Here is a 230,686-nt window from a genome sequence, read left to right as displayed (position 1 = left end):
AGGACGACTTGCAGGGTTTCGCCATTGGTTTGCGGCTTGTCCAGGTTGACCTGGAAGTTGCCGTCGGTACCCACAGTGCCTGTGCCCAGTACGTTACCGGCGGCATCCTTGACGGTGACTGTGGTGCCAGGCTGACCTTTACCGCTGACCACCGTGCCCGCGCTGTTGACCGACAAACCGGTCGCAGCACCGGGTGCAGGAACTGGCGTTTGATGATGGCCACCACCACCGCCACCACCGCTCAATGCCGCGGCGGTACCGCCGACGGCGAGGATGCCCAAGCCCCACAGCACCCAGTCCGGCACCGCACTGTCAGCGGCAATGGCTGCCACACCCAGGTCGTCCAGGGTCGAGATTTCGGTGAAGTTGAAACCCGAATACGGCGTGGAATAGTTGCCGAGCAACAATGTTCCGTCGGCATTTTCCAGTACCAGTTGGTTAGCGGAGCCGTCGGCTCCCACCACAAAAAAGTTCTGAATGGTGATGGTTTCTCCAGACTTCAGAGTGACCACCAGATTTTGGCCGGACTGTTGAAACGATTGAACGCTTTCTTGTCCGAACGGCAGTTTTACAATGCTGGTTCCCTTGAGGCTGGCGTTGCCAAAGGCATGCTCTGTCGCCGTCCCCGTTGCCTTGTCGACAATAGTTATGTTTTTCATCTCTCACCCGTTTTTTATATGGACACACGTATTTCAGCGCGAGCGAATGCCCACGACGGTAGTTACCGCCGAGCACGAAACTCTTTTTGCGTTTATATAGGACTGGTCAGGATTTACAGCGATCAACCGACGCCGGTTTCTTCACGACATTGCAGACCCACACGCGTGCGCTTGCAACACGCTGACACCGAATGAGGTGGCACATCCTTGGCGTCAGAATAAGCCTGCCCGGGCCTTGGGCTGGACTGCATCGCAGCCCAGAGGTCGAGCAACCGGGAGAGGTGGCGGGCCAGGATGCGGGCTTTTTCAAGTTCCAGGGCGGCCTCGTTCGATGAGGCCGATAGCCCTGGGAAACCCGATGTACGCATCCATTCGCTAGCCATCTCTAACACACCTGCACAACTTTGAAAGTACAACGCTTCGGCGGAAGTTATCGAGACGCAGCAACCATGACAACGCTCGCAAAACCGATACTAGCGAGGCAATAGTCAACATCAAAGAGAAATGTAAACACGCAATAAACATGGGTGTTTAATGAGGGAAGCCACGACAAACCGAACACACATAACCGATAAATCAATTATAACGGCATGATAATCGAGCGCCCCATGGACACTCACCGAATGAATAACCCATGATCAAAAACATGATATTTCAGCGTCACACCTGAAACTTGTAAAAGTTTATTTCACAACTATAACAATGCAAAAAAAACCTTATCCCTAGGCATTAGTCGATAAGTAATACCGCCCTCCCACAAACGTCGCGAAGGGGTTTATTCAGGCCAAAAAAAAGCACCAGTAGTGAGCTGGTGCTGGAAGGTCTACGCAGTAAAAATCAGGGGCCCACAGTGAAGAAGGACAATCGCCCTACTTTGGTTTTCGATAGCTGTTGATGATCGCCGAGAAGTCCTTGCCCCCTTCCCCACGTTGGCTCATCGATTGATACAACTGCTGCGCCACTGCGCCGAGGATCACCGGCTGGTGTGCCTGGCGGGCCGCTTCAGTGGCCAGTCCCAGATCCTTGAGCATCAGTTCTGCACCAAACCCACCGGTATAACCCCGGGACGACGGCGCCGTCTCGATAATCCCTGGCCATGGGTTGTAGGTGTCCGAACTCCAGCAGCGCCCGGTGGAGCTGTTGATGATTCCCGCCAACACTTGGGTGTCGATGCCCAGCGCATCGCCCAGGGCCATGGCTTCGCTGACGCCGACCATGGTGATACCCAGCAGCAGGTTGTTGCAGATCTTGGCGATTTGCCCGGTGCCGACTTCGCCGCAATGGACGATGTTGCGGCCCATCTGCGCCAGCACCGGTTGCAGGGTGGCGAACAGTTCCGGGGTGGCGCCGACCATGAAGGTCAACGTCCCGGCCTGGGCACCGCCGGTGCCGCCGGACACTGGAGCATCCGCCATCACCACGCCTTGTTTCGCTGCCGCCGCCGCTACATCGCGGGCGGTCTGCGGGTCGATGGTGCTGCAATCCACCGCCGGCACGCCTTTGCCGATGCCGGCGAGCACGCCGTCTTCACCGAGCCACACACTGCGCACATGGGCCGCAGCCGGGAGCATGGTCACCACCAACTCGGCGCCTTCGGCTGCCGCGCGCGGTGAAGCGCTGATGGTGCCGCCCAGTTCCGCCAGTTCCTTGAGCACGGTCTGGTTCAGGTCGAACAGGTTCAGCGCATGGCCAGCCTTGATCAGGTTGCGCGCCATCGGCGCGCCCATGTTGCCCAGGCCGATAAATGCAATCTTCATGGTCGTCTCCTCGATCAGCGCAGGTTGATGGTGGTGTTGACGCCATCGTTGACGCTGTCGTCGTCGAACCAGCGGCTGGTGACGGTTTTGGTCTGGGTGTAGAACTGCACCACTTGCTTGCCGTACGGGCCCAGGTCGCCGAGTTTCGAACCACGGGAACCGGTGAAGCTGAAGAACGGAACCGGCACGGGGATCGGGATGTTGATGCCGACCTGGCCCACATCGATTTCGCTCTGGAATTTACGCGCTGCCGCGCCGCTCTGGGTGAACAGGCCGGTGCCGTTGCCGAACGGGTTGGCGTTGACCAGGGCGATGGCTTGGTCGAGGGTGTCGACTTCCAGCACCACCAGCACCGGGCCGAAGATTTCCTGGGTGTAGATCTGCATGTCGGTGGTCACGCCGGAGAACAACGTCGGGCCGACGAAATTGCCGTCCTCGAAGCCCGGCACCTTGATGCCGCGGCCATCCAGCTCCAGCTTGGCACCTTCTTTTACGCCGCTTTCGATCAGGTCGAGAATGCGTGCCTTGGCGCGCTTGGAGATTACCGGACCCACATCGGTACCGGCTTCGCTGCCGGCGTTCACCTTGAGCTTTTGCGCCAGGGCCTTGAGGTCCGGCAGCCATTGCTTGGCCGCGCCTACCAGCACCACCACGGAAGTTGCCATGCAACGCTGACCCGCCGCACCGAAACCGGCACCGACCAGGGCGTTCAGGGTTTGTTCGCGATTGGCATCCGGCAGCACCACGGCGTGGTTCTTGGCACCCATCATCGATTGCACGCGCTTGCCATGTTTACCGGCGAGGTCGTAGACGTGAGTCCCCACGGCGGTCGAACCGACGAAGGACACGGCCTTGATATCTTTGTGGGTGCACAGCGCATCCACCACGTCCTTGCCGCCGTGAACCACGTTCAGCACACCGGCTGGCACCCCGGCTTCCAGCGCCAGTTCAACCAGCAGCAGGGTCGACAGCGGGTCCTGTTCCGATGGCTTGAGTACGAACGTGTTGCCGCAGGCAATGGCCATCGGGAACATCCACAGCGGAATCATCGCCGGGAAGTTGAACGGGGTGATGCCGGCGCACACGCCGATCGGCTGGCGCAGGGTGTAGGTATCCACACCGCCGGCGACGTTTTCAGCGAATTCGCCCATCTGCAGGGTGCCGATGGAGCACGCGTGCTCGACCACTTCCAGGCCACGGAAAATGTCGCCTTCAGCGTCGGCAATGGTCTTGCCCTGCTCGGCACTCAGGACCACGGCGATGCGCTTGGAGTGCTCGCGGATCAAGGCTTGCAGCTTGAGCATGATGCGCATGCGCGCACCGATCGGCGTCAGCTTCCAGGTCTGGAAGGCGCGATGGGCGGCGTCGATGGCAGCGTTGACTTCTTCAGGGGTGGAAAACGGTACGCGGGCCAGCACTTGCTGGGTAGCGGGGTTGACGATGTCTTGCCATTCGGTGGTCCTGGATTCGACCCACTCGCCGTTGATCAGCAGCTTGACCTGTTTTACGGAAATATCGGCAGATGCGTTCATGTGGTCTCCAATTCTTGTAGGTATGCAGAGAACCAAGGCGTTGAATCGCCTTGAGGATGAGGCGTTCGGACTGTTTTTGGAGTATAGATGTGCAAACTTCTAATAAGAACGCACATAAAAGCCGGTCCAATATGCAAAAAAACATCACGTCACTGGGCTCCCTGAACTGGGATGACCTGAAGTTTTTCCTCGAAGTCGCGCGTACCCGCAAGGCCAGCGTCGCTGCCAAGCGCCTGGCGGTGGACTACACCACGGTGTCGCGGCGCATCAGTTCCCTTGAAGGATCGTTGGGCACTCTCCTGTTTGAAAAGTCCCGGACCAACGGCTTCGTATTGACCACCGAAGGCCAGCGCCTGCTGGGTTACGCCGAGTCCATCGAAAGCACGTTGCACATGGCCTGCGAACAGGTTTCCGGCTCCGGCGTGGCGCTGTCCGGCCACGTGCGCATGGGCTGCACCGAAGGGTTCGGCAGCTTCTTCGTCACCCCGCAACTGAGCCACTTCGTCGACACCTACCCGGCGATCTCGGTGGACATCCTGCCCCTGCCCCACTTCATCAGCCTGTCCAAGCGCGAGGCGGATATCGTCATCGCCCTGGAGCGACCGGAACACGGGCCGTACGTGTGCTGCAAGCTGTGCGACTACAAGCTGCAGCTGTACGCGACGCAGGAATACCTGGACCAGCACCCGCCCATCCGCCGGGCGGCGGACCTGGCCGAGCATCCGTTTATCAGCTACGTGGATGATTTAGCGTTCAGTTCGGAGCTGCTGTACCTGGCCAATGTGGTGCCCGGCGCCAGCGCCAGTTTGCGCAGCACCAGCGTGATTGCGCAGTACGTGGCGGCGCAGCAAGGGCGCTCGCTGGCGATCCTGCCGTGCTTTTTGGCGGCACAGGACCCGCGGTTGCTGCCGGTGCTTTCGAAGGAGATAAACATTACGCGGCAGTTCTGGATGTACTGCCGCGAGGACTTGAGGAAGTTGAAACGGATCACCCTGCTGTGGGATTACATCCGTGAGGTGACGGAGCAGAATCAGCCGTTGTTGATGGGGGAAACGCGGGAGATGGTGTTTGCCGATTAAATAAAATGTGGGAGCCGGGCTTGCCCGCGATAACAGTGTGTCAGTCACCCAATACATCAACTGATCCACCGCCATCGCGGGCAAACCCGGCTCCCACATTGATTGCATTCCAACTCGAACTGCCCGAAAGCCAGACTAGTCCGCAATCACCACAATCGACACCCGGCGATTCTCGGTGCGCCCCGCCGCTGTCGCGTTGGACGCCACCGGCTCGCTGCTGCCCAGCCCGCGCAGTTGTACGTTTTCTTCTTTCATCCCAACGCCTGCCAACACGTGCGCGACGCTTTTGGCTCGGCGCAGGGACAGTTGCTGGTTGTAGGTTTCCTTGCCCGAGGCGTCGGTGTGGCCGTCGACCCGCACGCGCTCAATGCCCACGCCCAGCAGCGCCTTGCCGATGCGCTGGACGATCTCGGTGCTGGGGGCATTCAGACTTTCGACGTCGCTGCCAAACAGCACCTTGCCCGAGAGGCCGAAGGCCCAGCCTTCGTCAGTCAGTTCAAAACCCTGCTGTTTGAGCACGGCGATTTGCGCCGGTGTCAGGCCTTTGGGCGGCGGGGTCTGGCAGCCGCTCAGGGCGAGCAGAGCCACGAGCAAGGTGATGAATAAAAAGCGTGCGGTCGAGAACAAGGGATCAACTCCTGTGTTGAACGTCGGCGGCGGGGGACTCCGATTCCGCCGTTTGCTGGCCACCCTGGGAAAGCCGTTTGGCCTGGTACATCGCCGCGTCGGCGGCGTTGAGCAGGTTACCGGGGGTGGCGCCATGATCGGGGTAGACGGCGATGCCGATACTGAGTGAGGTCAATACGTGGGCGTCGCCGGGCAGCGCAATGGGCGCGTCCATGCTGGCGATGATTTTTTCGGCAATGCGCTGGGCGTCCTCAAGTCGGTGCAAAGGCGACAGCAAGATGGCGAATTCATCGCCGCCCAGGCGTGCCACCAGGTCGTCTTCACGCAGTTGCGCACGAATGCGCTTAGCCACTGCCACCAATACCGCATCGCCGGCGGCGTGGCCGAAGTTGTCGTTGATGTCTTTAAAGCGGTCGCTGTCGAGGAACAAGACCGCCACTTTCTCGTTGAGCTTGGCGGCGCTGCGCAGGGCGCGGATCAGCCGACCTTCGAAGAACGCACGATTGGGCAGCCCGGTCAGGCTGTCGTGGCTGGCCTGGTGGGCGAGGGTTTCGTTTTCGCTTTGCAGGTGGGTCTGCCAGGCCTCCAGTTCGTCGAGCAGGGCATTGAAGTCATTGCCCAGGCTATCGAGTTCGGCGATTTTCGCCGGCGGTACGCGTCGGTCAAAGGCCCGCTCGCTTCGGGCGGCGTGGGCCACCGAGGCCAGGCTGTGCAACGGCCCGGTGATGCCGCGTAACAAACGCCGCGCCAGGTACAGTGCAACCCAGGCGCTGAGGGCGGTGCACACCAGAATCCCGGCAAGGCCGCTGAGCAGGAAGCGCAACAGGCTGCCGCCGTGGCCGGTCAGGTGCACGCTGCCGATGACCTGGCCCTGGTGCAGGATCGGCTGGGTGATGGGTTGTTCGAGCAGGGCATGCGCCAACTGCAGCTCAATCATCGACAGCATCCCGGTTTCAGGGCGCTCCCAATGGGCCAGTTGCTTGCCGTCGACGTTGAAGACTTCCGCCTCGGCCACTTCTTCCTCCGAGGCGATCACGCCCAACGCCTCGGTGGCCGCCGCGCTGTCGTTGAACACCACGGCCGCTTCCACGGTGTAGTTGATGGAGCGGGCGATCAGGTGCAGATTGTGGTCGGCATACACCCGCAGCGCGAGCACGCCGAGCAGGGTCAGGGAGATACTGGCCATGCTGACCGCCATCAGCGCCAGGCTCAGGTGCCCGCGCCCGATCACTGAACGCAAGGTAGGACGCACTGGCGCCTTATCGACACTCATGACCCCGGCGCTCGACGTCGGGACAGTTGCAGCACACTCGGATGAATGCGCACACCACTACGGGCAACGGAATCCAGGTTGACCTCGAACGACACCTGCTCGTCGGCCACCCGCAGGCAGAACAGGCTGCCCACGGTGCATTGGTCGCCGCCTTCGCTGATGCTGAGCACCGGATGGCCGATCAGTGATGCGAACAGGCGGCTGCGCTCGTCGCTGGTCAATTGGCCGATGTACACGGCATCGCAGGCATTGGCGATGTCTGGATGGTCGGCCAGCAAACGCTGCACCACTACCGGACGGCCGGTAGCCTGGGTGGTGCCTTTGACCAGGTCATCGGTGTATTGGGTTGGCCCGACGATGCACAAACGCAATTGCGCGGGCTCTACCGGCCAGCGGGCGTAACTGAGAATACCCAGGACCACTTGGGTGACGGCCTTGGCCCGCTGATCGGCCATGCCGGCAGGCGGCTGGGCAAAAACGAGGGGCGTGAACACGCACAGAAGCGCCAACAGCAGCATTCGTCTCCAGCTCAAACTTCGCTCTGTGGGCGAGACAGCCACGTTCATGCAGCGATTCTCTTTGATCTTCTCGGGATGATGCCGCAACGATAGCACAACGGCGGAAAACCCCCGAGGCGACACCCAGGAGGATTCCGACATTTTATTAAGAAAAATCACACATTTGGATCAGAAAATTTAGATGACTCATTGGTCAGCTTCTTTGACGATCAAGTGCCCAGTTCCAGCATCAGCCCACTCAAGCGTTTCACCTTGCGGCTCACCGCCTCTTCGAATACGCCACCCCGCGGTTCGATCAGGCTGAACCAGTCCTTGGCGCGGGTGATGCCGGTGTAGATCAGCTCTTTGGTAAGCACCGGGTTCAAGGCGTCCGGCAGAATCAGTGCGGTGTGGGTGAATTCAGAGCCCTGAGATTTGTGCACCGTCATCGCATAGACGGTTTCGACGTCGTTGAGCCGGCTGGGCAACACAAACCGTACGCCGCCCTGGCCATCGTTGCGCGGGAACGCGACGCGCAGAACCTGCGGCCCGCCGTCGCTTTCGGGCAGCTTGAGGGCGATACCGATATCGCCGTTCATCAGGCCCAGGCCGTAATCGTTGCGAGTCATCAACACCGGGCGTCCTTCGTACCATTGCTGGTCGCTGTCGATCAGCCGGGCCTTGAGCAGCGCGGCGGTGATGCGCAGGTTCAGGCCCTCCACGCCCCATGGGCCTTTGCGTACGGCGCAGAGCAGCTGGAAAGCGTCGAAGGCTTTCAGCAGCTTTTGCGCCCAGAGCGTCCAGGCCTCGTCATCCCGTGGCGTCTCCAGGGACGGACGCGCGGTCTGCAGCAGTTTCAGGTAATGGCGATAACCGTGGGCACCGTCGCCATGGCCGTCCAGCACCAGGCGCTCCAGGGCATGGTCGTGCTCGCCCTTGAGGCTGACGCAAAACAGGTCGGCATGGCTGCGGGCAGCCAGCAGTTTGCGGGCCTGCTCAGGGTTTTGCTGGTTGACCCAGCGGGCCAGTTGGCCAATGCCGCTGCCTTCGCCGAAACGCCGCGAGTAACGCAGCATCACCACTTGTTGCGCCAAGGGATGGCTACCGTCGAGGTCTTCCTGCAGGCCGCTGGCGCCGAGGTCTTCGCCGCTGACCTGTTGCAGCCACTGGCGGGTTTGCGGGCTGTAGAAACCGGCTTCGGCGTCGCGGCACAAATCCCCCAGCACCGCCCCGGCTTCAACCGAAGCCAACTGGTCCTTGTCACCCAGCAGTACCAGGCGAGCATGGGGTGGCAAGGCGTCCAGCAGGTTGGCCATCATTTCCAGGTCGATCATCGAGGCTTCGTCCACTACCAGCACATCCAGGGGCAACGGATTGCCGATGTGATGCCGGAAGTGTCGGGTGCCGGGACGGCTGCCGAGCAAACGGTGAACGGTGGTGACCTGGGTCGGGATTTTTTCCTTCACCGCATCAGGCACTTTCAGCGACAGCACTTGCTGGCTGATGGACTCGGTCAAGCGCGCGGCCGCCTTGCCGGTGGGCGCGGCCAGACGGATGCGCAACGCGCTGCCCGCTTCCACGGCGGGGGCCTGCAACAGCGCAAGCAAACGCACCACCGTGGTGGTCTTGCCGGTACCCGGCCCGCCGGTGACGATGCTGAATGCACCGCGGGTGGCCGAGGCGCAGGCGAGCTTTTGCCAGTCGACAACACCGTCTGGCGGGGCCTGGTCGAACAGGCGATTCAGGCGTTCGGGCAGATCGGCGGCAACGCTTTCCCGGGTGGCGAGTCGCAGGCGCAAAGCGCTGTCGATGCGCCGTTCGTAGGTCCAGTAGCGGCGCAAGTACAGGCGTTTGCCCGACAGCACCAGTGGCCGGCTTTGCGCCTCCTCGCTGCCGTCGACGGCCAGTGCCACCAGACGGCTGGCGGCCAGGGCATGGCACCAATGGGCGCCGTCCAGGCCGTCGAGCAACTGTGATGGCAGCAGCATGACGCCGGTTTGCACATCGCCTTCGGGTGGCAGCGACAGAGCGAAATCCGGGGCCTTGAGGGTTTCGAACAGGTCCAGGCACACATGGCCATGGCCCAGTTGGTGGCTGGTCAGGGCCGCGGCCAGCAGGACTAAAGGGTCAGCCTGCGGATCGAGTTCGTGGAGGAAGCCGACAAAGGCCTTGTCCAGCGCGCGCAACCAGCCGCGCTGCACCCAGAGATCGAGCAGTTGCACCAGGTCGGCGGCGCGGCTGAGGGGCGTCAGCTCCTCAAGCGGTAACGGCGACAGGCTCATAGCAGCTCTCCTTGTTCCCAGGCGGGCTCGGCCTTGGGTGGCAGCGGTTTGCCCTGGAACAGCAGGTCCAGGCTTTCGATCAATTCCCGGGGCGGTCGGGTGAAATACGCGCCCTGGCTCGCGGAATGGGTGCCCCGCAGGAACAGGTACAACGCGCCGCCGACGTGACGGTCGTAGTCGTAATCCGGCAGCCGCGCCTTCAGCTGGCGATGCAGGGCCAGCAGGTAAAGTACATATTGCAGGTCGTAACGATGGTCGAGGATCGACAGTTCCATGGCCTGCTGCGTGTAGGCCGAATCATCGGGACCAAGCCAATTGGATTTGTAGTCGGCCACGTAGTAGCGGCCTTCGTGTTCAAAGGTCAGGTCGATAAAACCCTTGAACATGCCATTGAGCAGCACCGGTTCGGCGGCCACGCGGGATACGCCATTGTGAGTGTGCTGGCACACCAGTTTGTCGAGTGCGAGGACGTCGACTTTGTGGCTGGCAAACCAGAACTCCATTTCGATCTGGTACTGCCGCAACTCGCTAAGGGCCACCTGCCCGTTGCCCAGCGGCAACCGGGCTTGCAACAGATGCCCGAGCCAACCGCCGAGTGTGCCGATCCAGCCTTCCCAGCCGCGTCGGTTGCAGCGGCGGGCGACCGCATCTTCGATAGCCTCCGGGGTAACATTGAAGCCTTCGCCGCCCGCCCATTCCAGCAGGCCATGGAGGAAGGTGCCGGGATTCGGCCCGCGTGGGAAACGGTGAATATCGCCACCGGAAGCCGGCACTTCGCGTGGGGCATCCGGGTCGAGGCGTTCGTCATCGAACAGCTTCTGCGCTTGTGGGCTTTCCGGCGCTTCGAGGCTCGCCGCACTCATGCTCTCGCCGATACGCAGCGCACTGTAGGAAGCGATCCACCAGTTTTCTGCCGCCTTGCGCTTGGGCAGCAGCGGCGCGAGCAAGGTGGCTTCGTTACGCGGCGGGTGGAATACGACCGCATCGGCCTCGGGCACTTCTGCGTAATGCAGTGCCGGGCAACCTTCCTGCAGGTCAAGCAACCAGCGGGCCAGGCCGCCGGACTCGCCAAGTGAAGCGCCGCCGCCGAGCAAGTAGCCCAGGGCCGACAGGTGCAGCACCGAGCTGTTGTTATTGCCACGCTTGAGGTCGGCGATGCCCAGCCAGCAGGCGTGTTTGGCGCGGGTCAGCGCCACGTAAAACAGACGCAAGTCTTCGGCCAGCCGTTCATCGTCGGCTTGGGCGATCAACTCGGCGGTGGGCCTGAGGCTGACCTTGGATTTGCCGTTTGCGTCGTGGTAATGCAACGGCAGGCGGCTGCCATCCACCGGTTTTGCCGAGCAAATGAACGGCAGGAAAACCAGGTCGTATTCCAGCCCCTTGGATTTGTGGATCGTTACCACTTTGACCAGCTGTTCATCACTTTCCAGGCGCAGGATCTGCTCTTCACCGGCCTGGCCGGAAAGCGCGAGATGTTCGGCCAGATGGCGAATCAGCGCTTGTTCACCGTCCAGCTCTGCGGCCGCCTGTTGCAGCAATTCCGAGAGGTGCAACAGGTTGGTCAATACCCGCTCGCCATCGCTGCGGGTGATCAGGGTTTGCGGCAATTTGAAGTCGTGCAACAGGCGCCGCAGCATCGGCAGCACGCCTTGGGTGCGCCAGATCGTACGGTAATCGCGGAACTGCATTACGCGTTGTTCCCACGCCAGTTCGTCCTGGTTCAGACGCTCCAGTTCGGGCAGCGACAGGTTCAAGGTGACGCAAGCCAGGGCGGCGCGCAGTGGGCGCTCGACGTCCGGCTCGGCACAGGCCTTGAGCCAGGCCAGCAGGTCGTGGGCTTCCTGGGCGGCGAACACGGAATCCTTATCGGAAAGGTAAACGCTGCGCACGCCACGGGCAGCCAGTTCACCGCGCACGGCCTGGGCTTCCTTGCCGTCGCGCACGAGGATGGCGATGTCTGACGGCAGCACGCCTTTGAAGCTAGCGTCTTTGCCGAGGAATCCGGCAGTTCCCTGCTGGCCGCCATTGAGTAACGCGACGATTTGACTGGCGCAGGACGCGGCCAACTGTTGGCGGTAGAGCACGCCGGAGATCGGCTGGTCGGTGGGTAGATGCCAGAGATTCAGCGCAGGCAACGTCTGACCGTTGACCTGCAGTTGTTCCTTACGGCCTTGGGACAATACCGACTGGAACGGCACCGGATTCGTACCGTCGGGTTCACGGAACAGGAACGCTCCACGGCCTTTTTCTGCGCGCTGGAATACGTGGTTTACCGCCTCGACCATGGCGTGGCTCGAACGGAAGTTGGTGCCCAGGGTGTGATGGCGGCCGGTGGTGGACTGGCGCGCGCGCAGGTAGGTGTAGATGTCGGCGCCACGGAAGGCGTAGATCGCCTGCTTTGGGTCGCCGATCAGGAACAGGCCGCTGTCGAGGTGGTTTTCTTCGATGCGGTAGATACTGTCGAAGATGCTGTATTGCACCGGGTCGGTGTCTTGGAATTCGTCGATCAGGGCGACCGGGAATTGCTCGCGGATCACGCTGGCCAAACGCTCGCCGCCGTCGGCTTGCAGGGCGGCGTTGAGGCGGATCAGCATGTCGTCGAAGCCCATTTCGGCGCGCCGGCGCTTTTCTTCTTCGAAGCGTTTTCCCACCCAGCCGGCGGCGTGTTGCAGTACAGCAGCATCGGGCGTTGGCAGGGCGTCGAGGCTGGCCTTGAGACTGGCCATGGCGTCGATACCCGGATGGCGTGGTGGTTCGCCTTTCCAGGCTTCGGCCATGCCGTCGGGGGTCAGGCGGGTGAAACCGGTGCCGATGTCCAGTTGTTCGAGAGACTCGTCAGCTGCCCAGGCGCTGATTTTTTCGAACCAGGGTTCGAAGTAACGGGCTTGCATCTTGCGACCATCGACGGTTTTGGCGGCGACGGCCTGCAGGCAAATGTTGCGCAATTCTTCTGCCCATTGTTGCCAGGGTGCCTTGAGCGCGACGAGTGCTTGGCGGCGCTCTTGCAGGCATTCGTTGATCAGCTCGGCGGGGTCACGCGTTTCATCCGTGGGCCGCTCGCTGCCGAACAGCGCGCGTACCCGTGGCATCAGGGCCGCCGGGCCGCCCCAATTGTTGCGCACCCAGTTCAGCGCATCGTCGTGCATCGGGTAGCAGAACAGCCGCCAGTAGTCGCGCAGCACTTCGCCGAGCAGGTCGCTGTGGTCAGTTTCCAGGGTCTGGGTGAACAGGCTCCCGCTGTCGAAGGCGTGTTCGCGCAGCATGCGCTGGCACCAGCTGTGAATGGTCGAGACGGCGGCTTCATCCATCCACTGGGCGGCGATGTCCAGGCGATTGGCGCAGCCGGGCCATTGTTCGGGGCTGTATTGGTCGCGCAGTTCGGCGATCAACGCGTCGGGTTCTTCGATTTCTTCGCGGAAAAAACGCGCGGCTTCTGCCAGGCGGATTCGGATGCGTTCACGCAGCTCTTTGGTGGCGGCATCAGTAAAGGTCACGACGAGAATTTGCGGCGGCAGCAACTCGCGGCCGAAGCCCGACTCGTCCCCTCCGTGGCCGAGTACCAGACGCAGGTAGAGCGCTGAGATGGTAAATGTCTTGCCTGTGCCGGCACTGGCTTCGATCAGTTGGCTGCCCTTGAGCGGGAAGGCCAGGGCCAGGGGTTTTGTACCGCTCATGCGCTGGCCTCCGCGCTGGTGAGTGATCGCCAGGGAGCGTTGATCAACGGTCGATAGAGGGTTTCGCACCAGCCTTCGAACTCTTCGCTGGCCATCAAGGCGGCGTAATCGGGGAACTGTCGGATGAGCGCAGGGCTTTCACGGCGCTCGCCGTCGCTGGTTTGGCCGTCGCCTTCGTAGGCTTTGCTGGCGGCGGCTTGCGCTTTGGCCGGGTCGGTTTGACCGAGCCAGGCGAATGCGGTTTTAACGGCGACCGGCAGTGGTTCGCTCATGCCGGTTTTCCAGGCGAGCAGCAGGTTGCCGAGGAGCTCCCGGGCTGTGGCTTGCTCAAGTGGGGCCAATAGCAGTGTGTCGTCGCTGGCGACCAGGCCGGTACTTAACGGAAGACCGCAGGCGCAGGCCACCAGGTGGTTGACCCATGGGCGAATCAGGCGATGCCACTTACGGGTCTTGATCGAGCCGATGCTGTTGGGGATGGCGGTGACGCTTAGAAAGCCGCCATCGCTGCGTTGATGCAGGCCACTGATCCAACCTTCCAGCTGGATGCCTTGATGCTCAAAACTGATCGGTTCGGCGCTGGTGTGCGCAGTGGGCCAGAGTGCCAGGAGTTGCTGGTAACGCTGCAACAGGTCGGGCAGAGGCTCGATCATTTCTTTGCGCAGGCATTCGCCGAAACCAACCATCGGCAACAAGCCACTGCCTTGCAGACGCAGGGCCTGGGCGTTGAGGGCTTCGTCGAGGTTGTCGGGGCGGGTGAGTGCCGCCGTGAGCAAACTGTCGCTCAGGTTATAGCGCTGCAGTGCATCGAGGACGAAGGGTTCTTCATCTTCCAGCGGGACTTCGGCGGCTTCGAAAAACACTTTCAGGCGCTGGCTGAAAAAGTGTTTGACCGGGTTGCGCAGGAAGTCTTGCAGTTGGCCAAGGCTCAACGGTTCTTCCTGGGTGTAGGGTGCGAGGCTGCCGGTATCGGGCACGCTGTCCGGGGTTGCGTGGAGCAACTGCCATTCGCGGGCGTAGCTGAACAGCTTGTCACCTTCATGGAAGTAGCGGGCGCTGAAGGGCTGGAGCGGGTGTTCCTGGGTGGTGGCTTCCAGGAGTGGTTCGCCACTGGTGGTGTGCCAGCCGCTGGCAATGTGGTCGCGCAACTGCCCGATCAGGACCGATGCCGGGCGATCACTGTTGTCGCGGATACTGCGGCCGACCCAACTGATGTAGAGCTGGTCGCGGGCGGAGAGCAGGGCTTCGAGCAACAGGTAGCGGTCGTCTTCGCGGCGTGACCGATCCCCTGGGCGGTAGTCGCTGCCCATCAGGTCGAAGTCCAGCGGCGGTTGCGCGCGTGGGTAGTCGCCATCGTTCATGCCAAGTAGGCAAACCAGCTTGAATGGGATCGCGCGCATGGGCATCAAGGTACAAAAATTGACAGCTCCCGCGAGGAAGCGCTGGGACAGTCGGCCTTGGTCGAGGCCTGCCAGCCAGGCCTCGCGGACTACGGTCAGGGGTAATTCGTCATGCAGGCCGACGGACTCGCAGGTCTCCAGCCAGGTTTCTCTCAGTTGCTCGAGTTGACCCAACAGGTAGTCGTCGTGCTCGTTGCTCGGGAGGAAGAACAACTGCATCAGGTTTTGCAGGCGCTCGCCCCACTCTGTCGGCGCGGCAGGTTGCGAAAGTGCCTGGTGGGCGTCGTGCAGCGCATCGAGCAGTGCGACCAGCGGGCCGATCAAGGCCGCATCGAGTCCGCCGATTTCATCGTACGGCTCGATGCCATCGCAGGCAGAGCCCGTACCGACGGCGTAGCCCAGGAGCATACGACGCAGGCCGAACCGCCAGCTGTTTTGCTCCAGCTCCTGGGGTAAGCCGAGGCCGGCGCGTTGTTCGGCGTTGAGGCCCCAACGGATACCGGCGCCTTCGATCCAGCGGTGCAGGGTCGGCAGGTCGCGTTCCTTGATGGCGAAGCGTTCCCGCAGGGCCGGGACGTCGAGCAGGTCGAGGATTTCGCTGACCGGAAAGCGGCTGTCCGGGAGCTTGAGCAGGTGCTCGACGGCGATCAGTAACGGATCGCGGCCACGCTGGCCCTGGTCCGTAAGCGTGAACGGAATGAAGCGTAGGTCGCTTCTTTCAAGCTGGCCGAATACGGCGCGAATATGCGGCGCGTAGCTGTCGACGTCGGGGACCATGACGATGATGTCCCGTGGGCGCAGCGTGGGGTCGGCGCTGAAGCGCTGCAGTAACTGGTCGTGAAGAACTTCAACTTCGCGTTGGGCACTGTGGGCGATGTGGAAGCGAATGGAAGTGTCGCGCGCCAGGTCGACGCTTGGCCAGAGTTCACGGGTTTCGTTGAGGGGGCGCAGTTCGAGGATGTCGTCCTGGAGTTGGTTGAGCAAGGTGGTGGGCTCGCTCTCGCTGAACAGGTCGATACGACCGTCACGGAATGCCGAGCGGTAACTGTTGGGGTCGTCGTAGCTGTCCAACAGGTTGATGTAGTCGCGACCTTGCTTACCCCAGGCAGCGAGCAGCGGGTGGGCGTGCTGATGCAGGGTTTGCGGGTCGATGGTGACCGGCATTCCGGCCTTGCGTGCCTGGCGCTTGTATTCGTTTCGGAGCAGGTCTTTGTCGGCGACGATGTCGGACCAGTGATGGCGACAAGGGTTGTGCACACACAGCAGCACCTGGCTGAAACGGGCGAGGCCGGCAAGGGCTTCCAGCGCTTGGGCTGGCAAGGAGGAAATGCCGAAGACGATCACGCGGGAGGGCAGGCCTATCGGTGCCTGCTCCAGGCTATTGATGCGCTCGATAAAGCGTTGGTGAACTCCGGCGCGACTTTGAGCCATGCCCTCCTCTCCTACGTCCAACAGCAGGGCGCGCCATAGTTCGGCTTGCCAGCAGTTGGCCGGGCTCAAAGGTTTGGATTCGCCACGGCCATTGCGCAGTTGATGGCGACCGGCAGCCCAATCTTCCAGCCAGTCAGCACGGTAGACCTGGTATTGGTCGAACAGGTCGGCGAGGCGTTCCGCGAGTTGGTAGCGTTTGCGCAGATCCGTATCGTGGGTCAGGAAGCGTTGCAGGGGTTCGAAATGGGGCTGATCGATCAGCTCCGGCAACAGGCGCATGAGACGCCAGGTCAGTGGGGCTTTATCCAGCAGGGATTTGGGTGGGATCTCGTCTTTGCCCAGGACCATGCGATAGAGCTGCCACATGAAGCTGCCGGGAAGCTGCACATCAATAGCGGCAGCGATGCCGCAACCGCCCATGTCGTCGTCTTCAGGGTCTTCAGCCAGCGCCAGTTTCAGCCACTGGGCAATACCGTTGCTTTGTACCAGGGCGATTTCGTTTTCCAGGGGAGCCAGCGGGTAACGGCGCATCCAGCTGACAACCAGGCTGCGCAGTTCATCCAGGCGGTTGCCGTGAACCACCATGAATCCAGCACTGAGGGACGTCGCATCCGGCATAACGGCTTCCTTGGGAAAAGCAAAATCGAGGATGGACTTTAGCATTGAAGACAATCGTAGGCTGCAAGTGAGGAACACTTGGAGACGCTCGCCATACTTTCCGACCGCGCAAAACAAAACCCCTGACTGCATAAGCAATCAGGGGTTCTGGAATTTAATCTTGACGATGACCTACTCTCACATGGGGAAACCCCACACTACCATCGGCGATGCATCGTTTCACTGCTGAGTTCGGGATGGGATCAGGTGGTTCCAATGCTCTATGGTCGTCAAGAAATTCGGGTACTGAGTCGTGGCCAGCTGGCCTCGCTTCAGCAAATTGGGTATGTGATAGCTTTCGGTGTTTTGCAAGATCTCGAACTTTCGGTTCGTTTCGTCTTCACACACCGCAATCTGGTCTCTTCGACGCAAATTGCTTGGGTGTTATATGGTCAAGCCTCACGGGCAATTAGTATTGGTTAGCTCAACGCCTCACAGCGCTTACACACCCAACCTATCAACGTCGTAGTCTTCGACGGCCCTTCAGGGAACTCAAGGTTCCAGTGAGATCTCATCTTGAGGCTAGTTTCCCGCTTAGATGCTTTCAGCGGTTATCTATTCCGAACATAGCTACCCGGCAATGCCACTGGCGTGACAACCGGAACACCAGAGGTTCGTCCACTCCGGTCCTCTCGTACTAGGAGCAGCCCCTCTCAAATCTCAAACGTCCACGGCAGATAGGGACCGAACTGTCTCACGACGTTCTAAACCCAGCTCGCGTACCACTTTAAATGGCGAACAGCCATACCCTTGGGACCGGCTTCAGCCCCAGGATGTGATGAGCCGACATCGAGGTGCCAAACACCGCCGTCGATATGAACTCTTGGGCGGTATCAGCCTGTTATCCCCGGAGTACCTTTTATCCGTTGAGCGATGGCCCTTCCATACAGAACCACCGGATCACTAAGACCTACTTTCGTACCTGCTCGACGTGTCTGTCTCGCAGTCAAGCGCGCTTTTGCCTTTATACTCTACGACCGATTTCCGACCGGTCTGAGCGCACCTTCGTACTCCTCCGTTACTCTTTAGGAGGAGACCGCCCCAGTCAAACTACCCACCATACACTGTCCTCGATCCGGATAACGGACCTGAGTTAGAACCTCAAAGTTGCCAGGGTGGTATTTCAAGGTTGGCTCCACGCGAACTGGCGTCCACGCTTCAAAGCCTCCCACCTATCCTACACAAGCAAATTCAAAGTCCAGTGCAAAGCTATAGTAAAGGTTCACGGGGTCTTTCCGTCTAGCCGCGGATACACTGCATCTTCACAGCGATTTCAATTTCACTGAGTCTCGGGTGGAGACAGCGCCGCCATCGTTACGCCATTCGTGCAGGTCGGAACTTACCCGACAAGGAATTTCGCTACCTTAGGACCGTTATAGTTACGGCCGCCGTTTACCGGGGCTTCGATCAAGAGCTTCGCGTTAGCTAACCCCATCAATTAACCTTCCGGCACCGGGCAGGCGTCACACCCTATACGTCCACTTTCGTGTTTGCAGAGTGCTGTGTTTTTAATAAACAGTCGCAGCGGCCTGGTATCTTCGACCGGCATGAGCTTACGGAGCAAGTCCTTCACCCTCACCGGCGCACCTTCTCCCGAAGTTACGGTGCCATTTTGCCTAGTTCCTTCACCCGAGTTCTCTCAAGCGCCTTGGTATTCTCTACCCAACCACCTGTGTCGGTTTGGGGTACGGTTCCTGGTTACCTGAAGCTTAGAAGCTTTTCTTGGAAGCATGGCATCAACCACTTCGTCATCTAAAAGATAACTCGTCATCAGCTCTCGGCCTTAGAATCCCGGATTTACCTAAGATTCCAGCCTACCACCTTAAACTTGGACAACCAACGCCAAGCTGGCCTAGCCTTCTCCGTCCCTCCATCGCAATAACCAGAAGTACAGGAATATTAACCTGTTTTCCATCGACTACGCTTTTCAGCCTCGCCTTAGGGACCGACTAACCCTGCGTCGATTAACGTTGCGCAGGAAACCTTGGTCTTTCGGCGTGGGTGTTTTTCACACCCATTATCGTTACTCATGTCAGCATTCGCACTTCTGATACCTCCAGCAAGCTTCTCAACTCACCTTCACAGGCTTACAGAACGCTCCTCTACCGCATCATCCGAAGATGATACCCGTAGCTTCGGTGTATGGTTTGAGCCCCGTTACATCTTCCGCGCAGGCCGACTCGACTAGTGAGCTATTACGCTTTCTTTAAAGGGTGGCTGCTTCTAAGCCAACCTCCTAGCTGTCTAAGCCTTCCCACATCGTTTCCCACTTAACCATAACTTTGGGACCTTAGCTGACGGTCTGGGTTGTTTCCCTTTTCACGACGGACGTTAGCACCCGCCGTGTGTCTCCCATGCTCGGCACTTGTAGGTATTCGGAGTTTGCATCGGTTTGGTAAGTCGGGATGACCCCCTAGCCGAAACAGTGCTCTACCCCCTACAGTGATACATGAGGCGCTACCTAAATAGCTTTCGAGGAGAACCAGCTATCTCCGAGCTTGATTAGCCTTTCACTCCGATCCACAGGTCATCCGCTAACTTTTCAACGGTAGTCGGTTCGGTCCTCCAGTTAGTGTTACCCAACCTTCAACCTGCCCATGGATAGATCGCCCGGTTTCGGGTCTATTCCCAGCGACTAGACGCCCTATTAAGACTCGCTTTCGCTACGCCTCCCCTATTCGGTTAAGCTCGCCACTGAAAATAAGTCGCTGACCCATTATACAAAAGGTACGCAGTCACAGAACAAAGTCTGCTCCCACTGCTTGTACGCATACGGTTTCAGGATCTATTTCACTCCCCTCTCCGGGGTTCTTTTCGCCTTTCCCTCACGGTACTAGTTCACTATCGGTCAGTCAGTAGTATTTAGCCTTGGAGGATGGTCCCCCCATATTCAGACAAAGTTTCTCGTGCTCCGTCCTACTCGATTTCATGACTAAGAGATTTTCGCGTACAGGGCTATCACCCACTATGGCCGCACTTTCCAGAGCGTTCCGCTAATCTCAAAGCCACTTAAGGGCTAGTCCCCGTTCGCTCGCCACTACTAAGGGAATCTCGGTTGATTTCTTTTCCTCAGGGTACTTAGATGTTTCAGTTCCCCTGGTTCGCTCCATACACCTATGTATTCAGTGTAAGGTAACCATCTTATGATGGCTGGGTTCCCCCATTCAGACATCTCCGGATCAAAGTCTGTTTGCCGACTCCCCGAAGCTTTTCGCAGGCTACCACGTCTTTCATCGCCTCTGACTGCCAAGGCATCCACCGTATGCGCTTCTTCACTTGACCATATAACCCCAAGCAATCTGGTTATACTGTGAAGACGACATTCGCCGAAAATTCGCAATTACTTACAAATTTTACCTTAGCCTGATCCGTTACCAGTGAAAGTAACGTTCAGTCTATCTTTCTATCACATACCCAAATTTTTAAAGAACGATCTAATCAAAGACTAGAAATCAATATTCATTGGCGAATATTCATTTCTAAACTCTAACAGTAGAAACAGTTAATGGTGGAGCCAAACGGGATCGAACCGTTGACCTCCTGCGTGCAAGGCAGGCGCTCTCCCAGCTGAGCTATGGCCCCATAACAAAATTGGTGGGTCTGGGCAGATTCGAACTGCCGACCTCACCCTTATCAGGGGTGCGCTCTAACCAACTGAGCTACAGACCCAATTTCGAGCGCGTAACTGATTAGCTAAGAGCTATCAGCTTGGAGCTTAAAGCTGCTTCTATCGTCTTCTTCAATGAATCAAGCAATTCGTGTGGGAACTTATGGAGCAGCTGATGTCGTCGATTAAGGAGGTGATCCAGCCGCAGGTTCCCCTACGGCTACCTTGTTACGACTTCACCCCAGTCATGAATCACACCGTGGTAACCGTCCCCCCGAAGGTTAGACTAGCTACTTCTGGTGCAACCCACTCCCATGGTGTGACGGGCGGTGTGTACAAGGCCCGGGAACGTATTCACCGCGACATTCTGATTCGCGATTACTAGCGATTCCGACTTCACGCAGTCGAGTTGCAGACTGCGATCCGGACTACGATCGGTTTTCTGGGATTAGCTCCACCTCGCGGCTTGGCAACCCTCTGTACCGACCATTGTAGCACGTGTGTAGCCCAGGCCGTAAGGGCCATGATGACTTGACGTCATCCCCACCTTCCTCCGGTTTGTCACCGGCAGTCTCCTTAGAGTGCCCACCATTACGTGCTGGTAACTAAGGACAAGGGTTGCGCTCGTTACGGGACTTAACCCAACATCTCACGACACGAGCTGACGACAGCCATGCAGCACCTGTCTCAATGTTCCCGAAGGCACCAATCTATCTCTAGAAAGTTCATTGGATGTCAAGGCCTGGTAAGGTTCTTCGCGTTGCTTCGAATTAAACCACATGCTCCACCGCTTGTGCGGGCCCCCGTCAATTCATTTGAGTTTTAACCTTGCGGCCGTACTCCCCAGGCGGTCAACTTAATGCGTTAGCTGCGCCACTAAGAGCTCAAGGCTCCCAACGGCTAGTTGACATCGTTTACGGCGTGGACTACCAGGGTATCTAATCCTGTTTGCTCCCCACGCTTTCGCACCTCAGTGTCAGTATCAGTCCAGGTGGTCGCCTTCGCCACTGGTGTTCCTTCCTATATCTACGCATTTCACCGCTACACAGGAAATTCCACCACCCTCTACCATACTCTAGCTCGTCAGTTTTGAATGCAGTTCCCAGGTTGAGCCCGGGGATTTCACATCCAACTTAACGAACCACCTACGCGCGCTTTACGCCCAGTAATTCCGATTAACGCTTGCACCCTCTGTATTACCGCGGCTGCTGGCACAGAGTTAGCCGGTGCTTATTCTGTCGGTAACGTCAAAACAGCAAAGTATTAATTTACTGCCCTTCCTCCCAACTTAAAGTGCTTTACAATCCGAAGACCTTCTTCACACACGCGGCATGGCTGGATCAGGCTTTCGCCCATTGTCCAATATTCCCCACTGCTGCCTCCCGTAGGAGTCTGGACCGTGTCTCAGTTCCAGTGTGACTGATCATCCTCTCAGACCAGTTACGGATCGTCGCCTTGGTGAGCCATTACCCCACCAACTAGCTAATCCGACCTAGGCTCATCTGATAGCGCAAGGCCCGAAGGTCCCCTGCTTTCTCCCGTAGGACGTATGCGGTATTAGCGTCCGTTTCCGGACGTTATCCCCCACTACCAGGCAGATTCCTAGGCATTACTCACCCGTCCGCCGCTCTCAAGAGAAGCAAGCTTCTCTCTACCGCTCGACTTGCATGTGTTAGGCCTGCCGCCAGCGTTCAATCTGAGCCATGATCAAACTCTTCAGTTCAAACATCTTTGGGTTTTTAAGAAACCCTAAACTTGGCTCAGCAATCGTTGGTTACATCTTTGATTTCTCGCGGAGTAACTTGTGATGCTGATAATCTTGTTGACTATCAGTCTGACCCCACAAGCACCCACACGAATTGCTTGATTCAGTTGTTAAAGAGCGGTTGGTTAAGATCTTTCGTCTCAACCGAGGCGCGCATTCTACAGCAGCCTCATTTGCTGTCAAGTGATTATTTTCAGAAGTTTTCAAAGTTTCCTTTGTAACTTCAACCACTTGCGCTTCCGATCTCTCGTTAGCGGGAGGCGAATTCTACAGCGTTACACGCTGCTGTCAACACCTCTTTTTCTCCGCTTTCGACCGAGAAGATCGAACCGTTAATAGGGCCAAACAACACTGCCTTACTAACTCCTTCTGGGCTTCGATGATCTGAAGCAGCCCGCTATCGAAACCTACATAACTCTTTGTTTACCAAGGAGTTTTCCGTTTCGACTGCGCCGGAAGTGGGGCGAATTATAGACTTCCAGAATCTGCCGTCAACACCTTTTTTCACAATACTGTCATATCGGTCAAAAAAGCCCTGAAAAGCAAAGGCCGGCCCCAAGGGGCCGGCCTTCTACTTACCGAACCTACAAGCTAGGAAAGGCAAACTGCGACGCCTCATGACTGGCCCGTTGCGGCCAGCGCTGAGTAATCGCCTTGCGACGCGTATAGAACCGCACCCCATCCGGCCCATAGGCATGCAAGTCGCCAAACAGCGAGCGCTTCCAGCCACCAAAGCTGTGATAAGCCACCGGCACCGGCAACGGCACGTTGACGCCAACCATACCCACTTCAATCTCGTCACAGAACAACCGCGCCGCCTCACCGTCACGGGTGAAGATACAGGTGCCGTTGCCGTACTCGTGATCGTTGATCAACTGCATGGCCGCTTCCAGGCTGTTCACCCGAACCACACACAGCACCGGCCCGAAGATCTCTTCTTTATAGATGCGCATCTGCGGGGTCACGCGGTCGAACAAACTGCCCCCCAGGAAGAAGCCATCTTCATTACCGGCAATACTCAGGCCACGACCATCGACGACCAACTCAGCACCCGAAGAAACGCCGTCCTCTATATAGCCACTGACTTTATCGCGCGCCTGGCCAGTGACCAGCGGCCCCATGTCCAATCCACACGTGGTGCCCGCACCAATCTTCAGCGCCTTGATCTGCGGCACCAGCTTGGCGACCAATGCGTCAGCCACCTGGTCGCCGACACACACGGCAACAGAGATCGCCATGCAACGCTCACCGCACGAACCATACGCCGCGCCCATCAAGGCACTGACAGCGTTATCGAGATCCGCATCCGGCATCAGCACCGCATGGTTCTTCGCCCCGCCCAACGCCTGTACACGCTTGCCGCGCTTGGTGGCTTCGGAATAGATGTACTCGGCGATCGGCGTCGAGCCGACAAAGCTCAACGCCTTGACTTCCGGCGCTTCGATCAACGCATCCACCGCGCCTTTATCGCCATGCACCACACTCAGCACGCCTTTAGGCAAGCCAGCTTCCTGCAACAGTTGTGCAATCAGCAGCGTCGAGCTTGGATCACGCTCCGACGGCTTGAGGATGAAGCAGTTACCGCAGACGATCGCCAGCGGATACATCCACAACGGCACCATCGCCGGGAAGTTGAACGGCGTAATACCGGCCACCACACCCAACGGCTGGAAGTCAGACCAGGCATCGATATTCGGGCCAACGTTACGGCTGTACTCGCCCTTGAGGATTTCCGGCGCCGAGCACGCGTACTCCACGTTCTCGATCCCGCGCTTGAGCTCACCGGCCGCATCTTCCAGGGTCTTGCCATGCTCTTCGCTGATCAGCTGGGAGATACGCGCTTCGTTCTGCTCAAGCAATTGCTTGAAACGAAACATCACCTGGGCACGCTTGGCCGGTGGCGTGTTACGCCAGGCCGGGAAAGCCGCCTTGGCCGAATCGATGGCGCTTTGAATGGTTTCACGGCTGGCCAACGGCACCTGGTGAATCACCTGGCCAGTCGACGGGTTGTACACGTCGGCAGTGCGACCGTTTTCGGTGACCAATTGGCCGTTGATCAAATGCTGGATGAGGCTCATGCAGGGCTCCTGAAAAGTTGTTCTATATAGAAGGAGAAATCAGTCGATCTTGTTCAGCACTTCGCCGACCGCATCGAACAAGCGATCAAGGTCCTGCGGCTTGCTGTTGAAGGTTGGGCCGAACTGCAGGGTGTCGCCGCCAAAGCGCACGTAGAAGCCGGCTTTCCACAAGGCCATGCCCGCTTCGAACGGACGCACGATGGCATCACCATCACGCGGGGCAATCTGGATCGCACCGGCCAGGCCATAGTTACGAATGTCGATCACGTTCTTGCTGCCCTTCAGGCCGTGCAGCGCATTCTCGAAATGCGGTGCGACTTCGGCCACGCTCTGCACCAGGTTTTCCTTCTGCAGCAGGTCGAGTGCCGCCAAGCCAGCCGCGCAGGCAACCGGGTGGGCCGAGTAGGTGTAGCCGTGCGGGAATTCCACCGCGTACTCAGGCGTCGCCTGATTCATGAACGTCTGATAAATCTCGGTGCTGGCAATCACCGCGCCCATCGGGATCGCGCCGTTGGTGACTTGCTTGGCAATGCACATCAGGTCCGGGGTCACACCGAAGCTGTCAGCACCAAACATCGAACCGGTACGACCGAAGCCGGTGATCACTTCGTCGAACACCAACAGGATGTTGTGCTGATCGCAGATCTCACGCAGACGCTTCAGGTAACCCTGCGGCGGAACCAGCACGCCGGCAGAGCCCGCCATCGGTTCAACAAACACTGCGGCGATGTTCGACGCATCGTGCAACTCGATCAGCTTGAGCAGCTCGTCCGCCAAGGCAATCCCGCCCAGCTCCGGCATGCCACGGGAGAACGCATTGCTCGCCAGCAGGGTGTGAGGCAGATGGTCAACATCCATCAGCCCCTGACCAAAAATCTTACGGTTACCGTTCACGCCGCCCAGGCTGGTACCGGCGATGTTCACACCGTGATAACCACGGGCACGGCCGATCATCTTGGTCTTGGTCGCCTGGCCTTTCAGGCGCCAGTACGCACGCACCATCTTCACCGCGGTATCGGCGCACTCGGAGCCGGAGTCGGTGAAGAACACATGGTTCAGGTTGCCCGGCGTCAGGTCGGTAATCTTCTCTGCCAGCTGGAACGACAATGGATGACCGTATTGGAAGCCCGGCGAGTAGTCCAACGTACCCAGTTGCTTGGAGACCGCTTCCTGGATTTCCTTGCGAGTGTGCCCGGCGCCGCAGGTCCACAGACCCGACAGCGAGTCATACACCTTGCGCCCCTTGTCATCGGTCAACCAGCTGCCTTCAGCTGCCACGATCAGGCGCGGGTCACGATGAAAGTTGCGGTTGGCGGTGTACGGCATCCAGTGCGCGTCCAGCTTCAATTGGCTGGCCAGGGTGGACGGAGCGTTTTCGGGCATGTTCATGAGCAAAACCTCGCAAGGCAAAAGGCAGCGTCGGGATTGAAAAGCGTTGTTGCAGCTAAATTGCCACGGGGATAAAGTCGGTGAAATCCAACTCTTCTAACCTTCAGTCAGGCCTTCACTAAACTATGAGCAGCCGTCGACCCGATCCTCTGGCCCAAGTCAGCGACTTCGATATCCGACTGTTGCGCATCTTTCGCAGCGTGGTGGAGTGCGGTGGCTTCTCGGCGGCGGAAACCGTACTGGGGATTGGCCGCTCGGCCATCAGCCAGCAAATGAGTGATCTTGAACAGCGCCTTGGCCTGCGCCTGTGCCAACGCGGGCGGGCGGGGTTTTCCCTGACCGAGGAAGGACGCGAGGTTTACCAGTCGGCACTGCAGCTGCTCAGCGCCCTGGAAAGTTTTCGCACCGAGGTCAACGGCCTGCACCAACACTTGCGCGGCGAGCTGATCATCGGCCTGACCGACAACCTGGTCACCCTGCCCCACATGCGTATCACCCACGCGTTGGCACAGTTGAAGGAACGCGGTCCGGATGTACAGATCCAGATCCGCATGATCGCCCCCAATGAAGTCGAACAAGGGGTGCTCGACGGCCGCCTGCATGTCGGCGTAGTCCCCCAGGCCAGCGCCTTGTCGGGACTTGAATACCAGCCGCTGTACAGCGAACGCTCGCTGCTCTATTGCGCAGTGGGCCACCCGCTGTTTTACGCCGACGACAAGCAACTGGACGACGACCGCGTCAATAGCCAGGACGCCATCGCCCCAACCTTCCGCCTGCCCGCGGATATCCAGGCGCACTACCAGGCACTCAATTGCACCGCCAGTGCCTCGGACCGCGAGGGCATGGCCTTCCTGATCCTCACCGGCCGCTACATCGGCTACCTGCCCGACCACTACGCCAGCCTGTGGGTACAACAAGGCCGACTGCGCGCGCTGAAACCGGCTACACGTTTTTACGATTTGAGCCTCGCTTCGGTCACGCGCAAGGGCCGTCGCCCTCATTTGGTGCTGGAAAGCTTCCTCGAAAGTCTGGCCGCAACGCGCTAACACGGGCCTTACATAAAACCTGAGCAACTGGACAGCTTTTTGCAAGACAAGGGGATCTCGAACCGTCAGCCATGAGTTCCCCGCCATGCCGCCAGAATCCAACACCCCCAGCGACCTGATCTACGGCCTCAACGATCGGCCCAAACCTTTGCCTGCATTGCTTGCCGCGTTGCAGCATGTGTTGGCTGCCTTCGTCGGCATCATCACCCCGCCGCTGATCATTGGCTCTACCCTGGGCCTGACCGCCCACCTGCCCTACCTGATCAGCATGGTATTGATGGTTTCCGGTGTGGGCACCTTCATCCAGGCGCGCAGGCCGTTTGGCATTGGCGCCGGGATGATCTGCCTGCAAGGCACCAGCTTCGCGTTTCTCGGCGCCGTATTGTCGGCCGGGTTTCTGGTCAAGCAACGCGGCGGCAGCCCGGAAGACATCCTGGCGATGATTTTCGGTATCTGCTTCTTCGGCGCCGCAGTGCAGGTCGTGTTGAGCCGTTTCATCGGTCAGCTCAAAAGGGTAATCACGCCGCTGGTGACCGGCATCGTCATCACACTGATCGGCATCAGCCTGATCAAGGTCGGCATCACTGACCTTGGAGGCGGCTTCAATGCCCCGGACTTCGGCGCGCCAACCAACCTGGCACTCGGCCTGTTCGTGGTACTGACCATCATCCTGCTCAACCGCTCGAACACGCCATGGGTACGGCTCTCCGCCATCATCATCGGCCTCGCACTGGGCAGCCTCGCCGCCTGGTTCAGCGGCAAGTTGGTGCCCCAAGCCTTGCCTGACTTGCCATTGATCAGCCTGCCTACACCGTTCCACTTCGGTTTCAACTTCGATTGGAGCGCTTTCCTGCCGGTAGCACTGATTTATCTGATCAGCACCATCGAAACCGTCGGTGACCTCACTGCCAATTGCATGATCGCCCGCCAGCCCATCAGCGGCCCTTCCTATATAAGCCGACTCAAGGGTGGCGTACTGGGAGATGGCATCAGTTGCATGATCGCAGCCACCTTCAGTGCCTTTCCCAACACCACATTCGCCCAGAACAACGGCGTGATCCAGCTGACCGGCGTGGCCAGCCGTTACGTCGGCTTGTACATCGGCGCGGTACTGTTTTGCCTCGGGCTGTTTCCGTTGATTGGTGCGGTGCTGCAGCAAATCCCCAAGCCGGTGCTGGGCGGCGCAACCCTGGTGATGTTCGGCAGCGTAGCGGCGGCCGGCGTGCGCATTCTCGCCCAGGCCCCGCTGGATCGGCGCAGCATGCTGATCATCGCCACCTCGTTCGGCGTCGGCCTGGGGATCGCGGCGCAACCGAACCTGCTGCACCTGATGCCAACCCTGGTGCAGAACCTGTTCGACTCGGCCATCACCAGCGGCGGCCTGACCGCCATCGTATTGTGCCTGCTGCTACCTGAAGCCAAGGCTCCCGTGGATGCCGCAAACCGGACCCTGGAAAGCGACACTCTGGAGCCGCTTTAAGGGTTTTATCGTATCGGGACTTGTCTGGGGCTTGAGGGTGGGTTATCTGTGCACACGTCGCCTTCATCGATCTGCACGGAAACCTCCATGAGCCTCGAAGTTCCTGCCCACAGCAACCACGCCGGAAAACCTGCAAGCCGCATTCGCCAAAAGAACGAACAAGCGATTTTGCAGGCCGCCGAAGACGAGTTCGCCCGTCATGGCTACAAAGGCACCAGCATGAACACCATCGCGGCGAGTGCCGGGTTGCCGAAAGCCAACTTGCACTACTACTTCACCAACAAGCTGGGCCTGTACATCGCGGTGCTCAGCAACATCCTCGAATTGTGGGACAGCACCTTCAACACCCTGACCGCCGAGGATGACCCGGCGGCCGCCCTGACCCGCTATATCCGCACCAAGATGGAATTCTCCCGGCGCCAGCCACAAGCCTCGCGGATCTTCGCGATGGAGATCATCAGCGGCGGTGAGTGCCTGACCGAATATTTCAGCCAGGACTACCGCGCCTGGTTCAGCGGCCGTGCGGCGGTATTCCAGGCCTGGATCGACGCCGGCAAGATGGACCCTATCGACCCGGTGCACCTGATCTTCCTGCTGTGGGGCAGCACCCAGCATTACGCCGACTTTGCCACCCAGATCTGCCGCGTGACCGGGCGCACCAAGCTGACCAAGCAGGACATGGAAGACGCCGGCACCAACCTGATCCACATCATTCTCAAAGGCTGTGGCATCAAGCCGGCCCTCTAAACGAAGTTACCCATGCCTTTCACGCTTACCGGCCTTTGCGAGTTTCGCGAAGAAATTCGCAAAAGCCGCTTCATTACCCTCGCCGCCCCGATCAGCAGCCCCCAGGACGCCCAGGCCTTCATCGACCAGCACAGCGACCTGAACGCCACGCACAACTGCTGGGCCTGGAAACTCGGCGATCAATACCGCAGCAACGACGACGGCGAACCCGGCGGGACGGCCGGGCGCCCGATCCTGGCCGCGATCGAAGCGCAGGATTGCGACCAGGTCGTGGTGCTGGTGATCCGCTGGTACGGCGGCATCCAACTGGGCACCGGCGGCCTGGCCCGCGCCTATGGCGGCGGGGCGAACAAATGCCTGCAAGCCGCCGAACGCGTCGAGCTGATCAAACGGGTGCCGCTGAGCTGCTCCTGTGGTTTTGCCGAGCTGCAGTTGGTGAAGCTGCGAGTGGCCGAACTGGGTGGGCTGGTGATGGAAGAAACCTTCACCGCCAATGGCGTCGACCTGCAGCTGGCCCTCGGCGAGGCACATATCGACACCCTGCAAGCGCAGCTCGCCGACCTGAGTCGCGGGCGCATTCTGCTGGAGCGCTGAAACTGCCCACATCTACTGTGCACCTGCCTGTGGATAACCTGAGCACACTCGCCTGTAACCCTTCTGTCACAAGGGTTTCAGACGGTTGTACAGTTTTTGTTCAAGGCACTGCACGAAAGTATTAATCCAGCTCAAAAACAGTCAGTTAGGCGGGTTATGTCCTTTAGAACAAAGGGCCACAGCGCTTATATCCACCGGTCACGCTTGCGCACAATTACTGTGGAGCAACCTGTGGATAACCCGTGCAAGAGTCACCCCGCAGCAGAGCCTGCAACGTTCCGGCACAACTGAGCGTTTTTTGATCAACTTGCTGCTCGGCGCACCGGTATCAACTGAGCCACCGCCCACAGCACTTCAAACACCACGACAATCACCAATACAGTACTGGCACCATGGGCCAGCGCGTAGATCTGCCAGGTGGCAAACAGCACTCGGCCGGCGGCGTCGTAGCGGCCAAAGATCGCTTGTGGGTCGCGGATTCGCAGCACCGACCACACGCAGACAATCGAGCCCATCAGGTTCGCCATCAACATATGCACAGGCGCGAACGGCGGCAGCTCGCCGGGCAGGTTCAACGCCACCAGGGCGTTATGCAGCAGGACAAACGTCCAGGGTGTGACCAGTGCGGCGGTGACGATCAGGTCGTACCAACCGCTGGCCCGAACCAGTCGACGGTATTGGTGTGCGGTCCACATAGCCGTAAGCTCCTTAAATTCAAGAAGCCAGCAGGCTAAAGCCTGGAGTATGCTCCAGGGTCAAGCCCCCTTGAGCCCTCTACATGCGTATCGGCGAATTAGCCCAGGCCAGCCAGGTCAGTCGCGACACCCTGCGTTTCTACGAGCAACGCGGGCTGATTGCCGCGCAACGCAGTGCCAACGGTTACCGTGACTACCCCGCCGACATGGTGCAACTGGTGCTGTACATCAAGACCGCCCAGCGCCTGGGCTTCAGCCTGGGTGAAATCGGCAACAGCGTCGGCGCATTATGGCAAGCTCCAGACCCCGACAGCGCCGTGACCCAGCTCCTGCAAGACAAGCTCCACCTGATCGAAACCCGCATCGCCGAACTCGACCAACTGCGCCAGGAGTTGCAGCAAAGGCTCGGCCAGCGTTGTCCACTGAACCCGTGAACCTCCACCGTCAAAGGAAGCCATTCATGTCCACTTCAAAAACCGCACTGATTATCGGCGCCTCCCGGGGCCTGGGCCTTGGCCTGGCCAAGCAACTGCTGGCGGACGGCTGGGACGTGACCGCCACCGTGCGCGACCCGCAAAAGGCCGATGCCTTGAAAGCATTGGGCGAGGTGCAAATCGAAAAGCTCGACATGGATGACCAGCAGGCGGTAATTGCCCTCAGCCAGCGCCTCAAGGAAAAAACCTTCGACCTGCTGTTCGTCAATGCCGGTGTCAAAGGCCCGGCCAACCAGGAACCGGGCCACGCCACCCTGGCTGAAGTCGGCCAACTGTTTTTCACCAACGCCGTGGCGCCGATCAACCTGGCCCAGCGTTTTGTCGGGCAGATCCGCCCAGGCACCGGCGTGCTGGCCTTCATGAGTTCGATCCTGGGCAGTGTCACCATTCCCGACGGCTCGGACCTGGCGCTGTACAAGGCCAGCAAGGCCGCCCTCAACTCCATGACCAACAGCTTCGTCACCCAATTGGGCGATCAGAAACTGACCGTGCTGTCGTTGCACCCGGGCTGGGTGAAAACCGACATGGGTGGCGAAAACGCCCACATCGACGTGCCCACCAGCGTGCGCGGCCTGGTTGACCAGGTAAATGCCTACACCGGCAAGGGCGGCCATCACTTTGTGGACTACAAGGGCGACACCATCGCCTGGTAAAAAAACCGGGATCGTTATCGGCCGATTGCCGTCGATAACGATCCACACGTAAACTGCGCACCTCGCCCTCCCCGGCGACCCTGGATCAGCAGACAGGGCAACACTGAGCTGGCAAACCTGAACCCATCATTCAGAGGAGCCGGCCAATGCCTGCGACCCGTATCTGGTTAAAAAACCCCCTCGCGATTTTCACTGCCAATGGCCTCGACGCCCGTGGCGGCCTGGTGCTGCAAGACGGTGTGATCACCGAAGTGCTGGGCTGGGGCCAAGAACCCGCCGTGCCCTGTGGACAAGTATTCGATGCCCGCGAGCATGTCGTCCTTCCTGGACTCATCAACACCCACCATCACTTCTATCAAACCCTGACCCGCGCCTGGGCGCCGGTGGTCAACCAGCCGCTGTTTCCCTGGTTGAAAACCCTGTATCCGGTCTGGGCCCGACTCACCCCGGAAAAACTCGCCCTGGCGAGCAAAGTGGCCCTGGCCGAACTGCTGCTCTCGGGCTGCACCACGGCGGCAGACCACCACTACCTGTTCCCGGACGGCCTGGAACAGGCGATCGACGTGCAGGTCGACAGCGTGCGCGATCTGGGCATGCGCGCCATGCTCACGCGCGGCTCCATGAGCCTGGGCGAGGCCGACGGAGGGCTGCCACCGCAACAAACCGTGCAGCAAGGCGAAGTGATTCTGGAAGACAGCCGCCGCCTGATCCGCCAGTACCACGAGCGCGGTGACGGCGCACAAATCCAGATCGCCCTGGCGCCCTGCTCGCCGTTTTCCGTCACCCCGGAAATCATGGAAGCCAGCGCCGAGCTGGCCAACAACCTCGACGTGCGCCTGCATACCCACCTGGCGGAAACCCTCGACGAAGAAGACTTCTGCCTGCAGCGTTTCGGCCTGCGCACCGTGGATTACCTCGACAGCGTCGGCTGGCTAGGCCCGCGCACGTGGCTGGCCCACGGGATTCACTTCAACCCTGAAGAAATCGCACGCCTCGGAGCTGCCGGTACCGGTATCTGCCATTGCCCGAGCTCGAACATGCGCCTGGCTTCCGGGATATGCCCAACGCTGGACCTGCTGGCCGCCGGTGCACCGATTGGCCTGGGGGTGGACGGTTCGGCGTCCAATGATGCGTCGAACATGATCCTCGAAACGCGCCAGGCCCTGTACATCCAGCGCCTGCGTTACGGGGCAGAGAAGATCACCCCGGAACGGGTGTTGGGTTGGGCGACAAAAGGTTCGGCGCAGTTACTCGGTCGCAGCGACATCGGCGAACTGGCCGTAGGCAAACAGGCCGACCTGGCGTTGTTCAAGCTCGATGAACTGCGCTTCTCCGGCAGCCATGACCCGATCTCTGCGCTGCTGCTGTGCGGCGCCGACCGAGCGGACCGGGTGATGGTCGGCGGCAAATGGCGGGTGATCGACGGGCAGGTCGAAGGATTGGACCTGAAAGGCTTGATTGCCGATCACAGCCAGGCGGCGCGGGAACTGATCAACCGGACTTAACTGAAGAAACACTTTTCAAATGTGGGAGCGGGCTTGCTCGCGAATGCGTTGGGTCAGTCAACATATCTGGCGACTGACACTCCGTATTCGCGAGCAAGCCCGCTCCCACACAAGCCCGGTTTCCACAATTATTTCTGCGGTGTTTTCAGGATTGGTTACAGTCCAAGCAGCGACAGCATGATAAACGTCGCAAACAACACAAAATGGGTCATCCCTTCGATGGCGTTGGTTTCGCCATCGTTGAGGTTGATCGCGCTGACAATCAGCGTGATAAACACCATCACGGTCTGCACCGGCGTCATCGCCATCTGAAACGGCTGGCCGGTGTACAAGGCCATGGCTTCCATCACCGGTACGGTCAAAATCACCGTCGACAGAGAAGCCCCCAGCGCGATGTTCACCACAGACTGCATGCGGTTGGCCAGCGCTGCGCGCAACGCGGTCAAAATCTCCGGGGCGGCGGAAATCGCGGCCACGATGATCGCCGTGATTACCGGTGGAGCCCCCGTGCCTTCCAGGCCCAGGTCGAGGGTCTTGGACATCACCTCGGCCAACGCGCCAATTACGATCACGCCAAACACCAACGTCCCGATGGAAAACGCCAGGCTGATCGGCGGCGACGCTTCTTCCGGTTGTTTCTTACGACGTTTTTCCGGGTAGCTGTAGCTGAAGAAATAACTGTGAGGCCCCACCTGCATCCGCAGGAACAACGTGTAGAGCACTACCATCGCGCCGATGGTGAAGGCCGAGTAAATTTTCCAGTCGGCCTCGGGGATAAATTCCGGCACCACCATCGACACACCCATGGCGGTAAGGATCATCACGCTGTAGGTGCGCGCCGAATCGTCGTTGTAGGACTGTTCGCCATGCTTGATGCCGCCCATCAGCGCGGCCAGGCCGAGGATGCCGTTGATGTCGAGCATCACCGCCGAATAAATGGTGTCGCGCACCAGGGTCGGCGAGGGCTCGTTGCTCATCATGATCGCCAGGATCACCACTTCCACCAGCACGGCGGCGAGGGTCAGGATCATGGTGCCGTAGGGGTCGCCGACCTTTTCCGCCAGTTGCTCGGCGTGATGGGCCACGCGCATCGAGGCCACGACGATAAAGCCGATCAGCGCTATGCCAGCCAACAGCGCCACCATCTGCCCGCTGTGCAGCATCCAGTGCTCCAGCGGGTAGGCAGCGATGGCGGCAATCAGCGCCAGCAGCATGAATTTTTCTTGCTTGATAGATGTGAGCATTGCAGGCCTTTTGAACGCGGCGAATCCGTCATTGATGGGGTACAGACTGCACCGCGCCGCTAACGTTTCGTTACACCTTAGTTCATGCACTGCTTGCACGGTGCCTGTGGATGCTCACCGCTTGGTCAGGTTTTGCCGATTATTTCGGCGTGCGCCTGTAGAATGCCGCCATTGCACCTGATGAGAATTTATAAATGTACGATTGGCTCAACGCCCTGCCCAAGGCTGAATTGCACCTGCACCTGGAAGGCTCGCTGGAGCCTGAGCTGCTGTTCGCCCTGGCCGAACGCAACAAGATCGCGCTGCCGTGGAACGACGTCGAAACCCTGCGCAAGGCCTACGCCTTCAACAACCTGCAAGAGTTTCTCGACCTCTACTACAAGGGCGCCGATGTACTGCGCACTTCCCAGGATTTCTACGACCTGACCTGGGCCTACCTGCTGCGCTGCAAGGCGCAGAACGTGATCCACACCGAACCGTTCTTCGACCCACAGACCCACACCGACCGTGGCGTACCGTTCGAAGTGGTGCTCAACGGCATTGCCGCCGCCTTGAAAGACGGCGAGCAACAACTGGGCATCACCAGCGGTTTGATCTTGAGCTTCCTGCGCCACTTGAGCGAAGAAGAGGCCGAAAAAACCCTCGACCAGGCACTGCCATTCCGTGATGCGTTTGTTGCCGTGGGCCTGGACAGCTCGGAAATGGGCCACCCACCGAGCAAGTTCCAGCGCGTGTTTGATCGTGCCCGTCACGAAGGTTTCCTGACCGTCGCCCACGCCGGTGAAGAAGGCCCGCCGGAGTACATCTGGGAAGCCATCGACCTGCTGAAGATCCAGCGTATCGACCATGGCGTACGCGCCATTGAAGACGAGCGCCTGATGCAGCGGATCATCGACGAACAGATCCCGCTGACGGTGTGCCCGTTGTCCAACACCAAGCTCTGCGTGTTCGACGACATGTCCCAGCACAACATCCTCGACATGCTTGAGCGTGGGGTGAAAGTGACGGTGAACTCGGACGATCCGGCGTACTTCGGCGGTTATGTCACCGAGAACTTCCATGCGCTGTACACCTCGCTGGGCATGACCCAGGACCAGGCCAAACGCCTGGCGCAAAACAGCCTGGATGCACGGTTGGTCAAGCCTTAATCACCGACCGGTCTGGCGAGCCGGGCAATTTCCAGTTGCCCGGCTTCACTGACCTGCAACGCCTGGGACTCATTGATCACGCTGACCCAGTTCGACTGCAGGCACAACTGCAACAACGCGGCCCCCAACGCACCGCCCAGGTGTGGCTGCTGTTCGCTCCAATCAAAACAATCGCACACGATCGGCTGAGCCAGTGCCTGGGTAAAAATCCCCAGCGCTGCGAGTTTGCGCGCACCTGACGGCGTCACGTCCGTACGCTGTTCCGCGCGCTCGATCCACCCGGCCGCCATCATCCGTTGATACAAACCCGCTGCCAGCTCGCCCCCCAGGTGACCATGGCACAGCCGCGCTCGCCGTAAAGCCGCAGGCGCAGTCAATGACCGCGAATGAATGGGCGTGCTGCGGGCGACACTGGCCATCGTGGTGCAGGCCAATGCATCCACGGCGGCCCCCACATCGGCGGCGGCCACCCGGAAAAAGCGTTTGCCGCTGCGGGCTTCGACACGCAGCAGGCCACCGGCCGTCAATCGCGTCAGATGCGCATTCGCCGAGGCCGATGACAGCCCGGCAAGTGCCGCCAACTCATCGGAGGGTTTGGCCGAGCCGTCCATCAATGCCCACACCATCGCGGTGCGTTTCGGGTCGGCCAGCAAGGTGGCGATCTGACTGATGCAAGGTGCCTGTTCCATGTGCTCATTCACTCCCTGTTGAATCATTTGTCTGCTGCGTCTGGCGGAAAAGTATAAGCGTGAAAACGCCGGGTTCCGTGCCGTCTTACAGCGCAACCAAGGACAGAAGCTGAAGGAAATTTCCCGATATCCCCGGGGTTATGGTGTAGAGGCTGATCGCTCCGGCAATTGCGCAGTCAATGTCGCACAACGGGCAACGAGCATTTCCCGCAGAAGATTGATCGGCTTGCTCAGTTGCGCGCGATGGGCACACAACAGATTGAGCGGCGTACGTTCGCCCCGCAGCTCCGGCAAGATCAGCCGCAGGCGCCTCGCCAGCACATCGGAGCTGACATCCAGCCAGGACTTGTAGGCGATACCCACCCCCGCCACCGCCCAGCGTCGCACCACATCGGCATCATCACTGAAGCGGTCACCGGTCACCGTCAGGCCGACATCACGCTTGCCATCGTTAAACCCCCAATGGTCATGCACCCGGCTGCCGAGCATGTACAGCAGGCAATTGTGCTGGGTCAGTTGCTCCAGGTGGCGCGGCTCGCCGTGCCGCGCCAGATAGCTGGGAGCAGCGCAGAGCACGCGGCAGTTGTCCGGGGCGATGGGCAACGCGATCAGGCTGGAGTCTTCGGGTTCGCCGTAGCGCAGGGCGATATCCACCGGCTGGCGGAACAGGTCGGCAATCCGGTCGCCCAATAACAGGCGTACGCTCAGGTCGGGGTATTCGCGCTGGAACTCATCGAGCCAGGGCAACAACTGGTTACGGCCAAAGTCCGACGGCGCCGAGAGTTGAAGCACCCCGCTGACCTGATCCTGGCCGCTGGCCAACAACCGCCGGCCTTCATCCAGGCTGCTCAAGGCGGCCCGGGCGTATTCCAGGAAGCCTTCGCCCTCGGCCGTCAGGCGCAGGCTGCGGGTGGAACGCGCCAACAACCGTGCGCCCAACTGCTGCTCGATGCGCTTCAACGCCGCGCTGGCCACCGCCGCCGACATGTCCATCACCCGTGCTGCCGCCGAAAGGCTGCCCAGGTCTGCCGCACGCACAAACAACTGCAAGTCATCAAAACGCAGCACGCCGACCGCCCATTATCAAAAAAGCATTGAAAGAGACTGCTCTTTTAGCGGGTTTTATCTTCCAGAGAAATAGCCAATCATCTGTCCATCCCGTTCATCACGTGTCTGGAGTCGAATATGTCTGCTGCCTTTAACGTCATCGCCACGCTGATCGCCAAACCCGGCCAACAGGCCACCCTGGAAACCCTGCTGCGCGAGCTGCTGGAACCGACCCGCATCGAAGCCGGCTGCCAGCAGTACGACCTGCACCAGGACCTGCAACACCCCGAGACCTTCTACATGCTCGAACGCTGGAGTGACGACGCCGCGCTGGCCGACCACGACCAGAGCGCGCATATCCAGAATTTCCGCACCAAGGCTGCCGACGTGCTTGAGCATTTCGAACTCAAGCGCCTGAAGTTTATTGCCTGATCAACCGCCCCCTTTTTGGAAACCATCATGAAAGCCATCGCCTACTACGCCGCACTGCCGATCAACGATCCAAAATCCCTGCAAGACATCGAACTGCCCGAACCGGTCGCCGGCCCCCGCGACCTGCTGGTGGAAGTCAAAGCCATCTCGGTGAACCCGGTGGACACCAAGGTGCGCCAGAACGTCGCCCCGGAAAACGGCGCGGCCAAAGTGCTGGGCTGGGACGTGGCCGGTGTGGTCAAGGCCGTGGGCAGCGAAGTCAGCCTGTTCAAGGTCGGCGACAAGGTGTTCTACGCCGGCTCCCTGGTACGCCCCGGCGGCAACAGCGAACTGCACACTGTCGATGAGCGCATCGTCGGCCATATGCCGAAAACCCTGGGTTTTGCCGACGCTGCTGCACTGCCGCTGACCGCCATCACCGCCTGGGAATTGCTCTTCGAACGCCTTCAAGTGCGTGAAGGCAAGGCCGATGAAGGCCAGAGCCTGCTGATTGTCGGTGCTTCGGGTGGTGTGGGATCGATCCTGACCCAACTGGCGAAACAGCTTACCGGCCTGAAAGTCATCGGCACCGCCTCCCGTCCTGAAACCCAGGCATGGGCCAAGGACCTGGGCGCCGACCTGGTGATCGACCACAGCAAACCGTTGAGCGAAGAGCTGAAAAACGCCGGCCATCCGCAGGTGAACTACGTCGCCAGCCTGACCCAGACCGACCAGCACCTGGACCAACTGGTGGAAGCGCTGATTCCCCAGGGCAAACTGGCGCTGATCGACGATCCCAAGGCATTGGACGTAAGCAAGCTCAAGCGCAAGAGCCTGTCGCTGCATTGGGAGTTCATGTACACCCGTTCGATGTTCGAGACCAGCGACATGATCGAGCAGCACAACCTGCTCAATCGCGTCGCCGAACTGATCGACGCCGGTACTCTGAAAACCACCGTGGGCGAGCACTTTGGCGTGATCAACGCGGCTAACCTGCGCCGCGCCCACGAACTGCTGGAAAGCGGCAAGGCCAAGGGCAAGATCGTGCTGGAAGGGTTCTAACGAAAGGTTCTGTCAGTGTCGTCTGTTATTCATGTGAGTAATGGACGACACCGCTAGTCAGAGACTTGATCCTTGTCATATTTGTGAGCGTATTCGGGTTTATATTGGCCGCCTTTGCCACGCAATTTACGTGAGGAAGTCAGCAATGAAGATCCTGATAAAAGCGCTAGCAAGATCCGAAGGCAACAAATGGCAGGTCCGTCTCGACCAGAACGCCTTTACCTTCCGCAGTGAGGCCGAGGCCCGCGCGTTTGCCGACACCCTGCAAACCCGTATCCAGGCGCCTCACCGATTCCCCGAAAGCCAGCAGCGTTCTGCTGGCTGATCCTGATCAGTCCGCCGCTTGCAGTGCCCGTTGGCGCTGCAGGCGCCGGGTCAGCATCGCGAACGTTACGGCCAATACGCCACACAAGCTGATGACCATTGCCATCGGCATCGCCGTGCCGTCGTGCAGCACGCCGACCAACGACGCTGCGCCTGCCGCCACACCAAACTGAATGCAACCGAGCAACGCCGACGCGCTGCCCGCCCGAGCGCCCTGCCCGCTCATGGCGCAGGCCGAGGTATTGGGCAAAATGCAGCCCAGGCTGGCGATGCAGATAAACAGCGGTACCAGCAGTGGCCACAAAGCGTCCGTGCGCAGCGCAGTAATTGCCAGCAACGACAGACCCGCCGCCAGGTAAACCCACACCGTGCGCGACAGCAAAAATGCCGGGCCACGCGAAGCGAGCAAACGCGCATTGACCTGTGCCACCAGGATAAAGCCCGCGGCATTCGAGCCGAATACCCAGCCATAGTGTTCGGCGGGCACGCCATAGAGCTTGATAAAGACGAAGGGCGAGCCCGCGATGTAGGCAAACATACCGGCAATCGAGATGCCGCCGGTCAAGGCATAGCCCAGGTACACCCGGTCCGACAGCAACCGGCCGTACTGGCGCAGTGCACCTGACAGCGGCTGGCGCGGTTGATGGGCCGGGAAGCTTTCCGGCAGCCCGACTGCTACCGCAATGGCCGCCATCACACTGAACGCCGTGAGCGCCAGGAAGATCGACTGCCAGCCCCACACCCCAACCATCACCCCGCCCGCCAGCGGCGCGAGGATCGGCGCCAGCCCGGTGACCAGCATCAGTTGGGAAAACACCTTGGCCGAGCCCACCGCGTCGCATTTATCGCTGACCACCGCCCGCGAGATCACCATGCCCGCGCAGCCGCCCAGGGCCTGGACGAAACGCGCGCCGATCAGCCATTCCAGGGACGGCGCGTACGCACAGGCGAAGGACGCCAGGGTAAACAGGGTGACGCCGCTGAGCAGCGGCCCGCGCCGGCCAAAACGGTCTGCCAGCGGTCCATAGATCAACTGGCCGATCGCCAGGCCCGTGAAGTACACGGCCAAGGTCAGCTGAATATGTTTTTCGTCGGTGCCGAATGCCACGGCCATGGCCGGGAAACCCGGCAGGTAGAAGTCGATGGCCAGCGGCGCGAACGCGCTCAAGGCCCCCAGAATCAGGATTATACGAAGGTTCATCAGGCACCCAGGTGAGTCGGCAGCCCGACAGTCTAGCCGGGCGCGGGTGCCTTGAACATTAAGTTAGCTCGCTAACTATCAGAAAATCAGGCGAGCTTGACGCTGTAGCCTTCCTCGCTGATCAGGTTGATCACCTCTGCCGGCGACAGCAGGCTGCCTTCCACCCTGACTTCCTTTGCCGCGAGGTCAACGAGCACGCTGGCCGCCGGGTCCTTATCCTGCACCGCCTGGGTTACCGAGCGGACACAGTGGCCGCAGGTCATTCCTTCAACGCTGAATACTTGCATGACATGACTCCTTTAATGAGGTTGCCCGCAGTGTTGACCTTGCCACGATGGCAAGGTCAAGTTCTGAAAACATCGGCCGGGCTGGCATTCATTCGCGCCCTCGGCCAAGCTGCACTTATCCACGATGTGAACCTCGGAGAATTCGCCATGCGCTGGTCATTTTTTGGCCTTGTCAGCCTGATGGGCTTTTTTGCTGCTGTGCCACCGGCCAGCGCAGATGAAGATTATGCGGTGCTGATCATTTCCCGGGAGCGCCTTGAAGTGCCGACCAACTGCGAGATTGGCTTGTACATCCAGGACCAGTTGGCCGGGCGGCTGTTCCAGGAGCAGGCCACCTCCTTCAACTTGCCGGCCGGGAATGTGTCGTTGCGCCTGAAGTTGTTGCCGGGGCAATCCCAGGGTTGCTTGCCGGGCATGCTCGCACCACCGGCGCAAAACATTACGTTGAAGGCGGGTGACGTGCGCAAGTTGCGTATCGCGCAAGGGCCGGACGGCATGTACCTGAAACCGGCCGCACTGGAATACTGAAACATTGATCTAACGCCTTGACCTTCCCCACAGGTCAAGGTTGATCCTAGGGGCAATCTCTCCTGGAGTACTGCCCATGAACGGATCCACCACCTTCGACCTGCCGATCAGCGGCATGACCTGCGCCAGCTGCGCCGGGCGGGTTGAACGGGCACTGGGCAAAGTGCCCGGGGTGCAAAGTGTCAGCGTCAACCTGGCCAACGAACGCGCCCACATTGAAGTGCTCGGCCAGATGGACCCCGGCGTGCTGATCGCCGCCGTCGACAAGGCCGGCTACACCGCCACCCTGCCCCAAAGCGAAACCGCCACCCAGGCCAGCCAGGAACAACGCCTGAGCCATGAACGCTGGTCGTTGCTGCTGGCAATCCTGCTCGCCGCGCCGTTGGTGCTGCCGATGCTGGTGCAACCGTTCGGGCTGCACTGGATGCTCCCGGCCTGGGTGCAATTTGCCCTGGCCACCCCGGTGCAATTCATCTTCGGTGCGCGCTTCTATATCGCGGCCTGGAAAGCCGTGCGCGCCGGAGCGGGCAATATGGACCTGCTGGTCGCCATCGGCACCAGCGCCGGTTACGGCCTGAGTATCTATGAATGGCTCACGGCGTCCGCCGGCACAATGCCCCACCTGTATTTCGAAGCCTCGGCGGTGGTGATCGCCCTGGTGCTGCTGGGTAAATACCTGGAAAGCCGCGCCAAGCGCCAGACCGCCAGTGCCATCCGTGCCCTGGAAGCCTTGCGCCCCGAGCGGGCGATTCAAGTAATCGACGGCCGCGAGCAGGACGTCGCCATCACCGCCCTCAAGCTGAATGACCTGGTGCTGGTCAAACCCGGCGAACGCTTCCCGGTGGACGGCGAAGTGGTCGAAGGCCAAAGCCACGCCGACGAAGCCTTGATCAGCGGTGAAAGCCTGCCGGTGCCGAAGCAGCCTGGCGACGCAGTCACCGGCGGCGCCATCAATGGCGAAGGCCGGCTGCTGGTGCGTACCCTGGCCCTCGGCGCGGAAAGCGTGCTGGCGCGGATCATCCGCTTGGTGGAGGACGCCCAGGCCGCCAAGGCACCGATCCAGAAACTGGTGGATAAAGTCAGCCAGGTGTTCGTGCCGGTGGTGCTGGTGCTGGCCTTGGCCACGCTGGTCGGCTGGTGGCTGTATGGCGCACCGCTGGAAGTCGCGCTGATCAATGCGGTGACCGTATTGGTGATCGCCTGCCCTTGCGCCCTTGGCCTGGCCACACCTACCGCCATCATGGCCGGTACCGGCGTTGCCGCCCGCCACGGCATCCTGATCAAGGACGCCGAAGCCCTGGAGCGCGCCCATGAAGTCAGCGCCGTGGTGTTCGACAAGACCGGCACCCTGACCTCCGGCGCACCAAAAATTGCGCACCTGGCCGCCATTGACGGCAATCAAGGGGCGCTGCTGCAACAGGCCGGCGCGCTGCAGCGCGGCAGTGAACACCCGTTGGCCAAGGCGGTGCTGGATGCCTGTGCCGAACAAGGTTTGAACGTCGCGGATGTCAGCGCCAGCCAGTCCCTTACCGGGCGTGGCATTGCAGGCACCCTAGATGGCCGGCAACTGGCGCTGGGCAACCGTCGCCTGCTGGAAGAAACCGGCTTGAGCACCGGTGATCTCGCCGACTCGGCCAGTGCGTGGGAGGCCGAAGGCCGCACCTTGTCCTGGCTGATCGAGCAAGGCCCGCAGCCCCGCGTGCTGGGTCTGTTTGCCTTCGGTGACACGCTTAAACCGGGCGCCCTGCAGGCGATACAGGCACTCAAGGCTCGGCATATCAGCAGCCACCTGCTGACCGGCGATAACCGTGGCAGCGCCCGCGTGGTCGCCGAAGCCCTGGGCATCGATGACGTGCACGCCGAGGTGTTGCCTGCGGACAAGGCGGCTACCGTCGCCGAGCTGAAAAAGACCGGCGTGGTGGCAATGGTCGGCGACGGCATCAACGACGCACCGGCCCTGGCCGCGGCCGACATCGGCATCGCCATGGGCGGCGGTACCGACGTGGCGATGCACGCGGCAGGTATTACCCTGATGCGCGGCGATCCACGGCTGGTGCCGGCAGCCCTGGAAATAAGCCGCAAGACCTATGCGAAAATTCGACAGAATCTGTTCTGGGCCTTTGTGTATAACTTGATCGGCATTCCGCTGGCGGCGTTCGGCCTGCTCAACCCGGTGATGGCTGGCGCGGCCATGGCCCTGTCCAGTGTCAGCGTGGTGAGCAACGCACTGCTGTTGAAAACCTGGAAACCCAAGGACCTGGAGGACGAGCGTCCATGAACATCGGCCAAGCAGCACGCCAAAGCGGCCTGAGCGCGAAGATGATTCGTTACTACGAATCCATCGGCTTGTTGAAAGCCGCCCATCGCACCGACAGCGGCTACCGCATTTATGGCGCCGATGACTTGCACACCCTGGCGTTTATCAAGCGCTCGCGGGACCTGGGGTTTTCCCTGGAGGAAGTCGGCAAGTTGCTGACGCTGTGGCAGGACCGGGGACGCGCGAGTGCCGACGTCAAGGCGCTGGCCCGCCAGCATATCGATGAGCTGAACCAGAAGATCCGCGAGTTGGGGCAGTTGCGCGATACGTTGCAGGACCTGGTGGAACACTGCCAGGGTGATCACCGGCCGGATTGCCCGATTCTCAGGGAGTTGGCGTCGGGCAGTTGTTGCACCTGAGCAAGTTTAACCAGGCATGCACGGAACCTAATGTGGGAGCGGGCTTGCTCGCGAATGCGGAGTGTCAGTCAATACATCAGTTGACTGAACCAGCGCTTTCGCGAGCAAGCCCGCTCCCACATTTGGATATCCACTCGCCGTTGGATCACTGCATCCAGGGCGGCGGTGGCGGTTCTTCCGACGCCTTGCTCGGTGGCGCATCGTCTGTCGCACGAGTTGCTGACCCTCTGGCAGGACCGGGGCCGTGCGAGTGCCGACCTGAAGGCGCTGGCCCGCCAGCATATCGATGAGCTGAACCAGAAGATCCGCGAGTTGGGGCAGTTGCGCAATACGTTGCAAGACCTGGTGGAACACTGCCAGGGCGATCATCGGCCGGATTGCCCGATTCTCAAGGAGTTGGCGTCGGGCAGTTGTTGCACCTGAGCAAGTTTAACCAGGCATGCACGGAACCTAATGTGGGAGCGGGCTTGCTCGCGAATGCGGAGTGTCAGTCAATACATCAGTTGACTGAACCAGCGCTTTCGCGAGCAAGCCCGCTCCCACATTTGGATATCCACTCGCCGTTGGATCACTGCATCCAGGGCGGCGGTGGCGGTTCTTCCGACGCCTTGCTCGGTGGCGCATCGTCTGCCGCGCGAATCGCCTGGCGACGCTCTTCATCGAGCCGCGCCGCTTCGATCTCGCGGATAACACCGCCCACGTCAGCCAGCTCTTCCGGTTCGTCGAACTCGCCGGTCAACACACTGGCCGGGTGCAGCGTGCCGGCTTCATACAGCGCCCACATCTCCTTGGCGTACTTGGTCTTCTTCAATTCCGGGGCAAAGCGCCCGAAGTAGGAAGCCATGTTGCCCACATCCCGTTCCAGCATGCTGAACGCGTGGTTGTTGCCCGCTGCATCCACCGCCTGAGGCAGGTCGATGATCACCGGGCCCGTCGGCGTCAGCAGCACGTTGAACTCGGAAAGGTCACCGTGCACCAGGCCGGTACACAACATCAGCACGATCTGGGTAATCAGGAAGGCGTGGTATTCGCGGGCCTGGTCCGGCTCCAGCGTCACGTCGTTCAAACGTGGCGCCGCGTCGCCGTATTCATCGGCCACCAGCTCCATCAGCAGCACGCCTTCGAGGAAGTCGTACGGCTTGGGCACGCGAACACCCGCACCGGCCAGGCGAAACAGCGCCGCTACCTCAGCGTTCTGCCAGGCGTCTTCGGTTTCTTTCTTGCCGAACTTGGAGCCCTTGGCCATGGCCCGGGCCTGCCGGCTGTTGCGGACCTTGCGGCCTTCCTGGTATTCGGACGCCTGACGAAAACTTCGTTTATTCGCCTCCTTGTAGACCTTGGCGCAACGTAACTCGTTGCCGCAGCGCACCACGTAAACAGCTGCTTCTTTACCACTCATGAGTGGGCGCAGCACCTCGTCGACCAGACCGTCCTCGATCAGGGGTTCAATGCGTTTAGGAGTCTTCATCAGCTTTTATTGTGGGTCCTTTATTACCAAACACGCGTATGGCACTCGTTATACGGCAATCCTCTCGCCGCGGGGAGAGGGTACCGACCTTTGACCGCTTAAGAATGCATCCAATATGCCAAATTGACCGGCGGCCCGATCATAGCCGAGATCAGCGCTCAATAATCGCGGTGACGCCCTGGCCCCCGGCGGCGCAGATCGAGATCAGGCCCCGGCCCTTACCGGCTGCGTCCAGCAGCTTGGCCAGGTTGGCGACGATACGCCCGCCCGTGGCAGCAAACGGATGGCCGGCGGCCAATGAGCTGCCCTTGACGTTCAAGCGGCTGCGGTCGATAGAGCCCAGCGGTGCATCCAGCCCCAGGCGGGTCTTGCAGTATTCCGGATCTTCCCAGGCTTTCAGCGTGCACAACACTTGGGCAGCAAAGGCTTCGTGAATCTCGTAGTAATCGAAGTCCTGCAGGGTCAGGCCATTCCTCGCCAGCAGGCGAGGCACGGCGTACACCGGCGCCATCAGCAGGCCTTCGGCGCCGTTGACGAAATCCACCGCCGCCGCTTCGCCATCGCGCAGGTAGGCGAGAATCGGCAAGCCGCGCTCCTTGGCCCAGGCTTCACTGCCCAGCAGCACCAACGAGGCGCCATCGGTCAGCGGCGTCGAGTTACCGGCGGTGAGGGTGCCCTTTTCACTGCGCTCGAAGGCGGGCTTGAGGCTGGCGAGTTTTTCCAGGGTCAGGTCGGGGCGCAGGTTGTTGTCGCGGGTCAGGCCAAGAAAGGGCGTGAGCAAATCGTTTTGCCAGCCTTCGGCGTAGGACGCAGCCATTTTCTGATGGCTTTCCAGCGCCAACTGATCCTGCTCGGCGCGGGGGATCTGCCAGGTCTGCGCCATCAACTCGCAATGCTGGCCCATGGACAATCCGGTGCGCGGCTCGCCGTTGCGCGGCAGCTCCGGCTTGAGGTGATGGGGACGAAGTTGTAACAAGACTTTAAGTTTATCCGCCATGGATTTGCTGCGATTGGCTTGCAGCAGGATTTTGCGCAGGCCCTCATTCACCCCGATAGGCGCGTCGGACGTAGTGTCGACGCCGCCGGCAATCCCGCTTTCGATCTGCCCCAGCGCAATCTTGTTCGCCACCAGCAACGCGGCTTCCAGCCCCGTGCCACAGGCCTGCTGAATATCGTAGGCCGGGGTTTGCGGCGACAGGCGCGAGCCCAGCACGCACTCGCGGGTCAGGTTGAAGTCGCGGGAATGCTTGAGCACCGCCCCGGCGGCCACCTCGCCAATACGCAGGCCGTGCAGGTTGTAGCGTTCGATCAGGCCTTCGAGGGCGGCGGTCAACATCGCCTGGTTGCTCGCCGTGGCGTAAGGGCCGTTGGAGCGGGCGAAGGGGATGCGGTTACCGCCAATGATCGCTACACGGCGCAATTGAGTCATGGAAAGCTCCCTTGAGGTTATGGGGTGAATCTCTGAGCCTAGCCTAGGCTCAATCGAACGACTTTCACCTATTGATGGTCCACCGTTTGAACCCCAGCACTCGGAGAGCGTTCCATGTCTGACCGTTATATCGACTTCGCCAACTCCAGCCTCGGCCATCGCCTGGTCGCCGCCATTGGCCTGCCGTCACCGGTACGCCTGGAACGCTGGCAGGCCGGACGCCTGCGTCCGGTGGAGGGTGCACTGCTGATCGGCGGCGGCCCGCTGGCAACAAAAATCCTGCCATTCGCCAACAAGCTGACCGACGCTATCTATAGCTACGGCACCGAACCGTCGACGGCAACCACCTGGATTCCCGGCCACGGGCCCAAGCTCAAGGCCGTGGTATTTGACGCCAGCGAGTTGCAGCACACCGATCAACTCAAGCAGTTGCGGGAATTCTTTCAGCCGTTGATGAAGAACCTCGATCACAGCGCGCACCTGGTGATCCTTGGCCGTGCCCCGGAAAGCCTCGGCGACCCGTTTGCCGCCAGTGCCCAACGGGCCCTTGAAGGCTTCAGCCGGTCGCTGGCCAAAGAGCTGCGCAGCGGCGGCGTCCTGCAATTGCTGTACGTGGGCGACGGGGCCGAGGATCAATTGGAGGGTGCGTTGCGGTTCTTCCTCTCGCCGAAAAGTGCCTATATCTCCGGCCAGGTCATTCGCCTGAACCCTTGCGCGACTCAGGTCGCGGACTGGACGCGCCCGCTCGCCGGGCACAAGGCCCTGGTGACCGGCGCCGCCCGCGGCATCGGTGCCTCGATTGCCGAAACCCTGGCCCGCGACGGTGCCGAGGTGATCCTGCTGGACGTGCCACAAGCCAAGGCCGACCTCGATGCCCTGGCCGCGCGCCTGGGCGCCCGCAGCATCGCCCTGGATATCTGCGCCGAAGACGCCGCCACCCAACTGATCGAACACCTGCCGGACGGCATCGACATCGTGGTGCACAACGCCGGCATCACCCGCGATAAAACCCTGGCCAACATGACGCCGGAATATTGGGACGCAGTCTTGGCGGTCAATCTCAACGCGCCGCAAGTGCTGACCAAGGCGCTGCTGGACAGCGGCACCCTGCACGACAACGGTCGCGTGGTGCTGCTGGCATCCATCAGCGGCATCGCCGGCAACCGCGGGCAAACCAACTACGCCGCGAGCAAGGCCGGGCTGATTGGCCTGGCCCAGGCCTGGGCGCCGTTGCTCGGTGAGCGCGGGATCAGCATCAATGCCGTGGCCCCCGGTTTTATCGAAACCCAGATGACCGCACACATTCCCTTCGCCCTGCGTGAGGCCGGGCGCCGCATGAGTTCGCTGGGCCAGGGCGGCTTGCCCCAGGACGTCGCCGAGGCGGTGGCCTGGCTCGGCCAGCCGGGCTCGGGCGCGGTCAGCGGGCAGGCACTTCGGGTGTGCGGGCAAAGTCTATTGGGAGCGTAAGCATGGAGTGGCACACATTAGGCAGCACCCCGTTCCTGCCGCCGCTGTATTGGCGCGCGGCACTCAAGCGCAAGATCACCGGCACCACGCTGCCCGAGCAAGGGTTGCGCTGCCGGGTCAGTGTGAACCCCAGGGAAGTCGCGGCCTATCGCAAGGTCTGCGGGTTTGCCGACAGCCCGGTCTTGCCGGCCACCTATCCGCATATCCTGGCATTCGGCCTGCAGATGCAATTGCTCACCGACAAGGCATTTCCTTTCCCGCTGCTGGGATTGATCCACCTGAGCAACCGGATCCGCATCCTGCGCCCATTGGGCGGTGTGAGTGACTTGACGGTCGGCGTTTACGCGCAGAATTTGCAGCCCCATGCCAAGGGAGCGACATTCGATATTGTGACCACGGTCGAAGATTCACTGGGGCTACTGTGGGAAGCGCAAAGCCGGATGCTCTGTCGCGGTGTGAAACTCGATGGCGCAGCAACGGACAACCCGCTGCAACCCCCTGCTGCTGTCGCCGAACTGACCCGCTGGAAAGCCCCCGCCGATGTTGGCCGCCGCTACGCCCGGGTGTCCGGCGACTACAACCCGATTCATTTGAGCGCCCTCACTGCCAGGTTATTCGGCTTTCCCCAGGCCATCGCCCATGGGCTGTGGAACAAGGCCCGCACACTGGCGGCACTGAGTGAGCATTTGCCAGCCGCCAATCTCGAGATAGATGTCGAGTTTAAAAAGCCGGTGCGTTTGCCCAGTGAGGTAACGTTGTTCACGAGCGCCCCCGGCTCCAGCGGTGAGCTGCAACTTAAAGGCGCCGGGGACATTGAACACATGGTCGGCCGCTGGCGGCCCATCGCCTGATAAATTGTATATATACATCCTAAGTTATAGCGAGCTATCGATAGCTCGCTACTCTTATCAACTCATTGATTTTAATAAACCTACAACTTAAACACCGCCGCCTTCTACACCCTTGGTATTAGTCGTTAAGTAAACTAACTCTTCGTGTATATAAATCGTTAATACCAAGTTGAGCGTTGCGAGAGTGCGCACCCGGGACTGTTATAGCCATAACGGACGAATGTATCGCTGCCCCTAGAAACAGCGAACTTCGAAAACAACAAAGGCTGTACCAGGTGCAAGGAACTCAATCATGAAAACTCAAGTCGTGTTGTGGAAAGCAAGTACCGCGCTGGCCCTGATTCTGGCAGTAAGCCTCGGAGGCTGCAGCAGCGGTGGTGGTGGTCATCACAGTAGCGTCGCAGCCTCCTCTCCGGATGCTGGCGGCGGTACTGGCGGTGGAACAGGTGGAGGCACCGGCGGCGGTACCGGTGGTGGCACTGGCGGCGGCACTGATGGAGGTACCGGTGGTGGCACCGGCGGCGGCACTGGTGGAGGTACCGGCGGTGGTACTGGCGGCGGCACCGGTGGTGGCACCGGCGGCGGTACTGGTGGAGGTACCGGTGGTGGCACCGGCGGCGGCACTGGTGGAGGTACCGGCGGTGGTACCGGTGGCGGCACTGGCGGTGGTACTGGCGGCGGCACTGGCTCGACCACTCCCCTGGTCACCGGCCAGGTAGTAGGCGCTGTGGGCGGTGTCGTCGGTAATGTCGGCACCACGGTAGGTAACCTGGGCACGACCCTGACCACTGTTCCCATTGTCGGCACCACTGCCGGCGGGCTGGTCACCGCGACAGGCACCGCCGTCAACAGTATCGGCGGCGGCTTGAGCAACGGCCTGGGCACGCTGGGTACCAATAGCAACTCCGTGGGCACAACCGTTGCCGGTGTGGCCGATGGCGTTGCCGACCTGGGCACCGGCGTTTCCAACACCGGCAAATCCCTGGGCACCACCCTCGGCGGCATTCCCGTCGTCGGCGGCTTGACCGGTGGCGTGGGCGGTGCGGCAGGTGGCGTGGTTGATCAGGTCGGCCAGGCCGTCACCATGCTCGGCGATACCTTGAGCACTGCCAGCACCACCGGGCCATTGGGCAGCGTGACCAATACGGTGGGTAAAAGCGTATTGGTACCGGTGGTCTCCCTGGTGGAAAACACCACCGGCAACCTGGGCAATAAAACAGGCCTGGGCAACCCGGTCGGCGGCGTACTGGACAAAGTCGGCTCCACTGTCACCGGCCTTGGCGGCCAGGTGGCCAGCGCCGGCGGCGCAGGCAACCCTGTCGGGACACTCGTCGGTGGCGTGTTGACTGGCGTTGGCACCACCCTTGATAAGTCGAGCGGTTACGTCAACCCGGCCACCACGACCCCTCAATCGGGCCTGCCTGAACTCGTCGGCGGTCTTGTCGCCAACGTCGGCAACGGCCTGAATGCCGGCAACACCAACGGCACTGTCAGTGCAGCCGGTGTGACCGGCGGCCAAGTGGGTAACACCGTCGCGTCGCTCGGCACCCTGATCGGTGGCAATGGCGTGGCCAACACTGCAGCCACAGCTCCCGTTGCAGGCCTGGCGACCAATGTCGGCACCGCACTCAACCCAGTGACCTCGGGTGTTGCCAACCTGACGCAAAACATCGGCACCAGCACCGGTATCGGCGCACCGGTGAATGGTCTGGTTACCCAGGTCGGCGGCGCAGTCAGCAGCCTGGGCACCAACCTGACGGCGGCGAATGCCAATCCGGTGACTAACGCTGTGGGCGGTACCCTGAATGCCGTCGGCAATACCGTCGGCTCGGTGGGTGGCCTGGTAACCGGCGGCACCAGCAGTAACGGTGGCGGTTTGCTCGGTGGCTTGAACGTGGGTGCCGGTGCCACCGCTACGGGCACTGCCAATGCAAATGCAAACACAGGCGGCGGCCTGGGAGGTCTGCTCGGTGGGCTGACCGGCAAAAAATAGAATTGCACCTGGCCATTAGACGGCCTCCCCTACAGCGCCTACGCTTGGTTGAGACGAGAGATTCCAACGAGTCTCTCGTCTTTTTTATTGGCCAATGAATGGCTTTGCGAACCGTGTCCCAGAACCCGGCGGGCCTAGCGAAAACGCTGCAGCAGTTTTGACCATGGAGTGTCCTATGCGCGCCTTGACGCCTTTGTTTCTGCTCACCCTCATTGCTGCCAGCGTCCATGCCGAGACCCTGCCCAGCTACCTCAACAGCAACGACACCATTCGCAACCTGCCGGTACCCAACCTCCCCGCCGATGCCTATCGCCCGGTCACCCCACAGACCCAACTGCCCGAGCCGGCGGCAACCCAGGGCCAGCCATTGTTGATGGACACCAAAGTGACCATCCGCAAGCTGCAAATCGACGGTGGGACGATCTACCCGCTCCAGGATGTGGCCAAGGTTTTCGAACCGCTGATTGGCCATGAAACCAACCTGGCACAACTGATCGAAGCCACCCGCGGCATCACCCGCCGCTACCAGCAGGACGGCTACCTGTTGTCCTACGCGTACCTGCCCGACCAGCGCTTCGAAAACGGCCTGGTGCGCGTGGTGCTGGTGGAGGGCTACATCAAGGATTACAACGTGCAGGGCGACATTGGCTCGGTCTCGGCCTACGTCGACAAACTGGCGGCCAAGCTGCTGGCCGAGCGCCCGCTGACCCGCAAGACCTTCGAACGCTACACCACCTTGATGGGCCGCATTCCAGGTGTAACGCTGCAGGCGCAAGTACCGCCGCCGGGCACCACCGATGGCGGCACGCGCATGCAGATCCAGGCCTCGCGCAAACCCTTCACCAGCAGCATGAGCATGACGGACGACAGCCGTGGCGGCCTGCAAGCCCTGATCACCGGCACCAGCAATTCCCAGACATCCCTGGGCGAACAACTGAGCGTCAGCGGCCTGTTCCCGCCCGGCGAGGACAAGGAGCACTACTACCGCCTGGGCTACAGCCAGTTCGTGAATGCCGAGGGCACTCAACTGGTGGTCAACGCCGAGCGCTACCGCGCCGACCCGCGCAGCAACGTGCAGCTGGACGGCGGTTTTGAACTCAAGCCACACCAGGAGGTTGACCGCTACTCCGTCGGCCTCAGCCATCCGCTGATTGCCTCCCCTACCGAGTCATTGACCCTGGGCACGCGACTCTATGCCGTGGACCAGACCACCCGCTATCAACTAGTGGGTTTCCCGCAACGTTTCGACCTGGAAACCAACCTGCGCGCCCTGGCGTTCGAAGGTGACTGGCGCAAATCCGACACGCGCCAACTGCGCATTCTCAGCGCCGGCCTGTACCAGGGCATCGACGGCCTGGGCGCCAGCACCCGGAGTGACTTCGAGGGCATAAAACCCGACATCAACTTCTTCCGCCTGCGCGTCTCGGGCGTACAGAGCGACAAGTTCTTCGACAACTGGCAAGGCGTGGCATCGGGTGCCTTCTACTGGAGCAACGACACCCTGCCCGACAGCGAACGCGCGACGTTCGGCGGGCAGAATTTCGGGCGTGGCTACCCGGATGACCAGGGCTCGGGCGACAAGGGCTGGGGCGTGGCGTATGAGGTCAACTACAGCTTCAACCGCAGCGGTGAGTGGGTAAAAATCCTGCAGCCGTACGTGGTGCTCGACAAGGCCAAGACCTGGTTCAACGAACTGCCGGCCAAGGGCAACAACATGTCATCGGCAGCGGTGGGCCTGCGCTTCGGGGATAACAAGTACTACAACATCGCGCTGGAAGCGGCCAAGCCTATGTCGGACATCGCCCTCGACAGCTTCAATCGGCGGCCGCGGTATACCCTGAGTTTCAGCTACCAACTCTGAACCCTGTGGGAGCGAGCTTGCTCGCGAAGAACGTCCAGCCAACGCGGGGAACCAGACTGCCCGCGTTATCGTTGACGTTTTTCGCGAGCAAGCCCGCTCCCACACAAGCTCACTCCTACATCAATCTGATCTTGGGGATGGGGAAGAGGTTGTTGAGGGTATCGATCAAGCGCACCAGGTAGATCGGCTTGCGGAACAGGTCCAGCACCTGCAGGCGCAGCATGTCACTGACATCATCCATCTCGGCGTGGCCGGACATGACGATCACCGGCAAGTGCTGGCGAGCGGTGTGTTCGCGCAGACGCTTGATCAAGGAAATACCACTTTCCTCGGGCATGCGCAGGTCGGTAATCACCAGTGCGATATCGGGGTGCAGGGTCAGCTCCTGCAAGGCAAAGGTGACCGAGGTCGCGGTAAAACAGACAAAGCCTTCATTCTCCAGCGACTCGGCCAGTTCAATAAGGGCGTCCTCTTCGTCATCCACCAAAAGGATTTGTTGCCGGGGAGCCGAAGAGGAGTTCATGTGGAAATGCCTGATACGCAATAGATCATTCAGCGGAACCTGCACGTTTTAGGCGAGTACCGGGGTCAGGTATGAATGCCGGCCTGTATCGAGTTGAAGACGCCGGTTATGGCCGTCCGGATAGGTGTAATAAAAGCAGCCAGCGCCACAGCGACCATCGCCGCAACCAGTGCGTATTCGATACCCGATGCGCCCTCTTTGGAATAGAAAAAAATCTGGACTTTGATGAAACCCATGCGAATAAGATCAAGGAACATAATGACTTCTCCTTTGCGCCCACGGCGCTGGTATCGCGGCATCACAAAAATGATTTCGGTGTGCCACTAGAGCATTGTCAACAAACCCCAGACCAACAACTGTAAGAACTGATTAATCACAAAGTATTAGTCGGCCGGCTGACGCCAAAAATCCCACTTTCGCAGAGGTTTCTGGAGATATTTTTCGCCCGGTAATGGCGTTTTGTCTTAGCTGAACTACCTTCAAATAGCGAAATAGTTAGAAGCTTGAAGCGATCCGGATACGCAAGCATTAGTGGGAACAGCAGTGGATGCAGCAGGAAAGGGAGAGCCTTCATGAACAGTCGGATTAGCTTGATCCTCGCCGGGCTGCTGTTGGTAGGTGCACTGATTGCAGGCTACTGGGGCCTGGTACTCAGCCGCCCTGCCCCTGTCGCACCGCCCGTGCCTCAATCACCTGAAGTCGTGCAACCCGTCGCCGAAGACCAGACCCGCCAACCCGTGGTGGTGCTGGCCCATGACGTTGCACCTTTTGTTGCGCTCACCGCCGCCGACCTGACCCTGGAAAAACTGCGCACGGTTCCCGCCGGCAGCCTCACCAGCCTCGACCAGGCCGTGGGCAAGATCCCGTGGCGGCCGCTGTCGGCCGGGACCTGGCTGACCGAGGAGAGCTTCAACTCCGGCGGCACCGTGGCGCGAATGATCCGCCCTAACGAACGCGCGCTTGCCGTCGCCGTGGATGAAGTGATCGGCGCCAGCGGGCAACTCTCCCCGGGGGACTATGTGGACGTCCTGCTCTTCCTGCGCCAGGAAGCCAGCAACCCGCAGCAGTCCGCACAAATCGTGGTGCCCGCCTTGCGCCTGCTGGGCGTCGGCGATCAACTGGGGCTGACCAACGACGGCACGCCCGGCTCCGTGCCACCGACTACCCCGGACGAAAAACTCAAGGCGCAGCAGAGTCGCGCCAGCGCGCGCACGGTACTCCTCGCCGTACCGGAGGAGCTCCTGAGCCGGCTGATGCTCGCAGCCCAGTCCGGCGTACTGCGCCTGGCTGTACGCAGTGCCGACGAACAACTGCTGAGCCAATACTGGGCCGGTGAAACGGAGTCCGCGACCCACCTGGAAAACACCCGGCGCGAGCTCTACCAGTTCAACCAGCTGGCATTCAGTACAGCGCCCGTCAACGGCCTGAGTCCCGCCGGCAATGGTGCGCCAAGGCGTTCAGGCGTCGAAGTAATACGTGGCAATCAGGTTACCCAACAAACGCCCTGAAAGAGCTAAGGATGCCTTGAATGAGCAGTCGTTTCGTGTGGTCTTTTTCGCGAATTTTCTGGGCACTTCTCACCCTGAGCCTGCCTGTCGGCGTTGCACTGGCAGCACCCGGCAACTGCACGGGCCTGGGCCAGCTGCCGCCGGTGCTGGAGGTGGGTGAAGGCGCTCAACAGGCTATCCAGTCGCCGGTGCCGATTACGCGGCTGGCCATTGGCGATCCGAAAGTGGCCGATGTGCAGGTCAACGGCAACCAGGCGTTCCTGCTCACCGGCATCGCCTCGGGCACCACCAGCCTGATGGTCTGGACGGCCTGCTCCAGCAGCCCGCGCCAAAGCATGGTGTTCGTCAAGGGCAAGGCCACGTCGGCCCTGACCAGCCTGGCCCTGGCGCCGTCCGATGACCCGACCCTGCCCAGCCAGGTGCAAACCGACATCCGCTTTGTGGAAGTGAGCCGCACCAAACTCAAGGAGGCCAGTACCTCGATCTTTGGCCGGGGCGGCAACTTTCTGTTCGGCGCCCCGAACAATGTTGCCAACCCCGCGGCCACAGGATTCCGTGGGCTCCCGGTGAACAACGACACCTTCAACATCGGCTTTGGCGGCGGCCGTGTCTCGGCCATGATCAACGCCCTGGAAAGCAGCGGCTTTGCCTACACCCTGGCCCGGCCGAGCCTGGTGGCGCTCAGTGGCCAAAGTGCGACCTTCCTCGCCGGTGGTGAAGTACCGATCCCGGTGCCCAGCAGCGGCAGCAACACCATCTCCATCGAATACAAAGAGTTCGGTATTCGCCTGACCCTGACCCCGACCGTCATCGACCATGGGCGGATTTCCCTGAAGGTCGCGCCAGAGGTCAGTGAGCTGGACTACACCAACGCGGTCAACATCCAGGGTATCTCCGTGCCGGCGCTGACCATCCGGCGCACCGACACCAGCATCTCCCTGGCCGACGGCGAAAGCTTTGTGATCAGCGGCCTGATCAGCACCAACAACACTTCCAGCGTCAGCAAATTCCCGGGCCTGGGTGACATCCCGATCCTCGGTGCATTCTTTCGCGACTCCAGCATCAATCGCCAGGAAAAAGAGCTGCTGATGATCGTCACCCCGCACCTCGTGCAGCCCTTGGCGGCCAACGCCCAACTGCCTTCGTTGCCAGGGGAAAAGCTGCGCAATTACGACCCTAACTGGTACCGCCTGTATTTCCTCGAAAACGGCAATTTCGACCGCCGCAGTGGACTGTCCGAATGAGTGAGAGCCTGAGCCAGACCTTTTTGGCAATTACCCGCAACACCACGGATCTGGAATGGCTTCAGGGCGCACTCGCGCCCCTGGGGCAAGTGGTCAGCGCCGGTGCCGGCAGCCTCGACGAACTGTTGGCACTGGTAGACGTGACGTTCGCCAACCTGGTGTTCATCGGCCTGGACCGGGAACACGTCACCACCCAGTGCGCCCTGATCGAAGGTGCCCTGGAGGCCAAGCCGATGCTTGCCATCGTGGCCTTGGGCGATGGCATGGACAACCAGCTTGTACTGAACGCGATGCGCGCCGGCGCACGGGATTTCGTGGCCTATGGCTCGCGCTCCAGTGAGGTTGCCGGCCTGGTTCGGCGCCTGAGCAAACGCTTGCCGGCGGTCACCCCGAATACCCATTTGGGCGGACTGACCGTGCTCTACGGCACCCAAGGCAATGCCGACGGCGCGCTGATCGCCAGCCACCTGGCGCTGGTGGTGCAAAAAAGCGGGCAGCAAACGCTGTTGCTCGACCTGGGCCTGCCACTCGCTGACAGCCTCGCACTGCTGGGGCTGGAGAGTTCTTTTCATTTCGGCGACGCCCTGCGTCACTTGCGGCGCCTGGACTCAACCCTGATCAACAGCGCCTTCACCACGGCCGAAGCCGGTCTGCGCATCCTCGCCTACCACAACAACGACGACCCCCTGGAACGGACCAGCGCGGCCGAGCTGTACATGTTGCTCAGCGCCCTGCGCCAGCACTTCCAGCACATCGTGGTGAACCTGACCGGCCAACCCGACAGCGAAGCCTTGCGCACCTTTGTCAGCCATTGCGACAAACTGCTGTGGTGCACCGACCAAAGCGTGCCGGACTGCCGCCGCAACCTGGCCGTACTCAACCTGTGGCGGGAAAAAGGCATGAAACTCGACCATGCCCGCCTGCTGGTGGACCGCTACCTCAAAGGGGCCGCCCCGGACTCGGAGGCATTGGGCAAGAGCTTCGGGCTGGAGGTAATCGCCGTCCTGCCCTGGAGCCCGGAAGTGCGCCTGAGTGCCAAGAACCAGGCCCAGACCCTGTTCGCCCTGGCCCCACGGGAAGCCCTGACACAGACGTTGCGCGGCTTGGGTGAGCGCCTGGCAAAACGCTCCGAGGGCCTGGAAAAACCCTCCACCAATTGGCTCAACCGCCTTCTGAGGACCAAATGAACGGCGAGAAGCTGTTTGGCGTCGCCCCGCGCGGCAATGTCGGCAACACCGATCACGACGGCCTGAAGCTGGTGCTGCATCGCTACATCATCGATGCCATCGAGGATTCGGGAAAAAATCTGCTGGAAGGCACACGCCAGTCCCTGGCGCAGTTTGTGATCGACAAGGTGGCCGAATACATCACACGTATGCACTTGGCGATTTCCCGCTATGAGATGGAGCGCCTGGCCGAAGAGATCGTCGATGAGCTGACCGGTTTCGGCCCGCTGGAAGTGCTGCTGCGCGACCCGACCGTCACCGAGATCCTGGTCAACGGCCCGCATCGGGTATTCGTCGAACGCGATGGCCTGCTGCAACAAAGTGACTTGCGCTTCATTGACGACCACCATGTCGAGCGGGTCATGCAGCGCATCCTCGCACCCCTGGGACGCCGGCTGGATGAGTCGTCGCCGATGGTCGATGCGCGCCTGCCCGATGGCAGCCGGGTCAATGCGATCATTCCGCCGATTGCCCTGGACGGGCCGTGCCTGTCGATTCGAAAGTTTCGCAAGGACATGCTTAAAAGCAGCGACCTGGTGGCCATGCAAACCATCGACCAGGCCATTTTCGATTTTTTCAAGGAAGCCGTCGGCAAGCGCTGCAACATCCTGATCAGCGGCGGTACCGGCACCGGTAAAACCACACTGCTGAACATTCTCAGCCAGTTGATCAACCCCCGCGAGCGCCTGGTCACCATCGAAGACGTGGCCGAGTTGCAACTGGGCCATCCCCACGTTGTGCGCCTGGAAACCCGCCCGCCCAATGCCGAGGGGCATGGGGAAGTGAAGGCCAGTGACTTGATCCGCAACGCCCTGCGGATGCGCCCCGACCGCATCATCCTCGGCGAGATCCGGGGCGTGGAGGTCATCGATGTGTTGACCGCCATGAACACCGGCCACGACGGCTCGATGAGTACCGTGCACGCCAACAACGCCCAGGACGCCTTGCTGCGCCTGGAAACCCTGGTGGGCCTGACCGGCCGGGTCGTCGCGGAAAAAACCCTGCGGCAAATGATCTGCGCGGCGCTGGATGTGGTGATCCAGCTGACGCGCCTGCCCGATGGCCGCCGCTGTGTCAGCGAAGTGGTGGAAGTGGTGGGCATCCGCGAAGACGTGTACGTCACCAACACCCTGTTTCGCCACGACAAGCGCACCGGCTTTGGCTTCCTGCGCGAAGCGGTCAACCCGGCCGGTGACAAGTTGCGTCACGAAGGTCACCTGCCGGTGTAGGAGGCAACCCGATGATCGGTCCGATTCTGCTCGCCCTGCTCGCCGTGGCCCTTCTGGTGCTGGGGATAAGCCTGATGCGCAACGGTTTGCGCAAGGCCCAGACCGACCGGGTATTGGAACGCCTGGCCGAAGGGCAACCCCAGGCCATGAAAGACAACGCGGTGACCACCAGCCTGGAACGCACGTTTATCCGTGCAGGCCTCGGCCGGCCAACCGAGCGCCTCGGCCTGTGGCTGACCCTGTGGGCCTTTGGCGCCCTGCTGGGGGGGCTCGTGGGCCAGTGGATAGGCTTGTTTGTGATGGTGGCGGCACCGCCCTTGGCACTGCGCCTGTACATCGCCGTACGCTACCAGCGGCGGCTGCGCCGGATGATCGAACAACTCCCGCAATTGCTCGATCACGCCGTACGCAGCCTGAAATCCGGACGCACCCTGGCGGACGCCATCCTGAGCGGAATCGATGCCAGTGACGACCCGTTGAAAAAGTCCATGGGTCGTATCAAGCGCAATGTGCAATTGGGTGTCAGCCTGCCGGAGGCCGCTCATGACTATGCCGAGTTTTATGAACAGGATGAATTGCGCCTGTTTGCCCTGGGCCTCAAGGTCAACCACCGCTACGGCGGCAACGCCAGTGAGCTGCTGGAAAACCTGATCAAGATGATCCGCGAGCGCGACCAGGGCGCACGGCAATTACGCGCCATGACCGGTGAAACCCGGGTGACCGCGCTGGTGCTGGCGGTACTGCCGGTGAGTGTCGCGGGCTACTTCCTGCTCGTTAATCCGACGTACCTGATGGCCATGTGGGATGACCACAGCGGCCAACGCCTGATGCTCGGTGCGTTCGCCTTGCAAGTCATCGGATGCGTGGCGCTGTGGCGCATGTTGCGGAGTATCTGAGATGGCGATACTGATCAGTGCCGTATTGTTTCTTGCCGCGTTATCACTGCTGCTGGCGAATATCCTGAGCAGTCGTCGTCAACAACGCGTGGTCGCCCAGCGGCTGCAGGGCGAGCCAAGCCGCAATGACAAAATGAGTGAGTGGTTGCACCAGTTGGGCAGCACCCGGATCGGCCAGCGCACCATCAGCCTCGATAACGAAACCCAAATCCTGCTCAACCGCATGGGCTGGAGAAAAACCAGCCAACGCTCGATGTTCGCCGCTTGCCAGATCGGTTCACCGATAGTTTTGCTGGGGCTGACCGCGATGACACTGGAGCTGTTCTTTCCCGGCACCGAGCATGAGTTTGTGATCTCCCTGCTGGGCCTGATCATCGGCTACCTGCTGCCCAAGCGAATACTGGTGGCACTCGCCAAAAGGCGCCAGGGGAAAATCTCCCGGGAAGTAGCGACCTTCATCCCCCTGGTGCGCATTCTGTTTGAGTCAGGCATGGCCGTGGAGCAGGCGCTGCGGGTCATGGCCTACGACGCGCAAAAGTTGCTGCCGGTACTGACCGCCGAACTGCGCCTGGTGCTGGCACGCGTCGATTCCGGGCTGGAGTTGGGGGAGGAATTGAACAAGGCCAGCCAGATGCTGGACGTCGATGAACTCAGCGACACGTGCCTGATCCTCCAGCAGCTTCTGCATCAGGGCGGCGGGGCGATGAAGTCGCTGCAATCGCTCAAGCAGTTGCTGGATGACCGGCGCCTGACCCGCCTGCAGGAATACATTTCCAAGATGTCCGCCAAAATGTCCGTGGTGATGATGCTGTTCCTGTTTCCCGCATTACTGATCGTATTGGCCGGCCCTGGCTTTATCGCCATCGCCAAAGCCTTCGTGCCTTGAGAGGACATGCAATGAAGACATTGATGGTCGCCTGCAGCCTGTTGTTGTTAAGTGGTTGCGCCAGTAACGGGCAACTGCCGTGGGCGGGTTTCAGCGCGCAGGGCAGTTGTGCCAAGCCCAACTCCAATCAGGAGTTATCGCTGAACCTGGCCGACGACATGGCCAACGAGGGCAAGCTGCACGCCAGCCTGGCCAACCTGCAAAACCTGCCGGACAACCTGCCCCAGGTGCGCCAGCGCCAGGCCAAGGTGTACCGCCTGCTGGGCCGCAGCGAAGCCGAACCGTTGTACCGCAGCCTGCTCGGCACCTGCATGGCTGCCGAAGGCGAGCACGGGCTCGGCCAGCTGGCAGCGGCCAGGGGAGACAACGGCCAGGCCATGGCGCACTTGCAACGCGCGGCCAGGATGTCGCCCACCGACGAGAAAATCCGCAACGACCTGGGCGTGGTGTACCTCAATCAACGGCGCGTGGAAGATGCACGCTTCGAATTCCTGACGGCCATGGAGCTCAAGCAGAGCGATCAACTGGCGGCGATCAATCTGGTGACGCTGATGATCTACCAGGACAACTGGGAACAAGCCGCGCAAGTGGCCAGCCGCATGGGCCTGAGCCCGGAACAAGTGACGCAAGCCCAGGCCCGGGCGCAGCAACTCAAGGCGCCCGTCTCACCGACGACAGCGCCAAAAGATCAGGTCGCAACCGTAGGCGACGTGCTGCAAGCGCCGGTCAAATAGGTCTCTAAAGGGAGTACACACGATGAAATTCACACTGCTCGCCACGCTGCTGTTCGCCAGCCTGCCGCTGACGGTACTGGCTATTGAGCCGGGGCCTTCTTCGCCACAGCAAAAACAGACCGAAGGCTGGCTGCAACTGCAGGTCAGTGGCGAACGCGCATCTCCCATCCGGCAGAAGGCCACGCCCGCTGAACGCGACCAGGCCATGCAACGCCTGCTGGACAGTTACAAATACCCTATTCCTGAGTACTACGACCAGAAACTGGGCGGCAACACCCCAGGCAGCAACAACTAATGCGCAGTGACGCGCTGGCGCGCCGCAGAATTGTTCGGCGATAACGCCAGCGCCAACTGGGTTCGGTTGTGCATATGGGTCAGGCGCAGCACTTGGGACACGTAGAGTTTCACGGTGTTTTCAGTGATGCCCAGTTCACAGGCAATCTGGTAGTTGGTCTGGCCCTTGCCTACCAGCCTTGCGACATCCAGTTGGCGGGGCGACAACTGATTGAAGATCGCCGGTATTTCAACCCGGTCAGTATCGCTGACTTCACCCTCGGCTTCAGTCGACAGGCCGGATTGCGGACTGCTGCGCACCTTGTCGAGGTCATGATAAAGGTCATCGATGGACGCCGAGAGAAACTGCAGCTTCTGGTTCAGGTGCCCCAGGTCGAGATCTTTCTGCCGGTCCTGCAGCGCGACCACCTGGCGTTGCAACCCTTCGAGCAGCTCGCCCAAATTGATCGGCTTCTGGTAGTAATCGGCAATCCCGGCGCGCAAGGCCTTGATCACGTCCTGCTTGTCTGCACGCCCGGTCAGCATGATGGCCTCAAAGACCCGTTGCTTGCCGGCCAGGTGTTGCAGGGCCTGGACCAGTTCGATGCCATCCATCTCGGGCATATGCAGATCGCACAGCACCAGGCCGATCTCGGCATCGTCGCGAAAACGCTCGATGGCTTCCTGGCTGGATGCGCAAGGGACGCAACGGTAACCGTTGCTTTCAAGAAATTCGCAAAGCTCTTCCACGATCAAAGGCTGATCGTCCACCACGAGCACTTTCACTTGAGAGGTAAGCTTGTTCACGCGCTACTCCATGCCTGGCAAGCAAAAGGACCGATGTATCCATTCCGACCATTTTTTCTATACAACTTACCCATAAACGTAGACGTACTTTCCTACTATGTACATAGCAATACCCTACGTGGCGACTAATGGGATCCAAAACCAGGACAGGCAAAAACCGATCAGTAAAAACGGCACGAACGGCTGCCTGGCCGAATGTGCCGGATCAAGGTACTGCAAGGTATTCCTAAGCCCTTGATTCATCAGCGGCCACACCCTTGGCGCCAGCAACAGCCAGGCTGCGCTCGCGAGGCCGGCGCCGATAAAAGTGCCCAGTACGTAGAGGTAGTCGGTTGCCAGCCCCAATGCCGCGATCAGCTTCACGTCACCGGCGCCCAGGCGGCCCAGCGCGTACCCCGGCAGGGTGAACAACAACGCCAGGACAAAGGCCACGCCGCCCTCGACAGCCGGCGCACCGAGCCAGGTCGTACCGCTCCAGAACAGGTAACCCAACGCCAGCAAGGCTGCGCCGAGGGTCAAACGGTTGGAGACCTGACGTAGACGGATATCTTGCACAGCGCACAGCGCGAGCCAAACGACCAGGACGAGGCTTTGAATCACGTAAAAAAAATCCCTTTTTGCTGAATGATTCTATGCTGATATCAGGTAGTAGTAGTCAGGGTAGACGAGTCATGAAAAAAGGCCTCGCTAAAAAGCAAAAAGGTGCCGCCGCGCTGGAGTTCGCGATGGTCTTCATGATTTTTTTTGCCATTTTTTATGGCCTGGTCAGCTACAGCTTGCCGTTATTGCTGATGCAGTCCTTTACCCAGGCCGCCGCCGAAGGCGTAAGACGTAGCGTCGCGCTGGACCCCGCCACGCCTGGCTACGTCACGGCACTGCCGCTGCAGGCCGTCAGTGCGGCGCAGGCACAACTGGCGTGGATCCCCTCCCAGTTCAAATTCCTTCCCGGGTACGTGACGGCCGTCTACAACTCGTCAGGCGTGTTGACGGTGTACATCAACTACCCGACGTCCAGCCTCCAAAGTGTGCTGCCGTTCCTGGTACTGCCAGGCATCGGTACCGTCCCCGCCCTGCCTCCCATGCTGTCCGCCCAGTCGAGCATGCAGTTTTGACCTCAGGCGATAAACTCTTCGGCCGCCTGCTCGGACGCGGCAACCAGCTGCCTGCTGACGCACCGGCAGCGATCCCGGCAACCGCCGCGTTGTTGTTCTACCTGGACGCCCAAGGCCGCGTAATGGATGTCCATGGCCCGCTTCGCCATCGACTCGAACACCCCGCTGCGCAACAGCAACAGGCACCCTCGCTGCTCGACTACCTCACTGCGGCGAGCCGCCTGGTGATCGAGGGCACGCCCAGCGACTGGCAGGGGCAAAGCCTGGACCTGGAGCTCAAGGGGCTCGCCGGGCAAACCCTGCATACCCGTGGCTGGGTTCAACCCGAAGGCAAGGGCTGGCTCCTGCAATTGCTGGACATTGGCGACCTGATTGCCCATCGCCAACTCACCCAGGTGCGCGAACACAATCAACGGGTGAGCGACCAGATCAGCGAGCAACTGCGGGTCTGCAGCCTGGTGCGCCTGCCCGAAGTACTGCAAGACACTCTGCAGGCTATTTCCCAGCACTGGCACATCCCCTGCGTCGCCATCGCCTTGTTGGATGAGCAGGGCCAGGCGTGGTGCATCGAGGGCTGTTACACCGCCCACGATGCGCCGGTACTCTGGAGCAACGGCCAAGCCCTGGGCTCCAGCCTCGACAGCCTGGGCGGCACGGCGCCAGTGAGCCTGGAGGTAAACCGTGGCCACAGCGAACACCCACGCCTGCAAGGCCTGTTTGGCAATACCGATGGTTTTCTGGTGCCCTACCGCGACGGCCTGGGCGTGGGCGCATGGCTGCTGTGCGGGGTGTATCACCGCCAGGAACACACCAGCGACCGTGACTGGTTGCAACTGACCGCCGCCCTCGCGGCACCGCTGCTCGGCCGCCTGCGCGAACTGCGCCATCAACAGCAGCTGGAACGCCTCGACGCGCTGCAAGGATTGCTCGGCACCGGCTGGTGGGAGCTGTCCCCACACACTGAAGACCTCGAACTCGCCCCACCGCTGCTGCACACCCTGAGCCAAGGCGAGGCCATCACACAGCTGTCGCTACCCATGTGGCTCAAGCTGATTCACCCTGCCGACCGGGAAGAACTCGCCAGCCGCCTGCAAGACCTGAAGACCCTGGGCAAACCGCTGTCCACCAGCGTGCGCCTGCAACGTGCCGACGCGGCGCTTAACCCCATCTGGTATCGCGTGCAGGGGCAAGCGTTGGGCTCGGGTGAGCATCGCCGCCTGGTAGGCTTCATGCTCGACATCAGCGACATAAAAAACCAGGAGCAACAGGCCGCCGCCGCCCACGCACGCCTGGATAACCTGATCGCCAGTTCCCCGGCTGTGATCTATGTGCAGCGCTACGTCGAGGGCACGCTGCAACCGGTGTTCTTCAGCGACAGTTTGCTGCCGCTGCTTGGCCGCACCCTGGCCGACTTCACCCCGGCGACGCTGAACCAGTGGATCCACCCCGAAGACCGCGACCTCTACTTCGACCGTACCCGCCAACTGCTGCGCGAAGGCAGCGTGCGCAGTCGCTACCGGGTGCTCGACACACAGGGCAATTACCACTGGCTGCTGGATGAAGCCCGGCTGCTGCGCGACGACCTCGGGTTGCCCGTGGAAGCCGTGGGCCTGTGGCTGGATGTGACCGAGACGACCCTGGCGGCGCAACGGGTCAAGGAAAGCGAGGAGCGCTATCGAATCCTCGTGGAAGACTCCCCGGCCATGATCTGCCGCTACCTTCCGGACCTGACCCTGACCTTCGGCAACACGCCCCTGGCCAACTACATGGAATGCCTGCCTGGACAGCTGCCGGGCATGAACCTCAGCCAATGGTTGTCGGACGAACAACACGAGGCGTTTGTACTGCGCATCCGCCAGCTCACCCCGGAATTCCCGGTGAGCACCGCCGAAATCAGCCTGCAACTGCCGGGGCGCACACATGCCTGGTGGGTGTGGTCGGACCGGGGCGTGTTCGACGAACAGGGCCAATTGCAGGAAGTGCAGGCCGTGGGCCGCGACAACACCGAAGTGCGCCGCTCCCAGCAGCAACTGACCCAAAGCGCCAAAATGGCCACCCTCGGCGAAATGGCCACCGGCCTGGCCCACGAGATCAACCAGCCGTTGAATGTGATGCGCATGGCCATCGTCAACGTGCTCAAGCGCTTGAGCAACGGTGATGCACAAATCGACTACCTGACGGAAAAACTCCAGCGTATCGACTCCCAGGTCCAGCGCGCAGCCCGCGTGGTAGACCACATGCGGGTGTTCGGCCGCCGCTCGGAAGTCGAACAGCAGCCCTTCAACCCGGCGCAGGCGGTGGAAGGCACCCTGTCGCTGCTCAGTGAAGGCATGCGCGGCAAAGGCGTGGACCTGCGCGTGGCACAGCTAGACGTGACGGTGCAGGTCAAAGGCTATGTCGACCAGCTGGAGCAGGTGCTGATCAACCTGATGGTCAACGCCCGCGATGCCCTGCTGAGCAAACGCGAGCACGACCGCGACCTGCAGCCGTGGATCTCGGTGCAGATCGAGCACGACAGCCGCCACGTACGCATCTGGGTCGAGGACAACGGCGGCGGGATTGACCCGCGGCTGCTGGAGCGGATTTTCGAGCCGTTCTTCACCACCAAGCCGATTGGCGTGGGCACCGGCCTCGGGTTGTCGGTGAGCTACGGCATTGTCGAGAACATGGGCGGCCGGTTGAGCGTCGCCAACAGCGAGCATGGGGCGAAGTTCTGTGTGGAGCTGCCGGTGGTTGAAGCCTAATTCACCAGGGCCGCTTGCCCATGCGGCCGGCAACTGAGGTTGGCGCCCACTTCCACCGCGTTCAGGTTAACCCCAAGGTTCGACAACAGGCTGTTCACCACCGGGTCCAGAATAGGGCTGAGCACTCCGCCAATCACGGTGCCCAAGGTGCTGTTGAGCCCGTTTAGCACTGTGCCCGCCGTCGTCAATAACCCTCCCAGCAGATTGAACCCCGTTGGCTTGTAGACCTGGAACTGGATACCGCTCAACGCGTTACTGATCGCGCTGAGAAGGCTGGCTGTCGATGAGGCGTAGTACTGCGGCGGCAGGTTGATTTCCGGCGGCTGAAGGTACGTGTGGGGGGGCAAGGCACTTGTCGCAGCGCCCACCGGACTGTTGACGCTCAAGCCCAGGCCGCCCCCGTAAAACGCTTTACGGGTAGACGGATCACAAGTGGTAGGCCCCAGGCCCAGCAAGGGTTTGAAACAGGTAATGGATCCGATATCCACCACCGGCACTGGAGGAATCGGATTAAGGGTGGTGTTGCTGTTGAACGCGTTGATCAGTTGCGGGCTCTGGCCAATTTGCACGGTAACGATCGAGGCATTGGTCTGGGTGGTCAGGGTCTTGGTAGCGTCGCTGACGCAGGTAAATCCGGTGACATAGCTTTCAGCCGTGCCCAGTTGAAGGACCACATCTATCCTGGCGGCCGGCGGGTTTGAGGATGACGACAGCACCTGCAAATTCGTCATCTGGCAATAACCACCCAGTACACACAGCACCGAACTGATGGTTCCTCCCAGGTTCAAGCTCAACAAGTTGTTCAAAACGTCCGAAAGCGGCCCGACCAAGCCGTTCAGGGCGGCCTGCACCGCGGGAGAGTCCAGCGGTGGCAACCCTAACGTCAGGCCGACACTGATCTGAGCCGTTTTTACGTAAATGCGGGTTGCTGAAGTTTTATCCACGGCAAACCGCGGATCGCCAATAGCGGACAACTGCGGTGGCTGAATCACCTTGACCTGAACACCTGCATTCACCAGGCCCGGAATATTCACCGGGATGGTCGCCACCACCCCGTTCTTGGTATTGGCCAATTGCACAAAGGCTTCGGCCAGCTGGAACACATTCAGGCTGGTGTTCAGCCCCGCCGACACCGCCCCCGTTTGCAGCTGCAGCAGGCTGCCCAGGGTGACATCAAGGTTGCCGATTATCGCGTTGATACTGGTAAGACCGCTGACCGCCACGCTGGCCGTATTGCCTCCGGCACTGAGCACCGTAATGGCTGCGTCGACCAGTTGACTGATCTTGACCGTCTTGGTCAGCAGTTGATCGTAGGCTCCGGCCGTGACGCCCACGTTCAACGCCAACTGGTTGAGGTAGCTGAGCAAGTTGATGTTGGTGTCTACCAGGCCCTGCCAGCCTGCCACGCTCAGGTTCAGTGAGCCGCCCAAGAGTTGGCCGAACAACAGGTTCAGTGCTGCTGATTTGCTCGAGTCCACGGTGACCAGGGTCGATTTGATCGTCAGTTGCGCCTGAGGCGGCAGGATCTTCGGCGCCGCCACCGCGACGGCAGACAACTGGGTGTTGAAGTTGTAGCCGCTACCACTGAACAACGCCCAGACCCCCCCGGCAACGCTGGTCATGATCGGGCGCGAGGCAGTCACCTGGATGGCATCGGTCTTGGTCGCGTCTGCGGAGAACACCCGCTGGTTGGTGGCGCCGGTGGTCAGCACGCCGCATTTCACTATCAGGGCGTTTGCCGGCGGGATGACATAACCGTTGCGCACTGCGCTGGCACGGGCATAGGTGGGCGCGGTATTGGTGGCGGGCAGGCAATCCCCCTTACGCTGCACTGCCTCCAGTGCCGCCATATCGGCAATCCCCTGCAACTGGCGTTTTTCCAGGTACAAACGGCTGCTATCAACCACCAGCAACATGAATACCAGCACCATGCCCAGGGTCAAGACCGCCACCAAGCCAACCGCACCGCGCTGCCTTGCAGGCCCGGCGTGGTGACCGGAACGAAGTCGAAGAGACATCGAGCACTCCTTTGCCGGCACACTGCCGAGCGCTTACTCTCCTGTGTTGCTTGGGAGTGTAGTCAAGAGCGGCGGGGGCTGCAGGCCAGTCGCCATAGATCGACGACTGGCGGAGGGCTGATCAGGCGATCAATGCGGCGGGTAGTTGGAAAGCACCTTGGTCACCGTGGCACGAATAGCGGCACTGCGGTCTTGGGGTTCAGGCGAGCTGGCGAGGATCTGCTCATCGCTGCCACGCCACACCAGCTTGCCATCCTTGCCGTCGAGCAAGTCAATCTGGATGGTCGCAACCTTGTAGGTGATGTTGCGGGTTTCGTTATACATCGGCGCGCCCCAGTAACCATTCCACGGGCCGCCCCAGGCGCCGCCGTAATTGGTGGTGACTTGTTGCTGGCGGTCCTCGACGATCAGGTAGGTCTGCACATTCAGGTCAGCCTTGGTGCCCGGCGCGGCAGGACGCAGGCCACGCTGGTCGAGCTGCTCGCCCACGGCCTGGCGGATGCGCTGTTCGGTGAGGTCACTCTTGATCCGTGGGTCATCCGGGCGGTATTGCAGCGCGGGCTCTTTCCAGCTCCAGCTGCGGTAGGCGCCAAAGTCCCGGCTGGCGTCGAAATCATGGTTGACCTGGCTGGTCTGGCAACCGCCCAGCAACACAACAACAGCAAGTGCAGCAATACGACGAAGCATGGTTTTTCTCCAAAAGACAATCCGGGCCTGAGATGAGAATAGCTGCTAACTGGGCGGGTAGGCAGTCATTGCCTTTTGCATCGCCTCACGCAGCGAGTCGGCGCGCTCGCTGAGGCTGCCCTGGCTCGTGGTTTCGGCGCTGGTGCTCCATACCGGCTGCCGGGTGCGCGCGTCGAACAGGCTGATGCGCGCCACGGCCACCGTCACTTCATAAGTGCGTACCACCGGCACCGTGTTGTACATGCCGTAGCCATTGCCATAGCGGTTATAACCGCCGTAACCATAGCCATAGTCGTCCTGGACCTGGCGCAGGCGTTTTTCCAGGCGCACGTCGGCGCTTACCAGCAGGTCGGGGGCGCGGTTGTCATGCAAGGGGCGCAGGCCGCGCTGGTCGAGGGCGCCGCTGACCGCCTCGGCAATCTGCGCCGAATCGGCCCAGGCCGAGCCCGCCGGCAGCTGGTTGTTGAGCCAGGCCCAACTGCGGTACGCGCCGTAGTCGCGCACCGGCGCCGGGTAGGCGCTGGCATCAAAGGTGTTGGCCGCCTGGGCAGGCGCCGGCGGCATCGGGGCAGACGCCGCCACATACGGGTTGGGGCTTTGGCAACCCGCCAGGCCCAGGCCCAGCAGGATCAGTCCAAGACAGCGCTTCATTTCGACCTCCGCAGACTGGGCCGCTTAAACCGGACGGCAGATCCAGTGCAAATAACGCCCAAGTCCGGCAAAGCTTGGGTGACGACGGTGTGCGAGCTCCATCTCCAACAAATCCTGCAACTCGGCGCGGGCCTGGAATTCCACCGGCATATAGTCGTGGAACACCCGCACGCCACTTTGGGTTTCGACCTGCCACAGGCCCTCTAGTTGCGTCGCCAACTCCCGTGGGTCCAGGGGTTGTTGCGGCGTGAGGCTCTGCTTTTCGCCGGCCATATCGTTCTTGCGCATTTTGCGGAAGTGGCCTTTGAGCAGGTTGCGGTAAATCAAGGCATCGCGGTTATAGAAGGCCAGGGACAGCCAGCCACCGGGCGCGGTCAACTGGTGCAGCACCGGCAGGATCGCATGGGGTTCGGCCAGCCATTCCAGCACGGCGTGGCACAGCACCAGGTCGTAGGGCTCGGTGAGTTGGCCCAGCAGGTCCTGCCAGGGTGCCTGAATGAAGGTGGCGGTCTGCCCGGCTTCGGCGAAACGCTGGCGGGCGCCTTCGAGCATCGGCTCGGCGGGTTCGGCCAGGGTTACATCGTGGCCGCGCTCGGCCAGCCACAGCGACATATGGCCCAGCCCCGCGCCGATATCCAGTACCCGCAACGGGCGGTCCGGCAGCGCTTCAATCAGATCGGCCTGCAGCACCGCCAGGCGAATCGCGCCCTTGGCACCGCCATAGATCTTCTCGGCGAAACGGGTGGCCAACTGGTCGAAATGACGGTCGCTCATTTGGCAAACCGCCGTTCGCTGTCGGCCAGCTTGGCCTGTACCACCTGATCCATGTCCAACCCCAACTCACTGCACAACAGCAGCAGGTACAGCACGATGTCACCGACTTCCTGGCCGGCATGGGCGAGTTTGTCGGCGGGCAACTGGCGCGACTGGTCTTCGCTCAACCACTGGAATATCTCCACCAGCTCGGCCATTTCAACGCTGGCGGCCATGGCCAGGTTCTTGGGGCTGTGGAACTGCTTCCAGTCGTTGGTATCGCGGATGCGGTGCAGGCGTTCGGTGAGGTGATCGAGGTTCATGGGGGGCTCCTGAAGGTGTATAGCTTCGGGCGCAAGCCGCGCGAAGGCAAGTGAATCCCTGCGGCCCGTAAACCTCTATGCTAGAAGGGAACTAGCTTGGGCCAATAACGAACAAAGGCTCAGGTTCGGCAGCTACGCCCACCGTCTTATCAGGACACACACATGCAAACAGACTTTTTCGGATGGCTGGGTCTCAAGATCGGCCAGATCATCCACTTTATCGTCGAGTTGTTCAGCGGGCTGTTCAATACCCTGTCCCACGCGGGCGGCGACTTTGTCGACGGGCTGTCCAGATCCTTGGGGATGGACACCTCGATCATCAGCATCCTCATGCTGATTATCGGCCTGATGCTGTTGTACTCGGCGGTGCGCGCGTTTATGCGGGCTTCGATCATCATGGGGATTATCTGGTTGATGCTCGGGCTCTGGGTGCTCAGTTGGGTGGTGCATTAATAAAGGGCCAGCAGGGTAAATCCCTTTAATTTGAGGGACGTTTCCGAGACAATCTTTCGGCCTTGTGCCTGTTGGGATGGGTGGCTAGTCTTCGGCCCTTCACTGCATATCAGTGATCGGGTTTAGTCGCCCGAGTTCAGACAGGCGCATGTCTCCCATGAGGTTTTATGGTGGCTGTGCGCAGGGCACCTTCGGGTGCGCCGGAGTTTTCCTGTCTGACCGGTCGACTAACCTGCGTATAGCCGCCACCCTTCGTTTAGTCGCGACAGGGCCGGCTCCTTCTGCAGACAGGAGCTACACGATGAATAAGGTTGTCCCCGATCCACCCAGCGACCTCCTCAACGACCGCGCCGCCTTCAATCGCGCGCTCGAACATTACCTGCCATCCCAAGGCTTCCACACCATCAACGAAGACCTGAGCTTCGAAGATTCCCTGCTCTACACCGCCAGCTTGCTGAGCAGCGCCTCGGCGACTGCGCTTGATTGCGGCGAGCTGCTGGAGAGTCCACAGCGGGCGAAGATCCTGGCGGTTTGGCACTTGCTGGAAATTGCCAAGACCACCGTCGACCGCTCCATCGAATGCCTGCACCCGCGCAAAACCTGACACTACGCGGTCAAAAATGTGGGAGCGGGCTTGCTCGCGAAAGCGGTGGATCAGCCAATACATCCGGCGACTGACACACCGCTTTCGCGAGCAAGCCCGCTCCCACATTGGCCCTGCGGCGCAGCTAATGGACAGTTACACTACCGCTCCCCAAAGGAGCCCGCATGACTTCCCTGCTAACCGACTGGCGCGACCGCCCCACCCACCGCCGCGTGTGGGCCCTCGCCGCGCCGATGATTTTGTCGAACATCTCCGTACCACTGGTGGCGCTGGTGGACAGCATGGTCATCGGCCACCTGCCCCACGCCCACCAACTCGGCGCCGTGGCCGTAGGCGCCAGCCTGTACACCTTCCTCGCCTGGGCCATGGGTTTCCTGCGCATGGGCTCCACCGGCTTTGCCGCCCAGGCCGCCGGGCGCGGTGACGGGGCCGCGCTGCGGCAGATTCTGTTGCAGGGGCTGTTGCTGGCGCTGGGCCTGGCCATAGTGCTCGGCAGCATCGGCATTCCGTTAAGCGGCCTGGTGCTGGACTGGATGCAGCCCTCGCCCGAACTTAACCAGCTGACCCGCGAATTCTTCCACACCCGGCTCTTCGGCCTGCCCGCAGCGCTGGCCAGCTATGCGCTGGTGGGCTGGTTCCTTGGCACCCAGAACGCCCGCGCGCCGCTGGCGATTCTGCTGACCACCAACCTCGTGAACATCGCGCTCAACCTGTGGTTCGTGCTGGGCCTGGATTGGGGCGTGGTCGGCTCGGCCCGCGCCTCGGTGATCGCCGAATGGACCGGCGCCCTGCTCGGCCTGGCCCTCACCCAAAAAGCCCTGCGCGCCTACCCCGGCCATATCGCCTGGGCCGCGCTCAAGCTGTGGCAAAGCTGGCGCCCGCTGCTGGCGGTGAACCGCGATATTTTCATCCGCAGCCTGGCCCTGCAATCAGTGTTTTTCATGATCACCGTGCAAGGCGCTCGCTTGGGGGATGCCACGGTGGCGGCGAATGCGCTGCTGCTCAATGGTCTGTTGCTGACGGCCCACGCCTTGGACGGACTGGCCCACGCCGTGGAAGCCTTGTGCGGCCACGCCATCGGCGCCCACGACCGCCAGGCCTTGCGCCGCTCGCTGGTGGTGGCCTGTGGTTGGTCGTTGCTGGCGAGTATCGGCTTCGCGATCCTGTTCGCCGTGTTCGGCCACCTGTTTATCGCCATGCAAACCGATATCCCGAGCGTGCGCGAAACCGCCGACATCTACCTGCCCTACCTCGCCGTACTGCCGTTGATCGCCGTGTGGAGCTACCTGCTGGACGGCCTGTTCATCGGCGCCACCCGCGCCCGGGAAATGCGCAACGGCATGCTGCTGACGGTGGTGATTGTGCTGCCCTTCGCCTGGGCCTTGCAGGGCCTTGGCAACCACGGATTGTGGATAACCTTCCTGCTGTTCATGGCCCTGCGCAGCCTGACGCTGTGGGCAATTGCCTGGCGCCTGAACAAACAGGACCGCTGGCTCACTGGCCCGGCGTGAACGTGATAAACGCCGTGACCCGGTCCAACACGGGCGCCAGCCAGCGCAGCGGCCGGGACATCGACGCCACCAATGTGGCGTGGCTGGTCCTGGTGAAGTAGAACTCCTCCACCGGCACACCCGCCGCTCGCAGCTTTTTCGCCAACCCGCCGGTGTTGCGCTTGGGGTTGACCAGATTGTCGTCCACCGAAGCAATCAACAGGCTGGGGGGTGCGCTTTGGCTCACGTGGTTGATGGGTTGGGAATCGGGCGGCGAGTCCGGGTAGAAGAACACCGGGCGCACATCGCGGTTTTCAATCGGCAGGAAATCATACGGCCCGGCGAGGCCGATCCAGCCCTTGAAGACTGACGGCGACAGGCCGACCCCGGCCAGCCACTGCGGGTCCAGCGCCAGCATTGCGGCGTTGTAGGCACCGGAACTGTGGCCCATCACATACAGCTTGCGGGGATCGCCGCCGTATTCGGCACTGTGCTGATACGCCCACGCGACTGCTTGGGCGCCGTCCTGCAAAAACCGTGGGTAGCGTACTTGCGGGTAAAGCCGGTAGTCGGCGATCACCACCACGATGCCGCGCGAGGCCAGGGCTTCGCCGACGAAACCGTAGTCATCCTTTGAGCCGCTGTTCCAGCTGCCGCCATAGAAAAACACCACGACGGGCGCGTCGGGCAAGGCGGTGACGGGGCGGTAGATATCGAGTTTCTGGCGGAGGTCATCGCCGTAGGCGAGGGAGGAGGTTTTGGTGAAGGTGCTGGTGGGGGTGAGTGCGTTGAGCACTTTGATCGGGGAGCAGGCTGCGAGCAGCGTCGCGATGGCAAGGGTGAACACTTGCAGGAGCTTTTTCGACATTATTCAGGCCCTATAAAAACTGCAGGACTTGCGGCGATCCAAATGTGGGAGCGGGCTTGCTCGCGAAGGCGGTGTATCAGTCTGCACATGTATTGACTGACACACCGCCTTCGCGAGCAAGCCCGCTCCCACACTGGATCTCTGTCACATTGAGATCTTTGTCAGCCTGGAAGCGGTGTCCTTACGAGGACAGGTACGACGAACGCGTCAAACCAAGACGCAACGCATCCAGGAACTGAGTCCGCTCCGCCGCCGTGATCTTCGCGCTGGCGCACTTGTCACGGTAGTGAGTCATCAACTCCTCCGGCGACAAGTGCACGTAGCGCAGCATGTCTTCGATGGTGTCGTGGGTCTCGATCCCGGCGCTGTACACCGAACCGTCGTCACGCTGGTAGATGTTCACCGAGTCGGTGTCACCGAACAGGTTGTGCATGTCGCCGAGAATTTCCTGGTAGGCACCCACCAGGAAGATCCCCAGCAGGTAGTCCTCGCCTTCTTTCACAGCGTGCACCGGCAAGCTGGTCTCGATGCTTTGCTCATCCACGTATTGCTTGATCTTGCCGTCGGAGTCGCAGGTCAAATCCTGCAGCACCGCACGGCGCAGCGGCTCTTCGTCGAGGCGATGCAGCGGCAATATCGGCAGCACCTGGCCGATGGCCCAGGTGTCCGGCAGGCTCTGGAAGACCGAGAAGTTGCAGATGTATTTGTCGGCCAGCTTGTCGTTGAGTTCGTCCAGCACCTGGCGGTGGGAACGCTGGCGGGCTTTCAGCGAGTCGTGCAGGCGGCGGCAGACGGCGAAGTAGCATTGTTCAGCCAAGGCCTTCTCGGCCAGGGTGATCTTGCCGTCGGCGTACTGGGTCGCCACGTCGCTCATGTAGTGAGTGGCGCGCCAGTAGGTTTCGGTGACCATTTCAATGTCGGTCGGGCCCAGCAGGTCCACCAGCCATTGCACGGTTTCCGGCAGGCTTTCCTTGTTCTCGATCAGCGGCACGTCGTCGTTGTGCTTCTCGACGTCGGTAACTTGCACCACCAGCATGGCGTGGTGGGCGGTCAGGGAACGGCCGCTCTCGGAGAAGATGTTCGGGTGCGGCAGGCTCTGCGCGTCGCAGAATTCCTTGAGCATGCCCACGACCACGCCGGCGTAGTCGTCCATGTCGTAGTTGATGGAGCTGGCGTTACGCGAGTGGGTACCGTCGTAGTCCACGCCCAGGCCGCCGCCCACGTCGATGTGGTCTACCGGCAGGCCGAGGTTGCGCAGTTCGCCGTAGTAACGAATGGCTTCCTTGAACCCGTGCTGGTAGTCGGCCAGGTTGGCGATCTGCGAACCCATGTGGAAGTGCAGCAGGCGGATGCCCTGGTCCAGGCCCGCCGCGCGGAAGCGCTCGACCACCGACAACAATTGCGCCGCCGACAGACCGAATTTGGATTTCTCGCCGCCGGTGTCCGCCCACTTGCTCGACGCCAGGGACGACAGGCGCACCCGCAGGCCGACCTGAGGCTTGACCTTGAGGTTGGCGGCTTCTTCGATCACCAGGCCGACTTCGGATTCTTTCTCGATCACGATGAACACGTTGTGGCCCAGCTTCTGGCCCATCAGCGCGAGGCGGATGAACTCACGGTCCTTGTAACCGTTGCAGACGATGGTGCCGCCTTTCGGCGCCAGGGCCAGCACGGCCAGCAGCTCGGGCTTGGAGCCGGCTTCCAGGCCAATGGACACGTCCTGGGTGGCGATGATGTTCTCGATCACCGCTTCCTGCTGGTTCACCTTGATCGGGTACAGCGCGGTGTATTTGCTCTGGTATTCCAGGCGCTCGATATTGGAGTCGAACGCGCCGGTCAGCTGGCGCACGCGGTCTTGCAGGATGTCGGGGAAGCGCACCAGCAACGGCAGGGACAGGCCGCTTTTGCGCAGCTCGTCGACTTGCTCGTACAGGTCCACAGGCGTGCTGTTCGGGCCGTTCGGACGGACTTCAACGCGACCGGCATCATTGATCGCGAAATACCCGGCCCCCCAATGGCGAATCCCGTAAACACTGCGGCTGTCCGCAACTGTCCATTGGCTGCCATCGTCTTTGCGTGTGCGTCGTACGGACATCGAAGTCCCCTATAAATGAAGTCGAAGTGCACCGGCCTGATCAGAGGCTGGCGCAGTCTAAAGAATGAAAATGACGATTTGCCTGTGAGAGGGGTAGACCCCACTTGCAGGACAGAGTTTAGACACCGGTCAGGAACAGGCTCTGTGAAAACCATGGAGACGACAGTTCGCGTTCAGCCAGCGGGCTATCGGGGTGGTTTTCACAGAGGCTGCTAGCCGCCGGATTTCTTCGCCTTGTAACCCAGCTTGATCAGCTCGGCCAACAGCAACTCGACGTGGTCGCCCTGGATCTCGATCACGCCGTCTTTCAGGGCGCCACCGGTGCCACAGCGCTTTTTCAGCGTGGTGGCCAGTTCCTTCAAGGCTTCTTCGGCCAGGGGCACGCCAGTGATGGTGGTCACTGTCTTGCCGCCACGGCCCTTGCTCTCGCGACGAACGCGGGCAATACCATCGCCTTCGGGAATCAGGGTTGTTTTGCAGGTACAAGCGTCCACGGGCTGGCGACAGTCCGGGCAGTGTCGACCTGCGTCGGTGGAAAATACCAGGCCACCAAGGGCGGCGAAGGATGCGGCTTTTTTGGCCACCGGCAATCCTCTTGGGAGGACAAAGACTGATCGATGGGGTCATCGACCGCGAAGCCCCACTCAGGCAGGGGCAGCGCTACTGAACCGCGAGAGCGGTTCAGCCTGAAAAGTCGCGCAGTGTAACGGCAAAAACGCCCCTTGCTAAGAGCCAAATGGCGCCAATTTATGCAACTTTAGCGACGCAGGGCCAAATAACGACGCAACCCTTCCTGGGCATCCGGGCAATAGGGCTTTTGCTCGGCCTCCTGAAGCACCGTCGCCAGGGGCAGAAAGCGCGCTTCCATGACTTCTTCCGGCTGGATTCGCAGCGGCCCGTCCCACACGGCCGAGAACGAGGTGCACCAGAGCCGGCTGTCGCCGTCTTCGAAGTAGAAGTGATCGTGGGCGGTCAGTTCGACGCCGCTGACGCCCAGCTCCTCTTCCAGCTCACGGGCCGCCGATTCGGCATAGGACTCGTGGGCCGCCACCATTCCGCCCGCCGCCGTGTCCCAGAAACCCGGGTACATGGCTTTGCTCAGGGTGCGCCGGTGCACACACAGCTCACCGGCCGAGTTGAACAGGAAAATAAAGGTGCAGCGCCCGATCAGCCCGCGCCGGCGCAGATCGGAACGTACGAGGCTGCCGAGCAGGTTGTCCTGCTCGTCGACCCAGGCAATCAGTTCGGCGTCGGAGGCGGCGCGGTGCGCTGCCTCCCTGGTGGAAGCGTCCATCATCAACCCTGGTTCAGGAGCTGACGCAGGTCGATCACTGCAGCGTTGGCCCGGGAAATATAGTTGGCCATGACCAGCGAATGGTTGGCCAGGATGCCAAAGCCACTGCCGTTGAGAATCATCGGGCTCCATACCGGCTCTTGCGAAGCTTCCAGCTCACGAATGATCTGGCGCACGCTGACGGTGGCGTTTTTCTTGGCCAGCACATCGGCGAAGTCGACTTCAATGGCGCGCAGCAGGTGCGACAGGGCCCAGGCCTGGCCGCGGGCTTCGTAGAACACGTTGTCGATCTGCATCCATGGGGTTTCCACCACTTCTTCGTCGACCTGCGGCACTTCACCCGGCGCCAGCGCTTCGGTTTTCAGCGCGGTGTTGAGCTTGACCCGACCCACACTGGCCGACAGCCGTTGCGACAGCGAACCCAGGCGGGTCGCCACATCACCCAGCCAGTTGTTCAAGTTGTCGGCACGTGCATAGAACAGCGCGCCTTTTTGATTCGGGTCGGACAAGCGCGCTTCGTAGCGGCTCAGGGAATTGATGCCTTCCTGGTATTCCGACTCGCTGGACGGCAGCACCCAGCTCTTGTTGTCGAAGTTGAAGCGCGGCTCGGCCTTGGCCAGGTCTGCGTCTTCCGCCGACTGCGACTGGGAGCGGGCGAAGTCCTTGCGCAGGGCACGGGTCAGGTCACGCACCTGCACCAGTACGCCGTACTCCCAGCTCGGCATGTTGTCCATCCACAGGCCCGGCGGGAAACGGTCGTTGGAAATGTAGCCACCCGGCTTGTTCAGCAGGGTGCCCACCACCGTCTTGAGGGTTTCGACGGTGGTAAAGCCCACCACCATCTGCTTGCCATCCTTCTCGGCGGCAATTTGCGCATTCTGCTGGACCGGGAACAACGCAGGCTCTTCGCTCCAGTACCAACCCAGGGCACCGGTGACCAACAGGTACAACGCAACCAGCGAGAGCAACGCGCGGCTCATCAGCAGGTTACGGAAATAGCTGCGGGGGGCCGACTTGGTTTCAGGGGCCGGGCCCTTTGCACTGCCTGCGCGGTTTTTCCAGTCCAGCATGGCGATATCCTTTCAATCACTTGAGTTCAATAGCTACGACCACAACCCTACCCCATCGTGCCGAGCATTGCGGCGCTTTTAGTCGGGGTGGCGCAAGTGCGCGGCTCGACTATAAAGGATGCACGCTGTTTACGCCCGCGCGACTGCATGGTCGATAAATGAATCTCTGCGACCTTGCAGTTAATTGACGTATGACACTCGTGCAACGGAAAAGAGGTGCTAGCATAGAGCCATCAGTTCGACCTCAGCATGCAGCCTAACTAGTAGTCAGGATATGACCGAGCCAGAAGACCCCAGCCGTGAGCGTCTCAAGCACCATTTTGCCCAGCGGGTAATTCATCAGGCACGTCAAATTCTTGAGATCTGGCAGCGCCTGCAACGCAGCGAATGGTCGACCGCCGACTTGACCGAACTCGGCGAGGCCAACCTGCGCCTGCTGCGCTTTGCCGAACGCTTCGAGCAGCCGGAGCACGGCCAACTGGCGCACCAGATCGGCGCTTCACTCAAGGCGGTGGACGACAACCGCGGCCGCCTGAGCAGCCACCTGATCACCGAACTCAACCGTTTGATGCAGCGCCTGTCGCGCACCGGGCTGCGCCAGGGCGACCAGCTGGAACAAACCCTGCTGCCGCCGATGCGCAAGCCGATCTACGTGATGCTGGCCGATCACGACCGCGCCGACCGCCTGGCCAAGCAGCTGGAATTTTTCGGCTTGAGCGCCCAGTCCCTCGACAGCGTGGCGGCGTTTCGCTCATCCATGGCCGAGCGCTTGCCGGCGGCCATTGTGATGGATGTGGATTTCTGCGGCACCGGCCTGGGCCTGAAGCTCGCCGCCGAAGCCCAGGAAGGCCTGGAGCAAAAGCTGCCGCTGCTGTTTTTCAGCCTGCACGAAACCGACACCCCAACCCGCCTGGCCGCCGTGCGCGCCGGCGGCCAGGAGTTCCTCACCGGCACCCTGGAGGCGTCGAGCCTGCTGGAAAAAATCGAAGTGCTGACCTGCGTCGCCCAGTACGAACCTTATAAAGTGCTGATCATCGACGACTCGCGGGCCCAGGCCATGCACACCGAGCGCCTGCTCAACAGTGCCGGTATCGTTACCCGCACCCTGATCGAACCGATCCAGGCCATGGCCGAGCTGGCGGACTTCCAGCCCGACCTGATCATCCTCGACATGTATATGCCGGCCTGCACCGGTACCGAGCTGGCCAAGGTGATCCGTCACAATGACCGCTACGTCAGCGTGCCGATCATCTACCTCTCGGCCGAAGACGACCTGGACAAGCAACTGGACGCCATGAGCGAAGGCGGCGACGACTTCCTCACCAAACCGATCAAGCCCCGGCACCTGATCACCACCGTACGCAACCGCGCCGCGCGGGCACGCAACCTCAAGGCGCGGATGGTGCGCGACAGCCTCACCGGGCTGTACAACCACACCCACATCCTGCAACTGCTCGAAGACTGCAGCTTCCGCGCGCGACGCGAGAGCAAGCCGCTGAGTTTTGCAATGCTCGACATCGACCACTTCAAGCGGGTGAACGACAGCCACGGCCACCCCATGGGCGACCGGGTGATCAAGAGCCTCGCGCTGTTTCTCAAGCAGCGCCTGCGCAAGACCGACTATATAGGCCGTTACGGCGGCGAAGAATTTGCCATCGTGATGCCCGACACCGACCTCGACAGGGCTTGCCAAGTACTTGACGAGATTCGCGGGCGCTTTGCCGAGATTCACTATCCCGCCCAGCCCCAGGATTTGTGGTGCACGTTCAGTGCCGGCGTGGTGGAGCTGTGTGATGGCTCCGACAGCCTGATGATGGCGGCCCAGGCCGACGAGGCGCTGTACCGCGCCAAGGATGCCGGGCGTAACCGGGTGATGTCGGCGCGTGCATCAAAGCAAAGTGCCACCTTTTCACCGGAATCCACCGAATCCGTCATAACTCTGTAATGGAAACGCAATAACTTCAGGCACTTACTTCTGCTGTCGGTTGAAACCACGCATGCGCCTGAAGCTGCTGACGAATCTGAACACCCTCCTTCTGGTCGCCGTTTGCCTGGCCCTGGGCGCTACGCTCTGGTGGTCGCAACGTGCCCTGGAACGGCCTTACCTGCTGATGGAGCGCTACCTTGGCCTGTCGCAGACGTTCCAGAACCAGGCCGCGCGCAATATCGACGATTACCTCGCCAGCGGCGACGCCCTGCGCCTGAGCGGCGCCAGCCAGAGCCTGGAAAACCTGTTACAGCAGCTGGATGAGTTACCCGCAGAGCTGGCGCAAAACCTGCGTCCCAGCCTTGCCGACCTGGACACCTTCGGCAAGACCGACCTGCTGGCCGCCGGTAAGCTGGCCGGCGACCCGCAAGCCCTGTTGCTGCAAGCCGAACGCGAACTCGGTGCCAACCTGGAGCAACTGAACCAGTACGCCAGCGGCGTCAGTACGCCCGAGGCGGCGCGCTATCTGCCGCCGTTGCTCGCTGCGTCCCAGCACCTGGCGAAACTCTCCCTGGCCCGGGACAAGCTGGTGAGCAGCGGGCGCAGCGAACTGGCCGACGATGTGGAGCGCGAAGTCAGTAATATCCGCAGCCAGGCTGACGTGCTGGGGCAGCTGCCATTACTGGGGGTGACCGCCAGCAGCGAGTCCAGTACCGACGATTTCTCGGCCATGATGGGCCTGGAAAACACTGAAAAAACCGTGGCCCAGGACACCGGCGTCGACCTCAAGCGCGAACTCAACAGCCTGCTGACCCGCTACCCCGCCGAGCTGAAACGCACCCGCGAACAAATCCAGCAACGCACCGAACTGGCCACCGCCACCCACCTGAAAATCAACGCCGTGCAGCAAGCCATCGCCGGGCTGGAGCCTGTGGTGCGCGCCCAGCACGCGCAGATCCAGGGCGAAGTGCGGCTGATGCAAGGCGTGATGATCGGCCTGATTCTGCTGATCGCCCTCTTGATCGACACCTTGCAGCGGCGCCTGGCGCGGGTGCTGACCAACCTGGCGCCCGCTTTGTCCACCTGGGCCGAAGGTGACTTCAGCCAACACATTGCCCTGGGCAAGACCAACCGCGAACTGCACGATATCGAAGAGTCCCTGAACCGCCTGCGCGCCTACCTGGTGGACCTGGTGGGCACCATCAGAGGCAACGCCGAGCAAGTGGCCGGCAGCAGCAGCGCGCTGGCGGAGTTGAGCAGCGGCATGCACGACGGGGCCGAGCGCCAGGCCGGTGATACCGCGCAGATTCGCGATTCCCTGGGCGAACTGGAAGCGACTATCCAGCAGGTCGCCGGCGACGCCAGCCAGGCTGCCGAGGCCAGCCGCAGCGCGGGCCAGGCCGTCGAGCAGGGCCAACGGGTGATCGGCCTGAGCCTGACCGGGTTGCACGCATTGGTCGGCGAAGTGCAGATAAATGCGCAGATGATCGAGAAACTCGCCGAAGAGTCCGCGACCATCGGCGGCGTACTCACGGTGATTCGCTCGATTGCCGACCAGACCAACCTGCTGGCGCTGAACGCCGCGATCGAAGCCGCCCGGGCCGGTGAAGCCGGGCGCGGGTTCGCCGTGGTGGCCGATGAGGTGCGCTCCCTGGCCCAGCGCACCGCCGGCGCCACCGCCGAAATCCAGCACCTGATCGCCGGCCTGCAAACCGCCGCCCGGCAATCGGTGGAAGGCATGCGCGCCCAGGTCGAACACGCCGAAGCCACCGCCGAGCAGGCCCAGGCGGCTGACGGCGCGCTGGATGAAATCGTCGGGGCGATCCAGACCATTTCCGACACCGCCGTGCGGATCGCCGATGTGACGGCCCAGCAAAGTGGCGCCGTGAGTGAAATCCGCGATAACAGCGAGCGGATTCACCAGCTGGGCGAGGACAACTTGCTGCGAATTGGCCAGGGACGCCGCCAGGGCGAGCACTTGCTGGTACTTGGCGGGCAACTCAATACCGCCGTGCAGGCATTCCGCGTCTGACCGGCTCTCCCGTCTTGTGAAGATCAAAATGTGGGAGCGGGCTTGCTCGCGAAGGCGGCGCACCCGTCAACGCATGTGGCGGCTGAACCACCGCCATCGCAGGCAAGCCAGCTCCCACACTGACCGGATTCAGCCTTGCGGTCACATATTTTGCGCAATCCTCGCTAATCGTGCTGCCTACTGCATAGAACTGGACAGTCACAAAGCCTTTGCGGCATAGTCGCCGGGTTCTACCGTGCCCACATCAATAACAAGGAACAGCCGATGGCGACCTTACTGGTTCTTCACGGACCCAACCTGAACCTGCTCGGCACCCGCGAACCGGGCGTCTACGGGGCAGTGACCCTCGAACAGATCAACCTCGATCTGGAACGACGGGCACGTGATGCCGGCCACCATCTGCTCTACCTGCAAAGCAATGCCGAGTACGAACTGATTGATCGCATCCATGCCGCGCGCAGCGAAGGCGTGGACTTTATCCTGATCAATCCCGCCGCTTTTACGCACACAAGCGTTGCATTACGTGACGCGCTGCTGGCGGTGAGCATCCCATTCATCGAAGTGCATTTATCGAACGTGCACAAACGCGAACCTTTCCGCCATCACTCTTACTTCTCCGACGTTGCGGTAGGAGTGATCTGCGGCCTTGGCGCCAGCGGTTACCGACTGGCCCTGGAGGCCGCCCTGGAACAGCTTGAAGACACGGCCAAGCGCCCCTGACCGACCCTTTGGGAGTTGATGATTCATGGATATCCGTAAAGTTAAGAAACTGATCGAACTGCTGGAAGAATCCGGTATCGACGAGCTGGAGATCAAGGAAGGCGAGGAATCCGTACGGATCAGCCGTCACAGCAAGACCCCGGCCCAACAGTTCTACGCACCACAGATGCAAGCGCCGGCTCCGGCCGCTGCACCCGTGGCTGCTGCTCCGGTCGCGGCGGCTGCCGAAGCCCCTGCGGCTCCAAAACTGAACGGTTTCGTGGTCAAGTCGCCAATGGTCGGTACCTTCTACCGCACCCCGGCACCGACCTCGCCAGCCTTCGTTGAAGTCGGCGCAACCGTGAAAGTGGGCGACACCATCTGCATCGTTGAAGCGATGAAGATGATGAACCACATCACGGCGGAAAAAGCCGGCGTCATCGAATCCATCCTGGTAGAAAACGGTCAGCCGGTTGAGTACGACCAGCCGCTGTTCACCATCGTTTGAACCGCGGAGCGCCTTCGATGTTGAAACCTGCGAAGAAACTGCAAAAAGTCCTGATCGCCAACCGCGGCGAGATCGCGCTGCGTATCCTGCGCGCCTGTAAGGAAGAGGGCATCAAGACCGTCGCTGTTTACTCGACGGCCGATACCGAATTGATGCACGTGAAACTGGCGGACGAAAGCATCTGCATCGGCCCGCCACTGGCCACGAACTCGTACCTGAAAGTCTCGAACATCATCGCCGCCGCTGAAGTGACCGGCGCTGATGGCATCCACCCCGGCTACGGCTTCCTCGCGGAAAACGCCGATTTCGCCGAACAGGTGGAGAAATCCGGGTTTGCCTTCATCGGCCCGAAAGCCGAAACCATTCGCCTGATGGGCGACAAGGTATCGGCCAAGGACGCCATGATCGCGGCCGGCGTACCTACCGTTCCAGGTTCCGACGGCCCACTGCCTGAAGACGAGGCAACCGCCCTGCGCATTGGTCGCGAAGTCGGTTACCCGGTGATCATCAAGGCCGCCGGTGGCGGTGGTGGTCGCGGCATGCGCGTGGTGCACAAGGAAGAAGAACTGATCGAAGCCGCCAAGCAGACTCGCTCGGAAGCTGCCGCCTGGTTCGGCAACCCGATGGTCTACCTGGAAAAGTACCTGACCAACCCACGTCACGTGGAAGTGCAGGTACTGTCCGACGGCCAGGGCCACGCCATCCATCTGGGCGACCGCGATTGCTCGCTGCAACGCCGTCACCAGAAGGTACTGGAAGAAGCGCCGGCACCGGGCCTGGACGAAACTGCTCGCCAGGAAGTACTGGCTCGCTGCGTCAAGGCATGCATCGACATCAACTACCGTGGCGCGGGCACTTTCGAGTTCCTGTACGAAAACGGCCGTTTCTACTTCATCGAGATGAACACTCGTGTGCAGGTAGAGCATCCGGTTTCGGAGATGGTCACCGGTATCGACATCGTCAAGGAGATGCTGAGCATCGCCGCTGGCAACAAGCTGTCGTTTACCCAGGATGATGTGAAGATCCACGGCCACTCCCTGGAGTGCCGGATCAACGCCGAAGACCCGAAAACCTTTATCCCAAGCCCTGGCCTGGTCAAGCATTTCCACGCGCCCGGCGGCAACGGCGTACGTGTGGATTCGCACCTGTACAGCGGCTACAAGGTTCCGTCCAACTACGACTCGCTGATCGGCAAGCTGATCACCTGGGGCGCCACCCGCGACGAGGCCATGGCCCGTATGCGCAACGCCCTGGACGAAATCGTGGTAGACGGCATCAAGACCAACATCCCGCTGCATCGGGACCTGGTTCGCGATGAAGGCTTCTGCGAAGGTGGTGTGAACATTCACTACCTGGAACACAAGCTGGCTAATCAGTAAGCGAAGTGCTCCACCCAACAAAACCGCCTTCGGGCGGTTTTGTTGTTTCTGCCCACCCGATTTTTCTGGATGGATACATTCCCCTTGTGGGAGCGGGCTTGCTCGCGAATGCGGTGTGCCAGTCAACACATCCATTACTGACACACCGCATTCGCGAGCAAGCCCGCTCCCACATTTTGTTCTGTGTACACCAGCAGTACAGTCGTCTTCTGCTGTTCGCTCGCGTAAACTTGCGCGTCTTTCGCAGCCCTACCCCGCTGCACACTCATTTTTTCAAAGGTGCCCGCCATGCCTTGGCTGCAAGTCCGTCTCGCCATCAGCCCAGAACAAGCCGAAACCTACGAAGACGCGTTCCTCGAAGTGGGCGCCGTGTCGGTGACCTTCATGGACGCCGAAGACCAGCCGATCTTCGAACCCGAGCTCAACACCACCCCGTTGTGGTCCCACACCCATCTGCTGGCCCTGTTCGAGGACGGCACCGATGCCGCCAGCGTCCTGGCCCATATGGAACTGCTCACCGGCGGCCCGCTGCCGGAACACCACAGCGAAATCATCGAAGACCAGGACTGGGAACGCAGCTGGATGGACAACTTCCAACCAATGCGTTTTGGCCAGCGCCTGTGGATCGTGCCGAGCTGGCATGCCGCCCCCGAGCCAGACGCCGTGAACCTGCTGCTGGACCCGGGCCTGGCGTTCGGCACCGGCACCCACCCCACCACCGCGCTGTGCCTGGAATGGCTCGATGGCCAGGACCTGAAAGACTGCAACGTGCTGGACTTCGGCTGTGGCTCGGGGATCCTGGCGATCGCTGCCCTGCTGCTGGGCGCCAAGGAAGCGGTCGGTACCGATATCGACGTGCAAGCCCTGGAAGCCTCCCGCGATAACGCCGGGCGCAATAACATCGCCGAAGAGAAATTCCCGCTGTACCTGCCGGAGCAATTGCCCCAGGTGCAGGCCGACGTGCTGGTGGCCAATATCCTCGCCGGGCCGCTGGTTTCCCTGGCGCCGCAGCTGTCGAGCCTGGTCAAGCCGGGCGGCCGCCTGGCGCTGTCGGGCATCCTCGCCGAACAGGGCGAAGACGTTGCCGCCGCCTACGCCCAGGATTTTGAGCTGGATCCGATCGCCAACCGCGATGGCTGGGTACGCATCAGTGGTCGTCGGCGCTAGAATGAGCGCCTGCATGAATCGGATGGCCGCATGACCGACAGTTTCGTCACCCAGTGCCCACACTGCCAAGCACGCTTTCGCGTCAACCACGCTCAATTGAGCGTGGCCCGTGGCGTGGTGCGCTGTGGGTCGTGCCTGCAAGTGTTCAATGCCGCTCGCCAACTGCTGGAGCAGCGCGCCAATGCGCCCGCGCCCCAGACACCACCTGCGGCAGAGCCGCCGGCAGCCGTAGAACCGCCACCCCAAGCGCCGCGAGCCATCAGCCAGAAGCAATGGACCGCCGAAGAGCTGGACCTGGATAACCTGGACCTCGACGTAGAACTGGCCAAGCTGGAACGTCGCGAGATCCAGCACACCCAACCCGTGGGTGCCGACCGTCGCCAGCCCGGCGCCGATCGTCGGCAAAAGGAAGATGCCCTCAGCGCCAGCCGTGATACGGCCAAGGCCGAGGAAGAGCAATGGGCCTCCAGCCTGTTCAGCGAACCCCGGGATGAACGGGCCCAAGCCCCGCAAATGGTCGACGACGAACCGCAACCGGCCAAGGCAAGCCCAGGCAAACCCAAGCGCACCGAACCGTCGATGTCGTTTGAAGCGGTCGAGCCGGACGACGAACCACCGCTGCACACAAGCCCCACCGATGACGAACTCGACCCACCGGTAACCGCCGTAGCAGACGAGCCGGAACCCGAACAACCGGAACGCCCGCAGCCCAAACGCAAGCGCCCTCGCCCCGAGGCCGGCGCCCACGACGACCTGCTTTCGGACCTGGAAGACGACCCGCTGCACCTGTATTCCCAGAAGCGTTCCTCCGGCTGGGGCCGCCGTCTGTTCTGGGGCTTGCTGGTGCTGCTGGCCGCCGCCGGCCTGGCGGGACAATACGTCGCCTACCAATTCGACGACCTGGCACGCCAGGACGCCTACCGCCCATGGTTCCAGGAACTGTGCCCGAAACTGGGCTGCACCGTGCCATCCCGGGTCGATATCGCCCACATCAAGAGCAGCAACCTGGTGGTGCGCAGCCACCCGGAGTTTGCCGGTGCCCTGGTGGTGGACGCGATCATCTATAACCGCGCGACATTCTCCCAACCGTTCCCGCTGCTGGAGCTACGCTTTGCCGACATGAACGGGAATATGATCGCCAGTCGTCGCTTCAAACCCGCCGAATACCTCAGCGGCGAGTTGGCAGGCGTGACCGAGATGCCCTCCCAGACGCCGATCCACATTGCCCTGGACATCCTCGACCCGGGCAACAAAGCGGTGAATTACAGCCTGAGCTTCCACTCCCCCGAGTGAAACGGCTGCCTGGCCGGTGCTTGACGGCAGATTATTGACTGCATCGCCTTTGACCAAACCTGCGGCGATAAGAAAATAACTGCTCAGATTTTATCCAATTCAGCCTTTATCCAGTCATCGAGAGCGGGTATCATGCCAACCCTTTTTCGAACTCTAATGATCCGGCCCCACAACAGGGAAGTCCTATGTCGGCGGTACGCATCGGCCCATACACATTGCACAACGGCTTGATCCTCGCCCCGATGGCGGGCGTCACCGACCAGCCCTTTCGTCAGCTTTGCAAGCGATTGGGCGCAGGGCTTGTAGTCTCGGAAATGGTCACCAGCGACATGAGCCTGTGGAACACCCGCAAATCGCGGATGCGCATGATCCACGAAGGTGATCCCGAGCCCCGCTCGGTACAGATCGCCGGCGGTGATGCGCAGATGCTGGCGGATGCGGCCCGGGCCAACGTGGAGTTGGGGGCGCAGATTATTGATATCAACATGGGTTGCCCGGCCAAGAAGGTCTGCAACAAGGCCGCAGGTTCTGCCCTGTTGAAGGATGAGCAGTTGGTGAGCGAGATCCTGCATGCCGTTGTCGCAGCAGTGGATGTGCCGGTCACCCTGAAGATCCGCACCGGTTGGGACCGGGACAACAAGAATGGCCTGACGGTGGCGAAGATCGCCGAGCAGGCGGGCATTACAGCGCTGGCGGTGCATGGCCGCACCCGCGCCGACCTTTACACCGGTGAAGCCGAGTACGACACCATTGCCGCGATCAAGCAGGCGGTGTCGATTCCCGTCTTTGCCAACGGCGACATCGACTCAGCCGAGAAAGCCCGGCGCGTGCTGCACGCGACCGGCGCCGATGGCCTGTTGATTGGCCGGGCTGCCCAGGGGCGGCCGTGGATTTTTCGTGAGATCGAGCATTTTCTGCGTACCGGCGAAACCTTGCCGGCACCGGAGCTGATCGAGGTGGAACGTATTCTGCTAGAGCATCTGGCCGCCCTGCACGCCTTCTACGGAGACGTGATGGGAGTACGCATTGCTCGCAAGCATGTGGGCTGGTATCTCGCAACCTTGCCGGGCGCCAGGGAGTTTCGCGCCCACTTCAATCGTTTGGATGATACGGAAGCACAGTGCGCCAACGTTCGTGAGTTCTTCTCCGAGCGTTACAAGAGCCTGGTGACAGGGGACGGAGAAGGGGTGGCCGCATGACGATGATGACCGAGACTTTAGTGAGTGGAACAACACCCGTGAGCGACAACGTCAATTTGAAACAGCACCTCAACACGCCGAGCGAAGAAGGCCAGACCCTTCGCGGGAGTGTCGAGAAGGCGCTGCACAATTATTTCGCCCACCTTGAGGGCGCTGCCGTCACGGACGTGTACAACCTGGTGCTCTCCGAAGTCGAAGCGCCGTTGCTCGAAAGCGTGATGAACTACGTCAAGGGCAACCAGACCAAGGCCAGTGAGCTGCTCGGTCTGAACCGTGGCACGCTGCGCAAGAAACTCAAGCAGTACGATTTGCTGTAAGCATTCAATCAAACCAGAAAGGCGCCCGCGTAAAAACGGACGCCTTTTTTGCTGACTCCTTTGCTTTTGATGGAAATTGAAATGACCGACCAGACTACCCGCCTGCCGATCCGCCGTGCCTTGATCAGTGTCTCCGACAAGACCGGGATCCTCGAATTTGCCCGGGAGCTGGAAGCCCTGGGCGTGGAGATTCTCTCCACCGGCGGGACCTTCAAACTGCTGCAGGACAACGGCGTGGCCGCAGTGGAAGTGGCGGACTACACCGGTTTCGCAGAAATGATGGACGGTCGGGTCAAGACCCTGCACCCGAAAATCCACGGCGGGATCCTCGGTCGTCGCGGTATCGACGACGCCATCATGAGCGAGCACGGCATCAAGCCGATCGACCTGGTGGCCGTTAACCTGTACCCGTTCGAAGCCACCATCAACAAGCCAGGCTGCGACCTGCCGACCGCCATCGAAAACATCGATATCGGCGGCCCGACCATGGTTCGCTCGGCAGCCAAGAACCACAAAGACGTGGCCATCGTGGTGAACGCCAGCGACTACGCCAACGTACTGGAAAGCCTGAAAGCCGGCGGCCTGACCTACGCCCAGCGCTTCGACCTGATGCTCAAGGCCTTCGAACACACCGCTGCCTACGACGGCATGATCGCCAACTACATGGGCACCGTGAACCAGGCCGCTGAAACCCTCAGCACAGAAGGTCGCAGCCAGTTCCCGCGCACCTTCAACAGCCAGTTCATCAAGGCCCAGGAAATGCGCTACGGCGAGAACCCGCACCAGAGCGCGGCGTTCTACGTTGAGGCCAAGCCTGCTGAAGTCGGCATCGCCACCGCGACCCAACTGCAAGGCAAAGAGCTGTCCTACAACAACGTGGCCGACACCGACGCCGCGCTGGAATGTGTGAAGAGCTTCGTCAAGCCAGCCTGTGTGATCGTCAAGCACGCCAACCCGTGCGGCGTGGCCGTGAGCCCGGACGCTGAAGGCGGTATCCGCCAGGCGTACGAACTGGCCTACGCCACCGACACCGAATCAGCCTTCGGCGGCATCATCGCCTTCAACCGTGAGCTGGACGCCGAGACCGCCAAGGCGATCGTCGAGCGTCAGTTCGTGGAAGTGATCATCGCGCCATCCGTCAGTGAAGAGGCTCGCGCCATCGTTGCTGCCAAGGCCAATGTGCGCCTGCTGGCGTGCGGCGAGTGGTCGGCCGAGCGTGCCGCTGCCTGGGACTACAAGCGCGTCAACGGCGGCTTGCTGGTACAGAGCCGCGACATCGGCATGATCGGCAGCGCCGATCTGAAAGTGGTGACCAAGCGCGCCCCGACCGAACAGGAAATCAACGACCTGATCTTCGCCTGGAAAGTCGCCAAGTACGTTAAATCCAACGCCATCGTCTACGCCAAGAACCGCCAGACCATCGGTGTCGGCGCGGGCCAGATGAGCCGCGTGAATTCGGCACGCATCGCTGCGATCAAGGCAGAACATGCCGGCCTGCAGGTCGCCGGTTCGGTGATGGCGTCCGACGCATTCTTCCCGTTCCGTGATGGCCTGGACAACGCCGCGAAAGCCGGTGTTACCGCCGTGATCCAACCGGGCGGCTCGATGCGTGACGCAGAAGTGATTGCAGCGGCTGATGAAGCCGGCATTGCCATGGTCTTCACCGGCATGCGCCACTTCCGTCACTGATTGCTCGTTCCCACGCTCTGCGTGGGAATGCAGCCCGGGACGCTCCGCGTCCCAAAGCGTGACGCAGAGCGTCACAAGAGGCATTCCCACGCAGAGCCTGGGAACGGTCAGAATTCAGCGTCATCCGAGGTTTTTGAAATGAATGTTTTGATCATTGGCAGCGGTGGCCGTGAACACGCCCTGGCCTGGAAAGTTGCCCAGGACCCACGTGTCCAGAAAGTTTTCGTCGCCCCCGGCAACGCCGGTACCGCCATTGAAGCCAAGTGCGAAAACGTCGCCATCGACGTGTTGGCCCTTGAGCAACTGGCGGACTTTGCCGAGAAAAACGTTTCCCTGACCATCGTCGGCCCGGAAGTGCCCTTGGTAGCTGGCGTTGTGGACCTGTTCCGCAGCCGTGGCCTGGACTGCTTCGGCCCAACCGCCGGCGCTGCCCAGCTGGAAGGCTCGAAAGCCTTCACCAAGGATTTCCTGGCGCGCCACAAGATCCCGACCGCCGACTACCAGAACTTCACCGAGATCGAGCCGGCCCTGGCCTACCTGCGTGAGGTCGGTGCACCGATCGTGATCAAGGCCGACGGCCTGGCCGCCGGTAAAGGCGTGATCGTCGCAATGACCCTGGCTGAAGCCGAAGACGCCGTGCGCGACATGCTCGCCGGCAACGCTTTCGGTGAAGCCGGTTCGCGCGTGGTGATCGAAGAGTTCCTCGACGGCGAAGAAGCCAGCTTCATCGTGATGGTCGACGGCAAGAACGTACTGCCGATGGCCACCAGCCAGGACCACAAACGTGTGGGTGACGGCGACAGCGGCCCGAACACCGGCGGCATGGGCGCTTACTCCCCTGCTCCGGTAGTGACTGCCGAAGTGCACAAGCGCGTGATGGACCTGGTCATCTGGCCAACCGTGCGCGGCATGGCCGACGAAGGCAATGTGTACACCGGTTTCCTGTACGCCGGCTTGATGATCGACAAGGCCGGTAACCCGAAAGTCATCGAGTTCAACTGCCGCTTCGGCGACCCGGAAACCCAACCGGTGATGCTGCGCCTGCAATCGAGCCTGGTGCTGTTGGTTGAAGCTGCGCTGGCCCAGGCCCTGGACAAGGTCGAAGCCCAGTGGGACCCGCGCCCGAGCGTCGGCATCGTGCTGGCCGCCGGCGGCTACCCGGCCGACTACGCCAAGGGCGATGTGATTGAAGGTCTGGACGCGGCTGCTACGCTGGAAGGCAAGGTGTTCCACGCGGGCACCGCGCTCAAGGATGGCAAGGTCGTCACCGCCGGTGGTCGCGTACTGTGCGCAACCGCTATGGGCAGCAGCGTAGATGCCGCCCAGCAACAGGCTTACAAGCTGGCGGCGAAGATCGACTGGAAAGGCTGCTTCTACCGCACCGACATTGGCTACCGCGCCATTGCCCGTGAGCGTGGCGAAAGTCAGTAAACAGCTATCCGTTCGGTTAGGCAGGGGCCTCTGGCCCTTGCCCTACGCTTGTGGCCCCGCGCATAGTTATACCCATGCATCAACCTACGAAGGGATTTCGCCGTGCGCTGGCTCAGGATCGCCATAGGTTTCACTGTCAGTCTGCTGACCTTGCTCTGCTTGCTCCCGGCCCAGGCCGCCGCACAAGGCAGTGGCTGGGCAGTATTGCTTGATGAACAGGCCGATCTGCAACTGAGCGACATCCGCTCGCCCCGCTACATCAATCAATTCAGCCCCATCGAACTGGACCGGATTACCGCCGCGCAACCGGACGGTGCGTTGTGGGTACGCTTCAGGCTGCAACCCGGCAAACACGAGCAAGTGCTGCGGGTATTCGCCCCTGACCTGTCACACCTGAACCTGTATGTACTCGACGGCGACACCCTGGTGGAGCAGGAAGCTACCGGCACCCGCCAGCCCCAGGCCGAGCGCCCGCTGCCCAGCAGCGACTTCATGCTGCCGATGCCGCAAAGCCAGAAGCCGCTGGACGTGTACCTGCGCATGGTCTCGGAACACGAGCTGCGCCCCTACATCACCCTTGAGCCGGCCGTGCTGGCTGCGGCCAACCAGAACCAGACGCTGATCTACGGGCTGCTGTTCGGTTGCCTGGTGATGCTGATCCTGCACAACCTCACCCGCTACGCCTACCATCGCTCCCGCAGCAGCCTGTGGCTCGCCGCCTGCGAATTGCTGTTGCTGCTCAGCCTTGCGCTGCTGCTCAACGTGCTGGGCCCGTGGTTGCCGAACTGGCACGCGGTACAAACCCCCGGTGCCTACCTCGCCCTGCTGCTGACCGCGCCGTGCGGGCTGATGTTTGCCTACCGCTTCTTTGCGCCACTGGGCCCGCATCCGCTGAACAAGCTGTTGATGGCCGATATCCTGCTGATCGTCCTGACCGGCCTGTTGCTGCTGTTCGTCAACACCTTGCCCCTGAACATCATCACCTACGCCCTGGTGGCGCTGGCCGGCCTGAGCATGTTGTTCGTCTCGGCCTATCACTGGCAAAAGGGTTACCGCCCGGCGCGCCTGTTCATGCTGGCGATGGTGATCTTCAACATCGGCACGCTGATTATTCTCCCGGCCTTGCTGGGCCTGACGCTGGTGCCGCCACAAGGCTTGATCATCACCCTGCTCGGCTTTATCTGCCTCAGTGGCCTGTTGATGAGCCTGGCCCTGGGCGAACGCCAGCGCGCCATCACCGAAGACAACTTCAGCCTCAGCCGCGACCTGGCGGCCAGCAACGCCGAAATCGCCGCCAAGGCCGAATTCCTGGCGAAGATCAGCCACGAAATCCGCACGCCCATGAACGGCGTGCTGGGCATGACCGAACTGCTGCTGGGCACCCCGCTTTCAGTCAAGCAACGCGACTACGTGCAAACCATCCACAGCGCCGGCAACGAACTGCTCACCCTGATCAACGAGATTCTCGACATCTCCAAGCTGGAATCCGGGCAGATCGAATTGGACGATGTGCAGTTCGACCTCAACGCGCTGATCGAAGACTGCCTGAGCATTTTCCGCGCCAAGGCCGAGCAGCAGAACGTCGAGCTGATCAGCTTTATCCAGCCCCAGGTACCCCGGGTGATCAGCGGCGACCCGACGCGGCTGCGCCAGGCACTGTTGAGCCTGCTGGAAAATGCCCTGCAAAAAACCGATGAAGGCGAAGTACTGATCGTCGTCGCACTGGACGAGCGCAGCAGCAAACCGCGCCTGCGCATTGCCGTGCAAGACAGCGGCCTGCCGATGGAACCCGCCGAGCGCGACGCCCTGCTGCACAGCGAGTTGCACAGCAAGAACTTCCTCTCTGCCACCCGCCTGAGCGGCCATCTGGGCCTGGTCATTGCCCGCCAGCTGATCCTGTTGATGAACGGCGAATTCGGCATCAAGAGTGGCAGCCAGCAAGGCAGCACCCTGTGGCTGACCTTGCCGCTGGACCCGGAACGCCTGGAGCACCCGACCTCCGACCTCGACGGCCCGCTCAAGGGCGCGCGCGTGCTGGTGGTGGACGACAACGACACCTGCCGCAAAGTGCTGGTGCAGCAATGCACGGCCTGGGGCCTGAACGTGAGCGCCGTGCCTTCGGGCAAGGAAGCCCTGGCGCTGCTGCGCACCAAGGCGCACCTGCGGGACTATTTCGACGTGGTGCTGCTGGACCAGAACATGCCCGGCATGACCGGCATGCAACTGGCGGCGAAGATCAAGGAAGACCCGAGCCTGAACCACGACATCCTGCTGATCATGCTCACCGGCATCAGCAATGCGCCGAGCAAGATCATCGCGCGCAACTGCGGGATCAAGCGCATCCTCGCCAAACCCGTGGCCGGCTATACCCTCAAGACCACCCTTGCCGATGAGTTGACCCAGCGCAGCAAGGGCTCCGTGCAACCACGCCAGCCGGCGATCAGCGCGCCGGCCCCGGTGACCGTGCCGAGTGACTTCCGGATCCTGGTGGCGGAGGACAACAGCATCTCCACCAAGGTGATTCGCGGCATGCTCGGCAAGCTCAACCTGCAGCCGGACACCGCCAGCAACGGCGAAGAAGCCCTGCAGGCAATGAAGGCCCAGCGCTACGACCTGGTGTTGATGGACTGTGAAATGCCGATCCTCGACGGCTTCTCCGCGACCCAGCAACTGCGGGCATGGGAGGTCAGCAACCAGCGGATTCGTACGCCAATCGTGGCACTCACCGCGCACATTCTTTCGGAACATAAAGAGCGTGCACGCCAGGCCGGGATGGACGGGCACATGGCCAAGCCGGTGGAGTTGTCGCAATTGCGCGAGCTGGTGGAGTACTGGGTGGCACAGCGCCAACAGCGGCCAGAGCACGCACCTACCTGACCTGAAATACGCTCTCCCTGTGGGAGCTGGCTTGCCTGCGATAGCGGTGCATCAGACACCTGATTTTTTGGCTGATACACCGTCATCGCAGGCAAGCCAGCTCCCACATTTGTTCCGTGGCGCCTGATAGACTCCCCACACGTCCCCGCCGCGAGCCGCGCCCATGCTCCACGTGCTATTCAGCGTTTACCTGAAGATGCTGGTGCTCTACAGCCCCTTCTTCGTGCTCTCCTGCTTTATCAGCCTGACTCGCGGGTACTCCAGCAAGGAGCGGCGGCGCCTGGCCTGGAAAGTGGCCCTCGCCACCCTGGTATCGAGCGTGTTGCTCTACCTGTTCGGCCGGGTGATTTTCAGTGTGTTCGGCATCACCGTCGACGCCTTCCGCATCGGCGCCGGCAGTGTGCTGTTCATCTCGGCCCTGGGCATGGCCCAGGGCAAGTCGGCGGTGCAGACCGACAACGTGCAGCAGGACGTGACCATCGTGCCGCTGACCATTCCCCTGACCGTCGGCCCCGGCACCATCGGTGCGCTGCTGGTGATGGGCGTCAGCCAGCCGCACTGGGACGACAAGATCACCGCGATCCTCAGTATCGCCCTGGCCAGCCTGACGGTGGGCGTGGTGCTGTACCTGTCCAACCGTATCGAACGCATCCTCGGCGACCAGGGCTTGCAGATTGTCAGCCGGTTGATGGGGCTGTTCGTGTGCGCCCTGGCCGCGCAAATCATCTTCACCGGTGTACGCGGTTACCTGGTGCCGTAGATCAAATCCTGTAGTTGGCGATAGCCAGGCGGACCTTGTCCCCTGCGCTGTCCCGCAGCAGTTGAATCGTGTCTTCGTTGACCACCGAGCTGTTCAGCACCAGGCACGTGCGGCCACTGAAGGCCTCGACGGATGCACTGTCCCACTCCAGAAACGGTATGCCCAGTTGCTTGCTGACGCCGTGGGAGCTGTACGTCACCAGCACCATCGAAACTTCCCCGGCGATTTCCGAGCAGGACGCCAAGCCGAAATCGCCACCGTCACGCGTGGTGGTATTTCGCTTGAATAACTCAAATGAAGCCGGGAGCTGCTTCAAGGCTTCAACCGCCTCCGCCACCCGTTTGGGCAATACACTGATCAGCGGCCCCGACAGAAACGTCGAGGCCACGGTGGCCGCCATCAGGTTCAGCGCCGCCAACTGCACCGACAGCCCCTTGCGAGAGGTGTACACCCGCTCGAAACTGCTCCTGACCGGCATCCACCCGAGGCTGCTCATGACCTTGATGAATTCGTTGTACCAGGCCTCTGTGCCCCGGGCGACCCGCAGCACATCGCTGACGTAGCTGCTCGCCAGCAAATAGCTTTTGCGGGTGTACTCCTTGTTGAGGCTGGTCATGCCTTGCACAAACGACATGACGCTGTTGTTCACCACCGCCGCGTCCAGCTCATCATCCGCCTCGGGCTTCACCGGCGCGCTCAACCCCGACGCCAGGCCGGGCGCGCCCGGAAGCCGGTAAGCGGCAATCAGCTTCCTCCTTTTTGCGCTGTTGATCCGTTTGTTGTTTCGCTCCATAGCCATTTCTCCATAACCCCCAACATGGGGCTCAACGCCAACACTAGTCGACTTGCCGGGGATTTTGAGCTGCTGGAAATTGACCACGGGACGCGCCGCGACCCGCAGGAAAAATCACTGCAGGCGTCGCAGCTGAGTAAACGCTGGGGATGAGGCGGCGGCACACAAAAGCGCCGTGCTTTTCTTCAAGCCGTAGAGAAAGGTATGACTTGAGCCGATGCAAAAAAAACTCGGCAAGCAGACCTTTCCGGCATCAATGACTGACGTTTCAAGGCGGCCCCATGGCGGGGCCGCCGTTGTTTTCAGGAGGCGGGTTTCTCGCCGTACCAACGTGGCGTGTAGACCCACTCGCCACCACCTGCCCGCGCAAAGACGCAGGTGGTGGACGAACCGATCAGCACCATAGTGCGCATGTCCACCTGCTCCGGCGTCAGTTGCCCCAGGGTGGTGACTCGCAGGGTCTGGCCCGGGCGACCGATGTCACGGCCCAAGACCACCGGTGTTTCAGGCGTGCGGTGCTGCGCGACGATTTCCAGGGCGCGTCCCAACTGCCAGGGCCGCGCACGGGAAATCGGGTTATAGAACGCCAGCGCCAGGTCGGCCTGGGACGCCAGGTCCAGGCGCTTCTCGATGATCGACCAGGGTTTGAGGTTGTCCGACAGTGACATCACACAGAAGTCATGCCCCAGCGGTGCACCTGCCTGGGCCGCCGTGGCGAGGGATGCCGACACGCCCGGCAAAATCTCCAGGTCGACCTGATGCCAGGCCGGGTCGCTGGACTCGTGCAAGGCTTCGATCACCGCGGCGGCCATGGCGAATACACCCGGGTCACCCGAAGACACCACCACCACCGAACGCCCCTGCGCCGCCAGCTCAAAGGCATGACGCGCGCGCTGCATCTCTTCGCGATTGTCGGTGCAATGCTGGATCTGGTCCGCGCGGAACGGCCCGGCCATGCGCACATAGGTTTCGTAACCCAGCACGTCAGTGCAGCGGGCCAGCTCGGCTTTTACTGCCGGAACCATCAGTTCGGCAGCGCCGGGGCCCAGACCGATCACCGCGAGGCGGCCACGGGGACGACCGATCAGGGACAGGTCCAGAGGAGCCTCGGCCACCGTGATCGCGATGTCCGCCTGAGGCGCCAGATCGGCGAAGCGCAATGGCACGCCCAGCTCCAACGCCGCTTCGTGCAATGACGAATCGGCCATCTCCGTTTCAGCCGCCAGCAGGCAAGCCAGGGACTGCACGGCGAGCCCGGCATCCTGCAACGCCGCACGAATTCGCCCGGCCAGTTGCGGCCCCGGCTGGCAGGTAACCAACACCGTCTTCGGATAAATCAGCAACTCATTGGCCGCAGGTGTGCGCTCGGCACTGCCGACGTGAATCGCCAGGAGTGCCTGTTGATCCTGGGGCAAGTTGGCCTGATCCAGCCACGGCGCCGCGCCTTCGATGCGTACTGATTCGCCAGCCAGCAAATCCGAGACAAAGCGTTTGCCCAGCTCCAGATCCCCCAGCTGATAACCATGGGGCGGGTTAAGCAGGCAGGTACCAAAACGCAGCTCGCCACTGGTGGTGATCGCGGCGGCAACGTCCAGGGCAGCGGCGATTTCCCGCGCCATCACGTTCACGCCACCCAGGCCACCGAGCAACGGCACCACCGCGCTGCCGTCTTCGGCGACGGCCAGCACAGCAGGCTCGATGCCCTTCTCCAGCAACAGCGGCGCCAGGGTGCGGATCACAATCCCGGCGGCACACAGGGCGATGATCGGCGTGCCCTGTTGATACAACTGGCGCACTGTGGCGCCGAATTCGTTATAGGCCTGATCTGCGCCCTCGACCCGCCCGGCCAGGCCGTGGATCAGTGCGTCGGGATACACCTGCTGGATAGCGCGGGCCGTGGCGAGGCTGCCCTGCCCCAGGATGACAATCGCGGGAGCCGTCATCAGCCTTGCCACCTTTCACCGGGAACGATGATCAGCGAGAAATACGGCGAGGACGTCGGATCGACCTGATCCAGGGCGACGATTTTCTGATTGGCCATGGTCGCGCGCTCGACGTACAACGCCCGGCTCGCCAATCCCAATTCTTCCAGTACCTGACGCACCTTGGTGAAGTTGCGCCCCAGCTTCATGATCACCGCCGCGTCGGCATCCGCCAGGCGACGCTTGAGTTCGTCATGGGGCAGCACGCCGGAAAGCACCGACAGGCTCTGGTTGCGATACACCAACGGTGCGCCCAGTACAGAGGCGCCACCGAGCATCGAGCACACACCCGGGATCACCTGGGCTTCGTAGCGCTCGGCCAGGCGGTCGTGCAAATACATGTAGGAGCCGTAGAAGAACGGGTCGCCTTCACAGATCACCGCCACATCGCGCCCCGCGTCCAGGTGTGCCGCAACGTCGACACTGGCGGCGTCGTAGAAATCGCTGATCACTTGCTCGTAGGACAGCGGCGCCGGCAACACTTCAGTGGTCACCGGGTACACCAGCGGCATCAGGGTTTGCTGGGGCACCAAATGGTCTTCGATGATGCCGAAGGCGTTGCCCTTCTTGCCCTTGGCCACGAAGTACGCCACCACCGGCGATTCGCGCAGCAGGCGCAGGGCCTTGAGGGTAATCAGTTCCGGATCGCCGGGGCCTACGCCCAGGCCGATCAAACGTCCGCGTGCCGGCATTATTCGACCTCCGTGGCCAAGGCGTTGACCGCGGCGGCGGCCATCGCACTGCCGCCCAGGCGGCCCTGCATGATCACAAACGGTACGCCGCGGCTGTCTGCCGCCAGCATCGCCTTGGATTCGGCGGCGCCGACAAAACCCACCGGGAACCCGAGGATCAGTGCAGGTTTTGGCGCGCCGGCGTCGAGCATTTCCAGCAGGTAAAACAGCGCTGTCGGCGCATTGCCGATCACCACCACACTGCCTTCCAGGTGCGGGCGCCACAGCTCCAGGGCGGCGGCGGAACGGGTGTTGCCCAGCTCGCGGGCCAACGCCGGCACGCTGTCGTCGCGCAGGGTGCAGATCACCTGATTGTTGGCCGGCAGGCGCGTACGGGTCACGCCTTCGGAGACCATCCGCGCATCACACAGGATCGGCGCGCCAGCGGCCAGGGCTTCGCGCCCGGCCTTGCCGGCACCTTCGGAAAATTGCAGGCCGTCGATGGCGTCGACCATGCCGCAGGCATGAATCACCCGCACCGCGAGTTTTTCCAGGTCGGCAGGGATGCGATCAAGCCGGGCTTCTGCGCGAATGATCGCGAAGGAGTTGCGATAGATCTCCTGACCGTCGCGGATGTAATCAATCATCGGTGTTGCTCCGTGGGTGAGCGCGCAACAAGGCGCCCGCCGCTTCAATAGAAAGAGTGCGCGCGTGCAGGCGGCCGAAACCGGGCAGGCCTGCGTCGCGAAAATAGAGGTCGTAGTGGCCGGGGCTTACCGCCAGCAGGGTGACCGGCGCGGTGTGTGCGGCCGCGCAGGAACGCGGGCAGCCGGACAGGTGCACGCTGTGGCCGGGCGCTAGCGCGGCCAGTTGCACGGCGTCGGCCTTGGTGTCGGACAGGCCTTTGGCGCAACCGCCGGCGCCGGTGCAGGCGATCATCCGTGCGAGGGGTTGGTCCACCGAACACAAAAAGCCAAGCTGTTCGAGGCGTTCGGTGACAGCCGCCGCATCCTGGATATTGGGCAGCAACAGGCCTTGCCATGGCGTGACACGCAAGGTGGCGTCGCCATGGTCGACGGCCAGTTGCGCAGCGCCCCTGAGCATCGCCGAATCCAGGCGGCCCAAGGGTGCGACGGCGGCGACGTAGACCTGGTTTTTTTGGCGCTGTGGATAACTTCCCAGGTGCAGCGGCGCGGGGTTGGAGTGCCTGGAAAAGCCATCAACCGGCTGCAATGGCATATTCAGCTGCCGCAAAAAGTTATCCACAGCGGTTTCAGCCAGCAGGTGGCGCATGCGGGTTTGATCAGGCCGGGCCAGTTCAAGGAACCGCTCCAGCACCGCCACCACCAGTGCATGCCCTTGCTCCAGAGTCACCGCCGCCAATGGCGCGTCCTGCGCCGGGGACCCTGCCAGGCCGAATGCCAACAGCGTCTGGCCATTGGCGTCGAAGGCCGACAGCCACAGGTCGTGGTGATGTTCGAGCATCGCCAGGGCTTCACCGCCGTCCAGTTGCACGGCGAACTTGGCCGACAGCTCATGGAAACGCGGGTGGGTTTCCAGGGTGGTGAGGATCTGGTCCGCCAACGGTCGGGTATCGAACAACATCTCGCGGTCAATGCCGGCGCTGGGGCTGAGCATCAGGTTGCGCACATCATCACCGGCGGCACGCTTGGGGCCCAGGTCGGCGGCCAGCAAGGCGGCGATCAACGCATCCTGTTCGGCGCCGATCCCGCGAATCTGCAGGTTGGCGCGGTTGGTTGCCTCGATCACTCCGCCGGCATGGGCCTGGGCCGCATCAGCCACGGCAAATGCCTGCTCGGCGCGGATCGAACCGCCCGCCAGTTTGATCCGGCAAATCCCGCCATCCAACGCCTGGACAATACGCAGCAACCCCGGACAGGCCGAGGGGCGCAAGGTATTGGACGGTGGTATTGGTTTCACGGGGCTACCGGTTCACGGGTAAAGGCGCGGTATTATGCCTGCTTTGTCCGGCGGCATGAAAAGCCTGCCCGTCGGATGTCGTTCAAGGAATTCATATGTCGCCCTGGCTGACGGTAGTAGGCATCGGTGAAGACGGCTTCAAGGGCCTGGGCAGAAACGCCCGGCACGCCCTGTTGCGCGCCTCGCGCATTATTGGCGGGCAACGCCAGCTGGACTTGTTGCCGGTGTGCATCCGTGGCGAACGCCAGCTGTGGCCCAGCCCGTTTTCCCTGGAGCCGGTGCTGGCCAGGCGTGGTGAAGCGGTGTGCGTGCTGGCCAGCGGCGACCCGATGTTCTATGGCGTGGGTGCGAGCCTGGCGCGGCAGGTGCCGGCCGATGAGCTGCTGATTCTGCCGGCGCCCTCTTCCGTGTCCCTGGCGGCGGCGCGTCTGGGCTGGCCGTTGCAAGAGGTAGTGACGCTGTCGGTGGTTGCCCGGCCGATGGCGGCGCTGAATGCGCATCTGGCCAGCGGCGTGCGTTTGCTGGTGCTGAGCAATGACGGCCAGAGCCCGGCGGCGATTGCCACACAATTGGCCGAGCGCGGGTTTGGCGCAAGTCGCCTGAGTGTGTTTGAACACCTCGGCGGGCCGGATGAGCGGCGCATCGACGGCATCGCCCGGGATTGGCCTGGCGAACCGATTGCCGCGTTGAACCTGGTGGCCATCGACTGCGTGGCCGACGCCAACACAGCGCGCCTGTCACGCCTGGCAGGGCTGCCGGACTCGGCCTTCAGGCACGACGGCCAACTGACCAAGCGCGACGTGCGCGCCATGACCCTCGCCCGCCTCGCGCCGATGCCCGGCGAACTGCTGTGGGACGTGGGCGCGGGCAGCGGCTCCATCGGGATCGAATGGATGCGCGCCCACCCCAGCTGCCGCGCCCTGGCCATCGAGGCCGATGAAGGCCGGCAACTGTTGATCGAACACAACCGTGACGCCCTTGGCGTACCCGGCCTGCAACTGATTCGCGGCACCGCGCCCCACGCACTCGCTGGCCTGGAAGCGCCCGACGCCATCTTCATCGGCGGCGGCGTCACCCGCGACGGCGTGCTCGACACCTGCTGGCAACACCTGCGCCCCGGCGGGCGGCTGGTGGCCAACGCCGTGACCCTGCAAAGTGAAATGACCCTGATGGCCTGGCGCGAACAACACGGCGGCGAACTGACCCGCATTCATGTGGCCCAGGCCCAACCGCTGGGGGGCTTTGATACCTGGCGCCAGGCGCTGCCGATCACCCTGCTGGAAGTGATCAAGCCGCTATGAAACGCATCCTGCTGTTGGGCGGCGTGACGGAAGCCCTGGCCATCGCCCGCACACTGGGGCCCGAGCATGTCTACAGCCTGGCGGGTGTTGGCCGCGTTCCCACCGACCTTACGTGCCAGGTGCGCGTCGGTGGCTATGGCGGCGCGGAAGGTTTGGCGCAGTTCATTCGCGATGAAGGTATCGAGCTGGTGCTGGACGCGACCCATCCGTATGCCGCACAGATCAGCGCCAACGCCGCCCGTGCCGCAGGTTTATGCGGAATTCCCTGCTGGGCCCTGCGCCGCCCGGCGTGGCAGCCACAGGCGGGTGATGATTGGCGCGAAGTCAGGGACTGGGCTGAGCTGATCGAAGCCCTGAAACCCTTCAAGCGACCACTGTTCACGCTGGGCCGGGAACCGTTGCAACACCTCGACGAAATCCCCGCCGAGCAGTTCTGGACACTGCGCGCACTGGATGTGTACCCCGGCAATGAGCGCTGCGAAGTGATTGGCGCCCGTGGGCCGTTTTTGATCGAGGATGAGCGGGCATTGTTTGAGCGGCGGCAGATTGATGTGCTGATCAGCAAGAACAGCGGCAGCACGGCTACCGAGCCGAAGCTGGAAGTGGCGCGGGAGCGGGGGGTGCCGGTGTTGGTGTTGAGGCGGCCGGTGTTAATGGCGGTGGATCAGGAGCTTTTGTCGCCCGCAGAAACAATCGAGTTATTGGCAGATTTCATTCGATAGATCAGGATCATCGCCCACCTCTATCAACTCTATTTGTGACTAAAGGGACGGCGATGAATCCACAACATGAACTGCTACACTCCAGAAACAGTTCAAGCCAGACTCAATTCTATTCAGGAGCTGACATGATAGACGTCAAAGAAGCCGTGCAAGTTGCCAAGGCAGCAGCCAATGACTTTCTCGGCCAGGAAACAGTACTTCAGGACTTGATGCTTGAGGAAGTCGAGTTAAACCCAGGCGACAAAACGTGGGCAATAACACTTGGCTTCAATGTTCCAGCCCCTGATAAATATCAACGATTAGGCGCATCTTTAGCGGGACAAATGTACGCAAGAAAATATAAAACATTCTTCATTGACTCGGAGACTGGCGAGTTCCGCTCCATGAAGATCCGCGAAGTATGATCGAAACATATATCCGGCAATATCGAAGAAAAGGAATCATAGTCGACACCAACCTTCTGCTCTTGGTACTGATCGGAGGCACACCCAGTATTGCAGGCTTCAAAAGAACAAGCGGGTACACCACCAAAGATTACAAACTTCTGCTTAACGTGATTGATCAATTCGAAAAGCTTATTTCAACTCCTCATATACTTGCGGAAGTCAGCAACCTTACAAACGGGCTTTATGGGAGCAAGCTACACGACTTCTACGCAACATTAAAAAAATCATTATCGACAGTCATTGAGATTCACTGCCCTGCTCTTGATATAAGTTGCGATTATGAGCTGTCGCCCTACGGACTTACCGACGTCGGTATTATCTGTGCAGCCAAAGATAATTATCTAGTTTTGACAGATGACCTAAGAGTCGCTGGATTTGCTCATCAGCACAGCGTAGATGTCGTGAACTTCAATCACATACGGGAAGCAAGCTGGGACGTTTAAAGGCGTCTCACGGGATCATTCCCACACATCAGCGCAGGAACGATCGATCATCGAAGTGTTAAATGCGTTTTCCGCCACCTTCGTGCACCCGATCAGCCAGTAACTCCGCCAGCTCGATCAACTGAGCGACGCCCAACAACTCCTCTCGCTTCGATCCTTCCAGGCTAAACGCCAAGTCGCAACTCAGCGCATTGGCCGAGGCGAGTGTTTCAATGAGGTTGACCAACAGGTCTTCGGTGCTGATTCCGTCGGCTACGGTGAACAGCCGAAAGGGGGGATTGGGGGTAGGTTTAATCATTGTGAAGCTCCTAAGGGACGTGGAGCTGCCACTGATCGCCGCGACGCGATGGAGGGTGGCAGCTGTGCGCAGGTTCGCGGACCGGTCCCTAGGCAACCCGGCATACCCGAAGGTATCCCGCGCACAGCCACCATAGCGCCGCACAGTAGACGATAAAAAAGCGTCAACTGAAAGCAGACGATGGCGCTTAGCGCCTATAGGATCCGGGCCGCGACGCCCGACCACTGAGTTTGCAGTGGTGTTCGGAGACTAGAGATTGAGTTTCCTAACGACAACCGCCAATCACTGTCGGAAATTTCTGTGGAGGGCCTCCACATTCGAACCGAACACAATCCAAACTGTGGGAGCTGGCTTGCCTGCGATAGCATCACCTCGTTCCAGCAGGAAGACCGAGTCGCCTGTATCGCAGGCAAGCCAGCTCCCACAGCATTCAGCGTCGCACTGAACATCGCGGCCCATTTGAAAAAAATGGAAATCCTTGATTCCCGTCTATCCTCAAACCCAGCACTGCGACACCAAACCACACCGCCCCTTTTTACTTATCCTCCCCGATCAGGCTAAATACCCACCTGATCGCTTAACCCTACGGATTGTCCGCCATGGCCCGTCAACGCTTTGCAATTGCCTGGATAGCCTGCCTTGCAGTGCTGTTCAATGCGTTTGCCATGCCGATGGCGGGTGCGATGCAGCAGGCGGATGACCCGGTCAAGCAACTGCTCTGGGGCAGTTTCTGCTCCTCCAATGCCAACAAGCTGACGGCCATTGCCCTGGGCAAGCTGGAGATTCCGGCGCCGCAGCAAGACGATCACTCCACCATGCAGCATTGCTGGTGCTGCTCGGGCTCGGCGCCATTAGTGGCGTTGCCGGGGCATTCACCAACACTGTATTTCGCAAGATTCGACGCGGTGCAAGACCTGCCGCCGCCGTCATTGCAATCCCCCACCCCGCGCCAGCAATGGCCGAGCCTTAACCCCCGCGCCTCTCCAACGGTCTGATTTCTTCGCAAGTGAACTGCGTTTAGAACCGTTCTGGAGAACTGCCATGCTCAAATCTTCCCTGCTTCTGGCTGCGTTGTTGCTGCCGGTGTGTGCTGCTGCCAATGCCGAAGACTTCAAGGTCGGCGAACTGGTGGTCAGCGAACCCTGGTCTCAGGAACTGCCGCCCAATGCGCCGACCGTCGCGGCGTATTTCGTGATTCATAACCAGGGCGAGCATGCGGATCGCTTGCTCAGCGTCGACACGCCCGTGGCCGCCAAGGCCGAACTGCATGAGCATGTGATGCAGGGCGATCTGATGAAGATGCAGCAGGTGACCAGCGTCGCGGTGCCGGCCAAAGGTGACCTGACGTTCGCGCCCATGGCCTACCACGTGATGCTGCTGGACCTGAAGGACCGCAGCGTTTTGCGCGACGGCCAGCATTTTCCGCTGACCCTGAACTTTGAAAAGGCCGGGCCAGTGAAGGTGGAAGTGTCAGTGCAGAAGCAGCCACCCATGGCCGGCCACGAACACATGCACGCCCAATAGATAAACCTTGATGGGCGCCCCACGCGCCAGGTTGTCCCCGCACCGCCGTAAGCCTGTAGGCCTTATGCGCGGCAGCTGGATCAGCCTGTTCGCCATGCTGATGATCTTTATCGGTCCGCTGATTTCCCAAGCGATGCCGATGGATCATCACGCCGGCATGTCGATGGAAATGTCCATGGACGCGCCGAGCTGCCATGGCGCCGCCAAGCCTGCGACCGATCACCACAAAGCACCCGACGAACACCACGTGCTCTGGGAAAAGTGCGGCTATTGCAGCCTGCTCTTCAGTTGCCCGGCGCTGCCTGGCAGCGTGTCGTTTGTCACCCTCGGCAGCCCGCCGCCCGCCAACGCCCTGACCCCCGCCCCACGCCTGGGCCATGCCCGGCAAACCGTGTTCCCCGGTGCCCGCAGCCGCGCCCCGCCCATCATCGCGTAAGCACTTCACACCGTTACTTCACCCCGGCCGACTTTAGACAGACAGCCGCAGGCTGCTGGCCGTGTTGTTTACGAATGAATGATGGAATTTTTCATGTCCAGGTTTTCTGCTGACACCCGTTTGGGATGTACTCCCGTTTTCGCCGTTATGTGTGGCGCGCTGCTGGTTCCTCAGGTCCACGCCGACGAGCCTGCCGACCAGAACGAACTGAGCCCGACGGTGATCACCGCCATTGCCCCCAGCTCACCACTGACCGTCGTCACCAACCCGAAAGACCCGCGTCAACCGGTGCCCGCCAGCGATGGCGGCGACTACCTCAAGACCATCCCCGGCTTCGCCCTGGTGCGCAACGGCGGCACCAACGGCGACCCGGTGCTGCGGGGCATGTTCGGCTCACGCCTGAACATCCTCACCAACGGCAGCATGATGCTCGGCGCCTGCCCCGGCCGGATGGATGCGCCCACCTCCTATATCTCACCGGAAACCTACGACAAGCTCACCGTGATCAAAGGCCCGCAAACCGTGCTCTGGGGCCCGGGCGCTTCAGCCGGCACGGTCCTGTTCGAGCGCGAGCCCGAGCAATTCGGCGAGCTGGGCACGCGGGTCAACGCCAGCATCCTGGCGGGCTCCAACGGGCGTTTCGACAAAGTCGTCGACGCAGCAGCCGGCGGGCCGCTGGGTTATGTGCGGGTGATCGGCAACCAGGCCCACGCCGATGACTACAAGGACGGCAACAACGACACCGTCGCCTCGCGCTACGACAAGTGGAACGGCGACGTGGCCGTGGGCTGGACCCCGGACGCCGACACCCTGCTGGAACTCACCGCCGGCCGTGGCGATGGCGAAGCCCGCTACGCCGGGCGTGGCATGGACGGTTCGCAGTTTTTGCGCGAGAGCCTCGGATTGCGCGTCGAGAAATCGAATATCGGCGAGGTGCTGGATAAGGTCGAAGCACAGGTCTACTACAACTACGCCGACCACGTGATGGACAACTACACCCTGCGCGTCCCGTCGGGCACCGGGATGATGGCCGGTCCCATGGCGGCCAACGTCGACCGCCGCACCCTCGGCGCCCGTATCAAGGCCACCTGGCGCTGGGCCGATGTGCAGTTGATCAGCGGCATTGATGCACAAACCAACGAACACCGCGAACGCAGCGCCATGGGCGTCGACACCTACAAGGACCTGCCCCGCAGCAAGGACGCCAACTTCCACAACTACGGGGTGTTCGGCGAACTGACCTGGTACGCCGCCGACCGCGACCGCCTGATCACCGGCGCCCGCGTCGACCGCGCCTCGGCCAAGGATTTCCGGCAAACCATCAGCTCCGGGATGATGAGCAGCCCCAACCCCACCGCCGGTAAAACCCGCGCCGATACGCTGCCGTCCGGCTTTGTGCGCTACGAGCACGATCTGGCGGACAGCCCTGCCACCCTGTACGCAGGGCTTGGGCATTCGGAGCGTTTCCCTGATTACTGGGAGCTGTTTTCTCCCGACACCGGGTCGGTCGGTTCCGTGAATGCCTTCGACGGTGTGAAGCCTGAAAAAACCACCCAGCTGGATTTTGGCCTGCAATACAAATCCGCCGATCTCGATGCCTGGGCCTCGGGCTACGTCGGCCAGGTGCGTGATTTCATCCTGTTCGACTACCAGCCGGGAATGATGGGCACCACCTCCCAGGCGCGCAATGTGGACGCGCGAATCATGGGCGGTGAATTGGGCGCAGCCTACAAGCTGACCGCCAACTGGAAGGCCGATGCCACCTTCGCCTACGCCTGGGGCAAGAACACCAGCGACGGCAAACCGCTGCCGCAGATCCCGCCGCTGGATGCGCGCTTCGGGCTCACCTACAGCCAGGACGACTGGAGCGCCGGCGCCTTGTGGCGGGTGGTCGCGGCGCAAAACCGCATCGACCAGAACAAGGGCAACGTGGTGGGCAAGGACTTCGACAAAAGCTCGGGGTTTGGCGTGTTCTCGCTGAACGCGGCGTATCGCATCAACAAGAATTTCAAGGTCAGCACCGGCGTCGACAACCTGTTCGGCAAGGCGTACGCCGAACACCTGAACCTGGCCGGCAACGCCGGGTTCGGCTACCCGGCCAATGACCCGCAAGCCATCAAGGAACCGGGGCGCACGCTCTGGACCAAGGTGGACATGAGCTTCTAAGCGCATCGCAGGCAAGCCGGCTCCCACAGTTGCAATGCATTCCACTGTGGGAGCGGGCTTGCCCGCGATGGCGTCCTCGATAACACAAAAAATCCAAGCCTTTGCGGAGCACATCCTGATGAACCCACCGAAGATTTCCTTCTACAACCTGGCCTGGCGCTGGCATTTCTACGCCGGGCTGTTTGTCGCGCCGTTCATGGTGCTGCTGGCCCTGACCGGCATCATCTACCTGTTCAAACCCCAACTCGACCCGCTGATGTACGGCAACCTGCTGACCGTGCAGAGCGCCGAACACGCGCTGAGTGCCGACGAGCAACTGCAACGTGCCCAGGCTGCCTATCCACAAGGCAAGATCAGCAAGTACCTGCCACCCGCCGACGCCACCAGCAGCGCGCAATTCGTGATGCACAACGACGGGCGCGAAGTGACTGTATTCGTCGACCCGTATCGCGGCACCGTGCTCGGCGAACAGGACGCCAAGTACAACCTGCAAGCCATCGCCCGTGCGCTGCATGGTGAGTTGATGATCGGCACCGTCGGCGATCGCCTGGTGGAACTGGCCGCCGGCTGGGGCGTGATGCTGGTGATTTCGGGCGTGTATCTGTGGTGGCCGCGAGGCAAGTCGGCGGCGGGCATTCTGTGGCCGCGGCTGGGCAGCCGCGGTCGCTTGTTCTGGCGCGATCTGCACGCGGTCGCCGGTTTCTGGGGCGCGGCGTTCCTGCTGGTGATGCTCCTCAGCGGCATGACCTGGACCGGCTTCTGGGGCAAGCAATACGCCGAGCTGTGGAATAAATTCCCGGCGGCCATGTGGAACAACGTGCCGCAGTCCGACCAGCAGGCCCGCAGCCTCAACACCGCGAGCCAACAAACCGTGCCGTGGGCCATGGAAAACACGCCGATGCCGATGTCTGGCGAGCATGCCGAGCACATGAAGCACGCCGGCATGAGCCAGGGCCCGGCAGCCCCGAGTATCCGCCTGCAGCAGGTGGTCGACCTCGCCAACTCACGCAAGGTCGAACCCGGCTACAGCATCACCTTCCCCACCACTGCCGAAGGCGTGTTCACCCTCGCGGTGTTCGCCAACGACCCGCGCAATGACGCCACCCTGCATGTGGACCAATACACCGGCAAGGTCCTGGCCGATGTGCGCTGGGAGCACTACAACAGCGTGGCGCGGGTTACCGAATCGGGCGTGATGCTGCACGAAGGCAAGATGTTTGGCGTGGTCAATCAGATCATCGTGCTGCTGATTTGCCTGATGATCCTGCTCAGCGCCGTCAGCGGTGTGGTGATCTGGTGGAAGCGTCGGCCACAGGGCAGCCTGGGGGTTCCACCGTTGCGCCATGACCTGCCGAAATGGAAAACCGCGATGGTGATCATGCTCGGGCTGGCGATTGTCTTTCCGCTGGTGGGCGCCTCGCTGATCGTGGTCTGGGCACTGGATCGCCTGGTGCTTTCACGGTGGTTTGGCCAACGTGAATCTGCCTCAGGTTCAGCGTGAAACAGACGAGATGCCCTACCTAGAGGCGTTATGTAGTCTTACGCGGGCTTTCGCCCACGCCGCACAAAGTGTTATATTGTAACACTTAATGTGTTCTCCCACTCGCCGCGCCCTGCGGCGAGTACCGTCTCGAAGAAGCGATTTATCGTCCGATGAACAAGTACCTTGCGTCCGGCCTGTGCCTGCTCGCCCTGCAAAACACTGCCCAGGCCCTGACGCTTCCCGCCAGTGCCGTCTCAGCCCCCGCCGTCGACGACGAGCGCGTCGACCTGAACACCCCGACCACGGCAGGTTCACGCCTGAACCTCACGGCCCTGCAAACCCCGGGCAGCGTTGAAAGCCAGACCGGCGAGCAGATTCGCGCCCGGGGCGATGCCACGGTGCAGGACGCGATTTCCCGGGCCACCGGCATCAGCCGCACCGGCACGCCGGGCGACGGTGGTACCTCGTTGTCGGCACGCGGGTTCACCGGCCAGAGCTCGGTGCTGCAGTTGTACGACGGCGCGCGCATGTTCGATGGCGCGGGCACTTCCACCTTCCCGGTGGACACCTGGTCCGTTGAGCGGGTGGACGTACTGCGCGGCCCGGCCTCGGTGATGTACGGCCAGGGCGCCACCGGCGCGGTGGTCAACACCATCGCGAAGAAACCCTTCGAGGGCGAGATCGAAAACCATATCCGCCTGGGCTACGGTTCTTATGACCGCCAGCAGCAAGCCCTCGACAGCGGCGGCTCGCTGACCGACACCCTGAGCTATCGCCTGAACATCAACCGCCTGCGCAGCAACGGTTTCATCGACCGCGGCGAGTCCGGCAGCGACTTCGTCAGCGGTGCCCTGCGCTGGCAGGCGGCGGATAACCTGAGCTTCACCCTGGCCTCCGACTACGGCGACCAGACCCCGCAAAACGACTACGGCACACCGCTGATCAACGGCCAGTTGCACAAGGGCCTGCGGGACAAGAACTACAACGTCAGCAACGATATCCAGCACTACAACGACCAGTGGACGCGCCTGACCAGCGAGTGGCAGATCAACGACAACGTCACCGCCACCAATGAACTGTCCTACCTGAAAAACCAGCGGCGCTGGCAGAACGCCGAGAGCTACAACTACGTCGACGGCGGCCTGGTGCGCCAGAGCTACCTGGGCATCAAGCACAACCAGGAACAGGTGGGTGACCGCCAGACCTTCACCTTCAAACACACGCTGTTCGGCCTCGACAGCCAGACGGTGACGGGGGTGGAGTACAACCGCATTCGCTTCCGCCTGGCCAGCAACTCGCCGTTCGATGACCTGACGAACGCCGGCCAACCGGTGGACATCAACCACCCGGTACCGCAGCCGTTTGAAAGCGCCAGCCCCTTCATTCCGCAGTCCGTCAGCACCACCAAACAGCTGGCTGCGTTCGCCGAAAACCGCCTGCAACTGACCGATAAACTGTCGCTGATCACCGGCGTGCGCCGCGATTACCTGCACATCGACAGTGACTCCCTCGTGGATGGCAGCGACTCCAACAAGACCTTTACCGGCAACAACTGGAAAGCCGGCCTGGTCTACGCGATCACCCCGGACACCTCGGTCTACGGCCAGTACGCCACCAGCACCGACGGCGTCGGCAGCCTGATCACCCTGAGCCCGAGCCAGCAGCAGTTCGGCCTGTCCACCGCCAAGCAAACCGAGATCGGCCTCAAGCAGGCGTTCTGGGATTCCCGTGGTGAATGGACCCTGGCGGCCTACCACATCGTCAAAAAGAAACTGTTGGTGAGCATCCCAGGCACCACCCTCAAGGAACAAGTCGGCCAGCAATCCTCCAACGGCCTGGAAGCCAGCCTCGACCTGCAACTGCCCGATGCCTGGCAACTGCAAGCCAACGCTGCGATCGTGCGGGCGCAGTACGACGACTTCTCCGAAGTGGTCAACGGCCAGTCCGTGTCCCGCGACGGCAACCGCCCCACCGACGTGCCGCGTCGCACCGCCAACCTGTGGCTGAGCAAGGCCATCACTGACGACGTGCGTGCAGGTGCCGGCGTGCGTTATGTAGACTCGCGTTTCGCCAACACCGCCAACACCAGCGAAGTGCCGAGCTACACCGTGGTCGACGCCAGCGTTTCATGGAAAGCCATGCGCAACACGACATTGGGCCTGCAATTGAATAACCTGTTCGACCGCACTTACGCCGTCAGCCAATACAACGACGGCCAGCAATGGATCCTGGGCGAGCCGCGCTCGTTCTTCGTGACGGCGGACTACACCTTCTAACTGAACGCAACACTGTCCAAATGTGGGAGCGGGCTTGCTCGCGAATGCGGTGTGTCAGGCACTGTATCTGTTACTGATCCACCGCTTTCGCGAGCAAGCCCGCTCCCACATTTGTCCTGTGTTGGACCTGAGAGTAAAGATGACCTCACTCAACCTCACCGCCCTCGCCTGGACCCCACCAGGCCACGAGCACTGTCATCACCAGTTCCAACTGCGTGACGCCAGCCTGCACGTGAACGCCGGTGAGTTCGTCGGGCTGATCGGGCCCAACGGCAGCGGCAAGACCAGCCTGCTGCGCTGCGCCTATCGGTTCAGCAAACCGGCTGACGGTGAGGTGCTGCTGGAACACCAGAACGTCTGGAAGCAATCCTCGAAGTGGTGCGCGCAACGCATTGCCGTGGTGCTCCAGGAGTTTCCCGACGCCTTCGGCCTGCGGGTGGATGAAGTGGTCGCCATGGGCCGCACACCGCACAAGGGCCTGTTCGACAGCGATACCCTTGAAGACCAGAACCTGATCCGCCAGGCCCTCGATAACGTCGGCCTGCTGGGCTTTGAAGACCACGCCTTCGCCACCCTCTCGGGCGGAGAAAAACAGCGGGTGATCCTCGCCCGCGCCCTGGCCCAGCAACCGCAACTGCTGATCCTCGACGAACCGACCAACCACCTCGACCCGCGCTACCAACTGCAATTGCTGCAACTGGTCAAGCGCCTGAACATCGGCACCCTGGCCAGCATTCACGACCTGAACCTGGCCGCCGCGTTCTGCGATCGGCTGTACGTGATCAACCACGGGCGCATCGTCGCCAGCGGCACACCTCACGAAGTGCTGACCGCCGAATTGCTGCGCGAAGTGTTCGGCGTTGAAGCATTGATCGACACTCACCCCTTGTCCGGCTACCCCCGAATCACCTGGATAACCCAACCATGATCCTGCGCTCCCTGCTGTCTCTCGCGTTGCTGCTCGGCACTTCCCAGGCGTTCGCCGAAGCGACCCATTACCCGCTGAAAATCCAGAGCTGCAACCGCGAAGTGACCTTCGCCGAGGCACCAAAACACGCGGTCAGCCACGACATCAACATGACCCAGATGATGCTCGCCCTGGGCCTCAAGTCGCACATGGCCGGCTACAGCGGCGTGACCGGCTGGAAGTCGGTCACCCCGGAAATGGCACAGATTCTCGACGGCCTGCCGGAACTGGCGAGCAAATACCCGTCGGTGGAAACCCTGCTCAATGCCAACGTCGACTTTTTCTTCGCCGGCTGGGACTACGGCATGCGCGTCGGTGGCGACCTCACCCCGCAAACCCTGCAACCGTTGGGCATCAACGTGTATGAGCTGACCGAGTCCTGTGCCTTCGTGATGAAGCGCCCGGCGGCCACCCTGGAAGACACCTATAACGACCTGCGCAACCTGGGCAAGATCTTCGATGTGCAGGACCGCGCGAATGCCTTGATCGCACAGATGCAGGCACAGGTCGCCCAAGTGCAGGAAAACCTGCCGGCCGACAAGCCCCGCGTGTTCCTCTACGACAGCGGCGAAGACCGCGCCATGACCTCCGGCCGCCTGGGCATGCCCCAGGCGCTGATCGACGCCGCCGGCGGGCGCAACATTCTCGATGACGTGGACGCCAGCTGGACCCGGGTCAACTGGGAAACCGTGGTGGAGCGCAACCCGCAGGTCATCGTGATCGTCGACTACAGCGAAATCACCGCCGAGCAAAAAGAGCAGTTCCTGCTGAACAACCTGGCGCTGCAATCGGTGGACGCGATCAAGAACCAGCGCTTTATCGTGATCCCCTACGTGCAAGCCACGCCGGGCATCGACAACGTGCTGGCGGTTGAAACCCTGGCCAAGGGGTTCCACGGCGAATGATCAACCGTCGCTATGCCCTGCTGCTGAGTGCCCTCGGCGCGTTGTTGCTGATCTCGTGCGTGGTCTCGCTGGGGTTCGGCTCGGCGCGGGTACCGGTGGATGTGGTGTGGCGGATCCTGCTGCATAAAGCCTTCGGCGTTGGCAAGATGGACTGGAGCGCAGGGCAGGAACATATCGTGTGGCTGATCCGCGTGCCGCGCATGCTGCTCGGCGCGTTGGTGGGCGCCGGGCTGGCGTTGATCGGTGCGGTGTTGCAGGCGGTAACGCGCAACCCGCTGGCGGATCCGCACCTGCTGGGCGTGACTTCCGGCGCCACCCTCGGCGCGGTGATCGTGGTGCTGCATGTGGGTGAAGTGATCGGCTTGCTGACCCTGCCCATCGCGGCGTTCATCGGTGCGTTGCTGAGCATGATCGTGGTGCTGGCGGTGGCCAGTCGCAACGGTCGGCTGGAGAGTGACCGCCTGCTGCTGTGCGGGGTGGCGGTGTCGTTCGTGATGATGGCGGTGGCCAATTTGCTGCTGTTCATGGGCGACCATCGCGCGGCCTCGGCGGTGATGTTCTGGATGCTCGGCGGCCTCGGGTTGGCGCGCTGGGAACTGCTGGCCATTCCCTTCGCCACGGTGTTGCTGGGGCTGGTGTTGCTGCTGGGGATGGCTCGCCCGTTGAACGCGCTGATGGCCGGCGAGCAGACCGCCGTGACCCTGGGCCTGAACGCGCGCAATGTGCGGCTCAAGGTGTTCCTGATCGCCTCGCTGATGACCGGCGTGCTGGTGTCCATCAGCGGTTCCATCGGCTTTGTCGGGCTGATGGTGCCGCACATTGCCCGGCGCCTTGTAGGTGCCGAACACCGGCGTTTGCTGCCGGTGTGCGTGCTGTTGGGCAGTGTGTTCCTGGTGTGGGTGGATGTGGCGGCCCGCACGATGATTGCCCCCGAGGACCTGCCCATCGGCGTGGCCACGGCGGCCATTGGCGGGCTGTTTTTTATCGGGCTGATGCGGCGGCGTTAAACCCCCTGGTCGGCCTGCTTGAATGCATGCAACAAGCGCCGCGCCACCTGGCTGCGGGGTTGCCAGAAGCGATCGGTTTCCAGGATGGTCAGCTTGCCCGAGGTCGCCAACCGGCGGATCACCTCGCTGGGCTTGACCTTCACCACACCCGTGTCTTCGTCGATCCAGTCATCGCGCAGCAACTGGCTTTCGTCTGCGTGATAGCTGGGCTCATAGACAATCAACGCGCCGTGCACCGGGGTGAAGTAGTAACGCGCCCCCGCGATCTTGTCCTGGCGCAGCATCTCGATGAACCCGCGGATTTCCTTCTGGGCAATGAAGTTGTGGGCCAGGCCTTCTTCGTAGCGATCCGCCAGATGCTGGCGCTCGGTGTCGAGCTTGAACAACTGCTGGACGCCCATCACCTTGTAGCCCGCCGGGTAGCGGGTCGATGTGCCGGGGTAGCCGAGGTTCATGATGCCTTCGAACAATGCCTTGTAGGCCGGTGTGTCCGGCCGCAGTCCCACGGCCACCGAGGGGCCCGGGTCTGCCACCGGTTGCACGGCGATGAAGGTGTCGCTGTCGCCGTTGCCCAGCACCGCTCCCAGCCGCGCCTGGTGCTCCAGCGGCACAACCTGTTGCCATACCTGGCGCGCGGCATCGTCCGGGTGGGCGCACAACGGGCCCAGGGCCATGCGGGTATCGCGCACTGCCAGTGTCGTGGCCAGGCGCTTTATCCGGGGCAACAAGGCATCCCAGAACGGGCTGCTGTCGAGTACCCGCAGCTCGCCGGACTCCACCAGTTTCAACACATGGCTGTCGATGCTGCCACGACTGTTGAGGTGTTTCAGATACGCCGCCTGCCGGCGGCTGGAATCCCAGTCCGGGTCGATCCTCACCGCCTGGTACCGAAACAGTGAGCCGTCGGCACATGACACATGCAACGCCAGGAACCGCTCACTCTGTGCCACCCGCAAAAAGCTCAGCGCCGCCAGCACCACGGCCGGAGCCATCAGTTGCGCGTAGCCTTCGGCCTGGGGCAACTCGGGCGCAGCACGCTGCGGCAGCCTCAGATACAGGCCTTGCAGGCTGTACCCGCTCGGCAACTGCCCGCGCAGGAACGCCCGGTCGAGGGCAAAGCCCAGGTCGTCGCCCTTGACCGGCGCACAGGCGACAAAATGCCCATTGTCGGAGGACTTGAGAATCACGCCAAAACTCAAATCGGCGCGCCCCTGGGCGTATTGATGACCATAGCGTGCCGCGTCGTCGGCATGCTTGAACACCGGGCCCAGCTGCCGATCCGCCACGGCATGGACCGCCGCCTGCGGCGCAACGTAGGCCAGGCCGGGCATCCAGCCCGGCAGCACACGCTGGGCAGAGCCCCACAACGGGCCGCCCTCCAGTACCTGCAAAGTCCCCACCCGCGCCAGCTGATTGACCAGCTCGGTGGGGCTCTTGCGGCCGCTGCGCATCTGCTGCTCGACGGCATTGCTGTAAGGGTCGTGCAGCGCCAGGCTGTTGGGGGCCAGGGAGGTTTCCAGGTGGCTGAGCAACTGCGTCGCTTCGTTGCGCCGGGCCGAATCCAGCAAGCTGCGCTCGGCGTCCTGGGTACTGAAACCGATGAGTGAGCCGTCGGGCGTCAGCAGGTATTCGTGGGTCCACAGGTGACCCGACTTCAGGGCGGTCTCCAGTACTTTGGTCGAGAACAGGTTTTGATACACCGCGTTTTCTTCAGAGGGTAACCAGAACTCCAGCACCCGGGCGACACGTGACCGGTAGCGCGCGACCATTTTCCAACCAGGGGCCAGCAGCGCCTGGCTGACGTCCAGGCCCGGCAGGATGACGTTCGGGTCGAAGTCTTCACTCAACACCGGCACCGCCAGGGTCGCGACAAACTTGCCGTTGCGCTGCAACACCAGCCCGCCTTGCAGCGTGTCGCGCTGTGTGCCCAGCTGTTGGTGGACGTAACGCACCGCATCGGCCTGGTTGCTGAACAGCGGGCTCAATGGGCGACGCATAAAGTTGGCGAAGGCGGTCCATGGGGCCTGGCTGACATCCAGCTTACCCGCCAACGCCCAGCATTCGCTCGGCACCAAAACGCTCAACCAGCTCAACTTCGCCACTTCGTTGACAAACCCGACCGCCGAGAGCTGCCCGCTGGCCATCAAGGTCTGCACGTCTTCATAGACCCCCGACGGCTGGCGGACCGGGTTGAACAGCGTCGATGCCACCGGCGTTTGTACCTGCAGCAGCGCCTGGTCCAGTGTCGAGATAAACACCGGCAAGCCCGTCAGTGCGCCTGTCTCCCGTTGGCGCTTGGCCTCGACGGTGGCACTGGCCAGATCCCCGGCCGAAATAAAATGCTGCGCCAGCCAGTGTTCGGCGGTGGTCAGCCCCTGTGGCATCCAGTTGCGCCGGTAAACCAAGGCGTGCAGTTGATAACCCGCGGGGTAAATGAACTCGCCTTCGTCATCCACGGCAAACACGGCGCTCAAGGCGAACAGCCCGGCCCTATCCCAGGCGGGTACAAGCTCGGAGCAGACAAAGGCGTCCTGATCGCGATGCTTGAGCATGAAACCGAAACCGGTTTGCGTCGGTGCTTCATGGTCCAGGCGCGTGTGCAGTGCCCGAGCCGCGTCAGCGGCACTGGCGCAGACCGGGCCATAGGCAATCTGCTCCGGACGTTCGCGCCGGGGTATCGGCAGGCGTGGCCGCCAGTGTTCGGCGATCAGCCCCGGCGCGCCCCACAACGGGTTGGCCTGCACCACCCGCACGCTGCCGGCCGCCGCCACCTGGCTGATCCACTCCAGCGCCGTCAGCGTGCCGCTGGCCAGGTTGAGGGCCGTTGGGCTGCGATGGGGCAAGGGGTCGAGCGCCTTGAACAGGTTCGCCTGGGCGGCAGAGTCGATCAGGTCATACGCCAGCAAACAATCTTCGGCGCCCGACAGGTAGGCCACGGACACCTGTTGGCGATTGCGGATCAGCGTGTGCACGTCCAGGGCGCTGAACATCTGCGCCTCCAGGCAGGCATCGTCCCGCGACCAGCCCGGGCGCTGCAGGCGCTCGGGTTCCAGCAACGAAACCCCGCGGCTGGAACCGTACACGGCCTTCAGCATGTGACCGGGCGGGAGCAGTGAGCGGCCCTTGACGTCCTGGGGGTAGACAACGCCCAGGGCAAAGCGCCCGGCGTCGCTGGCCGGCAATGGCTCGGTGGCCACGTAGAGACCGTCCGGGCGCTGCAGGATATAGCCGCAGTATTCGCCCTCACGCCAGCTGCCGATTTGCCCGTGGGCGTAGCGTGCCGCGTCTTCTACCTGGAGAAACCCGCGGCTCAGTTGCGGGCGGGGTGCCAGGGCGTAAGGTCGCCAGGTGTCGGCGACCAGCCCCGCCACATCCCACAACGTGCCCGGTTGCAACACCGACAGCGCCCCGGCGGCGGCGACCTTTTGGATCATCTCGTGGGGCGTCACGGTGGCGGCCCGCAGTTCATCCCCCAGCCCGTTGTCCGTCACCCGGCCATCGGGCAGCACCTGGTAGAGCTGGCTTTCTTCGGCCGAGCCGGAAGCGTCATAGGCCAACTGAGCGCCGTCCGCCGTGCTGAGGTAGAAGGCCAGATTGCTCTCGGGGTGGATGCGCAGCGCGGCAATCCCCTGGGCAAAATCCGTGGTGTCGATAAAGCCCTCGTACAACCAGGGTTCGGCGCCGATGCCGGTGGCGTCCGGTGCGCTGCGGCAGTACCAGCCACGCAGGGCGAAGCCTGGCGGCAGGCTGGCATTGCCAAAAACATTCGCCAACACGAAAAGGGTTTCGCCGGCGGGTATCGGTGCGCAAGGCTCGCTGACCACATACTGCTCTGCACTCGAGTGTTTGAGGATGCAACCGACTCGCCGGCCATCCGCCGTTGCCTGCATACGGTCATGGGCATAACGGGCGGCGGTTGCCAGGTCAGTGAAAACCCAGCTCAGGGGCATATCAATGGGGGCTGCGGCGGCGAAAGGCGTTTCGGGCTCCCAGGTGGCCGGGACCCGGCCCTGGACGTTGTACCAGGTCTCATCCGCCAGCAGCACCGTCAACTCACCGAGTTTTACCAGCTCTTTGATCAGCCCTTCACGCGTGCCGTCAAAACCTTGTACGCGGGCCACACCTTGGCCATCGCGTTCAACTTGTGCCAGGTACTCGCCGAATTCACGCTCGGCCCGAGAGCCGCTGACAGCGTATTTGATCAACGTACCGTTCGTTCCGCTGGTGTAAAGCACCTTGATCTGATCGGAAAAAACCAGCGTCATGTCGATCGCTTGAGTCGACGGTGCACTGACCAGGAACGCCAGCTGTCGCGAGGTTTTTTGAGGATAGTTGGCACGCACCTCGGCCAGGTCGTAGACAGGTCGATTGAACTCGCCAACCATTTGGTGCCCTTCAAGCTCGACCCGCGTCAGAGCGTTGTCGGTGGGCAATGCCCCGCCCCACAACGACAGCCACCTGTCAGGGTCTGACAGCCTGGAGGCCACAAACAGCCCATCGCTGCGCTTGAAGATGTAAGCCTGGAGAAAAGAGCCGTGGGGTGAACCCACCTTGTAATGCAGGTAGCGTGCGACATCATCGGCAGTGACGAAGGCAGGGCTCAGCGACGCATGGACTTTCGCGAAGGCGCGCCATTGCGGTCCTACCACTCCGGCCTTGTCCCATATCCGTCCGGGCTCAACCACCGTCAGCGTGCCCACGGCAGCCACTTGCCGGACAAACTCGGAAGGGCTCAAGGTAGCGTCCTTCAAGCGTCCGTCGAGATCCGCGCCGCGATTGGCGAACAGCTGGGACTGCGCCTGCGAGCCGGTGCAGTGGTACATCAGCAGCGCGCCGTCGTTGGCGCGCAAGTAAAAGTGCAAGCCCAGGTCGTCGGTCCCCGCCATCATCACCACGGCAGCCAACGCGGAAGCCGTGAAGAAGTTTTCCGCCAGCCACGACTCTTTCGCCACGGTCGGTTTCGCTTGCGGTGATAGGGAGCAGTAAATACCGAAGGTCAAAAACTCACTGTCCGCCTTGTGCACTTTTGGCAGTGACAACTTGCCACTGGTCAGCGCAAACGCCGCCTTGAGTTCATCCGACGGAAATTCGGCCACGTACTGGTTCGACGCGCTTTTGTACAGGTAGCCAAAGAGACTCTCCTGCCGTGCAAACCCCAGCGGCGGCAAGACTGATCGCACCGCGTCCTGCCACCGGCGGCTGACTTGGCTGGCGAGAGGCGCCAGTGCGTCCTGCCCGATTTGCGACAGGGTTTGATTGAGGGTCCACGGCGCCAGCAGTTGGCCAGGCTTTCCACCCAGCTCGGCGTTGGCAACGATGACCCGCAGGTAGCCGGCCCTGGCCGTCTGATTGATAAAGGCGATGTAGTCGTCGAAATCTGCCGCAGGCTTGGCCGCCATCAACGTGTTCAAGAAGCTGGCCTCAGTCGCAGAGCCGCTGCTTTCATACTGGATGAGCGAGCCATAGAACCCGGACAGGTAGTAACGGGTGCACAGCATGCGCACCTGGATGATGATGCGCAGGATATTGATGGGGAAAAAGCTGCGATCCAGGCGGCGCTGCGCGCCTGTCCAGTGCTGTATCTGCGCGGAGCGTCGGGTGCCATCCTCGCCGCGCGAACTGTACAGGGCGTGAACGCTGTGGCCCTCGTACGCCAGGAAATTCCTGTTGGCATCGACCTTGAGCAGGTCGCTCTGGAAATCGAATGCAGTGGCGGTGCCGGCCACCGGCACGCTTGGCAGGTACATCCCGTCATCACGCTTGAAAACCAGCCCGCCAAATACCGTCTCGCGCCGGTTGCCGATCTGTTGATGCGCCCAATGGGCGGCATCGTGATCGGTAACGAACGCCGGCCCCAGATGGGGAACCGGCCTGCGCGTGCTCGCCGCTTGATCGTCTTGAATGTGAGTACTGTCCATGTTCATCGTCACTTGAGTGAAGTTAAGAAAACTGGCGCTGCCCCTGGGTTGCCGGGGGCACCAGGCAGGCTTCACTTTCAAGGGTTTGGCTGGACGCAGGCATTAGATAGTTAAGGCTCGGGGCGCCAGGCACCATCAGGGTGCGCCTGCACGCACAGCCTGCGTTGATTGGCGCCGCATTGGTGCATCGCCCACCCCCACAGCCCGGTCACGGCTCGCGCGCACCACGATTGCGCGCCCCGGCACAGCCTTTGCAATCACTCCCTCATCACATCATTGAGTCATGGAGATTGCACAATGAAGCGTCGCAGCTTGATCAAGGCTTTCACACTGTCGGCATCCATCGCCGCGATGGGCATGACCTGGACGGTACAGGCCGCCGAGACCATCAAGGTCGGCATCCTGCACTCGCTGTCCGGGACCATGGCGATCTCCGAGACCTCGCTCAAAGACATGGCGCTGATGACCATCGACGAGATCAACGCCAAGGGCGGCGTGAACGGCAAGATGCTCGAACCGGTAGTGGTGGACCCGGCTTCCAACTGGCCGCTGTTCGCTGAAAAGGGCCGCCAGTTGCTGACCCAGGACAAGGTCGCCGTGGTGTTCGGTTGCTGGACCTCGGTGTCGCGCAAATCGGTATTGCCGGTGTTCGAAGAACTCAACGGCCTGCTGTTCTACCCGGTGCAATACGAAGGCGAAGAGATGTCGCCGAACGTGTTCTATACCGGTGCGGCGCCGAACCAGCAGGCGATCCCGGCGGTGGAATATCTGATGAGCGAAGAAGGCGGCGGCGCCAAGCGCTTCTTCCTGCTGGGCACCGACTACGTGTACCCGCGCACCACCAACAAGATCCTGCGTTCGTTCCTACACTCCAAAGGCGTAGCGGATAAAGACATCGAAGAGGTCTACACCCCGTTCGGCCACAGCGATTACCAGACCATCGTGGCCAACATCAAAAAATTCTCCGCCGGTGGCAAGACCGCGGTGATCTCCACCGTGAACGGCGACTCCAACGTGCCGTTCTACAAAGAGCTGGCCAACCAGGGCCTGAAGGCTACCGACGTACCGGTCGTCGCCTTCTCCGTGGGTGAAGAAGAACTGCGCGGCATCGACACCAAGCCGCTGGTGGGCAACCTCGCCGCCTGGAACTACTTCCAGTCGGTGGAGAACCCGGTGAACAAGAAATTCGTCGCCGACTGGAAAGCCTACGCCAAGGCCCACAACCTGCCGGGCGCGGACAAAGCCGTGACCAACGACCCGATGGAAGCCACCTACGTGGGCATCCACATGTGGGCGCAGGCGGTGGAGAAAGCCAAGTCCACCGACGTCGACAAAGTGCGTGAAGCCATGGCCGGGCAGACCTTTGCCGCGCCGTCCGGCTTCACCCTGACCATGGACAAGACCAACCACCACCTGCACAAGCCGGTGATGATCGGCGAGATCCAGTCTGACGGGCAATTCTCGGTGGTGTGGCAGACCCAGGAGCCGATTCGTGCCCAGCCGTGGAGCCCGTACATTCCGGGGAATGACAAGAAGCCGGATTACGCCGTCAAGAGCAACTAAGACCGCCGCACTGATCGTTCCCACGCTCCGCGTGGGAATGCATCCCGTGACGCTCTGCGTCACACAGCGGACGCAGAGCGTCCAAGGCGGCATTCCCACGCAGAGCGTGGGAACGATCTATAGGAAACTGCCATGCCCACTGCCCTATACCGCTTCATCCTCGCCGCCCTGCTGTTGCTGCCCCTCGCCGCACACGCCAGCGACGCCGAAGACTTCATCAACGCCAACCCGATGCAACAAGCCAAGCTGCTCCAGGACTGGGCCGCCCAGCCCGACCCGGCGCGCATCGAGCTGGTGGACGCCCTGCAACAAGGCCAGATCAGCGTCAACGGCGAAACCAAGACCGTACGCCTGAACAACCGCCTGCGCGGCCTGATCGACAACGTGCAAGCCAGCCAGGAATTGCTCGCTGCCGACCCCAAGGTGCGCCTTGCCGCCGCCCAGACTCTGCAAAAAAGTGCACAACCTGCGCAGCTGAAATTCCTCGACCAGCAACTCGCCGGCGAAACCAATGATGACGTACACACAGCCCTCAGTCTCGCCCTGGCCAACCTGCAACTGGTAGACCCCGACCCGGCCGTGCGCCTGGCCGCCGTGCGCTTGCTCGGCGGCACCGGCGACCCGCTGGCCCGCACTCGCCTGGAAGCCTTGCTCGCTCCCGGCGTCGAAGCCGACGCCACGGTGCACACCGCCGCCGAAACCAGCCTGGCCCAGGTCAAACGCAAACTGATGGTGGGCGAGATTCTCGGCCAGGCCTTCAGCGGCATGTCCCTGGGCTCGATCCTGCTGCTGGCGGCGCTCGGCCTGGCGATCACCTTCGGCCTGCTCGGGGTGATCAACATGGCCCACGGCGAGATGCTGATGCTCGGCGCCTACTCCACCTATGTGGTGCAGTTGCTGATGCAGCGCTACGTGCCCCAGGCCATCGAGTTCTACCCGCTGATCGCGCTGCCGGTGGCGTTTTTTGTCACCGCCGCCATCGGCATGGCCCTGGAGCGCACGGTGATTCGTCACCTCTACGGCCGCCCGCTGGAAACCCTGCTCGCCACCTGGGGCATCAGCCTGATGCTGATCCAACTGGTGCGCCTGGTGTTCGGTGCGCAGAACGTTGAAGTGGCCAACCCCGAGTGGCTGTCCGGCGGGATCCAGGTGCTGCCCAACCTGGTGCTGCCGTACAACCGCATCGTGATCATCGCCTTCGCGCTGTTCGTGGTGGTGCTGACCTGGCTGCTGCTGAACAAGACGCGCCTGGGCCTCAACGTGCGCGCCGTGACCCAGAACCGCAACATGGCCGCCTGCTGCGGCGTGCCCACCGGACGCGTGGACATGCTCGCCTTTGGCCTCGGCTCCGGCATAGCGGGCCTCGGTGGCGTGGCCCTGAGCCAGATCGGCAACGTCGGCCCGGACCTCGGCCAGAGCTACATCATCGACTCGTTCCTGGTGGTGGTACTCGGCGGTGTCGGCCAGTTGGCCGGTAGCGTCATGGCCGCCTTCGGCCTGGGGATAGCCAACAAGATTCTTGAGCCGCAGATCGGTGCCGTACTCGGCAAGATCCTGATCCTCGCGCTGATCATTCTGTTCATCCAGAAACGCCCGCAAGGACTCTTCGCACTGAAAGGACGGGTGATCGACTGATGAACCAGCCATTGATGCTTACGGCCGCGCAAAAGGCCGGCCCCAAGGTGACCGTCGCGGTCGGTGCAGTGGTGCTGATCCTGCTGCTGGCGCTGCCGTTGTTCTCGCTGTTGTCACCGGAAAATCCGCTGCACGTTTCCGCCTATACCCTGACGTTGGTGGGCAAGATTCTGTGCTACGCCATCGTCGCCCTGGCCCTGGATCTGGTGTGGGGTTATGCCGGGATGTTGTCCCTCGGCCACGGCCTGTTCTTTGCGCTGGGCGGTTATGCCATGGGCATGTACCTGATGCGCCAGGCGTCCGGCGATGAGCTGCCGGCGTTCATGACCTTTTTGTCGTGGACCGAGTTGCCGTGGTACTGGACCGGCACCAGCCACTTCCTCTGGGCAATGTGCCTGGTGGTGTTGGCGCCGGGATTGCTGGCGCTGGTGTTCGGATTCTTCGCCTTCCGCTCACGGATCAAGGGCGTGTACTTCTCGATCATGACCCAGGCCCTGACCTTCGCCGGGATGCTGTTGTTCTTCCGCAACGAGACCGGGTTCGGCGGCAATAACGGCTTTACCAATTTCCGCAGCATCCTCGGGTTTGGCATCACCGAGCCGGGCACGCGAGCGGCGCTGTTTGTGGCCACCGTGGTGTTGTTGGTGGCGAGCCTGTTCATCGGCTGGCGCCTGGCCCAGAGCAAGTTCGGCCGGGTACTGACAGCGCTGCGGGATGCGGAAAATCGCCTGATGTTCTGCGGCTACGACCCGCGTGGCTTCAAGCTGTTCGTGTGGGTGTTGAGCGCCGTGCTGTGTGGTTTGGCGGGCGCGTTGTATGTGCCGCAAGTGGGCATCATCAACCCCAGCGAAATGTCGCCGACCAACTCCATCGAGGCCGCTGTGTGGGTGGCCCTCGGCGGGCGTGGAACCTTGATCGGCCCGCTGCTGGGCGCCGGTGTGGTCAACGGCATGAAGAGCTGGTTCACCGTGGCGTTTCCTGAGTATTGGCTGTTCTTCCTCGGTGCACTGTTCATTATCGTCACCCTGTATTTGCCCAAGGGTGTGATTGGCCTGCTGAAGAAAAGGGGCGACCAATGAGAATTACAGCGACGGCGGAATTCATGCTCGAGCCCATTCTTGAACCGAACAAAGACCAGGGCAGCGCCCGCGATGCCATCGGCCTCGGCCAGGCGGCGGGCAAAGGCCTGAACACCCGCCACGGCACGATCCTGACCCTGGAAGACATCAGCGTCAGCTTCGACGGCTTCAAGGCGTTGAACGACTTGAACCTGTACATCGGCGTCGGCGAATTGCGCTGCATCATCGGCCCCAACGGCGCGGGCAAGACCACGCTGATGGACGTGATCACCGGCAAGACCCGGCCCAGCCACGGCAAGGCCTGGTTCGGCGAAACCCTCGACCTGACGAGCATGAGCGAAGTGCAGATCGCCCAGGCCGGCATCGGTCGCAAGTTCCAGAAGCCCACGGTATTCGAAGCCCTCAGCGTGTTTGAAAACCTGGAGCTGGCGCAGAAGACCGACAAATCGGTGTGGGCCAGCCTGCGGGCGCGCTTGAGTGGTGAGCAGAAAGACCGCATCAGCGAAGTGCTCGACACCATCCGCCTCACCGCTTCAGTCAATCGCCCGGCCGGCTTGCTGTCCCACGGCCAGAAACAGTTCCTGGAAATCGGCATGTTGCTGATGCAGGACCCGCAACTGTTGCTGCTGGATGAACCGGTGGCGGGCATGACCGATGCCGAAACCGAGTTCACCGCCGAGCTGTTCAAGCGCCTGGCGGGCAAGCATTCGCTGATGGTGGTGGAACACGACATGGGCTTTGTCGGCTCGATTGCCGACCACGTGACGGTGTTGCACCAGGGCAGCGTGCTGGCCGAAGGGTCGCTGGAACAGGTGCAGGAAAATGAGCGGGTGATCGAGGTTTACCTCGGTCGCTGAACCTGATCGTTCCCACGCTCCGCGTGGGAATGCATCCGGTGACGCTCTGCGTCACACGGCGGACGCGGAGCGTCCATTGCGGCATTCCCACGCAGAGCGTGGGAACGATCATTAAGGGGAACTGAACATGCTGCAAGTCGACAAGCTGCACCAGTACTACGGCGGTAGCCACATCCTGCGCGGGCTTTCCTTTGAGGTAAAAGTCGGCGAAGTCACCTGCCTGCTGGGCCGCAACGGCGTGGGCAAGACTACCCTGCTCAAGTGCCTGATGGGTTTGCTGCCGGCCAAGGAAGGTGCGGTGAACTGGGAAGGCCGCGCCATTACCGGCTTCAAGCCGCACCAGCGGGTGCACGCTGGTATCGCTTACGTGCCCCAGGGCCGGGAGATTTTTGGCCGCCTGACAGTGGAAGAAAACCTGCTGATGGGCCTGTCACGCTTCCCCGGCTCCGAAGCCAAGGAAGTGCCCGCCTTCATCTACGAGCTGTTCCCGGTGCTGCTGCAAATGAAGCAACGCCGGGGTGGTGACTTGTCCGGCGGCCAGCAACAGCAGCTGGCTATCGGCCGGGCCCTGGCCAGCCGCCCGCGCCTGTTGATCCTCGATGAACCCACCGAAGGCATCCAGCCGTCGGTGATCAAGGAGATCGGCGCGGTGATCAAGAAGCTCGCGGCACGCGGCGACATGGCGATTCTGCTGGTGGAGCAGTTCTATGATTTTGCCGCGGAACTGGCCGACCAGTACCTGGTGATGTCCCGGGGCGAAATCGTCCAGCAGGGGCGTGGAGAAAATATGGAAAGCGAGGGTGTGCGCGGGCTCGTTACGATCTAATCTGTAGCGTCCTAACGATAAGCACTGACCATGACCCTACCTGCCCCCACCGCGCTGTTCACCCCCAGCTGGCACGCCGAGCTGGAACTCGGCTACGCGCGTTTCGGCGACACCACGCGCCCGGTGATGCGCCGCCACCTCGGCCCGCTGCGGGTGCAAAAGCATCTGTACGCCGAAGGCCCCGAGGTGTGCCAGCACATCATCGTGCACCCGCCGGGCGGGATTGCCGGCGGTGATCGTCTCGATATCAGCGCCCATGTCGCCGAAGGTGCGTGGGCGCAACTGACCAGCCCCGGCGCGGCCAAGTGGTACCGCGCCGGCGGGCCGGCGTATCAGAAACTGGAGCTGACGATTGAAGCGGGCGCGACGCTGGAATGGCTGCCGCAGGAGACCATCGTGTTCAGCGCCGCCCAGGCCGAACTCACCACCCGCATCGACCTGCAAGGCGATGCCCGGCTGTTTTATTGGGACGTGGTCGCCCTCGGGCGCCCCGCCAGCGGCGAGCGTTTCGACCTCGGGCACTTCCAGTCGCACCTGGATATCCGCCGCGACGGCCAGTTGATTTGGCATGAGCGCCAGCGCATTGTGGGCGCCGACGGTTTGCTCGACTCACCCATCGGGCTGGACGGGCAACCGGTGTTTGCGACCTTGCTGGTGACCGGCGAAATCGACCCTGAACTGCTCGAACAATGTCGCTCCCTGCCCCACGCGGTACGCGGCGACCTGACCCAATTGCCCGGCCTGCTGGTGGCCCGCTGCCTGGCCAGTGAAGCGCTGCTGGCGCGAGCCTGGCTGATCGCACTGTGGCGCCTGCTGCGCCCGGCCGTGTTGGGCCGAGAAGCGGTATCACCGAGAATCTGGAGCACATGAAGATTAAAAATGTGGGAGCGGGCTTGCTCGCGAATGCAGTGGGTCAGGCAAAGATGCATTCACTGACACACCGCATTCGCGAGCAAGCCCGCTCCCACATTGGATCTCCGGTGTTTTTACGAATGTATTTCATAGTGGACCTTGAACGATGGACCTGACCCCACGGGAAAAAGACAAACTGCTGATCTTCACCGCCGGCCTGGTAGCCGAGCGGCGGTTGGCGCGCGGTGTGAAGCTCAACTACCCGGAAACCATCGCCTACATCTCCGCCGCGTTGATGGAAGGCGCCCGCGATGGCCGCACCGTGGCCGAGCTGATGCACTTCGGCACCACCCTGCTCACCCGCGAACAGGTGATGGAAGGCATCCCGGAAATGATCCCGGACATCCAGGTGGAAGCCACCTTCCCCGACGGCACCAAGCTGGTCACCGTCCACCAACCCATCGCCTGAGGCCCGACCATGTCCTTTTTGATTCGTGATGCGGTGCACGCCGATTTGCCAGGGATTCGCGATATCTACAACGACGCGGTGCTCAACACCACGGCGATCTGGAACGAACAACCGGTAGACCTGGGCAACCGCCAGGCCTGGTTCAGCGCTCGTCAGTCACAGTTTTACCCGGTCCTGGTGGCCGTCGAAGACGAGCAGGTCATCGGCTATGCCTCGTTCGGTGACTGGCGGCCCTTCGAAGGCTTTCGCCACACCGTCGAACACTCGGTGTACGTGCGCAACGACCAGCGCGGCAAAGGCCTCGGCCCACAGCTGATGCAGGTGCTGATCGAGCGGGCGAAAACCTGCGACAAACACGTGATGGTCGCCGCCATCGAAAGCGGCAACCAGGCCTCGATCCGCCTGCATGAGCGCCTGGGTTTCATCACCACCGGGCAGATGCCCCAGGTCGGCACCAAGTTCGGACGCTGGCTGGACCTGACCTTCATGCAACTGACGCTCAACCCAGGCGCTGTGCCGCCCAAGGAGTGACACCGATGAACGCCCAACTGCGTCGAGTCAATGCCGAAAGTTTTGCCCATTACCGCCCGGGTTTGATTGAGCTGTTGCTGGACGCCGTGAAGCACGGCGCATCGGTGGGTTTCATGGCCGACTTCGATGAAACCCAGGCCAGCGCTTATCTCAACGGCGTGCAGGCCAGCCTCACCGATGGCAGCCTGCTGCTGTGGGTGGTGGTGCGTGATGAACACGTCATCGCCAGCGTGCAATTGGCGCTGTGCATGAAAGCCAACGGCCTGAACCGCGCCGAAGTGCAGAAGCTGCTGGTGCACAGCGAGGCCCGGCGCCGTGGCCTCGGCCAGCAACTGATGAGCGCTTTGGAACTGAGCGCCCGCCAGTACAAACGCGGGCTGCTGTACCTGGACACCGAAGCCGGCTCCGGCGCCGAAGCCTTCTACCAGTCGCTGCGTTATACCAAGATCGGTGAATTGCCCGACTACTGCCAAAGCCCGGACGGGCGCTACACCCCGACCGCCATCTACTTCAAGACCCTGGGGCAACCTGCATGATTCCTGGCGAATTTCAGATCCAGCCTGGCGACATCGAACTCAACGTGGGCCGGCGCACCGCCACCTTGAGCGTAGCCAACAGCGGCGACCGGCCGATCCAGGTTGGTTCCCACTATCACTTTTTCGAGACCAACGACGCACTGACGTTCGACCGTGCTGCCAGCCGTGGCATGCGCCTGAACATCCCGGCCGGCACCGCCGTGCGCTTTGAGCCAGGGCAGAGTCGTGAAGTGGAACTGGTTGAGCTGAGTGGCAAACGCCGGGTGTTCGGGTTTGCCGGGCGCATCATGGGCGACCTGGATTAATGATCGTTCCCACGCTCTGCGTGGGCATGCATCCTGTGACGCTCCGCGTCACGACCTTCAAGAGCGGACGCAGAGCGTCCAGGGCGACATTCCCACGCAGAGCGTGGGAACGATCAGGAACTAAACACATGAAGATTTCCAGACAAGCCTACGCCGACATGTACGGCCCCACCGTTGGTGACAAGGTCCGCCTGGCCGACACCGAGCTGTTCGTCGAAGTCGAACAGGACTTCACCGTCTACGGCGAAGAAGTGAAGTTCGGCGGCGGCAAGGTGATCCGTGATGGCCAGGGCCAGAGCCAACTGCTCGCCCATGAGGTGGTCGACACCCTGATCACCAACGCGCTGATCATCGACCACTGGGGCATCGTCAAGGCTGACGTCGGCCTGAAAAACGGCCGCATCGCCGCCGTCGGCAAGGCCGGCAACCCGGACATCCAGCCCGGCGTGACCATCTGCGTCGGCGCCAGCACCGAAGTGATTGCCGGTGAAGGCATGATCCTCACCGCCGGCGGCATCGATACCCACATCCACTTTATTTGCCCGCAGCAAATCGAAGAGGCGCTGACCAGCGGCGTCACCACCATGATCGGCGGCGGCACCGGGCCGGCCACCGGCACCAACGCCACCACCTGCACCTCCGGCCCATGGCACCTGGCGCGCATGCTCCAGGCCTCCGACTCATTCCCGATGAACATCGGCTTCACCGGCAAGGGCAACGCCAGCCTGCCGGAGCCGTTGATCGAACAAGTGAAGGCCGGTGCCATTGGCTTGAAGCTGCACGAGGACTGGGGCACCACGCCGGCGAGCATCGACAACTGCCTGAGCGTCGCCGACGAATACGACGTACAGGTGGCGATCCACAGCGACACCCTCAACGAATCCGGCTTTGTCGAAACCACCCTCGCCGCCTTCAAGGGCCGCACCATCCACACCTACCACACCGAAGGTGCCGGTGGCGGTCACGCGCCAGACATCATCAAGGCCTGTGGCTTCCCCAACGTGCTGCCCAGCTCCACCAACCCAACCCGGCCGTTCACCCGCAACACCATCGACGAACACCTGGACATGTTGATGGTGTGCCATCACCTGGACCCGAGCATTGCCGAAGACGTGGCCTTTGCCGAAAGCCGCATCCGCCGCGAAACGATTGCCGCCGAAGACATCCTTCACGACCTCGGCGCGTTCTCGATGATCAGCTCCGACAGCCAGGCCATGGGGCGGGTTGGCGAGGTGATCACACGTACCTGGCAGACCGCCGACAAGATGAAAAAACAGCGCGGGCCATTGCCTGGCGACGGCGAAGGCAATGACAACTTCCGCGCCAAACGCTACATCGCCAAGTACACCATCAACCCGGCGATTACCCACGGCATCAGCCACGAAGTGGGCTCGATTGAAGTGGGCAAGTGGGCCGACCTGGTGCTGTGGCGCCCGGCGTTTTTCGGGATCAAGCCAACCCTGATTCTCAAGGGCGGCGCGATTGCCTCAAGCCTGATGGGCGACGCCAATGCCTCGATCCCGACGCCGCAACCGGTGCACTACCGCCCGATGTTCGCCAGCTTCGGCAGCTCGCTGCACGCCACCAGCCTGACCTTTATCAGCCAGGCGGCGTTGGCGGCAGGCCTGCCCGAGCAGTTGGGGTTGAAGAAGCAGATCGCCGTGGTCAAGGGTTGCCGCGCGGTGCAGAAAACCGACTTGATCCACAACGATTACCTGCCGGATATCGAGGTTGACCCGCAGACCTACCAGGTCAAGGCCGATGGAGTGTTGCTGTGGTGTGAGCCTGCGGATGTGTTGCCGATGGCGCAGCGTTACTTCTTGTTCTAAGCCCCAAAAACGGCACTGATCGCCTGGTCGGTCAGTGTCGTGTTCAGCGCCTTGAGTTCGTTGTCGATCCCGGCAAACGAGGCGTCGTACTCTGCCTGATTCATGGTGGTCCCCGGCAGACTGTTACTGCGCGGCCGACCGAGGATCTCGGCGGTCCTGGCGATGGTGTCGCTCAGGCCCTGCTTGGCCTCGGCAGACAAGCCGCCATCCCTGGCCCATTGCGCTTGCGCGTCCTCGTAGTCGAGCAACGCTTCAAATTTTTTGGAAATGCTCGAGTATTCCACCTTGTGGGCCCGCTCCAAATATTCCTTCCACATCGGCTGCTCAATCAGGTTCTTGCGTAACTGTTCCCCCTGGTCCAACGCTGTCACCTGCGCGTACGCCGCCTCCACCATGGCCGGCGTTACATACTCCTCACGGTACAGCATGGTTCTGGCCTGCCACGGTAAGTCCAGGCGGGCGGAAAGCTGCGCGGTGTAGGCCAGGTAGATCTCGACCTCGTCAATAGGCGGGATCTCATTACCTGCGGTGTCGTAATGAGTGACCAACATGCCCTCCTGGTCATACTCCGTATACCTGGCGCCTTGACTGATCAGTTCTGCCACGCGTGCATGGGAGATCCGCCCCAACTCATCCAGCCGCCACTTGCCCCTGGCCAGCTTGAGTACGCTGCTTCTCACCGCATTCGCGTCCTCATTGGCATAGGCCGAGCGCAACAACACTTCAACCCCCATGGCATTGAACAACTGCGCCCCCGCATCCACGCAAGCGGTGGGGAACTGTGCCATGCGGAACAGTTCCTCTCGCAACTCGGTGTCTTCGCCCATGGCCTCCAGCATGCGCCATACTTTCGCGGTCAGTTCCGGCAGGTAGCGTTGGCCTTCGACGACGGCATCCCCGGATTTGGCCAAGAAGCGAATTTCGTTGAAAAAGGCTTCAGAACCGAAGGCGTCCTCAAGCATTTCCCACAATCGTTGCTTGGATTCCCAATCCTCTTCGGTCAATCCCGTTTTCCAGAGTTTGCTATCGGCCCGGCCTTTGGGCGGAAGCTGACGATCCGGATCGTTACCGGCTGCCTCGATGTATAACCTGAACTGGCTCACGGTTTCAGTACCCAGTAGCTCACGGGAGAGCGTGGTGCGCGCAATGATCCGAGCGTTATCAGAACCCGGCGCAAATACCGGCACGCGGATAAGCGCGTTCTCGCGCAAATCCAGAATGAAACGCCGTGGGCGCGGCAGGCGAAATACGCTGGCAGGCCACTCCTCCAGACCTGTTTCAGCAAGCCACAGCTGGCGCAAATGAGGCATACGGCTCACGTCCGGCGCCAGCCTCAACGGATTGCTTTCAAGCGACAACTCCTTGAGCTGTTTCAGGTTGCTCAAGACCATGACACTTTGCGAATTCAGGACAATTTCATTGCCCCCAAGGTTCAGCTCGGTCAGGTGAGGCATGCTGGCAATGGCCGGCGGTAACCGGGTCAACCGGCAGGCTTGCACGGACAAGCTGCGCAGCCCGCGAAAGTTGGACACAAACCCGTCGACGTCCTCACTGGTCAAGGCCATGCTGCGCAGGGACAGCTTGCTGACGTGATCAAAGTCGGCCGGCAACCGCGGCAGGGTGCGCAACTGCTGGCGTAATTCAACCTCCTCCCACTCGATGGCCTGGCCGAGGTATTGACCATTGCCGTCGATATCCCTCGGTCCGATTCTGCGCCAGGCTGCCTCAAGCGTCTCGACGATCCGCCCCCTGGCCCGATAGATCCGGTTTGCCCCGGGACTGCTCGTCGACGCGCCTTCGCGAGCACTGATCTGCCAGGTTCGCAACGTCTGGGTCAGGTTGCTGAATTCGCTTTCGAGCTCCCTCAACCAGTTGTCGTTGAGTGGATTGCCAAAGGGTCGCAACTGGGCAATTTCGTCGCTGGTGATGTCCGGGTATAAGTTGCGAATACGTTCCTGCAATTTACGCTCAAAAACCCACCCACCGCGCCCACTCAAAGGGTAGCCACGCCGGCCGCCCGACAACTGCGATAACGGTTTGAAAAACGGTTGAGCGGATTGCATTTTCAGCACTTTGCGCAAGGCACTGCGCGACAGTGCATGTTCCTGGATTTTGCCCCGCAACTGCGGACCCTGCCCAACGTCTGGCAAGCCTAGAGACTGGCGATGGGCATCCGTCAGGGCATGTTGCAAGGCGCCGTACAGGTTGTCGACGTCATGCAAACTTTGCCCACTGGCGTCAAACGCTTCGTAGCGTCCATCGCCCCTGTGCACCAATACCTTGCGGTGCGCGGACTCGGGTGAGCCATAACCGGCACGCAGGCTTCCGGCCAGGGAGCCTTCGCGAACCTCAATGCGCAAGCCGTTTCGCCAGCCAGGAAGGCGCTCCAGCGTGTTGAGCGCCAGCGCTTCGGTGTCGACATTGGCCAACTCGTCCAGATAAAGCCCTTCGTAGGCCCGGGCCAAGCGCAGATGTCCAAGTTGCCGGCGCGCTTGCTGCGCCAGCTCCAGGGGAATCTTGCGATTGTTGAGCAGGCTCGCCCGCTGCGAGGGGCTGGCACCTTCCAGCAGTTCCTCGACCATGATCGGGGGCAGGCTTTTGAAGTCGCGCGCGAACAGCTGCAGCTCAGCGCTGCCAGGCATAGGCCGCCCGAGGTATAGGCTGTCGAACACCCGCCGCAGGGACTGTTTTGCATAGATTCCCAGGCGAGCCTGCAACGCCTGGCTACGCAGCGCGGCCCCGTAAGGCATGTGTTGGCCGAGCAGGTTTTTAAGCTGCTCCTCGGGCAAACTCTCGACGATCAACGCCGGCAGCTTGCCGCCGAACAGGTCTATGCGGCTGATGCTGATCAGTTCCGTCCCGGGCGCATGAGGTTGGCCATACAACGCAGCTGTCCTGCTGGTGCCCTGGCCGTCAAATACTTCGATGGTCCTGCCGGGCGGCCAGCCGGTCATTTCCACCATCAACGACGCGGCGTAGCTACCCAGGTCCATCGACATCGACCCCGCAAGGATCTGCCCGCTCAAGCTTTCGGCACGCCCGTAAGCCCGCATGCGCACCGCCGTATCGAGTGTGATGGCCGGAGTGGGCTCGCTTTCCACATACAGCCGGCGCAGCACGCTTTCGTCGGTGTCACTGATCTTGCGCACCTGCTCCAACTGCGTATCGCTCAGGCCTTCCATCACATGGCTCAGTCGCCGCATCAACGGAGCACCTTGCCACGTCAGGGGCTCATCGGCCTCATGGGTCCAGGCGCCAGAACCGTTGTTGACGATCTGAGGCTCATACGCCTCGGGCCTGCTGGGGTGCTGGACCCGGTACACGCCCGGTTCGTCTTGCGCGGTCACGGCGTAGCGATTGCCGTCCACCGACACGACCTGGCGCCCATTGACGGTATGTAGTCCCGCCTGGTCGGGAACCGAGCCTGCCGGCAGTCGGATGTCCTGCGCATAGGGCGCAAGGTCCGGCTTCCACAAGCGGGCCTTGCCCGACGGCAGCCTGACTGCCTTGAGTCCTTCGATAAACGGCGACAGGCTGATATGCAACGCAGCGCCGCCCACCGCCAGTTGCGCGAGATTTTCCAGCACGTCAGCGATATGCGCCCAGCCGGCCTCGCGATCACCCTGGCCGAGTTCAACCACGCCCTCCAGCACTTCGTACAGCAGTTGCCCGGCCGTGACCACCGCCATCAGTGCACCCAAGGGCGGAATGAACATCGACACCAGGTTCAAGGTGAACAGGCCGATGTTCATCAGATGCGCCATCCGCCGGTCGTGGCCAGCCGCGTCGGTGTGAGCGGTGGGTATCGCCATGCTCAACCCATCGTCGAGTGCGCGCTTGCGCATGTCGGCGTACAGCTCGTCCCAAGGGTCGACATCGATCCACAGCCCCTTGATCGGGTGGGCGTTGAGGTTCAGGTTTGGCTGGTCCTGCGGCGTGCGGCTGATATGTCGCGGGGACTTTATGACGGCGTTGATCGCCTGGAGTTCGGTAAGGGATTTTCTAGCGTAGTACTGTCGCCACGCTGGATCAGGGCCCAGGGCCACGCGCCCTTGCGGTTCATCGACGCGTTTCTCGGTGAACCGCCCGTAGTAGTAAGCCAGGTATTTTTTCCCGATGAACCGTGAGAAAAACTGTTGGTGGGCCGTGACCTGAACCCCCCTGCTGTCCCAATAGTCCTCGGGTCTGTAAGCGGTCAGCTCACGGGTCGTTTCCTCTGCATAGTCGGCAAAGGTTTCGTAGCGCTTGATGGGGTGCTCGGGGTGGTCGGGGATGTAGACGATAAGCCAGGTGCCATAGCGGTGCTCCACGCTCGGGTCGATCATGAGGCAGCCGTGCATTTGCAGTTCCATGATACTGGGCCAGCGGTGCCAGACCTGCTTGCCGTCGTGCTTGATGCGTCGCTCGCCATTGGCGATGCGCAGCAGTAGCGCGTAGTCGTCGCTGCGAATATCACCTTTGAGCAACGCCACGTAGGCGGCGGCTCTGAAGGCGTCCTTTTGCCGGGTGATAAAGCGTTCACGCAGCAGGTTCCTGGACACGGTTTGCACGGGCAGCAGGTAGGTGGTGAGGTGTTCCTGGTACAGCCTGCCCAGGTCCAGGTCGCGGCATAACCGGGCGAAGGTCTCGATCGTCAGGGTCGTGGTATGGCGCTCGAAACGGCCATCCGCGCCGGGAGCGGTGATAAAGCCTGAAGCACTGTCGAAGAACCCGGCGCGGGTCTCGCGCGCTTCAAAATTGTTCAAGGCCGCTTGCAACAGGGACAAAGTCTTGGTCCGGTAGCCTGTCGCTAGTCCTTCGACCGGTACATAGAGGCGCAGATGCACCTGGTTGACGTCCAGCTCAAACCCGGCGGCCTTCAACGCGGCTTCAAGCAATGGCCGGGCGAAGGCGTTGACCTCTTGCACCTTGCCGGTCGCTTGCTCCAGTGCAGTGTGAGACTTGATGCTCGCCTCCAACAGGTTTTGCAGCGCAGCCTTCTGTGCCGGGGTGGTGGCCGCATACCAGGCGGGGATCTCTGGCTTGGCCTGCGTGATGGCTGCACGCAGGGCAGGAGATGCGCTGACCAGGCTTTCGGGGATGGCGGCTTTGATCTGTGCATAGTGACGCCCTTCGCCGCCCGGCAGGAGCGAGGTGGAGGCTTGAGGTGCTGGCATAAACGAGTACCGATAGGGAAATTAAGGCAATGACCTTAATCAGTCGCCCCCGGCACTCGGCGGTAGCTATTTGAACGGATTGCCCCCCCTGGACGAACACTCAAAAAGCGCTGGCAGGCTTGATGCACACAGGGGGATTTCCATGGGGTAATTAAGTCGTCGATCCATAGGTAATCCGGGGCCGATGCGTTAACTATTGCGTGCTATCCAGCGGCTTTTCGACTTATTAATCCACAGCGGTTTTCAGTAGCCTTTTTCCTTTGCTTACCCAAAGGAATGCCCCCATGCAGGATGCCCCCTCCGTTACTCCCCTCTCATCTTCCGACGACAACAGTGCGTTCATTCGCCAGGCCATTCCGGACTGGCTGGTACAGGCGCCGGCACACCGCATAGAAGCGTTGAAACAGGCCAGGCTCGAACAGGCGCAGTGGATGGACAGCTTGTCGCCGCTGCAGCGAAGAACCTTGAAGGCGTTCAATGAAACCAGTTTCAAATCCCAACACGCGGTGGATAAACACCTGGCCAACGTCCAGGCACTCAAGCCCTTCGCCATAGGCCTGCTCAACGGCGCGCTGAAAGAACAATTCAACCTCACCGTGGATGTCGAAGGCACCTCTCTTCGTTTGTATGAGCCGCTGAGGCTCGGCACCCTGGGGATCAAGGCCGGCGAATACAAAGTACTGGAGGTGTCGCTGGTGCAGGCTGCCCTGCATAACTTTGAAGCCAGTGAAGGTGAAGAAGGCGCATTCGATCCTGCCTCCGGGTTCACCCAATACCCGGACCGGGAAGGCGCCTCTCCCAGGATCAGCCCGGCACTGACCGTACCCGCCTTTATCAGCCTGTGCCGTACGCTGGACGTGGGTGCCCGCTACCAGGCGCACCTCAAGGAAACATTACTGCCCACCGACGAGACGGCCGCCACCCGGTTGCGCGACGCCGTGATCACCAGCCAGAAGGATGCCCTCAGGGCTGCGGCGTACCTGGCGCTGCTCAAGCAGGACATTCTCCCGGATGACTTCACCATGGTGCTCAAGGTGGTCGACGGCGAACGCAACCCGACGCTGGGCGGCAAGCCGGTGTGGTTCAGTTGCCTGAGCGTGATGGACCGCGCGCTCATGGGGAGCGTGGTGTTTACACCGGTGGAAAAATATCGCTATGCCACCGACTTCATCGTCTACCTGCCCCACGATCCGGAGCACCCGCTCAAGCGCTACAACAGCCTTGATGCGCTGAAAACCGAACTGAACCGCCAGTGGGTGGCGCGCGACAAAGCGCCAAGCGAATCCGGCAATAACAACCGCCCGACGCCCACGAGCTACCAGCATTTTTTCAGCCAGTTTCTCAATGAGCATGACAAGCCGGCGTTCTTCAACCGGTTTACCGAACCCGCTGCGGACTCCACCGCCGCCGTCGACGCAGTAGCGCGTTCGCCGGTGACCCAGACAATGCTGCAACTGGCCTTCCCGGTATTGACTACGACGGTCATGCCCCAGTCGCTTCCGCCCCCGAAAGCCGGCTGCAGGGTGGTGAAGACGGGCGCTCCCGACCTGTACCTGATGGTGGTCTCAAGACACGGCCTGTGGGCTGACAACGTCGACCTGTGGGCCAACCTGTTTGAGCATGGCCGCGACAAGGCCCTCGGCGATGCGCGCGACCAGGCAGTGCCCACCGCCGATGTCGACGCCCGGGTGCGCGGGCAAAAAATCGCCCGTTGGCTGGAGGCCGGCGCTACCGTGCTCGGCCTGGGACTGGCGTTCGTCCCGGTGCTCGGCGAAATCATGCTGGCCGCCATGGCGGGCCAATTGCTCTACGAAACCTTCGAAGGCGTGATCGACTGGGGCGAAGGCGACCGTGATACGGCCAAGGCGCACTGGTTCGACGTCGCGCAAAACCTGGCCGCCATGGCGCTGCTGGCCGGCGCGGGGAAAGGCCTGCAAAAACTCGCTGCACCGCCTACACCCGCGTTGATACAGGGGCTCAAGCCGGTTCGTTTGCCAGGTGGCGAGCTACGGCTATGGAAGCCGGACCTTACGCCTTATCGCAGCCCCGTCGTATTGCCCAAGGACGCCGCGTTTGACGACCTGGGCTTGCACAGCCACGACCAGCAGCCGCTGCTGCCCCTCGACGATCAACTGTATGCCGTCAAACCCGAGCCCGACGGCGACACCTATCGCATACAACACCCCACACGCTCCGACGCTTATGCCCCGCAGGTGACGCATAACGGCGCGGGCGCCTGGCTGCATGAAGGTGAAGAGCCACTGACCTGGGACGGCCCGGCGCTGATGCGCCGCCTGGGTTATCGCACCCGGGGCTTGAGCGACGCACAACTGGAACAGGCACGCCTGGCCAGTGGCACTCGCGCCGATCAACTGCGCCAACTGCATGTGGACCTGCAACCGCCGCCCGCCCTGTTGAGTGACAGCCTGGCGCGCTTTGGCATCCATCAGCGGATCGAGACGTTTATCGAGAAGATGGGCAGTGACGACCCGCTGGATTATGCGCTGGCCGACCCGGCGATCACCGAGCGCGTGGTGGCGCACCGAGGCTTGACCTATCCGGCGGTCCTCGACCCGACTCCCCGGGTGCTGGACGAACAGACGATGCTGTGGCGCCGCGAAGTTGCCCAGGCTGCCCGGGACAGTCGGACCTCGCTGTTCGACGCGGATTATCGCGCCCATAACCTGACCCGCTCGCCCCCGGTACAGCAGCTCATGGACAGGTTTTCCGGCCTGCCGGCGGAGGTTGCCAGGCAGTTGCTGGAAACCGCCACGGACGCGGATTTAACTGCGCTGAGTGGCCATCAGCAGTTGTCACCAAGGCTCACCGCCCTAGCGCGCGAAAGCCAGCAGCAAGTGCGCATGGCACGGGCCTATGAAGGCTTGTTCCTCGACACCCTGCAGAGCCCGGACAGCCTGCGCTTGGCCCTGCATACCCTGCCCAGCTTGCCGGGTTGGGACCCGAGCCTGCGGGTGGAAATCCGCTTGGGCAGCGAACAGGGGCCCCTGATCGACGCCGTCGGTCCAGAGGCCGACGCACCGCCGCTGATGCTGGCGATGGGTGAAGACGGGGCGTTCGGCGCCACCGACCTGTATGGCGCCGTTCTGGCACGCCTTGAACAGGGCCAGCGTCGAGCACTTGGCGAAGCCGCACGCGACGCCGGCACCCTGAAGCAGCGGGTGCGACAAACGCCATTGGCCCGGGACGAGCTGCGCTCGGTGCTGCTGGAATACCCGCTGCTGCGCAAACCCTTGGCAGGAGACCTGCGCCTGCGGGGCGGCTCCCCGCTGCACAAACTCACTCAATTGCGCAGCACCCATACGCGGGTGCGCAAGCTGTATCCGGGGTTCAGCGACGAGCAGGCCACAGCCTTCATCGAGACCCTCGGGAGCGATGCGCGCACTGAGTTGACGCGCCGGGAAGACCAATACGCCGCCCTCAAACGCGCACTCAAGGACTGGGTGAAACGCAGTGCCCGAGAAGATACGAGCCGGCGTCCATTTGAGGTAAACCCGGGACGCCGGGAGCAGTCAGTGGCCGATGCGTTGAGAGATTGCTGGCGCCGACAGACCGTGGACCGTGCCGGGGCCTACACCGGGCGCCGACTGGAAATCAGCGCCCAGGTGAACCTGCCCAAACTCAACGCCGATTTTGGCCATGTCGAGGAGTTGGTTCTCGACTACGTGAGCTTCACCGACGGCCCCGGGCAGTTCCTTGGCAACTTCCCCAATCTGAAACGTTTGACCCTCAAACAAGTCGGCGGTATCGGACGCCATACGCTGACCGAACTGCCCGAAGCAATCACGGCCATAAAGGCGCTGACGCACCTGGACCTGTCGAAAAATGCCATCCGCCTGAGCGAAATCAGCGCCGGCCAACTGGCCGGCCTGAGCCGCCTGGAAGAACTGTGCCTGAACGACAACCCCTTGGGCACCCTGCCGGATTTCAGCCCGCTGCTACGACTGCGAAAGCTGGAGCTGCGTGACACCCGGATCAATCAGTGGCCCACAGGCCTGCTGGAACTGCCGGAGCTGAGAGAAGTCGACCTGTCCGGCAATCACCTGAGCGCGGTGCCCGACAGCCTGCTCAACCCAGCCCCCGAAAACGTGGAAGCCAGCATCCGTCTCAACCGCATGACCCGCCTGCGTGACAACCCATTCACCCCGCGAGCCAATCAGCAGATGCGGGCGTACATCGCTCGCCTGGCACAAACTCGCCCGGGCTGGCGCAACGGCGGCCTGCCTGGCGCATTCGAAGTGCCGTTGAGCCACACCAACGAAATGCTGCGGGCCAGAGCGCTGTTTCCCGGCTTCAGCGAGGAGGAAAACGAACAGCTCGTACTGCATGCGGGCGATAGGGCGCCGGACGAACTGACGCGCTTGGAGCGTCAATGGCAAGCCTTGAGTACCCAACTGGACGCCTGGGCCAGGCAACGGTTCCTGATCGCCGCCGACGACGCCAACCTTCGCGTCGGCGACGCCAGCCACCGCCAGCAATTCGCCCGAAGCCTCAAGGAGTGCTGGCAGCGCCTGACCTCCAAAGCCCTGGCCCGAGATGGTTCTTCCATCGGCTACATCTTCGAGGCACTCGGTTTGAGCATTGGTGACTTGCCGGCGCTGGACGCGGATTTCAGCCATGTAGGATCGATAGAGCTACGCGGTATGCGATCGTTGCACGGACTGGATGAGTTTCTCGGGCACTTCAACCACACCCGCTGGCTCAACTTGTCGAATAGCGAGCTGCGCACCATTCCGTCTTCCGTGGCGAGAATGACCCGGCTGACCCAACTCGACCTTGGCGGCAACCGGCTGCCTCTGGGCGAGGCCGACGTGGAGCTGCTGCAGGGGCTTACCTCGCTCAAGATCATTAAATTGAACGGTAACCCCTTGGTACGCACCCCGGATTTCAGCACCCTGCCAAACCTGCGCGGGGTGTGGCTGGGAAGCACCGGGATCACTGAATGGCCGCAGGGCCTGGGACCGCTCCACACCCTGGATTTCGTCGACTTGAGCAACAACCGCATCACGGAGCTGCCCGCCGCCCAGATCAACCCGTCGCCCGAGCAGGCGGCGACGGCCATCCGCACCAACAACGTCACGTTTATCGGAGGAAACCCACTGACGGCAGAAGCCCAAGGTCAACTGGCTGAATACTGGCTCAATGTGGCCTCCCGCCACCCCGAGGCAGAGGAGGGCCGGCATCCACGCGCGATGCGCTATCGGGCGCCACGGCCTGCGGAAGTCGAGGCAGGAGCGCCACCGGCACAGGTCGCGGACGACACGCCGGAACCAGCCTTCCAACACTGGATGAGTGGGTTGTCACCCCGGCAGATAGATCAAAGACGCGTCCTGTGGGAGTCGATTGCCGACAAACCCGGCTCGCAAACCTTCTTCGGCATCCTCAACAACCTCAAAGACTCGGCGGAGTACCGTAGCAGCTACCCCCAACTGCAAACGCGCCTGTGGGATCTGCTCGACTCGGCCCAGCACGATGGCTTGCGTGAAGAGCTGTTCAACATTGCGAGCGACCCACGCTGTGGCGATCGCGCTGCCCTGGTGTTCAGTGATATGGAAATCAGGAAGCTGACGTGGGATGCCACCTATGGGGCCAGCGACGATGAGGCGGGGCCGGCACTGCTGGACCTGGCCAAGGGGCTGTTTCGCCTGGACGAGGTGGAATTGTCAGCAAGCGGGGACATTCGGGTTCGGGAAGGCGCGATTCGCCTGTCGAGCATGACCCCAGAACAAAAAATGAGCGCCCTGGCAGGCATTGAGGACGTTGAAATCCGGCTGGCCTATCGCATGGGTTTGACACAGCGCCTTAACCTGCCCGGACAACCCGGTGAAGCCCGCTACCTTGCAACCGGCCAGGTGGCCGCCTCGGACCTGAATAATACCGCCGTCAGAATCGAACGACTGGACAACTCCCCAGCGTTCGTCCAGTCATTGTTGGGCCGAGAATTCTGGCAGGCTTTCATTCGCAAGCATTATGACGAAGCGTTCAGCAACCTCAGGGAGCCCCATGATATGCGTTTGCACCGGTTGTCCGAGGCATACGATGCGGGTGCCCTGAATGATGAGGAGTACGCAACCCAGGCTGAAAATGTGCAACTGCAACTGGCCGTGGACGAGGCGCAACTGATTCGCTCGCTGACCCTGCGCGACTGGGTGCCGTGCAAGGCGCGCTGCAGCATCACCTGATGGATTCAGGGCGTTTGCACCAACCGCCCCAGCCGTTGCTTGAGCATCTGGTTCTCGGCCCGCAGTTGCTGGACTTCCTCCAGCAGGTCGAGCGCCAGGGCGACGCCTTCCCATTCCAGCTCCAGGTCCTTTTGCAGCGCCGAGGCGCGCTTGGCCAAGGCCAGTTCGTAATCGGTGAAGCGCCAGGACTCGGGACTGGTCCCCACCGGTTCAACGATGCCGTGCTCGACGATTTCGATCACGTAGGCCACCGACAGGTCGGTGGCCTCACAGAATTCTGCCATGTTCACTTGAACCAAACGGGGACTGCTCATTGTTAGCTACTCCATGATTCTCTTGGATCGAAGGCGGCTTTTTGTGCCAGTTCCTGCCACAACGCCTTGACCTCGTCGTCGGTGTTTTTCGGCATCACCGCCTTGAGTTGCACAAACAGGTAACCGCGCTGCCCGGCCTTGTTCAACAAGCCATGGCCCTTGGCGCGCATGCGCTGGCCGTTCTGGCTGCCGGCCGGCACCTTGAGGTTGATCTTGCCGGTGAGGGTCGGCACCGCCACTTCCGTGCCCAACGCCAGCTCCCACGGGGCGAGTGGCAGGGTGATGATCAGGTTCTCACCTTCCACATCGAATTTAGGGTGTGGCGCGAACTTGATGATCAAGTACAGATCACCATTGGCACCACCGCCAATCCCCGGCGCGCCCTGGCCCTTGAGGCGGATGCGCTCGCCGTCGGCCACACCGGCCGGGATCTTCACGTTCAGGCTCTTGGTGGTGTTGCTGACGTGCTGGCCGGCCGCGTTGTATTGCGGCACCTGGAAGTTGACCTGCTTGGACTCGTTGGACAGGGTCTCTTCGAGGAAGACCGGCAGTTCCATTTCCACATCTTGCCCTCGACGCCCGGCACTGCGGCCCTGGGCACCACCAAAACCATTGCCGCGCGAACCGAAGATCGAGCTGAAGAAGTCCGAGAAGTCGCCGGTGTCCTGGCCACCGCCGCCATAGCCACCACGGCTCTGCCAACCTGGCGGGCCCTGGAACGGCTGGCCATGCTGGCCGTACTTGCGCAGATCGTCGTATTCGGCGCGCTTGTCGGCACTTTTCAGCGCTTCATAGGCTTCGGACGCGTCCTTGAACTTGGCTTCAGCGTCCTTTTCCTTGCTCACGTCCGGGTGATATTTGCGCGCCAGCTTGCGATAGGCGGCCTTGATCGCCTTGTCGTCAGCGGTGGGTTCTACACCGAGAATCTTGTAATAGTCTTTGAAGTCCATCGGGGGCATCACCATCCATTATCGATATCGCACTGCCAGCGTCACAGCATGCGCCTGTTTGCGGCGTCTGGATTGACCGATCTCAATCTTGTGACCGAAGGGTGCGTCAGAAGTTTATCGGCGCTGCGGGCAGAATCCTGCAGCCACCAACCGTATGGGGAGGATTTGGGGGCAAAGGCCGGGCTTTCAAGGTAACAAGTGCGTTGTATTTAGCGGATAGTCGGCCTACGCATCTGCACGCGGGTGGCATACACTGCGCGGCCGTTTTTCAACCGGAACCCGATTGACATGAAAAACCCATCCCCAGCCCGTGCCTGCGGTATCGACTTCGGCACGTCCAACTCCACCGTCGGCTGGATTCGTCCCGGCATGGAAACGCTTATCGCGCTGGAGGACGACAAGATCACGCTGCCGTCGGTGGTGTTCTTCAACTTCGAAGAGCGCCGCCCGGTGTACGGTCGCCTGGCCCTGCACGAGTACCTGGAAAACTACGAAGGCCGGCTGATGCGCTCGCTCAAGAGCCTGCTGGGTTCCAAGCTGATCAAGCACGACACCAGTGTATTGGGCACGGCCATGCCGTTCACCGACCTGCTGGCGCTGTTTATCGGCCAACTCAAGAGCCGCGCCGAGACCACCGCCGGGCGTGAGTTCGACGAAGTGGTGCTGGGCCGTCCGGTATTTTTCGTCGACGACGACCCGATGGCCGACCAGGAAGCCGAGAACACCCTGGTGGACGTGGCCCGCAAGATCGGCTTCAAGGACATCTCGTTCCAGTACGAACCGATTGCCGCGGCCTTCGACTACGAGTCCACCATCGAGAAAGAAGAGCTGGTGCTGATTGTCGACATCGGCGGGGGTACCTCCGACTTCTCCCTGGTGCGCCTGTCGCCCGAGCGCCGCCAGATCGACAACCGCCACGACGACATCCTCGCCACCGGCGGTGTGCACATCGGCGGTACCGACTTCGACAAGCAACTCTCCCTGGCCGGCATGATGCCGCTGTTCGGCTACGGCAGCCGCATGAAAAGCGGCGCCTACATGCCCACCAGCCACCACATGAACCTTGCGACCTGGCACACCATCAACTCGGTGTATTCACAGAAATCCAAGCTGGCGCTGGGCAGCATGCGCTACGACATCGAGGACACGGGTGGCATCGACCGCCTGTTCAACCTGATCGAACAGCGCGCCGGGCACTGGTTGGCGATGGAAGTGGAAGAAACCAAGATCCAGCTGACCCGGCAGGACAGCCGCCATGTGCTGCTGGACCGGGTTGAGCCAGGGCTGAGCGTGGAATTGAGCCGGGCGTTGTTCGAGTCGGCCATCGATGGCTTGCTGGAGCGGGTGCGCAATGCGGTGACGCAACTGCTCAACGACGCCTCGGTGGACGTGGCCCAGGTAGACACGGTGTTCTTTACCGGGGGTTCCAGCGGGATTCCGGCGCTGCGCCACAGCATCTCGGCGATGCTGCCGAATGCGCAGCATGTGGAAGGGAATATCTTTGGCAGTATTGGCAGTGGTCTGGCGATTGAGGCCAGCAAGCGCTACGGCTACTGAGTTTTAGCTGAAACCGTGGCGCGCCCTTCGCGAGCAAGCCCGCTCCCACATTCGGCTGCATTCCAAAGTTGGAACTCGGTCAAATGTGGGAGCGGGCTTGCTCGCGAAGGGGCCAGTCCAGGCAACATCAATGCCTAAACCATCCCCGCCAGCTTCAACTCACTCTTCAAGTACGCATAATAAATCGGCCCCGCCACCACCCCCGGCAGGCCGAACGCGGCTTCGAACACCAGCATCGCCAGCAACAATTCCCACGACTTGGCACTGATCTGCCCGCCGACGATCCGCGCGTTGAGGAAGTACTCGACCTTGTGGATCACGATCAGGTAGCCCAACGCCGCCACCGCCACCCAGATCGACAGCGACAAGGCCACGATGGTGATCAGGGTGTTGGACATCAGGTTGCCGATCACCGGCAGCAGGCCCAGCAGGAACGTCAGCACGATCAACGTCTTGGTCAACGGCAGGTGGATCCCGCACAACGGCAGCACCACCGCGAGGAAGATCGCGGTGAACGCGGTGTTCAGCGCGGCGATCTTGATCTGCGCGAAAACGATGTTGCGAAAGGCCTGGACCAGCAGGTGCAGGCGATCAAACAGCGCGGCCGCCAGGGGTTTGCGCTTGGTCAGGTCCGGCACCCGTTGCAGGGCGATGATCGCCCCCAGCACCATGCCGATCAGCAAGGTCACGAACATGTGCGCGGCGTCTTTGCCCACCAGTTGCAGTTCGCTGAGGTGTTTGCTCAGCCATTCGCCGATGGCCACGCGGAACTCGGCGGCGCTGGCCGGCAGGTAGGCGTCGAGGAACGGCGGCAACTGGCCGCGGGCACGGTCGACCACGCCCATGAACTTATCGAGGGAGGCCCCCGGGTTTTCCGCTTCGTGCAGCAGGAAGCTGATGGCCCCGGCGAAGATCAGGGTCAGGATGCTGACGATCAAGGTTCCCAGCAAGGCTACCGCCAACCAGCGCGCACGCCGGCCTTCGATCAACCGCTGCAACTGCGGGGTGAGCATGTTGACCAGCTCATACACCAGCAGCCCGGCCAGCAGGCTCGGCAGCAACTTCAATGGCAAAACCAGCAGCAGCCCGCCAAAAATCAGCACGCAACTGACCAACAACAACACGTGACGCTGAGAAAACGTTGGCATACAGCCTCAAAACGAACGGCGTTAAAGGATGGGCAGTCTGCCAGCGTTGGGTGAATCAAGCGAGAAGTCTAAACGCGGTCCAATGTGGGAGCTGGCTTGCCTGCGATGGCGGTGGGTCAGCCAACAAAGGCATCGACTGTCAGGTCGCAATCTTGGGCAAGCCAGCGCCCACAGAGTTCTGCATCATTATTTCTTCAGGCAGGTGCTCATAAAGGTTTTACGCGCATCGCCGGTCAGCGCCTGGGTTTTCGCGGTGGCGTTGCAATCTTTCATCTTCTGTTGCTGTGGGGTCAGGGTCTTGGCGTCGTTGGCCGCCGGGGCCGCCTTGAGGCAGTTGCTCATGAACGCCTTGCGATCATCACCGGTCTTGCCACTGGTCTTGGCTTCGGCGTTGCAGGTAGTCATTTTTTGTTGCTGAGCCGTCTGTGCGGCAGTCGCGGCAAAGCCTTGGGAACACAGCAGCAGGCCCATCATCAACAGCGGAATACGCAGCATCTTCATGGAGTTTTCTCCCTGTTACCGTGCCGAGGGGCACGGCCTCCCCAGCAGTGTAGTCAAACCCTGTTACACCTTCCTGCCGCGTATATGGGTCCGGCGATACTGCTCCGGCGTGCAGCCGGCCTGGCGCTGGAACATCGCGATAAACGCCGAGGCCGTGCTGTAGCCCAGGTCAAACGCGACTTCCTGGACGCTGCGCGCGCTGTCCAGCGCTTCGATCGACGCCAGGAACCGCAGGCGTTGGCGCCATTCGCCGAAGCTCATCCCCAGCTCACGCACAAATTGCCGCGCCAGGGTGCGCTCACTGACATGCACCTGCTGCGCCCACTGGGCCAGCGCGCGGTTATCGCCAGGGTCGGCCTGCATGCCCTCCAGCACACTGAGCAACCCGGGATGGCTGGCATACGGCAGGAAACAATCGTGCACCGGCGCCTGCCTGAGCTGGTCTACCAGCACCTGGGCCAGGCGCACGTCGGCTTCGTTCTCGGGAATGTTGACATCACGCTCGGCGAAATCACTGAGGATCGCCTTGAGGATATCGCTGATGGTCAGGGTGCACGGCTGCGCCGGCAATTGCTCGCACAAGGCGGGCGCCAGATATACGGAGCGGTAGACGATCGCCTGGGCGTTGTAGGAACTGTGCTGGGTGTTGGGTGGGATCCATACCGCATATTGCGGCGGCGACATAAAGCGGCTGCCGGCCACTTCAAAGCGCATCACGCCACGGGCCGAGTAGTCCAGGGAACCCCAGGCATGCTGGTGGGCGCTGGCGTGGGTGTCGGCCTCGAATTCCGAATAACGGAAATACACCGGGGCCGGCAGCTGGTCAAAATCGGGAAGGTTGATGTACTTCTTGAGCATGTTGTCTGGATACAAAGGTCGGATGGCTGGATCGAAGTATAGGCTTCGATCCAGACAAAGGATAATCACCGCTCATAGACGCAACTGGTTCTTTTCGATGCAATACGCTTATCCGTTACTGGCCATTTTTATCTGGGCCGGCAATACCGTGGTCAACAAACTCGCGGTGGGGACGATTTTCCCTGCCGAGATCGGTTTTTACCGCTGGCTTCTGGCCGGCCTGCTGTTTACCCCGTTCATGCTCAAACCCGTCATCGCCAACTGGCCGCTGATTCGTCCCAACCTGGGCAAGATCTTCATCCTCGGCGTGCTGGGCATGGCGGTGTACCAGAGCCTGGCGTATTACGCCGCGAACCTGACCTCGGCCACCAATATGGGCATCATCCTCTCGCTGATGCCACTGATGGCTCTTACCGCCGCAATCATCAGCCTTGGCCAGCGCCTGACCTTCGGCGCCCTGACCGGTGCCGTGCTGTCGTTTGCCGGCGTGGTAGTGGTGGTTTCCGCCGGTAGTCTCAGCGCCCTGCTGCAACACGGGCTGAATATGGGTGACGCGATGATGCTGGTGGCCACCCTCGCCTACGCGGTCTACAGCACCCTGCTGAAAAAATGGCAGCTGCGCTTGCCGCCACTGGTGTTGCTGTACCTGCAGGTGCTGGTGGCGGTGGTGGTGTTGTTTCCGCTGTTCCTGCTCTCCGACAAGGCCGGCCTTGGCTGGTCGAATATCCCGCTGGTGCTGTACGCCTGCCTGCTGGCCTCGATGCTCGCGCCGCTGGCCTGGATGCATTCGGTGAAGACCCTCGGCCCAAGCCGCACCACGCTGTTTTTCAACCTGCTGCCACTGATCACCGCGTTGATTGCCGCAGTGGTGTTGAAGGAGCAACTGGCGATGTATCACCTGGTGGGCGGCTTGCTGACCCTGGGCGGGGTGATTTTGTCGGAGCGCTGGACGACGCCGGTTCGCAGCAATGTCAGCGCGCAGGAAGCTACTTGAGCCCCACCACTCCGGCGACGATCAAGCCCACCGACACCAGCTTGATCAGCGTCAGGCTCTCCCCCAGCAACGCGAACCCGAGAAACACAGTGCCCAGTGAGCCAATGGCGGTCCAGATCGGGTAGGCCACGCTCACCGGCAACTCACGCATGGCCAGGGTCAGGAAGTAGATCCCGCCCACGGCCGCGACGACGGTGACCAGCGACGGCCACAGCCGGGTGAAACCGTCGGCGTACTTCATGCCCATGGCGAAGGTCACCTCAAAGCCGGCGGCGATCAGCAGGAAAAGCCACGACACTTCAGAAGCTCCCGGCCAGGTCGCGCAGTTGCCCTTCGACTGCATCGCAGGAACGGCGGAAAACGCTCGGGTCGGACTCTTCGCCTTCTGCGGCGATCACCGTGACGTCTTCAATGCCGATGAACCCCAACGCGGTCCGCAGGTGCGGATCGGCGTGGTTCATCGCCTCGTTTTCCCCGCCCGGGCCAAAGCCGCTGCCGCCGCGACTGGTGATGATCAAGGCCTTTTTGCCCAACAATAACGGCTGGTACTGGGCGATACCCTGGCTGTCCTGGGTGATATCCACGGTGAGGCCCATGCGCACGATCTGGTCGATCCAGGCCTTGAGGCCGCTGGGAATCCCGAAGTTGTACATCGGTACGGAAATCACCAGCAGTTCGTGCTCGACGAGCTCGGCTACCAGCTCATTGCTCAGTTGCAAATCGGCGTGCATGGACAACGGCATCGCCTGCGGCTCCGGGTGGAAGCTGGCGGCAATGAACGCTTCGCTGACGTGGGGGATAGACGCCCGGCCCACTTCGCGGCGGGTCAGCTGCGCGTCGGGATTGGCGGTGTGCCAAGCGGCCAGGAACACCTCGGCAAGGCGCCGGGAGTGGGAACGTTCGCCGCGGGGGCTGGAATGGATCGCAAGCATTTTTTTCATCTGTAGGCCTTCACACGCTAGACTCAGGCAACCTGAATGGCTGCCTCTGTTGCGCATAAATCTAGAGCCGAGCGGCCACCCTCACAAATGAGCAATAGTTGTTTTGGATGAACTGAATTCATCCATGGAGCCACACATGTTTGCTTCGCTGCCCCTGACCGCCCTGCGCGCCTTTGAATCGGCCTCGCGCCTGTTGAGCTTCAAGGCCGCCGCCCAGGAGTTGTCGGTCACGCCGACGGCGGTGTCCCATCAGATTCGCTCCCTGGAAACCTGGCTCGGCGTACCGCTGTTCGAGCGCCTGCCGCGCCAGGTGCGCCTGACGGAACGCGGCGAACGCCTGTTCCACAGCCTGCACGGCGCCTTGCTGGACGTCGCGCAAAGCGTCGACACCCTGCGCCCGCAGCGCAGCGCCGGCAATCTCACGCTCTCCACTACGCCGGCGTTTGCCGCTCTGTGGCTGGTGCCGCGACTCGGGCGCTTCTATGCCGCCCATCCGGATATCAGCCTGCGCCTGGACACCAACTGCGCCGTGGTCGATTTACAGCAGGATGCCAGCGTCGACCTGGTGATCCGCTACAGCATCGACGACTACACGAACCTCTACGGTTTGTGCCTGTTCGACGAATGTTTCGCCGTGTATGGCTCCCCCGAACAAGTCGCCCTGGCGCGCGAGCGCACCCCGACCCTGATCAGCGTGCGCTGGCACAACTCCAGGCTGTACGCCCTGGGCTGGCAGGCCTGGTGCGAAAAGGCCGGGGAAGATTGGTTGCAATCCGCTTCGCCGCTGCGCGAATACGACGAAGAACACTACGCCCTGCAAGCGGCCATCGCCGGCCAGGGCCTGGTGCTGGCGAGCAATATCCTGGTCTCGGAAAGCGTCGCCAGCGGGTTGCTGGTGCCTTACCGGCCACAGGTCCGCGTCAACGGCGCCGGCTACAGCGCCCTGTGCGTACCGGGACGGGAACGGCACCCGCCGGTCCGGGCGTTTTTTGAGTGGTTGCAGGAGGAAGCGCGGCTGTCGGGGCACGCTCTGTAAAATCCGATAAAACTTTTTGCGTTGCCTGGGACTCACAACTTGGAGCGATCACGCCGGCAGAGCGTGGCGCAAAACCGGATTAGTACCAGGAGAATGAGATGACTGACTCACATTTGTCTGACGTAGCCACTTTACGTGACCGCGCCCGCAAGAACGTCGAAAACGGTGCCGTGACCGAAGGTTATGACGCCGACCGCCAGGAAATCCTGCGTCTGCTCAACGAATCACTGGCCACCGAGCTGGTGTGCGTGCTGCGCTACAAGCGCCACTACTTCATGGCCAATGGCGTCAAGGCGCATGTCGCCGCCGAGGAGTTCCTCGAGCACGCCACCCAGGAAGCCGAACACGCCGACAAGTTGGCCGAGCGTATCGTGCAGTTGGGTGGCGAGCCGGAGTTCAACCCCGACCTGCTGTCGAAGAATTCCCACGCGCAGTACGTGGCCGGCAATACGCTGAAGGAGATGGTCTACGAAGACCTGGTGGCCGAGCGCATCGCGGTAGACAGCTATCGCGAAATCATCCAGTACATCGGTGACAAAGACCCGACCACTCGCCGGATCTTCGAAGACATCCTGGCCCAGGAAGAAGAACACGCCGACGACATGGCGGATATTCTGAAGGACCTGTAAGCCTTTCCCCGATCGTTCCCACGCTCTGCGTGGGAACGCATCTTGTGACGCTCTGCGTCACGCCCTGAGAGCGGACGCGGAGCGTCCAAAGCGGCGTTCCCACGCGGAGCGTGGGAACGATCATCAGCTAGCCTTTCACTGTTTTAGGTGCCTTGCCTTCCTTCATCTGTTGCAACAGCGGCGCACACTGGTTCGGCTCATCGCCGCTCGGTGCCACCAGCGCCAGCAAGCCCGCCGCCGGGCCGGCAATCACACCCAAGGCAACCATGCCCGCACCACGCAGCATCAGCGGCACCGCCTTCACGCCAGCATTCGGTTTGATAAACGGCCCGTTGACGTACAACGGCGAGCGCAGGGAAAACAGGCGGAAGCCTTTGGACTCCGGAGTAATGGTCAGGTCAAGCTGCTCGCTGGCCATGTTCGCGGTGCCATCGATGTAGATGATCGCGTTCTCGGTATCGAACACAAACAGGCGAGTCGTCGCCAGGCCCGACTTGATGCCGAAGTCTGCGGCCGCACAGTTGATCTTCACTTCCTTGTCGCCAAACAGGCGGCCGACCACGTAGTTGCCGACGTTGAGCCCGGCGATTTCCATCAGTCCGCGGCTGATGGCGCCGTCGTTGATCAACATCTTCAGATCGCCATTCGACGTGCCAAGCAATGCCGCGACGGAGTTGCCGCGCCCGGAAATGTCCGCGTCGCCGTTGAGCTCACCGAAGCTGGTTTTCATCGGCTCGAAGGTCGGGAACAGCTGCTTGAGCTTGAAGTTGCGCGCGGTGAGTCTGGCCTGGCCTTCCATCGGCGTGGTGCGCCCGTTGAGACGAATCTGCGCGTCGAGCTTGCCGCCGGCCACGCCGAAACGCAGGGGCTCCAGGCTCAACTGCCCGTCATTCAGCACCAGGTGAGTGTAGAGATCGGTGAACGGCAATTCGGCACTGTGGACGATGCGTTTGCCGGTGAATTCGACGTCGGCATCCATGTCGCGCCAGCGCTCGGTGCGGAACTCTTCCACTGGCAGCACCTTGGTCGCCGGCTGCTTGCTTTCGCCGCCACGGGCTTTTTGCTTGGCGTTGGAGTCGGCGCCGATCAGCGGCGCCAGGTCGGTCATCAACAGCTGGTTGGAGACCAGCGCCCCGGTGAGCTTGGGCCGCGGCTGGCTGGCGACGTAGCCGAGGTTGCCGTGGATGTCGCTGTTGCCGATCTTGCCGTTGAAGTTTTCATACTGGAACGACGCGCCACTGGCCTCATGCAACTTGGCGATCAGGTGGCCGTCGGTGGAATAGGCCGGCGAATCCGGCAGGGTCACGCCGGTCAGGGGGTACAGGTTGCCCAGGCTGCTGCCGGAGAGTTTGAGGCGCAGGTCGAGGGCGCCGAGGTTCATCGGGTCGGTCAGGGTGCCGGCCAGCGCGATGCTGGTGTCGCCGATCCTGGCCTGGGCTTGCAGCGGGAACGGCTTGGCCGCGTCCTGCAAGGCCAGCAGGCCACCGATCTTGCCGGTGCCATCGAGTTTCTGGCCGTGGTATTGGCCCTTGACCTTGAGGCCGAACGCGTAATCCTGCGGCGCCGAGCCTTTTTCCAGGGCTTTCCTGGCGTCGGCATCGCCGACGATCTCGCCGAAGGGGATCGGCTTGCCGAGCAGGTCGATCACGACGTCGAGCTGGGTCTTGAGAGTCTGGTCGTCGAGGGTCACATGGCCTTTGTCGAAGCCGATGGCGCCGATGTCCACCACCCAGTTGGACGGTTCGGCATTCGGGTCCTTGGGGTCGAACTTGAAGGTCCAGTTGGCGCGGCCATCGGCCAGGCGCTGCAACTGCGCACTCGGTTCGGTGAGGTCGATACGCGGGATCACCACGCGCTGGGCCAGCAACGCCAGGGGCGAGATACGCAACTCCACGCGCTTGAGGGTGACCATCTGCGGGGCTTTCGACCAGTCGGGATTGCCCAGGGTCAGGTCTTCGGCAATCACATGGGGCCACGGAATCCAGGCGCGCCAGCCACCCTCATCGGGCTCGCGCTGCCACACCACTGCCAGGTTGCCATTGATGGCAAACGGTCGATGCAGTTCTTCGGAGACCTTGGCGTTGAGGGGCGGCTTGATCCGGTTCCAGTCAAAGAACACCAGGACCAACACCACAATGGCGATTAACAAAACGAAGCTGGCGCAGCTCCAGGCGAGAATTTTACGAGTGCGCGTCATTGCACAGGACTCCAGGTTACGACTGAGCGGGCGCTTTGCGGCGCGCGTTTTGACTACAGCTTATATGGCTACGACTGACAAACGGCGCGGGGGTTTAACCCCATTGATGAATTCCTCATAAAAACCGCCTTTCCTGACCAACCAGACAGTTTCAATCATCAACGACGCACCGTTGTTACCCACGTTCGTGTCGAAAATACCCACCTCGGTGCAAAAGCGCGGGCTTGAGACCTGCGAGATAGAGCCTTCGCAGGGAACAATCAATTCTGTTGATTATTACCATTGTGTTTATGAACTTTTATATCGACTTATCAAGAGTAGCATTAGCCCTGTACCCAATTTATCGCCCTCCCAAGGAGCAACCCATCATGAAACGCCAAATACTCGCAAGCTTTGCACTTTCCCTCCTGGCCACCAGCGCATTTGCCCTGCCAGCTGCTGAACAGGCAACCCCACAAGTGAAAGCCGACGCTTCCCACTTCAGCCAAACCCTGGCTCGCAGCGGCGCTTCGGACAAGAACAACACCGACTACAACGGCAGCATCACTGAAAACGGTTCGGAACAAGCCAACAAACGTGCTTACACCGAAGGCGTTGCTGAAGGTGGCCGTGATCGTCTGGAACAGAAAGGTCTGGTTGAAGGTGGCGCTGATCGCCTGATGGAACGCAACGCTGTTGCCGAAGGTGGTCGTGATCGCCTGGAACAGAAAGGCCTGGTTGAAGATGGTTCGAGCCGCGCCAACAAACGCGCTTATGCTGACGGCGTAGTGGAAGGCGGTGCTGACCGTCTGGCAGAACTGCATCAAGCACAGAGCTAAGCCCGTGCTGGCCCTGGAAAAAAGCCCGATCAGCCGATCGGGCTTTGACTTTGTGTGAACCGCAACGCCCTTCTCCCTTTTGAAGTTCGACGCTGGCAAAGCTGATTTGCTAGAGTGCGTCGCTGTCCTTGTCCACAAAGCCCGCCTGCCAATGCTGCCCCGCGCCGAACAGAAGCAACAGACCCGACTCGCCCTGATGGACGCAGCCCGCCATCTGATGGAGTGTGGCCGTGGGTTCGGCAGCCTCAGCCTGCGTGAAGTGGCCAAGACCGCCGGCATCGTGCCCACCGGTTTCTACCGTCACTTTGCCGATATGGATCAGCTGGGCCTGGTATTGGTCAGCGAAGTCGGCCAGACCTTTCGCGCGACGATTCGCCTGGTGCGCCACAACGAATTCGTGATGGGCGGCATCATCGATGCCTCGGTGCGGATTTTCCTGGATGTGGTCGCCGCCAACCGTTCGCAATTCCTGTTCCTGGCCCGCGAGCAATACGGTGGCAGCCTCGCCGTTCGCCAAGCCATTGGTGCCCTGCGTGAAGACATCGCCAGCGACCTCGCCGCCGACCTGACCCTGATGCCCAAGCTCCAGCACCTGGATGCCGACGGCCTGCACGTGATGGCCGACCTGATCGTCAAGAGCGTGTTCGCCACCCTGCCCGACATTATCGACCCGCCCGCCGAAGCGCTGCCTGCGCACCTCACGCCGCAAGCCAAGATCACCCAGCAGCTGCGTTTCATCTTTATCGGCCTCAAGCATTGGCAAGGCCTGGGCAGCACCGAATAACTCAGCGCACAGTGTGAAAACGCTTGGCGGTGGTGTAGTTCCGGTTCCAATAGCTGTTGGCCAGTGAGTCGATGCGCACGCTTTTGCCCGTGCGTGGCGAGTGGATGAACTTGCCCTCTCCTATATAGAGACCAACGTGGCTGACCTGGCCGCGCCCATTGCCCCTGAAAAACACCGCATCACCCGGTTGCAACGCATTGCGCTTGACCGTGGCCGCGGTTGAGCGGTGCATCGCCGAGGTGGTGCGAGGCAGATGAATGTTGGCTTCGGTCTTGAACAGGTACACCAGGAAGCTGCTGCAATCGAAGCCCTGCTTCACCGAAGCGCCGCCCAATTTATAGGGCGTGCCCAACAGCTCGTGGGCGCGGTCGATCACGTTGTCGATAGTAGGTGGCGGCGCGAATGCCGGGGCACGCTGAAGATTGGCCGAAGCAGATGAAATGGCGAGCGACAAACTGACAATGAGTAAACAGAAAAATGACTTGTACATGGTGGAAACCGCTGAAGATTAAATACGGAGCGGAATCCTAATGAAACAGCGCGTAACGCAACGCACGGCAAATCCTGCAAGTGCGTAGGAAAAGTCCCAAGCAATCAAAACTCAAAAAAAGATGAAAGAAATTTCATGCAACAAGCAATGGAATTCAACGCCGAGCGCCCGGATCCGGTGCTATAAATCCAACCACGCACCAAAATGAAACATTTTGGAATAATTTCCTGCGCCATCAGGTGGCACAAGTCGCCTGCCTACAGGGAATTCCTACTCCCCGCGTGGTTGGCAAGACCCTTGCTCTAGCTTGCTTATCGCTCATAGCTGGAAGCTTTCTGATGCTGGTGATCCACCGCCGAATCGCCCCCCAACCCGTCTGGGCCGCAGAGTTGCTGCTGAATTTCGAAGCCCGCAGCAAAAGCCGCCTGCGCTGTTTCAGTGCCGACGGTGAAGACGTCGGCCTGTTTCTGGAGCGCGGCCAACCGCCGCTGCACGATGGCGAATTCCTACAGGCTGAAGACGGACGTGTCGTACGCGTGTGCGCCCGGCCTGAACAACTGCTGCACGTCACCTGCGGCAATGCCTTTGAACTGACCCGCGCCGCCTATCACCTGGGCAACCGCCACGTGGCGCTGCAAGTGGGTGACGGTTGGCTGCGCCTGCTCGATGACTACGTGCTCAAGGCCATGCTCGATCAGTTGGGCGCGACGACCGAGACCATCGAGGCCCCCTTCCAGCCGGAACACGGCGCCTATGGCGGCGGCCACCACCATTCCCGCCATGGCGACGAAGACTTCAACTACCCGCCCAAGCTGCACCAGTTCGGCGTACGCCTATGAACCCAGCCTGGGCGCTGTTGCGTCTGGCCAGTCCGCAGCTGCCGATTGGTGGCTACAGCTATTCCCAGGGCCTGGAAATGGCCGTGGAGCAAGCCCGCGTGACCGACCCGGCAAGTGCCGGGCGCTGGATCAGCGATCAACTGTTGCTCAACCTGGCGCGCTTCGAAGCGCCGCTGCTGCTCGCCCACTGCCAGGCCGCCGCCGAACAGGACTGGCCACGCCTCGCGCAGTTGTGCGAGGAACACCGCGCCAGCCGTGAAACCCGCGAGCTTTATCAGGAAAGCCGGCAGATGGGCTATTCCCTGCACCAGCTATTGAACGGTTTACCGGAGCTGGATGACGCCGCCCGAGAATTCCTGGCACAGCGCTCCGAACCGCACCTGGCCCTGGGCTGGGCCCTGGCCGCCCGCGCCTGGCAGATCAGCCCGGATGACGCCCTGGCCGCCTGGCTGTGGAGTTGGCTGGAAAACCAATTGGCGGTGCTGATGAAGACGCTGCCTCTGGGCCAACAAGCCGCCCAGCGCCTGACCAGCGAACTGCTGCCGCTGCTGCAACAAGCCCAGCAGGACGCCAGCCAGCTTGACCCCAATCACTACGGCAGCGCCGCGTTTGGCCTGTCCCTGGCGTGCATGGCCCATGAGCGCCAGTACAGCCGCCTGTTCCGTTCCTAGGGCACTTTATCTTGGAGAATCACATGAACACCCAACCCCTGCGCGTCGGCATCGGCGGCCCGGTCGGCTCCGGCAAGACCGCCCTGACCCTGGCCCTGTGCCTGGCCCTGCGTGATCGCTACAACCTGGCGGTGGTCACCAACGATATCTACACCCGCGAAGACGCCGACTTCCTGGTGCGCAACCAGGCCCTGGCGCCCGAGCGCATCATCGGTGTGGAAACCGGCGGCTGCCCCCACACCGCGATTCGCGAAGACGCCTCGATCAACCTCGAAGCGGTCGACCAACTCAACCGTCGCTTTCCCGGCCTGGACCTGATCCTGGTGGAATCCGGCGGCGACAACCTGTCGGCCACCTTCAGCCCGGAACTGTCGGACCTGACCATCTACGTGATCGATGTGTCGGCCGGCGACAAGCTGCCGCGCAAAGGCGGGCCGGGAATCTGCAAATCCGACCTGCTGGTGATCAACAAGATCGACCTGGCGCCGCTGGTAGGCGCATCCCTGGAGCTGATGAACAGCGATACCCAGCGCATGCGCGGCGGTAAACCTTTCGTCTTCAGCAATCAGAAAACCGGCGTCGGCCTGGAACAAATCGTCGCCTTCATCGAACGCCAGGGCTTGCTGACCGCAGCCTGATCAACCCCCACAAGGAGCCTGTCCATGCGCCTCAATACACTTCTCGCTGCCGCAGCCTTGCTGCTCACTCCCGCCCTCGCCTTCGCCCACCCCGGCCATGGCGACAACGGCCTGGTGGCCGGTATCAGCCACCCGCTGGGCGGCATCGACCACTTGCTGGCAATGGTCGCCGTGGGCCTGTGGGCCGCTCAACAAAAAGGCTCGGCGCGCTGGGCGCTGCCGTGCACGTTTGTCGGCACCATGCTGATCGGCGGGATGCTGGGCTTTGAAGGGCTGGAACTGCCGGCGCTGGAAAGCGGGATTGCCGCGTCGGTGCTGGCGCTGGGCCTGGCGGTAGCGCTGGCGGTGCGGCCGCCATTGTTCGTGGCGGTGGCGGCGACGGCGCTGTTTGCACTGTTCCATGGCGTGGCCCATGGTTTGGAGCTGCCGGACATGTCCAGCCCGTGGGCGTATGCCATAGGGTTTGTGGGTGCGACGGCGGTTTTGCATGCTGCCGGTTATGCCGTGGTGCGTTTCCTGCCGGCGGCGGCTGCGCCGTTGGTGCGGGTGGCGGGTGCGGTTTCGGCGGCGACTGGGGTTTGGTTGCTCGCTGCCTGAGATTTTCAGCGCTTGCGATGGCCCCATCGCGGGCAAGCCCGGCTCCCACAGGTGTACTCGATCACCTGTGGGAGCCGGGCTTGCCCGCGATGGCGGACTCACAGCCACCACTTCCCCCAAGCCTGATACCATGTCGCGCAAACACCCCTGCCGTGACGACGCCAGCCGATGCCCATCGCTCCAAGCTCCGCCCTCAAGCCTCAATTGACCGCCGTGTTGACGCACTTCCACGACCTGATCGTGCCGCTCTGGCAAGGCCCGGGCTGGAATGCCGACCTGGCGCTGCCCTATGAGGCCCTGGACGCCGATCATCGGCCTTTGCCCCCGCAACGCTATCGCGCCATGGCCTGCGCACGGCAGTTGTACCTGTTTGCCAGCCTGATCGGTGAACCCGGCGCAGCCTTTGCCGAGGAGCGCGCCGCCGCGTTGTTCCGTTCCCTGCAACGGCACTTCCACGACGCCGAGCACGGCGGCTGGTTCTACAGCATCGACGCCCACGGCAAGCCGCTGGATAAGCGCAAGGACCTCTACACCCACGCCTTCATCATCTTCGCCTGCGCCCACTATTGGGCCAAGGTACGTGAATCGCTGGTGGAATCGGTACTCGACGCCGCCCTGGAAGTGGTCGCCGAACGCTTCGCCACCGGCGACGGCCTGTACGAAGCGGTGCTGGAACGTAACTGGTCATCCCTCAAGTCTGGCCCTCTGCAAAACCCGCTGATGCACCTTGCCGAAGGTTTCCTCGCCACGCTGGCCGTGCGGGAGGACGCCGTCACCCAAGACGCGTTGCTGGACCTGGCCAACGCCATGCAGAAGCGCTTCATCGACCGCCAACACGGCGTGATGATGGAAAAACCGCTGGGCGCTGTGGATAACTGGTTTGAACCGGGGCATCAGTTCGAATGGTTCTTCCTGCTGGAATCTTCGGACCTGTTGCGCGGCACACCACTGCACACATCGCTGAACAAAGCGTTCACCTATGCCGAGCAAAAGGGTGTGGACAACCTGACCGGTGCGGTCAGCGGCATGCTCGCCCTGGACGGCAGCGTGCGCGACGGCACCCAGCGCATCTGGGCCCAGGCCGAATACCTGCGGGCGCTGACCTTGCGGCCCGACAGTGAAGCCGTGCTGCAACGCCAATTGCTGGCGCTGCAACAACGCTTCCTGCACGACAAAGGCTGGAATGAGTGCCTGGATGCCAAGGGGCACGTGAGCCGGCGGGACATGCCGTCGACCACGCCTTACCACTTGGCGACGTGCTACCTGGGCCTTACGCAATCCATTTGCGGTCCCCGGTAAAACTGATCGTCAGCCAGCGGGCCGCGTCGGGCTTGCCCAACCCTGTGGATATTTCTTCGCGCAGCCCGTCCAGGGTGGCGACGTTATCCACCGGGTAATCCGCCGGCAGCACCACATGAATCTCGATAAACCGCGCCCGCCCGTGCTTCTGCACGTAGGACACGTAATCATCGAAACCATGCCTGGCCTGGGCCGCATCCATCACTTCGCGCACTTTGCCGTCCAACTGGTCCGGCACAATCCCCAACACGTCGCGTAGCGCCGGGCGCAGGATCTTGAAGGCCGGCGCCAGCATGCTCAACGCCAGCAGGATCAGGATCAACGGGTCGACATACACCGCCCACTGCCCATAGCCCTGGGACTTGAGCAACAGCGCCGCCAGGAAGCTCACCAGCAGCCCCACCGACAGCATCGCGTCCACCAGCCAACTGATGTTGTCGAACTGGATCAGCGACGACTTGAGCGTGCGATTGCGGTAACGCACGTAGAAGAAATAGGCGAACTCGACGACGGTAAACACCGCCGCATAGATGATCACCAGGCCCAACTCGATATCGCGCCCGCCATTGATAATGCCGAACACGCCGTTGAGAAACGCGTAGATGGCGATCAACAGCAAAAAGCTGCCCTCGATCAGCAGCACCATGGGCTCCAGGTGCCAGTAGCCGAACTGGAAACGTTCGTTGCTTTTCTTGGCGATCAGCTTGGCCGTGATCAGCATCAGCACCTTGATGGCGGTGGCGATCAGCGAGAAAAAGCCGTCGAATAAAATCGATTGGGCGCCCGACACCACCCCCGTGACAATCCCGGCGATCGCCACGGCGAACATCAGGATGGTCGATTGTTTGAGCAGCGACTGCTCACCTCGGTTACTCACATATCCTCCTGTCAAAACCTTTGAACCGCACAGCGCGGCGGGGTTTTCAGGGGTGGAGTGTACCTTATGTCCTGTTTTGGCCGATTTGCCGCATATTCAAACCTGACAAAACCCTGTGGCGAGGGAGCTTGCTCCCGCTGGGGCGCGGAGCGGCCCTGGCTTTTTTGGGGCCGCTTCGCAGCCCAGCGGGAGCAAGCTCCCTCGCCACAACAGCTCGACGAACTTAGGCCTTGGCGCCACGCTCAATCGCAAACCCGGCCCAGGTCTGGCTCACTGGCATCAGCTCCAGGCGGTTGATGTTCACGTGTGCCGGGGTGTTAAGCACCCAGAAGATCGTATCCGCAATGTCCTGCGGCTGGATCGGCTCGGCACCGGCATAAGTCGCGTCATAACGCGCCTGGTCACCGGCAAAGCGCACCAGCGAGAACTCACTCTCACACAGGCCCGGCTCGATGTTGGTCACGCGCACGCCGGTGCCCTGCAGGTCGCAACGCAGGTTCAGCGAGAACTGTTTGACGAAGGCCTTGGTGCCGCCATACACGTGGCTGCCCGGGTACGGGTAGCTGCCGGCAATGGAACCGAGGTTGATGATGCCAGCGCCACGGCCGTGGGCGATCAGGCGCGGCAACAGCAGGCTGGTGGTGGTCAGCAGGCCCTTGATGTTGGTGTCGACCATGGTTTCCCAATCGTCGAGGCTGCACTTCGGCGCAGGGTCGGTGCCCACCGCCAGGCCGGCGTTGTTGATCAGCCCGCGCAGCGTGGCAAAGGACGGCGGCAGGTTGGCGATCGCCTCTTCCATGGCCCTACGGTCACGCACGTCCACCACCAGGCCGAGCACTTCGGTCTGCTTGGAAAGCTCGGCGCACAGGGCGTTCAAGCGCTCTGCGCGGCGGCCGGTGAGCACCAGTTTCCAGCCGGCTTCGGCAAAACGGCGGGCACAGGCTTCGCCAAAACCGGAGGTCGCGCCAGTAATAAACAGCGTATCGGACATGGTGTTCTCCTTGCGGGGCTACGAGGTAAAAAATCAGCCAGCAGAATGCCCGGCTACCGGGCTGGCGGCAACTGATACACGCTGTGGACACAGGTGAATGCCGCTCATGCTGTACGAAATTCAACCAATCGCCCGAAAGCCATACAGGCCGTGGCGTGCAGCCATGTGCGCGCACCTTATCCACAGCCACGTCCACAGTCTTTGGGGGCAAGTACAAAAGCTGAAAGCCGCGCTACACAAGGCTTTCAGCGCGATTCAAAAAGTTTTTTGCTTGACCTTGCGCAGCCCGTATGTAGCTCGGTTCAAAACGGTGCAACCAGGACGATGGCTCCAGGCCAGTCATTCCGGCCTCTGCGGCACTCTTTCCAGAGTTTAGTCACAGACTTATCCACAGGCCGGAGTGACATATTCCGGTCATATACCTGTGTCTTTAAACAGGTTGACAAAACCCTCGGGCGGTCACGAAAAACTCACTGATCAATAAACAACCACCACGCTGCAAGCCACGAAAACAAAGGCCTCCAGCCAGCTACTCCCACGTTACCCACAGCCGGTTCCACAGTGCTTGGGGACAAGTCAAAACTGTGACAAAACAGGGATTTGCGGCGGCTATATGTCGCGCTTTGGCAGGTGCCTGGATTTGTTGTCCACAATTTCAGGAAAGCACTGTGGATGATCGTTCCCACGCTCTGCGTGGGAATGCAGGCCGGGACGCTCCGCGTCCCAAAGCGTGACGCAGAGCGTCACAAGAGGCGTTCCCACGCGGAGCGTGGGAACGATCAGAGTTACATCAGTGCCCGCCGAGGTAGGCGTTACGCACCTCCTCATTTACCAGCAGCTCCTTGCCGGTGCCGGTAAGGCGAATCTCGCCGTTGACCATCACGTACGCCCGGTCCGACAAGCGCAGCGCATGGTTGGCGTTCTGCTCCACCAGGAAGATGGTCATGCCGGTAGACGCCAGCTCCCGCAGCGTGGAAAAGATCTGCTTCACCACGATCGGCGCCAGCCCCAGGCTCGGCTCGTCCAGCAGCAACAGCTTGGGCCGGCTCATCAGTGCGCGGGCGATGGCAAGCATCTGCTGTTCACCACCGGACATGGTCATCGCCCGCTGGTTGCGCCGCTCCTTGAGCCGCGGGAACAGCTCGAACATGCGCTGCATGTCTTCGGTGGCGAACTTGTCGCCAATCGGGATGGTGCCCATCAGCAGGTTTTCCTCGACGGTCATGTCGGGGAACACCCGCCGCCCTTCCGGCGACTGCGCAATGCCGTTGGAGGCGATGTAGTGGGACGACTTGTGGGTAATGTCGACGCCGCGGTAGATGATCTGCCCGGACTCGGCCCGTGGCTGGCCAAAGATCGACATCAGCAGCGTGGATTTACCCGCGCCGTTGGAGCCAATCAGGCTCACGGTTTCGCCTTCGTTGATGTGCAGCGAAACTTTCTTCAGGGCCTGGATCGGGCCGTAGAACACGTCCAGGTCTTTCAGTTCGAGGATTGGCTCACTCATACCAGCTCCTCTTCGTCAGCGCCCAGATAAGCCGCGATCACCTTCGGATCATTGCGGATCGCTTCCGGCCCGCCCTCGGCAATCACGTTGCCGTGGTCCAGCACCACGATGTGGTCGGAAATACTCATCACCATGCCCATGTCGTGTTCGATCAGCACCACCGTCAGGTCGTGCTCGTCCCGCAGCAGGCGAATCATCGCGCTGAGGGCTTCGGTTTCCTGGGGGTTGAGGCCGGCGGCCGGTTCGTCGAGGCAAATAATCTGCGGCCGGGTGCACATGGCACGGGCGATTTCCAGGCGGCGCTGCTGGCCGTAGGACAGCTCGCCGGCCAGGCGGTTGGCGCAGTCCACCAGGTCCACCACTTCCAGCCAGTAGAACGCATGGTCGAGGGCATCGCTTTCAGCCTTGCGGTAGCCCTTGGTATTGAGGATGCCCGCGAGCATGTTGCGGTTGACCCACATGTGCTGGGCCACCAGCAGGTTCTCCACCACCGACATTTCCTTGAACAGGCGAATGTTCTGGAAGGTGCGCGCCAAACCCGCCCGGTTCACCAGGTGAGTGCCGCCGAACATCTTGTAGAACACCCGGCTAAAGAAGCTTTTCGGCGAGACAAAGTCGGTGGCCTTGAAGCGCTCGCCCAGCAGTTGGATCACGTTGGTCTGCTTGCCGCGCACATTGAGTTCGATCTTGCCGCCGGAGGCTTTGTAGAAACCGGTCAGGCAGTTGAACACGGTGGTCTTGCCGGCACCGTTGGGACCGATCAGGGCGAAGATCGAGTTGCGCTTGACCTTGAGACTTACGTCGCTCAAGGCCTTGATGCCACCAAAGTGCATCATCAGGTGTTCCACGGAAAGAACGACTTCCTTGCTCATGGCGCCACTCCTTTACGTGGGACAACACCGGTACGGCTGATACGAATCAGGCCTCGTGGTCGCCAGATCATCATCACCACCATCAACACGCCGAAGAGCAGCACGCGGTACTCGGAGAAGCTGCGCAGCAGCTCCGGCGCCACCGTCAGCACGAACGCGGCAATCACCACGCCGACGGTCGAGCCCATGCCGCCCAATACCACGATGGCCAGGATCAGCGCCGACTCGAAGAAGGTGAACGACGACGGGTTGACGAAGCCCTGGTAGCTGGCGAAAAACACCCCGGCCAGGCCGGCAGTGGACGCGCCGATGGTGAACGCCGAGAGCTTCACACCAGCACGTGGTTGAGGCCCATGGAACGGCAGGCGATTTCGTCTTCGCGCAAGGCTTCCCACGCGCGGCCCACCGGCATGCGGGTCAGGCGGTGCTTGATGTACAGCACCAGCAGCACCACCAGGAACAGCACGATGTAGATGAACAGGAATTTGATGTTGGGGTTGTAGTCGATGCCGAAGAACTCGTGGAACGGCACCCCGCCATCCTTCGCCTTGCGCACGAACTCCAGGCCGAAAAACGTCGGCGAGGGCACCGGCATGCCGTTCGGGCCACCGGTAAACGACAGCCAGTTATTCAGCACCAGGCGGATGATTTCACCGAAGCCCAGGGTCACGATCGCCAGGTAATCGCCGTGCATTCGCAGCACCGGAAACCCGAGTATGCACCCCGCCAGCGCCGCACAAATCGCCGCCAGCGGCAGCACCGACCAGAAGCCCAGGCCGAGGTACTGGTAACCCAGCGCCAGGCCATAGGCGCCGATGGCATAGAACGCCACGTAACCCAGGTCGAGCAGCCCGGCCAGGCCGACCACGATGTTCAGGCCAAGGCCCAGCAACACGTAGATCAACCCGAGGATCACCACGGTCAGCAGGTATTTGTTGGCAAAGAACGGGAACACGATAGCAATCACGATCAACGCCGGGATGATCCAGCGCAGGCGCGACTTGTAGTCCGGCTTGAGCACATGCACACCGGAGCCGGTGCTTTCAAACCCTTGCAGAATCCGCAGGCCCCTTGGGGTTTGCAGGAACAGGCTCATGGCGAACCGGCCGACCATCACGATGGCCACCAGGATGCCGACACGCGCCGGTTGCAGGTTGAAGCTGTAGCCGTCGAGGACCACGCCGACGATCGGACCGAACACGATCAGCGAAATCAGCCCGGCGAGTACCGCATCGACGACACTTTTCTTGATATCGATAGAGTAGGCAGCAGACATAGTTATACCTTCGCCACGAGTGGGCGACCGAGCAGGCCCTGGGGACGGAAAATCAGGATCACCACCAGCAGGGAGAAACTGAACACGTCTTTGTAGTCAGAGTTGATCAACCCCGAGAACAGCGACTCGGAAATACCCAGGATGATCCCCCCCAGCATGGCCCCAGGCAGGGAGCCGATGCCGCCGAGTACAGCTGCGGTAAATGCCTTGATGCCGATGATGAAGCCGGCATAGAAGTCGAACGTGCCGTAGTTCAGGGTGATCAGCACACCGGCCAGCGCGGCCATGGCGGCACCAATCACGAATACGTAGGAGATGACCCGGTCGGTGTTGATACCGAGGATCGACGCCATCTTGCGGTCTTGCTGGGTAGCGCGGCACATGCGGCCGAGCTTGGTGTACTTGATGATGTAGGTCAGCAGGCCCATGCCGACGAACGCGGCCACCAGGATGAACACCTTGGTGTAGGTCAATTGCACGAAGCCGGTGCCGATATCGACTCTCCAGGCGCCGGCCAGCAGCGTCGGGATGCCTTGTTGCTTGGCGCCCTGGGCGATCTGCGCGTAGTTCTGCAGGATCAGCGAAATACCGATGGCGCTGATCAGCGGTGCCAGTCGGGTGGAGTTGCGCAGCGGTTTGTAGGCGACACGCTCGATGACCCAGCCGTAGACGCCGGTGACGACGACGGTGAAGATCAGGGTGCCAAGGATGAGCAGCGGGAAGGATTCGATGCCGAAGTAAGCCAGCAGTGCCAGACTGATCGCCGCGAGGTAAGCGGAAATCATATAAACCTCGCCATGGGCGAAGTTGATCATGCCAATGATGCCATAGACCATTGTGTAGCCGATGGCGATCAAGCCATAGACAGACCCGAGGGTCAGCCCATTGACCAGTTGCTGCAGGAAAATACCATCCATAACGCAATCTCACGCAGTGAGAGCCTGCACACCTGTGGGTGTGCGGATCTTCTAGGAGGAAAAGACAGACACAAAAGGGGCTGGCAACCAAGTCCCCGTGTGGGAGCTGGCGTGTGTGGGCGCCGGGCTTGCCCGCGATAGCGACACCTCGGAATGTCAGTCAACCCGAGGTGACGCTATCGCAGGCAAGCCAGCTCCCACAAAAGCCCGGTTCCCACAGGGTCAAGTGGCGTCTAACCCATCGCGCTAACTATTACTTCTGCTTTTCCAGCTGGTGATACTTGCCGTCCTTGTCCCACTGGTAAACCACATAGTCGGAGATTTTCAGGTCGCCCTTGGCGTCCCAGTTCTTCTCGCCCATGACGGTTTTGACCGGGTGGGATTTCAGCCATTTGGCCGCGTCTTCGCCCTTGTTGGACTTGGCGCCATTGAAGCCGGCGGCCAGGGCCTGGATCGAGGCGTAGGCGTACAGGGTGTAGCCTTCAGGCTCGGTGCCATTTTTGCGGAACTCTTCCACGACGGTTTTGCTGTCTGGCAGCAGGCGCGGGTCGGCGCCGAAGGTCATGTACACGCCATCCACATACTGCGCACCACCGGCGGTCGACACCAGTTCGTCGGTGACCACGCCGTCATCGGACATGAACTTGACGTCTTTCAGGCCGGCTTCACGAATCTGCCGAACCAGTGGGCCGGCTTCCGGGTGCAGGCCGCCGAAGTACACGACGTCAGCACCGGTGGAGCGGATCTTGGTGACCAGGGCGCTGAAATCTTTCTCGCCACGGGTCAGGCCTTCTTCCAGCACCGGCTTCACGCCGCGCTTGGTCAACTGCGCCGCAGTGGCGTCGGCCAGACCTTTGCCGTAGGTGTCCTTGTCGTTGATAACGGCAACTTTCTTGCCCTTGAGCACGTCGACGATGTAGTCGCCGGCCACGATGCCTTGCTGATCGTCACGACCACACATGCGGAACACGGCCGACAGGCCACGCTCGGTAACCTGCGGGTTGGTGGAGCCCGGGGTGATCATGATGATGCCCGCTTCGTCGTACACCTCGGACGCCGGGATAGTGTTCGACGAGCAGAAGTGCCCGACCACGCCAATCACTTTGTCCTGGTCTGCCAGACGGTTGGCCACGGCCACGGCCTGCTTGGGTTCGCAGGCGTCATCGCCGGCCACCAGCTTGATCTGCTCGCCGTTGATGCCGCCGGCCTTGTTGATGACATCGGCTGCCGCCTGGGCACCTTTCATGTACTGCTCACCAAATGCCGCGTTGGCGCCGGTCATCGGCCCCGCTACGCCAATCTTCACATCAGCTTGAGCAAACGCAGAAACACCCAGCGCCGCAGCAACGGCGAGGGCTAGAAAACCTTTCTTGTAAAACGTCTGGGACATGAGTGGTGCTCCGAGGTTTTTGTTGAATTGGCACTGCAGCTTCACTTCAAAAACTTTCGGAGAAAGCCCAGAGCAAGCGTCGTGCCATTACGTTTTTATTATTCAAAAAGACACGGTGTCATTGTTATTGCAGGTTTTTGAGCGCCTTTTGATTGGACGTGCAACCGTCTATCTCAACCAGGTGCAACCATTGGACCTATAAAGTGCAACCCGACCAATCAAGCACTGCAACCCGGCCACTAAACGGCCACCCTTAAACATGTAACAGCGTGCGTAACGGAAGTGCACATTTACAGTGCGTTACTGCTACGACTCGCACCAATACAGATTAGTAGCCGGCTAAGAAAATGCAGGCTTCTGAGGGGTATTTCGTTGATCAGATCACGATCCGCAAGCATTGGCCCGCGTGATACAGCGAGAATCCCGCCTCGTACAAACAGCTGCGCAGGCCCACACCGGCCAACGGCTGCATCGGAGCAAAGGGGATCGGCAGTGCCTGTGGATCCTGGTGACACAGATAATCCGCGAAGGCTTTGCCCACGACACTGCCGGTCGTCACCCCGCGCCCGTTGTAACCGGTGACCGCCACCAGCCCGGGCGCCGGTTCGAACAGGCGCATCAAGTGGTCCGGGGTGAACGCGATGCAGCCGGTCCAGGTGCACTCCCACTGCACCGGCTTGAGGTACGGGAAGTAGTGCTGTTGCACCCGATCGGCCCAGGCCTTGAGGAACCACGCAGGTTTCTGGTTGCCGTTGCCCAGGCTGCCGAGCAGCAGGCGGCCTTCGGCGTCGCGGCGGATGCTGCTGAGTACCTGGCGAGTGTCCCAGGAGCCTTGCCCGCCGGGCAGGATTTGTTGGGCGGCGTCGTCGGTCAGAGGGGCCGATGCCACCTGATAGTAATAACCGGGGAAAAAGTTGCGGCGCAGCTCGGTCCACTCGCCTTCGGTGTAGGCGTTCGAAGCGATCACCACCTGTTCGGCCTGCACCGAGCCTTGGGCAGTCTGCACAGACCAGTGCTGGCCCTGGCGTTCCAGTTGGGTGACTGGGGAGTGATCGAACAACTGCCCGCCGAGCCCGACGGCGGCATTGGCCAAACCACTGGTGTAGGCCATCGGGTTCAAGGTGCCGGCCCGCCGGTCGAGCAAGGCGGCGGCGATCTTTTTGGTACCGGTGGCTTGTTCGCATGCAGCGCCGGTCAACAGCTCCACCGGTGCACCGCGACGCTTCCACTGTTCTTCACGGCTGCGCAAATCCGCCTCGCCACGGGCGTTGTGCGCCATGTGCAAGGTGCCCTCGCGACGCAGTTGGCAGTCGATCTTGTATTTGTCGATCAGGCTGAACACCAGGGACGGTGCCGCGCCGAGCATGCGGTTGAGCTGGCTGCCCACCGCGGTACCAAAACCGGCTTCGATCTCGTCCGGGGGAATCCACATCCCTGCATTGACCAGCCCTACGTTGCGCCCCGAACCACCGTGGCCGGTGCGATGGGCCTCGAGTACGGCGACACTTTTTCCTTGTTCCAGCAAGTGAATGGCTGCAGACAAACCGGTGATGCCGGCGCCGATCACGCACACATCCACTTTTACCTCGCCCTTGAGCGCGGCACGATCCGGCCGGCCAGGAGTGAGTTGTTCCCACAAACATGCTTCGCGTAATGCCATTGCCAGACTCCGATGAGACCTAACAAACCACTTTTGTTGATGTGCGAACCCGATCAAATGTGGGAGCTGGCTTGCCTGCGATGCAGGCACCTCGGTGTATCAGTTACACCGGGGTGATGCTATCGCAGGCAAGCCAGCTCCCACATTGACCGCACTTCGAGCAGAGATTCAGTCGAAGGTAATGCCCTGGGCCAGCGGCAGTTCCAGCGAGTAGTTCACGGTGTTGGTCTGGCGACGCATGTACCCGCGCCATGCATCCGAGCCCGACTCACGCCCGCCACCGGTCTCTTTCTCACCGCCAAACGCGCCACCAATCTCCGCGCCGCTCGGGCCGATGTTGACGTTGGCAATCCCGCAGTCACTGCCCACCGCCGACATGAACTGCTCGGCCTCGCGCACGTCAGTGGTAAAGATGCACGAAGACAGGCCTTGTGGCACCGCATTGTTCAGGCGCAGCGCTTCAGCGAAATCGGTATAGCCGACCACATACAGAATCGGCGCGAACGTCTCGGTGCACACCACATCACTCTGCTCCGGCATTTCCACGATGGCCGGCGACACGTAGTAAGCGTTGGGGAACGTGTCTTCCAACTGGCGCTTGCCGCCAAACACCCGGCCGCCTTCGCTCAAGGCCTGCTCCAGGGCGTCCTGCATGTTTTCGAAGCTGTGCTTGTCGATCAGCGGGCCGATCAGGTTGCCTTCCAGCGGATGGCCGATGCGCACTTTGGAATACGCAGCCTTGAGGCGGGTGACGATTTCCTCCTTCACCGACTCATGGGCGATCAAGCGGCGCAGGCTGGTGCAGCGCTGCCCGGCAGTACCGACGGCGCTGAACAGAATCGCGCGCACGGCCATGTCCAGGTCGGCGCTTGGGCCGAGGATCATCGCGTTGTTGCCGCCCAGTTCGAGAATGCTGCGGGCAAAACGTGCAGCGACTTTCGGCGCTACTTCGCGGCCCATGCGGGTGCTACCGGTGGCGCTGATCAGCGCAACACGCGGGTCATCCACCAGTGCGGCGCCGGCATCGCGGCCACCGATGATCACCTGGCTGAGGTACGGCGGCGCATCGCTGAAGTTCTTCAGTACGCGCTCGAACAGTGCCTGGCAGGCCAGGGCGGTAAGCGGGGTTTTTTCAGACGGTTTCCAGATCACTGCGTTGCCGCACACCAGCGCCAGCGCGGTGTTCCACGCCCATACGGCGACCGGGAAGTTGAAGGCGCTGATCACGCCAACCACGCCCAGCGGGTGCCAGGTTTCACGCATGTGGTGGCCCGGACGCTCGGAGGCGATGGTCAAGCCGTACAGCTGGCGCGACAGGCCGACGGCGAAGTCGCAGATGTCGATCATTTCCTGCACTTCACCCAAACCTTCCTGGGTGATCTTGCCGGCTTCCCACGACACCAGCTCGCCGAGGTCGGCCTTGTACTCGCGCAACACGTCGCCGAACTGGCGCACCAGCTCACCACGACGGGGGGCCGGCACCTTGCGCCAGGCCTCGAATGCATGCTCGGCGCGACTGACCTGCTGCTCCACCTCGGCGGCGCCTTCCCAGTGCACGCTGGCAATCCGGCTGCCATCAATGGGCGAATGCACGGGTTGTTTACCCGACTGGTACAGCGCCGGGTTTACCCCGAGACGATCAAGCAATGCGGCAACCATGGGTCACTCCTTCAATCCACAAACAGAAATATGCGCCGCCAGCGGTCGCGGCGATCCAGACCTTATTTGTAGCTGGCCCAAGACTTGCCAACAAACGACGATTAGGCGAGATATCATTCCGTTTATTCATGCTAAGAACAAAAAGAGGCGTGCCGTGCTGAATAAAAGACATTTGCCCTCGATCACCGCCCTGCAGTGCTTCGAAGCGGTCACCCGCCACCTGAGTTTTACCCGCGCCGCCGAAGAGCTGAACCTCACCCAGAGCGCTGTCAGCAAACAGGTCGCGCAGCTGGAAGAACTGTTGCAGCACCTGCTGTTTCGCCGGGTGCGCCGCCGCTTGCAGATGACCCCGGCGGGCGATCTGTACCTGGTGGAAGTGCGCAAGATCCTCACCCAGGTGGAGATGTCCACCCATTACCTGCGCTCCTACGGCGGCGAGACTGAAGTGCTGCGGGTGTCCACGCCCTACACCTTCGGTGCCCGCTGGCTGGTGCCGCGCCTCAAGGGCTGGCGACTGCGCCATCCGCAGATTCACCTGGACCTGTGCAACGAACAGGAGCCCGACGAGCTGCTGCAAGGCAAGGCCGACCTGGCCTTCTACTTTGGCCAGGGCTCACGGCCCGGCACCGAGAGCCTCAAGCTGTTCAGCGAAGAACTGGTGCCCGTGTGCTCACCCGACAGCCTGCCCGCCCAAGCATTTACCGACCCCACGCAACTGAGCGAACTGGTGTTGCTGCAAAACGCCTCGCGCCCGCAAGGCTGGCACGACTGGTTCGCCGCCCAGGGTCATCACACCGAGCACAGCTACCATGGGCCGCGCTTCGAGACCTTTTATATGTGCATTCGCGCCGCACAGGTTGGCTGCGGTGTGGCGCTGCTGCCCAGGTTTCTGGTGGAAGAAGAGCTAGCAGAAGGCAAGCTGGTGATCCCCTGGCAGCACGCGATGCCGAGCCAGGATGCGTATTACCTGGCCTACCCCGAGCACTCGGCGGAAGTGCCCAAGGTGCGGGATTTTGTGAAGTGGATGATGGAGCAGGTTGAGTCTGATTGACCTTTTTTGCCTGCAATACCGCTATCGCAGGCAAGCCAGCTCCCACATTTTGGAATGCATTCACCTGTGGGAGCTGGCTTGCCTGCGATGGCGCCAGTAGTCATCCCCAAAAAAATCACTGGCAAAACAGCACGGGTCTATGCGCCACTAGCGCCATTCCTTAATTGTGCGTAAAGGTCGGCGCCCATCGCCGACCCGTCTGGAGATTCCCGTTATGAGCGAGAGTGTGTTTGCCGATCGCATCGTGCAGAACCTGCTCGACACCGACTTCTACAAGCTGACCATGATGCAGGCGGTGCTGCACAACTACCCGAACGTGGAAGTTGAATGGGAGTTTCGTTGCCGCAACAGTGAAGACCTGCGCCCGTACCTGGCGGAGATCCGCTACCAGATCGAGCGCCTCGCCGAGCTGAGCCTGAGCCCCGACCAACTGGGCTTCCTGGAACGCATCAGCTTCATGAAGCCGGATTTCCTGCGTTTCCTCGGGCTGTTTCGCTTCAACCTGCGCTACGTGCACACCGGTATCGAAAACGGTGAGCTGTTTATCCGCCTGCGCGGGCCATGGCTGCACGTGATCCTGTTTGAAGTGCCGATGCTGGCCATCGTCAGCGAAGTGCGTAACCGCTATCGCTACCAGAGCGTGATCCTCGAACAGGCCCGCGAGCAGCTGTATCGCAAGTTCGACTGGCTGACGGCCAACGCCAGCGTCGAAGAACTGTCCGAACTGCAGGTCGCGGATTTCGGCACGCGTCGACGCTTCTCCTACCGCGTGCAGGAAGAAGTGGTGAACGTGCTCAAGCACGACTTCCCCGGGCGTTTTGTCGGCACCAGCAACGTGCACCTGGCCCGCGAGCTGAATATGAAGCCGCTGGGCACCATGGCCCACGAATGGATCATGGCCCACCAGCAACTCGGCCCACGCCTGATCGACAGCCAGATCGCCGCCCTCGACTGCTGGGTGCGCGAGTACCGTGGCCTGCTGGGCATCGCCCTGACCGATTGCATCACCACCGATGCGTTTCTCAGCGATTTCGACCTGTACTTCGCCAAGCTCTTCGACGGCCTGCGCCACGACTCCGGTGACCCGGTGCAATGGGCCGAAAAGGCGATCGCCCACTATCACAAGCTGGGGATCGAGCCCATGAGCAAGACCCTGGTGTTCTCCGACAGCCTGTCGCTGCCCAAGGCGCTGGAGATTTTCCGCGCGCTGCGTGGTCGGATCAATGTGAGCTTCGGCATCGGCACCAACCTGACCTGTGATATTCCAGGTGTGGAACCGATGAGCATCGTGCTTAAAATGACTGCCTGTAATGGCCAGCCCGTCGCGAAGATTTCCGATGAAGCGGGCAAGACCCACTGCACCGATCCGAACTTTGTCGCCTATTTGCGCCACGTTTTCAAAGTACCTGCCCTACCCAGCAAGGAGTGAATCATGCAAGCCGTACAGCGCGAGATTGCTGAACAGCTCAAGGTCCAACCACCGTTCAAGGACCAGGCCGCCCTTGAGGCGGAGGTCGCCCGGCGCGTTACCTTTATCCAGGATTGCCTGCTCAATTCAGGCCTCAAGACGTTGGTGCTGGGCATCAGCGGCGGCGTCGACTCCCTGACCGCCGGCCTGCTGGCCCAGCGTGCAATGCAAGAGTTGCGGGCTGCCAAGGGTGACGATGCGTACCGCTTTATCGCGGTGCGCCTGCCCTACGAAACCCAGTTCGACGAACACGACGCCCAGGCGTCCGTGGACTTTATCGAGCCCGACGAGCGCCACACAGTGAACATCGGCCCGGCGGTGAAATCCCTGGCCAATGAAGTGGCGGCGTTTGAAGGCAAGGCCGCAGTCTCCCGGGACTTCGTGCTGGGCAACACCAAGGCGCGCATGCGCATGGTGGCGCAGTACACCATCGCCGGCGCGGCCGGTGGCTTGGTGATCGGTACCGACCATGCGGCGGAAGCGGTGATGGGCTTTTTCACCAAGTTCGGTGACGGCGCCTGCGACCTGGCACCGCTGAGCGGGCTGGTGAAGAACCAGGTGCGCGCGATTGCCCGGCACTTTGGTGCTCCGGAATCGCTGGTAGAGAAGATCCCGACGGCCGACCTGGAAGACCTGTCGCCGGGCAAGCCGGACGAAGCGTCCCATGGCGTGACCTATGCCGAGATCGACGCGTTCCTGCACGGCGAGCCGGTGCGCGAGGAAGCCTTCAAGATCATCTGCGACACCTATCGCAAGACCGAGCACAAGCGAGTGATGCCGTTTGCACCCTGATCTGACGTAGCGGCTCATTCTGGCAAAAGGGCTTGTTGTGGTGAAGGAGCTTGCTGTGGTGAAACAGAGCTTGCTGTGGTGAAAGAGCTTGCTGTGGCGAGGGAGCTTGCTCCCGCTGGGGCGCGAAGCGGCCCCTGAAACCTTTCTGATGCTACGCGGTGACCTTATTGGGGCTGCTCCGCAGCCCAGCGGGAGCAAGCTCCCTCGCCACAAGAGCAGCCTGCCTACAGGCAAAAAAAGCGCCCCGAAGGGCGCTTTTTTTGCCTGAAGATTGCTTACTTCAGGGTCACAGTGCCTTTCATCATCGAGATGTGGCCTGGGAACGAGCAGAAGAACGCGTAGTCAGTGCCTGCCGCCAGCTTCGACACATCGAAGGTCACGGAGTCTTTCTCGCCGGCACCGATGATCTTGGTGTGGGCGATGATGCGGGTGTCACCGTCTTTCAGGTAGTTCTTGTCGATGCCGGCAGCCATGCCGTCGCTGGCGATGCCAGGCATGTCGGCGGCGGAACTCAGCACCCAGTTATGGCCCATGACGTTTTTCGGCAAGCTGCCGGAGTGGGTCAACTCAACGGTGAACGTCTTGCAGCTCTTGTCGATTTCGATGGCCTTGGTGTTGAAGGACATCTGGTCAGTGGAGTCGACAGTGACCTTGCACTCTGCAGCAAGCAACTGGCCGCTAGCCAGAGTCAGCAGGGAAACAGCAACGAGTTTGGCAAACATGTGAATCTCCAGGGCAGGGTTTAAAAAACGCATATTGCGACAAGGGTGCCTGAGTCAGGCAGGACTTCATATGATCTGTATCAACAGATTGTATACAACTTTAGGCTATCAGACTCATCGACACAATCTACCGGCCAAAGTGCGAGTGCCGGCCTATGATCGGTCCATCACCCATCCGGAGTCCCAGCCATGCACCTCAATAGTCTGTTCCGCAGCCTGCTTGCCGCCTATGCCTGTGGTGCCAGCGGCACCTGCGAAACACCTCAACGCGAGGTTTAATCCTTTGAGAGACGCAAGCCAGCCTTTACTCTTTAGCCACAACTGAGTGGAGTCAGGTATGTCCTTGAAGTCTGTCTGTGTGTTTTGCGGTGCCAGCAGCGGCACCAACCCGGCCTACCGTGAAGCAGCCGTGGCCCTCGGGCGCGCGCTGGCCGAGCGCAAGCTGACCCTGGTGTACGGCGGCGGCGCCGTGGGCCTGATGGGTATCGTCGCCGATGCGGCGCTGGAAGCCGGCGGCGAGGTGATCGGAATTATTCCCGAAAGCCTGAAAAACCTCGAAATCGGCCACAAAGGCCTGACCCGCCTGGAAGTGGTCGACGGCATGCACGCCCGCAAGGCACGCATGGCCGAACTGAGCGACGCCTTTATTGCGCTGCCGGGCGGCCTGGGGACCCTGGAAGAACTGTTCGAAGTCTGGACCTGGGGCCAGCTCGGCTACCACGGCAAACCGCTGGGGTTGCTCGAAGTGAACGGCTTTTACCGCAAGTTGACCGATTTTCTTGATCATATCGTCGGCGAAGGCTTCGTCCGGGCACCGCATCGTGCCATGCTGCAAATGAGCGAATCGCCGGCTGAGCTGCTTGACGTACTGGATGCCTGGCAACCGCTGGTCCTGCCCAAATGGGTGGACCAAAAACCCGATTAACCCTTGGGACGCGATTAAAGGCAGAATACGCGCCGCTCAACCTCACCTTCGACCCCAGAGGATCGCCCATGGCAAAACCTAATTACTCCTTCGCCAAACGTCAGAGAGACTTGGCCAAAGAGCAGAAGAAAGAGGAAAAGCTGCAGCGCAAGAAAATTGCAGCCGACGAAGAAGCCGGTGCACTGAACCCGGATGCTGAAGGTACAGTGGCTACAGACGAAACCGAAGCACCGAAAGACGCTGAATAGGTGATCGTTCCCACGCTCCGCGTGGGAATGCATCCTGGGGCGCTCCGCGTCCCGATTTGAGATATGTGCATTACTCCAGCGGCATCACCGTCACCCGCACTTCCGGGTCATGGCTCCCTCCCCCCAGAATCACCCCCCGCAACGGCGAAACATCGGAAAAGTCCCGGCCCCAGGCCAGGGTGATGTGTTCCAGTGCCGGCTGCACATTGTTGGTCGGGTCAAAATCCACCCAACCCGACACCGGGCAAAACACCGACACCCACGCGTGGGACGCATCCGCGCCGATCAACCGTGGTTGGCCGGGCGGTGGCTGGGTCAGCAGGTAACCACTGATATACCGCGCCGCCAGGCCCCGGGAACGCAGGCACGCGAGCATCAGGTGGGCGAAGTCCTGGCACACGCCGCGCCGGCGCTCCAGCACTTCCACCAACGGCGTGGCGACCTGGGTGGCTTCGGCATCGAAAGTAAATTCGCTGAAGATCTTCTGCATCAGCGCCTGCACACCCAACAGCAACGGACGACCGGCCGGGAAACAGTCTTCGGAGAACTCGACGAAGCTTTTCTTCAAATGCACATAGGGCGATTCGAACCGATAGCGGCACGCCTCGATCACTTCGGCCGACAGCGGCTGGCTGCTGTAGGTCAGGCCGTTGCGGGTCTGGTCCCAGGCCGGCGACAGGCTGAAATCCAGCAGCGGCCGCGCCAACACCTCCACTGTCAGCCCGGCGTTCACCAGCAGTTCATCATGGGGCCGCTCGAATGCCAGCCGGGTGATCGGGTTGCCGAACACATCCAGTTCATCCCGGCGCGAGGTCGGTTCTGGGCTGATCTCCAGTTGCTGCGAGCTGCAGCGCTGCCAGGCGCAAGGCCGCGGCCACAGGTGCGCCAGCTGCTGGGCCAGGGACACCGGGCTGTCGTAGTGGTAGTGGGTATCGTGGAAAATCTGGTAGCGGGCACTCATCACACAGACACCGTTTGCTGGCTGACATCGTCCACATGGGCAAAATGGCGCAAGGCCAGGCGATCCGAGACTTGCCCACTTTCATCGGCCACCGCTTGCAGCAGGTCGGCCAGGCCGTCCAGCGCAGCGCGCACACTGGACTCGCCGAACAGCGGATTCTCCAGGCAGCCCAGGTCAAAGCGCGCCAGGCGCTCCACCAACGGCGCCAACCCGGTTTCCCGGGGCACGCTGAAATCGTCATTCAAGCGACGCAAGGTGCGGCTCACCAGTTTCAGCTGGAACAGCACTGCGTGAGGGTTTTGCTCATCCAGCAGCAACAGGTCCAGCACCGGAATCAGCTGCGGTACCGCAAGGTAGCGCGAACGATAGGTGATGCTGCTGTTGCCCAGTTCCAGCAACCACTCCAGCCCGGCCTGATCGAACACCGCCACGCCGCGCAGGAACGCCGCCAGGCTGCTGCTGAGAAACTGCAGGCGCTCGATGCGCCGGCCCATCATCAGGAAGCGCCAGCCTTCGTCGCGGGTCATGTCGTCAAGGGCAAAGCCCGACAGCGCGGCCAGGGACATCACCAGGCGGTTGAGGAAATCCAGCAGTTCGCCGAAGTCCGGCTCTTCGCTTTCCAGCTCCAGGGCTTCGCGCTGCAACTCCACCAGCGCCTGCCAGTTTTCCCGGGACAACTTGCCGCGCACCTGGGACGCCGCCCACTGCAAGCGCTGCAAGTTGGCCCGCAGGCTCGACGGCCAGTCATCACCGAGCAACGCCGCCTGAAGCCGCTCAGGCAACTCGCCCTCCTCCGGCAACAGTCGCAGGTTCTCACCCAGTTCAACCGCTGCCTGCAGCGCCAGCGGGTCGTCTCCGTCGACATAGCGGGCGAGGACGATCCGCAACCAGCGCGCACTGTCATCACAGCGCTCGCAATAACGGCCAAACCAGAACAGGTTTTCCACCACCCGCGACGGCAGGTACGGATCACGCCGCACCAGGTCATGGGCGCCGATGGCCCGTTGGGCGCGCCATTGCTCGGTGCCATGGGCGCGTTCGCCGAGCACCCAGGTGTCCTTGCTCGCACCCCCGCGCTGCATCGACACCACTTCGGCATCGGCATCGGCGGCCACACGGGTCAGGCCACCGGGCAGTACCCGATAACCGTCGGCGCTGGCTACGGCGTACACACGCATGCCGATGGCGCGGTGCTGAAGGTGATCGTCAACGGTGTGCCAGACCGGCGCCTGGGACAACTGCGCAAGTTCCTGGGCGACATAGGCGTAAGGCCGCGCGCGCATGCGCTCAGCCAGGGCCTCGCGTTGTTCGTCGTTCAAGTCGCGGCCAAATACCGGGGTGAAGCTTTGCGACGGAAACGCCGGCTTGATCAGCAGCTCCGGCAGTTTCTCCAGGGCTTCGGCCAGCACCGGCGGCTCACCGCACCACCAGGTCGCGATGGACGGCAGGATCAGCTCTTCGCCAAACAGGAATTGATTGATCTTCGGCAGAAATCCCAACAGGCCAGGGGATTCCAGCACGCCACTGCCCAAGGCGTTGGCCACCAGCACATTGCCCTGGCGCACGGCATCCAGCAGGCCGGGCACGCCGAGGGCCGAGTCGGTGCGCAGTTCCAGCGGGTCGCAGAAGTCGTCGTCCAGGCGGCGCATGATCGCGTGCACCCGGCGCAGGCCGCTGAGGGTCTTGAGGTTCACCGTGGCGTCGCGCACGGTCAAGTCGCCGCCTTCCACCAGCGGGTAGCCAAGCTGGCGGGCGAGGTACAGATGCTCGAAATAGCTTTCGTTGAAACGGCCCGGGGTCAGCAGCACGATCAGCGGTGGCTGGTCGTCGCTCGGCGCCTGGCGGGCCAGGGTTTCCTGCAAGGTGCGGAAGAACCCGGTGAGGTGCTGCACCTGCAAGTCGCGGTACAGGTCCGGGAAGGCGCGGGACACGATGGTGCGGTTTTCCAAAGCATAACCGGCGCCGGACGGGGCCTGGGTCCGGTCGGCGGTGACCCACCAGCGGCCATCCGGCGTACGCGCCAGGTCCACGGCGTACAGGTGCAGGAACGCGCCGTCGGGCGGCTGGATGCCCTGGCACGGCCACAGGAAATTGTTATGGCCGAACACCAGTTCTGCCGGCAGCAAGCCTTCGGCGATCAGGCGTTGCGGGCCGTAGAGGTCGGCCAGTACCGCATTCAACAGGCGCGCACGCTGGGCGATGCCGGCGGAGAGTTGCTTCCATTCATCGGCGGCCAGCACGTGGGGCAGCAGGTCCAGCTCCCAGGGACGATCGGCGCCCTTGGGGTCGGCGTAGACGTTGTAGGTCACGCCGTTTTCCTGGATCTGCCGGGTCAGCAAGGCCTGGCGCTGGGCCAGTTGCGCCGGGGTGCTGCGTTGCAAGTGATCGAGCAGCCGCTGCCAATGGGCGCGAACCGCGCCGCTGTCGTCCAGCAGTTCGTGATAAGTGCCCGCGGTCAGCGGGTAACGGTCGAGCAAGTCGGGCATGGAACGCTCGGCAGAGGCAAGGGAAGTCAGATTAATTTACAAACACTGCAAATCCAGTGTGCAAGCAGGCTTGTGTGGGAGCTGGCTTGCCTGCGATGCAAGCACCTCGGAGCCTCTGTTAAACCGAGGTGATGCTATCGCAGGCAAGCCAGCTCCCACACAAACCCTGCTCCCACATTTTGAATCGCATTTAGTCATTCTTATTGGGGAAGCGCCGCAAATCCAGGGTCATCGGCAATTCATCATTGATCACCACACTCGGCACCGGCAATTTCCCGGGGCTGTGTCCCAAGCGGAAAAACCGCGCCATCCGCCGGCTTTCAGCTTCATTGGCATTCACCGGCAGGCTGTCGTAATTGCGCCCGCCCGGGTGGGCGACATGGTACTGGCAACCGCCCAGCGAGCGCTGCATCCATGTGTCCAAAAGATCGAACACCAGTGGCGCATGCACCGGGATGGTCGGCTGCAAACAGTTGGCCGGTTGCCAGGCGCGATAACGCACGCCAGCCACAAACTCGCCGACGCGCCCGGTGGGTTGCAGCGGCACCGGGATGCCATTGCAGGTCAGCAGGTAACGCTGGGGCGGCAGGCCACTCAACTTGACCTGCAGGCGCTCCAGGGACGAATCCACGTAACGCACCGTACCGCCCACCGCACCCTCTTCGCCCAGCACATGCCAGGGCTCAAGGGCTTGGCGCAATTCCAGTTCGATGCCGCTGACGGCGTAGTCACCGACCTTGGGAAAACGGAACTCCAGGTGCGCGGCAAACCATTCGGCCCGCAGCGGATAACCGGCAGCGTTCAGCTCGACGATCACGTCGGCAAAATCCTGCTCGATAAAGTGCGGCAGCAGGAAGCGGTCATGCAGCTCTGTGCCCCAGCGCGCCAGCTTCGGCGGCGCATAGGGTTCACGCCAGAACCGCGCGACCAGTGCCCGCAGCAGCAACTGCTGGGTCAGGCTCATGCGGGCGTGGGGCGGCATTTCAAAGGCACGCAATTCCAGCAGGCCCAGGCGGCCGGTGGCACCGTCCGGCGAGTAGAGCTTGTCGATGCAGAACTCGGCGCGGTGGGTGTTGCCAGTGACGTCGATCAGCAGGTTGCGCAGCAGGCGGTCCACCAACCATGGCGGGCATTCTTCGCCCGCTTCGGGCATCTGCGCGAAGGCGATTTCCAGCTCATACAACGCATCGTTGCGCGCTTCGTCGACCCGTGGCGCCTGGGAAGTCGGGCCGATGAACAGGCCGGAAAACAGGTAGGACAGCGACGGGTGGTTATGCCAATAGCTGATCAGGCTGCGCAGCAGATCGGGACGCCGCAGGAACGGCGAATCCTTGGGCGTAGCGCCACCGAGCACAAAGTGGTTACCGCCGCCGGTGCCGGTGTGGCGCCCGTCGATCATGAATTTTTCTGTGGTGAGGCGGGTTTGCCGGGCTTCTTCGTAGAGAAATTCGGTGCGTTCCACCAACTCGTCCCAGGTGGCGGACGGCTGCACGTTGACCTCGATCACACCCGGATCCGGCGTCACCCGGAAGTTGCTCAGGCGTGGGTCGCTCGGCGGCTCATAGCCTTCCAGCAACACCGGGCAATGCAGTTCTTCGGCGGTGGCTTCGATGGCGGCCACCAGTTCCAGGTAATCCTCGACCCGTTCCAGCGGCGGCATGAACAGGTACAAGCGGCCGTCCCGTGCCTCGGCGCACAGGGCGGTGCGGGTCAGCCAGTCGGCAGACTCGTCGATCTTCGGGATACGGTCTTGGCTGGCAGCTGCCTCGCCATGGCTTTGCAGTTGTGAGGTGGTCGGCAGGTCTGCCAGGTCCTGATTGGGATCGGTGGGGTGCACGAACGGATAGTCCGCCGCCGTTACCCACGGTTGCGAGGCCAGTGGCAGGCGATAACCCAACGGTGAATCGCCCGGCACCAGGCGGCAATGGTTGTCCCGCAGGTACCAGCGCCCGCTCTGCCAGCGGTCATTGGCCGCCGTGCGTGCCAGCGGCAGCACCTGGCCGATGACTTTATCCAGGCCCTGGCTGAAGACCTTGCGCAGGCGTTCGCGCTCAAGCTTATCCTCCAGGCGCGGATCTTCGGCGCTGACGTTTTGCGGCAAGGCGCCTTCGCGCCACAGGTAATAGAAATTGTCTTCGTAGGCCGGGAATACAAACTGCGCGGGCAGTTTCAGGCGCTCGGCAACGCTGGCCAGGAACCGCCCGGCCATCACGCCGTCGGCACCGTAGCTTTGCTGCTCATCGGCGATCAGCGCGCTGTTGTGCCAGATCGGCACGCCGTCGCGGCGCCAGTAGCAGTTGAGGGACCAGCGCGGCAGTTGCTCGCCGGGGTACCACTTGCCCTGGCCGAAATGCACCAGGCCCTTGGGTGCGTAGTGCTTGCGCATGCGCTGGAACAGCTCGGCGGACAGCCGGCGTTTGTCCGGGCCCAGGGCGGCGGTGTTCCATTCGGCGCCGTCGGGGTCGTCGATGGAAACGAAGGTGGGTTCGCCGCCCATGGTCAGGCGTACGTCGTCCTTGTGCAGGTCACCGTCGATCTGCCGGCCCAGGGCCTGGATCGCCAGCCACTGCTCTTCGGTGTAGGGCTTGGTAACCCTGGGCGCTTCCCAAATCCGTTCCACGGACATCTCGTGGGTAAATTCGCACTCGCAGGGTTCCACCAGGCCGCTGATGGGCGCCGCGGAAGAAGGATCAGGACTACAGGCCAACGGGATATGACCTTCACCGGCGAACAAACCGGAGGTGGCATCGAGGCCGATCCAGCCGGCGCCGGGCAAATACACTTCGCACCAGGCGTGCAGGTCGGTGAAATCCACCTCGGTGCCGGACGGGCCATCGAGGGCTTTGACGTCGGCGGTCAGCTGGATCAGGTAGCCCGACACAAACCGTGCCGCCAACCCAAGGTTGCGCAGCAGTTGCACCAGCAACCACGCCGAATCCCGGCAGGAACCGGAGGCGTTTTCCAGGGTGAATTCCGGAGTTTGTACCCCCGGCTCCATGCGGATCAGGTAGCCGATATCGGCGGCCAGGCGCTGATTCAGGCCCACCAGGAAATCCACTGCCGGCAACGGCGTGCGGTCGATACCTGCCAGATACGCGGCGAATCTCGGGGTCAGCGGCAATGTTTCGAGGTACGGCGCCAGCTCGCGCTGCTCATCGGCGGCGTAGCTGAACGGGATTTTTTCGGCGTAGGGTTCCAGGAAGAAATCGAACGGATTGAATACCGCCATCTCCGCGACCAGGTCGACTTCGATGCGCAGCTCGTCAGTTTTTTCCGGGAACACCAGACGCGCCAGGTAATTGCCCTGGGGATCTTGCTGCCAATTGATGAAGTGCTGTTCCGGCAGCACCTTCAGCGCGTAGGAAAGAATCCGCGTGCGGCTATGGGCCGCCGGACGCAGACGAACAATCTGTGGGCCGAGTTCGACCGCGCGGTCGTAGCGGTAATGCGTAACGTGGTGCAACGCGACATGAATCGACACGGCGGCCTCCTGCGAGCCAGGGCATGGAAACAAAGCGCGCAAGACTTATGCCAGAGCAGTGGTCATTGCGCTTTATCGTGGGACCCGGTGCAGTACAGCACCAAAACGGCGCGATGGCTGCCGTCGTGGTGCGAGGGTTGCACATATTTGTGGCGGGAGTGTGAGGGTGGGTGTTGAATCTACCCAGTCAACGGGCTTTGTGCCTGGCGATCACGGCTTCACGCAGGTGGCGCACTTCGACCAGCTTCTGGCGCATTTCGCGGTGGCGCTTGCTGTTAAGCAATAGCAGTGCAAGCAAGGGTAAAAGCACGCTCACGCCATAAATGAACGCATGCGGCTGATACACGATAGTGGGCAGCACACACGCGAAACAAAGCCCCAGTAACACCACCAGTGGCCCGACCCATTGCGGGTGCCCGCGCGCAATCATGAAGTTGCAGTGCACGATGACCATCGTTAAAGCGATTCCGCCGATAAAGGAGTACTTAGCGGTATCGGCCACAGAAAGATCCCGGAAATAGCTTTCAAAAAACAATGGCACCGCAAAGGCCAGGGAAAATACCGATGCCAATATCGCCCCCATGAAAACAGGAAAATACCGAGACAGAAAACCGCGAATGCTCGGTGCTTGGTTCATTGCTCGATTCCCTGATAAAAATCGACAGGAGTGATGTCCTGATACCTATCGGGTTCGGCTCTTGGTCTTCAAAGACTGCCGAATGTGGCGAATTCCTACGAGTTTAATACGCATATCTCGCTGAACAGAGCTGTTGAGTATCAAGAGGCCAAACAGCGGAAAAACCAACGCCAGGCCATAAAGAACGGCGTGCGGCGCGTACTGAATCATGGGAAGCACAAACAGAAAGCAGGCGAAGTAAATACCCACCATTACCCACACCCACGACGGGCGCCCGCGCAAAATCATGAAATTGCTATGGACCGTTAACAGGATCAGCAATGCTCCGATGAGCATGATCGAAAAGCCCAAGCCGCCAGCGAGAGGCGAATCACGAAAATAGGTCGCAAAGGAAAGCGCTGTAGCGAAGCCCAAAGAAAAATAGGCCGCAAATACACCACCGATAAAAGTAAGGAAGTAATGCCTGAAAAAATCACGAAGCGTCATCAGCTCGCTCATTCTCCGACCTCCTCATACAACCCCAATGCGATGGTTTTTACGTTGCCCGTGTAAGCACTCCCGATAAGGCCCGCCGTTGCGCCTAAGGCGTCTTTAATCTGGGTTTTGGTACTGTGTTTAAGTTGGGTCGGGGTAAAACGCTTGGGCAGTTCGCCCGACAACTGCTTGAGCTTGAGCATCTTCGATGTGAGGCGAGGGTCATTGATGGTCAGCAGTTCTTTTGTGAGCTTCGCTCTTTCTTGTCGATTCAAGCCACGAAGCACCTCGCGCAACGTCTTGCCTGTGGCCGCCTTCGCGACATTGACAAGTTTTATTGTCGTCAGGGCGGAGGCACCCACTCCAGCTAACGATACTGCGTCCAAAACCGTTGAGGTGTTCTGATACCACGCCTCGCTGTCGAGCCAATCATTTCCCTCTGGCCTTGCCACCTCGAGTACCGTTCGAGTAATGCCATTGAAACACTGGAGTGCGCTTGCACCAGCAGCCGCGTATCCGACCACGACGATGACCGAACTCGCGCCGGCGCTGAATGGAACCAAAATGGTTCCGCTGGCAATAGCCGCCCAACTGATGACGGCGCCAAAACAAGAAATGCCGGTATTCACGGCCTCACCAATCAGGCGGGATTCGCGCGGATTACTCACAACATGTTCAGCAAATTGCGTGGGGGCAATGTACTTCTGCGCCTCCCGCAGAATCACGCGCTTGGGCTTAATGCTGCAGAGGGGTTTGAATTCACGCAGGGTCACGATGTTGAAGTCAGCATCGATATACACCACACCCGCCCCCACAATGCCGGGGTCGGCGTCGATGGCGGCAAACAGGCGTGGCAGGTTGATCTGGCTTTCGATGCGCTGGCGGGCCATGAACTGGGAGCGGTTGGAGTCCATGCCGATGCCAAGCAGGGGGCTGCTCATGGGGTGTTCTTCCTTGAAATGGGTGGTGTCTGAACTGGCGCTTTCGCGAGCAAGCCCGCTCCCACATTCGACCGCATTCTCATGCTGAAACCCGGTCACATGTGGGAGCTGGCTTGCCTGCGATGGCGCTCGAATGGGCGCCACCTTAACAAACAGGCTACCCACCCGCTAGAAAGCAAAACGCCAGCACGAGGCTGGCGTTTTGCGTTTCAGGCTGCGATCAACGCGGCACCACCGGCTTGCGGGCTGGCTTCTTGCCTTTGCCCTTGGCGGCGTCGGTGCGCTCCTTGGCGGCCTGCTTGTTGCGCGCCATGGCCGCGGCCTTGGCTTGCTCGCGCTTGTCCCAAGGGTTGCTGCCATCACTGCCACGCGGCGGCAGGCCGGTGTGCTGGGTGAGGATCCTGGTGGTGGTTTCCTTCGCAACCTTGTGGCTGCCAGCCGGCGTCGAGTTTTTGCGACGGGCGCTCTGGTAGCTGTCGGTGGACGGTTGGTGCAACGGGATCAGTTGCTCCTTGCCCGGCCCGATCAGGTCGGCACGGCCCATGCGAGTCAAGGCTTCACGCAGCATCGGCCAGCCCTTCGGGTCGTGGTAGCGCAGGAAGGCCTTGTGCAGGCGGCGCTGTTCTTCGCTCTTGACGATGGTCACCGCGTCGCTCTTGTAGGTGACCTTGCGCAGCGGGTTCTTGCCCGAGTGGTACATCGCCGTGGCGGTGGCCATTGGCGACGGGTAGAACGCCTGCACCTGGTCGGCGCGGAAGCCGTTGCCCTTGAGCCACAGGGCCAGGTTCATCATGTCTTCATCGGTGGTGCCCGGGTGGGCGGCGATGAAGTAAGGAATCAGGTACTGCTCCTTGCCCGCTTCCTTGGTGTACTTCTCGAACATGCGCTTGAACTTGTCATAGCTGCCGATGCCCGGTTTCATCATCTGGTTGAGCGGACCTTCCTCGGTGTGTTCCGGGGCGATCTTCAGGTAACCACCGACGTGGTGGGTCACCAGCTCCTTCACGTACTCCGGCGACTCGACCGCGAGGTCGTAGCGCAGGCCGGAAGCGATCAGGATCTTCTTCACACCCGGCAACGCACGGGCGCTGCGGTACAGCTGGATCAACGACGAGTGGTCGGTGTTCAGGTTCGGGCAGATGCCCGGGAACACGCAGGATGGCTTGCGGCACGCGGATTCGATTTCCGGGCTCTTGCAGGCAATGCGGTACATGTTCGCGGTCGGGCCGCCGAGGTCGGAAATGACGCCGGTGAAGCCTGGCACCTTGTCGCGGATCTCTTCGATTTCGCGAATGATCGACTCTTCGGAACGGTTCTGGATGATCCGGCCTTCGTGCTCGGTGATCGAGCAGAAGGTGCAGCCGCCGAAGCAGCCACGCATGATGTTCACCGAGAAGCGGATCATGTCGTAGGCCGGGATCTTTTCCTTGCCGTACGCCGGGTGTGGAACACGGGCGTAAGGCATGCCGAACACGTAGTCCATTTCTTCGGTAGTCATGGGAATGGGCGGCGGGTTGAACCACACATCCACTTCGCCGTGCTTCTGTACCAGCGCGCGGGCGTTGCCCGGGTTGGTTTCCAGGTGGAGCACGCGGTTGGCGTGGGCATACAGCACCGAGTCGCCACGGACTTTTTCCACGGACGGCAGACGGATCACGGTCTTGTCACGGGTCATGCGCGGGCTGGCCAGGATCTGTACCACCTTGGCCTCTTCCGGGTCTTCCACCGGGCCCTTTTCCTGCTCGATGGCGCAGGCCTGGGTGTCCTGGGTGTTCACGTACGGGTTGATGATCTTGTCGATCTTGCCCGGACGGTCGATACGGGTGGAGTCCACCTCGTACCAGCCTTCAGGCGTGTCACGGCGAATGAACGCAGTGCCGCGCACGTCGGTGATGTCTTCGATCTTGTGGCCCCACGACAGGCGCTGGGCGACTTCGACGATGGCCCGCTCGGCGTTGCCGTACAGCAGGATATCGGCGCAGGCGTCGATCAGGATCGAGTTGCGTACACGGTCCTGCCAGTAGTCGTAGTGGGCGATGCGGCGCAGGGAGGCTTCGATGCCGCCGAGCACGATCGGCACGTGCTTGTAGGCTTCCTTGCAGCGCTGGCTGTAGACCAGGCTCGCGCGGTCCGGACGTTTGCCGGCCATGCCGCCTGGGGTGTAGGCGTCATCGGAGCGGATTTTCTTGTCGGCGGTGTAGCGGTTGATCATCGAGTCCATGTTGCCGGCCGCGACGCCGAAGAACAGGTTCGGCTCGCCGAGCTTCATGAAGTCGTCTTTGGACTGCCAGTTGGGCTGGGCAATGATCCCGACGCGAAAGCCCTGGGACTCCAGCAGCCGGCCGATGATTGCCATGCCGAACGACGGATGGTCCACGTACGCGTCACCGGTGACGATGATGATGTCGCATGAATCCCAGCCAAGCTGATCCATCTCCTCCCTGCTCATCGGCAGGAATGGCGCAGGACCGAAACATTCGGCCCAGTACTTGGGATAGTCAAATAACGGCTTGGCTGTTTGCATGACGGTGACCGGTGTTGAGATGAAAAATCGCGGGCGCGGAATATAGCACAAAATTTGACCAATTCCGACCTTTGCAGTCGGAATTGGCGGGCAGCGCTTTTACTCGTCTTCGAAGTTATAGCTGCCCGGCGCCAGGTTCTCGAAGCGGGTGTATTTACCGATGAAGGCCAGGCGCGTGGTGCCGATTGGCCCGTTACGCTGTTTACCGATAATGATTTCAGCGATGCCTTTATGCTCGGTCTCCGGGTGATACACCTCGTCCCGGTATACGAACATGATCACGTCAGCATCCTGCTCGATCGCTCCGGATTCCCGCAAGTCGGAGTTGATCGGGCGTTTGTTCGGACGCTGCTCAAGAGATCGGTTGAGCTGCGACAGGGCAACCACCGGGCAGTTGAATTCCTTGGCCAGGGCTTTCAACGAGCGGGAAATCTCGGAAATCTCGTTGGTCCGGCTGTCACCGCTGGAGCCCGGGATCTGCATCAACTGCAGGTAGTCGATCATGATCAGGGCGATGTCGCCGTGCTCACGCACCAGGCGTCGGGTACGCGCGCGCATTTCCGACGGGCTGATGCCCGCGGTGTCATCGATAAACAGCTTGCGATCGTTGAGCAGGTTGACCGCCGAGGTCAGGCGCGGCCAATCGTCGTCTTCCAGGCGACCGGCACGCACCTTGGTCTGGTCGATGCGGCCCAGGGACGACAGCATACGCATGATCAGCGATTCGCCTGGCATCTCCAGGGAATAAACCAGTACGGCCTTGTCGCTGCGCAACACGGCGTTTTCCACCAGGTTCATGGCGAAGGTGGTTTTACCCATGGACGGACGGCCGGCGACGATGATCAAGTCGGCTGGCTGCAGGCCGCTGGTCATGCCGTCGAGGTCGGTGTAGCCGGTGGACAGGCCGGTGATGGCGTTGTCGGTGTTGAACAAGGTGTCGATACGGTCGATGGCCTTGGTCAGCAAGTCGTTGACGCTGACCGGGCCGCCGGTTTTAGGCCGGGCCTCGGCGATCTGGAAGATCTGCCGTTCGGCTTCGTCGAGAATCTCTTCGGCAGTGCGGCCTTCCGGGTTGAACGCGCTGTCGGCGATCTCGGTGGCGATGCCGATCAACTGGCGCAACGTGGCCCGCGCACGGACGATCTGCGCATACGCCTTGATGTTGGCGACCGATGGCGTGTTTTTCGCCAGCTCGCCCAGGTAACCCAGGCCGCCCACTTGGGACGTCTGGCCTTCCTTGTCCAACTGCTCGGCCAGGGTCACCACGTCGATCGGTGAGTTCTGGTCGGCCAGCTTGGCAATGGCGCGGAAGATCAGGCGGTGGTCATGACGGTAGAAATCGCCGTCCGAGACTTGATCCAGCACGCGTTCCCAAGCGTTGTTGTCCAGCATCAAGCCACCGAGCACGGCCTGTTCGGCCTCGATGGAATGCGGCGGCACCTTCAGGGCAGCGGTTTGCAGGTCATATTGCTCAGGAGCGGAGATATCGTTCATGGCCACTTGGAATAGTTGGAGAATCAGGAGCTACAGAAAAACAAAAGGCACGACCTGTGAACAGGATCGTGCCCGATGTTAACTGCCTGGCACGCGAGGTGCCAGTCAGTTAGGTGTTGCTTAAGCTGCTACCACAACAACGCGTACGGTTGCTTCGACTTCAGCGTGCAGGTGCACGGCTACATCGAATTCGCCAACGTTGCGGATGGTGCCGTTCGGCAGACGAACTTCGCTCTTCTGCACTTCAACGCCGGAGGCGGTCAGTGCATCAGCGATGTCGTGGGTGCCGATCGAACCGAACAGCTTGCCTTCGTCACCGGCGGTGGCAGTGATAGTCACTTCCAGCTCAGCCAGTTGGGCAGCGCGAGTTTCGGCCGAAGCTTTTTTGTCTGCTGCTGCTTTTTCCAGCTCAGCACGACGCTCTTCAAACGCAGCCAGGTTGGCAGCGGTTGCAGCGGTGGCTTTGCCGTATGGCAGCAGGTAGTTACGACCGTAGCCGGCCTTAACGTTCACTTTGTCGCCCAGGTTGCCCAGGTTGGCGACTTTTTCCAGAAGGATCAGTTGCATGTGAAAATCCTCTAACTTTTAACCTTCACCGTTCGCGTTATCGGCGTCTTTCGGCGCCAGACGACCGCGAAAATCAATCAGGCCGTCGACAATGGCCAAGACCACGAGTAACGGATAGATCAGCTGCATGAACAGCAACAGCGTCACGTACAACCCCACCAGCCAGAATCTGCCCAGTCGCTTTTGCGCCACCAGCCCATGAATCAGGGACAGGCCGGCGAATACCAGCGGTACGCTGCACAACGGCACCAACAGCGCCAGGCCAAAAGTCGGCCCGACCACCATGAACGCCAGCAGCAACATCGCCGGTCCAGCGGGGATTCTGATACTGCGAAACTCGCGACCAAAACCACCCGGGTTATACAACAACGCCTGCCAGTAACGCCCAAGAATCAGGCTCAGCAAGCTGACAATCTGCAACAGTGCCGCTATCAGGCCGGTAAGCATCGGTGCAACCACTGACGCAAAGCGCGCTCGCTCCTCTACCGATAACTGCTGGTAGAGATCCCCGAGGGCCAGCGGCAGGATCTTTATGATCTCCTGCGCCAGCGCCTCGATTTGCGGGCGGAAAGCCGCGCCAAGCGCCAGTGAATACACCAACCCCAATGCCACGCTGACCAGCAGCGTACGGACCCAGGACTCACTTGCGCGCAAAACCAACGCAAGGGTCGATGAACCGAGCAGTACCAGAAGTACCCGTGGATCATCGAATTTCAACCACCAGACCAAGGCCGGCAGTATCCCCAGGGCAAGAACGCCAAGGGCGTCCTTCAAACCGCGCCGCAGAAGCACAAGGCAACCCGCGGCAGCACCCAACCAATACAACAACGGCAATGCTGCACATCCAGCCACTACCAGAGTGGCCTGCACACGACCGCGCATGATGAACTCAGCTAAGGCGCGCATGCATTCAATCCCTTACTACTTGTCGACTGCCCGGTCTCAGCGGCCGTGGCTGTCGGTGTAGGCCAGCAGGGCCAGGAAGCGGGCGCGCTTGATAGCGGTGGCCAGCTGACGCTGATAACGAGCTTTGGTACCGGTGATGCGGCTTGGAACAATTTTGCCGGTCTCGGATACGTAGGCTTTCAGAGTGTTGAGATCTTTGTAATCGATCTCCTTCACGTCTTCAGCGGTGAAGCGGCAGAATTTACGACGACGGAAGAAACGTGCCATTTGATAGGCTCCTTAAAAGGTCCGTGGATTACTCGTCAGCGTTATCGCTGTTGTCGCTGTCATCACTATCAGCGCTTTCAGCGCCTTCGTGCTCAGGACGGTCGCGACGCTCACGGCGCTCACTGCGGTTTTCTTCAGCCTTGAGCATCTCGGATTGGCCGGTAACGGCTTCTTCGCGACGGATGACCAGGTTACGGATCACTGCATCGTTGTAGCGGAAGTTGTCTTCCAGCTCGGCCAGGGCCTTGCCAGTGCACTCAACGTTCAGCATCACGTAGTGAGCCTTGTGAACATTGTTGATTGCGTAGGCCAGTTGACGACGGCCCCAATCTTCCAGACGGTGGATTTTGCCGCCGTCTTCTTCGATCAGCTTGGTGTAACGCTCTACCATGCCGCCGACTTGCTCGCTTTGATCCGGGTGGACCAAAAAGATGATTTCGTAATGACGCATGAATGCTCCTTACGGGTTGTAGCCTGCCGCTCAAAAACGGTCAGACAAGGAGTGAATGACACTTATGGATCTTGCCGAAGGGAGGCACATGCGTGCCTGCCATGAAGGCAAGGGGCGCAATTGTAGAGAAGGGGGAGAAAGGGTGCAAGGTGATTGGTGATTATTTGAACAGCCCCCATACACCACAAAAACAAATGTGGGAGGGGGCTTGCTCCCGAAAGCGATGTGCCAGTCACCAAATGCACTGACTGATACACCGTATTCGGGAGCAAGCCCCCTCCCACATTTTGACCTGCGCCAGACTTGGTTATTTCTTGGCTTTAGCCTTGGCGCCGCGCTGGCGCTGGGCTTCGAACAGGCAGACGCCCGTTGCGACTGAAACGTTGAGGCTGCTGACGCTACCGGCCATCGGCAGGTGCACCAGGTAATCGCAATGCTCACGGGTCAGGCGACGCATGCCCTTGCCTTCGGCCCCCATGATCAGGATGGTCGGGCCGGTGAGGTCCTGGTCATAAATGCTGACCTCAGCCTCCCCCGCCGTACCCACGACCCACAGGCCGCGCTGCTGGAGTTTCTCCAGGGTGCGCGCCAGGTTGGTCACGGCCACCAACGGAATCACTTCCGCCGCACCGCAGGCGACTTTACGCACGACAGGCGTCAAGGTTGCCGACTTGTCTTTAGGCACGATCACCGCCAACGCACCGGCGGCATCCGCCGAACGCAGGCAGGCGCCGAGGTTGTGCGGATCGGTCACGCCGTCGAGCACCAGCAACAGCGGTGCGCCTTCGGTGCGGTCGAGCAGCTCGTCGAGCATCGCTTCGCCCCAGACCTGGCTTGGACTGACGTCGGCTACCACGCCCTGGTGAACGCCTTCGACCCAGACGTCCATCTCGCGCCGCTCGGCCTGGCCGATGGCAACTTTGTTCTGATTGGCCAGTTCGACCAGCGCTTGAACACGCGGCTCACTGCGGCCTTCTGCCAACCACACCTGCTTGACGCGCTTCGGGTGGTGACGCAGCAATGCTTCTACGGCGTGTACGCCGTAGATTTTTTCCAGACTCATGACTTGGCCTTAGGTTTGCGCGACCCGCCGCTTTTCGCGGGGGCCGAACCCGCTTTTGGCGGGCCTTTACGGTGTTTACTCGGCTTGCTCGACGGCTTTTCCGCCTCGCGGGACTTTCCCCCAGACGCCGCTTTACCACCGCTTTTGGCTTCGTTGAGCAACTGCTGCTTCAACTCGCGGCTCTTGCGCAGCTCGGCGTTTTTCGCCGCGGCATCGCTAGGGCGGTAGGCTTCGGGGGCCTTGTCCTTGGCAGACGAACGACGCGCAGGCTTGGCTGGCGCAGGCTCGGCGACCGCTGCTTTCGCAGGAGCGCCTTTGCCTTTGCTGGCCGGGGCTGCAGTTTCGCTGCCACGTTTTTTACGGCCAGTCGGTTCAGCCGGCTTGTCAGGCATACCGAAATCGATCTTGCGCTCGTCGAGGTCGACGCGCATGACCTGCACTTCAACGGTATCGCCCAGACGGAAGCTGCGACCGGTGCGCTCGCCCGCCAGGCGGTGATGCACAGGGTCGAAGTGGTAGTAGTCACCCGGCAAGGCGGTGACATGCACCAGGCCCTCGACGTAGATGTCGGTCAGCTCGACGAACAAACCAAAACCGGTCACGGCAGTGATCACACCCGGGAACGACTCGCCCACGCGGTCTTTCATGAACTCGCACTTGAGCCAGTTCACTACGTCGCGGGTGGCTTCGTCGGCACGGCGCTCGCTCATGGAGCACTGCTCGCCCAACTGTTCCAGGGCCGCTTCGTCGTACGGATAGATCCGTGCCTTCGGAATGGTCATGGCACCAGCACGCTTGACGTGCGGGGTGTTCTGCTTGGAATGGATCACGCTGCGGATCGCCCGGTGCGTGAGCAAGTCCGGGTAACGACGAATCGGCGAGGTGAAGTGGGTGTACGCTTCGTAATTCAGGCCGAAGTGGCCCTGGTTATCGGCGCTGTACACCGCCTGGCTCAGGGAGCGCAGCATGACGGTCTGGATCACGTGGTAATCCGGACGGTCCTTGATGCTCGCGAGCAGAGCCTGGTAGTCCTTCGGCGTCGGGCCGTCCTTGCCTTTGTGCAGGGACAGGCCGAGCTCACCGAGGAACGCGCGCAGCTTCTCCAGACGCTCCGGCGGCGGGCCGTCGTGCACCCGGTACAACGCAGGAATCTCGTGCTTTTTGAGGAATTCTGCGGTGGCCACGTTGGCCGCCAGCATGCATTCCTCGATCAGCTTGTGAGCATCGTTGCGCGTGGTCGGGGTGATTGCGGCGATCTTGCGCTCGGAACCGAAGACAATCCGGGTTTCCTGAGTTTCAAAGTCGATCGCGCCACGCACGTGACGAGCGCCCAACAGCACCTTGTACAGCGCGTAGAGCTGCTTGAGATGCGGCACGACATGCCCGTACTCACCGCGCAGGGCCTTGGCTTCGCTGGTTTTCGGCTGTTCCAGGATGGTGCTGACCTTGTTGTAGGTCAGGCGCGCCTGGGAGTGAATCACCGCTTCGTAGAACTGGTAGTCGGTCATTTCGCCGGTTTTCGAGATGGTCATCTCGCACACCATGGCCAAACGGTCGACTTTCGGGTTCAGGGAGCACAGGCCGTTGGACAGCTGCTCAGGCAGCATCGGGATGACGCGCTCGGGGAAGTACACCGAGTTGCCGCGCACCTGAGCTTCGTTGTCCAGGGCCGAACCGATCTTCACGTAGCTGGACACGTCGGCAATCGCGACGAACAACTTCCAGCCGCCGGAGAACAGGCGCAGTTTGCCAGGCTTGGCTTCGCAGTAGACCGCATCGTCGAAGTCGCGGGCATCTTCGCCGTCAATGGTGACGAACGGCAGATGACGCAGGTCGATGCGCTTCTCTTTGTCTTTTTCTTCGACTTCCGGCTTGAGCTTGGCGGCTTCTTTGAGCACAGCCTCAGGCCAGACGTGAGGGATATCGTAGGTGCGCAGCGCAACATCGATCTCCATGCCCGGCGCCATGTAGTTGCCGACCACTTCAACGATATCGCCCTGTGGCTGGAAGCGCGCAGTGGGCCAGTGGGTGATTTTCACCTCGACGAACTGGCCCACTTTGGCGGCGCCATTGCGCCCCGGGGTGATCAGCACTTCCTGCTGAACCTTGGGGTTATCCGGCACCACGAAGCCGATGCCGCCTTCTTCGAAGTAACGGCCGACGATGGACTCGTGGGCACGGGACACCACTTCGACGATCACGCCTTCACGGCGACCGCGACGGTCGAGGCCGGAAACGCGGGCCAGGGCACGGTCGCCATCGAACACCAGGCGCATTTGCGCCGGGCTCATGAACAGGTCGTCGCTGCCATCGTCCGGGATCAGGAAGCCGAAACCGTCACGGTGGCCGGCGATGCGGCCGAGGATCAGGTCGAGCTTGTCCACCGGCGCGTAGGTGCCGCGGCGGGTGTAGATCAACTGGGCATCGCGCTCCATGGCGCGCAGGCGACGACGCAGGGCCTCGAGTTGGTCTTCGGTGGTCAGACCGAACTCTTCAACCAGCTGCTCGCGGCTAGCAGGCGAACCCCGATCGGCGAGGTGCGCCAGGATCAGTTCGCGGCTAGGAATAGGGTTTTCATATTTTTCCGCTTCACGAGCGGCCTCGGGATCGAGGGACTGCCAATCGGCCATTAGAGAGTTTTCACCTTGTCTATATGCGGGTTAGTTTGGCATACGCGTATTGAAACGGGAAATTTCAGGTGTCAACAAGCCCGTAAAAGCACTTTGTAGCCCTTGGAATGCACCTTGCGCGACCGTCGGCGAAATATTCCAGACTTTTTTCATGGCAGGGCTTTACAGCTCAAAATAGCCTCCGTATAGTGCGCGCCATCGACGACGGCAACGTTGTTGATGCTGCCCAGGTGGTGAAATTGGTAGACACGCCAGCTTCAGGTGCTGGTGATCGCAAGGTCGTGGAAGTTCGAGTCTTCTCCTGGGCACCAATTTCAAACTCAAGGTTATGCCTTGAGTCTCCAAAAACCCGCGAAAGCGGGTTTTTGCGTTTCAGGCCTTTGATTTTTAACAAGAATCTTGATTTATATTTTTGAATCAGGGGTTTACAGATCAAAAAGCCCTCCGTATAGTTCGCTCCATCAACAGCGCAAGCGTTGATAATGCCCAGGTGGTGAAATTGGTAGACACGCCAGCTTCAGGTGCTGGTGATCGCAAGGTCGTGGAAGTTCGAGTCTTCTCCTGGGCACCAAATTCAGATCAAACCCGCGAAAGCGGGTTTTTTCGTTTCCGGGGTTTGAAAAACTGACCGGTGATTTCCCCCCTCGTCCGCACTTGAGAAGTTTTATCGTTTATCCTTGTAAGGATTTGTTGCACTCAAGTGAGGAAAACCCCGGATGATGATCCGCGATACCCGTCTCAAGACATCCCTTCTGCGTGGCCTGACCATCACTCTGCTCGGCCTGACCCTGCTCTCGCCCGCTGCCTATTCTGCCGACAAGGTTGCACTGACCTTGTACAACGGCCAACACAAGGAGGTCGGCGATGAACTTGCCAAGGCCTTCGAAGCCAAGACCGGCATCCACGTCAATGTGCGCAAGGGCAGCAGCAACCAGCTGGCCAGCCAGGTCGTCGAAGAAGGTGACCGCTCCCCTGCCGACGTGATCTACACCGAAGAATCGCCGCCGCTGAATAAACTCGGCGAGCAAGGCCTGCTGGCAACCATCGACGCCAGCACCCTCGACGTCCTGCCGAAGGAATATGTGGCCGCCAACGGCGCCTGGATGGGCGTGACCGCACGCACCCGCGTCGTGGCCTTCAACCCGAAGCTGATCGCCGAGAAAGACCTGCCCAAGTCGGTACTGGATTTCGCCGGGCCCGAGTGGCAAGGCAAGGTCGGTTTCGTGCCCACCAGCGGCGCGTTCCAGGAACAAGCCGTAGCGATCATCAAGCTGCACGGTCGCGAAGCGGCTGAAGAGTGGCTGACCGGCCTGCGCGCTTTCGGCAAGGTCTACAGCAACAACATGGTTGCGCTCAAGGCCGTGGAAAATGGCGAAGTCGCCACTGTCTTGGTGAACAACTACTACTGGTTCGCCCTGAAGAAAGAAAAAACCAACCTGGATTCGCAGCTGCACTACTTCACCAACGGCGATGCCGGTGGCCTGATCACCGTGTCTGCCGCGGCTGCACTGAAATCCAGCAAGCATCCAAAGGAAGCCCAGCAACTGCTGGCATTCATGGCCAGCGAAGAAGGCCAGCGGGTGATCACCGACACTTCCGCCGAATACCCGTTGCGCAAGGGCATGGAATCCAACCGTGGCCTCAAGCCTTTCAGCGAGCTGCAACCGCCGAAAGTCACCCCTGCCGACCTGGGCAACGCCGAAGAAGCCCTGGAACTGGAACGTGACGTTGGCTTGAACTGATGAACCCATCGCTCCCCGCCCCCGCCTTGCGCGGGGGTTTTACGCCGAGACGCAAACGCCCTTCGATCTGGTTGCTGCTACCAGTCCTGCTACTGGTAGGCCTGAGCCTGTTGCCGCTGGCATATGTCGGCCTCAAGGCCTGGCAGGCAGGATGGGCCGAGGCGGTGCATTTGCTGTGGCGACCCTATGTATTCGGGTTGCTGCGCAACACCCTGGCGCTGATGGTCGGCGTCACCGTGGCCTGCGGCGTGATCGGCTTGTCCCTGGCCTGGCTGCTGGAACGCAGCAACCTGCCGGGGCGGCGGATCTGGGGAGTGATCCTGTGCCTGCCGTTCGCGGTGCCGGCGTTTGTCAGCAGCTTTACCTGGGTTTCGTTAAGCGCCAACTTTGAAGGGTTGGGCGGAGCGATCCTGGTGATGACCCTGTCCAAATACCCGCTGGTGTTTCTGCCGGTGGCGGCAACCCTGCGCAATCTTGATCCATCCCTGGAAGAATCGGCCCGCACCCTCGGACTGAATCGCTGGGGCGTATTCTTTCGCATCACCTTGCCGCTGCTGTGGCCGTCGCTGCTGGCCGGGGCACTGTTGATTGCCCTGCATATGCTGGTGGAGTTCGGCGCGCTGTCGATCATCGGCTTGCAGACGTTTACCACCGCGATCTACCAGCAATTCGAGCTGGAGTTCAGCAACGCCAATGCGGCGATGCTTTCGGCGGTGCTGCTGGTGATGTGCCTGACGCTGCTCTGGCTGGAGCTGCGGGTGCGCGGCAAGGGCCGACACGTGCGTACCGGCCAGGGCGCGGCGCGGCATGCCGAACAGGTTCGACTCGGCAAATGGGCGGCGCTGGGGCAGCTGTATTGCCTGCTCCTGGCGATCATCGGCAGCGGCATTCCACTGGGCATGCTCGGTTATTGGCTGGCAGTGGGCAGTTCGGCGGCATTTCCGATAGCCGAGATCAGCGAGGCGCTGCTTTCTTCGTTGGCGCTATCCCTGGGCGGCGCCGCGCTTTGCCTGTTGTTTGCCGTGCCGGTGGGTTTGCTGGTGGTGCGCTACAAGGGCCAGCTCGCACTGTGGGCCGAGCGCCTGCCGTACCTGCTGCACGCCCTGCCCGGCCTGGTGATTGCGCTGACACTGGTGTATTTCGCCCTGCATTACGTGCCGGCGCTGTATCAAACGTCGGCGTTGCTGCTGATCGCTTATGCGCTGCTGTTTTTGCCCCTGGCCCAGGCGCCGATCCGCACGGCGCTGAACAAGGCAGCACCACAGCTGGAAGAGGCGGCGAGAACGCTGGGCGCGTCGTCGCTCAGTGCGTTTTGCCGGGTGACGCTGCCGATTATTTTCCCGGCATTGGGGGCGGCGTTTGCGCTGGTATTCCTGGATGCGATGAAGGAATTGACGGCGACGTTACTGCTTAGTCCGACCGGGCTGAATACCTTGGCGACTGCCGTGTGGGCGCACACCTCGAATGTGGAATTCGCGGCAGCGGCGCCCTATGCGGCATTGTTGATTCTAGTGTCGGGGCTGCCGGTGTATCTGCTGACGACCCGGATGTATCTGAGCCGCTGAATCAGCCATCGCAGGCAAGCCAGCTCCCACATTTGAGCGCATTCCAGAGCTGGAACTCGGTCGAATGTGGGAGCTGGCTTGCCTGCGATGAGGCCGAAACAGGCGACATCAAGCCCTGAACTGCCCCAGGCTCGCCTTCAACTGCGCAGCCAACCCATCCAGCACTTTGCCACTGGCTGTAGTCTCTACCACCGCCTGCGCCGCTCGCTCAGCCTGGGCATGAATGATCTCGACTCGCCCACGCACCGCATGCGCACCCTGCGCCTGATGCTCAGCCGCCCGCGTCGCCAGGCCAATCGCTGCATGCACCTGCTCCACCGAGGCCTGTACCGACTGCTGCAGGCGCACGCTGTCGCGTAATACCAGCAAACCCTCGCTGGCCTGGCGCCCGGCCTTGCCGATGGTTTCCACGGCCTCACGGGCGCCTTGCTGCAAGGCCACGATGTGGGCCTGGATGTCGCCGGTAGAACTCTGGGTTTTACTGGCCAGGGCGCGAACCTCGTCCGCCACCACCGCAAAGCCGCGCCCGGTCTCACCAGCTCGCGCCGCCTCAATAGCCGCGTTGAGCGCCAGCAGGTTGGTTTGCTCGGCAATCCCGTGGATCACCGTCAACACCACCTCGATCTGCTCGCTCTGCTGCGCCAGCCGCTCGATCACCTTGGAACCGGCCTGCACCTGCCCCGCCAACGCCTCGATCAAGCTGCCGACTTCGGCTGAAGTGCGGGAATTTTCATCAGTCGCCTGGCGAATATCCACCACCTGCTGCAAGGCCGCCTGCATCGCATGGCTTTCCGCCTGGGCCTCATCCGCCATTTGCGACAGCGCCCGCAGGCTTTCGGCAACCTCATCACGCTGCAAGCCGGCGGCCGCATCGGCACCCGCATTGCGCAGGGTCATCGCGCCGATTTCCACGCCGGTACGCTGGGCCACATCACCGGCTTCACGCACGATCGGCTGCAATTTATCCACAAAGCGATTGACCGCCGAGGCCATGTCGCCGATTTCGTCCCGGCTGTTGATCTGCACACGCTTGGTCAGGTCGCCCTCGCCTGCCGCCAAATCGTCCATCGCTGCAATCAGCAGCTTCAGGCGATTGACGACCCGACGGCCGAGCACTACAGCAATCAACAGCAATACACCAAAACCTACCACCGCCAGGCCCATGCCGATGCGCCAGCGCAAGGTGCCCGCCGCCTCTTGCACGGCGCTGGTGGTATTGGCGGTCATCTGGGTGGCGGTGGCTTGCGCCGACTGCAAACGCGCGCCCATGGCCGCCGCGCTGTCAGCCGCGGCACCCTTGAGGCTGTCGCCCACCAACTGGTCACCGCTGGCAATCAGTGCAGCAAAACGCTTGTCCAGCGCGGCCAGGTCAGCCTCGACCGAGGCAGTCGAAACCCCCATGCGGACCTTACCGATCTCTACGCCATTGGGGCTGATGGACGCTTCGACGTAGAACACCGAGGGATCATTCTTCGCCGCATCCAGCACTTTATCCAGGGCACGTTCGCCCTTGCCCTTTTCCAGCAGCGCCTGGTTGATCGGGTTTTCACGATTGAGGTAACGGGTCAGGTGCTCACCAGCCGCGTCGTCATACACCACAAACAACACGTTGGGATTGCGCTGGGCTCTGCGGGCAAACTCAGACAGCGTCGGCACGTCGCTGTCCCACATGGCGCGCGGCGCCACCGAGGCGAGCAGTTGCGCCATGTCATTGGCAGAGTCCTGCAGGTCTTTTTCCAGGGTCGCACGCAGTTGCTTCTGCTCTTCCTGCAGGCGCGTGGAAAGCCCCGCCGTCAGACGCTGGCGCGTGCTGGAAGACAGACTGTCCAGGCTGGATGTCACTTCCTTGCCGGCTTGCGCCAACTCGCCGGACAGTTTCTGGCTGTCGACGCCCAGGCGATTGCCCAAATCAGCTTCCAATGCAGTGACGGTGCTTCGCGTCAGGGCGACGGCCACCAGTACTTGCACCAAAAGAGCGATACCTAGGGTAACGAACACCGGCCGCAACAGCCGGCTTTGTAACAATGAGAGAACGGCAGACACTGGGAATCCCTCCACCACGGGTGCCATTAATTTGATAGCACCGCGAAAGAAAGAACCATAGCAAGGGTCGTGCCGTTTACCAGGCGGAAACGACAAAGGGCTCCCGAAGGAGCCCTTTGCTTTTTACATCAACAGCTTATTAAGCGAACGGGTGACGCAGAACGATGGTCTCGTTGCGGTCCGGGCCCGTCGAAATAATGTCGATCGGCGCACCGATCAGCTCTTCGACGCGCTTGATGTAAGCGCGGGCGTTGGCTGGCAGTTCTTCCAGGGTCTTGGCGCCCACGGTCGATTCGGTCCAGCCTGGCACTTCTTCGTACACAGGCTGCAGGCCTACGTAGCTGTCCGCGTCAGTCGGGGCAACGTCCTTGCCTTCCGCATCCTTGTAGCCGATGCAGATGTTGATGGTTTCCAGGCCGTCGAGTACGTCCAGCTTGGTCAGGCAGATGCCCGAGATGCTGTTCACATCGATAGCGCGACGCAGGATAACGGCGTCGAACCAGCCACAACGGCGGGCACGGCCGGTCGTCGCGCCGAACTCGTGGCCTTGTTTGGCCAGGTGCGCGCCGACGTCGTCGAACAGTTCAGTCGGGAATGGACCCGAACCTACACGCGTGGTGTATGCCTTGGTGATGCCGAGGATGTAGTCCAGGAACATCGGGCCAACGCCCGAACCCGTCGCAACGCCGCCAGCGGTGGTGTTGGAACTGGTGACGTACGGGTAGGTGCCGTGGTCGATGTCCAGCAACGAGCCCTGGGCGCCTTCGAACATGATGTCTTTGCCGGCGCGACGCAGGTCGTGCAGCTCGGCAGTCACGTCCAGCATCAGCGGCTTGAGCAGCTCGGCGTATTCCTTGCACTCGGCCAGGGTCTTTTCAAACTCGATGGCCGGCTCTTTGTAGTAACCCACCAGCATGAAGTTGTGGTAATCCACCAGTTCACGCAGCTTGTCTTCAAAGCGCGGCATGTTGAGCAGGTCACCCACACGCAGGCCACGACGTGCAACCTTGTCTTCGTAGGCCGGGCCGATGCCGCGACCGGTCGTGCCGATCTTCAGCTCGCCACGGGCCTTTTCACGGGCCTGGTCCAGCGCAACGTGGAAGGACAGGATCAGCGGGCAGGAAGGGCTGATACGCAGGCGCTCGCGCACTGGCACGCCTTTCTCTTCCAGCTTGGTGATCTCGCGCAGCAGGGCGTCAGGTGCAACCACCACGCCGTTGCCGATCAGGCACTGCACGCCTTCGCGCAGTACACCCGACGGGATCAGGTGCAAGACGGTTTTTTCGCCATCGATGACCAGGGTGTGGCCAGCGTTGTGGCCACCTTGGTAGCGCACTACGGCGGCAGCATGTTCGGTCAGCAGATCAACGATCTTGCCTTTGCCCTCATCACCCCATTGGGTGCCCAGGACTACGACATTCTTACCCATAACACTTGTCCTCATTCGCGCAAACTTGGTGCCGGCAGCGGCCGGCAGGAAAACTCAAGAAGCCAGTGGCGATACTTGCCAAAGCCCGTTCTGCTGAATCAATTGCCGGTCGCAGTCCGCTTCACGGGCGGCGGCCAATGGCTGCCCAGGCAAGGCCTGGACCACACGCTGACCCTCACTGCGCAACTGGCAAACCTGCTGCCAGAGTGCTGCGTCCGTACTGTCGGGCATCCAGATACCGCCAGACGGCAGTTCGACCTCAGCACGCCCCAGGGTCACCAGGGTTTTCAAATCGGTGGAAAAACCGGTCGCCGGACGAGCGCGACCGAAGTCGGCGCCGATATCGTCGTAACGACCGCCCTGGGCGATGGCCTGGCCAACACCCGGGACAAACACCGCGAACACCACACCGGTGTGGTAGTGGTAGCCGCGCAACTCACCCAAATCAAAGTACAGCGGCAACTGCGGGAAGCGCGCAGACAACTGCTCGGCAATCGCCAGCACATCGTCCAGGGCCGCCAATACATCAGCCGGCGCATTCGCCAGGCGATCACGGGCGGCGGTCAGTACTTCACGGCCGCCACACAGATCCACCAGCGCACGCAGCATGCCGGCCAGGTCGGCAGGCACGCCCGCCGTCAGGGCAATCACTTCATCAATGGCCTTGCGCTGCAAGGCATCGAACAACTGTTGTTCCACTTCACCCGACAAGCCGGCCGCACGGGCCAGGCCGCGGTAGATACCGACATGCCCAAGGTCCATGTGCACATCCGGCACATCGGCCAGCTGCAACATGGCCAGCATCAGGCTGATGACTTCCACGTCGCTGCTCGGGCTGGCATCACCGTACAACTCGGCGCCCAACTGGATCGGGCTGCGGGACGACGACAACGCACGCGGTTGCGCATGCAGCACGCTGCCGGCGTAGCACAGGCGGCTTGGCCCTTCGCGACGCAGGGTGTGCGCATCAATGCGCGCTACTTGCGGCGTGATGTCGGCACGAAAGCCCATTTGCCGGCCCGATTGCGGGTCGATGACCTTGAAGGTGCGCAGATCCAGGTCCTGGCCCGCGCCGGTCAGCAGGGATTCCAGGTACTCGATATGCGGAGTCACGACAAACTCGTAACCCCAGCTCTGGAACAGATCCAACACCTGGCGGCGCGCGATTTCAATGCGCGCAGCTTCTGGTGGCAGTACTTCTTCGATGCCATCTGGCAGCAGCCAGCGGTCTACCGTTGCCATTACGCCATTCCCCTATGATCCGGGCGGCCAGCCCTCGGGCGAGCCTTGAGTGAAGCAGAAAATACCCGGCCCCTGCATAAACCACGCGCAAGAGCGACGTGACGAACGACCAACAATCGGCCTCGTCGGGCACTTTCCTCGAAAAACCTGTGGCGCCTGCGGAGCAAAACCACAATCAAACATGCAGACGCAAAAAAGCCGGGAATTTCCCGGCTGCCGCATCATACACCCGTTTTCTGAAAGGATCACCCCGCCCGGCATTTTAGCCGCCCGACGGAGCGATTCTCAGACTACATGCGGGTTACTTGGACTTTTCCAGGTAGCGGAAGAAATCGCTACTTGGGTCCAGCACCATGACGTCGGTTTTGTTCGCAAAGCTTTCACGGTAGGCGCGCAGGCTACGGTAGAACGCGTAGAACTCCTGGTCCTGACCATAGGCCTTGGCGTAGATCGAAGCGGCTTGAGCATCACCATCACCACGGGCCTCTTCAGACTCGCGATAGGCTTCAGCCAACAGTACGCGACGCTGACGGTCGGCATCCGCGCGGATCCCTTCTGCCAGTTCGTTACCCTTGGCGCGGTGCTCACGAGCCTCGCGCTCACGCTCGGTGCTCATACGCTCGAACACGCTGCGGTTCACTTCCTTCGGAAGGTCGATGGCCTTGACCCGAACATCGATCACCTCGATGCCCAGCTCTTTTTCCGCCATCGCATTCAACGAACGCGTGATATCCGCCATCAGCGCGTCACGTTCACCGGATACCACCTCGTGCAGGGTGCGCTTACCAAACTGGTCACGCAGGCCCGATTCCAGACGGCGCGACAAACGCTCGTCGGCAATCTGCTTGAGGCCGGAGGTCGCGGTGTAGAAGCGCTCGGCATCCTTGACGCGCCACTTGGCGTAGGCGTCAACCATCACAGCTTTCTTTTCCAGGGTCAGGAAGCGTTGTGTCGGTGCATCCAGGGTCATCAGGCGGCCGTCGAACTTGCGCACCTGGTTGACGTAGGGGACTTTCACATGCAGGCCCGGCTGGACATCCGCCTGGACCACGCGACCGAATTGCAGCAACACCGCGCGCTCGGTCTGAGACACGATATAGAAGCAGTTCCAGGCAGCGATGACCACGACGACGCCCACAATCAGGGCGGTCAGCGATTTATTGCTCATCAACGACTCTCCCTGGTACGTGTTTGCTGTTGCAGCAGGTCAGCGGCCGCACGGGCGCTCGCTTCGTTGGCAGCAGCATTGGAACCGGTAGCCGGTGCGCTGGTGCTGCTACGACCACCTTCGATCATCTTGTCCAGCGGCAGGTACAGCAGATTGTTCTGCCCGCCCTTGCTGCCGGTCACGAGAACCTTGCTGGTGTTGCTGAAGACTTCCTGCATGGTGTCCAGGTACAGACGCTCACGGGTGACTTCCGGTGCCTTGCGGTACTCGGCCACCAGCTTGGTGAAACGATCTGCCTCACCCTTGGCGCGGGAGACCACTTCGTCGCGGTAACCGTTGGCATCCTCAAGGATGCGCTGGGCCTGGCCACGGGCTTCCGGCACCACGCCGTTGGCGTAGGTTTCAGCCTGGTTGCGCGAACGCTGCTCGTCTTCACGGGCACGGATCACGTCATCGAAGGCTTCCTGCACTTCACGCGGTGCCGCTGCGCTCTGTACGTTGACCTGGGTCACGGTGATACCGGTGCGGTACGTGTCGAGGAACCGTTGCAGACGCTCCTTGATTTCGCTGGCCATCAATTCACGGCCTTCAGTCAGCACCTGGTCCATTGCGGTGGAACCCACCACGTGACGCAGGGCGCTTTCGGTCGCATGTTGCAGGCTGATCTCCGGCTGGTCGACGTTCAGCACGAAGTCCTGCAGGTTGCTGATCTTGTACTGCACGGTCAGCGGCACTTCGACGATGTTCTCGTCTTCGGTCAGCATCTGGCCCTGCTTGGTGTAGGCACGCTCACGCGTGACGTTTTCCATGTACTTCTTGTCGATCGGCGGGAAGTAGATGTTCAGGCCAGGGCCGACAGTCTCGTAGTACTTGCCGAAGCGCAGCACCACGGCTTGCTCCTGCTCGTCCACCACATAGACGGCGCTGTACAGCCAGACGGCCGCCAGCACGACGAGGCCGATGCCGAGCAGGCCGTAACCACCGCCCTTGCTCGTACGACCGCCTTCGTCACCACCACGTTTTTTTCCACCACCGAACAACCCATTCAGGCTTTCCTGCAGCTTTCGGAAGGCCTCGTCGAGATCTGGTGGCCCCTTGCGGTCGCCATTATTGCGGCGTTTACCACCCCAAGGATCCTGATTATTCGAGTTGCCACCCGGCTCATTCCAAGCCATAGCGCTCTCCATCTGATAAAGCAAAGACGCACCCACGGCGCGCCGACCAATGCTACAGAATGCCTGTCACAGCGGCACAACCGCTTTCTCAGGCTTTTATTGCAAAGTGTGTTGTTCGATGAACTCTGTCGGCACAACGCCTTCACGGCTGACCAGCCGATTCAGCTCCGAGCGCGGCAATCGAACGGCCAGCAAGCTGACACCTTCTTCGTCGTGTTCTTCTTTCTGTACCGCGCCCAGCTCGAAAAACTGTGCACGCAGTCGAGCAAAACGCTGCGGCAAGCGCAAGGTGCCGACGAACAAATCGCTGCCCAACAGCTCGGCAATGGCTTGTTCAAGCAATTCCAGGCCACTGCCATCACGCGCCGACAGCCAGACCCGCTGGGGCTTGCCGTTTTCGTCGCGCTGGATTTGTGGCTCAACGCCTTCAAGCAAATCGAGTTTGTTATAGACCTCGAGGATCGGCAAGTCCTGGGCACCAATCTCGCCCAGCACCACCATGACCTGTTCAATCTGCAACATGCGATCCGGTTCGGCCGCATCGATCACGTGCAACAGCAGGTCGGAATTGCTCGACTCTTCGAGCGTAGACCGAAATGCCTCGACCAGCTTGTGGGGCAAGTGACGAATGAAACCCACGGTATCGGCCAGGACAATCGGCCCCAGGTCGTCCAGTTCCAGACGGCGCAAGGTCGGGTCGAGGGTCGCGAACAGTTGGTCGGCCGCGTACACGTCCGATTTCGTCACGTTGTTGAAGAGTGTGGATTTGCCGGCGTTGGTATAGCCCACCAGGGAAACGGTCGGGATATCCGCACGCATACGGCCACGTCGCGATTGTTCGCGCTGGCTGCGCACCTTCTCCAGGCGGCCCTTGATCTGTCGCAGGCGCACCCGCAGCAGACGCCGGTCGGTTTCCAGCTGGGTTTCACCCGGGCCGCGCATGCCGATGCCGCCACCCTGGCGCTCAAGGTGAGTCCAGCCACGCACCAGCCGGGTGCTCATGTGGTCAAGCTGGGCCAGTTCTACCTGGAGCTTGCCTTCATGGGTACGGGCGCGTTGAGCGAAAATATCGAGAATCAGACCCGTGCGGTCGATCACGCGACACTCGAAAACTCGTTCGAGGTTACGTTCCTGACTGGGCGTGAGGATGTGATTGAAAATCACCAGATCGGCCTTTTCGGCGTGGACCAGGTCGCGCAGTTCCTCGACCTTGCCGCTGCCGATCAGGAATTTGGCGGTTGGCCGATGACGCGGCACGTTAAAAAACGCGACGGTCTCGGCGCCGGCCGAATTTGCCAACTCCTGAAACTCCTGCGGATCTTCGCGCGCCTCAGGGTCCTGTCCATCCAAGTGAACGAGGATTACTCGCTCACCACCACCGTGGCGCTCAAAGAACAAAGGAGACTCCTATCAGGCGTTACCTGGTGCAGGCTCGGCGTCACCCTGTTCTTCGGTTGCGCTAGGCAGACGAATTGGACGAACCGGCACTACGGTCGAGATAGCGTGCTTGTAAACCATTTGGCTTACGGTGTTTTTCAGCAGGATCACGAACTGGTCGAACGACTCGATCGTACCTTGCAGCTTGATACCGTTGACCAGATAGATGGAAACCCCAACTTTCTCTTTACGTAAAGTATTCAAGTAAGGGTCTTGTAGCGAATGCCCTTTTGACATGTGCCGCACTCCTTTAAGGATCAATAATAAAAATCGGAAAATAGATAGCTCATGGCCGTCACACCCCCAAGGATAGACGGCAATTGCAAGGACTCAGCTCAATATGGAGACCGTTCCCAAGTATTTCAAGGCGCGTGACAGATTGTCGCTGTCCAGGCTGTCCAGCCAGTGCAAATCGCTCCAACTGCGCAACCAGGTGAACTGACGCTTCGCCAATTGGCGCGTGGCAATGATGCCGCGCTCCTGCATTTCGGCTGACGTCAGCTTGCCATCCAGATGATCCCAGACTTGGCGGTAGCCTACAGCACGTATCGAAGGCAGCCCTGGATGCAGGTCACCTCTTGAACGCAGTGCTACGACCTCCTCCACAAACCCCTGTTCCAACATAATTGTGAATCTTTGTGCAATTCGTTCATGCAGCACCTGGCGATCCGTCGGAGCGATGGCCAGATTCGCCACAGTATAGGGCAATTGTGAGTGTCCCGAGGCGCCTGCTTCAGCACTTTGCGCAGTTTGTTTCAGCCTGTGTTCAGTCATGGTCTGGCCACTGACCCGCCAGACTTCCAACGCTCGCGTCAGACGCTGGGGGTCATTGGGATGAATTCGCGCGGCGGAAACCGGATCCACAATGGCCAACTGATCGTGCAAGGCCTGCCAGCCAAGGCGCGCAGCCTCTTCTTCAAGTTCGGCGCGCACCTGTGGATCAGCTGGCGGCATATCAGCCAGACCTTCCTGCAAGGCCTTGTAGTAGAGCATCGTGCCGCCGACCAGCAGCGGAATCTTGCCCCGCGCGGTGATATCGGCCATGGCGGCCAGCGCATCGATGCGAAAATCCGCCGCCGAATAGCTCTCGCCGGGATCAATAATGTCGATCAACCGGTGCGGATACTGGGCCAGCAGCTCTTTTGAAGGTTTGGCAGTGCCGATGTCCATGTCCCGGTAAACCAGTGCAGAGTCGACACTGATCAACTCGCACGGCAAGACCTTGGTCAGCTCGATGGCCAGGTCGGTCTTGCCGGCGGCCGTCGGGCCCATCAGGAAGATTGCGGGGGGCAAGGCACTCATCAACGGCCGCGCAAGAACAGTTTGTCGAGGTCGTCCAGGCCCATCTGGGTCCAGGTCGGGCGGCCATGGTTGCACTGGCCGCTGCGCTCGGTGTTTTCCATGTCCCGCAGCAGGCCGTTCATTTCCGGCAAGGCCAGCCGGCGGTTGGCGCGGATGGCGCCGTGACAGGCCATGGTGCCGAGCAGTTCATTGATGTGGGCCTGGATCCGGTCACTGGTGCCGTATTCCATCAGGTCCGCCAGGACATCGGCCACCAGCCGGTTGGCCTCTGCCTGCTTGAGCAAAGCCGGAATCTGGCGGATAGCCAGGGTTTCCGGCCCCAGGCGTTGCAGCTCAAAGCCCAGCTTCTGGAACACGCTGACGTGCTCTTCGGCGCAATCCGCTTCCCGCTGGCTGACCGCCAGGGATTCCGGCACCAGCAGCGGCTGGCCGCTCAGGCCTTCGCTGGCCATGGCGATCTTCAGGCGCTCGTACATGATCCGCTCGTGGGCGGCGTGCATGTCCACCAGCACCAGGCCATGGGCGTTTTCCGCAAGAATATAGATACCCTTGAGCTGTGCCAGCGCGTAACCCAGCGGCGGCACGTCGCCCTGGCCTTCCGGCAACGCGGCAGCACCTGGCTCGGCGCCGGGCAGCGGCGCGAAAAACTCGCGATAGGCCGCCTGGGCCTCGGCCACCGGCACCGCCGACTGCGGACGCGGGGTGTACTGGTATTGATAACCGGCGCCGGCGCCTGAGCCTGAGCCTGGTGCGGTATAGCTCGGCTGGGCTTGCGGCGATTGCAGCAGGTTGGCCGCCAGGCTCATTTCGCCCTGGGGCCCGAACTCGCCGGCTTCCGGCCCTGAAGGACGGACAACAGCCGTGACAATCGGCGCCGCCAGGTGATCATCCGGCCGCACATCGCCCAAGGCGCGGTGCAGGGTGCCGTAAAGAAAGTCGTGGACCATGCGACCGTCACGAAAGCGCACTTCGTGCTTGGTCGGGTGCACGTTGACGTCGACCACCGACGGGTCGACCTCGAAAAACAGCACAAACGTCGGATGCCGCCCGTTGAACAGCACGTCGCGATACGCCTGGCGCACCGCGTGGGCCACCAGCTTGTCGCGCACCGCCCGGCCATTCACGAAGAAATACTGCATGTCCGCCTGGCTACGGGAGAAAGTCGGCAAACCCACCCAACCCCACAGCCGCAGGCCATTGCGCTCGATCTCGATCGGCAGCGCCTGCTCCAGGAACCCCGCGCCGCAGATGGCCGAGACACGCCGCGCACGGGCCGCATCATCATGGGCCTCGTGCAGGCTGAGGATGGTCTTGCCGTTGTGGCGCAGGTGGAAAGCCACATCAAACCGCGCCAGGGCCAGGCGCTTGATGACTTCCTGCAGATGATCGAATTCGGTTTTTTCGGCCTTGAGGAATTTACGCCGGGCCGGGGTGTTGAAGAACAGGTCGCGCACTTCCACCGAGGTGCCCACCGGATGTGCCGCCGGCTGGACCCGGGGCGCCATGTCGCGGCCTTCGGTTTCAACCTGCCAGGCCTGGTCGGCGTCGCGGGTGCGGGAAGTCAGGGTCAGGCGAGCCACGGAGCTGATGGAGGCCAGGGCCTCACCACGAAACCCGAGGCTCATCACCCGCTCCAGGTCTTCCAGGTCACGAATCTTGCTGGTGGCGTGACGGGCCAGGGCCAGCGGCAGGTCATCGGAGGAAATCCCGCTGCCGTCGTCGCGCACCCGCAGCAGCTTGACGCCGCCCTGCTCAACATCGACATCAATGCGCCTGGCGCCGGAGTCGATACTGTTTTCCAGCAACTCCTTGATCACCGACGCTGGCCGCTCGACCACCTCACCCGCCGCGATCTGGTTGGCGAGACGCGGGCTTAGCAGCTCGATGCGCGAGGTATTGCTCAAGACTGTTTCGCTCATTATTGCGCCGCCAGTTCAGTGCCCGGGATGGTCAACACCTGGCCGACCTTCAATTCATCGGTCTTGAGGTTGTTGGCACTGCGCAAGGTTGCCGCTGACACCTGGAAGCGCACCGCCAGCATCGCCAGGGTGTCACCCGGCTGCACGCGATGGTCACGCGGGCCCTGGGCGATTTTCCCGGAGTCACGCAGCCAGGCTATATAAGTGCCCGGCGGCGGGTTCTGCTGGAAGAACTGGCGAACACCGGCGCTGATGGAGCGCGCCAACGCCTGCTGGTGGCTGGCCGAGGCCAGTTTCGAGGCTTCGTTGGAGTTGGAGATAAACCCGGTTTCCACCAGGATCGACGGAATATCCGGCGACTTGAGCACCATGAACCCGGCCTGTTCCACGCGCTGTTTGTGCAGCGAGGTGACGCGACCAATGTTGCTCAGGACTTTCTGCCCCACGTTCAGGCTGGAGGTCAGCGAGGCAGTCATCGACAGATCGAGCAATACGCCAGCGAGCATCTTGTCCTTGTCGTCGAGGGATACGTTGCCAGCCCCGCCGATCAAGTCGGAACGGTTTTCACTGTCCGCCAGCCAGCGGGCGGTCTCGGACGTAGCGCCGCGATCAGACAGGGCAAACACCGAGGCACCAAACGCCGCGGCCGAAGGTGCGGCGTCGGCGTGGATCGAGACGAACAGGTCGGCGCCCTTCTTGCGGGCGATTTCGGTACGGCCACGCAGCGGAATAAAGTAGTCGCCGGTCCGGGTCAGCTCGGCGCGGTAGCCTTTCATGCCATTGATCTGGCGCTGCAGTTCGCGGGCGATGGCCAGTACTACGTCTTTTTCATGCTGGCCGCGCGAGCCCGAGGCACCCGGGTCTTCGCCGCCGTGACCGGCATCGATGACCACGATAATGTCACGTTTGCCCGCCGGAGCCGGTGGCAGCGGCGGCAATTTGACCTGGGGTTGCGACTGGTTGACCGGCACCGCAGGTATCGTCGCGACGCTTGGAGTTGGCGCAGGCGGCGGCGCGGCATCGGCGGCGTTGTCGAACAGGTCCACCACCAGCCGGTTGCCATACTGCGCGTTGGGCGCCAGCACGAAGCTTTTCGGGGTCACGGCCTTTTTCAGGTCGATGACCACCCGCAGGTCGGTCGGCGTACGCTGGGCCGAGCGCATCGCGGTAATCGGGGTATTGGCCATGGCGACCTTCAACGGCGCGGCCAGGGTCGCACCGTTGATATCAATCACCAGGCGATCAGGCGCCGTGAGGGTGAAGACGCTGTGCTGAACCGGGCCGGACAGGTCGAATACCAGTCGCGTGTTATCCGGTGCCCGCCACAGGCGAACACTTTTCACCTGTGAGGCCGCCAGTGCATTGAAAGTCATTGCCGCAAGCAACACCCCTACGACAGTAACCAACGCGCGAAAGCGCATACCTAACCCCATCAATTATTTGAATTCCAATGCCAAGGCGGCGCACCACGACTCGCCGCGCGCGCTCTGGGACAACAACTTCAGCTGACGTCCTTGCTTATGCGGGGTAATGGTAATGGTCAGGTCCGGCTTTGGCAAAAAGCCTGTGCCTTTATCTGGCCACTCGATCAGGCACAAGGCGTCCTCATCGAAGTAATCACGAATGCCCATGTATTCCAGTTCTTCCGGGTCCACCAGGCGATACAGGTCGAAGTGGAACGCTCGTACGTCACCGATTTCGTAGGGTTCTACCAAGGTGAACGTAGGGCTTTTCACAGCACCCGCGTGCCCCAACCCGCGAATGATGCCCCGGGACAAGGTGGTTTTTCCGGCGCCGAGATCGCCTTCCAGAAAGATCAGCCCTGAGCCTTGAGTGACCCGGGCAATACGGTTGCCCAAGGCGACCATGGCGTCTTCATCAGGCAGGAAAAGAACTACTTCAGACACGGCGATTGCTCCTCCAGCAACTGACGAATGGCAGGAATCAGGTCACTGGCGGCCAGCCCGCGACCGTAGGTACCCTGGCGATCTCCGGCAGTGGCATGCAGCCAGACCGCCAGGCAGGCGGCATCAAATGCCGGCATGCCTTGCGCCAGCAAAGCACCGACCAGGCCGGCCAACACATCGCCAAGGCCAGCGGTTGCCATTGCAGGATGGCCCTGATCGCAGCGGGCAACCCGACCGTCCGGGCTGGCGATCAAGCTGCCGGCGCCCTTGAGGATCGCCACCGCATTGAATTTCTGACTCAAGGCGCGCGCCACGTTAAGGCGGTCGGCCTGAACCTCGGCTGTCGAAATACCCATCAAGCGGGCCGCTTCGCCAGGATGCGGAGTGATCACGCAATTGGCCGGCAAGCTGACGCTGCCCGCCGCCAGCAGGTTCAAGGCATCGGCGTCCCAGACTTGCGGCTGCCTGGCATTGGCCGCTACCGACAGCAGGCTTTTGCCCCAGGAGACCTCGCCCAGGCCCGGGCCGATGACGATCACGGAAATCTTTTCCAGCAGGCCCATCAATTGATTGGCCGAGTGCACGCCCACCGTCATCACTTCCGGCAACCGCGCCAGCGCCGCACCGACGTGCTCGCTGCGGGTCGCCAGGGAAACCATGCCGGCACCACTGCGCAGGGCACTTTCAGCACTGAGCAAGGCGGCGCCGCCAAAACCGCGGTCGCCGCCGATCAGCAATACATGGCCGAACTGGCCTTTATGGGCGTCCGGGGAACGCGCAGCGAGTTGCGGCAATTGGCCGGGCAACAGGTGCTGAACGTCGGGTATTTCGTGTTTTGTCTGCGGCATGCGTCTTCAAGCTCCGATGTCTGGCAGAATTATACGCATCTAACCTGCGGTTTCTCTTGTTCATGCCTGCTATTACCTACGACCTGCCCGCCCTCGCCCAATCGATCAAAGACTGGGGCCGCGAGCTGGGCTTTCAACAAGTGGGCATCAGCGGCCTCGACCTCGCCGAGCATGAACAGCACCTGCAACGCTGGCTCGACGCCGGCTACCACGGCGAAATGGACTACATGGGCGCCCACGGCAGCAAGCGCTCACACCCGGAGGAGCTGGTACCCGGCACCTTGCGCGTGGTCTCACTGCGCATGGACTACTTGCCGGGCGACACCCAAATGGCCCAACTGCTGGCCAAGCCCGAAAAAGCCTACATCTCCCGCTACGCCCTGGGCCGCGACTACCACAAGCTGATCCGCAAGCGCGTGCAGCAACTGGCCGACCGCATCCAGGCGCAAATCGGCCCGTTCGGCTTCCGCGCCTTTGTCGACAGCGCCCCGGTGCTGGAGAAAGCCATCGCCGAGCAGGCCGGGCTCGGCTGGATCGGCAAGAACACCCTGGTACTCAATCGCAAGGCGGGCAGTTACTTCTTCCTGAGCGAGCTGTTTGTCGACCTGCCGTTGCCGGTCGACCCACCCCACGCCACCGAACATTGTGGCCGCTGCACCGCCTGCCTGGATATCTGCCCTACCAACGCCTTCGTCGGGCCCTACGTGCTGGACGCCCGGCGCTGCATTTCCTACCTGACCATCGAGCTGAAAAGCGCGATCCCCGAAGAACTGCGCCCACTGATCGGCAATCGGGTATTCGGCTGCGATGACTGTCAGATCGTTTGCCCGTGGAATCGTTTCGCGCGGCCTACCGACGAAGGCGATTTCAAGCCACGGCACAACCTGGATAACGCAGAGCTCGCCGAGTTGTTTATGTGGGACGAGGACAAATTCCTCAGCAGCACCGAAGGCTCGCCTCTGCGCCGCGCCGGCTATGAGCGCTGGCTGCGCAACCTGGCGGTGGGCCTGGGCAATGCGCCATCAAGCATTCCGGTGCTGGAAGCGCTGAAGGCGCGTCGGGAATACCCCTCGGAACTGGTGCGCGAACATGTGGAATGGGCGCTGAACCAGCACGCCGAACGTCAGTGCACGTCGTCGTTGTAGACGAACTTGGGCATTTCCCAGTGAAAACGGATCGCCAGCAGGCGCAATAGAAAGCCGCTGAACAGCGTCAGCAGGATCGATTGCTCACTTGGCAGCTCAAGGTAGATGCACAGCATGTAGAACCAGGCGGCCAGGAACGACACGCTGGCGTACAGCTCGCGGCGGAAGATCAACGGAATGTCGTTGCAGAAGATATCCCGCAGGATGCCGCCGAATACCCCGGTGATCACACCGCTGACTGACGCCACCAGCATGCCGTGGCCCATTTCCAGGGCGGTCATGCTGCCGATCAGGGTGAAGGCCACCAGGCCCACGGCGTCCAGCGCGAGGAACAGCGACCGCAGGTGGCGCATCAATGGAGCGATGAAGATGGTCACCAGGGCCGCGACGGAGGTCAGCACCAGGTACTCCGGGTGTTTGACCCAGGTCAGCGGGTAGTGGCCGAGCAACACGTCACGCACCGAACCGCCGCCCAGTGCCGTCACGCAGGCGATCAGCACCACACCGAACCAGTCCATCCCGCGCCGCCCGGCGGACAAGGCACCCGTCATGGCTTCGGCGGTGATGGCGATGAGGTAGAGCATCAGCAGCATGATGGCGATCCTTGCAAAGAGGCGCGCAGTCTAATCATTTGGTGATGGCACCAAAAGGGGGCGAGCGCTGAAGAGCTTAAAGCTCTTGCTGATGTGGCGAGAGAGCTTGCTCCCGTTGGACTGCGCAGCAGTCCCATTTTTCAGGGCCGCTTCGCAGCCCAGCGGGAGCAAGCTCCCTCGCCACAAAAACGCCTCACCACGACTCAAGTCAGAACTTGATGAAATGCTTGCGGTAATGCTGCAGCTCGGCAATCGACTCGCGAATATCGTCCAGCGCCAGGTGGGTGCTGCCCTTGTGGAAGCTGTCTTTGACTTCCGGCGCCCAGCGCGCGGCCAGCTCCTTCAAAGTCGACACGTCCAGGTTGCGGTAGTGGAAGTAGCTTTCCAGCGCCTTCATGTGGGTATAGAGAAAGCGGCGGTCCTGGCAAATGCTGTTGCCGCAGATCGGCGACTTGCCCTTGGGTACCCACTTTTCCAGGAAGGCGATGGTTTCGGCTTCAGCCTCAGCCATGCTCACGCGGCTGTCGCGCACACGCTGGGTCAGGCCCGAGTTGCCGTGGGTGCGGGTGTTCCACTCGTCCATGGTGGCCAGCACCGCGTCGCTGTGGTGAATGGCGATCACCGGACCTTCGGCCAAGGTGTTGAGGTTGCTGTCGGTGACAATGGTCGCCATCTCGATGATGACGTCGGTGTCAGGGTTCAGACCGGTCATTTCCAGATCGATCCAAATCAGGTTCTGTGGGTTTTGCATGTCGTGGTTCCTTGGCACCTTGGCGTAGCTGCGCAGTTTAGCAGGCAGGGCGTGCTAGACTCGCGACCGTTTCACCTAACCTATGCATTATCGACACGGAACACCAATGGCCAAACGCCAGCTCAACCGTCGCCAAAACTGGCGCATCGAAAAGATTCAGGGCGAACGCGCTGCCCGCGCCGCCAAACGTGAATCCTCCGCCGTGGAAGCGCTTGAGGGCGGCGACCTGGGCCCCGAGCAAACGGGCCTGGTGATCGCGCACTTCGGTGTGCAGGTCGAAGTCGAGGCCACCGAAGGCGATCACGCCGGCCAGGTGTTCCGTTGCCACCTGCGCGCCAACCTGCCTGCGCTGGTGACCGGCGACCGGGTGGTGTGGCGTGCCGGCAACCAGGGCATCGGCGTCATCGTCGCCCAACTGCCACGTACCACCGAACTGCGCCGTCCCGACAGCCGTGGCCAGCTCAAGCCGGTAGCGGCCAACGTCGACATGATCGTCATTGTCTTCGCGCCACTGCCCGAACCCCATGCCAACCTGATCGACCGCTACCTGGTAGCCGCCGAACACGCCGGCATTCGCCCGCTGTTGCTGCTGAACAAATTCGACCTGATCGACGAACAGAACGCCCCGGCGCTCAACGCGTTGCTGGCGGTGTACCGCACCCTCGGCTACCCGGTACTGGAAGTCTCGGCGCATCACGGCAATGGCATGGAACAGTTACAGACTGAACTGGACGGGCGCATCAGCGTGTTCGTCGGCCAGTCGGGCGTGGGCAAGTCGTCCCTGGTCAACAGCCTGTTGCCGGAAGTCGAAACACGTGTGGGTCCATTGTCGGAGCTGTCCGGCCAGGGCACCCACACCACCACCACCGCGCGATTGTTCCACTTCCCGGGCGGCGGTGAACTGATCGACTCCCCCGGCATCCGTGAATTCGGCCTGGGCCATGTGAGCCGTGCCGATGTTGAAGCGGGCTTTATCGAGTTCAACGACTTGATCGGCACCTGCCGCTTCCGTGACTGCAAACATGACCGCGAGCCAGGTTGCGCCCTGCTCAAGGCACTGGAAGACGGCCGCGTGCAGCAGCAGCGAATGAACAGCTATCGCTCGATCATCGCCAGCTTGCCCGAGACCAGTTACTAAGCAGCAAACCGGTGCCGTGCCATGCCTTGATACACATAAGGCACGGCACGGAACCCCCGACCCCATTGATTAAATCGAGTCAGCCATCAAGAATCCGCTGCAACTGGGCGGCCCATGACGCAAGCCAGCTTGAATTCGATTTTCCCAATGCTCATACTCGCTCCGTCACCAGCGCAAGCTGGCAGGAGTCTGGATCCTTTTCGGGGTTGATCCAGCGGCGCAGAAGGGGCGAAGCAAGCTCCACTGCGTGTCGAATGAAGCCGCCTTCGGGCGGCTTTGCTTTTTCCGGGGAATCAACGATTGCCTCTCTACTACCATCCCAAACAAGGCGATGTTCTTCTGTGCGACTTCACTCGGGGCTTTGTAGCGCCCGAAATGCTGAAGATCCGCAAAGTCGTTGTGATCTCGCCGACTGTCACCCACAGCCGAAAACTGTGCACAGTGGTCCCGATTTCCTCCACAGCGCCTGACATCCAGCACGACTGGCACCATTTATTGCGAACCAATCCACTGCATAACGATGGCTATAAAGCGCTGCGGGTGAAATGCGACATGATCTACACGGTCAGTTTCGAACGACTGGACAAACTGCACAGAAAGACCAGGACCACTGGGCGAGAGTATTTCGTGCCGCGCTTGGGCGCGGAAGATATGCGAGGCGTGATTGACGGTGTGAAGGCCTACCTCCCGCTCTGATACAACCGACAGAAAAAAGCCCCGAGAACCCGGGGCTTTTTTAATCGTCGAAGCAATCGATTGAGTCTGACGGCCTCATGAACCCGTGGCGGGCAGAGTCGGGTCTTTCATCCCGCCGTCATCAAACAGGTTCAGCTTCTGTCGCAGCTCATGGGCCGGCAAAGGCTCCTGCTCCGGCGGCAGTGCGTTCGGGTCTGCCGGCACCTCGCCCGGCGCGCCTTCACCCTGGGTCGGTACCGGTGGCGTCGCAGGCGGGTCACCTTCAATTGCACGCTGGGCCTTTTTGGTCAGCACGACGATATCGATGCGTCGGTTGATCGGATTGAACGGATCCTTGGGATCAAACAGCTGCGAGGAAGCAAACCCCACCACCCGTGCCACTTGCGGGTCCGGATAGCTGCCGGCCACCAGTGCACGACGCGCGGCATTGGCCCGGTTGGCCGAGAGCTCCCAGTTGCCGAAGTCGCCCTGGCCTGCATACGGCTTGGCGTCGGTGTGGCCGCTGATGCTGATCTTGTTCGGCACCGCCTTGATGGTGTCGGCCATGGCCAGCAGGATGTCTTCAAAGTACGGCTTCAAGCGTGCACTGCCGGAATCGAACATCGGCCGGTTGGCGGCGTCCGTGATCTGGATGCGCAAGCCATCCGGGGTGATCTCGAAGGAAATCTGGTCCTTGAACTTCAGCAGTTGCGGGTTTTCCTCAACCTTGGTTTGCAGTTCCTGCAGCAGCAATTCCAGGCGTTCCTGCTCGACCTGTTCGGCCATGCTCTCGACGGTGTCGCGCTCGATCGGGATCTTTTCCTGCGGCGAGTCGGTCTTGATTTCCGGGTTGATGGTGCGCTCGGGCGCCAGTTGCGGCGAACCACCGAGGTCGATCACAAAAGGCGTGCCGCTCTCGGAGAAACCGATGGGGTCCTTGAAGTAACCGGCGATGGCGATCTTCTGTTCCGGCGTGGCGGTGGACATCAGCCACAGCACCAGGAAGAACGCCATCATCGCCGTCGCAAAGTCGGCGAAGGCGATTTTCCAGGCGCCGCCATGGTGCCCCGCAGCGAAGCGCTTGACGCGCTTGATGATGATCGGCTGGTTGTTTTCCATGGCTTAGCGACCGCGAACCGCTTGTTCCAGCTCAGCGAAGCTTGGACGGTGCTTCGGATACAGAACCTTGCGCCCGAACTCCACTGCCAACGATGGCGGCATGCCGGAAGCCGAAGCCACCAGGCAGGCCTTGATGGCTTCGTACAGATTCACTTCTTCCTTGGCATCGTGGGCCAGGGACGTGGCCAGCGGGCCGAAGAAACCGTAGGCCGCGAGAATACCGAAGAAGGTACCTACCAGTGCCGCACCGACGTGCATGCCGATGGCTTTCTGGTCGCCTTCACCGAGGGAGGCCATGGTCACCACGATCCCGAGCACCGCGGCAACAATACCGAAACCGGGCATGCCGTCGGCGATGCCGGTCACGGCGTGGGATGGGTGCTCCAGCTCTTCCTTGAGGCTGAACAGTTCCATGTCGAACAGGCCTTCCAGCTCATGGGGCGCCATGTTGCCGGACGACATGATGCGCAGGTAATCACAGATGTAGGCGGTCATGCGCTCGTCTTTGAGCACGGCCGGGTACTTGGCGAAAATCGGGCTCGCCGCGGCGTCCTCGATGTCGCCTTCGATGGCCATCATGCCTTCGCGGCGGCTCTTGTTGAGGATCTCGTAGATCAGCCCCAGCACTTCCAGGTAGAAGGTGTGGGAGAAGCGCGAGCTGAACATGCCCAGCGACTTCTTGATCACGTGCATCGTCATGTAGCCGGGGTTGGCCTGCAGGAATGCGCCGAACGCCGCACCGCCGATAATCAGCACTTCGAAAGGCTGGATCAGCGCCGCAATCTTGCCGTGGGAAAGGACGTATCCGCCGAGCACGCTCGCGATGACGACGATGATGCCGATAATTTTAGCCATAGGGGATGAGTACTTGCGCCGTCGGGTTCAGGGTCATATTCGCAAGAGTTGAAAACTCTTGTTCTACTTATCGGCAAATCTGCGCCAGACTATAGCCCGTTATGGCGAAAAACCAGTTCGGCCCGTCCCGGGCGTGTTGACCGCAAGTGATGATCGCGCCCCAATCATGGCAAATGAAACGACAGTCCCAACTCAAAAACCCGCCACCCTCGCCGCTTGGATAAAGCGCCTGGACGATGTGCTGTTGCCTGTTCCACAGGCGAGCCACGACCGGGTTTGCAAGGCCATCGGCGACAACCGCAGTTCGTTGCGGGATATTGCAGAGCTGATGCAGAACAGCCCGGCGCTGGTGCTGAGCGTGATGCGCGAGGCCAACAACCAGGCCCACGGCAGCCTCGCGGAGCCGGCAGAAAACCTCGAAGTGGCGATCAATCGCCTCGGTCTCAAGCGCACCGAGGAGTTGCTGCGGCGCCTGCCTTCCGTGCCGCTGAATGAAATCCCCGTGGCCCTGCGCCAGCTGCAGATGATCAGCCAGCACGCGTCGCAACAAGCCAGCGGCCTGTTCGCCAGCCGCCTGGCGCGGTTGTGGCAAGACATTCACTGGGGCAGCCTGCTGTTCCTTTCGCCGCTGTGGCCGATGGCGATTGCCTATCCCAAGCTGCTGGAAGAATGGGAGCTGCGGGTGATTCACAAGGGCGAATCGGCACGCACAGTCGAACAGGAGCTGTTCGGCGTACGCCTGCTGGACCTGTGCCTGGGGTTGACCAACACCTGGCGCCTGCCGATCTGGGTATCCCAGGGTTATACGTTACTGCTGACGGAACAACGCTTGCTGGTCAAGGCGCTGAGCATTGCCCGTGAAGACGAGCCGTTGCGCCAACAGCAGTTGCTGGATGCCGACCCGAACCTGCGCCGCTGGCTGAACCAGCCGGCCAACACTGTGCTGTTGGCCAACGGCCTGGCGCTGGCGGCGCAGGAGTCCTGGACCTGCCCGCACACCCAGCGCTGGCAATACCTCACTGCGCTTTACCTGCAGCAACCGTTGGCCGAAGTGCAGCAACAGTCCCACCAACACGCGGCGATCAGCGCCCGCAGCACCCTGATGCGCGACCTGTGGCACCCGGCGCTGTCGTTGATCTGGCCATGGGATGTGCAGCGCGTTCACCACGGCTTGCTGCCGGCACCGCCACCCACCGCCGAGTCCCTGGCGATCTGGCGCAAGCGCTGCACCGAATTGCTCGTAGAGCCCAGCCGCTTTGCCAATGCCATGCACCTGACCACCTGCGCCAAGGAAGCCCTCGTGGCCTGCGGCATGCAACGGGTGATGCTGCTGATGGCGGACAAAACCTTGAGCACGCTACGTGTGCATCAAGTCGACGGCCTGCCGAAGGACGCCGACCACATGAGCCTCGACGTGGCGCAAAGCACCCTGCTGCAACGCCTGCTGGCCAAGTCCGCCCAGGTGCGCCTCAACCCCGACAACCACGCCCAGTTCTCGGCACTGCTGCCGCCGGAACTGCGCCGCCTGTTCAAGGGCGAACACCTGCTGCTGCGCTCCCTGAGCTGCAATGGCCGGGTGGTGATGCTGATGGTGGCCGACCAGGGCGGCGGGCCGTTCTCGGAAACCACCGTGCAAGCCTTCGGCAAAACCGCCCAATGCATCGAAAAGGCCCTGCACAGCTTTACCAACCGCAGTGCCTGACGCTTGCGCTACAATCGCCCTCCCTTAGCGCCCAATTTTTATGCCCAGGAGACCTCACATGCCTGACTTCTCTGGCTTGCCGCTGGTCATCGAGGCCAGTGACCTGCTCGGTCGCCTCGATGCCGAACACCTGATCCTGGTGGACCTCACCAGCGCTGCGCGTTACGCCGAAGGGCATATCCCCGGCGCACGTTTCGTTGATCCAAAACGCACTCAACTGGGCCAGCCACCAGCGCCGGGCCTGCTGCCGGGCAAGGCCGATCTTGAAAAGCTGTTCGGCGAACTGGGCCACACTCCGGATGCCACTTACGTGGTGTACGACGACGAAGGCGGTGGCTGGGCCGGGCGATTCATCTGGATGCTCGACGTCATCGGCCACAAGAAATACCACTACCTCGACGGCGGCCTGCTGGCGTGGCTGGAAGAAAAACACCCAGTGTCCACCGAGGTACCGGCCAGCGCCGGCGGCCCGGTCAGCCTTACGTTGCATGAAGAACCCACCGCCACCCGCGAGTACCTGCAAAGCCGCCTCGGCGCTGCCGACCTGGGCATCTGGGACGCTCGCGGCCCGCTGGAATACTCCGGGGAGAAAGTCCTCGCGGCCAAGGGTGGACACATCCCGGGCGCGGTGAACTTCGAATGGACCGCCGGCATGGACAAGGCACGCCAACTGCGCATCCGCCGCGACATGCCGCAGATCCTCGAAGACCTCGGGCTGACCCGCGACAAAGAAATCATCACCCACTGCCAGACTCACCACCGTTCTGGCTTCACCTACCTGGTGGCCAAGGCGCTCGGTTATCCGCGAGTCAAAGGTTATGCCGGTTCCTGGGGCGAATGGGGCAACCACCCCGACACCCCCGTTGAGATTTAAGGTTTAAGGACAGTTAATGAAAAAGCAGTTGTTCATCCTCAGCCAGTACTTGCTGCCCCACCACCTGCTGTCGCGTCTGGCCGGTTGCATTGCCGAATGCCGCGTGCGCTGGTTCAAGAATGCGTTCACCAGCTGGTTTGCCAAGCGTTATCAAGTGGACATGTCCCAGGCCCTGGTTGAAGACGTGACCGCTTACGAGCACTTCAACGCCTTCTTCACCCGCGCACTGAAAGACGGTGCACGCCCGCTGGATCAGACCCCAGGCGCGGTGTTGAGCCCGGCCGATGGCGCTGTCAGCCAGTTGGGCCCGATTGAACATGGCCGGGTGTTCCAGGCCAAGGGCCACAGCTTCAGCGTGCTGGAATTGCTGGGCGGCGATGCGGCGGTGGCTGCGCCGTTCATGGGCGGCGATTTCGCCACTGTTTACCTGTCGCCGAAGGACTACCACCGGGTGCATATGCCATTGGCCGGCACCCTGCGGGAAATGGTTTATATCCCTGGCCGAATCTTCTCGGTAAACCAGACCACGGCCGAAAATGTGCCGGAACTGTTTGCGCGTAACGAGCGTGTTGCCTGCATCTTCGACACCGAACGCGGCCCGATGGCCGTGGTGCTGGTTGGCGCGATGATCGTGGCATCGATTGAAACGGTTTGGGCAGGCTTGGTAACGCCGCCAAAACGCGAGCTGAAAACCTTCCGTTATGACGAAGCTGCCCGTGGGCCGATCCACCTGGAAAAAGGTGCGGAACTGGGGCGCTTCAAGCTGGGTTCGACGGCAATCGTGCTGTTTGGGCCGGACCAGGTTCAATGGTCGGAAGCACTGCAGGCGGGGACGCCGGTGCAGATGGGCCAGGGCATGGGTTTGCCGAAAGCCTGACCTAGCGATCATTCCCACGCTCCGCGTGGGAATGCATCCCGGGACGCTCCGCGTCCCAACCTCAAAATCGGACGCGGAGCGTCCAGGGCGGCGTTCCCACGCAGAGCGTGGGAACGATCTTCAGAGCTGACCGTCGCGGTCGCGAAAGCCCAACAGGTACAACACGCCATCCAGCCCTAAAGTCGAAATCGCCTGCTTGGCCGATTGCTTGACCAGCGGCTTGGCCCGGAACGCCACACCCAACCCGGCAATCGCCAGCATCGGCAAGTCATTTGCCCCGTCGCCGACCGCAATGGTCTGCTCCAGACGCAACCCTTCCTTGTGTGCCAACTCCCGCAACAGGTCAGCCTTACGCTGTGCGTCGACAATCGGCTCCACGGCCACACCCGTCACCTTGCCGTCCACCACTTCCAGCTCGTTGGCGAACACATAGTCGATACCCAGCTTGGCCTGCAATTGCTTGGCGAAGTAGGTGAAACCGCCCGATAGGATCGCGGTCTTGTAGCCCAGGCGCTTGAGTTCGGCGAACAGGGTTTCGGCGCCTTCGGTCAGTCGCAGCGAGGCGCCGATGGAGTCCAGCACGCTGACGTCGAGGCCTTTGAGCAGCGCCAGGCGCTCCTTGAAGCTGGCTCGGAAATCCAGCTCACCAGCCATGGCACGCTCGGTAATTTCCGAAACCTGCTCGCCTACACCGGCAGCCTTGGCCAATTCGTCGATAACTTCGGCTTCGATCAGCGTCGAATCCATGTCGAACACCGCCAGGCGGCGATTGCGGCGGAACAGCGAGTCTTCCTGGAAGGCGATATCGACATTCAGCTCCTGGGCAACGCTCAGGAATTCGGCACGCAGGGCCTGGGGATCTGCCGGCTCACCGCGTACGGAGAACTCGATACAGCCCTTGCCCTTGTCCGCCGGCGTGTCCAACGGCATACGACCCGACAGACGGTCAATGTGGTCGATATTCAAACCGTATTGAGCCGTGATCGAACTGACACGCTGCAATTGCTCGGCCGTCACCTTGCGGGTCAACAGGGTCACGATGTGGCGTTTTTTGCCCTGGCCGGCCACCCAACTCTGGTAATCCTCTTCGGACACCGGGGTGAAACGCACCTGCTGATCGAGCTTATACGCCGTAAACAGGATGTCCTTGAGCACGGACGAGGCTTGCTCGGTGCTGGGAATTTCCACCAGGATGCCGAACGACAGCGTGTCGTGAATCACTGCCTGGCCGATGTCGAGAATGTTCACACCACCCTGGGCCAGAACACCGGTAATGGCTGCGGTGAGACCCGGACGGTCCTCACCTGTGATGTTAATCAGGACAATTTCGCGCAAAGCGCACCCCCGAGCTGGAAAAAAACCGCATTCTACCCACTTTCAGTGACCATCGGGCACAGCCAGCGCTTTGCCGGTCTTGGGCCTGTCGCTATACTGCGCGTCAACTTCACGGACTAAAGAGCCGAGCTTAAGTGAACCGGCCCACGCCAGTAAAAACCGATAACTTCTTCCTGCTGATCTTCCGGGCACTGCGCCACCGCCGTGTACCGATCGCATTACGCATCGCCAGCCATAACGTGATCCTGGTCGCCCTGGCCCTGGTCATCTACGCCTGCGTGATGGGTTTGCAGTTCAAGCAGGCCATGCACGAGCAAGCCGACGCTTTGGGCGAGAGCCTGACCACCCAGACCGCCACCTCGGCGACTGAGTTGTTGGTGTCCAACGACATCCTCAGCCTCAACGTGCTGCTCAACAACCTGACCAAGAACCCGCTGGTGGCCCACGCCGCTATCTATAGCGTGGACAACCGGATCATGGCCGAAGCCGGGCAACGCCCGAAAAACGGCCTGCTGGGTGAAGCCGAAGGCCTGTACCAGAGCAATATCACGTTTCAGGACGTGAAGGCCGGCCAACTGCGCATCAGCCTGGACATGCAACAGTTCCAGCAGCCGATGACCATCAGCCTGCAAAGCATGGGTATCCTGAGTGCGATCCTGCTGGCACTGTCCCTGGCCTTGAGCCTGCGCCTGGGCCGGCATATCTCCACGCCACTGATGCAACTGCGCATCTGGCTGCGGGATATCGATGAACACACCCCGGCCACCGACCGCCAGGACGAAATCGGCGACCTCGCCCGCCAACTGCACACCAGCTTCGCGCCGGAGCCCGTAGTGCCCGAGGTTGAACCCGAGCCCGAGTTCGACGACACCGACTACGAAGACGACGAGCCCGAGTTTGAAGTGCGCAACCTGCGGGACCCGAGCTTCGACGAGTCTGCGCCGGTGGCGGCCCAAAAGCCGGCGACCCGTCATGTGATCAAGGCAGAAGAAGACGAACTGGACGAAGAAGACCCGTTCGCCGATCTTCGCGATACTTCAGTGCCAACCGCTCCTGCTGTGCAGCCTGCTCCGGTGCGCAGCACCCAGCCCCAGCACAGCGCCGTATTGGCCGTGCAACTGGGCGCACAGGATCAACTGCGTCGCTTGCCGCGGGCACGCCTGACCGAGCTGCTGGAACGTTATCGTGACTGCCTCGACCAGGCGGCCTCGCTGTATCAGAGCGAACTGCACACCCTGAACGACGGCAGCACCTTGATGCTGTTCCACAGCGAAGACAGCGGCGAAGACTACCTGACCAACGCCATCTGCTGCGGTGAACTGCTGCGGGCCCTGGGCCATGCGCTGCAAATCGAAGTGGCCGACAGCGGCATCACCCTGCAACTGCAATTGGGCCTGACGGTGGGCGACGATCTGTATGGCATGAGCCAGATTGATCTGCTGCTGACCGAGATTGCCCAGGATGCGCTGGCCTTGTCGCAACACAGCCGCAACCTGCTGCTGGTGGAACGCAAGATCAGTGACGACGTGCTGATTCGCCAGCGTGCGCGGATCCGCCCGATTGCCAGCCCTGAAGGTGCGTGCTGTGTGGAGCGGTTGATGGAGCCTTACCCGTCGATGCTTGAGCGCCAGCTGGCGCGGATGCATGAGACGCGGGCGAAGAACTGAAGAACAACGCAAATCAATGTGGGAGCGGGCTTGCTCGCGAAAGCGGCCTGTCAGTCAGCCTATATATCGACTGATCCGCCGCCTTCGCGAGCAAGCCCGCTCCCACATTAGATCTGCGTACCGCTCAGATCCCGCACAAACAAAAGGCCCGCTCATCAGCGGGCCTTTTTGTTGGTGTGTATTCAGGTCAGAACCTGAACACTTCCATATCCGTACGAATCGGCACGGCCATCGGCATCTTCGGCTTCTCTGGTGCCGCAGCCTTGGGCTGCGCCGGGGCCTGTTTGCGTGGCGCTTCTGCCACCGCTGGCTGATTGGCCAATGGCTTGAGGGCCACCGACAGCTGGTCAGCCAAACGTTGCAACAACACACCCTGGGCCTGGACCTGGGACGCGGTGCTGCCGCTGTGCTCTTCCTGCAAGTGCACGATGCGGTTATCCCGCACCTGGCCACGACGGTCGATCAAGCGCCATTGCGCGTCGAGGATAGCGGGCTGCGAAACGCCCGAGTCCAGTCGCGTAATGGTCAGCAGCACCTGTACGTCCGGGGCAAAACCCAACGGCGCCGGCGCCAATACCACACGCTGGCTGTCCAGGTGGCCAGCCACCTGGCGCAACATCAACTGATTGATGTCGGACGAAAGGCTACCGGCCCAGCGGCCATCGGTGGAACCTTGCAGGCTGCCGTCGTTCTGACGTTGCAGCAGGGTTTCACGTTGCAGATAGTCGGCCACTACAACAGGGCCAAGCAATACAGCCATGCCGGCACTTTGTGCAGGCTGAGCCGGACTTCCACTGTCCAGCTGATACAGCGACACCGGTTGGTGTGTGCTGCAACCCGCCAGGCCCAAAAGGCCAGCGAGCAACAAAAATAAAGGAAGGCGCGGAGCAGTCATCATCCCATCCAGGTGGCTGCCACAAGGCGAACCACAATGTAATACTCAAAAATAACCTGTACGCGCTCAGCCACGCCGGCGCTGGAAAGGCCATATCATCCGTGAATATGCGCCATGACTCCAGCGCGAAAGCGTCGATCTACGGGTTAAATCGTAGATCGGGCGCTCTATATCGCCTTAAACGGGCGTTTCCACCAGTAAAGCGTCCACTCGCTGGAAGCCGCGCGGCAGTTTATTGCCACGACGACCCCGCTCACCCTTGTAGTGCTCGAGGTCGTCAGGGCGCAGTGACAACGTGCGCTTGCCGGCCTGCAACACCAGGGTCGAGCCTTCCGGGATCACGGCGATGTCGGTCACGTACTCTTCGCGACTGGCCACCCGCTCCCCGGGAATACCAATGATCTTGTTGCCCTTGCCTTTGCCCAACTGCGGCAAATCGCTGATCTTGAACACCAGCAGGCGCCCTTCGGTCGTCACCGACGCCAGCCAGTTGCCTTCACGGTCTTCCACCGGACGCGGCAGGATCACCTTGGCGTTGTTCGGAAGGCTCAACAACGCCTTGCCCGCCTTGTTCTTGGCCTGCAGGTCTTCACCCTTGACCACGAACCCATAGCCCGCATCGGAAGCGATGACGTACAACGAGTCATCGTCCGGCAGCAGCACGCACTCAAAATTCGCACCCGGCGGCGGTGTCAGGCGCCCGGTCAACGGCTCGCCCTGCCCCCGCGCCGATGGCAAGGTGTGCGCCGGCACCGAGTAACTGCGACCGGTGGAGTCGATAAACACCGCAAACTGGTTGGAACGCCCCGCCGCCGCGGTTTTGAAACCGTCGCCAGCCTTATAAGACAGACCGGTGGCGTCAATATCATGCCCTTTGGCTGAGCGAACCCAACCCTTTTCCGACAGAACGACGGTAATTTTCTCGTTGGGCAGCAACTCGGTTTCGGTCAGGGCCTTGGCTTCGGCGCGCTCGACAATCGGCGAGCGGCGGTCGTCGCCATAGGTTTCGGCGTCCTTGATCAGCTCGGTGCGCACCAGCTTCTTCAGCTTGGCCTCGCTGCCCAGCAGGGCCTGGAGCTTGGCTTGTTCCTTGAGCAGCGCGTCCTGTTCGTCCCGCAGCTTCATCTCTTCCAGTCGCGCCAACTGACGCAGACGGGTGTCGAGGATGTAGTCGGCCTGGATTTCGCTGAGCTCGAAGCGCGCGATCAGCTCGGCCTTCGGGTGCTCGGCGGTACGGATGATATGGATCACTTCATCCAGGTTGAGGTAAGCGATCAGCAAGCCGTCCAACAGGTGCAGGCGGCGTTCGACCTTGTCCAGGCGGAATTGCAGGCGGCGACGCACGGTCTGCACCCGGAATTCCAGCCATTCCACCAGCAAAGCCCGCAGGTTCTTCAACTGCGGCTTGCCGTCCAGGCCAATGATGTTGATGTTGACCCGATAGCTGGACTCCAGCTCGGTGCTGGCGAACAGATGCTGCATCAGCACTTCATGGTCGACCCGGCTGTTGGTCGGGATGATCACGATGCGGCACGGGTTTTCGTGGTCGGACTCGTCACGCAGGTCGGCGACTTGCGGCAGCTTCGACGGCTTGGCCTGCATCAGCGCGGCAATCTGCTCCAGCACCTTGGCGCCGGACACCTGGTGCGGCAGCGCGGTGACGATGATGTCGCCGTCTTCGATGTGGTACACGGCGCGCATGCGCACCGAGCCTTTACCGGTCTGGTAGATTTTCAGCAGGTCGGCGCGAGGCGTGATGATTTCTGCTTCGGTCGGGTAATCCGGGCCCTGGATATGCTCGCAGAGCTGTTCGACGGTAGCCTTCGGCTCATCCAGCAGGCGCACACAGGCGCTGGCCACTTCCCGCAGGTTGTGGGGCGGTACGTCAGTGGCCATGCCCACGGCGATGCCCGTGGTGCCATTGAGCAGGATATTCGGCAAACGTGCCGGCAACACCAGCGGCTCGTCGAGGGTGCCGTCAAAGTTCGGGCCCCAGTTGGCCGTGCCCTGGCCCAGTTCGCTGAGCAGCACTTCCGAATACCGCGACAGACGCGCTTCGGTGTAACGCATGGCGGCGAAGGACTTCGGATCATCCGGCGCACCCCAGTTACCCTGGCCGTCCACCAGCGTGTAGCGGTAGCTGAACGGCTGGGCCATCAGCACCATGGCTTCGTAGCACGCCGAGTCGCCGTGAGGGTGGAATTTACCGAGCACGTCACCGACGGTACGCGCCGACTTCTTGTGCTTGGAGTCAGCGTCCAGGCCCAACTCACTCATCGCATAGATAATGCGCCGCTGTACGGGCTTCAGGCCGTCGCCGATATGCGGCAAGGCACGGTCCATGATCACGTACATGGAGTAGTTGAGGTAGGCATTTTCGGTGAAGTCAGCCAGCGACCGGCGTTCAACGCCATCTAAGCTGTCTGCAAGGATGTCACTCATGCGGGCCTCATCATTGTTTGGTCTGGCGCAGCAGCAAAGTGCCGCTGCGCTGGGTAAATTCAAGTTGTTTCAATGCACTCATGCCCAGCAATACCTGTTCATCGCCCAAACCGGGTACCACGATGGCGCGCACGTCCCGAAGGACGATATCGCCCAGTTGCAGGCGGCCCAACTCGGTCCGAAAGCCCTGGGTTCGCCCGTTGGCCGTACTCACGCCAACCGGCATGCCGCGTTCAAGCCCGAGACGGTCGGCCAATTCAGCCGGAACCGCCACGTCGGTGGCCCCGGTGTCGAGCATGAACTGCACCGGCTTGCCGTTGATCTGGCCAGTGGCGACAAAATGCCCTTGGCCGTTGCCCAGCAGTTTTACTTCGATATAACCCTCGTGCTGCTCCGAGGTCACCACGGCATTGGGGTTTTCCTGTCGCGCTTCCCACTGCCCAAAAAATCGTGTCGCCAAAAACAGGCCGGCGCCCCACGCGACGAACATCAACACACGCCCGGCGCGCTTGCCGGGTGGTTGCGCACTCATGGCTTGGCGCTCCAGCCACCCGCAGGGGCGGCGAAACGATAGACCACCGGCCGCTTTTCGCCATCGGCGCGGGCACCGAAGTTATTGTCGATGCCGATCCAGGCACCGTCAGCGTCCACCACCAAGGCTTCGGCCAATCCATAGGCCTGGGCATAACGCCGATTCGGCGTCAGCGCTTCATCGGCAAACGACCAGCACAACTCCACCTGGGCCGTGACCGCATCCCGGCGACACACCTGAAACGCATTGCGCTCCAGGGTAAACAGCTTGCCATTGAACAGCGCCAGGTCGGCAAAGTCCTTGGACACCGCCTTGGCGCCCGGGAACTGCGCCGGCTGCATCTCCTGGCCGGCCTCGCTCAGCAATACACAAGGGCCGTCACAATCCCAGAGGGTTTGCGGGCGCTTGATGGAGATCAACCCGCGCCGCTCACGCTCTGCTGCGAGCCAGATTTGATTGCCTTCCGGGTTCACCACGATGCCTTCAAACAGCGCGTTGAAGTGCAGCAACATGCCACTGGCCCGAGCTTCGCGAACCATGCCCGGGGCGATCTTCAGCCACTCCGTTTCACCGTGTTCTGAGGAGAAAGGCACCCTGAGAACCGCCGCGTGGGCTTCGCTGACAATGTAACGGTTACCCGCCGCATCGCAGCTGATGCCTTCAAAATCCAGATCACCACCACGAATCAACGCAGCTGCCCTGGTGCGTGAGCGCAGGCCAAAGGGCAAACCCGACGCCGGCACCGGCGGCACATCAATCCCGTATTTCTCTGCTTTCCAGACGTCACCGGCGGTATCGAGCCGGTAGATCTGGTCGTCATCGCGATCGGAGACTGTCCACAATTCGCTACCGCATAAGGCCAGGCCCGACAGGTTGCCGCCGCGCATGCCTTCCACCGGGTGTTCCGACAACAGCTTCAGCTCAGCCACGGGCGCCGCGACCACCGAGGTGGTCGCCAACCCGCTCAACAACAGTATCGCCAGGGCGAAACCGCTGCGCATCAGCCCAGAACCTCGGCCAGGTTGCCCTTGGACTCCAGCCAGTTCTTGCGATCCGGCGCGCGTTTCTTCGCCAGCAACATGTCCATCATTTCCGAGGTGGCGGCGAAATCTTCCAGGGTCAACTGCACCAGGCGCCGAGTGTTCGGGTCCATGGTGGTTTCCCGCAGCTGCGGCGGGTTCATCTCACCCAGGCCCTTGAATCGGGTGACCTGCGGCTTGCCGCGTTTCTTCTCGGCCACCAGGCGGTCGAGAATGCCATCGCGCTCGGCTTCGTCCAGGGCGTAGAAAATCTCTTTGCCCAGGTCGATGCGGTACAGCGGCGG

At 61.5% G+C, this 230,686-nt stretch carries 189 protein-coding genes, 4 tRNA genes, 3 rRNA genes and 3 pseudogenes (2 of these 199 only partly in view); 98 read left to right on the top strand and 101 right to left on the bottom strand.

Going from position 1 to position 230,686, the window contains the following annotated elements; all coding sequences use genetic code 11:
- From QF039_RS32890 to QF039_RS32880, 3 genes are all read right to left on the bottom strand, one after another.
- Window positions 1-659 carry the 5' end (the start) of a BapA/Bap/LapF family large adhesin gene (locus QF039_RS32890; RefSeq protein WP_307522710.1) on the bottom strand. Its footprint begins 4,672 nt before the window's first position, so only the first 659 of its 5,331 coding nucleotides appear in the window; the start codon lies at window positions 657-659; its stop codon lies off the left edge, out of view.
- Between the two features lie 869 nt (window positions 660-1,528).
- Window positions 1,529-2,416, bottom strand: a complete 888-nt coding sequence (mmsB, locus tag QF039_RS32885; RefSeq protein ID WP_003214181.1) for a 3-hydroxyisobutyrate dehydrogenase — start codon at window positions 2,414-2,416, stop codon at window positions 1,529-1,531.
- 14 nt (window positions 2,417-2,430) lie between these two features.
- Window positions 2,431-3,948, bottom strand: a complete 1,518-nt coding sequence (locus tag QF039_RS32880; protein WP_008430611.1) for a CoA-acylating methylmalonate-semialdehyde dehydrogenase — start codon at window positions 3,946-3,948, stop codon at window positions 2,431-2,433.
- Window positions 3,949-4,079: 131 nt separating this feature from the next.
- Here QF039_RS32880 and QF039_RS32875 point away from each other — a divergent pair, with 131 nt between their 5' ends.
- On the top strand, window positions 4,080-5,027 hold the full coding sequence (locus QF039_RS32875) for a LysR family transcriptional regulator (RefSeq protein WP_087694895.1): 948 nt from the start codon (window positions 4,080-4,082) through the stop codon (window positions 5,025-5,027).
- A gap of 135 nt (window positions 5,028-5,162) precedes the next feature.
- On the opposite strand, the gene QF039_RS32870 is transcribed toward QF039_RS32875, so the two are convergent.
- From QF039_RS32870 to QF039_RS32810, 13 genes are all read right to left on the bottom strand, one after another.
- Window positions 5,163-5,654 carry an OmpA family protein gene (locus QF039_RS32870; RefSeq protein WP_003214188.1) on the bottom strand — a complete coding sequence of 164 codons (492 nt, stop codon included), beginning with the start codon at window positions 5,652-5,654 and terminating at the stop codon, window positions 5,163-5,165.
- A gap of 4 nt (window positions 5,655-5,658) precedes the next feature.
- The gene (locus QF039_RS32865) at window positions 5,659-6,927 is read right to left on the bottom strand and encodes a diguanylate cyclase domain-containing protein (protein WP_102368026.1); all 1,269 of its coding nucleotides are present in this window, start codon (window positions 6,925-6,927) and stop codon (window positions 5,659-5,661) included.
- Entirely contained in the window at window positions 6,924-7,493 is a 570-nt protein-coding gene (locus QF039_RS32860) for a YfiR family protein (RefSeq protein ID WP_177010073.1), read from the bottom strand. The genes QF039_RS32865 and QF039_RS32860 overlap by 4 nt, the downstream gene beginning before the upstream one ends.
- A gap of 161 nt (window positions 7,494-7,654) precedes the next feature.
- Window positions 7,655-9,706 carry an exodeoxyribonuclease V subunit alpha gene (gene recD / locus QF039_RS32855; RefSeq protein ID WP_307522705.1) on the bottom strand — a complete coding sequence of 684 codons (2,052 nt, stop codon included), beginning with the start codon at window positions 9,704-9,706 and terminating at the stop codon, window positions 7,655-7,657.
- Window positions 9,703-13,380, bottom strand: a complete 3,678-nt coding sequence (gene recB, locus QF039_RS32850) for an exodeoxyribonuclease V subunit beta (protein WP_307522703.1) — start codon at window positions 13,378-13,380, stop codon at window positions 9,703-9,705. Before recB ends, recD begins: the two co-directional genes overlap by 4 nt.
- Complete coding sequence (gene recC, locus QF039_RS32845; RefSeq protein ID WP_307522701.1) at window positions 13,377-16,826, bottom strand: exodeoxyribonuclease V subunit gamma; 3,450 nt, start codon at window positions 16,824-16,826, stop codon at window positions 13,377-13,379. The genes recB and recC overlap by 4 nt, the downstream gene beginning before the upstream one ends.
- Window positions 16,827-16,984: 158 nt before the next feature.
- Window positions 16,985-17,100 (bottom strand): 5S ribosomal RNA (gene rrf, locus QF039_RS32840).
- Between the two features lie 153 nt (window positions 17,101-17,253).
- A 23S ribosomal RNA gene (locus tag QF039_RS32835) occupies window positions 17,254-20,147 on the bottom strand.
- A 224-nt stretch (window positions 20,148-20,371) separates the two neighbouring features.
- Window positions 20,372-20,447, bottom strand: a tRNA-Ala gene (locus QF039_RS32830).
- A gap of 10 nt (window positions 20,448-20,457) precedes the next feature.
- Window positions 20,458-20,534, bottom strand: a tRNA-Ile gene (locus QF039_RS32825).
- A gap of 124 nt (window positions 20,535-20,658) precedes the next feature.
- Window positions 20,659-22,195, bottom strand: a 16S ribosomal RNA gene (locus QF039_RS32820).
- The 16S, 23S and 5S rRNA genes sit together here with 2 tRNA genes alongside, the layout of an rRNA operon.
- A gap of 626 nt (window positions 22,196-22,821) precedes the next feature.
- Entirely contained in the window at window positions 22,822-24,315 is a 1,494-nt protein-coding gene (locus QF039_RS32815) for a CoA-acylating methylmalonate-semialdehyde dehydrogenase (RefSeq protein WP_003211182.1), read from the bottom strand.
- 39 nt (window positions 24,316-24,354) lie between these two features.
- Window positions 24,355-25,704, bottom strand: a complete 1,350-nt coding sequence (locus QF039_RS32810) for an aspartate aminotransferase family protein (protein ID WP_008430786.1) — start codon at window positions 25,702-25,704, stop codon at window positions 24,355-24,357.
- A gap of 125 nt (window positions 25,705-25,829) precedes the next feature.
- Here QF039_RS32810 and QF039_RS32805 point away from each other — a divergent pair, with 125 nt between their 5' ends.
- From QF039_RS32805 to QF039_RS32790, 4 genes are all read left to right on the top strand, one after another.
- On the top strand, window positions 25,830-26,750 hold the full coding sequence (locus tag QF039_RS32805) for a LysR family transcriptional regulator (RefSeq protein ID WP_087693467.1): 921 nt from the start codon (window positions 25,830-25,832) through the stop codon (window positions 26,748-26,750).
- An 85-nt stretch (window positions 26,751-26,835) separates the two neighbouring features.
- On the top strand, window positions 26,836-28,230 hold the full coding sequence (locus QF039_RS32800) for a uracil-xanthine permease family protein (RefSeq protein WP_307522697.1): 1,395 nt from the start codon (window positions 26,836-26,838) through the stop codon (window positions 28,228-28,230).
- Between the two features lie 87 nt (window positions 28,231-28,317).
- The gene (locus QF039_RS32795; protein WP_003211175.1) at window positions 28,318-28,977 is read left to right on the top strand and encodes a TetR/AcrR family transcriptional regulator; all 660 of its coding nucleotides are present in this window, start codon (window positions 28,318-28,320) and stop codon (window positions 28,975-28,977) included.
- Window positions 28,978-28,989: 12 nt separating this feature from the next.
- Window positions 28,990-29,571, top strand: coding sequence for a YigZ family protein (locus tag QF039_RS32790; protein WP_102368022.1), 582 nt, complete (start codon window positions 28,990-28,992; stop codon window positions 29,569-29,571).
- A gap of 302 nt (window positions 29,572-29,873) precedes the next feature.
- Here QF039_RS32790 and QF039_RS32785 read toward each other — a convergent pair whose 3' ends face one another.
- Window positions 29,874-30,266 (bottom strand): hypothetical protein, encoded by a 393-nt coding sequence (locus QF039_RS32785; RefSeq protein ID WP_008430778.1) that lies wholly within the window; start codon window positions 30,264-30,266, stop codon window positions 29,874-29,876.
- A gap of 83 nt (window positions 30,267-30,349) precedes the next feature.
- On the opposite strand from QF039_RS32785, the gene QF039_RS32780 reads away from it, so the two are divergent.
- The 3 genes from QF039_RS32780 (at window position 30,350) to QF039_RS32770 (ending at window position 32,918) form a co-directional block, all read left to right on the top strand.
- Window positions 30,350-30,700: a MerR family transcriptional regulator gene (locus tag QF039_RS32780; protein ID WP_102368021.1), complete on the top strand. Its 351-nt coding sequence runs from the start codon at window positions 30,350-30,352 to the stop codon at window positions 30,698-30,700.
- 26 nt (window positions 30,701-30,726) lie between these two features.
- Complete coding sequence (locus QF039_RS32775; protein ID WP_177008351.1) at window positions 30,727-31,413, top strand: SDR family oxidoreductase; 687 nt, start codon at window positions 30,727-30,729, stop codon at window positions 31,411-31,413.
- 146 nt (window positions 31,414-31,559) lie between these two features.
- Window positions 31,560-32,918, top strand: a complete 1,359-nt coding sequence (locus QF039_RS32770) for an 8-oxoguanine deaminase (RefSeq protein ID WP_003211168.1) — start codon at window positions 31,560-31,562, stop codon at window positions 32,916-32,918.
- Window positions 32,919-33,073: 155 nt separating this feature from the next.
- On the opposite strand, the gene QF039_RS32765 is transcribed toward QF039_RS32770, so the two are convergent.
- Window positions 33,074-34,162, bottom strand: a complete 1,089-nt coding sequence (locus tag QF039_RS32765) for a calcium:proton antiporter (RefSeq protein WP_307522692.1) — start codon at window positions 34,160-34,162, stop codon at window positions 33,074-33,076.
- Between the two features lie 194 nt (window positions 34,163-34,356).
- Here QF039_RS32765 and QF039_RS32760 point away from each other — a divergent pair, with 194 nt between their 5' ends.
- Window positions 34,357-35,310, top strand: a complete 954-nt coding sequence (locus QF039_RS32760; RefSeq protein ID WP_008430770.1) for an adenosine deaminase — start codon at window positions 34,357-34,359, stop codon at window positions 35,308-35,310.
- Here QF039_RS32760 and QF039_RS32755 read toward each other — a convergent pair.
- Both QF039_RS32755 and QF039_RS32750 read right to left on the bottom strand, forming a co-directional pair.
- Window positions 35,307-35,999, bottom strand: a complete 693-nt coding sequence (locus tag QF039_RS32755; protein ID WP_177008350.1) for a helix-turn-helix transcriptional regulator — start codon at window positions 35,997-35,999, stop codon at window positions 35,307-35,309. The two genes, QF039_RS32760 and QF039_RS32755, sit on opposite strands and share 4 nt — an antisense overlap.
- A 138-nt stretch (window positions 36,000-36,137) precedes the next feature.
- On the bottom strand, window positions 36,138-37,067 hold the full coding sequence (locus tag QF039_RS32750) for a LysR family transcriptional regulator (protein WP_307522686.1): 930 nt from the start codon (window positions 37,065-37,067) through the stop codon (window positions 36,138-36,140).
- Between the two features lie 117 nt (window positions 37,068-37,184).
- Between QF039_RS32750 and QF039_RS32745 the strand changes: the two genes are divergently transcribed.
- The 3 genes from QF039_RS32745 to QF039_RS32735 all read left to right on the top strand — a co-directional run bounded on the left by QF039_RS32745 (window position 37,185) and on the right by QF039_RS32735 (window position 38,844).
- Window positions 37,185-37,478, top strand: a complete 294-nt coding sequence (locus QF039_RS32745) for a putative quinol monooxygenase (RefSeq protein ID WP_003211158.1) — start codon at window positions 37,185-37,187, stop codon at window positions 37,476-37,478.
- A gap of 27 nt (window positions 37,479-37,505) precedes the next feature.
- Window positions 37,506-38,519 carry a zinc-binding alcohol dehydrogenase family protein gene (locus QF039_RS32740; protein WP_003211156.1) on the top strand — a complete coding sequence of 338 codons (1,014 nt, stop codon included), beginning with the start codon at window positions 37,506-37,508 and terminating at the stop codon, window positions 38,517-38,519.
- Between the two features lie 145 nt (window positions 38,520-38,664).
- The gene (locus QF039_RS32735; RefSeq protein WP_003211153.1) at window positions 38,665-38,844 is read left to right on the top strand and encodes a hypothetical protein; all 180 of its coding nucleotides are present in this window, start codon (window positions 38,665-38,667) and stop codon (window positions 38,842-38,844) included.
- Between the two features lie 6 nt (window positions 38,845-38,850).
- Here QF039_RS32735 and QF039_RS32730 read toward each other — a convergent pair whose 3' ends face one another.
- A complete protein-coding gene (locus QF039_RS32730; protein WP_003211152.1) occupies window positions 38,851-40,044 on the bottom strand; it encodes a multidrug effflux MFS transporter in 1,194 nt (397 codons plus the stop codon).
- Window positions 40,045-40,130: 86 nt separating this feature from the next.
- Window positions 40,131-40,331 carry a heavy-metal-associated domain-containing protein gene (locus QF039_RS32725; protein ID WP_177020798.1) on the bottom strand — a complete coding sequence of 67 codons (201 nt, stop codon included), beginning with the start codon at window positions 40,329-40,331 and terminating at the stop codon, window positions 40,131-40,133.
- A 147-nt stretch (window positions 40,332-40,478) separates the two neighbouring features.
- On the opposite strand from QF039_RS32725, the gene QF039_RS32720 reads away from it, so the two are divergent.
- The 4 genes and pseudogenes from QF039_RS32720 to QF039_RS32705 form a co-directional block, all read left to right on the top strand.
- Window positions 40,479-40,859: a hypothetical protein gene (locus QF039_RS32720; RefSeq protein WP_087693477.1), complete on the top strand. Its 381-nt coding sequence runs from the start codon at window positions 40,479-40,481 to the stop codon at window positions 40,857-40,859.
- Window positions 40,860-40,935: 76 nt separating this feature from the next.
- Complete coding sequence (locus QF039_RS32715; protein ID WP_102368020.1) at window positions 40,936-43,137, top strand: cation-translocating P-type ATPase; 2,202 nt, start codon at window positions 40,936-40,938, stop codon at window positions 43,135-43,137.
- A complete protein-coding gene (gene cueR, locus QF039_RS32710; RefSeq protein ID WP_201022528.1) occupies window positions 43,134-43,535 on the top strand; it encodes a Cu(I)-responsive transcriptional regulator in 402 nt (133 codons plus the stop codon). Before QF039_RS32715 ends, cueR begins: the two co-directional genes overlap by 4 nt.
- Window positions 43,536-43,748: 213 nt before the next feature.
- Window positions 43,749-43,958 (top strand): annotated as a pseudogene (locus QF039_RS32705) (MerR family DNA-binding protein); the annotation flags it as partial.
- Window positions 43,959-44,103: 145 nt separating this feature from the next.
- On the opposite strand, the gene QF039_RS32700 reads toward QF039_RS32705, so the two are convergent.
- Window positions 44,104-45,003, bottom strand: a complete 900-nt coding sequence (locus tag QF039_RS32700) for a PA4780 family RIO1-like protein kinase (RefSeq protein WP_008438985.1) — start codon at window positions 45,001-45,003, stop codon at window positions 44,104-44,106.
- Window positions 45,004-45,154: 151 nt separating this feature from the next.
- Window positions 45,155-46,432: an acetyl-CoA C-acetyltransferase gene (locus QF039_RS32695; protein ID WP_087693751.1), complete on the bottom strand. Its 1,278-nt coding sequence runs from the start codon at window positions 46,430-46,432 to the stop codon at window positions 45,155-45,157.
- 114 nt (window positions 46,433-46,546) lie between these two features.
- On the opposite strand from QF039_RS32695, the gene QF039_RS32690 reads away from it, so the two are divergent.
- The 4 genes from QF039_RS32690 (at window position 46,547) to QF039_RS32675 (ending at window position 52,604) form a co-directional block, all read left to right on the top strand.
- On the top strand, window positions 46,547-47,899 hold the full coding sequence (locus QF039_RS32690) for a 3-oxoacyl-ACP reductase (protein ID WP_307522673.1): 1,353 nt from the start codon (window positions 46,547-46,549) through the stop codon (window positions 47,897-47,899).
- Window positions 47,900-47,901: 2 nt separating this feature from the next.
- Window positions 47,902-48,750 (top strand): MaoC family dehydratase, encoded by an 849-nt coding sequence (locus QF039_RS32685; protein ID WP_003218642.1) that lies wholly within the window; start codon window positions 47,902-47,904, stop codon window positions 48,748-48,750.
- Window positions 48,751-49,042: 292 nt separating this feature from the next.
- Complete coding sequence (locus tag QF039_RS32680; protein ID WP_218647742.1) at window positions 49,043-50,743, top strand: collagen-like triple helix repeat-containing protein; 1,701 nt, start codon at window positions 49,043-49,045, stop codon at window positions 50,741-50,743.
- Between the two features lie 175 nt (window positions 50,744-50,918).
- On the top strand, window positions 50,919-52,604 hold the full coding sequence (locus QF039_RS32675; protein ID WP_307522670.1) for a ShlB/FhaC/HecB family hemolysin secretion/activation protein: 1,686 nt from the start codon (window positions 50,919-50,921) through the stop codon (window positions 52,602-52,604).
- A gap of 115 nt (window positions 52,605-52,719) precedes the next feature.
- Here the strand turns inward: QF039_RS32675 and QF039_RS32670 are convergent, their stop codons facing one another.
- Complete coding sequence (locus tag QF039_RS32670) at window positions 52,720-53,127, bottom strand: response regulator (protein WP_003212897.1); 408 nt, start codon at window positions 53,125-53,127, stop codon at window positions 52,720-52,722.
- Window positions 53,128-53,192: 65 nt separating this feature from the next.
- Window positions 53,193-53,384 (bottom strand): Flp family type IVb pilin, encoded by a 192-nt coding sequence (locus QF039_RS32665; RefSeq protein WP_008438993.1) that lies wholly within the window; start codon window positions 53,382-53,384, stop codon window positions 53,193-53,195.
- A gap of 315 nt (window positions 53,385-53,699) precedes the next feature.
- Here QF039_RS32665 and cpaB point away from each other — a divergent pair, with 315 nt between their 5' ends.
- The 8 genes from cpaB to QF039_RS32625 are packed head-to-tail and all read left to right on the top strand — an operon-like array spanning window position 53,700 to window position 61,145.
- Complete coding sequence (gene cpaB, locus QF039_RS32660) at window positions 53,700-54,635, top strand: Flp pilus assembly protein CpaB (protein ID WP_178903791.1); 936 nt, start codon at window positions 53,700-53,702, stop codon at window positions 54,633-54,635.
- 20 nt (window positions 54,636-54,655) lie between these two features.
- The gene (locus QF039_RS32655) at window positions 54,656-55,879 is read left to right on the top strand and encodes a type II and III secretion system protein family protein (protein ID WP_177039735.1); all 1,224 of its coding nucleotides are present in this window, start codon (window positions 54,656-54,658) and stop codon (window positions 55,877-55,879) included.
- Entirely contained in the window at window positions 55,876-57,066 is a 1,191-nt protein-coding gene (locus QF039_RS32650) for a pilus assembly protein (RefSeq protein ID WP_307522664.1), read from the top strand. The genes QF039_RS32655 and QF039_RS32650 overlap by 4 nt, the downstream gene beginning before the upstream one ends.
- Window positions 57,063-58,334, top strand: coding sequence for a CpaF family protein (locus tag QF039_RS32645; protein ID WP_008438997.1), 1,272 nt, complete (start codon window positions 57,063-57,065; stop codon window positions 58,332-58,334). Before QF039_RS32650 ends, QF039_RS32645 begins: the two co-directional genes overlap by 4 nt.
- 11 nt (window positions 58,335-58,345) lie before the next feature.
- On the top strand, window positions 58,346-59,230 hold the full coding sequence (locus QF039_RS32640) for a type II secretion system F family protein (RefSeq protein ID WP_177022461.1): 885 nt from the start codon (window positions 58,346-58,348) through the stop codon (window positions 59,228-59,230).
- Window position 59,231: 1 nt separating this feature from the next.
- The gene (locus tag QF039_RS32635; protein WP_087693099.1) at window positions 59,232-60,116 is read left to right on the top strand and encodes a type II secretion system F family protein; all 885 of its coding nucleotides are present in this window, start codon (window positions 59,232-59,234) and stop codon (window positions 60,114-60,116) included.
- Window positions 60,117-60,127: 11 nt separating this feature from the next.
- Window positions 60,128-60,850: a tetratricopeptide repeat protein gene (locus tag QF039_RS32630; protein ID WP_032899853.1), complete on the top strand. Its 723-nt coding sequence runs from the start codon at window positions 60,128-60,130 to the stop codon at window positions 60,848-60,850.
- A 22-nt stretch (window positions 60,851-60,872) separates the two neighbouring features.
- The gene (locus QF039_RS32625) at window positions 60,873-61,145 is read left to right on the top strand and encodes a DUF3613 domain-containing protein (RefSeq protein ID WP_177008343.1); all 273 of its coding nucleotides are present in this window, start codon (window positions 60,873-60,875) and stop codon (window positions 61,143-61,145) included.
- Here QF039_RS32625 and QF039_RS32620 read toward each other — a convergent pair.
- Window positions 61,142-61,930 (bottom strand): response regulator transcription factor, encoded by a 789-nt coding sequence (locus QF039_RS32620; RefSeq protein ID WP_003212915.1) that lies wholly within the window; start codon window positions 61,928-61,930, stop codon window positions 61,142-61,144. The two genes, QF039_RS32625 and QF039_RS32620, sit on opposite strands and share 4 nt — an antisense overlap.
- A 114-nt stretch (window positions 61,931-62,044) precedes the next feature.
- Complete coding sequence (locus QF039_RS32615; RefSeq protein ID WP_003212917.1) at window positions 62,045-62,530, bottom strand: prepilin peptidase; 486 nt, start codon at window positions 62,528-62,530, stop codon at window positions 62,045-62,047.
- 71 nt (window positions 62,531-62,601) lie between these two features.
- Between QF039_RS32615 and QF039_RS32610 the strand changes: the two genes are divergently transcribed.
- The gene (locus QF039_RS32610) at window positions 62,602-63,042 is read left to right on the top strand and encodes a TadE/TadG family type IV pilus assembly protein (RefSeq protein WP_003212919.1); all 441 of its coding nucleotides are present in this window, start codon (window positions 62,602-62,604) and stop codon (window positions 63,040-63,042) included.
- The gene (locus QF039_RS32605) at window positions 63,039-65,786 is read left to right on the top strand and encodes a PAS domain-containing sensor histidine kinase (RefSeq protein WP_307522656.1); all 2,748 of its coding nucleotides are present in this window, start codon (window positions 63,039-63,041) and stop codon (window positions 65,784-65,786) included. The genes QF039_RS32610 and QF039_RS32605 overlap by 4 nt, the downstream gene beginning before the upstream one ends.
- On the opposite strand, the gene QF039_RS32600 is transcribed toward QF039_RS32605, so the two are convergent.
- From QF039_RS32600 to QF039_RS32580, 5 genes are all read right to left on the bottom strand, one after another.
- A complete protein-coding gene (locus QF039_RS32600; RefSeq protein WP_256346368.1) occupies window positions 65,783-67,804 on the bottom strand; it encodes a pilus assembly protein TadG-related protein in 2,022 nt (673 codons plus the stop codon). The two genes, QF039_RS32605 and QF039_RS32600, sit on opposite strands and share 4 nt — an antisense overlap.
- A gap of 129 nt (window positions 67,805-67,933) precedes the next feature.
- Window positions 67,934-68,491: a DUF4136 domain-containing protein gene (locus tag QF039_RS32595; RefSeq protein ID WP_003212927.1), complete on the bottom strand. Its 558-nt coding sequence runs from the start codon at window positions 68,489-68,491 to the stop codon at window positions 67,934-67,936.
- A gap of 45 nt (window positions 68,492-68,536) precedes the next feature.
- On the bottom strand, window positions 68,537-69,142 hold the full coding sequence (locus QF039_RS32590) for a DUF4136 domain-containing protein (protein ID WP_008439011.1): 606 nt from the start codon (window positions 69,140-69,142) through the stop codon (window positions 68,537-68,539).
- Between the two features lie 24 nt (window positions 69,143-69,166).
- Entirely contained in the window at window positions 69,167-69,916 is a 750-nt protein-coding gene (locus QF039_RS32585) for a methyltransferase domain-containing protein (RefSeq protein WP_076017967.1), read from the bottom strand.
- Window positions 69,913-70,218, bottom strand: a complete 306-nt coding sequence (locus tag QF039_RS32580) for a MazG-like family protein (RefSeq protein ID WP_017478435.1) — start codon at window positions 70,216-70,218, stop codon at window positions 69,913-69,915. The genes QF039_RS32585 and QF039_RS32580 overlap by 4 nt, the downstream gene beginning before the upstream one ends.
- A 162-nt stretch (window positions 70,219-70,380) precedes the next feature.
- Here QF039_RS32580 and QF039_RS32575 point away from each other — a divergent pair, with 162 nt between their 5' ends.
- The 3 genes from QF039_RS32575 (at window position 70,381) to QF039_RS32565 (ending at window position 72,786) form a co-directional block, all read left to right on the top strand.
- Entirely contained in the window at window positions 70,381-70,671 is a 291-nt protein-coding gene (locus QF039_RS32575) for a hypothetical protein (RefSeq protein ID WP_003212934.1), read from the top strand.
- A gap of 301 nt (window positions 70,672-70,972) precedes the next feature.
- Window positions 70,973-71,275 (top strand): DUF6124 family protein, encoded by a 303-nt coding sequence (locus QF039_RS32570; protein WP_087693105.1) that lies wholly within the window; start codon window positions 70,973-70,975, stop codon window positions 71,273-71,275.
- A 164-nt stretch (window positions 71,276-71,439) separates the two neighbouring features.
- Window positions 71,440-72,786: an MATE family efflux transporter gene (locus QF039_RS32565; RefSeq protein WP_003217292.1), complete on the top strand. Its 1,347-nt coding sequence runs from the start codon at window positions 71,440-71,442 to the stop codon at window positions 72,784-72,786.
- Here the strand turns inward: QF039_RS32565 and QF039_RS32560 are convergent.
- From QF039_RS32560 to QF039_RS32540, 5 genes are all read right to left on the bottom strand, one after another.
- A complete protein-coding gene (locus QF039_RS32560; RefSeq protein WP_307522647.1) occupies window positions 72,770-73,633 on the bottom strand; it encodes an alpha/beta hydrolase in 864 nt (287 codons plus the stop codon). The two genes, QF039_RS32565 and QF039_RS32560, sit on opposite strands and share 17 nt — an antisense overlap.
- A 181-nt stretch (window positions 73,634-73,814) precedes the next feature.
- On the bottom strand, window positions 73,815-75,728 hold the full coding sequence (speA, locus tag QF039_RS32555) for an arginine decarboxylase (RefSeq protein ID WP_003217295.1): 1,914 nt from the start codon (window positions 75,726-75,728) through the stop codon (window positions 73,815-73,817).
- A 212-nt stretch (window positions 75,729-75,940) separates the two neighbouring features.
- Window positions 75,941-76,312 carry a translation initiation factor Sui1 gene (locus QF039_RS32550; RefSeq protein WP_003217297.1) on the bottom strand — a complete coding sequence of 124 codons (372 nt, stop codon included), beginning with the start codon at window positions 76,310-76,312 and terminating at the stop codon, window positions 75,941-75,943.
- Between the two features lie 173 nt (window positions 76,313-76,485).
- Entirely contained in the window at window positions 76,486-77,022 is a 537-nt protein-coding gene (locus tag QF039_RS32545; protein ID WP_008439015.1) for an NUDIX hydrolase, read from the bottom strand.
- Window positions 77,023-77,024: 2 nt separating this feature from the next.
- On the bottom strand, window positions 77,025-78,092 hold the full coding sequence (locus tag QF039_RS32540; RefSeq protein ID WP_003217301.1) for a DUF2333 family protein: 1,068 nt from the start codon (window positions 78,090-78,092) through the stop codon (window positions 77,025-77,027).
- 274 nt (window positions 78,093-78,366) lie between these two features.
- On the opposite strand from QF039_RS32540, the gene QF039_RS32535 reads away from it, so the two are divergent.
- The 13 genes and pseudogenes from QF039_RS32535 to QF039_RS32475 all read left to right on the top strand — a co-directional run bounded on the left by QF039_RS32535 (window position 78,367) and on the right by QF039_RS32475 (window position 95,370).
- Window positions 78,367-80,037 (top strand): PleD family two-component system response regulator, encoded by a 1,671-nt coding sequence (locus QF039_RS32535; protein WP_307522642.1) that lies wholly within the window; start codon window positions 78,367-78,369, stop codon window positions 80,035-80,037.
- A gap of 1,519 nt (window positions 80,038-81,556) precedes the next feature.
- Window positions 81,557-82,051 (top strand): annotated as a pseudogene (locus QF039_RS33870) (methyl-accepting chemotaxis protein); the annotation flags it as partial.
- Between the two features lie 264 nt (window positions 82,052-82,315).
- A complete protein-coding gene (aroQ, locus tag QF039_RS32525) occupies window positions 82,316-82,771 on the top strand; it encodes a type II 3-dehydroquinate dehydratase (protein ID WP_003217307.1) in 456 nt (151 codons plus the stop codon).
- A gap of 25 nt (window positions 82,772-82,796) precedes the next feature.
- Window positions 82,797-83,258: an acetyl-CoA carboxylase biotin carboxyl carrier protein gene (accB, locus tag QF039_RS32520; RefSeq protein WP_003217309.1), complete on the top strand. Its 462-nt coding sequence runs from the start codon at window positions 82,797-82,799 to the stop codon at window positions 83,256-83,258.
- Between the two features lie 17 nt (window positions 83,259-83,275).
- Complete coding sequence (accC, locus tag QF039_RS32515) at window positions 83,276-84,637, top strand: acetyl-CoA carboxylase biotin carboxylase subunit (RefSeq protein ID WP_003217312.1); 1,362 nt, start codon at window positions 83,276-83,278, stop codon at window positions 84,635-84,637.
- Between the two features lie 288 nt (window positions 84,638-84,925).
- The gene (gene prmA / locus QF039_RS32510; protein ID WP_003217316.1) at window positions 84,926-85,804 is read left to right on the top strand and encodes a 50S ribosomal protein L11 methyltransferase; all 879 of its coding nucleotides are present in this window, start codon (window positions 84,926-84,928) and stop codon (window positions 85,802-85,804) included.
- 30 nt (window positions 85,805-85,834) lie between these two features.
- Window positions 85,835-87,097, top strand: coding sequence for a DUF3426 domain-containing protein (locus QF039_RS32505; protein ID WP_307522636.1), 1,263 nt, complete (start codon window positions 85,835-85,837; stop codon window positions 87,095-87,097).
- Between the two features lie 185 nt (window positions 87,098-87,282).
- On the top strand, window positions 87,283-88,296 hold the full coding sequence (gene dusB / locus QF039_RS32500; RefSeq protein ID WP_003217321.1) for a tRNA dihydrouridine synthase DusB: 1,014 nt from the start codon (window positions 87,283-87,285) through the stop codon (window positions 88,294-88,296).
- Window positions 88,293-88,613, top strand: a complete 321-nt coding sequence (gene fis / locus QF039_RS32495; RefSeq protein ID WP_003186237.1) for a DNA-binding transcriptional regulator Fis — start codon at window positions 88,293-88,295, stop codon at window positions 88,611-88,613. Before dusB ends, fis begins: the two co-directional genes overlap by 4 nt.
- An 81-nt stretch (window positions 88,614-88,694) precedes the next feature.
- On the top strand, window positions 88,695-90,302 hold the full coding sequence (gene purH / locus QF039_RS32490; RefSeq protein WP_008439025.1) for a bifunctional phosphoribosylaminoimidazolecarboxamide formyltransferase/IMP cyclohydrolase: 1,608 nt from the start codon (window positions 88,695-88,697) through the stop codon (window positions 90,300-90,302).
- A 138-nt stretch (window positions 90,303-90,440) separates the two neighbouring features.
- A complete protein-coding gene (purD, locus tag QF039_RS32485; protein WP_003217326.1) occupies window positions 90,441-91,733 on the top strand; it encodes a phosphoribosylamine--glycine ligase in 1,293 nt (430 codons plus the stop codon).
- Between the two features lie 102 nt (window positions 91,734-91,835).
- Window positions 91,836-94,610 carry a hybrid sensor histidine kinase/response regulator gene (locus QF039_RS32480; RefSeq protein WP_003217328.1) on the top strand — a complete coding sequence of 925 codons (2,775 nt, stop codon included), beginning with the start codon at window positions 91,836-91,838 and terminating at the stop codon, window positions 94,608-94,610.
- 163 nt (window positions 94,611-94,773) lie between these two features.
- Complete coding sequence (locus QF039_RS32475) at window positions 94,774-95,370, top strand: MarC family protein (protein ID WP_003217330.1); 597 nt, start codon at window positions 94,774-94,776, stop codon at window positions 95,368-95,370.
- A 1-nt stretch (window position 95,371) separates the two neighbouring features.
- Here QF039_RS32475 and QF039_RS32470 read toward each other — a convergent pair whose 3' ends face one another.
- The 5 genes from QF039_RS32470 to cobG all read right to left on the bottom strand — a co-directional run bounded on the left by QF039_RS32470 (window position 95,372) and on the right by cobG (window position 100,757).
- Window positions 95,372-96,163: a hypothetical protein gene (locus tag QF039_RS32470; RefSeq protein ID WP_102606174.1), complete on the bottom strand. Its 792-nt coding sequence runs from the start codon at window positions 96,161-96,163 to the stop codon at window positions 95,372-95,374.
- A 302-nt stretch (window positions 96,164-96,465) separates the two neighbouring features.
- Window positions 96,466-98,106, bottom strand: coding sequence for a precorrin-3B C(17)-methyltransferase (cobJ, locus tag QF039_RS32465; protein WP_307522611.1), 1,641 nt, complete (start codon window positions 98,104-98,106; stop codon window positions 96,466-96,468).
- Window positions 98,106-98,837 (bottom strand): precorrin-2 C(20)-methyltransferase, encoded by a 732-nt coding sequence (locus tag QF039_RS32460; RefSeq protein ID WP_102606178.1) that lies wholly within the window; start codon window positions 98,835-98,837, stop codon window positions 98,106-98,108. Before QF039_RS32460 ends, cobJ begins: the two co-directional genes overlap by 1 nt.
- The gene (locus QF039_RS32455; protein WP_177020785.1) at window positions 98,837-99,463 is read right to left on the bottom strand and encodes a precorrin-8X methylmutase; all 627 of its coding nucleotides are present in this window, start codon (window positions 99,461-99,463) and stop codon (window positions 98,837-98,839) included. The genes QF039_RS32460 and QF039_RS32455 overlap by 1 nt, the downstream gene beginning before the upstream one ends.
- On the bottom strand, window positions 99,456-100,757 hold the full coding sequence (cobG, locus tag QF039_RS32450) for a precorrin-3B synthase (protein WP_307522607.1): 1,302 nt from the start codon (window positions 100,755-100,757) through the stop codon (window positions 99,456-99,458). Before cobG ends, QF039_RS32455 begins: the two co-directional genes overlap by 8 nt.
- Before the next feature lie 95 nt (window positions 100,758-100,852).
- On the opposite strand from cobG, the gene cbiE reads away from it, so the two are divergent.
- The 4 genes from cbiE to QF039_RS32430 all read left to right on the top strand — a co-directional run bounded on the left by cbiE (window position 100,853) and on the right by QF039_RS32430 (window position 103,669).
- On the top strand, window positions 100,853-102,058 hold the full coding sequence (gene cbiE, locus QF039_RS32445) for a precorrin-6y C5,15-methyltransferase (decarboxylating) subunit CbiE (RefSeq protein ID WP_307522605.1): 1,206 nt from the start codon (window positions 100,853-100,855) through the stop codon (window positions 102,056-102,058).
- A complete protein-coding gene (locus QF039_RS32440; RefSeq protein ID WP_307522603.1) occupies window positions 102,055-102,780 on the top strand; it encodes a cobalt-precorrin-6A reductase in 726 nt (241 codons plus the stop codon). Before cbiE ends, QF039_RS32440 begins: the two co-directional genes overlap by 4 nt.
- A 125-nt stretch (window positions 102,781-102,905) precedes the next feature.
- Window positions 102,906-103,184 (top strand): hypothetical protein, encoded by a 279-nt coding sequence (locus tag QF039_RS32435; protein WP_003217345.1) that lies wholly within the window; start codon window positions 102,906-102,908, stop codon window positions 103,182-103,184.
- Window positions 103,181-103,669, top strand: a complete 489-nt coding sequence (locus tag QF039_RS32430) for a PIN domain-containing protein (protein ID WP_307522601.1) — start codon at window positions 103,181-103,183, stop codon at window positions 103,667-103,669. Before QF039_RS32435 ends, QF039_RS32430 begins: the two co-directional genes overlap by 4 nt.
- A 58-nt stretch (window positions 103,670-103,727) precedes the next feature.
- On the opposite strand, the gene QF039_RS32425 is transcribed toward QF039_RS32430, so the two are convergent.
- Entirely contained in the window at window positions 103,728-103,967 is a 240-nt protein-coding gene (locus tag QF039_RS32425) for a DUF6124 family protein (RefSeq protein ID WP_003217349.1), read from the bottom strand.
- A gap of 599 nt (window positions 103,968-104,566) precedes the next feature.
- On the opposite strand from QF039_RS32425, the gene QF039_RS32420 reads away from it, so the two are divergent.
- The 9 genes from QF039_RS32420 (at window position 104,567) to QF039_RS32380 (ending at window position 114,731) form a co-directional block, all read left to right on the top strand.
- Window positions 104,567-104,962, top strand: coding sequence for a DUF2946 domain-containing protein (locus tag QF039_RS32420; protein ID WP_307522598.1), 396 nt, complete (start codon window positions 104,567-104,569; stop codon window positions 104,960-104,962).
- Window positions 104,963-105,008: 46 nt separating this feature from the next.
- The gene (locus QF039_RS32415) at window positions 105,009-105,491 is read left to right on the top strand and encodes a copper chaperone PCu(A)C (RefSeq protein ID WP_076017993.1); all 483 of its coding nucleotides are present in this window, start codon (window positions 105,009-105,011) and stop codon (window positions 105,489-105,491) included.
- Window positions 105,492-105,555: 64 nt separating this feature from the next.
- The gene (locus tag QF039_RS32410; RefSeq protein WP_003217356.1) at window positions 105,556-105,927 is read left to right on the top strand and encodes a DUF2946 domain-containing protein; all 372 of its coding nucleotides are present in this window, start codon (window positions 105,556-105,558) and stop codon (window positions 105,925-105,927) included.
- Window positions 105,928-106,020: 93 nt separating this feature from the next.
- On the top strand, window positions 106,021-108,093 hold the full coding sequence (locus tag QF039_RS32405; protein WP_307522595.1) for a TonB-dependent copper receptor: 2,073 nt from the start codon (window positions 106,021-106,023) through the stop codon (window positions 108,091-108,093).
- 118 nt (window positions 108,094-108,211) lie between these two features.
- A complete protein-coding gene (locus QF039_RS32400; protein WP_307522593.1) occupies window positions 108,212-109,594 on the top strand; it encodes a PepSY domain-containing protein in 1,383 nt (460 codons plus the stop codon).
- 152 nt (window positions 109,595-109,746) lie between these two features.
- Window positions 109,747-111,852 carry a TonB-dependent siderophore receptor gene (locus QF039_RS32395; protein ID WP_307522590.1) on the top strand — a complete coding sequence of 702 codons (2,106 nt, stop codon included), beginning with the start codon at window positions 109,747-109,749 and terminating at the stop codon, window positions 111,850-111,852.
- Between the two features lie 139 nt (window positions 111,853-111,991).
- Entirely contained in the window at window positions 111,992-112,780 is a 789-nt protein-coding gene (locus QF039_RS32390) for an ABC transporter ATP-binding protein (protein ID WP_003217364.1), read from the top strand.
- Window positions 112,777-113,724 carry an ABC transporter substrate-binding protein gene (locus tag QF039_RS32385; RefSeq protein WP_177020776.1) on the top strand — a complete coding sequence of 316 codons (948 nt, stop codon included), beginning with the start codon at window positions 112,777-112,779 and terminating at the stop codon, window positions 113,722-113,724. The genes QF039_RS32390 and QF039_RS32385 overlap by 4 nt, the downstream gene beginning before the upstream one ends.
- Window positions 113,721-114,731, top strand: coding sequence for an iron ABC transporter permease (locus QF039_RS32380; protein WP_307522587.1), 1,011 nt, complete (start codon window positions 113,721-113,723; stop codon window positions 114,729-114,731). Before QF039_RS32385 ends, QF039_RS32380 begins: the two co-directional genes overlap by 4 nt.
- Here the strand turns inward: QF039_RS32380 and QF039_RS32375 are convergent.
- Complete coding sequence (locus QF039_RS32375) at window positions 114,728-120,649, bottom strand: hypothetical protein (protein WP_307522585.1); 5,922 nt, start codon at window positions 120,647-120,649, stop codon at window positions 114,728-114,730. The genes QF039_RS32380 and QF039_RS32375 overlap by 4 nt on opposite strands.
- 297 nt (window positions 120,650-120,946) lie before the next feature.
- On the opposite strand from QF039_RS32375, the gene urtA reads away from it, so the two are divergent.
- From urtA to ureC, 11 genes are all read left to right on the top strand, one after another.
- The gene (gene urtA, locus QF039_RS32370; RefSeq protein WP_003217372.1) at window positions 120,947-122,212 is read left to right on the top strand and encodes an urea ABC transporter substrate-binding protein; all 1,266 of its coding nucleotides are present in this window, start codon (window positions 120,947-120,949) and stop codon (window positions 122,210-122,212) included.
- Window positions 122,213-122,344: 132 nt separating this feature from the next.
- Window positions 122,345-123,847: an urea ABC transporter permease subunit UrtB gene (gene urtB / locus QF039_RS32365; RefSeq protein ID WP_003217374.1), complete on the top strand. Its 1,503-nt coding sequence runs from the start codon at window positions 122,345-122,347 to the stop codon at window positions 123,845-123,847.
- Window positions 123,847-124,926 (top strand): urea ABC transporter permease subunit UrtC, encoded by a 1,080-nt coding sequence (urtC, locus tag QF039_RS32360; protein WP_008439056.1) that lies wholly within the window; start codon window positions 123,847-123,849, stop codon window positions 124,924-124,926. The genes urtB and urtC overlap by 1 nt, the downstream gene beginning before the upstream one ends.
- Entirely contained in the window at window positions 124,923-125,783 is an 861-nt protein-coding gene (gene urtD, locus QF039_RS32355) for an urea ABC transporter ATP-binding protein UrtD (RefSeq protein ID WP_003217378.1), read from the top strand. Before urtC ends, urtD begins: the two co-directional genes overlap by 4 nt.
- 127 nt (window positions 125,784-125,910) lie before the next feature.
- Entirely contained in the window at window positions 125,911-126,609 is a 699-nt protein-coding gene (urtE, locus tag QF039_RS32350; RefSeq protein WP_003217380.1) for an urea ABC transporter ATP-binding subunit UrtE, read from the top strand.
- A 30-nt stretch (window positions 126,610-126,639) separates the two neighbouring features.
- On the top strand, window positions 126,640-127,479 hold the full coding sequence (locus QF039_RS32345; protein WP_307522581.1) for an urease accessory protein UreD: 840 nt from the start codon (window positions 126,640-126,642) through the stop codon (window positions 127,477-127,479).
- A 148-nt stretch (window positions 127,480-127,627) separates the two neighbouring features.
- A complete protein-coding gene (gene ureA / locus QF039_RS32340; RefSeq protein ID WP_003217383.1) occupies window positions 127,628-127,930 on the top strand; it encodes an urease subunit gamma in 303 nt (100 codons plus the stop codon).
- 9 nt (window positions 127,931-127,939) lie between these two features.
- Window positions 127,940-128,461, top strand: a complete 522-nt coding sequence (locus QF039_RS32335) for a GNAT family N-acetyltransferase (RefSeq protein ID WP_003217385.1) — start codon at window positions 127,940-127,942, stop codon at window positions 128,459-128,461.
- 5 nt (window positions 128,462-128,466) lie between these two features.
- A complete protein-coding gene (locus QF039_RS32330; RefSeq protein WP_008439064.1) occupies window positions 128,467-128,997 on the top strand; it encodes an N-acetyltransferase in 531 nt (176 codons plus the stop codon).
- On the top strand, window positions 128,994-129,302 hold the full coding sequence (locus QF039_RS32325) for an urease subunit beta (protein WP_003217389.1): 309 nt from the start codon (window positions 128,994-128,996) through the stop codon (window positions 129,300-129,302). The genes QF039_RS32330 and QF039_RS32325 overlap by 4 nt, the downstream gene beginning before the upstream one ends.
- A 128-nt stretch (window positions 129,303-129,430) precedes the next feature.
- Entirely contained in the window at window positions 129,431-131,131 is a 1,701-nt protein-coding gene (gene ureC / locus QF039_RS32320; protein ID WP_307522576.1) for an urease subunit alpha, read from the top strand.
- Here the strand turns inward: ureC and QF039_RS32315 are convergent.
- Window positions 131,128-136,287 carry a dermonecrotic toxin domain-containing protein gene (locus tag QF039_RS32315; protein ID WP_307522574.1) on the bottom strand — a complete coding sequence of 1,720 codons (5,160 nt, stop codon included), beginning with the start codon at window positions 136,285-136,287 and terminating at the stop codon, window positions 131,128-131,130. The genes ureC and QF039_RS32315 overlap by 4 nt on opposite strands.
- A 284-nt stretch (window positions 136,288-136,571) precedes the next feature.
- On the opposite strand from QF039_RS32315, the gene QF039_RS32310 reads away from it, so the two are divergent.
- Entirely contained in the window at window positions 136,572-142,487 is a 5,916-nt protein-coding gene (locus QF039_RS32310) for an NEL-type E3 ubiquitin ligase domain-containing protein (RefSeq protein WP_307522572.1), read from the top strand.
- Window positions 142,488-142,492: 5 nt separating this feature from the next.
- Here QF039_RS32310 and QF039_RS32305 read toward each other — a convergent pair whose 3' ends face one another.
- On the bottom strand, window positions 142,493-142,801 hold the full coding sequence (locus tag QF039_RS32305; RefSeq protein ID WP_003217397.1) for a chaperone modulator CbpM: 309 nt from the start codon (window positions 142,799-142,801) through the stop codon (window positions 142,493-142,495).
- A gap of 2 nt (window positions 142,802-142,803) precedes the next feature.
- The gene (locus tag QF039_RS32300) at window positions 142,804-143,751 is read right to left on the bottom strand and encodes a DnaJ C-terminal domain-containing protein (RefSeq protein ID WP_008439071.1); all 948 of its coding nucleotides are present in this window, start codon (window positions 143,749-143,751) and stop codon (window positions 142,804-142,806) included.
- Window positions 143,752-144,039: 288 nt separating this feature from the next.
- On the opposite strand from QF039_RS32300, the gene QF039_RS32295 reads away from it, so the two are divergent.
- Window positions 144,040-145,308: an Hsp70 family protein gene (locus tag QF039_RS32295; protein ID WP_003217400.1), complete on the top strand. Its 1,269-nt coding sequence runs from the start codon at window positions 144,040-144,042 to the stop codon at window positions 145,306-145,308.
- A 134-nt stretch (window positions 145,309-145,442) separates the two neighbouring features.
- On the opposite strand, the gene QF039_RS32290 is transcribed toward QF039_RS32295, so the two are convergent.
- The 3 genes from QF039_RS32290 to QF039_RS32280 all read right to left on the bottom strand — a co-directional run bounded on the left by QF039_RS32290 (window position 145,443) and on the right by QF039_RS32280 (window position 147,815).
- Window positions 145,443-146,456 carry an AI-2E family transporter gene (locus QF039_RS32290; protein WP_003217402.1) on the bottom strand — a complete coding sequence of 338 codons (1,014 nt, stop codon included), beginning with the start codon at window positions 146,454-146,456 and terminating at the stop codon, window positions 145,443-145,445.
- 186 nt (window positions 146,457-146,642) lie between these two features.
- Window positions 146,643-146,957 (bottom strand): PsiF family protein, encoded by a 315-nt coding sequence (locus QF039_RS32285; protein WP_003217404.1) that lies wholly within the window; start codon window positions 146,955-146,957, stop codon window positions 146,643-146,645.
- 63 nt (window positions 146,958-147,020) lie between these two features.
- Window positions 147,021-147,815 carry a helix-turn-helix transcriptional regulator gene (locus tag QF039_RS32280; protein ID WP_003217407.1) on the bottom strand — a complete coding sequence of 265 codons (795 nt, stop codon included), beginning with the start codon at window positions 147,813-147,815 and terminating at the stop codon, window positions 147,021-147,023.
- A gap of 97 nt (window positions 147,816-147,912) precedes the next feature.
- Here QF039_RS32280 and QF039_RS32275 point away from each other — a divergent pair, with 97 nt between their 5' ends.
- A complete protein-coding gene (locus tag QF039_RS32275) occupies window positions 147,913-148,809 on the top strand; it encodes a DMT family transporter (protein WP_087693122.1) in 897 nt (298 codons plus the stop codon).
- On the opposite strand, the gene QF039_RS32270 is transcribed toward QF039_RS32275, so the two are convergent.
- Window positions 148,802-149,107, bottom strand: a complete 306-nt coding sequence (locus QF039_RS32270) for a multidrug efflux SMR transporter (RefSeq protein WP_003217412.1) — start codon at window positions 149,105-149,107, stop codon at window positions 148,802-148,804. The two genes, QF039_RS32275 and QF039_RS32270, sit on opposite strands and share 8 nt — an antisense overlap.
- A 1-nt stretch (window position 149,108) precedes the next feature.
- Window positions 149,109-149,750, bottom strand: coding sequence for an FMN-dependent NADH-azoreductase (locus QF039_RS32265; RefSeq protein ID WP_102367993.1), 642 nt, complete (start codon window positions 149,748-149,750; stop codon window positions 149,109-149,111).
- Window positions 149,751-149,874: 124 nt separating this feature from the next.
- On the opposite strand from QF039_RS32265, the gene QF039_RS32260 reads away from it, so the two are divergent.
- Window positions 149,875-150,786: a LysR substrate-binding domain-containing protein gene (locus QF039_RS32260; protein ID WP_085984661.1), complete on the top strand. Its 912-nt coding sequence runs from the start codon at window positions 149,875-149,877 to the stop codon at window positions 150,784-150,786.
- 98 nt (window positions 150,787-150,884) lie between these two features.
- Window positions 150,885-151,415 carry a bacterioferritin gene (locus QF039_RS32255; RefSeq protein WP_003217418.1) on the top strand — a complete coding sequence of 177 codons (531 nt, stop codon included), beginning with the start codon at window positions 150,885-150,887 and terminating at the stop codon, window positions 151,413-151,415.
- 127 nt (window positions 151,416-151,542) lie between these two features.
- Here the strand turns inward: QF039_RS32255 and QF039_RS32250 are convergent, their stop codons facing one another.
- Window positions 151,543-153,612: an AsmA family protein gene (locus QF039_RS32250; RefSeq protein WP_003217419.1), complete on the bottom strand. Its 2,070-nt coding sequence runs from the start codon at window positions 153,610-153,612 to the stop codon at window positions 151,543-151,545.
- A 368-nt stretch (window positions 153,613-153,980) separates the two neighbouring features.
- Between QF039_RS32250 and QF039_RS32245 the strand changes: the two genes are divergently transcribed.
- Both QF039_RS32245 and QF039_RS32240 read left to right on the top strand, forming a co-directional pair.
- The gene (locus tag QF039_RS32245; protein WP_003217421.1) at window positions 153,981-154,430 is read left to right on the top strand and encodes a hypothetical protein; all 450 of its coding nucleotides are present in this window, start codon (window positions 153,981-153,983) and stop codon (window positions 154,428-154,430) included.
- A 151-nt stretch (window positions 154,431-154,581) separates the two neighbouring features.
- The gene (locus tag QF039_RS32240) at window positions 154,582-155,214 is read left to right on the top strand and encodes a TetR family transcriptional regulator (protein WP_003217423.1); all 633 of its coding nucleotides are present in this window, start codon (window positions 154,582-154,584) and stop codon (window positions 155,212-155,214) included.
- Between the two features lies 1 nt (window position 155,215).
- Here the strand turns inward: QF039_RS32240 and QF039_RS32235 are convergent, their stop codons facing one another.
- Window positions 155,216-155,704, bottom strand: a complete 489-nt coding sequence (locus QF039_RS32235) for a C40 family peptidase (protein WP_003217425.1) — start codon at window positions 155,702-155,704, stop codon at window positions 155,216-155,218.
- 338 nt (window positions 155,705-156,042) lie between these two features.
- On the opposite strand from QF039_RS32235, the gene ureE reads away from it, so the two are divergent.
- The 5 genes from ureE to QF039_RS32210 all read left to right on the top strand — a co-directional run bounded on the left by ureE (window position 156,043) and on the right by QF039_RS32210 (window position 159,748).
- Complete coding sequence (gene ureE, locus QF039_RS32230; protein ID WP_008439076.1) at window positions 156,043-156,543, top strand: urease accessory protein UreE; 501 nt, start codon at window positions 156,043-156,045, stop codon at window positions 156,541-156,543.
- Window positions 156,540-157,214 (top strand): urease accessory protein UreF, encoded by a 675-nt coding sequence (locus tag QF039_RS32225; protein WP_003217429.1) that lies wholly within the window; start codon window positions 156,540-156,542, stop codon window positions 157,212-157,214. Before ureE ends, QF039_RS32225 begins: the two co-directional genes overlap by 4 nt.
- Window positions 157,215-157,237: 23 nt before the next feature.
- On the top strand, window positions 157,238-157,852 hold the full coding sequence (gene ureG, locus QF039_RS32220; RefSeq protein ID WP_307522559.1) for an urease accessory protein UreG: 615 nt from the start codon (window positions 157,238-157,240) through the stop codon (window positions 157,850-157,852).
- Window positions 157,853-157,876: 24 nt separating this feature from the next.
- Window positions 157,877-158,449, top strand: coding sequence for a HupE/UreJ family protein (locus QF039_RS32215; protein WP_307522557.1), 573 nt, complete (start codon window positions 157,877-157,879; stop codon window positions 158,447-158,449).
- Window positions 158,450-158,617: 168 nt separating this feature from the next.
- The gene (locus QF039_RS32210; RefSeq protein ID WP_008439078.1) at window positions 158,618-159,748 is read left to right on the top strand and encodes an AGE family epimerase/isomerase; all 1,131 of its coding nucleotides are present in this window, start codon (window positions 158,618-158,620) and stop codon (window positions 159,746-159,748) included.
- Here the strand turns inward: QF039_RS32210 and QF039_RS32205 are convergent.
- From QF039_RS32205 to QF039_RS32165, 9 genes and pseudogenes are all read right to left on the bottom strand, one after another.
- Entirely contained in the window at window positions 159,720-160,625 is a 906-nt protein-coding gene (locus tag QF039_RS32205; protein WP_003217435.1) for a cation diffusion facilitator family transporter, read from the bottom strand. The two genes, QF039_RS32210 and QF039_RS32205, sit on opposite strands and share 29 nt — an antisense overlap.
- A 223-nt stretch (window positions 160,626-160,848) precedes the next feature.
- Entirely contained in the window at window positions 160,849-161,616 is a 768-nt protein-coding gene (locus tag QF039_RS32200) for an SDR family oxidoreductase (protein WP_307522554.1), read from the bottom strand.
- Between the two features lie 790 nt (window positions 161,617-162,406).
- On the bottom strand, window positions 162,407-163,123 hold the full coding sequence (locus QF039_RS32195; protein ID WP_003217439.1) for an ABC transporter ATP-binding protein: 717 nt from the start codon (window positions 163,121-163,123) through the stop codon (window positions 162,407-162,409).
- Window positions 163,120-163,995, bottom strand: coding sequence for an ABC transporter ATP-binding protein (locus QF039_RS32190; RefSeq protein WP_177083144.1), 876 nt, complete (start codon window positions 163,993-163,995; stop codon window positions 163,120-163,122). Before QF039_RS32190 ends, QF039_RS32195 begins: the two co-directional genes overlap by 4 nt.
- A pseudogene (gene livM, locus QF039_RS32185) lies at window positions 163,992-165,271 on the bottom strand (high-affinity branched-chain amino acid ABC transporter permease LivM). Before livM ends, QF039_RS32190 begins: the two are co-directional and overlap by 4 nt.
- Before the next feature lie 2 nt (window positions 165,272-165,273).
- Window positions 165,274-166,188: a branched-chain amino acid ABC transporter permease gene (locus QF039_RS32180; RefSeq protein WP_003217447.1), complete on the bottom strand. Its 915-nt coding sequence runs from the start codon at window positions 166,186-166,188 to the stop codon at window positions 165,274-165,276.
- A 253-nt stretch (window positions 166,189-166,441) separates the two neighbouring features.
- Window positions 166,442-167,578: a branched-chain amino acid ABC transporter substrate-binding protein gene (locus tag QF039_RS32175; RefSeq protein ID WP_307522548.1), complete on the bottom strand. Its 1,137-nt coding sequence runs from the start codon at window positions 167,576-167,578 to the stop codon at window positions 166,442-166,444.
- A gap of 376 nt (window positions 167,579-167,954) precedes the next feature.
- Window positions 167,955-169,238, bottom strand: a complete 1,284-nt coding sequence (locus QF039_RS32170; RefSeq protein ID WP_307522546.1) for an FAD-binding oxidoreductase — start codon at window positions 169,236-169,238, stop codon at window positions 167,955-167,957.
- A 168-nt stretch (window positions 169,239-169,406) separates the two neighbouring features.
- Window positions 169,407-170,897 carry an aldehyde dehydrogenase family protein gene (locus QF039_RS32165; RefSeq protein ID WP_003217452.1) on the bottom strand — a complete coding sequence of 497 codons (1,491 nt, stop codon included), beginning with the start codon at window positions 170,895-170,897 and terminating at the stop codon, window positions 169,407-169,409.
- A 154-nt stretch (window positions 170,898-171,051) separates the two neighbouring features.
- Here QF039_RS32165 and QF039_RS32160 point away from each other — a divergent pair, with 154 nt between their 5' ends.
- The 3 genes from QF039_RS32160 (at window position 171,052) to nadE (ending at window position 174,208) form a co-directional block, all read left to right on the top strand.
- The gene (locus QF039_RS32160) at window positions 171,052-171,948 is read left to right on the top strand and encodes a LysR family transcriptional regulator (RefSeq protein WP_003217454.1); all 897 of its coding nucleotides are present in this window, start codon (window positions 171,052-171,054) and stop codon (window positions 171,946-171,948) included.
- 214 nt (window positions 171,949-172,162) lie between these two features.
- The gene (pncB, locus tag QF039_RS32155; protein WP_003217456.1) at window positions 172,163-173,377 is read left to right on the top strand and encodes a nicotinate phosphoribosyltransferase; all 1,215 of its coding nucleotides are present in this window, start codon (window positions 172,163-172,165) and stop codon (window positions 173,375-173,377) included.
- A 3-nt stretch (window positions 173,378-173,380) separates the two neighbouring features.
- On the top strand, window positions 173,381-174,208 hold the full coding sequence (nadE, locus tag QF039_RS32150; RefSeq protein ID WP_003217462.1) for an ammonia-dependent NAD(+) synthetase: 828 nt from the start codon (window positions 173,381-173,383) through the stop codon (window positions 174,206-174,208).
- A gap of 275 nt (window positions 174,209-174,483) precedes the next feature.
- Here nadE and azu read toward each other — a convergent pair whose 3' ends face one another.
- Window positions 174,484-174,930 carry an azurin gene (gene azu, locus QF039_RS32145; protein ID WP_008439083.1) on the bottom strand — a complete coding sequence of 149 codons (447 nt, stop codon included), beginning with the start codon at window positions 174,928-174,930 and terminating at the stop codon, window positions 174,484-174,486.
- 337 nt (window positions 174,931-175,267) lie between these two features.
- On the opposite strand from azu, the gene QF039_RS32140 reads away from it, so the two are divergent.
- Entirely contained in the window at window positions 175,268-175,855 is a 588-nt protein-coding gene (locus QF039_RS32140) for a TIGR00730 family Rossman fold protein (protein ID WP_003217468.1), read from the top strand.
- Between the two features lie 68 nt (window positions 175,856-175,923).
- Window positions 175,924-176,103: a hypothetical protein gene (locus QF039_RS32135; protein ID WP_003217470.1), complete on the top strand. Its 180-nt coding sequence runs from the start codon at window positions 175,924-175,926 to the stop codon at window positions 176,101-176,103.
- A gap of 70 nt (window positions 176,104-176,173) precedes the next feature.
- On the opposite strand, the gene QF039_RS32130 is transcribed toward QF039_RS32135, so the two are convergent.
- From QF039_RS32130 to rnr, 14 genes are all read right to left on the bottom strand, one after another.
- Window positions 176,174-177,064 carry a transglutaminase family protein gene (locus QF039_RS32130; RefSeq protein ID WP_003217471.1) on the bottom strand — a complete coding sequence of 297 codons (891 nt, stop codon included), beginning with the start codon at window positions 177,062-177,064 and terminating at the stop codon, window positions 176,174-176,176.
- Entirely contained in the window at window positions 177,064-179,550 is a 2,487-nt protein-coding gene (locus QF039_RS32125; RefSeq protein ID WP_307522541.1) for a circularly permuted type 2 ATP-grasp protein, read from the bottom strand. The genes QF039_RS32130 and QF039_RS32125 overlap by 1 nt, the downstream gene beginning before the upstream one ends.
- Window positions 179,551-179,740: 190 nt before the next feature.
- Entirely contained in the window at window positions 179,741-183,031 is a 3,291-nt protein-coding gene (locus QF039_RS32120; RefSeq protein WP_003217475.1) for a DUF2126 domain-containing protein, read from the bottom strand.
- A 187-nt stretch (window positions 183,032-183,218) separates the two neighbouring features.
- Window positions 183,219-183,668 carry a hypothetical protein gene (locus QF039_RS32115; protein ID WP_087692472.1) on the bottom strand — a complete coding sequence of 150 codons (450 nt, stop codon included), beginning with the start codon at window positions 183,666-183,668 and terminating at the stop codon, window positions 183,219-183,221.
- Between the two features lie 45 nt (window positions 183,669-183,713).
- Window positions 183,714-184,166, bottom strand: a complete 453-nt coding sequence (locus QF039_RS32110; RefSeq protein ID WP_008439089.1) for a hypothetical protein — start codon at window positions 184,164-184,166, stop codon at window positions 183,714-183,716.
- Window positions 184,163-185,083, bottom strand: a complete 921-nt coding sequence (locus QF039_RS32105; protein WP_008439090.1) for a hypothetical protein — start codon at window positions 185,081-185,083, stop codon at window positions 184,163-184,165. The genes QF039_RS32110 and QF039_RS32105 overlap by 4 nt, the downstream gene beginning before the upstream one ends.
- Window positions 185,084-185,303: 220 nt before the next feature.
- A complete protein-coding gene (locus tag QF039_RS32100; RefSeq protein ID WP_008439091.1) occupies window positions 185,304-187,607 on the bottom strand; it encodes a YgiQ family radical SAM protein in 2,304 nt (767 codons plus the stop codon).
- 99 nt (window positions 187,608-187,706) lie between these two features.
- Window positions 187,707-189,101, bottom strand: a complete 1,395-nt coding sequence (dnaB, locus tag QF039_RS32095; protein WP_003217484.1) for a replicative DNA helicase — start codon at window positions 189,099-189,101, stop codon at window positions 187,707-187,709.
- A 120-nt stretch (window positions 189,102-189,221) separates the two neighbouring features.
- Entirely contained in the window at window positions 189,222-189,668 is a 447-nt protein-coding gene (gene rplI / locus QF039_RS32090) for a 50S ribosomal protein L9 (RefSeq protein WP_003171376.1), read from the bottom strand.
- Between the two features lie 18 nt (window positions 189,669-189,686).
- On the bottom strand, window positions 189,687-190,574 hold the full coding sequence (locus QF039_RS32085; protein WP_003217488.1) for a hypothetical protein: 888 nt from the start codon (window positions 190,572-190,574) through the stop codon (window positions 189,687-189,689).
- 36 nt (window positions 190,575-190,610) lie between these two features.
- Entirely contained in the window at window positions 190,611-190,841 is a 231-nt protein-coding gene (gene rpsR, locus QF039_RS32080; protein WP_002551829.1) for a 30S ribosomal protein S18, read from the bottom strand.
- Between the two features lie 28 nt (window positions 190,842-190,869).
- On the bottom strand, window positions 190,870-191,292 hold the full coding sequence (rpsF, locus tag QF039_RS32075; protein WP_003217491.1) for a 30S ribosomal protein S6: 423 nt from the start codon (window positions 191,290-191,292) through the stop codon (window positions 190,870-190,872).
- Window positions 191,293-191,599: 307 nt separating this feature from the next.
- Window positions 191,600-192,355, bottom strand: a complete 756-nt coding sequence (rlmB, locus tag QF039_RS32070; protein ID WP_003217493.1) for a 23S rRNA (guanosine(2251)-2'-O)-methyltransferase RlmB — start codon at window positions 192,353-192,355, stop codon at window positions 191,600-191,602.
- Window positions 192,352-194,985 (bottom strand): ribonuclease R, encoded by a 2,634-nt coding sequence (gene rnr / locus QF039_RS32065; protein WP_003217496.1) that lies wholly within the window; start codon window positions 194,983-194,985, stop codon window positions 192,352-192,354. Before rnr ends, rlmB begins: the two co-directional genes overlap by 4 nt.
- Window positions 194,986-195,209: 224 nt before the next feature.
- On the opposite strand from rnr, the gene QF039_RS32060 reads away from it, so the two are divergent.
- The 4 genes from QF039_RS32060 (at window position 195,210) to QF039_RS32045 (ending at window position 198,292) form a co-directional block, all read left to right on the top strand.
- Window positions 195,210-195,296, top strand: a tRNA-Leu gene (locus QF039_RS32060).
- Between the two features lie 173 nt (window positions 195,297-195,469).
- Window positions 195,470-195,556: transfer RNA gene (locus QF039_RS32055), tRNA-Leu, on the top strand.
- A 145-nt stretch (window positions 195,557-195,701) separates the two neighbouring features.
- Complete coding sequence (locus QF039_RS32050) at window positions 195,702-196,727, top strand: extracellular solute-binding protein (RefSeq protein WP_307522531.1); 1,026 nt, start codon at window positions 195,702-195,704, stop codon at window positions 196,725-196,727.
- Window positions 196,727-198,292 carry an iron ABC transporter permease gene (locus QF039_RS32045; RefSeq protein WP_307522529.1) on the top strand — a complete coding sequence of 522 codons (1,566 nt, stop codon included), beginning with the start codon at window positions 196,727-196,729 and terminating at the stop codon, window positions 198,290-198,292. The genes QF039_RS32050 and QF039_RS32045 overlap by 1 nt, the downstream gene beginning before the upstream one ends.
- A gap of 108 nt (window positions 198,293-198,400) precedes the next feature.
- Here the strand turns inward: QF039_RS32045 and QF039_RS32040 are convergent, their stop codons facing one another.
- From QF039_RS32040 to QF039_RS31985, 12 genes are all read right to left on the bottom strand, one after another.
- Window positions 198,401-200,335 (bottom strand): methyl-accepting chemotaxis protein, encoded by a 1,935-nt coding sequence (locus tag QF039_RS32040; protein WP_008439098.1) that lies wholly within the window; start codon window positions 200,333-200,335, stop codon window positions 198,401-198,403.
- Window positions 200,336-200,474: 139 nt separating this feature from the next.
- Window positions 200,475-201,764, bottom strand: a complete 1,290-nt coding sequence (locus QF039_RS32035; protein ID WP_003217505.1) for an adenylosuccinate synthase — start codon at window positions 201,762-201,764, stop codon at window positions 200,475-200,477.
- 54 nt (window positions 201,765-201,818) lie between these two features.
- Complete coding sequence (locus QF039_RS32030) at window positions 201,819-203,006, bottom strand: ATP phosphoribosyltransferase regulatory subunit (protein ID WP_003217507.1); 1,188 nt, start codon at window positions 203,004-203,006, stop codon at window positions 201,819-201,821.
- A gap of 301 nt (window positions 203,007-203,307) precedes the next feature.
- Window positions 203,308-204,174 carry a protease modulator HflC gene (gene hflC / locus QF039_RS32025; protein WP_003217510.1) on the bottom strand — a complete coding sequence of 289 codons (867 nt, stop codon included), beginning with the start codon at window positions 204,172-204,174 and terminating at the stop codon, window positions 203,308-203,310.
- Window positions 204,174-205,349, bottom strand: a complete 1,176-nt coding sequence (hflK, locus tag QF039_RS32020; RefSeq protein WP_087692480.1) for an FtsH protease activity modulator HflK — start codon at window positions 205,347-205,349, stop codon at window positions 204,174-204,176. The genes hflC and hflK overlap by 1 nt, the downstream gene beginning before the upstream one ends.
- 96 nt (window positions 205,350-205,445) lie before the next feature.
- Window positions 205,446-206,747, bottom strand: coding sequence for a ribosome rescue GTPase HflX (gene hflX, locus QF039_RS32015; RefSeq protein ID WP_003217514.1), 1,302 nt, complete (start codon window positions 206,745-206,747; stop codon window positions 205,446-205,448).
- Window positions 206,748-206,759: 12 nt separating this feature from the next.
- Window positions 206,760-207,023 (bottom strand): RNA chaperone Hfq, encoded by a 264-nt coding sequence (gene hfq / locus QF039_RS32010; RefSeq protein ID WP_003217515.1) that lies wholly within the window; start codon window positions 207,021-207,023, stop codon window positions 206,760-206,762.
- Between the two features lie 93 nt (window positions 207,024-207,116).
- On the bottom strand, window positions 207,117-208,088 hold the full coding sequence (gene miaA / locus QF039_RS32005) for a tRNA (adenosine(37)-N6)-dimethylallyltransferase MiaA (RefSeq protein WP_177047579.1): 972 nt from the start codon (window positions 208,086-208,088) through the stop codon (window positions 207,117-207,119).
- Complete coding sequence (mutL, locus tag QF039_RS32000) at window positions 208,088-209,992, bottom strand: DNA mismatch repair endonuclease MutL (RefSeq protein ID WP_307523066.1); 1,905 nt, start codon at window positions 209,990-209,992, stop codon at window positions 208,088-208,090. The genes miaA and mutL overlap by 1 nt, the downstream gene beginning before the upstream one ends.
- 14 nt (window positions 209,993-210,006) lie before the next feature.
- Complete coding sequence (locus QF039_RS31995; RefSeq protein WP_202948682.1) at window positions 210,007-211,440, bottom strand: N-acetylmuramoyl-L-alanine amidase; 1,434 nt, start codon at window positions 211,438-211,440, stop codon at window positions 210,007-210,009.
- A gap of 3 nt (window positions 211,441-211,443) precedes the next feature.
- A complete protein-coding gene (gene tsaE, locus QF039_RS31990) occupies window positions 211,444-211,914 on the bottom strand; it encodes a tRNA (adenosine(37)-N6)-threonylcarbamoyltransferase complex ATPase subunit type 1 TsaE (protein ID WP_003217524.1) in 471 nt (156 codons plus the stop codon).
- Window positions 211,902-212,762: an NAD(P)H-hydrate dehydratase gene (locus tag QF039_RS31985; RefSeq protein WP_003217526.1), complete on the bottom strand. Its 861-nt coding sequence runs from the start codon at window positions 212,760-212,762 to the stop codon at window positions 211,902-211,904. The genes tsaE and QF039_RS31985 overlap by 13 nt, the downstream gene beginning before the upstream one ends.
- Window positions 212,763-212,824: 62 nt before the next feature.
- On the opposite strand from QF039_RS31985, the gene queG reads away from it, so the two are divergent.
- The gene (gene queG / locus QF039_RS31980; protein ID WP_003217527.1) at window positions 212,825-213,907 is read left to right on the top strand and encodes a tRNA epoxyqueuosine(34) reductase QueG; all 1,083 of its coding nucleotides are present in this window, start codon (window positions 212,825-212,827) and stop codon (window positions 213,905-213,907) included.
- Here queG and QF039_RS31975 read toward each other — a convergent pair.
- Both QF039_RS31975 and orn read right to left on the bottom strand, forming a co-directional pair.
- On the bottom strand, window positions 213,886-214,503 hold the full coding sequence (locus QF039_RS31975) for a trimeric intracellular cation channel family protein (protein ID WP_172834585.1): 618 nt from the start codon (window positions 214,501-214,503) through the stop codon (window positions 213,886-213,888). The two genes, queG and QF039_RS31975, sit on opposite strands and share 22 nt — an antisense overlap.
- Before the next feature lie 205 nt (window positions 214,504-214,708).
- Window positions 214,709-215,251, bottom strand: coding sequence for an oligoribonuclease (orn, locus tag QF039_RS31970; RefSeq protein WP_003217529.1), 543 nt, complete (start codon window positions 215,249-215,251; stop codon window positions 214,709-214,711).
- Between the two features lie 106 nt (window positions 215,252-215,357).
- Here orn and rsgA point away from each other — a divergent pair, with 106 nt between their 5' ends.
- Together rsgA and QF039_RS31960 are read left to right on the top strand one after the other, a co-directional pair.
- Window positions 215,358-216,389: a small ribosomal subunit biogenesis GTPase RsgA gene (gene rsgA, locus QF039_RS31965; protein ID WP_076018064.1), complete on the top strand. Its 1,032-nt coding sequence runs from the start codon at window positions 215,358-215,360 to the stop codon at window positions 216,387-216,389.
- 300 nt (window positions 216,390-216,689) lie between these two features.
- Window positions 216,690-217,085, top strand: coding sequence for a type II toxin-antitoxin system PemK/MazF family toxin (locus QF039_RS31960; RefSeq protein WP_307522516.1), 396 nt, complete (start codon window positions 216,690-216,692; stop codon window positions 217,083-217,085).
- A 75-nt stretch (window positions 217,086-217,160) separates the two neighbouring features.
- Here QF039_RS31960 and motB read toward each other — a convergent pair whose 3' ends face one another.
- Window positions 217,161-218,183 (bottom strand): flagellar motor protein MotB, encoded by a 1,023-nt coding sequence (gene motB, locus QF039_RS31955; protein ID WP_102367976.1) that lies wholly within the window; start codon window positions 218,181-218,183, stop codon window positions 217,161-217,163.
- Window positions 218,184-218,186: 3 nt separating this feature from the next.
- On the bottom strand, window positions 218,187-219,038 hold the full coding sequence (motA, locus tag QF039_RS31950; protein WP_003217532.1) for a flagellar motor stator protein MotA: 852 nt from the start codon (window positions 219,036-219,038) through the stop codon (window positions 218,187-218,189).
- Between the two features lie 166 nt (window positions 219,039-219,204).
- On the opposite strand from motA, the gene QF039_RS31945 reads away from it, so the two are divergent.
- From QF039_RS31945 to asd, 3 genes are read left to right on the top strand one after another with little or no spacing between them, the layout of a single operon-like run.
- Complete coding sequence (locus QF039_RS31945; protein ID WP_003217533.1) at window positions 219,205-220,740, top strand: HDOD domain-containing protein; 1,536 nt, start codon at window positions 219,205-219,207, stop codon at window positions 220,738-220,740.
- Between the two features lie 58 nt (window positions 220,741-220,798).
- Window positions 220,799-221,614 (top strand): rhodanese-like domain-containing protein, encoded by an 816-nt coding sequence (locus tag QF039_RS31940; RefSeq protein WP_102367974.1) that lies wholly within the window; start codon window positions 220,799-220,801, stop codon window positions 221,612-221,614.
- A gap of 16 nt (window positions 221,615-221,630) precedes the next feature.
- Window positions 221,631-222,491, top strand: coding sequence for an archaetidylserine decarboxylase (gene asd / locus QF039_RS31935; protein WP_003217535.1), 861 nt, complete (start codon window positions 221,631-221,633; stop codon window positions 222,489-222,491).
- Window positions 222,492-222,611: 120 nt separating this feature from the next.
- On the opposite strand, the gene serB is transcribed toward asd, so the two are convergent.
- The gene (gene serB / locus QF039_RS31930) at window positions 222,612-223,826 is read right to left on the bottom strand and encodes a phosphoserine phosphatase SerB (RefSeq protein ID WP_003217536.1); all 1,215 of its coding nucleotides are present in this window, start codon (window positions 223,824-223,826) and stop codon (window positions 222,612-222,614) included.
- A 134-nt stretch (window positions 223,827-223,960) separates the two neighbouring features.
- Here serB and QF039_RS31925 point away from each other — a divergent pair, with 134 nt between their 5' ends.
- A complete protein-coding gene (locus QF039_RS31925; protein WP_008439111.1) occupies window positions 223,961-225,493 on the top strand; it encodes an AhpA/YtjB family protein in 1,533 nt (510 codons plus the stop codon).
- A gap of 187 nt (window positions 225,494-225,680) precedes the next feature.
- Here QF039_RS31925 and QF039_RS31920 read toward each other — a convergent pair whose 3' ends face one another.
- The 5 genes from QF039_RS31920 to parE form a co-directional block, all read right to left on the bottom strand.
- Window positions 225,681-226,388: a membrane integrity-associated transporter subunit PqiC gene (locus QF039_RS31920; RefSeq protein ID WP_003217538.1), complete on the bottom strand. Its 708-nt coding sequence runs from the start codon at window positions 226,386-226,388 to the stop codon at window positions 225,681-225,683.
- 177 nt (window positions 226,389-226,565) lie between these two features.
- The gene (parC, locus tag QF039_RS31915; RefSeq protein WP_003217539.1) at window positions 226,566-228,830 is read right to left on the bottom strand and encodes a DNA topoisomerase IV subunit A; all 2,265 of its coding nucleotides are present in this window, start codon (window positions 228,828-228,830) and stop codon (window positions 226,566-226,568) included.
- Window positions 228,831-228,840: 10 nt separating this feature from the next.
- Complete coding sequence (locus tag QF039_RS31910) at window positions 228,841-229,362, bottom strand: TIGR02281 family clan AA aspartic protease (protein WP_008439113.1); 522 nt, start codon at window positions 229,360-229,362, stop codon at window positions 228,841-228,843.
- On the bottom strand, window positions 229,359-230,363 hold the full coding sequence (locus QF039_RS31905) for an esterase-like activity of phytase family protein (RefSeq protein WP_301049764.1): 1,005 nt from the start codon (window positions 230,361-230,363) through the stop codon (window positions 229,359-229,361). The genes QF039_RS31910 and QF039_RS31905 overlap by 4 nt, the downstream gene beginning before the upstream one ends.
- A protein-coding gene (parE, locus tag QF039_RS31900) for a DNA topoisomerase IV subunit B (protein WP_003209518.1) crosses the window boundary here: on the bottom strand, window positions 230,363-230,686 show its final stretch. It continues 1,581 nt past the right edge of the window; only the last 324 of its 1,905 coding nucleotides appear in the window; its start codon lies off the right edge, out of view; its stop codon occupies window positions 230,363-230,365. Before parE ends, QF039_RS31905 begins: the two co-directional genes overlap by 1 nt.

The sequence above is a fragment of the Pseudomonas sp. W2I6 genome (assembly GCF_030815935.1).
In the GTDB taxonomy this organism is placed as follows: Bacteria; Pseudomonadota; Gammaproteobacteria; order Pseudomonadales; family Pseudomonadaceae; genus Aquipseudomonas.
The sequence above is the reverse complement of the archived record's forward strand: the minus strand, read 5'-3'. Positions and strand labels throughout refer to the sequence as shown.

Bases quoted from the DNA above. Each gene is read 5' to 3' on its own strand.
- mmsB (WP_003214181.1), bottom strand. From the start codon at position 2,416: ATGAAGATTGCATTTATCGGCCTGGGCAACATGGGCGCGCCGATGGCG.
- QF039_RS32880 (WP_008430611.1), bottom strand. From the start codon at position 3,948: ATGAACGCATCTGCCGATATTTCCGTAAAACAGGTCAAGCTGCTGATC.
- QF039_RS32875 (WP_087694895.1), top strand. From the start codon at position 4,080: ATGCAAAAAAACATCACGTCACTGGGCTCCCTGAACTGGGATGACCTG.
- QF039_RS32865 (WP_102368026.1), bottom strand. From the start codon at position 6,927: ATGAGTGTCGATAAGGCGCCAGTGCGTCCTACCTTGCGTTCAGTGATC.
- QF039_RS32860 (WP_177010073.1), bottom strand. From the start codon at position 7,493: ATGAACGTGGCTGTCTCGCCCACAGAGCGAAGTTTGAGCTGGAGACGA.
- recD (WP_307522705.1), bottom strand. From the start codon at position 9,706: ATGAGCCTGTCGCCGTTACCGCTTGAGGAGCTGACGCCCCTCAGCCGC.
- recB (WP_307522703.1), bottom strand. From the start codon at position 13,380: ATGAGCGGTACAAAACCCCTGGCCCTGGCCTTCCCGCTCAAGGGCAGC.
- recC (WP_307522701.1), bottom strand. From the start codon at position 16,826: ATGCCGGATGCGACGTCCCTCAGTGCTGGATTCATGGTGGTTCACGGC.
- QF039_RS32815 (WP_003211182.1), bottom strand. From the start codon at position 24,315: ATGAGCCTCATCCAGCATTTGATCAACGGCCAATTGGTCACCGAAAAC.
- QF039_RS32810 (WP_008430786.1), bottom strand. From the start codon at position 25,704: ATGAACATGCCCGAAAACGCTCCGTCCACCCTGGCCAGCCAATTGAAG.
- QF039_RS32805 (WP_087693467.1), top strand. From the start codon at position 25,830: ATGAGCAGCCGTCGACCCGATCCTCTGGCCCAAGTCAGCGACTTCGAT.
- QF039_RS32800 (WP_307522697.1), top strand. From the start codon at position 26,836: ATGCCGCCAGAATCCAACACCCCCAGCGACCTGATCTACGGCCTCAAC.
- QF039_RS32795 (WP_003211175.1), top strand. From the start codon at position 28,318: ATGAGCCTCGAAGTTCCTGCCCACAGCAACCACGCCGGAAAACCTGCA.
- QF039_RS32790 (WP_102368022.1), top strand. From the start codon at position 28,990: ATGCCTTTCACGCTTACCGGCCTTTGCGAGTTTCGCGAAGAAATTCGC.
- QF039_RS32785 (WP_008430778.1), bottom strand. From the start codon at position 30,266: ATGTGGACCGCACACCAATACCGTCGACTGGTTCGGGCCAGCGGTTGG.
- QF039_RS32780 (WP_102368021.1), top strand. From the start codon at position 30,350: ATGCGTATCGGCGAATTAGCCCAGGCCAGCCAGGTCAGTCGCGACACC.
- QF039_RS32775 (WP_177008351.1), top strand. From the start codon at position 30,727: ATGTCCACTTCAAAAACCGCACTGATTATCGGCGCCTCCCGGGGCCTG.
- QF039_RS32770 (WP_003211168.1), top strand. From the start codon at position 31,560: ATGCCTGCGACCCGTATCTGGTTAAAAAACCCCCTCGCGATTTTCACT.
- QF039_RS32765 (WP_307522692.1), bottom strand. From the start codon at position 34,162: ATGCTCACATCTATCAAGCAAGAAAAATTCATGCTGCTGGCGCTGATT.
- QF039_RS32760 (WP_008430770.1), top strand. From the start codon at position 34,357: ATGTACGATTGGCTCAACGCCCTGCCCAAGGCTGAATTGCACCTGCAC.
- QF039_RS32755 (WP_177008350.1), bottom strand. From the start codon at position 35,999: ATGGAACAGGCACCTTGCATCAGTCAGATCGCCACCTTGCTGGCCGAC.
- QF039_RS32745 (WP_003211158.1), top strand. From the start codon at position 37,185: ATGTCTGCTGCCTTTAACGTCATCGCCACGCTGATCGCCAAACCCGGC.
- QF039_RS32740 (WP_003211156.1), top strand. From the start codon at position 37,506: ATGAAAGCCATCGCCTACTACGCCGCACTGCCGATCAACGATCCAAAA.
- QF039_RS32735 (WP_003211153.1), top strand. From the start codon at position 38,665: ATGAAGATCCTGATAAAAGCGCTAGCAAGATCCGAAGGCAACAAATGG.
- QF039_RS32730 (WP_003211152.1), bottom strand. From the start codon at position 40,044: ATGAACCTTCGTATAATCCTGATTCTGGGGGCCTTGAGCGCGTTCGCG.
- QF039_RS32725 (WP_177020798.1), bottom strand. From the start codon at position 40,331: ATGCAAGTATTCAGCGTTGAAGGAATGACCTGCGGCCACTGTGTCCGC.
- QF039_RS32720 (WP_087693477.1), top strand. From the start codon at position 40,479: ATGCGCTGGTCATTTTTTGGCCTTGTCAGCCTGATGGGCTTTTTTGCT.
- QF039_RS32715 (WP_102368020.1), top strand. From the start codon at position 40,936: ATGAACGGATCCACCACCTTCGACCTGCCGATCAGCGGCATGACCTGC.
- cueR (WP_201022528.1), top strand. From the start codon at position 43,134: ATGAACATCGGCCAAGCAGCACGCCAAAGCGGCCTGAGCGCGAAGATG.
- QF039_RS32700 (WP_008438985.1), bottom strand. From the start codon at position 45,003: ATGAAGACTCCTAAACGCATTGAACCCCTGATCGAGGACGGTCTGGTC.
- QF039_RS32695 (WP_087693751.1), bottom strand. From the start codon at position 46,432: ATGACTCAATTGCGCCGTGTAGCGATCATTGGCGGTAACCGCATCCCC.
- QF039_RS32690 (WP_307522673.1), top strand. From the start codon at position 46,547: ATGTCTGACCGTTATATCGACTTCGCCAACTCCAGCCTCGGCCATCGC.
- QF039_RS32685 (WP_003218642.1), top strand. From the start codon at position 47,902: ATGGAGTGGCACACATTAGGCAGCACCCCGTTCCTGCCGCCGCTGTAT.
- QF039_RS32680 (WP_218647742.1), top strand. From the start codon at position 49,043: ATGAAAACTCAAGTCGTGTTGTGGAAAGCAAGTACCGCGCTGGCCCTG.
- QF039_RS32675 (WP_307522670.1), top strand. From the start codon at position 50,919: ATGCGCGCCTTGACGCCTTTGTTTCTGCTCACCCTCATTGCTGCCAGC.
- QF039_RS32670 (WP_003212897.1), bottom strand. From the start codon at position 53,127: ATGAACTCCTCTTCGGCTCCCCGGCAACAAATCCTTTTGGTGGATGAC.
- QF039_RS32665 (WP_008438993.1), bottom strand. From the start codon at position 53,384: ATGTTCCTTGATCTTATTCGCATGGGTTTCATCAAAGTCCAGATTTTT.
- cpaB (WP_178903791.1), top strand. From the start codon at position 53,700: ATGAACAGTCGGATTAGCTTGATCCTCGCCGGGCTGCTGTTGGTAGGT.
- QF039_RS32655 (WP_177039735.1), top strand. From the start codon at position 54,656: ATGAGCAGTCGTTTCGTGTGGTCTTTTTCGCGAATTTTCTGGGCACTT.
- QF039_RS32650 (WP_307522664.1), top strand. From the start codon at position 55,876: ATGAGTGAGAGCCTGAGCCAGACCTTTTTGGCAATTACCCGCAACACC.
- QF039_RS32645 (WP_008438997.1), top strand. From the start codon at position 57,063: ATGAACGGCGAGAAGCTGTTTGGCGTCGCCCCGCGCGGCAATGTCGGC.
- QF039_RS32640 (WP_177022461.1), top strand. From the start codon at position 58,346: ATGATCGGTCCGATTCTGCTCGCCCTGCTCGCCGTGGCCCTTCTGGTG.
- QF039_RS32635 (WP_087693099.1), top strand. From the start codon at position 59,232: ATGGCGATACTGATCAGTGCCGTATTGTTTCTTGCCGCGTTATCACTG.
- QF039_RS32630 (WP_032899853.1), top strand. From the start codon at position 60,128: ATGAAGACATTGATGGTCGCCTGCAGCCTGTTGTTGTTAAGTGGTTGC.
- QF039_RS32625 (WP_177008343.1), top strand. From the start codon at position 60,873: ATGAAATTCACACTGCTCGCCACGCTGCTGTTCGCCAGCCTGCCGCTG.
- QF039_RS32610 (WP_003212919.1), top strand. From the start codon at position 62,602: ATGAAAAAAGGCCTCGCTAAAAAGCAAAAAGGTGCCGCCGCGCTGGAG.
- QF039_RS32600 (WP_256346368.1), bottom strand. From the start codon at position 67,804: ATGTCTCTTCGACTTCGTTCCGGTCACCACGCCGGGCCTGCAAGGCAG.
- QF039_RS32595 (WP_003212927.1), bottom strand. From the start codon at position 68,491: ATGCTTCGTCGTATTGCTGCACTTGCTGTTGTTGTGTTGCTGGGCGGT.
- QF039_RS32590 (WP_008439011.1), bottom strand. From the start codon at position 69,142: ATGAAGCGCTGTCTTGGACTGATCCTGCTGGGCCTGGGCCTGGCGGGT.
- QF039_RS32585 (WP_076017967.1), bottom strand. From the start codon at position 69,916: ATGAGCGACCGTCATTTCGACCAGTTGGCCACCCGTTTCGCCGAGAAG.
- QF039_RS32580 (WP_017478435.1), bottom strand. From the start codon at position 70,218: ATGAACCTCGATCACCTCACCGAACGCCTGCACCGCATCCGCGATACC.
- QF039_RS32575 (WP_003212934.1), top strand. From the start codon at position 70,381: ATGCAAACAGACTTTTTCGGATGGCTGGGTCTCAAGATCGGCCAGATC.
- QF039_RS32570 (WP_087693105.1), top strand. From the start codon at position 70,973: ATGAATAAGGTTGTCCCCGATCCACCCAGCGACCTCCTCAACGACCGC.
- QF039_RS32565 (WP_003217292.1), top strand. From the start codon at position 71,440: ATGACTTCCCTGCTAACCGACTGGCGCGACCGCCCCACCCACCGCCGC.
- QF039_RS32560 (WP_307522647.1), bottom strand. From the start codon at position 73,633: ATGTCGAAAAAGCTCCTGCAAGTGTTCACCCTTGCCATCGCGACGCTG.
- speA (WP_003217295.1), bottom strand. From the start codon at position 75,728: ATGTCCGTACGACGCACACGCAAAGACGATGGCAGCCAATGGACAGTT.
- QF039_RS32545 (WP_008439015.1), bottom strand. From the start codon at position 77,022: ATGGACGCTTCCACCAGGGAGGCAGCGCACCGCGCCGCCTCCGACGCC.
- QF039_RS32540 (WP_003217301.1), bottom strand. From the start codon at position 78,092: ATGCTGGACTGGAAAAACCGCGCAGGCAGTGCAAAGGGCCCGGCCCCT.
- QF039_RS32535 (WP_307522642.1), top strand. From the start codon at position 78,367: ATGACCGAGCCAGAAGACCCCAGCCGTGAGCGTCTCAAGCACCATTTT.
- aroQ (WP_003217307.1), top strand. From the start codon at position 82,316: ATGGCGACCTTACTGGTTCTTCACGGACCCAACCTGAACCTGCTCGGC.
- accB (WP_003217309.1), top strand. From the start codon at position 82,797: ATGGATATCCGTAAAGTTAAGAAACTGATCGAACTGCTGGAAGAATCC.
- accC (WP_003217312.1), top strand. From the start codon at position 83,276: ATGTTGAAACCTGCGAAGAAACTGCAAAAAGTCCTGATCGCCAACCGC.
- prmA (WP_003217316.1), top strand. From the start codon at position 84,926: ATGCCTTGGCTGCAAGTCCGTCTCGCCATCAGCCCAGAACAAGCCGAA.
- QF039_RS32505 (WP_307522636.1), top strand. From the start codon at position 85,835: ATGACCGACAGTTTCGTCACCCAGTGCCCACACTGCCAAGCACGCTTT.
- dusB (WP_003217321.1), top strand. From the start codon at position 87,283: ATGTCGGCGGTACGCATCGGCCCATACACATTGCACAACGGCTTGATC.
- fis (WP_003186237.1), top strand. From the start codon at position 88,293: ATGACGATGATGACCGAGACTTTAGTGAGTGGAACAACACCCGTGAGC.
- purH (WP_008439025.1), top strand. From the start codon at position 88,695: ATGACCGACCAGACTACCCGCCTGCCGATCCGCCGTGCCTTGATCAGT.
- purD (WP_003217326.1), top strand. From the start codon at position 90,441: ATGAATGTTTTGATCATTGGCAGCGGTGGCCGTGAACACGCCCTGGCC.
- QF039_RS32475 (WP_003217330.1), top strand. From the start codon at position 94,774: ATGCTCCACGTGCTATTCAGCGTTTACCTGAAGATGCTGGTGCTCTAC.
- QF039_RS32470 (WP_102606174.1), bottom strand. From the start codon at position 96,163: ATGGAGCGAAACAACAAACGGATCAACAGCGCAAAAAGGAGGAAGCTG.
- cobJ (WP_307522611.1), bottom strand. From the start codon at position 98,106: ATGACGGCTCCCGCGATTGTCATCCTGGGGCAGGGCAGCCTCGCCACG.
- QF039_RS32460 (WP_102606178.1), bottom strand. From the start codon at position 98,837: ATGCCGGCACGCGGACGTTTGATCGGCCTGGGCGTAGGCCCCGGCGAT.
- QF039_RS32455 (WP_177020785.1), bottom strand. From the start codon at position 99,463: ATGATTGATTACATCCGCGACGGTCAGGAGATCTATCGCAACTCCTTC.
- cbiE (WP_307522605.1), top strand. From the start codon at position 100,853: ATGTCGCCCTGGCTGACGGTAGTAGGCATCGGTGAAGACGGCTTCAAG.
- QF039_RS32440 (WP_307522603.1), top strand. From the start codon at position 102,055: ATGAAACGCATCCTGCTGTTGGGCGGCGTGACGGAAGCCCTGGCCATC.
- QF039_RS32435 (WP_003217345.1), top strand. From the start codon at position 102,906: ATGATAGACGTCAAAGAAGCCGTGCAAGTTGCCAAGGCAGCAGCCAAT.
- QF039_RS32430 (WP_307522601.1), top strand. From the start codon at position 103,181: ATGATCGAAACATATATCCGGCAATATCGAAGAAAAGGAATCATAGTC.
- QF039_RS32425 (WP_003217349.1), bottom strand. From the start codon at position 103,967: ATGATTAAACCTACCCCCAATCCCCCCTTTCGGCTGTTCACCGTAGCC.
- QF039_RS32420 (WP_307522598.1), top strand. From the start codon at position 104,567: ATGGCCCGTCAACGCTTTGCAATTGCCTGGATAGCCTGCCTTGCAGTG.
- QF039_RS32415 (WP_076017993.1), top strand. From the start codon at position 105,009: ATGCTCAAATCTTCCCTGCTTCTGGCTGCGTTGTTGCTGCCGGTGTGT.
- QF039_RS32410 (WP_003217356.1), top strand. From the start codon at position 105,556: ATGCGCGGCAGCTGGATCAGCCTGTTCGCCATGCTGATGATCTTTATC.
- QF039_RS32405 (WP_307522595.1), top strand. From the start codon at position 106,021: ATGTCCAGGTTTTCTGCTGACACCCGTTTGGGATGTACTCCCGTTTTC.
- QF039_RS32400 (WP_307522593.1), top strand. From the start codon at position 108,212: ATGAACCCACCGAAGATTTCCTTCTACAACCTGGCCTGGCGCTGGCAT.
- QF039_RS32395 (WP_307522590.1), top strand. From the start codon at position 109,747: ATGAACAAGTACCTTGCGTCCGGCCTGTGCCTGCTCGCCCTGCAAAAC.
- QF039_RS32390 (WP_003217364.1), top strand. From the start codon at position 111,992: ATGACCTCACTCAACCTCACCGCCCTCGCCTGGACCCCACCAGGCCAC.
- QF039_RS32385 (WP_177020776.1), top strand. From the start codon at position 112,777: ATGATCCTGCGCTCCCTGCTGTCTCTCGCGTTGCTGCTCGGCACTTCC.
- QF039_RS32380 (WP_307522587.1), top strand. From the start codon at position 113,721: ATGATCAACCGTCGCTATGCCCTGCTGCTGAGTGCCCTCGGCGCGTTG.
- QF039_RS32375 (WP_307522585.1), bottom strand. From the start codon at position 120,649: ATGGACAGTACTCACATTCAAGACGATCAAGCGGCGAGCACGCGCAGG.
- urtA (WP_003217372.1), top strand. From the start codon at position 120,947: ATGAAGCGTCGCAGCTTGATCAAGGCTTTCACACTGTCGGCATCCATC.
- urtB (WP_003217374.1), top strand. From the start codon at position 122,345: ATGCCCACTGCCCTATACCGCTTCATCCTCGCCGCCCTGCTGTTGCTG.
- urtC (WP_008439056.1), top strand. From the start codon at position 123,847: ATGAACCAGCCATTGATGCTTACGGCCGCGCAAAAGGCCGGCCCCAAG.
- urtD (WP_003217378.1), top strand. From the start codon at position 124,923: ATGAGAATTACAGCGACGGCGGAATTCATGCTCGAGCCCATTCTTGAA.
- urtE (WP_003217380.1), top strand. From the start codon at position 125,911: ATGCTGCAAGTCGACAAGCTGCACCAGTACTACGGCGGTAGCCACATC.
- QF039_RS32345 (WP_307522581.1), top strand. From the start codon at position 126,640: ATGACCCTACCTGCCCCCACCGCGCTGTTCACCCCCAGCTGGCACGCC.
- ureA (WP_003217383.1), top strand. From the start codon at position 127,628: ATGGACCTGACCCCACGGGAAAAAGACAAACTGCTGATCTTCACCGCC.
- QF039_RS32335 (WP_003217385.1), top strand. From the start codon at position 127,940: ATGTCCTTTTTGATTCGTGATGCGGTGCACGCCGATTTGCCAGGGATT.
- QF039_RS32330 (WP_008439064.1), top strand. From the start codon at position 128,467: ATGAACGCCCAACTGCGTCGAGTCAATGCCGAAAGTTTTGCCCATTAC.
- QF039_RS32325 (WP_003217389.1), top strand. From the start codon at position 128,994: ATGATTCCTGGCGAATTTCAGATCCAGCCTGGCGACATCGAACTCAAC.
- ureC (WP_307522576.1), top strand. From the start codon at position 129,431: ATGAAGATTTCCAGACAAGCCTACGCCGACATGTACGGCCCCACCGTT.
- QF039_RS32315 (WP_307522574.1), bottom strand. From the start codon at position 136,287: ATGCCAGCACCTCAAGCCTCCACCTCGCTCCTGCCGGGCGGCGAAGGG.
- QF039_RS32310 (WP_307522572.1), top strand. From the start codon at position 136,572: ATGCAGGATGCCCCCTCCGTTACTCCCCTCTCATCTTCCGACGACAAC.
- QF039_RS32305 (WP_003217397.1), bottom strand. From the start codon at position 142,801: ATGAGCAGTCCCCGTTTGGTTCAAGTGAACATGGCAGAATTCTGTGAG.
- QF039_RS32300 (WP_008439071.1), bottom strand. From the start codon at position 143,751: ATGGACTTCAAAGACTATTACAAGATTCTCGGTGTAGAACCCACCGCT.
- QF039_RS32295 (WP_003217400.1), top strand. From the start codon at position 144,040: ATGAAAAACCCATCCCCAGCCCGTGCCTGCGGTATCGACTTCGGCACG.
- QF039_RS32290 (WP_003217402.1), bottom strand. From the start codon at position 146,456: ATGCCAACGTTTTCTCAGCGTCACGTGTTGTTGTTGGTCAGTTGCGTG.
- QF039_RS32285 (WP_003217404.1), bottom strand. From the start codon at position 146,957: ATGAAGATGCTGCGTATTCCGCTGTTGATGATGGGCCTGCTGCTGTGT.
- QF039_RS32280 (WP_003217407.1), bottom strand. From the start codon at position 147,815: ATGCTCAAGAAGTACATCAACCTTCCCGATTTTGACCAGCTGCCGGCC.
- QF039_RS32275 (WP_087693122.1), top strand. From the start codon at position 147,913: ATGCAATACGCTTATCCGTTACTGGCCATTTTTATCTGGGCCGGCAAT.
- QF039_RS32265 (WP_102367993.1), bottom strand. From the start codon at position 149,750: ATGAAAAAAATGCTTGCGATCCATTCCAGCCCCCGCGGCGAACGTTCC.
- QF039_RS32260 (WP_085984661.1), top strand. From the start codon at position 149,875: ATGGAGCCACACATGTTTGCTTCGCTGCCCCTGACCGCCCTGCGCGCC.
- QF039_RS32255 (WP_003217418.1), top strand. From the start codon at position 150,885: ATGACTGACTCACATTTGTCTGACGTAGCCACTTTACGTGACCGCGCC.
- QF039_RS32250 (WP_003217419.1), bottom strand. From the start codon at position 153,612: ATGACGCGCACTCGTAAAATTCTCGCCTGGAGCTGCGCCAGCTTCGTT.
- QF039_RS32245 (WP_003217421.1), top strand. From the start codon at position 153,981: ATGAAACGCCAAATACTCGCAAGCTTTGCACTTTCCCTCCTGGCCACC.
- QF039_RS32240 (WP_003217423.1), top strand. From the start codon at position 154,582: ATGCTGCCCCGCGCCGAACAGAAGCAACAGACCCGACTCGCCCTGATG.
- QF039_RS32235 (WP_003217425.1), bottom strand. From the start codon at position 155,704: ATGTACAAGTCATTTTTCTGTTTACTCATTGTCAGTTTGTCGCTCGCC.
- ureE (WP_008439076.1), top strand. From the start codon at position 156,043: ATGCTGGTGATCCACCGCCGAATCGCCCCCCAACCCGTCTGGGCCGCA.
- QF039_RS32225 (WP_003217429.1), top strand. From the start codon at position 156,540: ATGAACCCAGCCTGGGCGCTGTTGCGTCTGGCCAGTCCGCAGCTGCCG.
- ureG (WP_307522559.1), top strand. From the start codon at position 157,238: ATGAACACCCAACCCCTGCGCGTCGGCATCGGCGGCCCGGTCGGCTCC.
- QF039_RS32215 (WP_307522557.1), top strand. From the start codon at position 157,877: ATGCGCCTCAATACACTTCTCGCTGCCGCAGCCTTGCTGCTCACTCCC.
- QF039_RS32210 (WP_008439078.1), top strand. From the start codon at position 158,618: ATGCCCATCGCTCCAAGCTCCGCCCTCAAGCCTCAATTGACCGCCGTG.
- QF039_RS32200 (WP_307522554.1), bottom strand. From the start codon at position 161,616: ATGTCCGATACGCTGTTTATTACTGGCGCGACCTCCGGTTTTGGCGAA.
- QF039_RS32195 (WP_003217439.1), bottom strand. From the start codon at position 163,123: ATGAGTGAGCCAATCCTCGAACTGAAAGACCTGGACGTGTTCTACGGC.
- QF039_RS32190 (WP_177083144.1), bottom strand. From the start codon at position 163,995: ATGAGCAAGGAAGTCGTTCTTTCCGTGGAACACCTGATGATGCACTTT.
- QF039_RS32180 (WP_003217447.1), bottom strand. From the start codon at position 166,188: ATGGATGGTATTTTCCTGCAGCAACTGGTCAATGGGCTGACCCTCGGG.
- QF039_RS32175 (WP_307522548.1), bottom strand. From the start codon at position 167,578: ATGTCCCAGACGTTTTACAAGAAAGGTTTTCTAGCCCTCGCCGTTGCT.
- QF039_RS32170 (WP_307522546.1), bottom strand. From the start codon at position 169,238: ATGGCATTACGCGAAGCATGTTTGTGGGAACAACTCACTCCTGGCCGG.
- QF039_RS32165 (WP_003217452.1), bottom strand. From the start codon at position 170,897: ATGGTTGCCGCATTGCTTGATCGTCTCGGGGTAAACCCGGCGCTGTAC.
- pncB (WP_003217456.1), top strand. From the start codon at position 172,163: ATGAGCGAGAGTGTGTTTGCCGATCGCATCGTGCAGAACCTGCTCGAC.
- nadE (WP_003217462.1), top strand. From the start codon at position 173,381: ATGCAAGCCGTACAGCGCGAGATTGCTGAACAGCTCAAGGTCCAACCA.
- azu (WP_008439083.1), bottom strand. From the start codon at position 174,930: ATGTTTGCCAAACTCGTTGCTGTTTCCCTGCTGACTCTGGCTAGCGGC.
- QF039_RS32140 (WP_003217468.1), top strand. From the start codon at position 175,268: ATGTCCTTGAAGTCTGTCTGTGTGTTTTGCGGTGCCAGCAGCGGCACC.
- QF039_RS32135 (WP_003217470.1), top strand. From the start codon at position 175,924: ATGGCAAAACCTAATTACTCCTTCGCCAAACGTCAGAGAGACTTGGCC.
- QF039_RS32130 (WP_003217471.1), bottom strand. From the start codon at position 177,064: ATGAGTGCCCGCTACCAGATTTTCCACGATACCCACTACCACTACGAC.
- QF039_RS32125 (WP_307522541.1), bottom strand. From the start codon at position 179,550: ATGCCCGACTTGCTCGACCGTTACCCGCTGACCGCGGGCACTTATCAC.
- QF039_RS32115 (WP_087692472.1), bottom strand. From the start codon at position 183,668: ATGAACCAAGCACCGAGCATTCGCGGTTTTCTGTCTCGGTATTTTCCT.
- QF039_RS32110 (WP_008439089.1), bottom strand. From the start codon at position 184,166: ATGAGCGAGCTGATGACGCTTCGTGATTTTTTCAGGCATTACTTCCTT.
- QF039_RS32105 (WP_008439090.1), bottom strand. From the start codon at position 185,083: ATGAGCAGCCCCCTGCTTGGCATCGGCATGGACTCCAACCGCTCCCAG.
- QF039_RS32100 (WP_008439091.1), bottom strand. From the start codon at position 187,607: ATGCAAACAGCCAAGCCGTTATTTGACTATCCCAAGTACTGGGCCGAA.
- dnaB (WP_003217484.1), bottom strand. From the start codon at position 189,101: ATGAACGATATCTCCGCTCCTGAGCAATATGACCTGCAAACCGCTGCC.
- rplI (WP_003171376.1), bottom strand. From the start codon at position 189,668: ATGCAACTGATCCTTCTGGAAAAAGTCGCCAACCTGGGCAACCTGGGC.
- QF039_RS32085 (WP_003217488.1), bottom strand. From the start codon at position 190,574: ATGCGCGCCTTAGCTGAGTTCATCATGCGCGGTCGTGTGCAGGCCACT.
- rpsR (WP_002551829.1), bottom strand. From the start codon at position 190,841: ATGGCACGTTTCTTCCGTCGTCGTAAATTCTGCCGCTTCACCGCTGAA.
- rpsF (WP_003217491.1), bottom strand. From the start codon at position 191,292: ATGCGTCATTACGAAATCATCTTTTTGGTCCACCCGGATCAAAGCGAG.
- rlmB (WP_003217493.1), bottom strand. From the start codon at position 192,355: ATGAGTCTGGAAAAAATCTACGGCGTACACGCCGTAGAAGCATTGCTG.
- rnr (WP_003217496.1), bottom strand. From the start codon at position 194,985: ATGGCCGATTGGCAGTCCCTCGATCCCGAGGCCGCTCGTGAAGCGGAA.
- QF039_RS32050 (WP_307522531.1), top strand. From the start codon at position 195,702: ATGATGATCCGCGATACCCGTCTCAAGACATCCCTTCTGCGTGGCCTG.
- QF039_RS32045 (WP_307522529.1), top strand. From the start codon at position 196,727: ATGAACCCATCGCTCCCCGCCCCCGCCTTGCGCGGGGGTTTTACGCCG.
- QF039_RS32035 (WP_003217505.1), bottom strand. From the start codon at position 201,764: ATGGGTAAGAATGTCGTAGTCCTGGGCACCCAATGGGGTGATGAGGGC.
- QF039_RS32030 (WP_003217507.1), bottom strand. From the start codon at position 203,006: ATGGCAACGGTAGACCGCTGGCTGCTGCCAGATGGCATCGAAGAAGTA.
- hflC (WP_003217510.1), bottom strand. From the start codon at position 204,174: ATGAGCAATAAATCGCTGACCGCCCTGATTGTGGGCGTCGTCGTGGTC.
- hflK (WP_087692480.1), bottom strand. From the start codon at position 205,349: ATGGCTTGGAATGAGCCGGGTGGCAACTCGAATAATCAGGATCCTTGG.
- hfq (WP_003217515.1), bottom strand. From the start codon at position 207,023: ATGTCAAAAGGGCATTCGCTACAAGACCCTTACTTGAATACTTTACGT.
- miaA (WP_177047579.1), bottom strand. From the start codon at position 208,088: ATGAGTGCCTTGCCCCCCGCAATCTTCCTGATGGGCCCGACGGCCGCC.
- QF039_RS31995 (WP_202948682.1), bottom strand. From the start codon at position 211,440: ATGGGGTTAGGTATGCGCTTTCGCGCGTTGGTTACTGTCGTAGGGGTG.
- QF039_RS31985 (WP_003217526.1), bottom strand. From the start codon at position 212,762: ATGCCGCAGACAAAACACGAAATACCCGACGTTCAGCACCTGTTGCCC.
- queG (WP_003217527.1), top strand. From the start codon at position 212,825: ATGCCTGCTATTACCTACGACCTGCCCGCCCTCGCCCAATCGATCAAA.
- orn (WP_003217529.1), bottom strand. From the start codon at position 215,251: ATGCAAAACCCACAGAACCTGATTTGGATCGATCTGGAAATGACCGGT.
- rsgA (WP_076018064.1), top strand. From the start codon at position 215,358: ATGGCCAAACGCCAGCTCAACCGTCGCCAAAACTGGCGCATCGAAAAG.
- motB (WP_102367976.1), bottom strand. From the start codon at position 218,183: ATGGAAAACAACCAGCCGATCATCATCAAGCGCGTCAAGCGCTTCGCT.
- motA (WP_003217532.1), bottom strand. From the start codon at position 219,038: ATGGCTAAAATTATCGGCATCATCGTCGTCATCGCGAGCGTGCTCGGC.
- QF039_RS31945 (WP_003217533.1), top strand. From the start codon at position 219,205: ATGGCAAATGAAACGACAGTCCCAACTCAAAAACCCGCCACCCTCGCC.
- QF039_RS31940 (WP_102367974.1), top strand. From the start codon at position 220,799: ATGCCTGACTTCTCTGGCTTGCCGCTGGTCATCGAGGCCAGTGACCTG.
- asd (WP_003217535.1), top strand. From the start codon at position 221,631: ATGAAAAAGCAGTTGTTCATCCTCAGCCAGTACTTGCTGCCCCACCAC.
- QF039_RS31920 (WP_003217538.1), bottom strand. From the start codon at position 226,388: ATGACTGCTCCGCGCCTTCCTTTATTTTTGTTGCTCGCTGGCCTTTTG.
- parC (WP_003217539.1), bottom strand. From the start codon at position 228,830: ATGAGTGACATCCTTGCAGACAGCTTAGATGGCGTTGAACGCCGGTCG.
- QF039_RS31910 (WP_008439113.1), bottom strand. From the start codon at position 229,362: ATGAGTGCGCAACCACCCGGCAAGCGCGCCGGGCGTGTGTTGATGTTC.
- QF039_RS31905 (WP_301049764.1), bottom strand. From the start codon at position 230,363: ATGCGCAGCGGTTTCGCCCTGGCGATACTGTTGTTGAGCGGGTTGGCG.